Raw genomic sequence first — 229,117 nt, 5'->3', positions numbered from 1 at the left:
ACCCAAGTCTGGCTGAAGGGATCGGTCTTGAAAACCGACAGGGGTGTCAAAGCCCGCGGGGGTTCGAATCCCTCTTCCTCCGCCATACATATTCCTAATCATCGCGGGGTGGAGCAGTTCGGTAGCTCGTCGGGCTCATAACCCGAAGGTCGCAGGTTCAAATCCTGCCCCCGCAACCAAATTTTAAAATGGTCCGGTAGTTCAGTTGGTTAGAATGCCTGCCTGTCACGCAGGAGGTCGCGGGTTCGAGTCCCGTCCGGACCGCCATTTAAATACTTAGGCTCGGTAGCTCAGTTGGTAGAGCAACGGACTGAAAATCCGTGTGTCGGCGGTTCGATTCCGTCCCGAGCCACCATTTATCAATATATTTTGGCGGTTGTGGCGAAGTGGTTAACGCACCAGATTGTGGCTCTGGCATTCGTGGGTTCGATTCCCATCAATCGCCCCAAATAAAAATTGCGGGTGTAGTTTAGTGGTAAAACCTCAGCCTTCCAAGCTGATGTCGTGGGTTCGATTCCCATCAATCGCCCCAAATAAAAATTGCGGGTGTAGTTTAGTGGTAAAACCTCAGCCTTCCAAGCTGATGTCGTGGGTTCGATTCCCATCACCCGCTCCATTTCTATATCGTCATGGGCCTGTAGCTCAGCTGGTTAGAGCGCACGCCTGATAAGCGTGAGGTCGATGGTTCGAGTCCATTCAGGCCCACCATGACTTTTGTATTCCACAGTAGCTCAGTGGTAGAGCTATCGGCTGTTAACCGATCGGTCGCAGGTTCGAATCCTGCCTGTGGAGCCAAATGGAGAAGTACTCAAGTGGCTGAAGAGGCGCCCCTGCTAAGGGTGTAGGTCGTGTAAGCGGCGCGAGGGTTCAAATCCCTCCTTCTCCGCCATATGATTACAGATATAATAATTTTCGGCCCGTTGGTCAAGCGGTTAAGACACCGCCCTTTCACGGCGGTAACACGGGTTCGAATCCCGTACGGGTCATCCAGAAGCCTTGCATATCCTGCAAGGTTTTTTTGTTTTTTAAATCATGATATGTCTTAGATTTTGTTCTTTATTTTAAAAACAGACTACAAAAATCTCCATATATTTCGTTTTTCTTCAGAAAATGAAGTTAATTGTCTATAAGTATAAGCGCTTTCAGCAAAGGGCTTTTTTTTATTTCTTCGAATAAATACTATAAATGAAAACTATGATGTCAGAAAGGATGATTACATGGCCGCTGCCAGCCCGACAGCACATGATGTTTATCTTTTTCACGAAGGCAGTCTGTTTAAAAGCTATCAGCTGTTTGGCTCGCATTACCGCGAGCTGAATGGCAAAAGCGGATATGAATTCTGTGTGTGGGCGCCTCATGCGTCGGAAGTACGAGTGGCTGGAGATTTTAACAGCTGGTCTGGAGAAGAGCATGTGATGCACAGAGTGAATGATAATGGTATTTGGACGTTATTTATTCCAGGTATAGGAGAAAAGGAACGATATAAATATGAAATCGTGACGAATAACGGTGAGATCAGGCTGAAGGCAGATCCATACGCTATTTATTCAGAAGTCAGACCAAACACAGCGTCACTTACTTACAATTTGGAAGGGTACAGCTGGCAAGATCAAAAATGGCAAAATAAACAGAAGGCTAAGACGCTGTATGAAAAACCTGTTTTCATTTATGAACTGCATCTTGGGTCTTGGAAGAAGCATTCTGATGGCAGGCATTATTCCTATAAAGAATTAAGTCAGACGCTTATCCCTTATATCAAGGAGCATGGGTTTACCCATATTGAACTGCTTCCGGTGTATGAGCATCCATATGATCGTTCATGGGGATACCAAGGAACGGGGTATTACAGCCCGACAAGCAGGTTTGGCACGCCGCATGATCTGATGAAGTTTGTTGATGAATGTCATCAACAAAATATCGGAGTCATTTTGGATTGGGTCCCCGGACATTTTTGTAAAGATGCACATGGACTCTATATGTTTGATGGAGAACCGCTTTATGAATACAAAGAAGAACGTGATCGGGAGAACTGGTTATGGGGCACGGCAAACTTTGACCTGGGAAAACCGGAAGTTCATAGTTTTTTAATTTCGAATGCGTTGTACTGGGCGGAATTCTATCATATAGATGGATTTAGGGTTGATGCAGTGGCTAATATCTTGTATTGGCCAAATCAGGATGAACGCCACACGAATCCATATGCTGTTGAGTTTTTAAAAAAACTCAATCAAACCATGAGAGAGGCATATCCCCATGTGATGATGATTGCGGAAGATTCTACAGAATGGCCTCAAGTGACAGGTGCCGTTGAGGAAGGGGGGCTTGGTTTTCATTATAAATGGAATATGGGATGGATGAATGACGTACTGAAATACATGGAGACGCCGCCCGAAGAAAGGCGGCATTGTCATCAGCTTATCTCTTTTTCATTACTATATGCGTTTAGTGAGCATTTTGTATTGCCGTTTTCTCATGATGAAGTCGTATACGGAAAAAAATCACTTCTTAATAAAATGCCTGGCGACTACTGGCAGAAATTTGCCCAGTATCGGCTTTTGCTGGGCTATATGACAGTGCATCCAGGAAAGAAATTGATCTTTATGGGATCAGAGTTTGCCCAATTTGATGAATGGAAAGATACAGAACAGCTTGATTGGTTTTTGGACTCCTTCCCCATGCATCAGAAAGCCAGCGTTTTTACGCAAGATCTTCTCCGCTTTTACCAAAAAAGCAAAATCCTTTACGAGCATGACCATCGTGCACAATCGTTTGAATGGATTGATGTCCATAATGACGAACAATCAATCTTTTCTTTTATTCGTTATGGCAAAAAGCACGGTGAGGCGCTTGTCATCATTTGTAATTTTACACCCGTGGTCTATCATCAATATGATGTTGGAGTTCCTTTTTTTACTCAATACATTGAAGTGCTTAACAGTGACAGTGAAACATATGGAGGCTCAGGGCAAATCAACAAAAAGCCGTTATCGGCCAAAAAGGGAGCACTTCATCATAAACCGTGTTATATCACGATGACCATCCCCCCTTACGGCATCTCGATTTTACGGGCGGTTAAAAAAAGAGGAGAGATAAAAAGATGAAAAAACAATGTGTAGCCATGCTCCTTGCCGGCGGGAAGGGCAGCCGTCTCAGCGGATTAACAAAAAATATGGCCAAACCGGCTGTATCTTTCGGGGGAAAATACAGGATTATTGATTTTACCCTAAGCAACTGTTCTAATTCAGGCATAGACACAGTCGGGATTTTAACGCAATATCAGCCGCTTGAGCTGAATTCCTATATTGGGATCGGCAGTGCATGGGACCTGGATAGATATAATGGCGGCGTGACGGTTTTACCCCCTTATGCCGAGTCATCAGAAGTCAAATGGTATAAAGGGACGGCAAGCGCCATTTATGAAAATCTCAATTATTTGAATCAGTATGATCCTGAGTATGTACTGATTTTATCAGGAGATCACATATACAAGATGGACTACGGCAAAATGCTTGATTATCACATTGAAAAGAAAGCAGATGTGACCATCTCTGTCATCGAAGTGGGCTGGGAGGAAGCAAGCCGATTCGGCATCATGAAGGCCAATCCAGATGGGACGATCACACATTTTGATGAAAAGCCCAAATTCCCTAAGAGCAATCTTGCCTCAATGGGAATTTATATATTCAATTGGCCGCTTTTGAAACAGTATCTTGAGATGGACGATCAAAACCCTTATTCTAGCCACGACTTCGGCAAAGACATTATTCCTCTGCTTTTGGAAGAGAAAAAGAAGCTTTCTGCTTATCCGTTCAAGGGATATTGGAAGGATGTCGGAACGGTGCAGAGCTTGTGGGAAGCCAATATGGATTTGTTAAAAGAGGACTCGGAGCTGAAGCTGTTTGAACGCAAATGGAAAATTTACTCCGTCAATCCAAATCAGCCTCCGCAATTTATTTCATCTGATGCGCAGGTTCAAGATTCGCTTGTGAACGAAGGTTGTGTTGTATATGGAAATGTGTCTCACTCCGTTCTTTTTCAAGGTGTGACTGTTGGTAAGCATACGACTGTTACATCATCCGTCATAATGCCGGATGTGACGATTGGGGAGCATGTAGTCATTGAAAATGCCATTGTTCCTAATGGGATGGTGCTGCCGGATGGCGCAGTGATTCGCTCCGAAAAAGACATTGAAGAGGTGCTGCTCGTTTCAGAGGAATTTGTAGAAAAAGAATTGATTTAATTACTGAAGAGGGGGCAGAGTCAGTGTTCAATAATCAAATGTTAGGTGTTATAGATGAAACCACATATAAGCATTCTCTTCAGGATTTAACAGCACAGCGGTCGCTCGGGGCGATCCCTTTTGCCGGCAGGTACCGACTGATTGATTTTATGCTTTCCAACATGGTGAATGCGGATATTAGGAGTGTTGCAATTTTTCCGAAGTATCGTTACCGTTCGCTCATGGATCACCTTGGGGCGGGTAAGGAATGGGATTTGCACCGGAAAAAGGACGGCCTCTTTTTTTTCCCGTCTCCCCATCTTCATCACGAATACGATGAATTCGGTTCCTTTCGCCAGTTTTCGGACCATCTAGATTACTTCCACAGAAGCACTCAGCAATATGCTGTAATCTCCAACAGCCATACCGTATGCAACATTCAATTTCAATATGTGCTGAAACGCCATCAGGAGGTTGGCTGCGACGTCACCGAGGTATTTCAGGACGGCCAGTCGCTGCAAATCTATATCATGTCAACAACGCTTTTAAAGGATCTGATCTACGGACATAGCGAAAAAGGCTATAAAACCATTCAGGAGGCTGTTGAAAAGGAATCTTCCGCCCTGACCATTTGCCCTTATGAATATTCAGGTTATGCCGCAGTTATTGATTCGGTGGAAAAATATTATACCCACAGTATGGAACTCATTCAGCCTCGTTTTTGGCAGCAGGTGTTTTTGCCGCAGCAGCCGATCTATACAAAAGTGAAGGATGAGCCGCCTACGAAATACGGAAAGCACAGCACTGTCAAAAATTCTTTGGTGGCAAACGGCTGTGTGCTTGAAGGAGAGGTTGAAAACTGCATTTTGTTCAGGGCGGTCCATGTCGGAAAGGGTACGAAGCTGAAAAACTGTATTATTATGCAAAAAACGCAGATTGGCGAGGATTGTCTTCTTGAGCAGGTCATTTCGGATAAGGACGTTAAAATCGGCAAGGCGACGGAAGCTGCAGGAACAGCTGAGCAGCCGCTTTTATTAAGAAAAGGTTTGGTGCAAGGAGAGCTGATGAATTCTTGAAGATATTATTTGCTGTGTCAGAATGCACCCCATTTGTGAAATCAGGAGGTCTTGCCGATGTAGCAGGTGCTCTGCCAAAGGAACTTGCACGATTAGGCAATGAAGTAGCTGTGATGCTGCCGAAGTACAGCCAAATACCTGAACCGTGGAAAAAGCGTATGAAAAAACAGGCTGAGTGTACGGTAGCTGTCGGCTGGCGTCAGCAATATTGCGGAATTGAACATATGGCCCAAGACGATGTGAATTATTACTTCATCGACAATGAGTACTATTTCAACAGGGATTCGTTGTACGGGCATTATGATGACGGTGAGCGGTTTGCCTTTTTTTCAAGAGCTGTGCTGGAGGCTGCCAAAGTTGTGAATGTTCAAGCCGATATTGTTCATACTCACGATTGGCATACAGCGATGGTCAATTATTTGCTGAAAGAGGAGTACAGAAAACATCCTTTTTATGAACGGATGAAAAGCGTGCTCACGATCCACAACCTGCAGTTTCAAGGCATATTTCCTCCTGATGTCACACATGACTTGCTGGGTCTTGAGATGGATCATTTTCATTATGAAAGGTTAGAATGCAACGGATTTGTTAATTTTATGAAGGCGGGCATCATTGCGGCTGATCATGTGACAACTGTGAGTCCCACTTACAGAAATGAAATATTGACGCCGTATTATGGTGAGCAGCTGGAGCAGGTTTTGCAATATAGGGAAAATGATGTAACCGGCATATTAAATGGCATTGATGATACGTTCTATCAGCCGAAAAGCGACCCTTATATAGAGGCGCAATACGATTCAGGGGATCTTGCATGCAAGTTGGAAAACAAAACGAAGCTTCAGCGGCGGATGGGGCTTCCAGAGAAAAACGATATTCCGCTGATCAGTATGGTGACAAGGCTCACTAAACAAAAGGGGCTTGATCTTGTCCGCAGAATTATGCACGAACTTCTTGAGGAGCAAGACATACAGCTGGTTGTGCTAGGCACAGGAGAACGTGAATTTGAAGATTATTTCCGGTATGCAGAATTTGCTTTTCATGAGAAGTGCCGGGCTTATATCGGGTTTGATGAGCCACTAGCCCATCAAATTTATGCGGGCTCTGATATGTTTTTGATGCCGTCGAAATTTGAGCCGTGCGGTTTGGGGCAGCTCATTGCTCTTCAATATGGCGCCATTCCGATTGTCAGGGAAACGGGCGGTCTTTACGACACTGTCCGTGCCTATCAGGAGGAAGAGGGAACGGGCAATGGCTTTACGTTTTCCGCCTTTAATGCGCATGATCTGAAATTTACGATTGAACGAGCGCTGTTGTTTTATCGCCAACAGGATGTATGGAAGAGCATCGTGAAGACCGCAATGAATGCAGATTACAGCTGGGGGAAGTCGGCTAAAGAGTATCAGCGTATTTTTGAGCAGGTGACAAGGAGTGGACGGGATGTTCTCGAGTAAAGAACGCTTTGCAGACTTATTTTTAAAGCGTCTGGAAATGACGTGCGGAAAAAGCTTTAAAGATTCTGCCAAGCTGGATCAATATAAAACGTTGGGCAATATGGTCAGAGAGTATATCAGCGCTGATTGGATCGAAACGAATGAAAAAAGCAGATCAAATTCCGGGAAGCAGACATATTATTTATCAATCGAATTTCTGCTCGGTCAGCTCCTTGAGCAAAACTTAATGAATCTTGGTGTTCGTGATGTTGTAGAAGCTGGTTTAAAGGAAATCGGCATCAATTTAGAGGAAATCCTTCAGATAGAGAACGATGCAGGTCTCGGCAACGGCGGGCTTGGCCGCTTGGCCGCTTGCTTTTTAGATTCTCTTGCTTCGTTGAACCTGCCGGGGCACGGGATGGGCATACGTTATAAGCATGGCTTGTTTGAGCAAAAAATTGTAGACGGACATCAGGTGGAGCTGCCTGAGCAATGGCTGAAAAACGGGAACGTATGGGAAGTAAGGAATGCGGATCAAGCAGTGGACGTGCCGTTTTGGGGCGAAGTCCATATGACAGAAAAAAGCGGGCGCCTGCATTTTCGCCACGAACAAGCGACAATTGTTACCGCTGTTCCTTATGATATCCCGATCATCGGCTATGAAACGGGCACTGTCAACACGTTAAGGCTTTGGAACGCCGAGCCCTATGCCCATTATCACGGCGGTAATATTTTGTCTTATAAGCGAGAAACAGAAGCGGTTTCTGAATTCTTATATCCCGATGACACCCATGATGAGGGGAAAATTTTACGGCTGAAGCAGCAGTATTTTTTAGTATGCGCAAGCTTAAAAAGCATTGTGAACAATTACCGAAAAACACATAAATCTTTATCCGGCCTGCATAAAAAAGTGAGCATTCATATTAATGACACTCACCCTGCGCTTGCGGTGCCTGAGCTGATGCGGATTTTGCTCGATGAAGAGAACATGGGCTGGGAAGAAGCTTGGCATATCACTGTACATACGATTTCTTATACAAATCATACAACATTGTCAGAAGCGCTCGAGAAATGGCCGATTCATTTGTTTAAGCCGCTGCTCCCGCGAATGTACATGATTATTGAAGAGATCAATGAGAGGTTTTGCCGCGCAGTTTGGGAAAAGTATCCGGGAGACTGGAAAAGGATAGAGAACATGGCGATTACAGCGCATGGTGTTGTCAAAATGGCTCATCTGGCCATAGTAGGCAGCTACAGTGTAAATGGCGTTGCAAAAATACATTCCGATATATTAAAGGAAAGGGAGATGCGCGACTTTCACTTGCTGTTTCCGAATCGTTTTAACAATAAGACGAATGGAATTGCCCACAGGCGCTGGCTGTTAAAAGCGAATCCAGGCTTGTCTGCCATCATTACAGAGGCGATCGGCGATGAATGGGTCAAACAGCCGGAATCACTGATCCGTTTAGAACCGTACGCCACTGATCCTGCATTTATTGAACAGTTTCAAAACAACAAAAGCAAGAAAAAACAAGAGCTTGCCGATTTGATTTTTTGCACGGCCGGGGTGGTTGTGAACCCTGAGAGCATATTCGACGTACAGGTGAAACGACTTCATGCATATAAACGGCAGCTGCTGAATGTTCTTCACATTATGTATTTGTATAACCGCCTCAAGGAGGATTCGGGGTTTTCAATCTACCCGCAAACCTTTATTTTCGGGGCAAAGGCTTCACCAAGCTATTATTATGCCAAGAAAATCATTAAGCTGATCCATTCTGTCGCAGAAAAAGTCAATTATGATCCGGCGGTCAAACAGCTGATCAAAGTTGTTTTTTTAGAAAATTATAGAGTTTCTATGGCTGAGCGAATTTTTCCGGCATCAGACGTAAGTGAGCAAATTTCAACCGCAAGCAAGGAAGCGTCTGGTACAGGGAATATGAAGTTTATGATGAATGGGGCTTTGACGATCGGCACGCATGACGGAGCAAATATCGAGATCCTTGAGCGGGTGGGCCCTGACTGTATTTACACGTTCGGCTTAAAGGCGGATGAGGTTCTATCGTATCAGGAAAACGGCGGCTATAGATCGAGGGAATATTATCAGCATGACAGAAGAATCAGGCAGGTAGCGGATCAGCTGATCAATGGTTTTTTTGAAGGAGAAGCAGATGAATTTGAATCGATCTTTGACTCGCTGCTTCCGCATAATGATGAGTATTTTGTGCTGAAGGATTTCAGCTCATATGCAGATGCGCAGGAGCGAATTCAAGCTGATTATCGAGAGCGAAGGAAATGGTCTGAGCGTTCGATTGTAAACATTGCTCATTCAGGATATTTCTCCAGCGACCGCACGATCCGGGAATATGCGAAGGACATTTGGGGCATCAAGCCGATGATGTGAAAAAGCCGCTGTATAAACGGCTTTTTTTGTTCACAGATTCATTGAATTGATTGTAAAGGATAAGAACGTCGCAAATGCACTCCATAAAAAATAAGGCAAAAGAAGATAGCTTGCAATTCTGCTGTATTTTTTGGCAATGATCAGTAATACGATTGCTGTGATGGCGACAAGCAGGCAGTCAAGCGATGCAGCCAGCAGATTTTTTTGCGTAAACTGGAAATAGCTGAAGGCTTGATTGAGCACGTAATTTATCAAAAGTGTAAACCAAAAGCTTTTCGCACCTTTAAATGAAAACGCAGCATATACAATGGCTGCTGAAAGGGAGATCAGGGCAAACAGGATGGCCCAAATGATGCCGATCGCATTTCCGCTTGGCGTCCAGTCCGGTTTTTTCAATGAATTGTACCATTCTTGGTCCACAGGAAACAGGTAGCCTGCGGCTGAAAACAGCGCATATGTAATCACAAAAACCGCTATGGCGCCGAAAATCTTTTTCATGTTTGTACCCTCCGTATGTATTTATTTACCCTTTATCTTATAAAGATCAAACCCCCGATATGCGGGGGAAATGATGGGTTTAAATCAGCTGCTGCAATGCGTTTGATTTAATGCGTTCATATTCAAAAGCTGATTCTAATTCTTCCTTCGGTAAAGCAGACTTGCGGACGTATTTTTCGCGAATGACATCGTAAAGCTCATAAGGAAACAGCATATCTATAAACATGACTTGTTTTTGTTCTTCAGTTAATGGGGCTCTGGATTCGTATGCGTTCAGCATGACATGAAATGTCTCGTCATCCCAAACACCCGTCGTATCCAAAAGCGGAATAATCATTTTGCGCAAATCGCGAATAGGCAGATCAAATGATACGGTATCTAAGTCGATGACCCAAATCTGTTCATTTTCTCCTAAGAGTGTATTCCCGGTTCCGTAATCCTGGTGGCAAAGGTTAGGGCTTTTTTTCAGCTGTTCAGTCCATGGAACATAGGTCGATTGCAAAAGCCGGTCTTTGATGCGCAGCCCGTCTTCAATAAAGCCATCTATCTCCTGAAGATAAAGCTGTGAGAAAGGATCTTCTTTTTCCGCCTCCGCCATCAGCTTCCACGTTTCCATCTGTTTGCATCGTTTCGTGTAGTGATTCGGCCAGCGACCTAATTTGGTAAATATGGGAACGCCATTTGGCGGCTGATATCCGACGGAAGCTGTATGAAAATCAGCAAGGCCTTTCATGATAAACTCCAAGTCCTGCTTTACAGTCAGCTCAAACGGTCTTCCTTCGATCCAGTCATATACGACAAATAGAAATGAGCCGTGCTTAGAATATAGGCTACCTTTTTTGTTTGGGAGTATGCCAGGAACATTCATGCCTTTTTTTGCTAAATAGTCCTGCGCGAAAATGGAAAACAACGCTTTCTTTTCTGGCCTGTGTATTCGTTTTAGACAAACCGCGCCGGAGTCTGTGTGGACCTTCCAGACAAGCGCCATCTGGTTTCCCTGAATGACGTCTATTTTTTCAGCCTGCACATCCCATCCTTGAAGCACATTTTCAGCCAGCTCCGTTAATTTTTTTGCATCTTCTGCTGATAAAGGAAGCTCTGATGAATTCCCCTCCTCAATGACTTCATGGTTTTCTGCCATTAAAGGACACATCCTTACCTGTTTTACTCCTACCTTATGAATCAAAAGGAAAAAATGATTGAGTTATTTGACTATATTTAATAGATGAATCTGGTTGTTTACCCGTTTTGTTTTTAGGGCAGTCCCATTCCGCACAAGTTGGTTGTTCAGCCGTATCATGATTCTAACTAGTTAAAAATCATGCAGGAATGGAGGCTATGTATGAAAATAGCACTGATCGCCACAGAGAAGCTTCCTGTCCCATCGGTTCGAGGAGGCGCCATTCAAATCTACCTCGAAGCGGTTGCCCCTTTAATTGCAAAAAAACATGAGGTGACTGTGTTTTCTATTAAAGATCCGAATCTCGCTGATAGAGAGAAGGTAGACGGTGTCCATTATGTGCATTTGGATGAAGACCGTTATGAAGAAGCCGTTGGAGCAGAGCTGAAAAAGAGCCGTTTTGATCTTGTGCATGTTTGTAATCGCCCAAGCTGGGTTCCGAAATTGAAGAAACAGGCGCCGGATGCTGTTTTTATTTTAAGCGTTCACAATGAAATGTTCGCTTACGATAAAATCAGCCAGGCGGAAGGCGAGATTTGCATCGACTCCGTAGCGCAGATTGTTACGGTCAGCGATTATATCGGACAGACGATCACAAGCCGTTTTCCGTCAGCACGATCAAAAACAAAAACGGTGTATTCCGGTGTGGATTTAAAAACGTACCACCCTCGCTGGACGAATGAAGGGCAGCGAGCTCGCGAAGAGATGCGAAGCGAGCTGGGGCTTCACGGCAAAAAAATCGTCTTGTTTGTCGGCCGGCTTAGCAAAGTCAAAGGCCCGCACATATTATTGCAGGCTTTGCCGGACATCATTGAGGAGCACCCCGATGTCATGATGGTGTTTATCGGGTCAAAATGGTTCGGAGATAATGAATTAAATAACTATGTCAAACATCTTCATACCCTTGGTGCGATGCAAAAGGATCATGTCACATTTATTCAATTTGTGAAGCCAAAGGACATTCCGCGCCTTTATACCATGTCAGATGTATTTGTATGCTCTTCGCAATGGCAGGAGCCTTTAGCAAGGGTGCATTATGAAGCGATGGCTGCGGGACTTCCTATTATTACAAGCAATCGGGGAGGCAATCCAGAGGTCATAGAGGAAGGGAAAAACGGCTACATCATTCATGACTTTGAAAATCCTAAACAATATGCCGAACATATCAATGATTTGCTGAGCAGCTCAGAAAAGCGGGAACGGCTTGGGAAATACAGCCGCCGTGAGGCAGAAAGCAATTTCGGCTGGCAGAGGGTGGCTGAAAATCTGCTCAGCGTCTATGAAAAGAACAGATAGAAGGGGTGAACAGAGTGTACCAAAAAGAGCATGAAGAACAGATTGTGTCCGAAATTCTCAGCTATTATCCTTTTCATATTGACAATGTGGCGCTGAAATCGAACAAAAGCGGACGCAAAATCTGGGAAGTCGAAACTGATCATGGCCCAAAGCTGCTAAAAGAAGCGCAAATGAAACCGGAGCGGATGCTTTTTATCACTCAGGCACACGCCCATTTACAAGAGAAAGGGCTGCCGATAGCGCCGATTCATCAAACAAAAAATGGCGGGAGCTGCTTGGGCACGGATCAGGTTTCTTACAGCTTATATGACAAAGTGACAGGAAAAGAAATGATTTACTATGATGCAGAGCAAATGAAAAAAGTCATGTCATTTGCCGGCCATTTTCATCATGCCTCAAAAGGATATGTTTGCACAGATGAAAGCAAGAAGAGAAGCAGGCTGGGAAAATGGCACAAATTGTACCGATGGAAGCTGCAGGAACTTGAAGGGAATATGCAGATCGCGGCATCCTATCCTGATGACGTATTTTCGCAAACTTTCTTAAAACATGCTGATAAAATGCTGGCAAGAGGAAAAGAAGCTCTGCAAGCGCTTGATGACTCAGAATACGAAACCTGGACAAAAGAAACGCTCGAGCATGGCGGATTCTGTTTTCAGGATTTTACATTGGCACGTTTGACAGAGATCGAAGGGGAGCCTTTTTTAAAGGAGCTTCACTCGATTACCTACGATTTGCCGTCAAGAGACCTTCGTATTCTGCTGAATAAAGTGATGGTTAAGCTTTCTGTATGGGATACTGATTTCATGGTTGCACTGCTTGCGTCCTACGACGCAGTGTATCCACTCACAGAAAAACAGTACGAGGTACTTTGGATTGATCTCGCGTTTCCGCATTTGTTCTGTGCAATCGGGCACAAATATTATTTGAAGCAAAAGAAAACGTGGTCAGATGAGAAGTATAACTGGGCGCTGCAAAACATGATTTCTGTTGAAGAATCTAAAGATTCGTTTTTGGATAAACTGCCGGAACTGTATAAAAAGATAAAAGCGTATCGGGAGGCGAATTGACATGAGGTCATCGAGACAAAAAGCCTCTATTTCTAAACTGGATCTCGACCAATTCGTATTTACACCGCCTGGACCGATGGGATGGCAGGCTCATGACTCAATCTCAGCTGAGAAGGAAGAAGAGGAGAAGCATTTAGATGTGGGCAGCATTCGAGAGCTCCCTCACATCAATGCACCGAAAGAATATCAAGAAGAAACGAAGGAAAAGGAAACAGATCACAAAATCGTCGATGATGAAGAAGAAACGAAATTCGAAACCATTCTAGAGCCTGAGGAGGAACGTGATTCGAAACGCTCAGTGCCCCCATATGAAGAAGAGGATGAAGATGAAGAACCAGACTTAGCGGAGGAAGCTAGAGTGGAAATCATCATTCTTCCAAGTGAATCTAAACCAGCTCCATGGTTTTCTCAAACCGTAAAGCGCAAGGCATAAAGTCATATTTATGCCTTTTTTCATGTTCTCTGCAGCAAAAAAACAGCCCGTTTTGCAACACGAGCTGTAGGTTTTATGTTTTTGCTTTCACAAAAAGCTGATTGATAGATGATAAATCAAAATTTTGCGTCAGAAAAGGCGGCGGAAATTGTTTGTTTTTCGGAGTGAGAACGGATTGGTAAACAGTATTGAGCCTTTTGGCCGCATGGGTAAAGGTAAATAAAGCTTCTACATGCTGTCGGGCGTTTTTTGTCATTTTGCTCATTAATTCTTGATCTGTAAAGGCTCTGTCAATTGCTTTTGCAAATGAAGAAGGTTTGTTGTATCTGTCGATGACAAGGCCGGTGACTTCGTCTTTTACGACTTCTCCGTTTCCGCCCCGGTTTGTGGTAATTAAGGGCGTGCCGGCCGCCATTGCTTCATAATTCACACGGGCGAGGGGTTCGTTCCACTGAGAGCTGCACACAAATACATCTGCCATCAGAAAAAGGTTTGGGATGTCGTCAGCGGGAATGAATTTTGTAAAAATTATGTGGTCTCTGTATGGCAGCGCCAGCGTACGCAGATAGGTTACATATTGGTTTTCGCTGTCATCGCTGAACCACTTCCCGCCTGCTATGACCAGTACAGCATCAGGGTGCTGCTGCAAAATCCGTCTCATGCTGTGAATGAGAAGGTGAGGTCCTTTTGTCGGGCTTAAGCGGCCGGCGAATAAAATAACTTTTTTATCTTCAATACCGTATTTTTTCCGGTATGTTTTTCTGACAGCCGAGCCTTTCATCGTCCAGACGGGCGGATAAGAGTTTAAATCAACGCCGGAATACACAACTTTTGTGATGTCCTCTGCTTCAGGGAAACGTTCAATGACGGTTTGTTTAATAAATTCGCTCACAGTTGTGATCATGGAGACATTGTCGAGTACTTCTTTTCCTTGCGCGAAGGTCATCTTTTTTTCAGAAAACATTTCGTTATGCAGGCTCAGAACGATCTTGCTGTTTGGTGAGGCTTTTTTATATAAAGAGACATTTAAAGGCCTGTTGAACACATGAATGAGGTCAAAGGAAGAGGCTCGCAGCTCTTCGGCTACCGCCTCGCGGTAATGTTCTTTTGGCAGATGGATATAATGTACGCCGTCTTTTGTTTCTCTTTTTGGAAGCGATGGATCTTCAATTGAAAAAATGGTCAGGTCGTACCTGCTGCTGAAATAGGGCGTGACACCGTCAATCATCATTTGAATAGCGCCGCCGCGTACTGCGGGCGCCGGCAGCTTTTCTGTACAGATAAAGGCAAGCTTCATTTTTATTCCCCCTGATACAGCGACGATAAATAGGCGATTTCGTTGGTCAAGCCATCCTTTAAGGATGTGGCGGGATCATAATGCAAGAGCTGCTTTGCTTTTGAAATATCCGCCCACGTGTTGCTCGGTTCCCCTGCTATTTTGTCCGAAAAGTGCAGTGTTGCTTTTCTACTGGAAATATCCTCAATGAGGGAGACAACCTTTAAGACTGAGGCACGCTCAGCACCGCCGATATTTACTGTTTCACCAATAAGGTGGGGTTTCCCAAGAACAGCGGTGATGCCTTTGACACAGTCGCCGATATAAGTGAAATCTCTTGACTGCTGCCCATCACCGAAGATGGTAAGCGGCTTTTGCTGAAGGTGCTGCTTAATGAGCCGGTGAAAAGCCATATCCGGCCGCTGTCTTGGCCCGTATACGGTAAAAAAACGGAGAATCACAATTGGAATGCCAAAGCTTTGTTGATACACATGGCAAAGCTTTTCTCCCGTAAGCTTTGTTACCCCGTACGGAGATAAAGGAGAAAGCGACGTGTTTTCGCTGACTTTTCCTTGTTTTTCACCATAGACGGAAGAGGTGGATGCAAAGACGAACGTTTGAATAGAATGTTCCCGGCACGCCTCGAGGAGCCTTTGGAGCGCTTGGATATTATGTGCGGCATATGGGTGAAAATGACTGCCCCAGCTTGAGCGGACACCCGGTATGGCCGCCAAATGAAAGATGACGTCCACTCCTTCCAGTAAGGGAGCAAGATCCGCTGTCAGCAGATTTTCCTTTATGAACGTAAATCGCTTTTCCGGCAGCAGGTTTTTAAGGTTTTTTAATTTCAAGGAAAATGGAGTAGGACCGATAAAGTCATCGATTCCGATAACGTTATGTTTCTTATCTTTTAGTAATTCTTCGCAGAGGTGGGAGCCGATAAAGCCCGCTGCTCCTGTGACTAGTATTTTCATGGACGGCCAACTCCCGTACAGATCAGGCCGCAAGCCTCGATCAGTTCTTTTTTTAATACGTTGCGTCCGTCAATCACAAGACGCCCTTTCATGATGCCTGCAGCCTTTTTCCAATCAAACGCTAAAAACTCGGGCCATTCTGTCGCCAAAAATAAAAAGTCGCTTTCTTCGATCGCATCAAAAGCTTGAGAATGCTGAGTTACATGCTGCCGCAAATGTTCTGGAAGTACAGCTTCAGGATCATATGCATGAACATCACATCCCAGCTCCGTCAGCCTTTCCATCAGTCTGACAGCCTGAGAATTCCTGATGTCATCGGTATTCGGTTTGAAGGAAATGCCGAGTACAGCCGCTTTCTTGCCTTGAAGTGTTTCGAAGAATGACTGTATTTTTTTGATATACAGGCCGAGCTGGGTGTCATTAATGTGCTGCACGGCCCGGAGCAGGAAGGTCTCCGTGTTTTTTTTCTGGGCAGCAAATTGCAGCGCCTGCAGATCCTTTGGAAAACAAGAGCCTCCGTATCCGATGCCTGCCTGCAAAAAGTGCTCCCCGATCCTTGGGTCTAGACCGATAGCGCGGGAAATATCTGAGATATCTGATTGATAGGCTTCACATATGCGGGCCATTTCGTTAATGAACGAAATTTTGGCTGCTAAAAAGAAATTGTTGGCATATTTGATCAGCTCCGCTCCCGCTAAGCTTGTAACGATAAAAGGGGTATCAATGTGTTTGTAAATGGATTTGACGATGGCTGCCGATACGTGATCTTCTTCCTGAACACCGATGACTGTTTTGTCAGGATGCAGCATGTCATATAAGGCATTGCCTTCCCGCAGAAACTCAGGATTGGATACGATATTAAAGAGGTTTTTAGACACTCCGGAGGCAATCAGCTGTTTTGCTATGTTTTCATTTGTCCCGGGCGGAACAGTGCTTTTCGTAATGATGGTTTTATACGATCGGATTGCCTCTCTTAAATCACCGATGACGGACTGCAGGGCTTTCGTATCAGCTGATCCGTCCGAACGCGGCGGGGTTCCGACTGCGATAAAAATAACGGGACATTCCTCCATGCTCGATTTCACTTCAGAAGAAAACGAGAGATTGCCGCAACGAAGTATTGCATCTGAAAGCCCAGGCTCGTAAAAGGGAATGACTCCTTTTTTCAGCTGCCCGATTTTTTTGACGTCTTTGTCTGTGCATATCATGTCATGTCCGATGGATGCCAGTGCCGCTGATAGGGTTAAACCGACATACCCGGCGCCAACCACACAAATTTTCATCACCTGAGCTCCTTTACAAGATTACTGGTCATATATCAATATCCTATTAAAAAAGGGCTGGTTCGTGATTCCGCTTTCTGCCCAGTTGCTTCCGCCTAATTTCAGATGTACAAACATCGGGATGCGCTCTTGGAATATCATGTAATAAACATGAGCTGAGGGGAAAATAACATGATAAAAAAAGCGATCATTCCTGCAGGCGGATTCGGCACGAGAAATCTGCCGGTGACGAAGGTGATTCCGAAAGAAATGTTTCCGGTAGGATTTAAGCCTGTGATTCATTATCTTGTTGAAGAATTAAAGGAGTCAGGCATTGAGGACATTTTGATGGTTGTATCGAGCTATAAAAATCTGATTGTCGACTATTTTGATTCCTCTTTGGCACTTGAGGCTTTTTTGGCCTCTAAGAATAAACTGCATTTGCTTAGTGAGCATCCCATTCCGGATATACGGATTCACTATGTGCGCCAGCCTTATGCAAAGGGTCTTGGCGACGCCATTTCTTTCGGAAAGCAATTTGCAGGCAAAGAGCCTTTTGCCGTCGTTTTGCCTGATGATCTGATTTTTTCCGCCAATCAGCCGGCTTTGGGGCAGCTGATTGAAGCGTATACGAAATATCAGTCCAGTGTGATCGGCTTAAAAGAAACAAAAACGGAGGATTTACATCATTACGGGGTGATAAAAGGGGAGCCTGTTGAAAAAGGGCTTTATCGCATACAGGATATTGTGGAAAAGCCTAAACAAAACCCTCCGTCTCATTTTGCCGCAGCAGGGCGTTATATTTTCACACCGGATATTTTTAATGAGCTGGAGGCATTAGAAGCTGATAGCGGAGGAGAAGTGCAGGTAACGGATGCGATAAAAGCTTCGCTCGGGGCATGTACCGTATACGGGAAATTGCTAGAGGGCGAGCGGTATGACATCGGCCTGCAAAAGGATTATCTGAAGCTGATTTACGATATGCTGAAAACGGAAAAGAACCCCCAATAATCGGGGGTTCAATCAGCGTGGAGATCGCCGAATGTGGTCATGATTCCCTCTTCGTCAAGTTCTTCTTCATAGCGCTCATGGGCTCTGCTTTGATAAACGGTAATTTCTTTTCCAGTGATATCTGTAGCGATGAAATTTTCGTAAGACTCCGTATTGCCGATATTCTCTTCGGCATTCATCGTCATATCATCATAGCTGAGCGGAGGGTTTTCCATATCCTGCGGCGTTTGTGAGTTACCATATTTTTCGACATCCTGATAGGAATCCTCACTGTCATATGGCGCTCTGATTTCTTCATCATCATCAAATTCAAATTGCCCGAATGGTGTTTCTTCTTCAATCGGACGGTCTTTGGAAACCACGTCCTGTGAAGAATACTCCGCGAGGGTTGTGGCAGTCGGAAGCGCTTCAAGTCGTTCGAAAGGGATTTCCTTTCCGCTGACTTCACAAATGCCATACGTACCGTTTTCTATCGCCTTCAATGAATGCTCAATGTCCCGAAGGTGCTCTCGCTCATGCAAGTCTAGAGCGATGTCTTTCTCACGCTCGTAAAGTTCTGTCGCCTGATCGCCGGGATGGTTGTCGTATGCCGAAAGCTCACCCCACGAATCATAAGGAAAGGCTGAGTTAAGCTGAAAATGGTCATTGTCTTTGAAACGGTTTAAGATATCTTTTTTCGTTTGTTCCAGTTCATTTTTTAAATGCTGAAGCTGTTCTTTCGTAAGCAATGTGATCGCCTCGTTTCTCTGTGATGCATACCTTTAGTATGAACAGATCGCCTGAGAACTTTCATAAATGGCGGGTGGAGGAATATAGGAGGTTTTCCTTTTATGGTAAGCGGATACAACCTTTGCTATCAGTGGAGAAAGAAATTTAAGCTTTGTTTCTTTTTCATTTCTGCAATTAGGTTTATAATAGGTAAGGCAGGCCATTTGGACTGCATGATCTGTGTTTGACACAAAGGAGACACAGGTGTATGGTATTAAAAGCATTTTAAGGATTATGGAGGAATGTCTCATGGTGACAACGGTGCAGCGTACGTTCCGAAAGGAAGTTCTACATGCATTACATAAAGCCAAAGAAGTCAACCATGCTGTCTTAATAAGCTATTCGAGACAAATCGAGTCTCTTGACCCTCTATCATTTTTCAATTACGGAGCAAAAAAATATACAGGCAATCGATTTTTTTGGTCAGATCCTGAAAGTGAATTGACAATAGTCGGTCTTGGCAAAGAAGCGGTTTTCCAGACAAATCAAAAAAACAGCGAGCGGTATCGTGAGGTTTTTGAACAATGGGAGCGCTTTAAAAAGACGGCTTTTCATATTTATGAAGAAGAAAAGCTGCAGCATTCTGCAGTGGGACCTGTGTTATTCGGAGGATTTTCTTTTGACCCTTGCGAAGAAAGAGGTTCACAATGGGACCATTTCTCGGAAGGGGATTTCTTTGTGCCTGCGCTTATGCTGACGATGACTGCTGAAGGCCCGTTCTTAACAGTTAACAGATGGGTAAGCGGAGGAGAAGATGCAGAAGCTGTTTTAGAAGGCTTAAAAGCTTTTGCGGCGGAATTTATGGTTCCCGATTTCAAGCAAGAAGATCAGGCTGTGATTGCAGCAGCCGAAGAGCTGGATAAGGATGATTGGCTGAAAGCAATCGAAACGGCCACAAGCCAAATTAAAGAGAAACAATATGATAAGGTTGTTCTTGCCCGAGAGCTGCTGCTCACGTTTGACGGTCCAATCCAAATTGAACCGGTGCTTAAAACGCTTCTGGACGATCAGCAGACAAGCTATGTTTTTGCAATTGAACAAGAAGGCAAAACCTTTGTCGGCGCGTCTCCGGAAAGACTGATCAAAAGAGACGGCGGCACTGTCATGTCTTCCTGTCTGGCAGGCTCCATTAAACGAGGCGTGAATGAAGAAGACGACCGCCGGATAGGCCTTGAATTATTAAACGATGAGAAAAACCTGCTTGAGCATGATATTGTGGTAGGTATGATTCATAATGCTTTTGTATCAAGCTGTTCAGAGGTTGAAAAGCCTGATGGACCTGTTTTGTACAAAACAAAAAGCGTTCAGCACCTGTTTACGCCGATTGTCGGACAGCTGCGCGAGTCTGCATCGATTTTTGACTTAATTGAGAAGCTGCATCCCACTCCGGCGCTTGGGGGAGCACCTCAGGAAAAAGCTGTTGACGTGATCAGGGAGATTGAACCGATGTCTCGCGGCTGGTATGCGGCCCCTATCGGCTGGATTGACAGCCAGGATAACGGGGAATTCGCGGTCGCCATTCGTTCAGGGCTCATCGAAGGAAGCACAGCAAGGCTGTTTGCCGGGTGCGGTATTGTGGAAGACTCGGAACCAATCTCGGAATATGAAGAAACACAGATTAAATTGAAGCCGATGATCTCTGCATTAGGAGGTGAGCGGCGTTGACAGTCAACCCGATTACTCATTACATCGGAAGTTTTATTGATGAATTCGCCCTTTCCGGAATTACGGACGCCGTCGTTTGTCCGGGCTCAAGATCTACACCGCTGGCTGTTCTTTGTGCTGCGCATCCCGATATCAGCGTCCATGTCCAAATTGATGAAAGGTCTGCCGGATTTTTTGCCTTAGGTTTGGCAAAAGCGAAGCAGCGTCCCGTACTATTGATCTGTACATCTGGAACAGCCGCGGCCAACTTTTATCCGGCTGTGGTTGAAGCCCATTATTCAAGGGTGCCTATTATTGTGTTAACTGCTGATCGGCCTCATGAGCTGCGCGAAGTAGGCGCACCGCAGGCTATTAATCAGCACTTCTTATTCGGTAACTTTGTTAAGTTTTTCACAGACTCTGCTCTTCCTGAAGAGTCTCCGCAAATGCTGAGATACATCCGAACGCTGGCAAGCCGCGCTGCCGGAGAAGCACAAAAGCGCCCAATGGGGCCTGTCCATGTGAATGTGCCGCTGCGCGAACCGCTGATGCCGGATCTTTCAGATGAGCCGTTTGGAAGAATGAGAACAGGCCGTCATGTGTCTGTGAAAACGGGTACGCAGTCTGTTGACCGAGAGTCCCTGTCTGATGTGGCTGAGATGCTCGCAGAGGCTGAAAAAGGAATGATCGTCTGCGGAGAGCTCCATAGTGATGCGGACAAGGAAAACATTATCGCGCTGTCAAAAGCGCTTCAGTATCCAATTTTAGCAGATCCGCTGTCTAATCTGCGGAATGGTGTTCATGATAAAAGCACTGTTATTGATGCGTATGATTCGTTTTTAAAAGATGATGAGCTGAAGCGGAAACTCCGTCCTGATGTTGTCATTCGGTTTGGACCGATGCCTGTTTCAAAACCGGTTTTCTTATGGCTTAAGGATGATCCGGCGATTCAGCAAATCGTGATTGATGAGGATGGAGGGTGGAGAGACCCGACACAGGCAAGCGCGCATATGATTCATTGTAATGCGTCTGTTTTTGCTGAGGAGATCATGGCAGGCCTTACTGCTGCTGCCAGATCCTCAGAGTGGCTGGAAAAGTGGCAGTTTGTCAATGGGCGGTTCCGCGAGCATCTGCAAACAATCAGCAGTGAAGATGTTTCGTTTGAAGGCAATCTCTATCGAATCCTTCAGCATCTTGTGCCTGAAAACAGCTCGCTGTTTGTGGGAAACAGCATGCCGATCAGGGATGTTGATACGTTTTTTGAAAAGCAGGACCGCCCTTTCCGGATTTATTCAAACCGGGGAGCAAACGGGATAGACGGTGTCGTCTCCTCTGCCATGGGGGTATGTGAAGGAACAAAAGCGCCTGTTACCCTTGTGATTGGAGATTTATCTTTTTATCACGATTTAAACGGCCTGCTGGCGGCCAAAAAGCTGGGTATTCCTCTTACTGTGATTCTTGTCAATAATGACGGAGGAGGGATTTTCTCCTTTTTGCCGCAGGCTTCTGAAAAGACACACTTTGAAGATTTGTTCGGCACACCGACAGGGCTCGATTTCAAGCATGCGGCTGCACTTTACGGCGGAACGTATTCATGCCCGGCTTCTTGGGATGAATTCAAAACAGCTTACGCGCCGCAGGCAGACAAGCCCGGACTCCATTTGATTGAAATCAAAACGGATCGCCAATCAAGAGTCCAGCTTCATCGCGATATGCTGAATGAGGCTGTGCGGGAAGTGAAAAAACAATGGGAACTGTAAACATAACGGTATCAGATGGTGTCCGATATGCAGTGGCAGACGGGGGACCGAATGCTTCCGAAGCCGTCGTCTGTCTGCACGGGTTTACCGGCAGCAAACAATCATGGACTTTTCTTGATGAAATGCTGCCTGATTCCCGTTTGATCAAAATTGATTGTTTAGGGCATGGGGAAACCGATGCCCCGCTGAATGGGAAAAGATACAGCACAAGCCGGCAAGTTTCTGACCTTGCCGAGATTTTTGATCAATTAAAACTTCACAAAGTGAAATTGATTGGGTATTCTATGGGAGGAAGGCTTGCTTACTCTTTCGCGATGACATATCCCGAGCGGGTATCGGCACTTGTGCTTGAAAGCACGACGCCGGGGCTCAAAACACTTGGGGAACGGCGGGAACGAATCATGCGGGACCGGAAGCTTGCTGATTTTATTTTACGAGACGGGCTCAAAGCGTTTGTTGCGTATTGGGAGAATATCCCTTTGTTTTCATCTCAGCAGAGGCTGGCTGAAGATATTCGGCACAGGATACGATCGGGCCGTCTGCGGAACAATAAGATTGGGCTTGCGAACAGTTTAACCGGCATGGGCACCGGTTCACAGCCTTCGTTGTGGAGCCGTGTAGAGGAAATAGATGTTCCTGTGCTTCTTATCTGCGGGGAGTGGGACGAAAAATTTTGCGCCATCAATCAAGAGGTGCATAAGATGCTTCCTTCTAGTAGAATAGAGATTGTTCCAAAAGCAGGACATACGGTCCATGTGGAACAGCCGCGATTGTTTGGTAAAATAGTGAGTGAGTTTTTGACAAGCATCTGACTCATTCACATAGAGAATAAAAGGAGGTCATCATATGGCTGAATGGAAAACAAAACGGACATACGATGAGATATTGTATGAAACGTATAATGGCATTGCAAAAATAACAATCAACCGACCTGAGGTACATAATGCGTTTACCCCTAAAACGGTTGCTGAAATGATTGATGCGTTTGCTGACGCAAGAGACGACCAAAACGTTGGGGTTATCGTGCTTGCCGGTGCAGGGGACAAGGCATTTTGTTCTGGCGGAGACCAAAAAGTGCGCGGCCACGGTGGATATGTAGGAGACGACCAGATCCCGCGTCTTAACGTATTGGATCTTCAGCGTTTAATCCGCGTCATCCCGAAACCGGTTGTTGCGATGGTGTCCGGATATGCGATCGGCGGAGGCCATGTGCTTCACATCGTATGTGACTTGACAATTGCTGCGGACAACGCAATTTTTGGACAAACAGGCCCTAAAGTGGGAAGCTTCGATGCAGGTTACGGTTCTGGATACCTGGCTCGAATTGTAGGACATAAAAAAGCACGTGAAATCTGGTACCTATGCCGTCAGTACAACGCACAGGAAGCACTGGACATGGGTCTTGTCAACACAGTCGTTCCTTTGGAACAGCTTGAAGAAGAAACGATTAAATGGTGTGAAGAAATGCTTGAAAAAAGCCCGACCGCACTGCGCTTTCTTAAAGCTGCGTTTAACGCGGACACAGACGGACTTGCTGGAATTCAGCAGTTTGCAGGGGATGCTACCCTTCTTTACTACACAACAGATGAAGCAAAAGAAGGCCGTGATTCCTTTAAGGAAAAACGCAAACCTGATTTCGGACAGTTCCCTCGTTTCCCGTGATCAGCAATACTTAGTAAACCAACAGCTTGAGACTTTGCGGTCCAAGCTGTTTTCTTTTCAATACAGACATTTTACCTCGGAGATGATGACATGCTGACAGAACAGCCCAACTGGCTCATGCAGCGGGCACAGCTGACACCTGAGAGAATCGCTCTCATTTATAGAGACCAAACCGTGACATTTGCAGAATTATTTGCCGCATCTAAGCGAATGGCTGAACAGCTTGCCGCTCATTCGGTTCGGAAAGGGGATACTGCGGCTATTTTGCTCCAAAACTGTGCGGAAATGGTATACGCCGTTCACGCTTGTTTTTTGCTTGGTGTTAAGGCGGTGCTTTTGAATACGAAGCTGTCAACACATGAAAGGCTGTTTCAGCTGGAGGATTCGGGATCCGGCTTTTTATTGACAGATTCAAGCTTTGAGAAGAAAGAATATGAACACATCGTTCAAACGATTGATGTGGATGAACTGATGAAAGAAGCAGCAGAGGAAATTGAGATCGAGGCTTATATGCAAATGGATGCAACGGCAACGCTGATGTATACGTCGGGTACGACAGGAAAGCCCAAGGGAGTTCAGCAAACGTTCGGAAACCACTATTTCAGTGCGGTGTCGTCCGCGCTTAATTTGGGTATAACAGAACAAGACCGCTGGCTTATCGCATTGCCGCTCTTTCATATCAGCGGCTTGTCCGCATTATTCAAATCTGTGATCTATGGAATGACTGTCGTGCTTCACCAGCGTTTTTCCGTAAGTGATGTGCTGGATTCTATCAATAGGCATGAAGTGACAATGATATCTGCGGTGCAGACTATGCTGGCCAGTCTTTTGGAAGAAACAAGCCGCTGCCCTGAATCCATCAGATGCATTCTTCTCGGCGGCGGCCCTGCACCTCTGCCATTGCTTGAGGAATGCCGTGAGAAAGGATTCCCTGTCTTTCAGTCATATGGAATGACAGAAACATGCTCACAAATTGTTACCCTGTCGCCGGAATTCAGTATGGAAAAGCTCGGATCTGCGGGGAAACCGCTGTTTTCATGTGAAATCAAAATAGAGCGGGACGGACAGGCATGTGAACCGTTTGTACACGGTGAAATCATGGTCAAAGGCCCGAATGTTATGAAAAGCTATTTTAACCGAGAGAGCGCAAATGAAGCCTCCTTTCAAAATGGCTGGCTGAAAACAGGTGATCTTGGTTATTTGGACAGCGAAGGCTTTTTATATGTATTAGACAGACGTTCAGATCTGATCATATCCGGCGGAGAAAACATTTATCCGGCCGAAGTGGAGTCAGTGCTGCTTTCACACCCCGCTGTGGCCGAAGCCGGGGTTTCAGGGGCTGAGGACAAAAAATGGGGGAAAGTGCCTCACGCCTATCTTGTCCTTCACAAGCCTGTGAGCGCAGGAGAATTGACTGACTACTGCAAAGAACGCTTGGCGAAGTATAAAATTCCGGCAAAATTCTTTGTGCTTGACCGCCTGCCGCGCAATGCGTCTAATAAGCTCTTGCGAAATCAGCTGAAGGATGCGCGTAAAGGAGAACTGCTATGATCGAAATAGAAAAAATCACGCTTTACCATTTGAGCATGAACTTAAAGAAACCGTTTAAAAACAGTATCGAAACGCTTCAAGAGCGTAAATTTCTGATCGTGGAAGCCATTGATACATCAGGTGTCACAGGCTGGGGAGAAGTTTCCGCTTTCTCTTCGCCTTGGTACACCGAGGAAACCATTGGAACATGTTTGCATATGCTAAAAGATTTTTTTATCCCAAATGTCGTCGGCCGTGAATTCAATCACCCTTCAGAAGTGCCGGACAGCCTGGCGCGTTATAAAGGAAATCGGATGGCAAAAGCGGGACTTGAATCGGCTGTATGGGACATCTATGCCAAAAAGAAGGGCGTATCCCTTGCTGAGGCATTGGGCGGAACAAGAGATAAAGTCCCTGCCGGCGTGGTAGTCGGACTGGCGCCTCTTGACGATATGCTGAAGGAAATTGAGAGCTATCAAAAAGAAGGTTATCAAAGAATAAAAATTAAAATTCAGCCTGGGCAGGATGTGGAATTGGTCAAGGCCATCCGCAGCCGATTCCCAAACATCCCGCTTATGGCCGATGCCAATTCCTCTTACGAACTGAAGGATATCAGCCGTTTAAAGGAGCTTGATGACTATCATTTAATGATGATTGAGCAACCCCTTCAATCCGACGATATCGTTGACCACCGCCACCTGCAGAAACATTTGAAAACGGCCATTTGCCTTGACGAGAGCATTTGTTCAGTTGATGATGCGAGACGGGCGATTGAGCTAGGAAGCTGCAAAATTATTAATATAAAACCTTCTCGTGTCGGCGGCTTAACAGAAGCCTTAAAAATTCATGATTTATGCCAAGAGCATCATATGGAGGTTTGGTGCGGCGGAATGCTGGAAACAGGCATATCAAGAGCGCAGAACGTGGCGCTTGCTTCACTGCCTCAATTCACAATACCTGGCGATATATCTTCATCCTCACGCTATTGGGATGAAGATATTGTAACTCCTGATATTCGTATTGATAATGGATTTATTTCTGTGTCAAAACAGCCTGGTTTAGGGGTTGAGGTAAACCAAGACATTATGCGAAAATATGTGACCAAAATGGATGTTTTCACACAGCATGGTTAAGAAAAAAGCATTTTGCTATTTTGAATAAATGACACTGTGCTGTTACAGTAAAAGTGTTCGTTGAATACATCCCTTCTCGTTTGGACCGGCTGCTGACCCAGCCGGTTTTTTTATGTAAATTAGCTTGACAAAAATGGCCAAACGCGATAATTTTGCACAAGGGAAACTTTTTGTCCTGTGTAAATAAAACATGCTTTTGGCTAATTTAATGTCACATGTCTAAGAACTGACAACATAAGATAAAACAATCGGACATTGATGGTAAAGAGGAGGAGAAATATGAGACGAGGGCTGATGGCAGCAGTACTTTTTGCGACCTTTGCTTTAACGGGATGCGGAACGGATTCAGCCGGAAAAAGCGCTGATCAGCAATTACAAGTGACAGCGACAACATCTCAAATTGCCGATGCAGCAGAAATCATCGGAGGTAAGCATGTAAAAGTCACCTCTTTAATGGGACCAGGGGTTGATCCGCACCTTTACAAAGCTTCCCAAGGTGACACGAAAAAATTAATGTCTGCCGATGTTGTTCTGTACAGCGGGTTGCATTTGGAAGGGAAAATGGAGGATGTGCTCCAAAAAATCGGTGAACAAAAACAATCGGCGGCAGTAGCTGAGGCCATTCCGAAAAATAAGCTTATTCCCGCGGGGGAAGGCAAGACGTTTGATCCCCACGTCTGGTTCAGCATTCCGTTATGGATCTATGCGGTGGATGAAATTGAAGCGCAATTCAGCAAAGCAATGCCTCAGCACGCAGATGCCTTTCGGAAAAATGCCAAAGAGTACAAAGAAGATTTGCAATATTTAGATAAGTGGTCGCGTCAGGAGATCGCACATATTCCGGAGAAAAGCCGTGTGCTTGTGACTGCTCATGATGCGTTTGCGTACTTTGGGAATGAGTATGGATTTAAGGTAAAAGGCCTGCAGGGACTCAGCACAGATTCGGACTATGGATTAAGGGATGTTCAGGAGCTGGTTGATCTTCTGACAGAAAAACAAATAAAAGCTGTGTTCGTAGAAAGCAGTGTATCTGAAAAATCAATCAATGCAGTGGTGGAAGGCGCTAAAGAAAAAGGCCATACAGTCACAATCGGCGGTCAGCTTTATTCGGATGCCATGGGTGAAAAGGGCACAAAAGAAGGCACATACGAAGGAATGTTCCGCCACAATATCAACACGATTACTAAAGCGCTTAAATAAAGAAAAGAGGTGGAGGATATGTTCCCTGTTGAGCTTGATAATGTGACGGTTGCTTATCATAAAAAGCCTGTACTGCAGGATATTTCGCTGCAGGTGCCTGAAGGAAAACTTATTGGCATTATTGGCCCAAACGGCGCGGGAAAATCAACCTTGATCAAAACGATTCTCGGTCTTGTGCCCCGAGCTTCCGGAGACATCTCTATTTACGGCAAAGACTATAAGGATCAGCGGACCAGAATCGGATATGTTCCGCAGCGCGGCTCGGTTGACTGGGATTTCCCCACAAGCGCGCTCGATGTCGTCCTAATGGGAAGATACGGGAGAATCGGTTTATTAAAGAGGCCAAAGAAAGCGGATGTGGAGATGGCGAAGGCCGCATTAACAAAAGTCGGGATGCATGATTATGCGAAAAGGCAAATCAGCCAGCTGTCAGGCGGACAGCAGCAGCGGGTGTTTCTTGCCCGGGCACTCTGCCAGAACGCTGACATTTATTTTATGGATGAACCGTTTGCAGGTGTTGATGCAGCGACGGAGCGCGCGATTATGACGCTGTTGGCAGAACTCAAAGAAAAAGGAAAAACCGTGCTTGTCGTCCATCATGATCTGCAGACCGCCGAGGATTATTTCGATTGGATCTTACTGCTTCATTTAAGGAAAATCGCTTTCGGACCGACGGAAAACGTTTTTACGATCGAAAACCTGCAAAAAACATATGGAGGAAGGCTTACGTTTTTAAAAGATAAAGTGCTGGCAGAAGGACATAAGGAGTGAGCGCAATGTTTGAAAGTTTGTGGCTGCAGCTCCAGCATCCGAATACACAGTGGGTGCTGGCCGGTACGCTTTTGCTCGGGACGGCAAGCGGTGTTTTGGGCAGCTTTGTGCTGCTGAGAAAGCAAAGTTTAATCGGCGATGCGATGGCCCATTCAGCTCTGCCGGGAGTGTGTCTCGCTTTTCTGTTCACCGGGCAAAAATCACTGCCTTTCTTTTTGCTGGGGGCAGCGCTCGCCGGACTGCTCGGAACGTTTTGTATTCAGCTGATTCCTCGGCTTTCAAAAACAAAGGAGGACTCGGCGATCGGGATTGTTCTTTCTGTGTTTTTTGGCGTCGGGATCATTCTGCTGACATATATTCAGCAACAGGGGGCGGGAAGCCAAAGCGGGCTTGATTCTTTTTTATTCGGCCAGGCTGCTTCATTGGTCAGGCAGGATATCATCCTTATTGCAGGGATATCCGCTGTTCTACTGCTCCTATGTATTGTTTTCTTTAAGGAATTTACATTGATTACTTTTGATCTCGCGTTTGCAAAGGGATTAGGAATCCCGGTGCGTTTTTTAAACGGGCTTTTGGCTTGTCTGATTGTCTGTGCTGTCGTCATTGGGCTTCAGACTGTTGGTGTGATATTAATGGCGGCTATGCTGATTACACCTGCCATAACCGCGAGATATTGGACCGAACGGTTAACCGGGATGATCGTCATTGCCGGGATTACAGGCGGGGTCAGCGGCGCGGCCGGAACCCTGCTTAGCACCACGATGAAGGGAATGGCGACAGGGCCATTAATGATCTTATCTGCAACGCTGCTCTTTCTTGTTTCAATGATTTGCGCGCCTAAGCGGGGATTGGCTGCTAAAGCCATAAGGCTGATGAGGCTGCGGCGCAGAACAAGCAGGGAGCAAGTGCTTTTGGCGATTTATGAACAGTATGAAAAGAATAATCTTTGTGTAACTGTTGAAAGTGTAAGAAAGAAAAGACGCCTATCCCCTTCATTATGCCTTAAGGCATTAAATGACTTGGAACAAGAGAGGTGCATTGAGCGTATCGAAAATGGGATTTGGCAAATCACAAGCAAAGGGATAGAAAAAGGCTATCACACAGCTTTGAAGCAGCGGATGTATGAAGTGTATCTCATGCATGAAATGGAACTTACCAATATAGAATCCGATCAGGACTACTTTGACCCGGACCGTTTACCGAGAGAAACGAGAGAGCGGCTTTATTCACTCTTAAAGCTGTATGGACGGATGCCTGAGCTTCGAAAAGCGTCTCATGATGCCGAGAAGGGACAGATCGCAAATGAGTTTTGAAGCATGGATTATAGCTACCGGTGTATTAGTCGGTGTAAGCTGCGGATTGATAGGCACATTTCTTGTGCTGAGAAGCATGGCGATGCTGGCCGACGCAATCAGTCATACAGTGTTGCTTGGCATTGTCGGCGCTTTTCTAGTGACGGGAAGTCTCGATGGGATTTATATGTTTATTGGCGCAGCCGCAACCGGTCTGTTAACGGCTTTCTTGGTTCAGCTTCTTCATAGCAAGGGGGTTCAATCAGATGCTGCCATAGGAGTTGTGTTTACATCCTTATTTGCAATCGGGGTTATTTTGCTTTCTGTGTATGGAGCGAATGTCCATCTCGATATTGAGCACTCGTTAATGGGAGAAATCGCTTTTGTGCCGTGGAATACGATGACGGTATTCGGGGTTGATATTGGGCCGAAAGCGTTTTGGATGCTGGCATCTGTTCTGGTTTTAAACGTAGTGTTGATCAGTGTGTGCTATAAGGAGTTTAAAATCGCTTCGTTTGATCCTCAAATGGCTTTAGCCTTGGGAATACCGGTTTTGCTCATTCATTACGTGCAAATGGGCATGCTGTCCCTGACGACTGTTGCTTCCTTTGATTCGGTGGGTGCTGTATTGGTTGTGGCCATGCTGATTGTTCCGCCTGCTGCGGCACATTTGCTGACAGACCGGCTTCTTTATATGCTGATTCTCAGCGCGTTGATTGGTGGGCTGTCGGCGGTCATGGGCTATTTCTTCGCAACGTGGCTTAATGTTTCGATTTCAGGAGCGATGGCGGCCATGACAGGTGTATGTTATGCAAGCGCCTTTTTGTTTTCACCTGCAAACGGGGTCATAACTAAAAAGCTGAGAACACTCAACATGCAAAAAGAAAGAGCTGGCTGACGCAGCTCTTTCTTTTAATTACAAATCATGCGGCTTAAACGTTTTGCAGTCTGTTTCCCGGCTGTTTTCAGCCGTTTCACCAGTATGGCTGACAACATAAATGGCATCAGCGGTGCATTTGTTACCTTTGCCCCAATAAGAACAGTTGTTGACCTCACATAGAATTTTCTGCTCCATGCCATCCCCTCCTTATAAAGGTTCTGGATTAGTATAGCCGGCTGGCTTGCCCTCTATTCCTCCTGGCGGATATAGCGTTTATCTCGCATAAACATTTTCCAGAAGAAAAAGAAGCCCGGAAATAGAATGATAAATGCAACGATATACGTTGCAAACAGCGCTCTGAACGTTGCTGGCTCTGTGAAGCCTGACATGACTGTCACATCGGGATAAATCATATACGGAAGATGCGCCCGCCCGTACGCGTAGCTTGCGAGAAAATACTGTATCCCAATCGCGACAAGTGCAAGCCGCGGTTTTCCGATGTTTTGCCCAAAGCTCTTATTAGGCAGAAAAAGGGCGATTCCAGCAATGACAAATGTAATGAACGATGCAATAATCCAAGTAAAATCATTCATCATTCCGCTGTACAGCCAGTTTGCTTCATTCCGCATTGTCACCATAATGCATACTGCAAACAACAGTGAAATCGGGCCGGTAATCAGGGCGCTTTTTCTGTAGGCTCGGTACGCATCCTGTTCCTCTGCCACATTTGAAACATCTGCAAGCAGCAGCGAGGACAAAAATAAGGTGCTTAAAATCGCAAACCCGATAAATGAATAGGCGTTGGGGCTTGAAAAGATTTTAGACATATTTAAGTTATAGATTCCATCCGTTTTTTCTATAAACCCTCCGTGTGTCACAGGAAGCACCAAAATTAAAATAGCAGGAATGATAAAGCCGGAGATGCCGGAAATATATCTTAGCGTTTTCCGCTCCTTTGCTGTGTTTGAAAAAACGAGAAATCCGCTTCGAATTGCTAAAAGCAGCAAAATCATGCTTCCGGGAATTAATAAAACGGTGCCGAGCACAAATGTCGCGCCGGGGAAAAAACTGAAAAGCGCCACGACGATGGCCACAATAAAGACATTTGTGACCTCCCAAGTCGGGGACAAAAAGCGATTCGCAATATCGGTGGCCTTCATATGCTCCTTGTTTAAATAGATCATAGACCAAAATCCCGCTCCAAAATCCATTGTCGCCATGACGGCGTAAATAAACACAAAGCCCCAGATAATTGAGATGGCGATCAGAGCGTCAGTTGAAATCTCCATTTGTCGATCTTCCTTCCATTTGGTTTCCTGTTTGCGGAGCCATTACGACTCCGCTGTATTTAAATCTTCGTCAACCGGGTGCTTGCGGAAATAATACAGCAGCACGTAGACGACAGCTGCGCCTAACACGGCATAAACAAATGTGAAAAATAAGAACAGCACCCCGATCGAGCCAGTCGTAGTTACGACATCTGACGTTTTCAGCAGATGATAGATGACCCAAGGCTGTCTCCCCGTACATGCGAAAATCCAGCCGAATTCAATGCCGATGAGACTAAAAGGGCCTGCTGTCATGAAAATGATCAAAAGCCACGTTGGGAAACGGTCTTTCTTGAGCACCTTTCTCCAGACCACACCGATGATGGAATAAAGAATTAGCAGCATGCCTACACCCACCATCGCATTAAACAGCGTGTGAATGAAAAGCGGCGGCCATTCATCTCTAGGAAATGCATTCAATCCCTTTACAACAGTGTCAAAACGGTTCGCTGCCAAAAAGCTTAAAGCCCATGGAATCTCGATAGCCCATTTTACTTTTTCTTCATTCGGGTCGGTAAAACCGCCGATAGCGAGCGGGGCGTGGGATCTTGTTTCAAATAGGCCTTCCGCACCGGCTAATTTTTCGGGCTGGTATTCGTACAGCATCTGTGCAGATTCGTGTCCGTTCAAAGCGGTCAGCAATGAAAAAATACCGCCGATCGTCAGTGCGAGCAAAAGGGCTTTCCGGTGAAAGCGATAGACCTTTTCCTTTTTCCTCGTTCGGATCATTTTATACGCCGCAACAGAAGCCACGATAAACGCACCGGTCATAAACGCGGACAGCACGACATGGCCGGCAGTGATAAAAAAGCTAGGATTAAAAAACGCAGCCCACGGGTCAACATCTGTAATTTTTCCGTTTAAAATTTTAAAACCGGCGGGCGTACCTTCAAAAGCGTGAACATTCGTGATCAGAACAGCGGATGCTGCTGCCCCGACTAACACAAAGAAAACAGCAACAATCCTCATTGCAGGTGACAAACGGTCTGCAGCGTATACATAAATCGACATGAATAGGGCTTCAACAAAAAAAGCATAGATTTCAATTTGAAACGGCAGGGACATCACCCGGCCGATGACTTCCATAAATCCCGGCCATAAAAGCGCGAGCTGAGTGCCCGCGATCGTTCCGGTCGGTATGGCGACCCCCAGCAAAACGGCTTGTGCTTTCGTCCATCTTTTCGCCATGATCGCATAATGGTCATCTTTCGTTTTTTGATAGATCAATTCCGCCACTAAAATCATGAGCGGCAGACCGACTCCAAGTGTTGCGAAAATGATATGAAAGCCCATCGTCGTGCCAAAAAGGCTTCTGGCCAAAACTAAATCATCCACAATCGTAAACCACCTTTCCAAAAAGACGTTCTGTATGTATTTTGGGTTTATTATTTGCTTCCTCGGTTAGATTATTCTTCCTATTCTTAAATGCCATGAGGTTTACGATGTGAAAACAGAGGGAAGGATATAAGAAGATTGACAAAATGTTTGTAAGGTTATAAAATAAAACGTAATTATTACGATATATTGAAAGGAGATTCACATGAAAGAAGGAATTCATCCGAAGAACCACAAAGTGATATTTCAGGATGTCAACAGCGGCTACCGTTTTCTCAGCACCTCTACGAAAACATCTAATGAAACAGCAGAGTGGGAAGACGGAAACACATATCCTGTCATTAAAGTAGAGGTAAGCTCTGACACGCATCCGTTTTATACAGGCCGCCAGAAATTCAATGAAAAAGGCGGACGAGTTGAGCAGTTCAAAAAACGCTATAACATGGGGAAATAAGGCAGGCCTGAGGGTTTGTCTTTTTTTATTATGACGAATAAACAAGGGTTGTGATATATTGAAGAGTAAAAAGAATAGAAAGGGACAACGAACATGAGTCTTCTAAATGATATTCTCGAATTTAACAAGACATTTACTGAACAAAGAGAGTATGAAAAGTATCAAACATCAAAATTTCCAGATAAAAAAATGGCGATTCTTTCTTGCATGGATACTCGTCTGGTTGAACTGCTGCCGCATGCGATGAATTTGCGAAACGGTGATGTGAAAATCATTAAAAGTGCCGGTGCGCTTGTGACACACCCATTCGGAAGCATCATGAGAAGTATACTCGTCGCAGTGTACGAGCTGAATGCAGATGAGGTGTGTGTGATCGGGCATCACGATTGCGGCATGAGCAAAATCAGCAGCAAAAGCATGCTTGAAAAAATCAAAGCAAGAGGGATTCCGGAAGAACGCATCGAAACAATAAAGTACTCCGGTGTAGACTTTGATCAATGGTTTAAAAGCTTTGATTCAGTGGAAGCGAGTGTGAAAGACAGCGTAGATGTTATTAAACATCACCCGCTGTTCCCTGAAAACGTTCCGGTCCATGGCTTAGTCATTGATCCTAAAACCGGAAAACTGGATCTTATCGTAAACGGTTATAACAATTAATGTTTTTGTTTCTTTTCAGGAACGGGATCGACTCCTCCCGGATGGAACGGGTGGCATTTCAAAATCCGTTTGATTGTCAGCCATCCGCCTTTTAAAGCGCCATGTGTTTTAATCGCTTCGATTCCATATTGGGAACAGGTCGGATAAAAGCGGCACGTTGGCGGTGTCAGGGGCGAGATGAATTTTTGATATCCTCTGATCAGAGCGATGAATAGGGTTTTCATGTTTCTTCAGCAACCTTTCTGATGCAAGTATAAGAAAAAAAACACAGATTGAAAAGTTAATCAATAATTCTTATCGGAAAAGTATGTTATAATGAAATTACATTTTTAAAAAAGGGGAGAGTGCCATTATGCCTTCAGTAGAAAGTTTTGAGCTTGATCATAATGCGGTTGTTGCTCCATATGTAAGACATTGCGGCGTGCATAAAGTGGGAACAGACGGCGTTGTAAATAAATTTGACATTCGTTTTTGCCAGCCAAATAAACAGGCGATGAAGCCTGACACCATTCACACACTCGAGCATTTGCTCGCGTTTACGATTCGTTCTCACGCTGAGAAATACGATCATTTTGATATCATTGATATTTCTCCAATGGGCTGCCAGACAGGCTATTATCTAGTTGTGAGCGGAGAGCCGACATCAGCGGAAATCGTTGATCTGCTTGAAGACACAATGAAGGAAGCGGTAGAGATTACAGAAATACCTGCTGCGAATGAAAAGCAGTGCGGCCAAGCGAAGCTTCATGATCTGGAAGGCGCTAAACGTTTAATGCGTTTCTGGCTTTCACAGGATAAAGAAGAATTGCTAAAAGTATTTGGCTAAAATAGAAAGGACCTTTTTGCGCTTAAGCAAAAAGGTCTTTTTTGTGACGTCTCATATTTTGTGTACCATTTGCTGTAAGCGTTTGCTACTATTTAGGTAAACGATGAAAGGGTGATGGCATGAAAAAGATGTTGGTTGTTCTGCTTTTTTCTGCTTTATTGCTTAATGGATGCGGATCTGGTGAAAGTAAAGCAAATACAGCTGAGACGCCCGAGGTTTTGGATGTCAAGCTGACCGGGCCTGAAAAAGTAAATCCCGGAGAAAGCGCTGCTTATGAAGCAGCTGTATCATATGGTGATGAAGCTGTGACGGATGCCGATGAAGTAGAGTTTGAAGTATGGAAAGAAGGGGAAAAAGACGCAAGCCAAATGTTTAAGGTGAAACAAGAAAAAGGCGTATACCGATTGGAAACGACGTTTAAGGAAGATGGTGTATACACTGTCCAATCTCATGTCACAGCAAAAAAACAGCATAGCATGCCGACCTTAAAAGTCCAAGTCGGAGACGCCGATGCTGCCAGCAATCAGTCAGAAGAGGAGCATTCACATCATCATTGATTGTGTGAATCAGAGTGATTTTCTTGTGGTGGATCAATGGTATGCTTTACATTATAGGCTTTTACAGTCGTCCAAATGGTTACAAGCAAAACAGCCAGCACAATCAAAATACTTATCGTAATGAGAAGCGTCATGACATTCCACCTCCCGTTTTTTAACAATTGTAGCATAATAGAAGAAATCGTGACAGATAAGGGTAAAAAAGAGGTTTTAGCGTACGATATTAAGGGTATACATAGTCATATAACAAGGAGGAGATACCATGTCAGAACAATTGATTCAAGCAGTGAACAAACAAGTAGCCAACTGGACGGTCATGTATGTGAAACTACATAATTATCACTGGTATGTGAAAGGGAAAGATTTCTTCACTCTTCATGAAAAGTTTGAGGAGCTGTACAACGAAACAGCAACTTATATTGATGACTTAGCAGAACGTCTTTTGGCGCTGAACGGAAAACCGATTGCAACAATGAAGGAATCCTTAGAAACGGCTTCTGTCAAAGAAGCTGCTGGAAATGAAACAGCTGAACAAATGGTTCAAAGCGTATATGATGATTTCACAGTCATCGCGGAAGAGCTGAAAAACGGCATGGATTTAGCTGATGAAGTCGGTGACGAAACAACAGGGGACATGCTTCTTGCGATCCATCAAAATATTGAAAAACATAACTGGATGCTAAAAGCTTACCTAGGTTAAGTTCAAAAATAGAACGGCCGGATGTCTTAAAAAAGACGTCCGGCTTTTCTTTTTGTATCTGAAAAATAGGCGACAACCAGTCCATTTTTCTGAAAAATCCAATCCGTTCGGCTTGTTTACCATAGAATATCGTAAGGCCGTTTCTGTGAAAGGATGTTGGGATAAATGGATAGAGACTTTGGCATCTTTTCGTTTTTAGCAGTCAGCGTTTCAGCAGCGGGTTTTTTCTTTGGAGGTTTTCAGTATTCATTTCTGATTTTGCTCTCTCTTATGGCAATTGAATTTATCAGTACGACTTTGAAGGAAACCATTATTCACAAACTGTCATTTAAAAAGGTATTTGCCCGGCTTGTCAAAAAATTAGTCACGCTGGCTCTGATCTCTGTATGCCACTTTTTTGATCAGCTGCTGAATACACAGGGATCAATTCGTGACTTGGCTATTATGTTTTATATTCTTTATGAATCTGTGCAAATTGTTGTGACAGCCAGCTCTCTTGGCATACCGGTTCCTCAGATGCTTGTCGATCTTTTAGAAACGTTAAAAAATAAATTTAAGCGCAAACCGTAACTTTTCCCTGTTCGCGGGTCATAATAAAGCCCAGAGCGTCGGTCGCACTTTCCGGCAAAAGTATCGCAAAAAAACTGTACGAGCTAGTCTGCATGCAGAACCTGACGGCGTGCTGGGTTTCCCTTATTTTTTGATAAAAGGCTTCCGAAGAAACGTAACTGTGGTATGATGTATGGAAGATAGCTAGGAACGGATTTGAGGGATAAACATGTACGAGTTTAAAGATTATTATCAGAATACTGTTCAGCTTTCCTTTGACGATCAGCCTTTCTCGGACAGCCCGAAGCATGTCTGGGTGATTTGCCGTTTTGGCGGCAAATGGCTTTTAACAGAACATGAGGACAGAGGCTATGAGTTTCCAGGCGGGAAAGTAGAGCCGATGGAGTGCGCAGAAGAGGCTGCGCTCCGGGAAGTAAAGGAAGAGACGGGCGCGAGAGTCAAAAGCCTCAAGTATCTCGGACAGTATAAAGTTCTCGGAAAAGAAAAAGTGATTGTAAAAAATATATATTTTGCAGATATAGAAAAGCTTGAAAAGCAGGCTGATTACTTTGAAACGAAAGGCCCGGTTTTGTTTCACGAGCTGCCGGAGAACCTTTCCCGCAATAAAAAATTCAGCTTTATTATGAAGGATTCCGTTCTTCCGATCAGCTTGAAAAAACTGAAAGAATCTGGATGGATTGAATAAAAAACCCGGCACATGTGCCGGGTTTTTTATGTCCTCCCCTTCGTCCATTTCTTTTCCAGCAGCTCGACGCCCTGATACATCAGAGTGGCGAAGATGGCGATGATCAGCAGGCTTAAGAAGACGAGTGTAAAATTGAAGACTTGGAATCCGTAAATAATCATATATCCTAATCCGACCTTCGAAACGAGGAATTCCCCTACAATAACGCCAACCCATGATAAACCGACGTTCACTTTTAGTGTTGAAATAATCGCGGGGGAGGATGCAGGCAGTATGACTTCTTTAAAAATAACCCACTTTTTTGCGCCGAATGTTTTCATGACTTTCGTATAGTTTTCGTCGACCTCTTGGAAGGCGGTGTAGACAACGATGGTTGTGATAATGACGCTGATGATGGCTCCCATCGCAATGATGCTGATAAAACTGGGACCGAGCGCGACAATCAGGATCGGGCCCAGGGCCACTTTCGGCATTGCGTTCAAAATCACAAGATACGGATCTAAAATTCTGGCAAGTCGGTTAGACCACCATAACAAAGCGGCTAGGCACGTGCCCATAAACGTCCCGAGCAAAAAGCCAAGCACCGTTTCAAATAAAGTGACGCCGATGTGTGACAGTAAAGAACCGTCACCAAGTTTCTCCAGCAATAATCGCCACACAGCTGATGGAGAGCTGAAGATCAGCGGATCGATCCAGCCCTGCCTGCTGGAGATTTCCCAGCCCGAGAAAAAGAGAATAAATATGGCAAGCTGAAAGGAATGGACCTTCCACTTTTCCTTTTTCTGTTTGAATTGATACTGCTCGTGAAGCAGATCAATGGTTTCTTTGCTGTTTCTCAAGAGAATTCAGCTCCTTCCATATCGTTTGAAACAGTGTCTGGAAGGAAGGTTCCTGACGGGCGTCAAAAGGCAACATCGCGGCCAATTCCTTAGGAATGGTAAAAATCTGATGGATGGTGCCCGGCTGATTTGAAAATAAAAAGATCGTATCGCTCATCGCTATCGCTTCCCCTATATCATGAGTGACAAGCACTGCTGTTTTTTGATATTCCTTTAATGTGCGGAATACCAGGTTTTCCAAAGACAGCTTTGTCTGAAAATCAAGCGCGGAAAATGGCTCATCCAGCAAAAGCAGACTAGGGTTAGGCGCAAGTGTTCTTGCAAGCGCAGCCCGCTGGCGCATCCCGCCTGACAGTTCTTTCGGATATTTTTTCTCCACATCTATGAGGCCGAACTCCGGCAATAGACCGAGTGCAGCGGCTTTGCTTTCTTCTGTCAGCGTGTCGGCGATTTTTAAACCGAGAAGCACATTTTCCTCGATAGATTTCCAGGGAAATAAGTAATCCTGCTGAAGCATATAGCCAATATTATGTTCTTTTTGATTCGGCTCACGGCCTTCAATCAGAACTCTGCCTTCTGATGGCTCAATCAAACCGGCAATAATGGAAAGCAATGTTGTTTTTCCGCAGCCGCTTGGGCCGAGAAATGAGATGAAATCGCCTTTTTCGGCATCGAAATGAATATCCCGCACAGCCGTTGTTTTTTCTTTAATAGAAAAATAAGTATGGGTTACATGGTCGACATGTAAGAAAGACATAGATGGCGCCTCCTATTTCTCCGAGGTGACTTTTTCAGCAATTTCTTTATTTACAAGCTGATTGTATGGAATGTGCTTCGGCAGTTCTCCCGATTTATCCATAATGGTTTGGAGAAGCTCCCATTCTTTTTCGTTAAGCAGAGGGTCTGGTGAATATGAATGCTGTTTTTTATAGCGTTCAATGGATGTTTCGATGACGTCTGGGTCGGTATCATCAAATTCATCTTTAATGGCATCTGTGATGTCCTTCGCAGAATGGTTTTCAACCCACTGCTGCGCCTTATAAATGGCTTTTGTAAACTTGACGGCTGTGTCTTCATTTTTCTTCAAATAGCTTTGTTTCGCCATAAAAGTCGTATAAGGAACCTCTCCTGATTCTTCTCCGAATGAAGCCACGATATGGCCGATGCCTTTTTTCTCAAAGAGAGAAGCCTGCGGTTCAAAGAGCTGTACATACTCACCGGTTCCAGAAGCAAACGCATTGGCAATATTGGCGAAGTCTATGTTCTGGATGAGGTCTATATCCTTATGCGGGTCAATCTTATGTTTGTTCAGTACATACTCGCCGACCATTTGCGGCATGCCGCCTTTTCGCTGACCGAGAAACGTTTTTCCTTTCAGCTGATCCCAGTCGAAGTGTTCAACATCTTCTCTCGCGACAAGAAACGTTCCGTCTGTCTGAGTCAGCTGGGCGAAATTAATGACGGGATCTTTAGCCCCTTGCGCTTCGACATAAATAGATGTTTCTGACCCGACAAGCGCGATGTCGGAGCCGTTGGAAAGAAGCGATGTCATCGTTTTATCTCCGCCCCAGGTCGTATTCACATCGACATCAAGCCCTTCTTCCTTAAAAAAACCTTTAGACTCAGCAACATATAAAGGTGCGTAAAAAATTGAATGGGTCACTTCAGCTACTTTGACTTTGGTGAGCGTTTCTTCCTGCTTGCAAGCCGCCAGGGCGATCATCAGAAAGATACTGCCGACACAGGCGAAGCCCAGCCTTAACCATCTGTTCACATAGACAACCTCCTTATTTCGCATCAAGTTAATATCCTTTTTTGCTTTACATATCGTATGATGGGTATAAAAATGTGTGAATGCCTAACCAGGTTCTCCGGATGTAATTTTGGAGTAAGGAAAGCATATAGAAAAAAAGGAGGCGGCTGTTTTGATTATAGAGAAAAGAAGATTTCCGTCGCCAAGCCAGCATGTGCGTTTGTATACGATCTGCTATCTGTCAAATGGATTACGGGTTAAGGGGCTTCTGGCTGAGCCGGCGGAACCGGGACAATATGACGGATTTTTATATTTGCGCGGCGGGATTAAAAGCGTGGGCATGGTTCGGCCGGGCCGGATTATCCAGTTTGCATCCCAAGGGTTTGTGGTGTTTGCTCCTTTTTACAGAGGAAATCAAGGAGGAGAAGGCAATGAGGATTTTGCAGGAGAAGACAGGGAGGATGCATTTTCTGCTTTTCGCCTGCTTCAGCAGCACCCAAATGTCAAGAAGGATAGAATCCACATCTTCGGTTTTTCCCGCGGCGGAATTATGGGAATGCTCACTGCGATCGAAATGGGCGGGCAGGCAGCTTCATTTGTTTCCTGGGGAGGCGTCAGTGATATGATTCTTACATACGAGGAGCGGCAGGATTTGCGGCGAATGATGAAAAGAGTCATCGGCGGAACACCGAAAAAGGTGCCTGAGGAATATCAATGGAGGACACCGTTTGACCAAGTAAACAAAATTCAGGCTCCCGTGCTGTTAATCCATGGAGAAAAAGACCAAAATGTTTCGATTCAGCATTCCTATTTATTTGAAGAGAAGCTAAAACAACTGCATAAGCCGGTGGAGACATGGTACTACAGTACATTCACACATTATTTCCCGCCAAAAGAAAACCGGCGTATCGTGCGGCAGCTCACACAATGGATGAAAAACCGCTGTCAGTGAAATATGTTATGATAAAGAAAAAAGAGAACGAAAGGGGATTTCACTTTGGGAATGCCTGTTGAATTTAATACACTGATTGTGACAAAAGGAAAAGAAGTCCGCATAGATGAGAATATATTCACGTTAGAGAAGGACGGATACCGAGTATATCCGATGGAGATTCCAATGGATGTACGCAAAACAAAGTTTGGCGAAAAGTCAGGCACAGCTGAAGTGCAGAAGCTTCAATGGGAAGAAGGCCGGACCATCATTACATATAAGCTGACTTCTTTGCATTCCGTCAATTAAAACAAGCCAAGAGCATAATTGCTCTTGGCTTTTGTTTTTTATACGAGAGGGCCGCCTGCCTGGGCGATGGCATCGGTATGTGCGAACTTTTTAAAGTTCTCTTTGAATTCATTTGCAAGGTAGACTGCTTTTTCTTTGTATTCTTCCTTGTTGGTCCACGTGTTTTCAGGCTGAAGGATATGATCAGGAACGCCAGGAACATGGGCCGGAATGTGCAGGCCGAAAATATCGTCAGTTATCATTTCTGCATCCTCTAATTTTCCTTCAATCGCTGCTTTGACCATTGCTCTAGTGTAAGAAAGCTTCATTCGTTCGCCTGTGCCGTAGCCGCCCCCGGTCCAGCCGGTATTGACTAAGAAAACGTCTGCGCCGTGTTCATCGATCTTTTTGCCGAGCATTTCAGCATAGACGTGAGCAGGAAGCGGCAGGAACGGTGAGCCGAAGCATGTAGAAAACGTCGTTTCAGGAGACGTGACACCACGTTCGGTTCCGGCAAGCTTACTCGTGTAACCGCTCAAGAAATGGTACATCGCCTGCTCCTTCGTTAGTTTGCTGATCGGCGGCAGGACTCCGAAGGCATCAGCCGTCAAAAATACAATTGCTGACGGATGGCCGGCCATGCTTGGAGTCACGATGTTGTCAATCATATGAATCGGGTAAGCTGCCCGCGTGTTTTCAGTATAGAAGGAATCATCATAATTGGCTTCGCGTGTATCTTCATCCACAACGACATTTTCGAGAACAGACCCGAAGCGGATCGCGTTAAAGATTTGCGGCTCCTTTTCCTCGCTTAAATGAATGCACTTAGCGTAGCACCCGCCTTCAATATTAAAGACGCCTGTATCAGACCAGCCATGTTCATCGTCACCGATCAGCTTGCGGTCAGCATCTGCCGACAGGGTGGTCTTGCCTGTTCCTGACAGTCCGAAGAAAAGGGCAACATCGCCTTTTTCACCGACATTGGCGGAGCAGTGCATAGATAAAATATCTCTTTCAGGCAGCAGGAAATTCATAATGGAGAAAATGGACTTCTTCATTTCACCGGCATACTCAGTTCCGCCGATTAAAATTGTCCGCTTTTCGAAAGAGACAATAATAAACGTTTCGGAATGAGTGCCGTCTGTTTTTGGATCCGCTTTGAAATGCGGAGCAGAAAGAATGGTGAACGGCTGCTCAACTGTTTTCTTATCATTTCCTTCCGGACGGATAAACAGCTGCCGCGCAAATAAATTGTGCCATGCGAACTCATTTACGACAGTGATTGGCAGCCTGTATTTCTCGTCTGCTCCGGCAAATCCTTCGAAAACAAACAGTTCATCTCGCTCCTTTAAATAGCTGACAACTTTCGTGTACAGCCGCTCAAACGCTTCTTCTGAAATCGGCTGATTCACCGGGCCCCAATCGATCTTATTTTTCGTGCTTTCTTCCTCCACGATGAATTTATCTTTAGGTGAGCGTCCTGTGTAAGCGCCTGTTGTCGCGCGAACAGCACCTGTGGATGTTAAAATGCCTTCGTTTCGGGAGAGGACTTTTTCTGTTAGCTGTGCTGCAGATAAATTATGACGCACATTTGGACATGTTAATAAGGCTTGTAAATCAGCGGTCAAATCAACTGAGTTCATATGAAACCTTCCTTTATCGTTTTTTGTGTTTTGCTAATTGTGAATTAGTATAACATATATTTTCAAATAGTCTATACTATTTATTATTTTTTGTGTGTGCATTTCCATTGTTTTCCCTCAATATAGGTGCCTATTTCTTCTGAATCATATTGACATTGCAAACCCTTTTACGATAAGATATTTCATTGAGCGGATACTCTTATCCCGAGCTGGCGGAGGGACAGGCCCTATGAAGCCCAGCAACCGGTTTCTCTGTTATTTATTATGTTCAACTGAGTGAGACAACCAAGGTGCTAACCTGTTGCAAGGTTGTATGATTCCTTGAGCGATAAGAGTGAAAGGCACAAAGACCAAACCCTTTCCTCGATGGAAAAGGTTTTTTTATTTCATAAATATGCCAATTAACATTCTCTAATATAACTGTACATTGTATAAGAGGGAGCGAGTTCCGTATCATATATACAAGGTCTTTCGGGAGGCCTTGTGCAGGAGGAAGCAAATCATGAGTAAAAATCGTCGTTTATTTACATCAGAATCTGTTACGGAGGGGCATCCGGATAAAATCTGTGACCAGATTTCTGACAGCATTTTAGATGAAATTTTAAAGAAAGACCCTAACGCGCGTGTTGCTTGTGAAACATCTGTGACAACAGGTTTGGTTCTTGTAAGCGGAGAGATCACAACTTCTACGTATGTTGACATTCCGAAAACGGTTCGCCAAACCATTAAAGAAATCGGATACACACGTGCAAAATACGGATTTGATGCGGAAACTTGTGCGGTTTTAACATCAATTGATGAGCAGTCTGCTGATATCGCGATGGGCGTAGACCAAGCGCTTGAAGCCCGTGAAGGCACAATGAGCGACGAAGAAATTGAAGCGATTGGTGCGGGTGACCAAGGATTAATGTTCGGTTATGCGTGCAACGAAACGAAAGAGCTTATGCCTCTTCCAATTTCACTTGCCCATAAATTAGCCCGCCGCCTAAGTGAAGTCCGTAAAGAAGATATTCTTCCGTACCTTCGCCCTGACGGCAAAACACAGGTGACGGTTGAGTACGATGAAAATAACAAACCAGTCCGCATTGACGCGATTGTTATTTCAACTCAGCATCACCCTGAAATTACACTTGAGCAAATTCAGCGCAACATTAAAGAACATGTAATCAATCCGGTTGTTCCTGAAGAGCTGATTGATGAAGAAACAAAATATTTCATCAACCCTACAGGACGTTTCGTAATCGGAGGCCCTCAAGGGGATGCGGGACTTACAGGACGCAAAATCATCGTTGATACGTACGGCGGCTATGCACGCCACGGCGGAGGCGCGTTCTCAGGTAAGGACGCGACGAAGGTAGACCGTTCTGCAGCTTATGCGGCAAGATACGTTGCGAAAAACATCGTTGCGGCTGAGCTTGCTGATTCTTGCGAAGTACAGCTTGCTTACGCGATCGGTGTTGCACAGCCTGTGTCAATCTCAATCAACACATTCGGTTCAGGAAAAGCTTCTGAGGAAAAACTGATTGAAGTTGTTCGCAATAACTTTGATTTACGACCTGCCGGCATTATCAAAATGCTTGATTTGCGCCGTCCGATCTATAAACAAACTGCTGCGTACGGCCACTTTGGACGTCACGATGTTGACCTTCCATGGGAGCGCACAGACAAAGCGGAGCAGCTGCGTAAAGAAGCGTTAGGAGAATAATTTTATAGCCGCTTACTGGTTAAGCGGCTTTCCCTTTTTTATCGTTGTATTCATGTTTATTTTTTTACATAACTGTGAAACCAAATACTATTCACAGCGTCTATAAATAGGGGTTCAATGATGACAATTTTAATTATGGAGGCAATACTATGTGTGGATTTGTCGGGGTTTTTAACAAGCATCCGTTAGCTCAAACCGCTGATCAAGAAGAACTAATCAAACAAATGAACCAAATGATCGTTCACCGCGGTCCTGACAGTGATGGATATTTCCATGATGAGCACGTCGGCTTCGGATTCAGACGGCTCAGCATTATTGATGTAGAAAATGGCGGACAGCCTTTATCATATGAAGATGAAACATATTGGATTATCTTTAACGGAGAAATCTATAACTATATCGAACTGAGAGAAGAACTTGAAGCAAAGGGGTACACATTCAACACGGATTCGGACACAGAGGTTCTTCTTGCGACTTACCGTCACTATAAAGAAGAAGCGGCGTCCAAACTGCGCGGTATGTTTGCCTTTCTGATTTGGAATAAAAACGATCATGTGCTTTATGGGGCAAGAGATCCATTCGGCATTAAACCGTTGTACTACACAACGATCAATGATCAGGTTTATTTTGCCTCAGAGAGAAAAAGTTTAATGGTTGCTCAGAATGATATTGAAATAGATAAAGAGGCATTGCAGCAGTACATGTCTTTCCAATTTGTTCCTGAACCAAGCACGCTTGATGCTCATGTGAAAAAAGTAGAGCCGGGTTCACAATTCACAATCCGCCCGGACGGCGATATCACATTCAAAACGTATTTCAAAGCGAACTTCAAGCCGGTTCAGACTGAAGAAGACAAGCTTGTGAAAGAAGTCCGAGACGCGATCTATGACTCTGTAAACGTTCATATGAGAAGTGACGTTCCTGTCGGTTCATTCCTGTCTGGCGGGATTGATTCTTCCTTTATTGTGTCTGTTGCGAAGGAATTTCATCCAAGCTTAAAAACATTCTCTGTCGGCTTTGAACAGCAGGGCTTCAGTGAGGTTGATGTAGCGAAAGAAACGGCAGCGGCGCTGGGCATTGAAAATATCAGCAAAGTCATTTCGCCTGAGGAATACATGAATGAGCTTCCGAAGATCGTATGGCATTTTGATGACCCGCTTGCTGATCCGGCAGCGATTCCGTTGTACTTTGTTGCAAAAGAAGCGAAAAAACATGTTACAGTTGCTTTATCAGGTGAAGGAGCGGATGAGCTCTTCGGCGGATATAACATTTACCGTGAACCGCTTTCGCTTAAACCGTTTGAACGGATTCCGTCCGGCTTGAAAAAGATGCTTCTGCACGTTGCTGCCGTTATGCCTGAAGGTATGAGAGGAAAGAGCCTGCTTGAGCGCGGCTGTACTCCGCTTCAGGATCGTTATATCGGTAACGCGAAAATCTTTGAAGAGTCTGTCAAAAAGCAGCTGTTGAAGCATTATAATCCGAACCTTTCATATCGCGATGTGACGAAGACTTACTTTACAGAAAGCAGCTCGTACAGCGATATCAACAAAATGCAGTATGTCGATATCCACACTTGGATGCGCGGCGACATTTTGTTAAAGGCGGATAAAATGACGATGGCGAATTCTTTGGAACTGCGTGTGCCGTTCTTGGATAAAGTCGTATTCGACGTCGCTTCAAAAATTCCTGATGAGCTGAAAACGAAGAACGGCACGACGAAGTATCTTCTTCGCAAAGCCGCTGAAGGAATTGTGCCTGAGCACGTATTAAACCGCAAAAAGCTTGGTTTCCCTGTACCGATCCGTCATTGGCTGAAAAACGAAATGAACGAATGGGTGCGGAATATTATTCAAGAAAGCCAAACGGATGCTTATATCCATAAGGATTATGTCCTTCAGCTTCTTGAAGACCATTGTGCGGACAAGGCTGATAACAGCCGTAAAATTTGGACTGTGCTAATCTTTATGATCTGGCACAGCATCAATATTGAAAAACGGTATATGCCTGAAGAGCTGAGCCATCAGCCTAAAGAAGTCATCTTTGTGTAACAGACAACAAGGCTTTCGAGTAGTCGAAAGCCTTGTTGTTATCCTTTTATTTCTCCATCATCATTGATTTACCCAATCCGTACGGAATATTCAGAAAAATGATATAATGATATTTTTTTCTAGGGGAGAAGAAGCATGCAAAAACAAAAACAAGAGCTGCACCGCGGACTCGAAGAAAGGCATATTTCTTTAATGTCTTTAGGAGCTGCTATAGGAGTAGGGTTGTTCCTCGGCTCCGCATCAGCTATTCAATTAGCAGGGCCTGGTATTTTGGTAGCGTATGCCGCAAGCGGCCTGGTCATGTTTTTTATTATGAGAGCGCTTGGGGAAATGGCCATTCAAAAACCGGTCGCAGGCTCCTTCAGCAGGTATGCGCGTGACTACTTGGGACCGCTTGCAGGCTATTTAACAGGGTGGAACTACTGGTTTTTATGGGTTGTCACCTGTATGGCCGAAATTACTGCTGTCGGTATCTATATGGGGTTCTGGTTTCCTGACGTGCCAAACTGGATTTGGGCATTATCGGCACTGGTCATTATGACGGGTGTTAATTTCCTGGCTGTCAAAGCTTACGGTGAGCTGGAATTTTGGTTCGCATTGATTAAAATTGTTGCGATCTTATCCATGATTGCAGTCGGTTTATTGATGATTATTGCAGGAGTCGGCAATGGGGGCATTGCCACCGGAATCAGTAATTTGTGGAACAACGGAGGATTTTTCCCTCATGGATTAAAAGGGGTTCTATTGTCTCTTCAAATGGTCATGTTCGCCTATTTAGGGATTGAAATGATCGGGGTGACGGCTGGCGAAGTAAAAAACCCGCAAAAATCGTTAGCCAAAGCAATCGATACAGTATTTTGGCGGATTTTGATTTTTTATGTAGGCGCTTTATTTGTCATTATGTCTATTTATCCGTGGCAGGAAATTGGCTCTCAAGGAAGTCCATTTGTTCTCACATTTCAAAAAGTGGGCATTCCATCGGCCGCAGGTATCATTAACTTTGTCGTGTTGACAGCCGCGCTGTCTTCATGCAACAGCGGTATTTTCAGCACAGGGCGGATGCTGTTTAACTTGGCGGAACAGAAAGAGGCGCCACAAGCATATGGTCAGCTGACGAAAGGCGGCATCCCGGGTAAAGCTGTTCTGGCTTCAGCGGGCGCTTTATTAGTCGGAGTGCTGTTAAACTATGTTGTCCCTGCGAAGGTATTTACTTGGGTTACAAGTATTGCGACGTTCGGAGCGATTTGGACGTGGGCAATCATTTTGCTTTCTCAAATAAAATACAGGAAAAGTTTGAAGCCGGAAGAAAAGAAACAATTAAAGTACAAAATGCCTTTATTTCCGTTTACGTCTTATGTGTCATTGGCATTTCTAGCATTCGTCGTCATTCTTATGGCTTACAGCCCTGATACAAGAGTAGCCGTGATTATCGGGCCGATATGGTTTCTCATCTTGCTGGCTGTGTACTATGGAAAAGGGTTTCATAAAAAAAATGCAGCTGCTGCCAGCGAACGAAATATCAGCTGACAAAAAGAGCTCCCAGTGGGCTCTTTTTGTGTGTGCTCATAGAAAATAGAGAACAGGAAAGAATAGGTATGTGTTTTTGCAGAGGCTGTTTATAGTTTTGTGATAAGATAAAAGTCATACGTTTCATGCTATATGTGAACGTTTTATGGAAAAATCGAAACCCGAACTGTTATGACGTCCGGGTTAACGATGGTTATTGCTTTCAAATATAATTTGAAAAATGGTAAAGTAAGACGAAGCAGGTCTTATGTTTGTTGAAGAAATTTATAATATTGGCCCTTTTCTACATATTCTGACCGTATTCTTTGCATATCTTTTCGGTCTTCTTCCGTCAAAGGGCGGATGACTTTTGCAGGGCGGCCAAAGGCGAGATGGTCAGGCGGAATGATTTTTCCGGGCGGGACAAGACTGCCGGCACCAATAAAAGCGCCTTCGCCAATTTCGGCTCCGTCTAAAATGATTGAGCCCATCCCGATTAAGGCGTTCTTGCGGATAACAGCGCTATGAAGTGTAACCTGATGGCCTATCGTGGCGTCATCTTCAATGAGCAGCGTCTTGTTCGGGCTTTGATGGAGGCAGCTTAAATCTTGGATATTGACTCTGTTTCCGATTCTGGTCGGCGCAACATCTCCCCTTATGACAACAGAAAACCAAATGCTGGACTGTTCTCCGATCACGACATCACCGGTAATTGTTGCATTATCAGCTATAAAGGCTGTTGGGTGGATATCTGGCTTGTGTTCCTTATAAGGGTAGATCATAAGATTCATCCTTCTTTCTCTATTTAAATTTCGTATGAGGTGAAGAACATGTGGACCTGGAAAGCAGACAGACCTGTTGCAGTGATTGTAATCATTCACGGGGCAAGTGAATATCACGGACGATATAAATGGCTGATTGAAATGTGGCGGTCTTCGGGTTATCACGTTGTCATGGGCGATTTGCCTGGACAGGGAACAACGACAAGAGCGAGAGGGCATATTCGCTCGTTTCAAGAATACATTGATGAAGTAGATGCTTGGATAGATAAAGCGCGAACTTTTGATCTGCCGGTTTTTCTTCTAGGTCACAGCATGGGCGGTCTGGTCGCGATTGAATGGATTAAACAGCAAAGAAATCCCAAGATTACGGGAATTATTTTATCATCACCGTGTCTCGGACTGCAAATTAAAGTGAATAAAGCGCTTGATCTTGCATCAAAAGGCCTGAATGTCATCGCTCCGTCACTTAAGGTTGATTCGGGATTATCAATTGATATGGCGACGCGCAATGAGGACGTCATTGAGGCTGACCAAAATGATTCGTTATACGTCAGGAAAGTTTCTGTCAGATGGTACAGAGAGCTTTTAAAGACAATTGAATCGGCAATGGTGCCGACAGAGGCATTTTTGAAAGTTCCGCTTCTTGTGATGCAAGCCGGTGATGACAAGCTTGTTGACAAAACGATGGTCATCAAGTGGTTTAATGGTGTTGCTTCTCATAATAAAGCATACAGAGAGTGGGAAGGGCTTTACCATGAGATCTTCAATGAACCCGAGAGAGAAGATGTTTTTAAAGCAGCAAGAGCGTTTACTGATCAATATATTTGAACTAGTAGGGGGTGCATGTGTTGACAGTACCGGAACATCCTTTTGGATTGATGGCAAAGGTATATCGAGATATTTTTCCGCTCGTTCATCAAGAGCTGGACATATGGAAGCAAAAATCAGAATCGATTCATAACAGTGAATTGAAAGCACAGGCAACCGCAAGTATTCGGGACAAAACGTTTCACTGTGAAGGCGGCGGCATACTGGCCTTATTGTCAGGCAGCCAAAAACAGAAATGTGTCGAGTTTATCATCGCGTATCAAACGATTAGTGATTATTTGGACAATCTGTGTGACCGCAGCACCTCGCTGGACCCGCAGGATTTTCGGATGCTCCATGCCTCAATGCAGGATGCACTGACAGTTGGGGCGGAACTGCAAAACTATTATCAATTCAGGGAAGAACAGGATGACAGCGGATATCTGCACGAACTGGTCAAAACGTGCCAGCGTGTCCTTGGTTCCATTGAGCACTATGACATGATTAAACCTTATCTGCTTGAACTGTGCGGCTATTATTGCGATTTGCAGGTGCATAAGCACGTTATTGAGCATGAGCGTGTTCCGCGGCTTGAAAAGTGGTTTACTCAATATGAATCAGAGCTGCCTGAGATGGAATGGTATGAATTTTCAGCCTGTGCAGGCTCAACGTTAGGCATTTTCTGTCTGGTTGCGTATTCGTTCCAGCCTGATTTCACAGAAAGCACCGCTAAAAAAATCCGCGACAGTTATTTTCCTTACATACAGGGCCTTCATATCCTGCTTGATTATTTGATTGATCAAGAGGAGGACTTGCTGGAAGGAGACTTGAATTTCTGCTCGTATTATCAGTCTCATGAAGAGATGATGGACCGGCTTGAACACTTTATCCATAAAGCCGACGAGCATTTACAAGGCATTCCGCATGAAAACTTCCATCGTTTAATCAATCGCGGCTTGCTTGGTGTTTATTTGTCAGATGATAAAGTGGCAGGCCAAAAGGAAATGGGCCGGCTCGCAAAGAAGCTGATCAAAGCCAGCGGAAAAACCTCCCTTTTCTTTTATATCAACGGCAGAGCCTACCGGAAATTTCAAAAAATGTCCTGGATGAAAAACTCAAAGAAAAAAGCTCAAATCATTTGCTGATCTGAGCTTTTTTTTCGATGGCGACAATAAATGGCGGGTCATTTTGCTGATTGAAAAATCCGTATGTTAATACACGGGCTGATTGCTGGTCCAAGTCCCGGCAAAACTCGAGCACGTCGTTTTTTTCAGCTTTGCCTTCCGGGTGGCCATGATAGACGACGAGAACAATCAGACCTTCGTCTTTCATGATGCTGAGAAGCTGTTCAATTGCTTTGATCGTAGAACTGCCGTTTGTCGTAATTGATTTGTCCCCGCCCGGCAAATAGCCGAGGTTAAATACCGCGGCCGCCACTTTGCCATGTGTTTCAGGCGGGAGGGATTCAGCGATTTTATCATGGCTTTTTTGAAATAACGTTGTTCGCGCTTGATACATGTCACCGAGCCGTTCCTTTGTATTGGCCACGGCTGATTCTTGGATGTCGAATGCGTATACATGGCCGTTTTCACCAACAAGCTCCGCTAAAAACTGTGTATCATGTCCGTTGCCCATTGTCGCATCTACGACAATATCTCCTTCTCCCGCGGCCATTTTCAGCAGTTCTTTGCTATAAGGAAGAATTTTCTTCAAAATCATAGCGCTGATTCCTCCTCAAGGCGCTGAAAGAACTTTCCTTGATAGCTGCCTCGATTTTCTAGCTCTTTATTAATGGCGCCAAGCACTTCCCATTTGTTGACGCTCCACATTGGCCCGATCATCAACTCAATCGGTCCGTCACCTGTAATGCGGTGGACGATCATTTCAGGCGGAATGATCTCAAGCTGATCGCACACGAGCTGCACATAATCATCTTGAGAAAGAAATTCCAGCTGGCCCTTTTCATATTGCTTGACCATCGGCGTGCCTTTCAGTAGGTGAAGCAGATGAATTTTAATGCCCTGGACGTCCAAATCTGCGACGGCCTTTGCCGTTTCCATCATCATGTCCCGGTCTTCCAAAGGCAGCCCGTTGATAATATGCGAGCAGACACGTATGCCGTGTTTTCTTAATTTATTGACGCCTTCCACATAGCAGTTAAAATCATGTGCGCGGTTGATCAGAAGTGCAGTCCGTTCATGAACTGTTTGAAGCCCAAGCTCCACCCACAAATACGTACGTTCATTCAGCTCTGCCAAGTAATCAACGACATCATCAGGCAGACAGTCAGGGCGTGTGGCGATCGAAATGCCGACCACATCATCTAAGGCGAGGACGGATTCGAATTTCTCACGAAGCACCTCAACCGGGGCGTGAGTGTTTGTGAAAGCCTGAAAATAAGCGATGTATTTGCCGTCCTTCCATTTTTCGTGCATGCGGTTTTTGATGTCGTGGAATTGCGTAATTAAATCATCGGCCCGGTTTCCGGCAAAATCGCCGGAGCCTGCTGCGCTGCAAAACGTACAGCCTCCGTGGGCTACGGTGCCGTCCCGATTCGGACAGTCAAAACCGCCGTCAAGCGCTACTTTAAACACCTTATGGCCGAAATGTTCTCTGAGATGATAATTCAATGTATGATAGCGTTTTTCCGTATTTGAATAAGGAAAAGGATTGTTCTGCATCACAATTCATGTGCCTCCTTGCGTACGATTGCATCCTAAAATTGTAGCACGCATTTCACAAGAGAACAAATGAATATCGACCATAAATTACTTTATTGAATAAAGTCAGATGAGGCTACAATATGAATGATGGATGATTTCCATTACCAAGAGGAGGGGTTACTGTGGCAACAAGACAATCAGTAGATGAACATCTCCAGCAATGTATGCAGGCCTATGATTATGCTGAAGAACAGCTGAAAATCGCTTCTAAACAAGAGCATTATAACGATCAAGAATATAGTGATGCACAAATGCAGCTTGAAGATGCGGTAAATGCCTTGAATAAGCTATGGCTGTCGTCAAATGATCAGCAGAGAGAACAGCTGTACAGAATGAGGCTTCAGCTTCAATCTTTGCAAAATAATATGATCCTGCAGCACCCTCTTGATGTGTAGGAAAACGGACCCTTTTAAAAGGGTCCGTTTTTTTGTAAAAAAAGGATTGACTTTGTGAGTCAAAGTATTTATTGTATTAAGTGTACTAATTGAAGTAATACACTATAGACACTAATATAAAATCATTTATATATTGACATTAAGGGAGGCAGTTATGAAACATAAAAAACGAAACAAACGTAACGTGCCAATGCTGATTGCGGCATCTGTGATCGCTTGTTCTTTTTTTCTTGTTCTCGTGATGATCGGTTTTGAATGGCAAAAAAGTATAATTGATCATTTTTATCTATAAAAGGTTCAGATCGTATAGAAAGTAGGGAAGTAAATGATTCAAATCGATCCAAGAAGCTCAACACCCATTTACGAACAAATTATTCAGCAAATGAAAGAGCTTTGTTTGAAAGGGATCATGAAGCCTGGTGATAAGCTTCCTTCTGTCAGAGAATTGGCAACGATCATTATTGCGAATCCGAACACTGTCAGCAAAGCGTATAAAGAACTTGAGCGAGAGGGGATTATTGAAACGCTGCGGGGCAGAGGGACCTATATATCGGAGAATGCAAAAACGACACTGGTTGAAGGGAAGATGACGATGATTAAAGAGCAACTCAAACAGCTCATCATCGATGCACACTATGCAGGGGTTGAGCTGGAAAAACTGCACGAATGGATAAAGGAAATCAGCGCTGATGTGAAGGGAGGCAAAAAAAATGATTGAACTACGGCAGCTGTCAAAAGCGATTGACGGCAATCAAGTATTAAAAGATGTTTCATTAACAATCGAAAAAGGAGAAATCTTTGGATTGCTTGGACGCAACGGATCAGGGAAAACGACGATGCTTCGCTTAATCCAGCAAATCATTTTCGCTGACAGCGGAACGATTTTATTTGACGGCGTAGAAATCAAAAAGCACCCGAAGGTCAAACAAAATATCATCTACATGCCTGTTCAAAATCCTTTTTACGACAAGTATACATACAAGCAGCTTGTTGATATCCTGAGAAGAATATATCCGAAATTTGATGTCACGTACGCGAATGAACTGATGAACAGATACGAAATTCCAGAAACGAAAAAATACCGTGAGCTGTCGACAGGCTTGAAAAAACAGCTGTCGCTCGTTCTGTCGTTTGCGGCGAGACCGGCGCTGATCCTCCTTGATGAGCCGACGGATGGTATTGATGCGGTAACTAGACATGATGTGCTGCAGCTGATGGTCGATGAAGTGGCAGAGCGTGATACGAGTATCCTGATTACGTCCCACCGGCTTGAAGACATAGAGCGGATGTGCAACCGAATTGGCTTTCTTGAAGATAACAGGCTGACCAACGTCATGGATCTTGATGAATTAAAAGAAGAATACATCAAAATACAAATGGCGTTTGACACAGATGTCAATCTGGCCATCAGAGAGCAAAACATTCCGATGCTCGATCAGGCCGGCGTGTTTTACACAGTGCTGATACCGAAAAGCGATGAGGAGAAAAAGAGCTTTTTGAGAGAGCTGAAGCCAAAAGTATGGAATGAGCTTCCTGTCAACCTGGAAGAAGTGTTCATTGCGAAGTTTGGAGGGAAGCGGAGATGGTAGACCGAGGTCTCCTCTATCGAGAGTGGAAACAGAATCAAGTGGTGATTTTGCTAAGTATTGCGTTTTTAGTGCTGGCAAATCCGCTTTCTATCATTAATACGTATTTGTCTTATCAAGGGTGTCTGGCTCATCAAGACCCGCAATATTGTGAATTTATTGTGAATTATCATAGGAGCAATCTAATAGATATCAACTGGGTGCCGGGGGTCATTTTGGCGGTCTGCTTCCTCGGAATGGAACGTTCGAAAGGCACGATGGATTTTATATTAAGCCTCCCATATAACAGAAGCCAAATTTTTCAGACGAAATTTTGGTTAGGCGGTTTTGTGATTGTGCTGTCGCAATTAATTGGCTTTTTATTTGCGTGGCTGCTGATTCTTGTCTATAACCCTGAACACGTCTACTTTTTTGAGCACAGCAGCGTTGGAGTAATTGTGATTAGTTTTATGGCTTATTGTTTGTTGATGGCTGCTGGTGCATTAACGGGGAATGTTTTTGCCCAGTTATTAACGGCATTTGCTGCTGCGGTATTGCCGTATTTAATTGTTGCATTGCCGGTTGGAAACTTTGAAGTTGTTTTTGGTGTGAATATATGGGAAATGTTCCCTTCCCCGGAGGTGTATTTCTCTCTGACGAGCAATTTATTATATCTTGTGCCCATTGGTTATGTTGCAAGTGACTGGCTTATCGATAGTAAATATATTTTAATGATTCCAGCTGCCATGAGCATTCTGTTTTACTTGATTGGTTTGATAAGCTTCAAAAAGCATCCCAGTGAACGAAACGGACACTTTTTCTTATGGAACAGATTAGACCGTCCGGTGCAAATTCTGGTTATGGCTTTCGGCATCCTTGGATTTGGTTTATTTGGATACTATACCGGACATTCCATTATTGGTTATATTTTGGGTATGATCATTGGGGCAGTGGCTGGATTCTTTGTGAGCTACTTCTCTATTTATAAGAAAACAAAAGTGTAAGAAATGCCATAGGTTTGGATGGAAGTGAGTTGCCGGATTCCGGACTGCTTTACAAAGAGTGGCGGCAGAATAAAGTCGCCTTAGTTATCACCATTTTGGTTTTTATATTGGGTAATCCATTATCAATTTTAAATATGTATCTCATCTATCAAGGCTGTGTCACTGGAAAAGAAAATTGGGTCGGCCCCTGCGTATTCAGCGTTGATTATTTAAACAGCTCATTTATCTCATTGTTTTGGATTTGGGGAGTCGTTTTGGCGGTCAGCCAGCTAGGGATTGAACGAAGCAAGGGCTTTTTTGATTTTACATTAAGCCTTCCGTATACAAGAGGGCAGATATTTCATGCAAAGTTCCTTACTGGCGGAATGGTGATTGTGATACCGCAACTCATAGGTTATGTTTTATCTGTTTTGCTGATCATACTTTTGAAGCCTGATCAGGCCGTTTATTTTCACAACTACAGCTTGGGAATGATTATTGTTAGCATGCTGGCTTATTCTTTGGTTATGGCCGGAGGAGCTTTGACAGGCAATAGTTTCGCACAGCTTCTAGTCTCATTTACCGTGGCCATTTCGCCATTTTTGCTCATCAGCCTGCCTGCGATCAACCTCGAGATCCTTTTTGGCGGATCAATAGATTTTATCCATGGTCCAGTACCTAAATGGGTGCAGTATTTCATTCCGATAATTTATGTAGACTCGAAATGGGCTGAGAATTCACCATATTATTTAGTCATTCCGGCTATCATGACTATCATTTTTTACATTATCGGCTATATTAGCTTTGTCAAACTGTCTAATGAAAGAAACGGATATTTCTTCTTATGGAAGCCGCTTAACCGCCCGGTGCAGATCATCGTTATTATCATAGGAATCATGGGCTTCGGCTATTTTGGATTTACGGCAAGCGAGAGCTTTGCAGGTTATCTCATTGGCATGGGTACAGGTGCGGTAATCGGTTTCTTGATTAGTTATTTTGCGATTTATAAAAAAATGAAACTTTTGTAAGGGAGAGAGAACATATGATTGATGTTCAGCATATCGACCATTCTTTCACGATCGGAAAAAAGGGCCGTGAGAATGAAGTTCCAGTATTGAAGGATGTTTCATTACGTGTGGCGAAAGGTGAGATCGCCTGTATTGTCGGGCGAAGCGGCTCAGGGAAATCAACGCTTTTGAATTTGATTTCCGGCTACATATCGCCGACAAAAGGGCGGATTGTCATTAATGGCACTGATGTTACGGGGTTTAATGAAAAGGAATGGGCGCAATTTCGGCTTGACCATTTTGGTTTTATTTTCCAAAGTTTTCAGCTCATCCCGGGTTTAACGACGTATGAGAATGTGGAAATGCCGCTGGCGTTAAAAGGAATCAAGCCATCTGAGCGGAAGCAAAAGGTGCAGGACATGCTGAAACGCGTCGGTCTGGAAAACCACGCCGCTCATTATCCGAATGAACTGTCAGGCGGCCAGCAGCAGCGTGTCAGTATTGCTCGAGCATTGATTTTAAATCCTTCGATTATCTTAGCGGATGAGCCGACGGGAAGCCTTGATTCAGAAACGGAACATGAAGTGCTGGAATTGATCCAGCAGCTGAATCGTGAGCGTGGCATTACATTTGTGATCATTACTCACGATGATGAAGTCGCTTCTATCGGACATTCAAAATTTCAGCTTCATGATGGTGTGCTAAAAGGAGGAATTACCGTTGAGGTTTAAGGATCAGGTTCATTTTATCAGAAGAAATATGAAGAAAAACAGGCTTCGCGTCTTTATGACGATTCTGGCGACAACAATGGCGTGTGCGTTTTTGGTTGTGTTGTCGTCCGTTGGATTTGGGATTCAAAAGACGATTACAGATATGACAATGAGCCAGCAGATTGTAACGAAAGTCAGCGTAATGGGCAAGGAAGGAGACAAGCCGATTAAAAAAGCTGATTTAGAGAAGTATGATCACGTAAGGTCAGTTGTAGAAAGAACGCAAGTGTATGAACCAAACAAAGCTACTTTAGGCAATCGTACAAATGAAAGCTCAAATCTCATTTTTACTAATATGAATGATGAATTAAAGGCCAATATGGAATTGGAAAAGGGAAGAGTCGCAAAGTCGGAAAATGAAATCGTAGTAGGATACGACTTCGCAAAGAGATTATTAACGAAAAAAGAATCGGAAGAATATAACAAAAAAATCGAGGAAGCAAAAGGAAATCCAGAAGATATAAAAGAACCAAAGGGCTATACGAAAGATATTCTAAATAAAACAATTGAACTAAGTGTATCGAAGACAGATTCTAAAACAGGGGATGTTACAAAAACAAAAACATATGACTTTAAAATTGTCGGTATTACAAAAAAACCATCTCAAGACTGGATGGAGGACTCAAATATTTTTATCAGTGATCAATTCAAAAAAGATTTTTCGGAATTCTTAGATTTCAAAGGCGGAAATGTTGAAACGAACATTGGTGTTTTTGCTGATAAGTTTGAGAATGTGGAACAGCTGACAAATGATCTAACAGATGACGGGTACTATGTCACATCAGTGACTACTGAACTTGAGGGAGCCAATACCTTCTTCATGGTCTTCAAAATCGGACTGATCTTTGTCGGATGTATCGCAGTTATCATTTCAGCGATCGGCATTTTTAACACGATGACGATGGCGGTGACAGAGAGAACGCAAGAGATCGGCATTATGAAAGCGATTGGGGCGAGCCCGTCAATCATTCGCCGAATGTTCTTGATGGAAAGCGCGTATATCGGAATTTTAGGCTGTGTGATTGGGATTATCATTTCTTACGGCGTGAGCTACCTTGTCAACCTGGCCGTTCCGATGATTCTTGCGGCCACAAGCGGTGGCGATGCGGGCGATTTGAATTACACATTCTCCTACATCCCGGCGAGCCTTGTGATCATTGCCGTTGTGATTTGCGGAGGGGTCGCAGTCATTTCCGGAATGAACCCGGCGAGAAAAGCTACCAAAACCAACGTGCTGACAGCGTTGAGAAGAGAATTATAATGCGAACGAGCCGGCTGAGACAGCCGGCTTTTTCTATAGCGCATGCTGGCGTTTTGCTATACACTTGATAAAAAAGGAAAAAGTGCGGTGAGTCGATTGTTTAAACTTTTGCTGATTGAAGATGATGAATCGCTGTTTCATGAAATCAAGGATCGTTTAACGGGATGGTCCTATGATGTATACGGCATTCAGGATTTCAGTCAGGTGCTGCAGGAATTTGCGGCGGTTAATCCTGATTGTGTCATTATTGATGTGCAGCTGCCTAAATTTGACGGCTTTCATTGGTGCCGTCTGATCCGCTCCCGGTCAAATGTTCCGATTCTCTTTTTATCCTCCCGGGATCATCCTGCTGATATGGTGATGTCCATGCAGCTCGGGGCAGATGACTTTATTCAAAAGCCATTTCATTTTGATGTGCTGATCGCGAAAATCCAAGCGATGTTCCGGCGTGTGCACCATTATAATACGGAGCCGAGTACGATTAAAACGTGGTGCGGCGCTGCTGTAGACGCGGAGCAGAACCTCGTCAGCAATGACAAAGGATCTGTTGAACTGACCAAAAATGAAATGTTCATTCTAAAACAATTAATAGAGCAAAAAAACAAGATCGTCAGCCGGGAAGAGCTGATCAGAAGCTTGTGGAACGATGAGCGTTTTGTTAGTGATAATACGCTGACCGTCAATGTCAATCGCCTGCGAAAAAAACTGGACGCCCTGCAGCTTGGTGCATATATCGAGACAAAGGTGGGCCAGGGCTACATCGCGAAGGAAGAGGACAAGTTCTATGATTAAAGCATTCCTTATCGAAAGGCGGAGCTGGATTGCCGCGTTTTTGTTTCAGCAGGCTTTGATGCTGTTCATTGCTTTTGTCGATCCTTCCATATCATTTGGGAATGTACTTTATATGGTGTATTTGTGCATCTTGTTTTTTATCATATTCCTTTGGTTCCGCTATCGGAAAGAAACAGCGTTTTATAAAAGCTTGAAAACATGGGAGAACAATCTCGATGTGACAGCCATAAATGAACCGGAAACGCCGTTTGAAGCAATGGTTGAAAGAAGCATTGCCGGGCAAACAGAACACTTGAAGCAGACCGCAGCACGGCATCGCTTAGCATTGGAAAATGAAAAAGATGAGCTGATGGCATGGATCCATGAGGTCAAAACTCCATTAACAGCGATGCATTTAATCATTGATAGAATGGAAGAAAAAGCACTGAAATCCCAGCTGTCATATGAATGGCTGCGTATTCACCTGCTTCTTGATCAGCAGCTTCATCAAAAACGCATTTCATTTATTGAAAACGACCTGTCAGTAGAATTCATTCAGCTTCAGCCTTTGATCTTTAAAGAAATCAAAGATTTACAATCGTGGTGTATCCAAAAAGGGATCGGTTTTGACATACAGCTCGAGGCCAAAGAAGTGCTGAGCGATGCAAAATGGCTGGCGTTTATCATCAGGCAGCTGCTGACAAACGCGGTGAAATACAGCGAAGCCTCTGAAATCGAGATCAAAAGCTTTCAAAAAGGGGAACAGACGCAGCTCCAAGTGAAAGATTGTGGCAGGGGCATTGATCCAAAAGATGTACCGCGTATTTTTGATAAAGGGTTTACATCCACAACGGATCACCATGATCAAGCGTCAACTGGCATGGGGCTGTACTTGGCAAAAAAAGCAGCGGCGCCGTTATTGATCCATATTGATGTTGAGTCGGAGTTTGGTGCGGGAACAGTTTTTACATTAACCTTTCCAATACGGAATCAATTTGAACATGTCATAAGCGTGTGACGAAAATGTCACATGCTTTTCTTTTTTGTTCGCCGTATCGAAGGAAAAGCCCGGCATTCCTTTTTATAATGAGATTATCCAATATAAAGGAGACTGCGTAAATGGTGATTTTAGAAGCGAATAAAATTCGAAAAAGTTATGGAAACAAGCTGAATAAACAGGAAGTGCTGAAGGGCATCGATATTCACATTGAAAAGGGCGAATTCGTCAGTATTATGGGTGCTTCCGGGTCGGGAAAAACCACTTTGCTCAACGTTCTGTCCTCAATCGATCAGGTCAGTCACGGAACCATTCATATTAATGGAAATGACATGACGGCTATGAAGGAAAAGCAGCTGGCTGAATTTAGAAAACAGCATTTAGGCTTTATCTTTCAGGATTACAATTTGTTAGACACATTGACAGTGAAAGAGAATATCCTTCTGCCTTTATCGATCACGAAACTATCAAAAAAGGAAGCCAATCGCAAGTTTGAGGAAGTTGCCAAGGAACTGGGAATATATGAATTGCGGGATAAATACCCGAATGAAATTTCCGGCGGCCAGAAGCAGAGAACATCCGCTGGAAGAGCGTTTATTCATGACCCGAGCATTATTTTCGCTGATGAACCGACCGGCGCGCTCGATTCGAAATCGGCCTCCGATCTATTAAATAAGCTGAGCCAGCTCAATCAAAAACGCAACGCGACGATTATTATGGTTACCCATGATCCCGTCGCTGCCAGCTACTGCGGCAGAGTCATTTTTATTAAGGACGGGCAAATGTATACACAGCTGAATAAAGGGGGCCAGGACAGGCAAACGTTTTTCCAGGATATTATGAAAACGCAAGGCGTGTTAGGCGGGGTGCAGCATGAACATTAATCAGCTCATCCTGCGAAATTTGAAAAAGAATCTCCGGAATTACTATTTGTATGTGTTTGCGCTCATCTTTAGCGTGGCGCTTTATTTCGCCTTTGTCACGCTGCAGTATGATCCAGCAATTAACGAAGTGAAGGCTTCAATCAAGGGAGTCGCGGCTATTAAAACCGCTTCGATTTTGCTTGTGGCTGTAGTGGCGATCTTCATTTTATATGCCAATACGATTTTTATTAAGAGACGGAGTAAAGAAATCGGGCTGTTTCAATTAATTGGAATGACGAAGCATAAAATTTTTCGCATCTTAAGTGCAGAAAATGTCATGCTGTATTTCGGTTCATTAGCGATCGGGGTAGCGGCCGGGTTTTCGATATCGAAGCTTGTCTTGATGATTCTGTTCAAAATTGTCGATGTCAAAGCGGATGCGAAACTGCATTTTTCTGAGCAGGCCTTGGTCCAAACGGTCATTGTGTTCTGCGGCATTTACCTTTTGATCATGATCATGAATTATACGTTTATCAAAAAACAGAGTATTTTATCTTTGTTTAAAGTAACGTCCTCCACTGAAGACAAAGTGAAGAAAATATCATTTTTCCAAATGCTGATCGGCGCTTTAGGCATCGTGTTGATTTTGACAGGATACTATGTGTCTTCTGAGCTGTTTGGCGGAAAATTTAAGACCATTAATGAACTGTTTGTTGCGATGAGCTTCATTCTGGGGAGCGTCATTATCGGGACGTTTTTGTTTTATAAAGGATCAGTTACGTTTATCTCGAATATCATTCGAAAAAGCAAGGGCGGCTACTTAAATATTTCTGAGGTTCTGTCACTGTCTTCGATCATGTTCAGAATGAAATCGAATGCGCTGCTGCTGACGATTATTACAACCGTTTCAGCGCTCGCCATCGGGCTGTTATCTCTTGCTTACATCTCGTATTACTCGTCGGAAAAGACCGCTGAACAAAATGTAGCGGCTGATTTTTCATTCATGAATGAGAAAGATGCCAAGTTATTTGAAAACAAATTGAGGGAAAGCAACATCTCGTTTGTAAAAAAGGCAACACCTGTCCTGCAAGCAAATGTTGACATTGCAAATATTATGGATGGAACTCCGAAAGAGATGCAGGGCGATCCCGGCAATATGCAGCTTGCTGTTGTTAGCGACAAAGATGTAAAAGGAGTCGATGTGGCGGCTGGAGAAGCCGTTTTCTCAGGATACACCGACTTGCTGCAAAAAATAATGGTTTTCAAGGACTCTGGTGTTATTAAAGTAAAAAGCAAGCACGAGACGCAGCCATTAAAATATAAAGGATTAAGAGAAGAGTTTCTTGTGTCCTACACGTTTACAAGCGGGGGCATGCCCGCTGTCATTGTGGATGACGGCCTGTTTAAACAGCTGGACAAGGATAAAGACCCCCGCATTCAGCTGGCGCAATCTACATTTATCGGCGTCAATGTGAAACATGACGATCAAATGGAAAAAGCAAATGAGCTTTTTCAACAGGTGAACAAGAAAAACGAGCATTTATCAAGACTAGATACAAGCGCTGCGCAAAAATCACTGTTTGGTATGGTGATGTTCATCGTCGGCTTCTTAGGGTTAACGTTCCTGATTACATCAGGTTGTATCCTTTATTTTAAACAAATGGGTGAAAGTGAAGATGAAAAACCGAGCTATACAATTTTAAGAAAACTCGGCTTTACGCAGGGCGACCTGATAAAGGGGATACGCATCAAACAAATGTACAACTTCGGCATTCCGCTCGTTGTCGGCCTCTTCCACAGTTACTTTGCCGTCCAATCCGGCTGGTTCTTATTCGGATCAGAGGTATGGGCGCCTATGATTATGGTGATGGTGTTATATACTGCGCTCTACTCCATTTTTGGTTTTCTGTCAGTTCTTTATTATAAGAAGGTCATTAAATCGTCGTTGTGAAACAGAAAAAGCTCCAGACATTCTGGAGCTTTTTGTTTATCGTTTTGGCGCCCGATAACCGGCGGCTTCAGCTTCTTCAACTGAGCAAAACATTTCAGCCGGATCGGTTGTCCGGTCGTAGTATGTACTGCCTGGCGTGTGGTAGATGCCGTTTCTGCTTCCTTTGATATTACAGCCTTCTGCTTTGTCAGCTGTTTTGGTTTCATCACTTTTACTTGTATTGTTTGAAGAACTTCCAGTGTCTTCATGAGAGCTGGCGGTTTGGCTTTCCGTCTCTTTTAATTGATTTTCAAGCTTTGTTTTATCTTGTCGAAGTGTTTCATTTTCAGCCTTTGCCGTTTTTGCATCTTCTTTGAGCTGCTTTTGATTTTCTTGAAGCTCTTTAATCTCAGCTTTTAATGATTTCTGAGTCTTTTTTAGATCGCTATTTTCGTTTTTAAGCTTCTCAAGCTTGTCTTGATCTTCTTTGTTGTCTTTTAATTTCTTTGCTTCAGAGCTGACAGATTTATATTCTTTCTCAAGTTCTTCGTGCTCTTTTGTGAGGTTTTTATATTCGGCGTTTAGCGCTGAATATTTTTTCTCGGCATTTGCTGCGGCAGTGTCAGGTTCTGCCAATGCTGCCCCGGTAAAGAGCAGCACAAGGCCTCCAATGAAAAGCGGCCAAAAAAGTCTCTTTGAGAAACGTTTTTCCTTTTTCAGTACATATCTGACAAGGTGATATAATCCATAGCCCAGTGCAATGAGACATGCCAGAAAACCTAAGAATGCTAATACCATTTCCATAATATGACCCCTTTTTCTATTTATTTTACATTTTTCAAACAATATTTGTTAGATTTTTTCACGCTCATCAGTTGAAAAATGTGAGAGAGACAGATAGAATGAATGTGCTATGATAACTGGATTCGTACGGAGCCGTTTTAGGTTTCGTTTTTTTCATGAGCTTTTTTAGGTAAGAAAGGGGGATGAGTATGCCGCGTGCTCTTAAAATTTTAGTCATTGGAATGTTTATCAATGTGACGGGTGCTTCTTTTTTATGGCCGCTGAATACGATTTATATCCATAATCATTTAGGAAAGTCGTTAACAGTAGCCGGACTTGTCCTGATGCTGAATTCCGGCGCCAGTGTGGCTGGCAATTTATGCGGAGGTTTTTTGTTTGATAAAATCGGCGGTTTTAAATCGATTATGCTTGGGATAGCCATTACGTTAGCAAGCCTGATGGGTCTTGTCTTTTTTCATGATTGGCCAGCCTATATTGTGCTGCTGACGATTGTGGGCTTTGGCTCCGGTGTTGTTTTTCCGGCAAGCTACGCAATGGCGGGATCGGTATGGCCTGAAGGGGGAAGGAAGGCATTTAATGCGATATATGTCGCGCAAAACGCGGGCGTGGCCGTTGGTTCAGCGCTTGGCGGTGTCGTGGCATCTTTCTCGTTTTCATATGTATTTTTGGCAAATGCCGTATTGTATCTGATCTTTTTCTTTATTGTATATTTCGGATTTCGAAATATTCAAACGGGCGATGCATCCCAAACATCCGTGCTTGATTATGATGCTGTGAACAGCAAAGCAAAATTTGCCGCACTGATCATTTTAAGCGGAGGCTATGTACTCGGATGGCTGGCTTATTCTCAGTGGTCAACCACAATTGCTTCGTACACACAAAGCATTGGAATATCTCTTTCCTTATACAGCGTGCTGTGGACGGTTAACGGAATTCTCATTGTGCTCGGCCAGCCGCTCGTCAGTTTTGTGGTGAAAAAATGGGCCGAGTCGCTAAAAGCGCAAATGGTCATCGGCTTTATCATTTTTATTGTGTCTTTCAGCATGCTGCTGACTGCAAAGCAATTTCCGATGTTTCTCGCTGCGATGGTGATCCTGACTATCGGAGAAATGCTTGTTTGGCCTGCTGTGCCGACTATTGCCAATCAGCTTGCCCCTAAAGGGAAAGAAGGCTTTTATCAAGGCTTTGTCAACAGTGCGGCGACAGGCGGCAGAATGATTGGTCCCCTGTTCGGAGGAGTGCTTGTCGATCATTACGGCATTAGGGCTCTTGTTTTATCTCTGTTGGTATTGCTGCTGATCAGTATTGCCACAACGCTTCTATATGACAAACGGATAAAATCAGCTAAAGAAACAAATAAGCAGGCATCAATCTCTTCATAATAAAAGATCCCGCTGGGTGAGCGGGATCTTTCAGCGTGTCGACAAACCCTCGCATTCGTTGTCAGGCCTGCGCTTCGGTGCTCACGAATTAGAACATTCGCTCCGCTCCTATGCTCGTCCTTCCTAGACTTCAAGGGTTTTCAATCACGCTGAAAAGATGACAAAATCCTAAAATGAAAACCATTTTAGGATTTTGTCAACAATCTGAAAGATCCCGCCGGATGAGCGGGATCTTTTTACATAATCGGAAGCACGTTAACGGCATCCTTTACATTTGAATATGTTTTCAGCGACGAAAAATTGGCATCCAGTTTATTCATTTTCATGGCCAATTCAGGCTTAATGCCGGTAATGATTAACTCAGTTCCGGTCAATTTCAGCAAATGGCTCAGCTTGAAAATTTGGTCGGCCGTTTGTTCGTTCACTTGGGCCAATCCGGATAAATCAATGATCAAATAATCATCTTTGGATGTTGATAAGATATTCGTCAATGTGCAAACAATGGAATTAAATCGCTCCTCTGTCAGGTTTCCGACTAGCGGAAGAGCCGAAATGCCATTGCGAATCGGGACAATAGGAGTTGAAAGTGCAGTAATTTCCGTGAGGGAATCCTCGAGAAGCTTTTCATACTCTTTTTGCTTGGTGATGTCTTTCTGAATTCCGACAAAATACGTTTTATCCTCTATTTCCATTGGATCAATATTTAATTCATTCCAGAACATCGTTCCGTCTTTTTTGTAGTTTTGAATCTGAACGGTGACCGGTTCTTTATTTTGTAAAGCGGTTCTGATGTTGTCCACTTCTGCAGGATCTGTGTGTTTCCCCTGTAAGAAGCGGCAGTTCTTTCCTAAAATTTCCTCGGTCTCGTAGCCGGTCATTTGAACAAAGCCTTGATTTACGTAGATAATAGGATTATCTTCAAGTGCGGGATCTGTAATTACCACACCGACTCGCACGTGATCAAGCGCTTTTTTGATGACTTCCAGCTGTCCTGGTATCCCAAATGATTGAAAACTAGCCATATAAATCCCCCTTAGGCCGTCAGCTTGCTATGCGAAAGCCTGATATTCCCCTTTTTAAAATGAATTCTACAGTAACCGTAGCACAACACATGTTCTGATTCAAGCAAGTGCAGTTTGTTGTTTGTCATTAGGGCTTGTCCTCGTATACACTAAAAATAAGAACAGAATTTGAACATATGAACGGAAAGGTTTTCTACATGCTAAATAGGTGACTAGGTCAATGTCACTGGGTGAAAAATGAATCCAATGCATCAAGCTTACCGATCATGTGTTCACATATAATGGAAGAAACAAGCTTTTTACAGATTTGCCGGTATGTAGATATCGAAAATCATCGGAATCGTTTAAGGGGGCTGGATGGCCTGAAGTCGCTTTACGAAATAAGGGCTTTAGGAAGGTGATGATGAAGATGCTGCATCAGGTACTCATTGCTTGTGTAATTGGAGGAATCATGGGGATTCTCGGTCATGTGAAAAAGAGAGGCAGGCTGGAGAAGCCCAGAATGACGAAGCGGTTTATCTACCTTGGATTTTTGGAAGATTGGTTTATCGGCATGACGGCTTCCATTTTACTTGTATTATCCGCTGACCCCGATTCAGGAATTCAACTTGTCATCTTATCCATTATCTCAGGCTACGGCGGTGAAGCTGTTCTCAGAAGTTTTGACTTTGTGAGAGAACTGAACAGCGGCGGCGAACCGGCCGAGTCCAAACGTCAAACCAAAACTCCACCCGAATAATTGTCCTCAATCTCCGCCCGTTCAGGGTACATTCCCATTGTATACAAACCTGCTTGCACTTATGAACAGAATTCTATAAAATACAGTTAGATTACGGTTGCGATAAGAACAATGAAGAGAAGCAGTAAGAAACAGATATTGTTGCAGAGAGTTGACGGCTGGTGAAAGTCAATCAAGTTTGTTTCCGAACTCACCTCAGAGTTGCAGCGGTGAAAAGCCGCTGACGCATAACTGCGTTAAAAGTATCAAGTGAGTGCGGCGTATGCCGCGCTAACGAGGGTGGTACCGCGGGAAAACGAAAGTCTCTCGTCCCTTTTAGGGATGAGGGAGTTTTTTTTAGTTTGGGAATATTCTGAATAATCCTCTCCTTCCCGTCAATACTTGAACCATACACGCCGTATTCAATCAGAAGGAGGTTTTTACTTTGAGTTTTCAGCACAAAGAGATAGAAAAGAAATGGCAAACATATTGGCTTGAAAACAAAACATTTGCCACTCTTGATAATAATGAAAAACAAAAATTCTACGCGCTGGACATGTTTCCTTACCCGTCTGGAGCTGGGTTGCACGTCGGCCATCCTGAAGGATACACAGCTACGGATATTCTGTCCCGCATGAAGCGCATGCAGGGCTATGATGTCCTTCATCCAATGGGCTGGGACGCATTCGGCCTGCCAGCTGAACAATACGCGCTTGACACAGGGAACGACCCCGCTGTGTTTACGAAGCAGAATATTGATAACTTCCGCCGCCAAATTCAAGCGCTTGGCTTCTCATATGACTGGGATCGCGAAATCAATACGACTGACCCTGAATACTATAAATGGACGCAATGGATTTTCTTAAAGCTATACGAAAAAGGCCTTGCTTACGTTGACGAAGTGCCTGTAAACTGGTGCCCTGCGCTCGGTACTGTTCTTGCCAACGAAGAAGTCATTGACGGCAAGAGCGAACGCGGCGGCCATCCGGTAGAGAGACGCCCAATGAAGCAGTGGATGCTGAAAATCACCGCTTATGCGGACAGGCTCCTTGAGGACTTGGAAGAGCTTGATTGGCCGGAAAGCATTAAAGATATGCAGCGCAACTGGATCGGCCGTTCGGAAGGCGCTCACGTTCATTTTGCTATAGATGGACATGATGATTCCTTTACGGTGTTTACAACAAGACCAGATACGCTGTTTGGCGCTACATACACTGTCCTTGCCCCGGAACACGCATTGGTGGAAAACATCACAACGGCAGAGCAAAAAGAAGCTGTTGAAGCTTATATCAAAGAAATTCAATCAAAGAGTGACCTAGAACGCACAGATCTTGCGAAAACAAAGACAGGCGTATTTACAGGAGCGTATGCGATCAATCCTGTAAACGGAGAAAAACTGCCGATTTGGATTGCGGATTATGTTCTTGCATCATACGGAACAGGTGCTGTCATGGCAGTTCCTGGACACGATGAGCGTGATTTTGAATTCGCCAAAACATTCGGCCTTCCGGTGAAGGAAGTCGTAAAAGGCGGGAACGTTGAGGAAGCAGCCTATACTGGCGACGGCGAGCACGTGAACTCTGATTTCCTGAACGGCCTTCACAAACAGGAAGCGATTGAGAAAGTGATCGCTTGGCTGGAAGAAACGAAAAACGGTGAGAAGAAAGTGACGTACCGTCTTCGTGACTGGCTCTTCAGCCGCCAGCGTTATTGGGGCGAGCCGATTCCGGTCATTCATTGGGAAGACGGAACGTCAACAGCTGTCCCTGAAGAGGAGCTGCCGCTGATTTTGCCGAAAACGGATGAAATCAAACCGAGCGGAACGGGCGAATCACCGCTTGCGAACATTAAAGAGTGGGTGGAAGTCACAGACCCTGAGACAGGGAAAAAAGGAAGAAGAGAAACGAATACAATGCCGCAATGGGCGGGAAGCTGCTGGTATTTCTTGCGCTATATTGATCCGCACAATCCGGATCAGCTGGCATCACCAGAAAAATTGGAAAAATGGCTTCCGGTCGATATGTATATCGGCGGTGCAGAGCATGCCGTGCTTCACCTTCTGTATGCCCGCTTCTGGCATAAGTTCCTTTATGATATCGGTGTAGTGCCGACGAAAGAACCGTTCCAAAAGCTGTACAACCAAGGAATGATTCTCGGTGAAAATAACGAAAAAATGAGTAAATCTAAAGGGAACGTTGTCAACCCTGACGAAATCGTGTCCTCTCACGGTGCTGATACCCTGAGATTGTACGAAATGTTCATGGGGCCTCTTGATGCTTCAATCGCCTGGTCTGAATCAGGATTAGACGGTGCGCGTCGTTTCCTTGACCGTGTATGGCGCCTATTTGTTGAAGAAAACGGTGAGCTTAATGGCAAAATCGTTGAAGGCGCTGGTGAAACATTGGAGCGCGTCTATCATGAAACGGTTATGAAAGTCACAGACCATTATGAAGGCCTTCGTTTCAACACGGGTATTTCCCAGCTGATGGTCTTTATTAATGAAGCTTATAAAGCAACAGAACTGCCGAAAGAATATATGGAAGGCTTCGTGAAGCTTCTTTCTCCTGTCGCGCCACACTTAGCGGAAGAGCTATGGGAGAAGCTTGGCCATTCCGGCACAATTGCCTACGAAGCTTGGCCTGTATATGATGAAACAAAACTTGTGGATGATGAAGTTGAAATCGTTGTTCAGCTGAACGGAAAAGTAAAAGCGAAATTACAGGTTCCTGCCGATGCAACGAAAGAACAGCTGGAACAGCTTGCTCAAGCAGATGAAAAGGTCAAAGAGCAGCTTGAAGGCAAAACGATTCGGAAAATCATCGCGGTGCCTGGGAAGCTTGTCAATATTGTGGCAAACTAAGCCTAGAAAAAATCCCCTTTGCCAAAAGGGGATTTTTTTCATCAGTCTCAGAATAGCAATCGTTCAGCTGACTTTGATATACTGAACATGATCACTGTGAATAGGAGTGTTTTCTTTGGAAATAAAAGAAATCAGCACAGCCGCTTTGAAAGAAAAAATTGAGGCGGACGAAGAATTATATTTAATTGATGTCAGAGAAGATGAAGAGGTAGCGGAAGGCATGATCCCGCAAGCCGTTCATATTCGCATGGGGGAAATTCCTGAAAAAATGGAAACCCTTGATAAAGACAAAGAGTACGTATTTATCTGCCGCTCAGGAATGCGCAGTATGAACGTCTGCAAGTACCTGGATGAGCAAGGCTTTAAAACAGTCAATGTTGAAGGCGGCATGATGGCCTGGGAAGGCGAAACAAAACCAAAAAACTAGGGGAGAGCGGTCCCCTAGTTTTTATTTGTATTCCGGAAGCCAATCGCCGTGTGCTGCAAATAAATCGTCACACATGGAGATGATGTCCTTCATGGAAAGCTCCGCGCTTGTATGCGGATCAAGCATTGCAGCTTGGTAAACCGCTTCTTTTTTTCGTGTGACAGCCGCTTCGATTGTCATCAGCTGTGTATTAATATTCGTTCGGTTTAAGGCTGCAAGCTGCTCAGGCAGTTCTCCGGCGAAGCACGGTGTAATTTTTTTTCTGTCGGCGACGCATGTCACTTCCACAACCGCTTTTGAAGGAAGGTTGGTGATCAGCCCTGTATTCAAGACGTTTCCTCCGAAGGTGAATGGTTCGTTTGTTTCCATTGCTTCTATAATTCTTGAACCATATTCCTTTGAGCGTTCGTGCGTAAGGTTTTTATTATTGACGATATCATCCCGCATTTTCTCCCAATTTTCAATCTGCTTGACGCACCTTCTCGGATATTCGTCGAGCGGGATTTGCAGCTCGCTGATCAGTTCAGGGTAATTCCGTTTAATAAAGTATGGGTGATACTCTGCGTTATGTTCGGACGATTCCGTGACATAATAGCCGAACTTATCCATTAATTCAAACCGCACCATATCATGATGCTTTGTTTTTTGTTTTTCTTTCGCTCTCCTTTTGATTTCTGGATATAAATCTGTGCCGTCTTTTTTGACTTCCAAAAGCCAAGCCATATGATTAATGCCTGCGATGCGTTCCTCAATTCCGTCATGCTCCATTCCGAGAGCTTTAAATAAATCCTTCGTGCACACTTGAACACTGTGGCAGAGCCCGATTGTTTTGATATTGGTATAGCGGAGCATGGCGCCTGTAAGAGTGGCCATTGGATTTGTATAGTTTAAGAACCATGCGTCAGGGCACATTTCCTCCATATCTTTTGCGATATCAATTAAGACCGGGATTGTTCTGAGAGATCTGAATATCCCGCCGATGCCTACTGTATCGGCGATCGTCTGGCGCAGCCCATACCGTTTAGGAATCTCGAAATCGATGACTGTGCTCGGTTTGTATCCTCCAACCTGAATCGCATTGATGACATAGCCTGCGTTTTGCAAGGCGAGTTTTCTGTCATCATAGCTGTTGATGGCCACACTTGGGTTATAACGGTCTCTTAGATTTTCGAGCATGAGCTGGGATTCCTGCAGGCGTTTGGGATCAATGTCGTAAAGAGCGAACTCAAATCCATTCAGTGCCTCTGTTAACAGGCAGTCTCCCAAAACATTTTTGGCGAAAATCGTGCTCCCTGCACCGATAAATGTAATCTTTTTCATATTGCTTCCTCCTTTAATGTTAACCCTTTACCGCTCCGGAAGACAGGCCGGCAATAAAGTATTTTTGCAGCGCCAAAAACAGAACAACCATCGGCAGCATTGCCATAAGTGCCGCTGCGGCAACTAAATGAAGGTTGTTTGCGTTTTCTCCGAAAAAACCTGCCATGGCTACTGTTAATGTCTGAACCTTTTGATCTTGTAAAAAGAAAATGGCAAATTGATAGTCGTTCCAAATAAAGACACAAGAAATGATACAGATGGTCGCAGTGATCGGCTTCAGCAGAGGAAACACAATCGTAAAAAAGATTTTCAGCATGCCTGCGCCGTCAATTCTTGCGGCTTCTTCAAGCTCTTTTGGAATGGTCGATCGGATAAAGCCTGAATATAAGAATACGGTTAACGGCATGTAAGCCGCTGTATTGATGAAAATGGCGATTGCGTGTGTATTGATCATTCCGGCGTCCACGACCATTCGGTACAAAGGAACCATGGACGTTAACGGAGGGATGATCATAATGGAAATCAGCAAGGCAAAAACGACTTTATTCAGTTTCGTTTCCCGCCGGGCAAGCGGGTAGGCGGCAAGTGAGCCGAATATAATTAATAACAAGGCAGAAAAACCTGTGATGATCATGGTGTTTATAAAAGAGTTACCTAGCGAAGCGCGCTCCCACGCCTCTGAAAAATTATGAAAGGAGATGTCGGCTGGAAATATCCATTTCGAACTGTAGTCTCCTTTTGCTTTCAATGAAGTGGTCAGCAGGATATAAAAAGGAATAAAATGCGCACAGGCCACAATGGCTGCAAGAAGCGTAATGATCCGCATGCTTTTTGTACGGGCGGCTCTCATGACATTTCCGTCTCCTTTCTTTTAAAGTACGCAAGCGCGCAAAAGCTGATGATCAAAATGACAAATGCCATAAATATGCCTTGCGTTGCGGCATAGCCGGCATCCTGCCGTTTGAAATACAAATCATACATAAACGTGGACATGGATTGTGACGCATTTCCGGGGCCGCCTGCGGTGAGTGCAATGATGACGTCAAACAGCTTTAAGCCTCCGATAATGTTGATGACCATATTAATGGTAATGGAGGGCATTAACAGCGGCAGCGTGATGGTAAAAAACTGCTGCCCTTGTTTCGCGCCATCCATTTGCGCCGCTTCATAGTAGTCTTTCGGAATGCTTTGCAGACCGGCTAAGTAGACAACCATAGCGATCCCGACATATTGATAGGTGTTAATCATGACAATGATCCATGGATTGAGCGAGGGACTGGCGAGCGCATTAATAGGGCTGATGCCGAAGACCCCGAGCAAATCGTTGAGCGCGCCTCCGTCATAGGAGAAGAAAAAGTACCAAATGTAGCCCATAATGAGCGGGCTGATCATCACCGGCAAATATACAATTGTTCTTGTTACCGCTTTCGTTTTAATGCTTTGATTTAAGAGCAGAGCGTACAGAAGCCCGACAACATTTTGAAAAAAGGTGCTGCCAAGTCCGTAAAGCAGAGTGTTTTTTAAGATATGCCAAGTGTCAGGATCAGAAAACAGCCTTTCATATTGCGCGAATCCAACCCATTGGTAAACTTGTGAAAAGCCGTTCCAGTTTGTAAAGGTAATCAATGTGCCTTTCACAAATGGATAAATCATAAAGACCAGAACGGAGAGCAAAGCAGGAATGTACATCCACCAAAGTGAGGACTGCTTTTTTGGCTTAACCTGTTTCACATGAACGTCCCTTGCGATCTCACTCATTGTTTTCAGCTCCCTGTGTTTCCGATTGCTCCCGGAGTCGTTTATATTCTCTTCCCAGCTTCTGCGAAATGTCTTGAGGCGCCAAAATGTCAGCCGCCAGCTCCTGCCCGACCGTGCCTAGGACATCCCACATTCCGTTTGGCAAGTATAAACGGTCAAAGTAAGGCTCGACTTTGATATCTTGATAATGCTCATAATCGTTTGCGTAGAAAATATCAGCTTTCACATTCGTCAGCCCTGAAGGAAGCGATGTGGCTTCAGCCATTTGTTTGGCATTGGCCGGGCGGGCCATAAATGCGATAAATTCTTTTGCCTCTTTTAATTGAGGCGAATCTTTCCATGCTGCAAGGGTGTAGCGTTCACCGCCGATCCATATCGGGTCATCACCGGGATGGATGGCAGGTGTCGGGATAATGCCGACCTTGACGTTCGGATTGATCTGGGCAATGTCTTGGCCGAGTGTGCCGCCTTGCATTGTAAAGGCGATTTTGTTTTGGGCCATTAATTCAATGAGCTGTGATTTTTTTGCCGTGACGGCGTCGATATTGATTAATTTTTCTTTCTGCATTTGTTTGAGGATTTCTGATAAATAAGTGAATTTACTCCATTGAAAAGTGCCGTTGATGAGCTGTTTTTTTTCATTATGGGCAGGGTCTGTGATGAGAAGAGGTGTAGCGAATTGGTCGTAATATTGAGCGAATGAGCTTTTGTCATATCCGGCAAACCAGAAGGGAACAATGCTTCCCTTGCTCTTTTCTTTAATCGTTCTCAGTGCTTTGATAAAGTCATCCATGGTTTCCGGCGGAGCAATGCCGTAACGGTCTAAAATATTGCGGTTATACGCCAGGCCGTCTTTTGCCTGATTGACCGGATAGGCATACACCTTTCCGCTTTTATTTTTGAGGATGCTGTTTAAATTAGGATCAAGATCTTGAGTCCATTCCATATCCCGGAGATCCGCTGTATATTCTCCGTACCTGATTTTCCCCCAGCCATGTGTATCGAATAGATCTGGCAAATCATTGGCCGCCATTCTGACACGCATCATATTTTCATAGTCATTGCCTGGGAAATGAAGGCTGACACGAATGTCACTGTGTTCCTTTTCGAATGTTGCTGCCAGTTTTCTGAACGTATCTCTTTCACTGTCGGTTGACATTGTAGAATAAATGGTTAACGTCTTTTTTGCGGTATCTGCTGAGCTTTTCTCTGCTGAACACCCGGGCAGAACAAGCAGAATAAGAGAGAGAAATAAAACAAAAGTGTGTTTCATCTTTTCCTCCTTATCATCGTGATGAATCTTTGCTTATGTCACCTCCTTTGCTGTACATCCGCAGCTTTGTCTTACGATTAATGTTGTAGGCAGGGTGACATGGTGAGGAAGCGTTCGGCCATTGAGACGGTCAAGCAGCAGTTTTACGCCTGTCCGGCCCATTTCTTCTGTGAATACCTTCACCGTCGTTAAAGGCGTGCTGGCAAATTCAGCTTCCTCAATGCCGTTAAAGCTGACGATTGCAGTATCCCGCGGCACTTGCAGTCCGGCTTCCTGCAGCGCTTTTAATGCGCCGATCGCCATAGAATCGCTGGCAATAAAGAACGCTTCCGGCAGATGGCCTTGATCGATTGCTTTCTTCATCAGGCGATAGCCCTCACGCATGCTGTATTCTCCGATCAGCACATGCTCAGGCTGGGGGGCGGCTGACTCCAAAAAAGCGGTCAGGCGTTTGTCTTCAATCGTTCTGCGAATGCTTTGGCCGTCCTTCAGCGTATGCTCTTTTTCTTGTCCGCCAATGTAGCCTAACCGTTTGTAGCCTAAGTCGAAAAGGTGATCAATCGCCTGGCGTGAAGCCGATTCAAAATCGATTCCAATCGAATCGTATGCTTGCGGATCTGGTGAATGATTGATAAAAACGGCATGCTCCAGCCTTCCGCTGATATGCTTAACCGCTTCATCATGAACACGGCCAATGACAATGACACCATCCAATTCCCGAAAGATATGTTCCTGAAAGGAGCCGAGATGAATCGAATTTGTAATAAAAATTTCCTGTTCAAAGCATTCCTTTTCAATCCCTTTCCGAATGGAAGAAAAATAAGGGTCCTGCCTTTCCTGGTCAGGGGACAGACAGCTCAGCACGCCGATCAGCGGCTGGGCCCGCTGTTTTTGCCCGCGGGCTTTTCGGCGTTTGGCAACGGTTTGATAACCAAGTTCTTCAGCGATGTTGATGACTCTTTGTCTCGTTTCGCCCGCAACAGAAAGCGACTCATCTTCATTTAAAATTCTGGACACAGTTGCGCTGGAAACTTTAGCTTTCAAGGCGATATCTTTAATACGAACCATGGGTATCCCTCTCATCTATTTAGTAAAATATTAACTCATCTGTTTTTGATAAATTGATACTATCATATAAAAGTAAGCGGTTACAATAATTGTTTTCGAAATATTTCATAATATTTACTAAATATTTAGTAAATGATGTGATTTATGTTGGAAAAATAAAGGGGAACCCAGATCTGTCTCGTAAATGTGAAGTAAGCGAATAAGGAAGGGTGATGGGATGAGAGCCGAAAGAAGAAAGCAACTGTTTCGATTGCTTGGTGATTTGCCTGATCGGAGGCCAATCAGTGTTGAGACATTACGTATTGAAGAAAGAGAAGAAAATATCGTTGAAACGCTCCTGCTCGATTTAAATGGACATGAAAAGGTGCCCGCTTATTTTGTGAAGCCGAAGAAAACAGAAGGACCGTGCCCAGCCGTATTGTTTCAGCATTCGCATGGGGGCCAGTATGATAGGGGAAAAAGTGAGCTGATTGAGGGAGCGGATTATTTGAAAACGCCTTCTTTTTCTGATGAGCTTACTTCACTCGGATACGGCGTTCTTGCGATTGATCATTGGGGATTTGGAGATCGGCGGGGAAAAGCGGAAAGCGAGATATTTAAAGAAATGCTTCTCACCGGAAAAGTGATGTGGGGGATGATGATTTATGACAGTTTAAGTGCGTTGGACTATATGCAGTTACGCTCTGATGTTCAGCCTGACAGGATCGGAACCATCGGCATGTCTATGGGAGGTTTGATGGCGTGGTGGACAGCGGCGCTCGATGACCGGATTAAGGTGTGTGTGGATTTGTGCAGCCAGGTGGATCATCACGTGCTGATCAAAACACAGAATCTTGACAGGCACGGCTTTTATTATTACGTCCCATCGCTTGCAAAGCATTTTTCCGCATCGGAGATCCAAGGCCTGATCGCGCCGCGCCCGCACCTTAGTCTTGTTGGTGTACACGATCGGTTAACGCCGGCCGAGGGCGTGGACAAAATCGAAAAAGAATTGACAGCTGTCTATGCTGGACAGGGAGCTTCTGATTGCTACCGAGTGGTCCGTTCTGCTTCGGGACATTTCGAAACAGCAGTTATGAGGCATGAAGCTGTCCGGTTTTTGCAAAAGTGGCTGTGACTGTTAAAAGAAATCGAAAAAGACCGTTTTATGTGAAAACGGTCTTTTTGTTTCCTTTTAACCAACTGCCATAAATCGATGCTTTCTTCTATTGACAGAAACAGGAGAGAATAATATATTCTAATTGTTAACCTTAAAATATAATTGGTTAACAATTAAGGTGAGAAGCACTACACGTTCTTCAGTTATCAGTGAAAGGGCGAGAAATGATGCAAGAAGAAACTTTTTATAGTGTCAGAATGAGGGCTTCTATGAATGGATCTCATGAAGACGGCGGAAAGCATATATCCGGCGGAGAACGGCTTATACCTTTCCATGAGATGAAGCATACAGTCAATGCTTTATTAGAAAAAGGGTTATCCCATTCAAGAGGAAAACCTGATTTTATGCAAATTCAATTTGAAGAGGTATATGAATCGATAAAAACCATTCAGCCATTGCCTGTGCATACGAATGAAGTGAGCTGCCCGGAAGAAGGACAAAAGCTGGCCCGATTGTTATTGGAAAAAGAAGGCGTTTCACGAGACGTGATTGAAAAAGCATATGAACAAATCCCTGAATGGTCAGATGTCAGGGGTGCGGTGTTGTTTGATATTCATACAGGAAAGCGAATGGATCAAACAAAAGAAAAAGGGGTGCGGGTCTCCAGAATGGATTGGCCGGACGCTAATTTTGAAAAATGGGCGCTTCACAGTCACGTGCCAGCTCATTCAAGAATAAAAGAGGCCCTTGCGCTCGCTTCAAAGGTAAGCCGGCACCCGGCAGCCGTTGCAGAATTATGCTGGTCGGACGATCCGGATTACATAACAGGCTATGTTGCGGGTAAGAAAATGGGCTATCAGCGTATTACAGCAATGAAAGAATACGGGACTGAAGAGGGCTGCCGAGTCTTTTTTATTGATGGATCCAATGATGTAAACACGTACATACATGACCTGGAGAGGCAGCCTATTTTAATAGAGTGGGAGGAAGATCATGACTCATGATTTGATAGAAAAAAGTAAAAAGCACCTCTGGCTGCCATTTACCCAAATGAAAGATTATGATGAAAACCCCTTAATCATCGAAAGCGGGACTGGAATCAAAGTCAAAGACATAAATGGCAAGGAATACTATGACGGTTTTTCATCAGTTTGGCTTAATGTCCACGGACACCGCAAAAAAGAACTAGATAATGCCATAAAAAAACAGCTCGGAAAAATTGCGCACTCCACGTTATTGGGCATGACCAATGTTCCAGCAACCCAGCTTGCCGAAACATTAATCAACATCAGCCCAAAAAAGCTCACGCGGGTCTTTTATTCAGACAGCGGCGCAGAGGCGATGGAAATAGCCCTAAAAATGGCGTTTCAGTATTGGAAGAACATCGGGAAGCCCGAGAAACAAAAATTTATCGCAATGAAAAACGGGTATCACGGTGATACGATTGGCGCCGTCAGTGTCGGTTCAATTGAGCTTTTTCACCACGTATACGGCCCGTTGATGTTCGAGAGTTACAAGGCCCCGATTCCTTATGTGTATCGTTCTGAAAGCGGTAATCCTGATGAGTGCCGTGATCAGTGCCTCCGAGAGCTTGAACAGCTGCTTAAGGACCATCACGAGGAAATAGCCGCGCTTTCCATTGAATCAATGGTACAAGGGGCTTCCGGTATGATCGTGATGCCGGAAGGATATTTGGCAGGCGTGCGCGAGCTATGTACAACATACGATGTCTTAATGATCGTTGATGAAGTCGCTACAGGCTTTGGCCGTACAGGAAAAATGTTTGCGTGCGAGCACGAGAATGTCCAGCCTGATCTGATGGCTGCCGGTAAAGGCATTACAGGAGGCTATTTGCCAATTGCCGTTACGTTTGCCACTGAAGACATCTATAAGGCATTCTATGATGATTATGAAAACCTAAAAACCTTTTTCCATGGCCATTCCTATACAGGCAATCAGCTTGGCTGTGCGGTTGCGCTTGAAAATCTGGCATTATTTGAATCTGAAAACATTGTGGAACAAGTAGCGGAAAAAAGTAAAAAGCTCCATTTTCTTCTTCAAGATCTGCACGCTCTTCCTCATGTTGGGGATATTCGGCAGCTTGGCTTTATGTGCGGTGCAGAGCTTGTACGATCAAAGGAAACTAAAGAACCTTACCCGGCTGATCGGCGGATTGGATACAAAGTTTCCTTAAAAATGAGAGAGTTAGGAATGCTGACAAGGCCGCTTGGGGACGTGATTGCATTTCTTCCTCCTCTTGCCAGCACAGCTGAAGAGCTCTCGGAAATGGTTGCCATTATGAAACAAGCGATCCACGAGGTTACGAGCCTTGAAGATTGATTCCTGGTTAAACGAGCGGTTAGACATAGTAAAGGAAGCCGGCGTACACCGTAATCTGCGGTCAATGAATGGGGCACCGGTTCCAGAGAGGAACATTGATGGCGAAAATCAAACGGTCTGGTCCTCAAACAATTATTTAGGGCTCGCAAGCGATAGACGTTTGATCGATGCAGCCCAAACAGCATTGCAGCAATTTGGGACAGGAAGCAGCGGTTCACGTTTAACGACAGGCAATTCAGTCTGGCATGAAAAGCTAGAAAAGAAGATTGCCAGCTTTAAGCGGACAGAAGCGGCCCTGCTGTTTTCGAGCGGTTACTTGGCCAATGTCGGTGTCCTTTCATCCTTGCCAGAAAAGGAAGATGTCATTTTAAGTGACCAGCTCAATCATGCAAGTATGATCGACGGCTGCCGACTTTCTAAGGCTGATACAGTTGTTTATCGGCATATTGATATGAATGATCTTGAAAACAAGCTGAATGAAACACAGCGTTATCAGCGCCGTTTTATCGTAACAGACGGGGTATTCAGCATGGATGGCACAATCGCCCCTCTTGATCAGATCATCTCACTTGCGAAACGCTATCATGCCTTCGTGGTCGTTGATGATGCCCACGCAACAGGAGTTTTGGGTGATTCGGGACGAGGAACGAGTGAATACTTTGGTGTTTATCCTGACATTGTGATCGGCACCTTAAGCAAAGCTGTTGGTACGGAAGGAGGTTTTGCGGCAGGATCAGCGGTCTTCATCGACTTTTTGCTGAACCATGCCAGAACATTTATCTTTCAAACCGCTATTCCGCCAGCCAGCTGTGCGGCTGCTCATGAGGCTTTCAACATCATTGAAGCCAGCAGGGAAAAACGACAGCTTTTATTTTCTTATATCAGTATGATCAGAACCAGTCTGATGAATATGGGGTATGTGGTGAAAGGAGATCACACACCGATTATTCCTGTAGTCATTGGCGATGCCCATAAAACGGTCATATTTGCTGAAAAACTGCAGGGCAAGGGAATTTATGCTCCGGCCATTCGGCCGCCGACCGTTGCACCGGGTGAAAGCCGTATTCGAATTACAATCACGTCTGACCACAGTATGGGTGATATTGATCATTTGCTGCAAACATTTCATTCAATCGGAAAGGAGCTGCACATCATTTGAGGGGTTTTTTTGTGACAGGAACAGATACAGAAGTGGGGAAAACGGTTATATCCAGCGGTCTTGCTGCCTTATTGAAAAAACATAATAGAGATGTCGGGGTGTATAAACCATTTTTAAGCGGGATATCGCGCCATCATCCAGATAGTGATACTAGTCTGCTGAAAGACATGTCGCAGACCGGTCTTTCTCATGAAGACATTACGCCTTTTGCCTTCAAAGCGCCGCTTGCACCATACGTTGCAGGGAAACTTGAGGGAAAGACTGTCACCATGGAAGAGGTTTTAAGCCATTGGGAGCGGATTAGAGAAAAACATGAATGCTTCATCGTAGAAGGTGCGGGCGGTATTTCTGTGCCATTGGGAGAGGACTATTTGGTCAGTCATGTCATAAAAGCGTTGCAGCTTCCCATGATTATTGTGGCACGTCCTCACCTTGGAACCATTAATCATACCTTTTTAACTGTCAAATATGCTGAAAACATGGGGCTTCCAATTGCCGGAATTATCATCAATGGAATCAGTGACTCTCCTGATGAAGATGAAAAAACCAATCCTGAGATGATTGAGCACTTATGCGGTGTGCCGATTTTAGGGGTTACGCCAAAGCTTGCCAACGTGACGAAAGAAACGGTTCTACATATGGTAAAAGACCATATCAATCTATCATTACTGATGAATCAAGTGGGGGTATGAGAATGAATCAATGGATGGAACTCGCAGACCGGGTGCTGGCTGGAGCAGAAGTGACTGACGAAGAGGCGCTTTCAATATTACATTGTCCTGATGAAGATATTTTGCTATTAATGCATGGAGCTTTTCATATCAGAAAACACTTTTATGGAAAAAAAGTAAAGCTCAATATGATTATGAATGCGAAATCCGGGCTCTGCCCGGAAAACTGCGGCTATTGTTCACAGTCTGCGATTTCGAAAGCGCCGATTGAGTCTTACCGGATGGTGAATAAGGAAACGCTGCTTGAAGGCGCGAAGCGGGCGCACGATCTGAATATCGGCACATATTGTATCGTGGCAAGCGGCAGAGGGCCGTCTAACAGAGAAGTGGATCAGGTCGTAGATGCGGTTCAGGAAATTAAAGAGACGTATGGACTGAAGATTTGTGCATGTCTTGGACTGTTGAAGCCAGAGCAGGCGAAGCGGCTCAAAGATGCCGGAGTAGACCGCTATAATCATAATTTGAATACGTCACAGAGAAACCATTCAAACATCACGACCTCACATACATACGATGACAGAGTCAATACGGTTGAAATCGCAAAAGAATCGGGGCTGTCTCCGTGTTCAGGCGCCATTATCGGGATGAAGGAGACGAAACAGGATGTCATTGACATTGCCAAAAGCTTGAAGGCTCTTGACGCGGATTCCATTCCGGTGAATTTTTTGCATGCAATTGATGGCACGCCGTTAGAAGGCGTCAACGAATTAAACCCGCTGTATTGTTTAAAAGTGCTGGCACTGTTCCGTTTTATCAATCCATCAAAAGAAATTCGCATTTCCGGAGGAAGAGAGGTCAATCTCCGCTCATTGCAGCCATTAGGGCTTTACGCCGCAAACTCCATTTTTGTCGGAGACTACTTAACAACTGCCGGGCAAGAGGAGACGGAGGATCATAAAATGCTGAGTGATTTAGGCTTTGAAGTTGAATCAGTCGAAGAAATGAAGGCCAGTTTAAGTGCGAAAAGCTGAAAGAATCAATAAAAGCAATCGGTATGATGTCGATTGCTTTTATTTTTGAACAGAAAGGAGAAAATCACGTGACAATTGCATCGTCAACTGCATCTTATGAGTTTTTGAAAAACCCATATTCTTTTTACGACACATTGCGAGCTGTTCATCCTATCTATAAAGGGAGTTTCTTAAAATATCCGGGCTGGTATGTCACAGGATATGAAGAAACGGCTGCTATTTTGAAAGATGCGAGATTCAAAGTCCGCACCCCGCTGCCTGAGAGCTCAACCAAATATCAGGACCTTTCACATGTGCAAAATCAAATGATGCTGTTTCAGAACCGGCCTGATCATAGACGATTGCGGACGCTTGCCAGCGGAGCGTTTACGCCGAGAACGACAGAGAGTTATCAGCCGTATATCATTGAAACTGTCCATCATTTGCTTGATCAAGTGCAAGGTAAAAAAAAGATGGAGGTCATTTCGGACTTTGCTTTTCCTTTAGCAAGTTTTGTCATAGCTAACATTATAGGTGTACCGGAGGAAGATAGGGAGCAATTAAAGGAGTGGGCTGCGAGTCTCATTCAAACGATTGATTTTACCCGCTCAAGAAAGGCATTAACAGAGGGCAATATTATGGCTGTGCAGGCTATGGCATATTTCAAAGAGCTGATTCAAAAGAGAAAACGCCACCCTCAACAGGATATGATCAGCATGCTCTTGAAGGGGAGAGAAAAGGATAAGCTGACGGAAGAGGAGGCGGCATCTACGTGCATATTGCTGGCGATCGCCGGACATGAGACAACGGTCAATCTCATCAGCAATTCAGTCCTTTGTCTGCTGCAGCATCCAGAACAGCTTTTGAAACTGAGAGAAAATCCAGATCTTATTGGTACCGCAGTCGAGGAATGTTTACGCTATGAAAGCCCCACGCAAATGACAGCCAGAGTTGCGTCAGAGGATATTGACATCTGCGGGGTGACGATCCGTCAAGGAGAACAAGTCTATCTTTTGTTAGGAGCGGCTAATCGAGACCCTAGCATATTCACGAACCCCGATGTCTTCGATATTACGAGAAGTCCTAATCCGCATCTTTCATTCGGGCATGGCCATCATGTTTGCTTAGGGTCCTCGCTGGCACGATTAGAAGCGCAAATTGCGATTAACACTCTTCTGCAGCGAATGCCCAGCCTTAATCTTGCGGATTTTGAATGGCGGTATCGGCCGCTTTTTGGATTTCGGGCGCTTGAGGAGCTGCCGGTGACTTTTGAATAAGCCTAAGAATGTGAGTGCCAAAAAAGTGTCAGCCCCGCCGAAAATGGGCAATCTATAAAAAAGGGGAGTGAACATCGTGAAAAAAGTGCTGATCGCCGGCGGAAATGGTGTGATTGGGAGACTGCTTGCTGAAGGGCTTATTTCAGACTATGAAGTGACTGTGCTTGATAAAGATCATTTCGATGGCAAAGCCTCTTCCATTCAGGCTGACGCGGCAAATTATGAGGAGCTGTTGAAGAAGATTCCAAAAGATACCGATGCCATCTTGAATTTACTCGCTGTGAAAATCAAATACGATATTATGGACATCGCTGAGTTTGAAAAAATGACGGATGTTTTCTATAGGGCAAGCTATTATCTGTGCCGTGCGGCAGCGGAGCTCGGCATTCAAAAGCTCGTGTTCGCCAGCAGCAATCATGTCACAGATGTATATGAAAAAGACGGGCGCTCGCTCTTAGGACGGGAAATCACAACAAGCGATTATCCGCTGTCAAAAAACTTGTACGGTGTATTAAAGCTGACCTCTGAACAGATCGGCCATTTGTTTTATTTGGAAAATAAGCTATCAGTAATCAACCTTCGAATCGGAACAGTCGTGACAGATGAAATGGATACGCTGCATGAAAAAGAACGGACGAAAAAGACACTGCTTTCTCACCCCGATCTGCTGTCGATTTTCAAAGCCGCCATTGAGACCAACATCCGGTATGGCACTTATTACGCCGTCTCTGATAATCCGGGCCGGCCATGGTCCATTGAATCTGCCGTGAATGAACTTGGGTTTTCGCCACAAATCAATACGGCTGAACTTCTGAACGAGGAGGAGAACGGAGCATAATCATTTTCTAAGATTATGCTCTTTTTCTTTTGTTATCGGTCTCAATTCGCGGCAGCCCCCGCCCGGCCGGGGACACTGTTCAAATGATTATAGACATGGCAATCACAGATTTGCTACATTTTAGACACGATATCGTCACATGCTGAGCTCGGTTTCCAAAAATATGATAACGCTTACAAAGGGAGGTGGGAGCTATCGCACATTCACTGAAAAACCGTCTGTTTGATATGTTGATTTATGGTTTCTTGCTGATGTTCGCTTTAATATGCGTACTTCCGTTCATTCATGTTATCGCAGCATCCTTCGCCACAGTAGAAGAAGTCGTGTCGAAAACATTTATTTTAATACCGACCACTTTTTCGCTAGATGCTTATCGCTACATTTTTTCAACAGATATTATTTATAAGAGCTTGCTTGTTTCTGTGTTTGTGACAGTGATAGGCACTGCGGTCAGCATGTTTCTTTCGTCACTGATGGCTTACGGGTTATCCCGCCGTGATTTAATCGGCCGGCAGCCGCTCATGTTTCTCGTCGTATTTACGATGCTGTTTAGCGGCGGCATGATTCCGACTTTCCTTGTGGTCAAATCGCTTGGATTGCTCGATTCTTACTGGGCGCTTATTTTGCCGACTGCCATTAATGCCTTTAACCTGATCATTCTGAAAAACTTCTTTCAAAATATCCCGTCAAGCTTGGAAGAGTCCGCGAAAATTGACGGGTGCAATGACCTGGGCATATTCTTTAAAATTGTGCTGCCGCTGTCTCTTCCTGCGATCGCAACGATTTCACTATTTTATGCGGTCACGTATTGGAACACGTATATGACAGCGATCTTGTACTTAAATGATTCAGCAAAATGGCCGATTCAGGTGCTCCTGCGCCAAATCGTCATTGTATCAAGCGGTATGCAGGGGGATATGTCTGAAATGGGGTCGGGCAGCCCGCCGCCTGAGCAAACCATTAAAATGGCGGTCATAGTGGTGGCGACCATCCCGGTTCTGCTTGTCTATCCGTTTATACAAAAGCATTTTGCAAAAGGAGCTTTGCTGGGATCTGTCAAAGGATAAAGAAATATGAAACGGAGGGGTACGATGGGAAACAAATGGAGGGTGCTTTTGATTGTGCTTGTACTGGCACTCGGCGGAGTGCTGGCGGGCTGTAAAGGAACTGATCAGTCTTCGGCTGAAGGCAAAGCTGGCCCAGATTCAAAGGTAAAGCTGTCTTGGATGGCGATTTTGTATCATCAGCAGCCGCCGAAAGACAGGGCGATTAAAGAAATTGAAAAGCTGACAAATACAGAACTTGACATCACCTGGGTTCCAGACGCGGTGAAAGAAGACAGGCTGAATGCAGCGCTTGCAGCCGGGAATCTTCCGCAAATCGTGACCATCCAGGATATTAAAAATTCGTCAGTCATGAATGCCTTCCGGTCAGGAATGTTTTGGGAAATCGGCGATTATATCAAGGATTATCCCAACTTAAACAAAATGAACAAACTCATTAATAAAAATGTCACAATTGATGGCAAGCTCTACGGGATATACAGAGAGCGCCCGCTTTCCAGACAGGGGATCGTCATTCGGAAGGACTGGCTGGACAATTTAAATTTGAAAACCCCGAAAACGTTGGATGAACTTTATGAAGTGGCCAAAGCATTTACGGAGGACGACCCGGACAAGGATGGGGAAGATAATACGATCGGGCTGACAGACCGTAATGACTTGATTTACGGTGCGTTTAAAACGATTGGCTCGTATGAAGGCATGCCGACAGATTGGAAGGAATCGGGCGGCAAATTCACGCCTGATTTCATGACACAGGAATACAAAGACACGATGAACTATATGAAAAAGCTGCGTGATAACGGGTATATGAATAAGGATTTTCCCGTCACAAGCAAAACCCAGCAGCAGGAGCTGTTTTCTCAAGGAAAAGCCGGAATTTATATTGGCAATATGGTAGATGCGGTCAATCTGCGCGACCATGCCTCTGATAAATCGATGAAGCTCGAGATCATCAACCGCATAAAAGGCCCAGATGGGAAAGAGCGGGTATGGGCATCAGGAGGCCATAACGGCGTGTTTGCTTTCCCGAAAACGAGTGTGAAAACGGAAGCTGAGCTTAAACGGATCTTGGCGTTTTTTGACCGAATTGCCGAAGAAGATGTCTATAGCCTGATGACTTATGGCATTGACGGCGTTCATTACAACAAAGGTGAGGACAAAACGTTTACACGCAAAGAAAGCCAGGTAAAAGACTGGCAGACTGATATTCAGCCGCTGTCCGCTTTAATTGCCATTGATAAAGCCTACTTAAAAAACACTGGAGATCCGCTTCGGACGGCGTACGAGGAGCTGACCGAGGATAACGAAAAGATTATCGTCTCAAACCCGGCTGAAAGCCTGTATTCCGCATCGGAGTCGGAACGGGGTGATGAACTGAAGAAAATCATTGATGACGCGACCTATAAATATATGATTGGAGACATCACAGAAAGCCAGTTCGATAAAGAAGTGGAAAAATGGGAGTCAAGCGGAGGAAAACAAATTATTCAGGAATACGAAGAAGCGTTTAAACAAGCGAAATAATGTTGGAAAAACCCAAAACGCGCAAGCGGTTTTGGGTTTTTTACATGCTTCTTTTTTGCTGGCGGTAGTTTCCCGGTGTAATCCCCTCCAGCTTTTTAAAAGACCTGATAAAATTTTGCGAGTTTTTATATTTCAGCTTTTCGGCAATGTCCTTGACCGCCATGTCTGTTTCGGCAAGCCAGCTTTTCGCCATATGGTGTCGGTAGCTTGAGACATACTCGCTGAATGAAATACCCATTTCTTTTTTGAAAATGCTGCTTAAATAATTTGGGTTGTAATGCAGCCTGCGCGCGATTTCGTCCAGTGTCAATTCGGATTGAAACTCATGATGGATGATATGAATGATGTTGTCGGAAATATTTTTGTACTGGGCATCCGCGCGGGCGTTCACTTTGTCTGTCATCGGATCAATAAACTCATTCTTTAGCCAGTTTTCGGTATCCTCGAACGTTTTCAGCTCAAAAATTTGGTCATACAGCATTTTGTTTTCTTCAAGCTCAAACAATTCGATCCCGAGCACATGCATCAGCTCAATCACATGGTTCAAAAAACGGGCGATGGCGATTTGAAATTGATACGGGTTGGTGTTCTGGGTGAAAATGGCTTGCAAAATCGCGTGCAGGCATTTATCCGCTTTCTCCTTGTCTCCTGCTTTGACAGCATCAAACAGCTCATGCTGAAGCTGCTTTGGAAAATGGGTTTTGAAGGTTTTTTTCTGGTCAAGGTCTTCGTAAAAAATGATCGACTTGTTTTCCGCTTTAAGCCGGTATTTCAACGCTTCTGAGCCTTCCGCATAGGCTGTTTTCGCTTTTGTCAGCACATCAAACGGCTGGCTGATGCCGATGCTGACAGACAGATGCAGCTCAGCTTCCGCTTTTTCCTGAATCATCCTTGCAGTCTCATTCAGCTCAGCCATGAATTCTTCTTTTGTCCCGCTTTGGTTGATCAAAATCGTCGCCTGCTGTTTGTCAACTACGGCGGGGGCAAGATGTTTGTCCGTCGGGATGCATCGCTCAATCAGGCTGTTGACGGCAAACAAAAGCAGATCCATATCTTTTTTCTCATAAGGCGTATGATTCAGTGTGTCAATTTGGAGCACAAGCAGGGCAAGGTGCCGCCAATTTTGCTTTAAGCCGAGGCTTTCAAAACGGTTATCAACCTCCTCATCCGTCAGTTTTCCAAGCATAAGCCTGACCATAAAATATTGCTGCAGATGAGTGGCCTGCTGCTTCATCGTTTCTTCAAGGTCGTCATTTCTGTCCTTCAGCTGCTTAAAGCTCTGTTCAATTAACTCAAATTCATTTTGAGGAGGCTGTTGTTTCTCTTGTATGGCTCCATGTCTTGCGAATGATTCGTAAAGCACCCTGATCGGCTTGTAAAAATGGCGGGAGCCCAGCCAGGAGAACAATAATGAAAGCGTTAACAAAATAAGGCATACTGCAAAAGTGATCCAGCCGATTGATTTGGCTTCTTTTTTTAGCTCAGGCAGGGAAACGAGAGAAAAATAAGTCCATGTATTATAGTCAGATTTTTGATAGGTGACTTTATAATGAATCCGGTCAATAACTGTTTCAAACTGTCCGCTATTGGCGGTTTGCGCCAGCACTTTTTGGACAAAGCCGTCGTTATGAAGAGTTTCACCAACGTCAGACATATTGTTATGAAGGATGATGCGGCCTTTTTCATCGATGATAAACAGGTTGTTGGCGTTTGAATAGCCAGGCATATTTTTGACAAGCGAGCAGCTCGGGATGCTTGCGGCGGCCAATCCCTTTGTATTTGTGCTGTTCAAAGGAAGCTGCTTAATTAAATTGATATTGTAGCGGCAGTTTTCTGATGTGCCTTCTTTGGTTGAAATCAAATGATTGTTTTCCTCAAGCGTCCAATAGGAACGGCTCGCTTTGTGTTTCGTGTATGCTGAGGCTGCTTCATGAAGAGTATCTGTATTCAAACGGTACAAACCAGAATTGTTCATGTACCATTTTTTCGTATAACTGACTAACGTCATGTTGGACAGATCGGTATCAAAGCTTTGCAGATAATTGAGCTCTTGGTTCACTTGGTTATAGATTTGGAATTGGTCTGAGTGCAAAGGCTCGGACAATGTGCGAAGGAGAGGCGGCGAACTCACATAGTGGGTTAAAGAGTGATCGACGGTTTTCAATATATGCTCGATGCTTTGCTGGGTCTGCTGGAGTGTGTCGAATTTTTCCTCCGAAACGTTGGAAATAGCCGTTTTCTGAGAGTGCTCGTACGAAAACAATCCGACCAAAATAACCGGAATGGTGTTGAGCAGGCAGAAAAACGTGATCAGTTTGTAGTAAAACTTGTATTGGCTTCTTTTCATAAAACCCCCCATTTCATAACATCCACTTCACCTTAATACAATTAATCCAAAGATTGATAGATATTGTCAATAATCATTTTCTAATATCGGTGTCTTTTTTTCAGGTGGACCTGTTGAACCCTTGATTATAAAGGGATAAAACAGGATGTGATCATATGATTGTAGACGGACTTTTGCCTGCTGCGCTACAGTGAATGCAAGAACCCGTGAAAGGAGGCTGGGAAAAAATGAAAACAGCAGAAGCGCAAGCGCCGGCTGTTGATACAGTCATTTTTAAAAAAGAAAAAAGAAAGCGCTTACTAAGTAAGCTGATTCAGCAAAAATATTTGTACTTGATGATTTTGCCGGGGTGTATTTATTTTTTGCTTTTTAAGTATGTCCCGATGTGGGGAATTGTGATTGCGTTTCAGGATTATCAGCCGTTCCTCGGCATTTTGGGCAGTGAGTGGGTGGGGCTGAAGCATTTTATCAGGCTGTTTACTGAGCCTACATTTTTTCTCTTGTTAAAAAACACGCTCGTGTTATTTGCTTTGAACCTGGCCATATTTTTCCCGGTGCCGATACTGCTGGCGCTTCTATTGAACGAAGTGCGGATTGCTCTCTTTAAAAAATTTGTTCAGACGCTGATTTATATCCCGCATTTTATGTCTTGGGTCATTGTTGTATCGCTTTCGTTTGTGCTGTTAACGGTAGACGGAGGCTTGATTAATGAACTGATTGTGTTTTTTGGCGGTGAAAAAATCAATTTTCTGCTGAACGAAGAATGGTTCCGGCCCCTGTATATTCTTCAGGTTATCTGGAGGGAAGCGGGCTGGTCGACGATCATTTATCTGGCGGCCATTACAGCGGTTGACCCCCAGCTGTATGAAGCGGCGAAAATGGACGGAGCGGGACGGCTGCGGCAAATGTGGCATATTACGCTGCCCGCCATTAAAAGCGTTATCGTCGTTTTGCTGATTTTGAAAATCGGAGACACGCTGGAGCTTGGCTTCGAACATGTGTATTTGCTGTTAAATGCGACAAACAGGGAAGTGGCGGAAATTTTTGATACGTACGTTTATACTGCAGGGCTGAAACAGGGCCAATTCAGCTACAGTACAGCAGTCGGCGTATTTAAAGCGGCGGTCGGGCTGATTTTGGTCATGCTTGCGAATCGTTTGGCGAAGAAATTTGGCGAGGAAGGAATTTATTAAGAAAGGGATGGGATCAATGGATCAATCAATCGCTGTAAAATCGCCTCTTACGTACGCGGAGGCATTGGCAAAAACCATTATGAATACGTACACAGTCGAGGAGCTGCCTCCTGCAAACCGCTGGCACTACCATCAGGGTGTTTTCTTATGCGGTGTATTGCGGCTGTGGGAAGCAACCGGGGAAAAGCGGTATTTTGAGTATGCGAAGGCCTATGCAGATCTCTTAATCGATGATTATGGCAATCTATTATTTAGAAGAGATGAACTGGACGCCATTCAAGCGGGTCTCATTCTTTTTCCATTATACGAGCAGACGAAGGATGAACGGTATGTCAAAGCGGCAAAAAGGCTGCGCGGCTTATATGGAACACTGAACCGGACGTCTGAGGGCGGTTTTTGGCACAAAGACGGTTATCCTTACCAAATGTGGCTTGACGGCTTATACATGGGGGGGCTGTTTGCACTGAAATATGCCAATCTGAAGCAGGAGCCGGAGCTGTTTGATCAGGTCGTGCTGCAGGAGTCATTGATGAGAAAGCATACGAAGGATGCAAAAATCGGACTCTTTTATCACGCCTGGGATGAAGCGAAAAAAATGCCTTGGGCCAATGAAGAGACAGGCTGTTCACCGGAATTTTGGGCACGTTCCATCGGCTGGTATGTCATGTCTCTTGCTGACATGATTGAAGAGCTGCCGAAGAAGCATCCAAACCGTCACGTGTGGAAAAACACGCTGCAGGACATGATTAAAAGCATCTGCCGCTATCAAGACAAAGAGACGGGGCTATGGTATCAGATCGTTGATAAGGGAGACAGGTCTGATAACTGGCTGGAAAGCTCAGGATCCTGTCTGTACATGTACGCAATCGCAAAAGGTATCAATAAAGGCTATCTAGACAGAGCTTACGAAACAACACTGCTAAAAGCGTATCAAGGCTTGATTCAGCATAAAACCGAAACATCAGAAGACGGCGCGTTTCTCGTCAAAGACATATGTGTCGGAACGTCAGCCGGTTTTTATGACTATTATGTCAGCCGCGAAAGAAGCACAAACGATCTGCACGGGGCCGGAGCGTTTATTTTAGCTATGACAGAGCTGGAGTCTCTTTTTAGGTCAGCGGGGAAATGACAAAAAAGATACGTACGGCTTTGTGTGTGATCGTCTCAGTGCTCTTTTTGGCATCATGCTCAAGCAGGCCGGACGGAATGCATGTCATTCTCTTTTCTGATATGCAGGCTGGCGTACAGGAAAAAATAAAAAAGGCCGCCGAGCAGAATGCCGGGAAGGTCGATATCTTTCCAGCTTTTCAGGAAAAACTGCTGACTGAAATTACCGCCCATGAGGGAGATGTTTTCATCGTGCCTGAAGACATGTTTCAAGCTTACAATGATCCGGAAAATTTTCAGCCGTTAAACGGATTACCTCCTGAAAAAACATCTCCTTATACAACTGTTAATAATAAAACAGGAGAAAAAACGATCTATGCCGTTCAGATCGAAAAAGGGAAAAAACAGCTGAACGGCTATTCTTTTCGATTGAATCGCGATATGGCGGCGTTTATCCCTGTGTATGCTGAAAAAACAGAGGAAGCGCTGCAGCTGATTTCTCAACTAACTGAAGCCCGATAGAGGTGAGGATATTGAAGAACATCGTCTTTTGCGGATTGAGCAGCAGAGCATTCAGTATGTTTATCAAACCGCTGTTGGAGCGGTTTTCAACTCATTATGAGATTACGGGATTGCTGGATGCCGATCCGAAACGTTTTGCCGTTTGCAAAAAGAAATTTCCCGAGCTGGCCCACGTGCCTGAGTTTAGCGAAGATGCTTTTGACGAGATGATGCGCGTCTCAAAGCCTGATATCGTCATTGTGGCAGGCAGGGACGATACGCATATCACATATATTGTAAAAAGCCTTCAGTGGGATACAGATGTAATTACTGAAAAACCAATGGTGACAACAGTGCAGGATGCGAATCGGGTGCTTGAAGCGGAGGCCAAAAGCGAAGGAAAAGTCACCGTCGCGTTTAACTATCGCTACAGCCCGTTTCATCGGAAAATAAAAGAAATGATTCTGGACGGAAAAATAGGCAGGGTCACCTCCGTTGATTTAAATTGGTATATTGATACGTATCATGGCGCCAGCTATTTTAAACGCTGGAACAGGTCGAGACAGTTTTCCGGCGGTCTTTCTGTCCATAAATCAACACATCACTTCGATCTCGTTAATTGGTGGCTCGGGCAAAATCCGGAAGAGGTATTTGCTTATGGCGCCTTGAATTACTATGGGCCGGACAGTGAGTGGAACCCCTTGCCGGAAGAAGACGGGCGTTTTTGCGGGACGTGCCGTGTTAAAGAAAAATGCCACTACTATTCAAGGTGGCATCCCCGTTCCTCTAAAGCTTCTATAAAAGATGATCATCTCGAAGCAGGAGACCAGTCTAGCTTATATACTGCATACAGGCCTGACGCGTGTATTTTTGACGAGGAAATTGACATCGAGGATACGTACGTGGCGGCAGTCAAATATGATGGCGGCGCACTGTTAAGCTACTCGATTATTTTTTCGGCCCCGTATGAAGGCTACCGGCTGACGATCAACGGCACAAAAGGGCGTATTGAATCAAATGAATTTCACGAACCTTCCAGAATTCCGTTTGCTTTTCCTGAGCAGACAATCGATTACTATCCGCTTTTTGAATCAAAGCAGACGATACAAGTGGTCAAAAATGAAGGGGGGCATGGCGGAGGTGATCCGCTTTTGCTTGAGGATCTTTTTTTAGGAAAAGACCCGCTGCGCCGCTATGATATTTTAGCCGGGGCTGAAGCTGGAGCCTACTCCATCGCGGTTGGTGAGGGAATGTGGCGCTCGGTTGCCGAAAAGAAGCCGATCGGCATGAAAGAGCTTTTTCAGATGCAGAATGTATAATGCAAAAAAGGAGGGGGCGCCATGGAACATGATGGCTCACTGGGACGGATGCTGCGTTTTTGTGAATGGATTATGAGATTTGCGTATACAAACTTGCTGTGGCTGTTTTTTACGTTACTCGGTCTCGGCGTGTTTGGCATCATGCCCGCGACCGCGGCTTTATTCGCTGTCATGCGGAAGTGGATCCAGGGGCAGGACAACGTTCCGGTGCTCAAAACGTTTTGGCAGGAATATAAGGGTGAATTTTTTCGTTCAAATCTGCTCGGCGCTGTACTGGCGCTCATAGGAGTGATCATTTATATTGATTTGGCCTTCATCTATCCAAGTCATTTCCTTCTGCACATCCTGCGCTTCGCCATTATGATATTTGGCTTTTTGTTCGTATCCATGCTTTTTTATGTGTTTCCGCTGCTTGTCCATTTTGACTGGAAAAAACGTCTGTATGTGAAATTTTCGCTCTTGCTCAGTGTGGCGTATTTGCAATATACGCTTGCTATGCTTGCGCTGACTGTTGCTCTCTTTTTCTTGCTTGCGTACCTGCCGGGCATTGTCCCTTTTTTTAGCGTCAGCCTTATCAGCTACTGTCATATGCGCATTGTTTATGCCGTACTGCTGAAAGTGGGGCAGCACGGCGGCGAGCCACAGAGGAAATCCCATATACGGAAAGCTTTTTATCCGGAAACGAAATAATCATCATTTCTCTATCATAACGCTGTTCCAAACGGAATAGATTGAGAGAGAAAGGAGAGCGGATAAAATGCTGAAGGTAGCGGTATTTGATGAAGAGCATGAAAAAGACTTACAAACGGAAATCAATTCATTTTTAAAAGGGATATCGGAGGAGCAGCTGATTGATATCAAATATACGGTTTCGGCGGCGTGCGACCCAGACGGCGAGCAGCTTTACTGTTTTTCCGCCCTTATTTTATATCGCAAATAAAAAGATCTTTCCGCAGGCGCGGAAAGATCTTTTTTGTTAATATGCTTTTTTCACTCTTGGACTTCTCGGTTTATCGAGTTTCTCCGCTTTTTTGATCTCTCTTCTTTCTTTTGAGAGCGATTGATAGAGAGAGGCAATCATCAGCAGGATAACGATAGAAAACGGCAGCGCTGCCAGAATCGCTGTGTTCTGCAAAGCGGCAAGCCCTCCGGAATATAGGAGCACAGCCGCCATGGCAGACTGAATGATCCCCCAGCTGAGTTTCACAGAATTCGCCGGATTTAAAGAACCGTACGACGTCTGCATGCCCAGCACGAATGTAGCTGAATCTGCAGACGTGATAAAAAATACTGCGATCAGAATCAATGCAAGGATCGATGTCACCATTGTCAGCGGATAGTGATCAAGTGTTCCGAACAGCATCGTTTCAGTGGACAGCTTTGCTACATTGAACGTGCCTTTTTGCTGGAGATCCATGGCTGATACGCCGAAAATGGAGAACCATAGAAATGTCAAAATACAAGGTGTCACCAAGACGCCGATTAAAAATTCGCGGATCGTCCGGCCTCTGGATACACGGGCGATGAAAATGCCGACAAATGGAGACCAGGAAATCCACCATGCCCAATAGAAAATCGTCCAGCTGTTAATCCATTCGCGTTTTTCAGGATCGTTCGGTGTCAGTCTGAAGCTCATTTGAACGATATTTTGAATGTATTGTCCGATAGAATCTGTAAATGAGTTCATGATCAGCACTGTAGGCCCGACAACGAGCATAAACAACATTAACAATCCGGCCAATACCATGTTTGTGTTGCTTAAATACTTAATTCCTTTTCCGAGTCCGCTCCACGCAGAAAGTAAAAAGAGCACTGTCACAATAATGATTAAAACCAATTGGACGATAAACGCATTCGGAATGCCGAACAGGTAATTCAAACCGCCGTTAATTTGGGTTGCGCCAAGACCAAGACTAGTTGACACCCCGACAACAGTGGCGAAAACTGCAATACAGTCAATGGCCTTTCCGATCGGTCCGTTTACTTTATCCCCGAGAATCGGTGACAGTGTGCTGCTGATTAATCCGGGCGCGCCTTTGCGGAATTGAAAATAGGCAATGCATAATGCCACAATGGCATAAATGGCCCAAGCGTGCAAACCCCAGTGGAAAAACGTATAGCGGAGTGCATCTCTGAAGGCTTGGGGGGTTTCTGTTTCACCTGATGGAGAGCTAATTGCGTAATGGCTGATCGGTTCAGCCGCACCGTAGAATACTAAGCCGATTCCCATGCCTGCGCTGAACAGCATGGCAAACCATGATAATAACCCGAATTCCGGTTTTTCATCAGGCTTTCCGAGTTTGATTTTTCCGATCGGGCTGAAAATCAAAAAGAGACAAAACCCGACAAACAAAGAGACAACTAAAAGATAATACCAACCAAATGAATCGGTAATAAATGCTTGTGCCGATTGAGACACATTTTGCAGGCTGTCAGGAGAAATAACACCCCATAATACAGCTGCAGCTGTGATTGCAATCACAATCCAAAATACACTAGATATATGTTTCAACATTTCTCACCCTCTAATTTTTTGTGTACGCCTATATCTTGCTCGCAGGCTTAGTATGGTCGTACGATGGCAGCTCATTCCTCTCTTAAAATTACCCCGCAATCAGGTGAAACAAAACAAGTCTCACCCTAACATGAATGCGGGGAATGTTCAAATGTGAGTTTGGCGGCAAGAGATTTAAAGAGTAATGATTAAGAACGGGCGTATTGCCCGGCATTTAGCCCTGCAAGCCTGCCTGTGACAAGGGCGGAGGTAATGTTGTATCCGCCTGTGTAGCCGTGGATATCCAGAATTTCACCGCAAAAATAAAGCCCCTCCATTTTTTTAGAAGCCATTTTTTTCGGGTCAATTTCTTTTACAGATACCCCGCCTCCCGTGACAAATGCCTTATCAAGCGACAGTGTGCCATTTGCGAGGACAGTAAACTGCTTGCAGTCCCTTACAAATTGTCTGAAAGGATCCTTCGGCAGCTCAGAAAACGATACGTTCGGAGAGATGCCGTTTTTTTCGAGCAGGAATAGGAGATAGCGCTCCTGCATCCAAGGCTTCAGCACGTTTTTAATGGTTTTTTTCGGTGCTTCCTTCAGTTCTTTATACATCTTTTGGAAAAGCGTTTCTTCATTGATATCAGGATACAAGTCGATTCTGATCGGCACTTGAGGCTGTTTTTTCAGCTCTTTTACGACAAATTGGCTGCATCTGAGAATGGCAGGTCCTGAGAGGCCGAAATGGGTAAACAGCATGTCCATTTTATGTGTGATAATCGGTTTGCCTTTTTTATTTAACACACTGACGGCTACATCTCTTAGTGATAAGCCCTGAAGTGTTTTTTGCTTAATGAACGGTTCGCCAGAAGTGACGGGAACCTCTGTCGGAAACAGCTCTGTTATGGTATGGCCCGCGGCTTCAGCCCATTCATAGCCGTCTCCCGTGCTTCCGGTATGAGGCACGCTTTTACCGCCGACAGCGATAATGACTGCCTGGCTATGGATCATTTCGCCATTATTCGTCACAATCCCTGCTGCCTGTCCATCTTCATATAAAACAGATTTAATTTTCTCGTTCGTTCTGATTGTTACACGGAGCTGCTTCAGCCTGTTTAACAGCGCGTCTACGACACTTTGGGCTTTGTCGGTCACAGGGAACATCCGGCCGTGATCCTCTTCCTTCAATTGAATGCCGAGGTTTTCAAAAAACTTGATAATGTCTTCATTATTAAATTCAGAAAACGCGCTGTATAAAAAACGCCCGTTGCCGGGGATGTGCTTGATAATTTCTTCCACAGGAAGGCGGTTCGTCACATTACAGCGGCCGCCCCCGGAAATCGCGAGTTTCCGACCTAATTTATTTCCTTTATCTATCAGCAACACGCCAGCGCCCTGTTCTCCTGCTGCAATCGCAGCCATCAAGCCTGAAGGGCCTCCGCCGATTACGATTACGTCATATTGTTTCATCTTTATCATCAACTTTCTTTTCATTTCGTGTGCGGACACCCCGTCCGCAGTACTATTATAGCGAAAGAAAGCCGCTCCTTAAACGTCTTTTGCCGGCGGACATGAATGTTCACAGGATTGCTTTTGTATTTATTACCGTCTAAATGCCCAGTTGTGGTAAAATAGAAAAGTTGAATCTTCGTAGAAAATGGTGATGAAGAAACATGTCAAGCAAACTGTTAAGAGGCACGTTTGTATTAACGCTCGGTACATATATATCGCGGATTCTGGGGATGGTCTATTTAATTCCCTTCAGCATTATGGTCGGGGCGACAGGCGGTGCATTATTTCAATACGGATACAACCAATACACTTTATTTTTGAATATTGCTACGATGGGCTTTCCGGCCGCTGTTTCTAAATTTGTTTCCAAATATAATTCAAAAGGGGATTATGAGACAAGCAGGAAAATGCTCAAGGCGGGCATGTCGGTTATGCTCGTCACAGGAATGATAGCCTTTTTCATTCTGTATCTATCGGCTCCGATGTTTGCGGAAATATCGCTGGGAGGCAAGGATAATAACGGCTTGACAATTGATCATGTCGTTTATGTCATCCGCATGGTCAGCTTAGCGCTTTTGGTCGTACCGATTATGAGCCTTGTCCGCGGATTCTTTCAAGGGCACCAAATGATGGGTCCGACAGCTGTTTCCCAAGTCGTTGAACAGATTGTCCGCATCATCTTTCTATTGAGTGCGACATTCTTGATTTTGAAGGTTTTCAACGGCGGCCTTGTCATCGCTGTGGGCTATGCAACCTTCGCAGCGCTGATCGGTGCCTTCGGAGGGCTGGTCGTGCTTTATATTTATTGGAACAAACGGAAGGGCAGCCTGCTGGCGATGATGCCGAATACGGGTCCGACAGCAAATCTAAGCTACAAGAAAATGTTTTTCGAGCTGTTCAGCTATGCTGCTCCGTACGTTTTTGTCGGACTAGCCATCCCTTTGTATAACTATATTGATACAAATACGTTTAACAAAGCGATGATTGAAGCCGGTCATCAAGCCATCAGCCAAGACATGCTTGCGATTCTAACCCTGTATGTTCAGAAGCTCGTGATGATCCCGGTTTCCCTAGCAACTGCTTTCGGACTGACATTAATTCCAACGATTACTGAATCGTTTACAAGCGGAAACTATAAGCTGTTAAATCAGCAGATTAATCAAACGATGCAGACGATCCTGTTTTTAATTATTCCGGCTGTTGTCGGGATCTCTCTATTGTCAGGACCGACGTATACGTTCTTTTACGGGTCAGAGAGCCTTCACCCTGAACTGGGGGCAAACATTTTGCTATGGTATTCGCCAGTCGCAATTCTGTTCTCTTTGTTTACAGTCAACGCAGCCATTCTGCAGGGCATCAATAAGCAAAAATTTGCAGTTGTCAGCCTTGTGATCGGCGTCGTGATCAAGCTTGTGCTGAATGTTCCGCTGATCAAGCTGATGCAGGCTGACGGAGCGATTTTAGCGACGGCGCTTGGATATATCGCTTCCCTTTTATATGGGTTTATCATGATTAAGCGCCATGCAGGCTATTCGTATAAGATACTTGTTAAACGAACTGTTTTGATGCTGGTCTTATCAGCCATTATGGGTATTGCCGTGAAAATCGTGCAGTGGGTATTAGGCTTCTTTATTTCCTATCAGGATGGCCAGCTGCAAGCTGCGATTGTTGTGGTGATCGCAGCCGCTGTTGGCGGAGCAGTCTACCTGTATTGCGGCTACCGATTAGGATTTTTGCAGAAAATTTTAGGCCGCCGTTTGCCAGGTTTCTTAAGGAAAGGCAGACATGCAGGCTGATGAACTAGATATGATGAAACTGAGGGCTCGCATGCTGCGGGCTTTCTTTTATAAAGGAGAGATTGGGAATGAGACTTGATAAGCTGCTTGCCAACAGCGGGTATGGTTCCAGAAAAGAAGTCAAAGCCGTTGTGAAGGCTGGAGCCGTGATGATCGACGGCAAACCTGCCAAAGATGTAAAGGCGCACGTTGATCCTGATACGCAGGAGGTGACCGTATACGGGGAACCGGTTGATTATCGAGAGTTCATTTATCTTATGATGAATAAACCGCAGGGCGTGCTGTCGGCGACTGAGGACAGCCGGCAGCAAACAGTGGTCGATCTGCTGACGCCGGAGGAGATGAGATTTGAGCCATTTCCAGCCGGCAGGCTTGATAAAGATACAGAGGGCTTTTTGCTGCTCACAAATGACGGGCAGCTCGCACATCGGCTCCTTTCTCCTAAAAAGCATGTTCCAAAAACGTATGAAGTCCATTTAAAATCACAGATTTCTCGGGAAGACATCTCCAATTTGGAAACGGGTGTCTACATAGAGGGCGGCTATAAAACAAAGCCGGCAAAAGCGGAAATCAAAACAAACGACAGTGGCAATACCGTGATATACCTGACAATTACAGAAGGAAAATACCATCAGGTCAAGCAAATGGCAAAGGCTGTCGGCAATGAAGTGGTTTATCTGAAGCGGCTTTCGATGGGACGCGTTTCCCTAGATCCCGCTCTGGCACCCGGAGAATACCGTGAGCTGACAGAGGAAGAGCTTCATTTGCTCAATGAGCCGCAAGCATGACAAAAACCCCGCATACCGAATGCGGGGTTTTATTTATAAGCACACAAAAACAAGGCTCAGTAGTTTCTTCGCCCTATTATCTATCGGGCCGCTCTCAGGCGGCCCTATGTAATTTTTCAATTTATGAGGTAATCTTTACTTTCTTTCTCGTTGTCTCCCACTTGCCACGGCTTGGACTATGAACAAGATCATTATATGCCAACACATTTAAGTCTCTTTGAATCGTTCTAGGTGTAATGCCGAATTCGTCAACCAGTTCCTGTGTTGTCACAAGACCTTTTTCTTGGATAAACATGTAAACTGATTTGATTCGAGTTAGCATACGGTTTGTTGAAGGTTTCAAAAAACCACTCCCTATCATAAGATCGGATGGACTTGACTAACCACAACTCACGACTATCAACTGCGTACGAAATAGCAACAAAGGCAGACATCTGTAATTGTTAAAATAATTCGCCCTCATTATACACGATATTGCAGTGATGAATCTAGGGATAACTCCTATTAATTTTTTCCAATTCGCGTTGGGCAGCCATCCTTGTTGGATTACTATGTATTTCGGCTCAATATTATTATGGTTAAAGAAACTTTTTTTATTCTGTTTCGTAGTAAATTTTGGAGGTGGGTGAGTTTTGACAAATTTGCTTGAAGCTTCAATAGAACAGGCCGGGTATACAAGCCGAAAAAAAGTGCTCACCGATGTTTTTCTGGAAGTCAGAAAAGGGGAACTAGTTGGACTGATCGGAGCTAACGGCGCCGGAAAAAGCACCGCAATCAAGGCGATACTCGGCCTTTCAGAAGATTTTAAAGGGCATATTGCCTGGAACGACTGTTCATTTGCATATATTCCGGAGCATCCGTCCTTTTACGAAGAACTGACGCTGTGGGAGCATTTGGATCTGATCAGCACACTCCACGGCATTGAAGAGAGAGAATTTGCGCATCGGGCCCAAAGCCTGCTGCAGACGTTTTCGCTTGATCATGTCAAACATGAGCTGCCTGTCACCTTTTCGAAGGGCATGCAGCAAAAACTAATGCTTATCCAGGCCTTTCTCTCTAAGCCGGATATGTATGTGATTGATGAACCGTTTATCGGCCTTGATCCGATATCGACGAAACGCTTTGTGGACATGCTTAAGGCTGAAAAAGAACGTGGAGCCGGAATTCTGATGTGCACGCATGTACTCGATACCGCGGAAAAAATCTGTGACCGGTTTTATATGATTGAGAAAGGTTCATTATTTCTCCAAGGCACGTTAAAAGATATTCAGGACAAGACCGGATTAGAGGGGCAGTCATTGCTTGACTGTTTTTATAAGGCAGTTCAAGGTGATCGGCCATGAACGGGCGTACGCTCTTTTTTCGAAGGCTGTTTGACTATTACAAGTATCAGTTTAAAGTGTTGCATGCGGTCATTGACTGGACAGTCGCTCTCTATATTGTTTTGCCGGCGATTGCTTTTGTCATCTATCAGTATATTGATTTGATGAATGGAAGAGGTCTTCTTTATGAGTGGTCTGAAGTGGCGGAGTGGAGATGGCTGTACGCTGTGTGTGGGCTGATCATGTTTACAGGCTCGATTCGTACATTTTTAATGGAAGCGGACAAAGTGTTTTTGCTGCAAAAGAAGGAAATCATCTATCAGCTCAAACGGTACGCGCTTTTGTATTCTTTTCTCGTCACGATGGCTAAATGGCTGCTTCTCTTTTTCATTGTCCTTCCCTTGATCAGTCATTCTGTTCACATCACATTCGCAGAAAGCACTGCTCTATTGTGTTATTTGTTTGGCCTTCATATATTCTTTTTATCCTTAAAGCAAGACAGGATCAGAAAGCCGCGCTCCATTTCGAGATGGATTGGCGATATTTTTGTCAGAGCTATATTTTTTGCTGGTTCTGCTATCCTGATTGTTTTGACTCAGTGGCACTTGCTTGCGCTTTTTGGCATTTTATTTTTGCTTTTCTCAGTTATCCGCAGTTTGAAAAAGACGGCTTCGTTCACGGCTTTTGAAGCTGAGGTGACTGAAGAGAAAAAAAGCAGGCTTGCCCTTGCAGGACTTGTGATGATGATGAGTCAGGAGGCGGGAATGCCAAAAGTAAAAGACAGGATGAGAAGAAAACCGTTATTATACAGAAATTCAAAAAGGATATTTAAAAGACGAACGATCTGCACAGGCTATAAGGAATTGTTTTTTAAAGTCATGCTGAGGAATGGCGAGTATGCGAGGCAGATGTACATGCTACTGTCAGCTTTCACCGTTCTCATATTTGTTTCCCCAATTTGGCTGAAGGTGATTGCGCTGCTGGTATACACAGGGGTTTGCCGTTATATCCTGACGCTTATTTTTGACAAGGTCATGGATGCCCCTTTTTTAATTGGCACCGATAAGGAAAGTGATGAATATTATCGGGCCAGAAAAAGCTGTATCAACATCCTGCACTATGCGTTTGCCGCCTGTTGTTTTTTAGCGGCCGCTGTCTCTTTATTGTTTACATAAAAAACCCAAACGGCGACGTTTGGGTTTTTTGGTCTATGTTATAAAATAAACAGCTGGATGAAAAACAGAATGGCGAAAACGATGACGAGCGGATGAATCTCTCTCCATTTTCCCCGCGCCGCTTTTACGATCGGATATGAAATAAAGCCAAGCGCAATTCCTGTAGAAATGCTGGATGTCAAAGGCATGGCCAGAATGACGAGAAACGCTGGAAATGCCTCGTCCATCTCTTTCCAGTTCATATTGGAAACTGAACCCATCATCAGGCTGCCGACGATAATCAAAGCAGGCGAGGTGATGGCGGCTATACCGGACAAGGCGCTGACAAGCGGACTGAAAAACATTGAAGCCGCAAACATCACCGCGACAGTCAAAGCCGTAAGCCCCGTTCTTCCTCCGGCTGCGACACCGGCGGAAGACTCGATAAATGCAGTCGTTGGACTTGTGCCGAAAACAGCTCCTACTGTTGTCGCGGTTGAATCAGCAAGCAGCGCTTTTCGCACGTTTGGCAGCTTGTTGTTTTTCATCAGCCCGGCTTGCTCGGCAACTCCGATCATCGTGCCTGTCGTATCAAAAATGGTGACTAATAGAAAAGAAAAGACGACAGCGTACAGGCCGTGATGAATGACATCGCCAAAAGCGGTAAATGGATTTGAGATCATCAATCCTTCCGGCAAATGAGGAAGCGACATAAATCCCTTTGGAAAATGGAGCTGACCGGTGAAAAAGGCGATCAAAGCGGTAGCTGCCATTCCGATAAATAAAGCGCCGCTTACATTCAGCACCATCAGGACCACGCTGATCAAAAGGCCAACCAGCGTTAAGATAACACCAGGTGAATGCAGATTGCCGAGAGTGACCAGGTTTGACTCATCAGCTGCCACAATGCCCGCTTGACGCAAACCGATAAAAGCAATAAACAGCCCGATCCCAGTTGTGATCCCGTATTTTAAATTGTTTGGAATCGCTTCTATAAGTTGTTTTCTTAAAGGCGTTAACGATAGAATAATGAAGAGAACCCCTGCTGTAAATACTGCGCTGAAAGCTGTTGCGTACGTGATGCCGCCATCGCTTGCGCTTACGACATGAAAGGCTAAATAAGCGTTCAAGCCCATGCCGGGCGCAATAGCAATCGGATAATTTGCTGCCAGGGCCATCCACAGCGTTCCGACAATGGAGGCAATAATCGTTGCGGTGAAAACCTGGTCGAAAGGAACCCCGGCGTTAGCCAGAATGACCGGATTGACCACGACGATATAGACCATTGTGAAAAAGGTCGTCAGCCCTGCTATGATTTCTTGCTTTATGGATGTTTGCTGCTCTTTTAGATGAAACATAGTATCCTCCAATTACGAACGTTTTAACAAAACACCATTAATATTATTCGTTTTATTTGGTTTTTGCAAGTCATTTCTTGCGGAAAGGGGATCATTATGAACTGGGAAGTTGAAGTGATCAGAAAAAAAGAGGATTTAATTCGTGATACGCAGGAATTTTTGAGAATCAACAGTGTCATGGACGAAACAACCGCTGGACCCGGTAAACCGTTTGGAGAAGGGGTAAATGCCAGCCTGACTTCATTGCTGGAGCTTGGAGAAAAAGAAGGCTTTACAACAAAAAATCTTGACGGCTTCGCAGGTCATATTGAATGGGGGGAGGGCGATGACATTATCGGCGTACTTTGCCATGTTGACGTCGTGCCGCCGGGAGATGGGTGGACGAGTGATCCATTTTCAGCTGAAATCCGCAACGGACGGATTTATGCAAGGGGCGCCATTGATGACAAAGGCCCGACAATGGCGGCATTCTACGCGCTGAAAATCGTGAAAGACATGAATTTGCCCCTGTCCAAGCGAGTCAGAATGATTATCGGAACAGATGAAGAAAGCGATTGGAGATGCGTAGAGCATTATTTCAAGCATGAAGAAATGCCAACAATGGGCTTTGCGCCTGACGCCGATTTTCCAATCATTAATGCGGAAAAAGGGATCATCGATGCTTCTTTACTTATTCCGCACCGCCCAAATCAAGCAGAACCAAAGGCAGTGCTTGTCTCGTTTCAATCAGGCCTTCGCTTAAACATGGTGCCCGACGCTGCGGAAGCTGTCATTGAAGGGCCGAAAAATGAAGAGATTCTGTCTTCATTTAAAGACATGCTCCGCACGACGGATCAAAAAGGGGAAGCTGCAATAGAGAACGGACAGCTCATTTTGCGTATGTACGGTCTTTCCTGCCATGCGATGGAACCGAACAATGGGATCAATGCCGGCATTTTATTGTGCAAATTTCTCCAGCAGACTGAGCTTGACGATGCAGGAAAGCGGTTTGTGCAAGTTGTGACAGATAAGTTCTCAGGTGATACAAGAGGAAAAAAACTGGACATCGACTGTGAGGATGAAATCAGCGGTGAGTTGACATTAAATGTCGGAACACTGCGCTATAAAGAAGGGCAGGGAGGCGAGCTCGGGATCAATATCCGCTATCCTGTGACAGCAGAAAGCAAAGCGATTCGCGATGCATTCGAAAGTGCATCTGAATTTGATCTGGGAGAATTCAAAGACAGCAAGCCGCATCACGTGTCCGCAGATCATCCGTTAGTCAAAACCCTGCAAAAGGTTTATGAAGGCCAGCTGGGTAAAAAAGCTGACTTAATCTCAATCGGCGGGGGGACATATGCGAGATCCTTAAAAGCCGGTGTCGCGTTCGGCCCGCTGTTCCCCGGACGCCCTGACAGCGCACACCAAAAGGATGAATATATCGAAATTGATGACCTGCTGAGATCGACAGCGTTATATGCTCAGGCCATTTACGAGCTTGCAAAATAAAAGGACCGGCTTCTGCTGAAGCCAGTCCTTTTTTTAAATAAATGACCATAAATCAGTTGATAAGTACCGTTCTCCTGTATCAGCTGTCATGCAGACCACAACTTTGTCAGGAGAGAGGCGTTTCGCTGTTTCGATTGCCGCGAAGCAGGCAGCGCCTGATGAAGGACCGACAAGAATTCCTTCTTCAGCAGCAAGCCGTCTTGTCGTCGTATACGCGTCTTCATCAGAGATTTTGATAATTTCATCATAAACGTCTTCATTTAAAATCGGCGGTATAAAGCCTGGGCTCGTTCCTACAAGTTTATGCGCGCCAGGTTTTCCGCCGGATAATACAGGCGAACCCGCTGGCTCAACAACATGAACCGTGATATCCGGAAAAAGCTCTTTGAGCGCCTCACCTGTTCCGGTAATGGTTCCGCCCGTTCCAGAGGAGGCTACAAAAGCGCCGAGCGGTTTTCCGATTTCCTCTATTGCCCGGGCGATTTCAGGCGCTGTTGTTTTCCGGTGCGCATCAGGATTAGCAGTGTTATCGAACTGCATTGGAATATAGCTGTTCGGAATTTGTTCGGCAAGCTCCTTCGCTTTTTTGATGCTGCCCGGCATTCTTTCCTCTCCGGGAGTTAATACAACCTCTGCACCGTAAGCTTTAAGTAGGTTGATCCGTTCCTTCGTCATCGTATCAGGCATAACTAAAATTGCTTTATATCCGCGTGCTGCCGCATTCATGGCGAGCCCGATGCCGGTATTTCCGCTTGTCGGCTCTATAATAACTGATCCCGGCTTGAGTAAACCGTTTTGTTCAGCTTCTATGATCATTTGATAAGCGGCTCTGTCTTTCACACTGCCGCTCGGATTGAAAAATTCAAGCTTCAAATAGACTTGTGCCGCATTTTCCGGCTGAAGCCGATTCAATCTCACTAGCGGTGTATCTCCTATCAGATCAGCTGTGTTTGCAACGATTTTCAACATTGTCATTCCTTTCTGAATAAAACAAGTGTCATATAATATCCTAACATAATAAACGTTTGTGCGAGAGTGTTTTCATACACTGTTCCTCTATCCGCACAGCCTCTTTATTGATAAAATAATAGCTGTCAAAGAAGGGAGTGTCAGACGGATGCCAGATATACGGCCTCATTATTTCATCGGCGTTCCCATACCTGAGGGAATTGCAAATCCGATCTACCAGGCTGCGAAAAACGAACCGATATTGACGTTTCAAAAATGGGTGCACCCGCTTGACTATCATATCACGTTAATTTTTCTCGGAGCGGCGGATGAGACACAAATAAAGAAGCTTGAAGGTTCGCTAGCAGAGATTGCTTCAGAAATTGACCCATTTTCAATTGAGTTTGACAAGATAGATGTATTCGGCGACCGCAGAAGGCCGCGCGTTTTACATCTGGAGCCAAAGAAAAACAAAACGCTTGATAGACTGCGGGAACATACGAAGCAGGCTGTACTTCAGGCCGGCTTTCAAGTGGAAAAAAGACCGTATCATCCTCATATGACGCTGGCAAGAAAATGGACAGGCGAAAATGGATTTCCAGCTCATGTTCCGTTTGAAAGCGGCGAGGTTTCGATGATGGCTGAACGATTTTCGCTCTTTCAAATACACTTGAACCAATCACCAAAATACGAGGAAATATTCAAATTTCAATTATCTTAATTCATTGCGGAGTGGAGAAACAAACATGGCACAAATCATCAAAATTCATGATTATATATCGAGATATGAGCTTGATCCGTACCATTATATCAACCAGTTTGTACGTCTGAAAAAAGAGCGCTGGCTTTCACTAGTAGAAGCAGCGGAGCGCCAGCATGAAGAAAGGCAAGCCAGAGCTGAAGAACCGGAACCGGTGCAGAAACGAAAAAAATTTTCATTGAAAAGAAGAAAAGAAGAGATAAAAGCCGATATACAAGAAGAGAGACACCAATGGTTTGAGGACGAAGAAGATATTCATGTAAGGCTCCCGAAGAGCAGAGTGGCGCTTGCTTCTTTTTATAAAAGACATTTATATGATTTTCAGCTCAAATGGGCAAGCTCTACTCTTTCAGAAATATCTCAACTCTCAAACCAAGTGAAGCAGGACCGCATTTTGCGTTATCTGACCCAGCAGCTGCCTGATTCTTATTTTATTATGTATAAGCCTGTGCTGAAAATTCAGCAGGCGGCGGTTGAATTAAGCATTGTGATTATTTCTCCTCTGGAAATTTATTGCGTTTCTTTTTTAGAGGCTGAGGAAGACAGTGTCTACATAGGGTCTAAAAATCGTTTTTGGGACAAGAAAACAGCCTCTCAGACTGCATCAGTGTTAAATCCAGGGCTTAGCCTGTTTCGTACGGACTCGGTTGTGTCAAAGATCGTAAAGGAAAAACAGGCTGAGATTCCGGTTCGAAAATTGCTTCTGAGCAGAACGTCGTACATCGATTACCCGGAGCCGCCATACGGCTTAGAAATAGCGGATAAGCGGAGCGCGGAAGAATGGATTGAGCGGCAGAAGAAAAACACTGCTCCGATCAAACATCATCAGGTAAAGGCTGCAAAGGCTCTATTGTCTTACTGCATGTCTGACTCCTATCGCAGACAGGAGTGGCTGGAGTAAAAGAGAACGATTTGAGCGGTTTTCTCATAACATAAGCAGGTGAGAAAGATGAGCCATTGGTTTTTTATTATTAATCCGACAGCAGGACATCGAAACGGCCTGCGTGTTTGGAAGTCCATTCAAAAAGAATTGATCAAACGAAAGGTTGAGCACCGTTCATTTTTAACTGAACATCCGGGACACGCCGAGGTGCTCGCCAGACAGATTTCAACGATACAGGAATATAAGCTGAAGCGCCTGATCGTCATTGGCGGAGACGGAACCATGCATGAAGTTGTCAACGGGCTGAAAGATGTTGACGATATTGAGCTGAGCTTTGTGCCGGCGGGCGCGTATAATGATTTTTCGCGAGGGTTCTCTATTAAAAAAATCGATCTGATACAGGAAATCAAGAAGGTAAAGCGCCCGTTAACAAGAACCTTTCATTTAGGGAGCGTCAATTTCCTTCAGGATAAATCACAGATTCTTTATTTTATGAATCACATCGGGATCGGGTTTGACGCATATGTCAATAAAAAGGCGATGGAATTTCCGTTGAGACGGGTTTTTCTTTTTCTCCGCCTTCGATTTCTTGTGTATCCGCTTTCTCATTTGCACGCTTCGGCAACCTTTAAGCCGTTTACGTTAGCTTGTACGACGGAAGACGAGACGCGCGAATTTCATGATGTCTGGTTTGCCGTTGTATCCAACCATCCGTTTTACGGGGGAGGCATGAAGGCGGCGCCCCTAGCAAATCCGCGCGAGAAGACATTTGATATCGTAATCGTTGAAAACCAGCCGTTTTTGAAAAAATATTGGCTTTTATGTCTCATGGCATTTGGAAAACATACAAAGATGGATGGCGTTACGATGTTTAAAGCGAAGGACATTACATTTTACACGAAGGACAAAATCCCGTTCCATGCTGACGGAGAAATCATGGGCACTACCCCGTTTCGTCTGGCATCTAGTCCTTCACCCCTAAGGATCAAAACATAAACGTGTTTGGAGGAGAGAGCTTCCGATGGTCAGCATCCGCCGCAGCTTCGAAGCGTATGTCGATGATATGAATATCATTACTGTTCTGATTCCTGCTGAACAAAAGGAAATCATGACACCGCCGTTTCGGCTTGAGACAGAAACAACAGTTTTTCCTCTGGCTGTCAGGGAGGAATACTCCCTTGAAGCAAAATACAAGTACGTCTGCGTATCCGACCATCCTGTGACATTTGGAAAAATCCATTGCGTCAGAGCATCCAGCGGCCACAAAACGGATCTCCAAATTGGCGCTGTCATCCGGACGGCTGCGTTTGATGACGAATTTTATTATGACGGAGAGCTGGGCGCCGTTTATACCGCGGATCATACCGTATTTAAAGTATGGGCGCCTGCTGCAACCTCAGCTGCTGTCAAGCTTTCACACCCCAATAAAAGCGGGCGCACATTCCAAATGAATCGCTTGGAAAAGGGTGTCTATGCTGTTACGGTCACGGGTGACCTTCACGGGTATGAGTATTTGTTTTGCATCTGCAACAATTTAGAATGGATGGAAACAGTTGACCCGTATGCCAAGGCTGTGACTGTAAATGGAGAGAAGGGCGTCGTCTTGCGCCCGGATCAAATGAAATGGACTGCTCCTCTTAAACCATTCTCACACCCTGTGGATGCCGTCATCTATGAGACGCACCTTCGCGACTTCTCCATCCATGAAAACAGCGGCATGATAAACAAGGGAAAATACTTAGCATTAACGGAAACTGATACACAAACCGCAAATGGCAGTTCTTCGGGACTGACGTATGTAAAAGAGCTTGGTGTGACACATGTGGAGCTTCTGCCGGTGAATGATTTTGCCGGAGTTGATGAAGAGAAGCCGCTTGATGCATACAATTGGGGATATAACCCGCTTCATTTCTTTGCCCCGGAGGGAAGCTATGCCTCAAATCCTCATGATCCTCAAACGAGAAAAACAGAGCTGAAACAAATGATCAATACCCTGCATCAGCACGGTCTGCGAGTCATTCTGGATGTTGTTTTTAACCATGTGTATAAGAGGGAGAATTCCCCCTTTGAAAAGACAGTGCCAGGTTATTTTTTCCGGCACGACGAATGTGGGATGCCATCAAACGGCACCGGCGTTGGCAATGATATTGCATCAGAAAGAAGGATGGCAAGAAAATTCATTGCGGATTGCGTGGTCTATTGGCTTGAAGAATACAATGTTGACGGCTTCCGCTTTGATCTCCTCGGGATTTTAGATATTAACACCGTGCTTTATATGAAAGAGAAAGCAACTAAGGCAAAGCCCGGAATCCTGCTTTTTGGAGAAGGGTGGGATCTAGCTACACCGCTGCCGCATGAACAGAAAGCTGCTTTGGCGAACGCGCCAAGAATGCCGGGCATCGGCTTTTTTAATGATATGTTTCGTGACGCTGTAAAAGGGAACACCTTTCACCTTAAGGCAGCAGGGTTTGCGCTCGGCAGCGGTGAATCAGCACAAGCTGTGATGCATGGAATTGCCGGGTCTTCCGGATGGAAGGCATTAGCACCGATTGTTCCGGAACCAAGCCAGTCCATCAATTATGTCGAATCACACGACAATCACACCTTTTGGGATAAAATGAGCTTCGCGCTTCCTCAAGAAAATGACAGCCGAAAGCGAAGCAGGCAAAGGCTTGCAGCCGCGATTATTTTGCTTGCCCAAGGGGTGCCGTTTATTCACAGCGGCCAGGAATTTTTCCGGACGAAGCAGGGAGTGGAAAACAGCTATCAATCCAGTGACAGCATCAACCAGCTCGACTGGGATCGCCGTGGAACGTTCAAAGAAGATGTTCATTATATCTGCAAGCTGATCTCGCTGAGAAAAGCGCATCCTGCATTCCGTCTTAGGTCCGCTGCAGACATCCGGCGCCATCTTGAATGCTTGACGCTAGAAGAACACCTTATCGCATACAGGCTTTATGATCTTGACGAGGTTGACGAATGGAAAGATATCATTGTTATCCATCACGCGAGTCCAGACTCCGTCGAGTGGAGGCTGCCAAACGACATACCTTATCGGCTTTTATGTGATCCATCAGGATTTCAGGAAGACCCGGCAGAAATCAAGAAAACGGTTGCAGTAAACGGCATCGGAACGGTTATCTTATATTTAGCATCAGATCTTAAGAGTTTTGCTTGACGAAGTTTGTGCTATAGCGCTAAAATTTAAAGGACGGCTATTGATTAGCATATGAGACTCTCAATAGCTGTCTTTTTTATTTTTATACGATTCGTACGAAAAAGGCATTCGCTGGATAGACTAGAAACGATTAGCCTTAATTCTAAAATATTTTAAGAAATGATGGGTTGAACATTGATATGAACTGGTTGGGACAATTACTAGGTAGCGATTGGGAGATCTTCCCCGCCGGAGGAGCTACAGGAGATGCATATTATGCGAAACATAACGGGCAGCAGCTTTTTTTAAAACGTAATAGCTCACCTTTTTTAGCTGTTTTATCCGCCGAAGGCATTGTTCCGAAGCTGGTTTGGACAAAACGGATGGAAAATGGGGACGTCATTACGGCCCAGCACTGGATGACCGGCAGAGAGCTGAAGCCTAAAGACATGAGCGGACGGCCCGTTGCTGAATTGCTTCGTAAAATACACACATCAAAAGCCTTGCTGGACATGCTGAAGAGACTTGGAAAAGAACCGCTGAACCCGGGGGCTCTTTTGTCTCAGCTGAAGCAGGCTGTATTTGCTGTGCAGCAATCTTCGCCGCTGATTCAAGAAGGGATCAAGTATTTGGAAGAACACCTGCATGAAGTGCATTTCGGTGAGAAAGTCGTTTGCCATTGTGATGTCAATCATAATAACTGGCTATTGTCTGAAGACAACCAGCTGTATTTAATTGACTGGGACGGCGCCATGATCGCTGATCCGGCGATGGACCTCGGGCCTTTGCTGTACCACTACGTCGAAAAGCCAGCTTGGGAGAGCTGGCTGAGCATGTACGGCATAGAGCTGACAGAAAGCCTTCGGTTGCGAATGGCTTGGTATGTGTTATCTGAAACAATTACTTTCATTGCCTGGCATAAAGCAAAAGGCAATGATAAGGAATTTCATGATGCAATGGAAGAGCTGCATATCCTCATGAAACGAATTGTTGATTAATCAGGAATACGAATCCATTTGCTCTACCCATTGAGACAGGCTGTTCTGATGCTCTTGTATGTGTGAGTCGATGGATTTGGACGATATTCCTGATTGGCTGTAGCGGTAAACATCTTCAAGCACGTTTTTGAAATTTGAATCAAGCTCGGTGTTTGCCATCAGTGATTTAATCACACGCTCAAGCTGCTCGTACTCTGCGACTGTTCCGCAGCAGTCCAATTGATGGTCAGTCAATATATCCTTCAATAAATGAACTTGATGCTCATAATGTAAACCCATAACGGTACACATCCCTTCAGTATCATACGGGTTAAATTGTTCAAAACAGAGCGTTTTTATACATGTGAAAGGAGTGTTCCAGCAGACGGGACCCTCTTTTTTTATGCGCTCGGTCTTAAGAGAGATACACTGGAAAAACGAGCTTGCGGGTCTTTTTAATTCATGGTATGTTGTTAGTCGAAATAATAGATAGAGGTGTCAATCATATGAGAATGCGCCACAAGCCTTGGGCTGATGACTTTTTGGCTGAAAACGCAGATATTGCCATCAGCAATCCTGCTGATTATAAAGGGAAATGGAACACAGTGTTTGGCAACGACAATCCGATCCATATCGAGGTTGGTACAGGAAAAGGCCAATTTATTTCTGGTATGGCCAAACAAAATCCCGACATCAATTATATTGGTATTGAGTTATTTAAAAGCGTCATCGTGACAGCCGTCCAAAAAGTAAAAGACAGCGAAGCGCAGAATGTAAAGCTTCTGAATATAGATGCGGACACGCTGACGGATGTGTTTGAGCCGGGGGAAGTGAAACGGGTCTACTTGAACTTTTCTGATCCTTGGCCGAAGAAACGTCATGAAAAACGCCGCCTGACATATTCCCACTTCCTCAAAAAATATGAAGAAGTAATGGGCAAAGGCGGATCGATTCATTTTAAAACGGACAACCGAGGTTTATTTGAGTACTCTTTGAAGAGCTTCTCTGAGTACGGCCTCCTGCTGACATACGTCAGTCTCGATTTGCATAACAGCAATCTGGAAGGCAATATTATGACAGAATATGAAGAAAAATTCTCTGCACTCGGCCAGCCGATCTATCGGGCTGAGGTTGAATGGAGAACGTAAAGACAGACTCTGACAGGAGTCTGTTTTTTTTATGGGCCGTTTGCTACCATGATGACAGGGGGGATGAAAATGGAAACAATGAAAATTGGAAACATCACGTTGACCTGGCTTGACGGAGGCGTGACGCATATGGACGGAGGCGCCATGTTCGGCGTTGTGCCAAAGCCGCTTTGGTCTAAAAAATATCCAGTCAATGAAAAAAACCAGATTGAACTAAGAACAGACCCTATTTTGATTCAAAAGGATGGGCTCAATATCATCGTTGACGCCGGAATTGGGTACGGCAAGCTGACTGATAAACAAAAACGAAACTATGGCGTGACACAAGAGTCGAATGTGAAACCATCGTTAGCAGCACTCGGATTAACGGTTGCCGATATAGATGTGATCGCAATGACACACCTTCATTTTGATCATGCATGCGGTTTAACGGAATATGAAGGTGAACGGCTCGTCTCTGTCTTTCCGAATGCAGTGATTTATACATCAGCTGTTGAATGGGACGAAATGCGCCATCCGAATATCAGGTCGAAAAATACGTATTGGAAAGAAAATTGGGAGGCTGTAGCTGGCCAAGTCAAAACCTTTGAAGACACCTTAACGATCACAGAGGGTATTACAATGCATCACACCGGAGGCCATAGCGACGGACACAGTGTCCTGATATGCGAAGATGCGGGTGAAACTGCCGTACATATGGCAGATCTGATGCCGACACATGCCCACCGCAATCCGCTATGGGTGCTGGCTTACGATGATTATCCGATGACCTCTATCTCGCAAAAGCAGAAATGGCAGGCGTTCGCAGCAGAAAAAGATGCTTGGTTTATTTTTTACCATGATGCCGAGTATCGCGCCCTTCAATGGGAGGAGGACGGAAGTATCAAAAAGTCAGTTAAGCGAATGAAGCGATAGCATATTTTTATGTTTACCCTGCATGTTTTCCGGCTAATAATGCAAACCTAGTACTAATTATGCTCAGAAAGGAAGAGGCAGGGTGAAACAATTCAGAGTAACAAACGAAGGAGACATTCAAACAACATTAAGAGGCCTTGAAGTGCTCTCTGTTCCTTTTTTGAACAAAGGTGTTGCTTTTACTGAGGAAGAAAGAAAAGAACTTGGTTTAAAAGGCTTTCTGCCGCCCAAGGTATTAACAATTGATGATCAGGCGAAAAGAGCGTATGAACAATATTCCGCACAGCCTGACGATTTGAGCAAAAATGTCTATTTAACGGCGCTGCACGATCGGAATGAAACGCTGTTTTACCGCCTGTTAAATGACCATTTAGGGGAAATGCTCCCGATTGTCTACACACCGACAGTCGGAACGGCAATCCAGAGATACAGCCATGAATACAGAAAACCACGAGGGCTCTATCTGTCAATCGATGACCCGGACGGTATGAAAGAAGCATTTAAACAGTATAAAGATCAAAGCGATACGATCGATTTAATTGTTGCAACTGATGCGGAAGGAATTTTAGGAATCGGTGACTGGGGCGTCGGAGGAATCGCGATTTCTATTGGCAAGCTGGCGGTTTATACAGCGGCTGCGGGCATTGATCCGAGCAGAGTGCTGGCTGTAGTTTTAGATGCGGGGACAAATCAGGAGAGCCTCTTAAACGACCCGCTTTATGTCGGCAACCAGCATTCCAGAGTGCGCGGGGAACGCTATGACCAATTTATTGACGACTACGTTGCGCTGGCGAGAGAAACATTTCCGAATGCATTGCTGCATTGGGAGGATTTCGGGGCGAAAAACGCGCGAAGCATTTTGAAACGCTATAAAGATAAAGTGTGTACCTTCAATGATGATATCCAAGGAACTGGCGCTGTTTCTTTGGCCGCAGTCTTATCCTGTGCAAAAGCGTCTAAAGTTCCGCTGAGAGATCACAGAGTTGTTATATTCGGAGCGGGAACGGCAGGAATCGGAATTGCCGAACAGCTGCGGGAAGCATTGGTGCGCGAGGGACTGAGTGAAGAAGAATCATACAAGCGCTTCTGGTGCATAGACAGAAACGGGCTGTTAACAGATGATATGGATCAGCTTCTTGATTTCCAAAAGCCGTATGCCCGTTCGGCTGATGAAGTGAAGGATTATCAGCGGAACGGAGACGGCGGAGGCATTGATCTTCTTGAAGTGGTCCGGCAGGCGAAACCGACGATCCTGATCGGCACATCTACGGTTTCCGGCGCTTTCACTGAAGAAATTGTAAAAGAAATGGCGTCACATGTGAAACGGCCGGCGATTTTGCCAATGTCAAATCCGACAACTCTTTCTGAAGCAAAACCAGAGGATTTAATCGAATGGACAGAAGGCCGTGCGCTGATCACGACAGGAAGCCCGTTCCCGCCAGTTGAATATAACGGAGTTACGTATCATATCGGGCAGGCAAACAACGCGCTTGTCTTCCCTGGTCTCGGTCTTGGAACGATTGTTACCAAATCAAAATTAATTACCGACGGCATGTTTGAAGCATGTGCCCGGGCAATCGCAGGTATGGTCAATGTCGGGGTGCCTGGCGCGCCGATGCTTCCAAAAGTTGAAGATTTGCGCACTGTTTCGGCAACCGTTGCTGTTGAAGTTGCAAAAACCGCAATGAAGGAAGGCGTCGCTACGGAAGAGCCTGAAGACATTATACAGGCAGTGCAGGATGCGATGTGGTATCCGGTATACAAACCGATTCGCGCGATATAATAAAAAAGAGCCGCTGCGTGGGCAGCGGCTTCTATTTTTTGCTTGTCCGGTGTTAAGAGGCGATTGTATCAATGACATCAACAATTTCTCCCGTTTTCGCATCCACCATGACTTCATACTGTTCTAATTCTCCGAAAGCTGATCGTGTAATGCCGGTTTTGTATACCTGTACCGTTTCTCCGTTAATATTGTAGGGCTCCGGCTGGGTGTAAATCCATGATCCGTCAATCGGGCCCCGCTGCTTAAAAGCAGATTTTACAATTCGAAGCGCTTTTTCTGAAGAAATATAAGGCTTCATCACATATTGTCTCACAACGACAGCCGTACAAATTCCAAGTCCTGCTCCTAAAAGAAGATGACGCAATTTCAAAATAAAGCACCTCCTGGTTGATCGTACTTTTCATTATACAGAAACAGCCAAATCCTGTTAAGCAATACGCGGCTGATCGAGCAGATTGGGTCAGAGTGCTTGGAAAACTTCATTGTTTCTAATAAAATAAAAGGACTACATAGAAATGAGGGGAAAACATGAATCAAGAAACGAAAGCGCTTTTCCAAACACTGACGCAGCTTCCCGGCGCGCCGGGCAATGAGCATCAGGTTCGTGCTTTTATGAAGCAGGAGCTAGCCAAATATGCAGATGACATCGTTCAGGACAGACTGGGAAGTGTTTTCGGAGTCAGACGAGGCGCAGAGGACGCACCGAGAATTATGGTAGCCGGGCACATGGACGAAGTCGGCTTCATGGTGACATCCATTACAGACAACGGGCTGCTCAGATTCCAGACGCTCGGAGGCTGGTGGAGCCAAGTTTTGCTTGCGCAGCGGGTTGAAATTCAAACAGATAACGGGCCGGTTCCGGGTGTGATTTCAAGCATACCGCCGCATTTATTGACAGATGCGCAGCGAAACCGACCGATGGATATCAAAAACATGATGATCGACATTGGAGCGGATGATAAGGAAGACGCCATCAAAATCGGCATTAGACCGGGACAGCAGATCGTGCCTGTTTGTCCGTTTACGACGATGGCGAATGAAAAGAAAATTTTATCAAAAGCATGGGATAACAGATATGGATGCGGCTTAAGCATTGAACTTCTGAAGGAATTACACGGTAAAGAGCTTCCGAATACACTCTATGCGGGTGCAACGGTTCAGGAAGAAGTAGGGCTAAGGGGCGCGCAGACGGCTTCTCATATGATTAAACCGGACTTGTTTTTCGCCCTTGACGCCAGCCCGGCAAACGATATGAGCGGAGACAAAAATGAATTCGGCCAGCTTGGAAAAGGCTTTTTGCTGCGCATTCTTGACAGAACGACAGTCATGCATCGCGGAATGAGGGAATTCGTTCTTGATATGGCTGAAACGCATGATATTCCATATCAATATTTTGTATCCGGCGGGGGAACAGACGCAGGCAAGGTTCATATTTCGAACAGCGGTGTGCCGTCAGCGGTTATCGGAATATGTTCCCGCTATATTCATACAAACGCTTCTATCATTCATATTGATGATTATGCTGCTGCTAAAGAAATGCTCATCAAACTTGTAACAGCCTGCGATAAGCAGACAGTGGATGCGATTAAAGAAAATATGTAGGTTTCATAAAAGCTTGTTGAACGAGCAGTAAGCCCGGATCGACAAGCTTTTTTCTTATTCTGTTTCAAATAGATAGGAAAGGGCCTTAATGGCTTGGTTAACGGTTTCAACCGTAATATTCGCTTTATTGGAAAGCTCTTTTAAAGGATGGTGGAGCGATTCCGGCCGGATGATAATCAGGGGTTTTCCTTTTGCGATCGCATATGATGCATCCATTGCCGTGTTCCACTGTTTGTACTTTTCGCCAAACAGGGCGATCACAAAGTCTGCTTTATTCATCAGGACGGCGGTTCTGAAGTTGTTGATGTCAGAGGCTTTGTCATCCTTTAAAACGGCATTTGGCTGTACGCCCATAATTTCTTCACCAATATTGTCTGAGCGGTCATGATTCTCCATCGGGCCAACAAACGTAATCGGGAGCTTCAGTGATTTTGTTTTTTCTTTAATTTCCTCGCGCCAATTGCTGTGGATTTCTCCTGCTAAATAGACGATAAACTCCATAATAAAAATCCCTCCTTATGTATATCCATCTGTAAATTTCACCCTCATGTACACGATGTTAAACGAAACGAGCTTGATAATGCAAATAAAATATGATAATGATAATGGGAAAGCCAATCTTACATATTCATTCGTTGCATATAAGTGGTTTTGCCTCAAGCAGTTTGGTATGATCCAAATGGACGAGTATCGATAAAAAACATGTAAGAACATAAACAACTGGAGGGATATGAAATGAAAAAAATTGAATCAACTCAAGAGCTGGAAAAAGCGGTAAAGGATGATTGGTCTGTATTTATGTTTTCGGCCGATTGGTGCCCGGATTGCCGTTTTGTAGAGCCTTTCCTGCCTGAACTGGAAGCGAATTTCCCTGAATTCACCTACTACTACGTAGACCGTGACAAATTCATTGATACATGTGCAGAGTGGGAAATTTACGGAATCCCAAGCTTTGTGGTGTTTAATGAAGGAAAAGAAGTAAATCGTTTTGTGAGCAAAGACCGCAAAACAAAAGAAGAAATTGAACAGTTTTTAACAGACTCTCTCGCTAAAGCGTAAAGGAGGACATCGGTTTGAAAATGACCTCAAGGAAGCTGTCAGATATACTGAAGCAGCGCCTTCAGCACGAGAATCGCTCCTTTCTGTTTGACAGAGAAAAAGACACCCTCCGTGTTGAGGATCAAACGACTAAAAAAGGGATTACACTCGATTTGCCGCCGATTATTGCAAAATGGGAACTGAAAAAAGACGAAGCCATTGATGAGATCGTGTACTATGTCTCCGAAGCGATGACGGCAATGGAAGGGAAGGCTCAGGAAATGACCGGGAAAGAAACTCGCATTTATCCGGTCATCCGCTCGACTTCCTTCCCGGACAAGTCCAGCGAAGATATCCCGCTCATTTATGACGATCATACCGCAGAGACAAGAATTTATTACGCGCTAGATCTCGGGAAAACCTACCGTTTAATTGACCAGCGCATGCTTGAGAAAGAAAACTGGACAAAAGAGCGGATCAGAGAGACGGCCGCATTTAATCTCCGTTCCCTGCCGACGGTTGTCAAAGAGGATACGGTTGCCGGCAATTACTTTTATTTCTTCAGGGCAAACGACGGATACGACGCAAGCCGGATTTTGAACGAAGCGATCTTAAATGAGTATAAGCAGCATGCAGAAGGTGAGCTGGCGATCTCTGTTCCTCATCAGGACGTTTTGATTCTTGCTGACATCCGGAATGAATCGGGGTATGATATTCTAGGACAAATGTCGATGAGCTTCTTTGCAGGCGGCACCGTCCCGATTACCGCCCTATCATTTTTGTACAATGAAGGAAAGCTGGAACCGGTGTTTATCCTGGCGAAAAGCCGTCCGAAAAAGGATTAGAAAGGATTTTTACTTATGAACGCTTTTTATAATAAAGAAGGTGTGGGAGACACGCTCCTGATCTCTCTTCAAGATGTGACACGCGAACAATTAGGCTATGAAAAACACGGCGACGTCGTCAAAATTTTCAATAACGAAACAAAAGAAACAACGGGCTTCAACATTTTCAATGCGTCTTCTTACTTGACCATTGATGAAAACGGCCCTGTTGCGCTCTCAGAAACATTCGTGCAAGATGTGAATGAGATTTTAAACAGAAACGGCGTTGAAGAAACATTAGTCGTTGATTTATCTCCGAAGTTTGTTGTGGGTTATGTAGAATCAAAAGAAAAACATCCGAATGCGGATAAATTAAGCGTATGTAAAGTCAACGTAGGAGAAGAAACGCTTCAGATCGTCTGCGGCGCGCCTAACGTTGACCAAGGCCAAAAAGTTGTCGTTGCCAAAGTCGGTGCTGTGATGCCTAGCGGACTTGTCATTAAGGATGCAGAGCTTCGTGGCGTTCCGTCAAGCGGGATGATCTGCTCAGCGAAAGAGCTTGATTTGCCGGATGCCCCTGCTGAAAAAGGAATCCTTGTGTTAGAAGGAGACTATGAGGCGGGAGACGCATTTCAGTTTTAGACTCCCATAAATCCGCCAAAAAAAACGAATCATGTGAAAAGCCGCTAAGCCCTTGTTTAGCGGCTTTGTTTCTGCTGATAGCTTAATCTTTTCTGGGCCGACCAGCAGTGGTATACTAAAAACCGTCCCAGAAAACTATAAGGGAGTTAGAGATAAATTATGAGTTGGCTTCATAAATTTTTTGATTTGTTTTTAGGCGAAAGCGAAGAGGATGCTGAACGGGAGACAAAACCCGCTCAAATTCCGCAGCAACAAGAAGTACATCATCCTGAAGGACAATTAAAAAGATTGGAAGATCCTAAAATATATTATGAATATCCAAAAGGCAAATTCCGTTTTCCAGTCGTGCCTGACGGATACAAAAATCATGACCTGAGAAGGCGCCGCACACCATCGGACGAACCGAAATCCGCGCCTCGTCCAAGTGCTGCACCTTACAGAGAGCGTCCCAGAAATGAAGAAGAGCAGCATACATATCAAGCAGCAGAGCCGGCGAAGAAACCGTTTAAACCGACAAATATCCCTTCGCCTGTCTATGGATTCAATCAAAAACCATCTGTTAAAAAGGATGTGCCGAAAAAGCCTTCTGAAACATTGAACGAACCGGATAAATCGGTAAAAGAGAAGGTAACACTGCTGTCAGAAGAGATCGAACGTGAACGCGGCTATCCTGCTTCAGACACACAGGCGCATTCCAAAATAGAAAGTCCTTTCTTCCCGGATACCCAATTTGAAAAACAGCCTTCTGGCGTTTTAAACAGAAAGGATACGGAGCATGATGAGGCGCTGGCGAAACGGCCAGCCGAGCCGTCAGGTAACAAAGTGCCATTTGAGTCAGGCGTTCAACAGCCGGAAAAAGAGGAGCCTTTCTTCCCAGCTGAACAAGCCGAAGAGCAAACACCGCCTGAGATGCTCACAGATACGGCGGCTGAAGGGCTTTCAGACAGTGAAGTAGGCCGCGAAGAGCCTGCAACGGCTGAGGAAGAACAAAGGGAGCAGCAGCCAGAGAAATTTGAAGAGCCTGTTTTCTCCGCTGAACTTGATGAAGAGCAAACAGCTCCTGAATCTCAGACAGAGGCAGTATCTGAGGATGAAAAAGCAAAAGAGCCGTCAGACAGCCCAGTATACAATCATCATGAAAACGCGGCAGAAGGTGCTGAGTCCCCGTTCGTTCAAGAAGAACAAATGGACATTCGTCAGGAAGAGCCTTTATTTACTGATCATGAGTATTCATCAGAGGCTCTGGCTCAAGCAGAAACTGTGGCAAAAGAATCAGAAGAGCCATCAGAAAGCATAATAAATAATCATTATGACACCCTGGGAGAGGCTCAGGAAACGAAGATAGATGTTCAGCCAGACAGCCATACAGAGCTTGAGAAAACTGAACACATGGAGCAGGGTTCCAAATCGTCTACTGCAACTCTTGAAAACCGGCAGGAAATTCGCGCAGACAAACCTCGCGAAGCTTCAGAAGAGCCGAAAAAAAGGCCTGGTGTACAGGAGAAAAGGACTGAACAAAGCGCATCTTCTCAAAAAGGGCCATCCGTTCCTTTTAATGTGATGATGCTGAAAAGAGATACGCATAAACAGCAAAAAGCAGAGGAGCGCCGCGGCAGCTATGTATTTCCGAATGTTGCACTGCTTGATGTCCCGCCAGCGCAGGTTCAAGATGATACTGCGTGGATCGAAGAACAGCGTCAGCTTCTTGATTTGACCTTGAAAAATTTCAATGTCCGCGCCAATGTGGTCCATGTAACCCAGGGTCCGTCTGTCACGAGATTTGAAGTGCATCCTGAACCGGGTGTAAAGGTGAATAAAATCACCAACTTGTCCGATGATATTAAACTCAGTCTCTCAGCTAAAGATATTCGGATTGAAGCGCCGATTCCGGGGAAAAACACGATCGGAATTGAAGTGCCGAACCGCACGAGCAAGGTGGTTGATTTGCGCCAAATGATTCGCAGCTCAGCTTTCAGGACAAGCAAGTCACCGCTCACAGCTGCGCTGGGATTAGATATTTCGGGAAATCCTGTTGTTATCGACTTGAAGAAAATGCCGCATGGCTTGATTGCCGGCGCTACAGGCTCCGGAAAAAGCGTATGCATCAATACAATATTAGTAAGCCTGCTTTATAAAGCTGACCCGAGTGAGGTAAAGGTGCTGCTGATTGATCCGAAAATGGTAGAGCTGGCCCCTTACAATAAAATTCCTCACCTCGTCAGCCCGGTCATTACTGACGCTAAAGCGGCTACAGCTGCTTTGAAATGGGTCGTTGAGGAAATGGAGCGACGCTATGAGCTTTTTGCCCATTCAGGTGTCCGCGATATTGGCCGCTTTAATCAATTAACCGCTGAACACCAAATGGGTGAAAAGCTGCCATATTTAGTTGTCATTATTGATGAGCTTGCAGATTTGATGATGGTGGCTCCAAACGATGTGGAAGAAAGCATTGCGCGGATCGCCCAAAAAGCCAGAGCGTGCGGTATCCATCTTCTCGTCGCAACTCAGCGTCCGTCAGTCGATGTCATAACAGGTCTGATTAAGGCGAATATCCCGACGAGAATCGCCTTTTCTGTCTCAAGCCAGGTTGATTCCCGAACAATTATTGACATAGCCGGTGCAGAAAAGCTTCTCGGAAAAGGGGATATGCTCTTTTTGGAAAACGGATCGGGAAAACCGGTACGTCTGCAAGGTAACTTTGTGTCAGACCGGGAAATCGACCGCGTCGTTTCCCACGTCAGAAGCCAAATGCCGCCGACCTATTTATTTGAACAAGAAGAGCTCGTAAGACAAGGATCAGCCCTGAAAGAAGAGGATGAACTGTTTTACGAAGCGTGTGAGTTTGTTGTAGAGCAAAACAGTGCGAGCACTTCAAGCCTGCAAAGAAGATTCAGAATCGGTTACAATCGTGCGGCAAGGCTGATCGACATGATGGAAGCGGAAGGCATGATCTCTGAGGCAAAAGGAAGCAAGCCTCGAGAGGTGCTGATCACAGCAAGTGATTTAATAAACGAATAATATGGGTTCATTTTCACACCAAACATGGTATGATAGTGTTTAGAGCATTTAACAGCTATGCCGCTTTACAGCAGCTGTGCATAGACAAATCTTGATATCTGGGTTTAATCGGAAAGAAATAACCTGATACTAAACATAACAAAACATATAAAATACGCCGCTAAGGGAGGCTTTTCAGCCGCCGCGGTCGCAAATTGAAATGAGCGTCATATACTGGGGAACAGATAGACGTTTGTTGGAGGTACAATTATGACTGTTTATCATTTTGTTGGAATAAAAGGGACCGGTATGAGTCCGCTTGCCCAAATACTTCATGATAATGGATATACTGTCCAAGGATCGGATATCGAAAAATTTATTTTTACGCAAACAGCGCTTGAAAAAAGAAATATTACGATTCTTCCTTTTAGCGCGGAAAATATTAAACCCGGCATGACAGTCATCGCCGGAAACGCATTCCCAGACACGCATCCTGAGATAGAAAAAGCGATGTCTGAGGGAATTCCGGTGATACGTTATCATAAGTTTTTAGGCGACTACATGAAAAAATTCACGAGTGTTGCCGTTACGGGCGCACACGGCAAAACGTCGACTACGGGTCTGCTGGCTCACGTGATCCAAAACGCAAAACCGACGTCTTTCTTAATCGGAGACGGAACAGGCCAGGGAAATGAAAACAGCGAATACTTTGTGTTTGAAGCGTGCGAATACCGCCGCCATTTCTTAAGCTATCAGCCAGATTATGCGATTATGACGAATATTGATTTTGATCACCCTGATTACTTTTCAAGCATTGACGATGTATTTGACGCTTTCCAAGAGATGGCTCTTCAAGTCAACAAAGGCATTATTGCCTGCGGAGACGATGAGCATCTGCCGAAAATCCATGCAAACGTCCCGGTTGTGTATTACGGCACGGGGGAAGAAAATGATTTTCAAGCCAGAAACATCGTAAAAAGCACGGAAGGGACAACTTTTGATGTCTTTGTCCGCAATACGTTCTATGATACGTTTTATATTCCTGCGTACGGCCACCACAATGTATTAAACTCATTGGCGGTCATTGCGTTATGCCATTATGAAGAAATTGATTCCAGCATCATTAAGCATGCTCTCAAATCCTTTGGGGGCGTCAAACGCAGATTCAATGAGAAGCAGCTTGGGGATCAAGTGCTGATTGATGACTATGCCCATCATCCGACAGAAATAAAAGTGACAATCGAGGCGGCAAGACAGAAGTATCCAGATCGGGAAATTGTCGCGGTATTTCAGCCTCATACATTTACACGGACGCAACAGTTTCTTGACGAATTTGCAGAAAGCCTGAGCGGCGCTGACTGTGTGTATTTATGCGATATTTTCGGCTCAGCCCGTGAGAATGCCGGAAAGCTGACGATCGGCGATCTCCAGGGAAAAATTCATAATGCCAAGCTGATTGAAGAAGATGACACATCTGTTTTAAAAGCTCATGATAAAGCCGTTCTCATCTTCATGGGAGCAGGAGATATCCAAAAATATATGAGAGCCTACGAAAACGTCATGGCATAATAAAAAGCAGTGATCTCACTGCTTTTTATTTATCTGATGGAAAAGCTTATTAAAGGATTTTCTTACATAACGGAGAATAGTATGTATACAGCCCAGTACACATGTTTAGGATTGAAGAAAACGGGTAAACAGCAGTATATCCTGCAGCAAGGAGGTTTGAGATGATTATTATTCTTTATTTGAGCGTTGCACTCATCGCAGTTGCATTTCTCGTATTAGTGATCTACTTGTCTAAAACATTGAAGTCATTGCAGCTGACACTAAAAAACGTCGCATCCACTCTTGAAGGGCTGGAGGGACAAATGAAGGGCATCACAACTGAAACAGCCGAGCTTTTACATAAGACCAACCGCCTGGCTGAAGATATTCAGGAAAAATCAGAAAAGCTGAACACGGTCGTTCATGCTGTTCAAGGAGTGGGAGCTTCTGTACAGCAGTTCAATACATCCATGAAACAAGCGGCAGGGTCTGTATCGGCATCAGTTAGAGAGAATCAAGATAAGATCAATCAAGTTGTCACTTGGAGTCAAGCAGCAATGGAAATTTGGGAGAAATGGAAGCAAAAGAAAAAATCAGCCCTGTAAGAGAAAAAAATACTAAGAGGAGGAATAATGATGAGCAAAGATGGAATTAATAGTAAAGATTTTTTAATCGGAACTTTAATCGGGGGAATCATCGGTGCCACTACAGCTCTTTTTCTAGCACCTAAATCAGGCAAAGAACTTCGCGACGATCTCGGCAGCCAGGCTGTTGCCTTACGGGACAAAACTGATAAAATGACGGCAGATGCGAAGGAAAAAGGCACGCAATATGTCAGCATCGCAAAAGACAAAACTTCCAACATCACACAGCTTGTAGCGGATCAGTCTGGGCAGATCATGAACAAGGTAAAGGATTTAAGAGACCGTTCCAAATCTGACAAAACGGATTCATCGACTGCAATGAAAGATATGAGGGAAGAAGCGATGCAGGCAGCTGATGAAACAAAAGATCAAGTCCTCCAGACGAAAGAAGATGTAAAAGACGAACTGAAAGATGCACAAAAACAGGCTGAGCAGTTGAATCGCTGAGCAGGGAAGGAAGAGCTTGAGTCATGGCTAAACAGCTTATTCAATCTGAGGAAGAATTTAAACGGATTGCAGAACAGGAAGGCGTTTTCGTCTTCTTGAAACACAGCACCACATGCCCGATCAGCCAGGCAGCATTTCATGAGTTTGATGCCTTTGCAAATCAGCATGAGGATGTGCCGGCTTACTATCTTCAAGTACAAGAAGCCCGGCCGCTGTCCAATTTCATTGCAGAAACATATGGGGTCAAGCATGAAAGCCCTCAGATATTCATCATTCAGAACGGTAAAGTGAAATGGCATACCTCACATTCACAAATTACAGAAGCCGCTATTGAGCAGCATTTGTCATAGAAAAAAGCGTCCAGATATCATCTGGCGCTTTTTTTTGTAAAAAACCCTTGAACATTGCCCTCACATCATGTAGGATAGCTTCATAGATTACTTTATCACTTAAAAGCGTTTGGGTAATAAAGTAGAGTTTTTATAAAATTTTTTGTATTTCAGTATTTCCATTTGGAATTACTTATAGTAAGATGCATGATAACTACAAAATAAAAAATGAATGTGCAGGGAAAGGATGAAAAAAATGAGCAACACAGAGTTAGAGCTTTTAAGGCAGAAAGCAGACGAATTAAACCTACAAATTTTAAAATTAATCAACGAACGCGGCAATGTTGTAAAAGAGATCGGTAAAGCGAAGGAAGCACAGGGTGTCAACCGATTTGACCCTGTCAGAGAACGCACAATGTTAAACAATATCATTGAAAACAATGACGGGCCGTTCGAAAATTCAACCATCCAGCACATTTTTAAAGAGATATTCAAAGCCGGTTTAGAGCTTCAGGAAGAAGATCACAGCAAAGCGCTGCTTGTCTCCCGCAAGAAAAAACCTGAAGATACAATTGTTGATATCAAAGGCGAAAAAATCGGAGACGGCCAGCAAAGATTCATTGTCGGCCCATGTGCGGTAGAGAGCTATGAGCAGGTAGCTGAAGTCGCTGCAGCTGCGAAAAAACAAGGGATTAAAATTTTGCGCGGTGGAGCCTTTAAGCCTCGTACGAGCCCATACGATTTCCAAGGGCTTGGTGTTGAAGGCCTTCAAATTTTAAAACGTGTAGCGGATGAATTTGATCTGGCGGTTATCAGTGAAATCGTAACTCCGGCTCATATCGAAGAAGCGCTGGACTACATTGATGTCATTCAAATCGGAGCGCGCAACATGCAAAACTTCGAATTGCTGAAAGCGGCCGGCGCAGTGAAAAAGCCAGTGCTTCTGAAGCGCGGTCTTGCTGCAACGATCTCTGAATTCATCAATGCTGCTGAATACATCATGTCACAAGGAAATGACCAAATTATCCTTTGTGAGCGCGGAATCAGAACATATGAAACAGCAACGAGAAACACGCTGGATATTTCAGCTGTGCCGATTTTGAAACAAGAAACGCATTTGCCAGTCTTTGTTGATGTTACGCATTCAACAGGCCGCCGTGACCTCTTGCTTCCGACAGCTAAAGCCGCTTTAGCGATCGGTGCTGATGGCGTAATGGCTGAGGTTCACCCTGATCCGTCAGTCGCACTTTCTGACTCTGCTCAGCAAATGGCGATTCCTGAATTCGAAAAATGGCTGAATGAACTGAAGCCAATGGTGAAAGTCAACGCTTAATTGAACAATCCAAAAGGCCGCGCCTGCGGCCTTTTTTTATGCTTTCTCGTTTATTTAGTTATAAAAACCAAGTATACGTTTTCATCATCTATAAAAACGTGTATAATTTCATGAGAAGTAATTAAATTTGATGAATAATGAAAAATAATGTACACTACTGACTTACGCTTACAAATCATAAACGACATAAATTCGGACATTATGACATTTCTCTACATAAAGTGTTTATGCTATAGATAAGGATAAGTGTATCCAGTAAAAGGAGTGGTTTTAGGATGAGCAATATTACGATCTACGATGTAGCGAGAGAAGCTAATGTAAGCATGGCAACCGTTTCCCGTGTCGTGAACGGCAACCCGAATGTAAAACCGACAACGAGAAAAAAAGTCTTGGAAGCCATTGAACGTCTCGGTTACCGTCCAAACGCGGTGGCAAGAGGACTGGCAAGTAAAAAAACAACAACTGTAGGTGTCATCATTCCCGATATCTCAAGCATTTTCTATTCAGAGCTTGCGCGCGGAATTGAAGATATCGCGACAATGTATAAATACAATATTATTTTGAGCAACTCTGACCAAAACATGGAGAAAGAGCTGCACTTGTTAAACACAATGCTCGGTAAACAAGTGGACGGCATCGTGTTTATGGGCGGAAACATTACGGACGAGCATGTGGCGGAATTTAAGCGTTCTCCAGTGCCGATTGTACTTGCCGCTTCTGTAGAAGAGCAGGAGGAAACACCGTCAGTCGCTATCGATTACGAACAGGCGATTTATGATGCCGTGAAGCTTTTGGTTGATAAAGGACATACAGACATCGCGTTCGTTTCCGGACCAATGGCAGAACCGATCAACCGTTCGAAAAAACTCCAAGGCTACAAACGTGCGCTTGAAGAAGCGAACCTTCCGTTTAATGAACAATTTGTAGCTGAAGGGGATTACACATATGATTCCGGACTCGAAGCACTGCAGCATCTGATGAGCCTGGATAAAAAACCGACAGCCATTCTTTCTGCAACTGATGAAATGGCACTCGGCATTATCCATGCTGCTCAGGATCAGGGCTTATCCATTCCGGAGGATCTCGACATTATCGGTTTTGATAATACAAGATTAAGCCTCATGGTTCGTCCGCAGCTTTCAACAGTTGTTCAGCCGACATATGATATCGGCGCCGTTGCGATGAGACTGCTGACGAAGCTCATGAATAAAGAGCCGGTTGAAGAGCATATCGTCGAACTGCCGCACCGTATAGAGCTTAGAAAGTCAACCAAGTCATAAGAAAAACAAAGAGCAAGCTTCACCTTTATGGTGAATTCTTGCTTTTTTCATGGGGAGAAATGATGAAACGTTTTGATTATCTTACACCTGTTGGATTTGTGTTAGGAACGATTATTATTGTTATCGGGATTATTTCAGGATCGGGAGTAAGCGGTTTCCGCTCTTTTCTTGATCTGACCTCTTTCTTCATCGTAACAGGGGGACTTTGCGCCGCTGTTTTTATCAGTTTTCCGCCAAGAGAGCTGAAAAAAGCGCCCTCTGTGTTAAAGCAGGCATTCATCCGCCAGGAAGACAATGTGAAAGATCTTGTGAAAACCTTTGTTTCCCTTTCCGATCACGCGCGAAAACACGGGCTTTTATCATTGGATGATCAGGCTCGGGAAATCAAAGATCCATTCTTGAAAAAAGGGCTGCTTTTAGCGATTGACGGCTGGGATGAAGAAACGATTCGGCTCGTCATGGATTCAGAAATCGCAGCAATGGAGGAACGGCACCGCAAAGGGCGGCGGGTTTTTGAAAAAGCGGGAGAATTCGCTCCGGCGTGGGGAATGATCGGAACACTCGTCGGGCTTGTGCTGATGCTTAAAAACTTAAATGACCCGCATATGCTCGGACCAAACATGGCCATTGCGCTTCTGACGACTTTATATGGTTCATTACTGGCAAATATGGTCTTCAACCCGATCGCGGCTAAGCTTGAAGAGAAAACAGAAAGTGAAATTTTCATCAAGCAGGTAATGGTGGAAGGGATTATCGGTGTTCAATCCGGAAAAAACCCGCGCAACCTTGAAAGCCAGCTGGTCGTTTTCAGCTCACGGGAAGAATGGCAGAAGCAGCCAAAACAAGTAAAAACAAAAAAGGGATCTGTACATGAAGCTTAGAAGAGAACGTTTTGAAAGAAGGAATGGAAGCGGAAAAAACAGTCAATCTTCATCCAGCTGGATGGTAACCTTTACAGATCTGATCACCTTGATCCTTGTGTTCTTTATTTTACTCTTTTCGATGTCCCAAATCGATCTGCAAAAATTCAAAGCGGCAGTGGACTCGATCCAGAAGGAAGGCAACGGGCTTCAGCCGGACCAAACATCCATAGAAAAAAAGAATACATCCCCATCTGATACGAAGAAGCAAGAGGATCAGCAGGATCAGCTTCTCAAGAAAGTAAATACATATATAAAAGACAATCATTTGAAGGCCCAAATGACAGCCAAACGGGATGAACGCGGTGTCGTGCTCGTTCTTCAGGAGGCTGTGCTGTTTGATACAGGTGAGGCAAAGGTGCTGAAAAATGCCGAAACACTTCTTCACCAAATTGCCGTTCTTCTTCAAACAATTCCAAATGACATTCAGGTTGAGGGACATACAGACAGCCGAAACATTTCGACATACCGATACCCGTCGAACTGGGAGCTATCAGCAGCACGGGCAAGTGGAGTGATTCAATACTTCACGTCTAAAGAGAAGCTTCCCTCCAAGCGCTTTATTGCTGTCGGTTATGCGGATACAAAGCCAGTAAAGGATAACAAGACAAATGAACACATGAAGGAAAATCGGCGTGTGGAAATAGTGATTAAAAAATCAAAAACGACCTCTTCGTAAAGGTCGTTTTTTACTTTGTTCTTTGCTGTTCAGAACGTATCGCATATAATGCTTTGCTGACAGTTTGGGCATTTTTTTCTGTAATTTCAGGCTTGCGGGGAATCGGAGGATATAAATCAGCCGGATCGCTCCAGCTCGACGGAAGGGCCACGGGGCATTGTTTTTGCCATTTAACAATCCATTCCGGCGGGATCTCGTGACCCGGGTCAATTCCCTTCATTTCAAGCCATATTCTGGCCCAGGCGCGGGGCACGACACGCCAAATATCATATCCGCCGCCTCCGACTGCAATCCATTTCCCTCCGCAATATTGATGAGCCAAAGTGTGTGCAAGACGGGGGATTTCTTCGTATATATTGATTGTTGCTGATAAATGCGTCAGCGGGTCGTAGTAATGGGCATCGGCGCCGTTTTGGCTGATAATGACATCGGGCTCGAAATACGCGGCGACTTCTGAAGCTGCTGTCCGGTAAGCCTCAAGAAAAGAATCATCCTCTGTAAAAGCGTCAAGCGGAATATTAAAGGAATAGCCATATCCTTTTCCGCTTCCTTTTTCTTGGATCTGACCGGTTCCAGGGAATAAATACCTTCCTGTTTCATGAATGGACAGCGTGCATACGTCAGGATTATCGTAAAATGTAAATTGCACACCGTCCCCGTGGTGGGCGTCCGTATCAATATAAAGCACTCTGGCGCTATATTTTTTCTGGATATATTGAATAGCCACAGCGCTGTCGTTGTATATGCAGAATCCTGATGCTCTCCCGCGAAAGCCGTGATGAAGCCCTCCGCCAAGGTTTGCCGCATGCAGGGCTTGTCCTGACATGACCCAGTCTGCGGCCGTTAAAGTGCCGCCGACCAAGAGTGATGCCGCTTCGTGCATGCCGGCAAAGACGGGTGTGTCTTCAGTGCCGAGCCCGTAGCTTTCTCCTTCTTCAGCGGGAAGCTTTCCGGCGCCCGCAAGCTTTACGGCCTGAATGTAATCGTCCGTGTGGACAAGGGAAAGCTCCTCTTCTGAAGCGAGTCTGGGGGTGACAATGTCTCCATCATCAAAGGCATTGATCGTCTTAAGCAAATCATATGTTAACAGAACCCGCTGCTGATTAAAGGGATGCTCCTGATGAAACATATAGGTTTGGTAGGATGGAGAATAGATAAATACACTGTCTCTCATAGCAGATCCCTTTGCTCTGACGGCCATACGACGTGGTGTCCATTTCTTTGTAATGCCTGCAAAAACGGCAGCGGATTCATCGTTTTTACACGGAAGACAAGCACTTTTACACCGGGATCGTCATGCGGATAAACAAGCACGCTTAATATTTTCACTTGAAGGTCTTGGCAAAGACTGCTGATCTCAGCGAGGCTTTTGGTGATGTCGTTTACTTTTATCTCAATTTGCGAGCCCGGCTGGTCAGCGCCTGTCAATTTGACAAACGTCCGCAGCAAATCGGTTTTTGTTAAAATGCCTATTAATTTTTGATGGTGTACCACTGGTAGGCAGCCGATGCCATGCTCGTAGAACACGGCTGATATTTCTTCGACAAAATCTAACGGGTGGGCGCAGACAACATCCTTTTTCATAATTGAATCTACGCTTCGTGTGAGAAATAGGCTTCGTTTGTTTTCTTCAAAAATACTCGGGCTGGCCTGTTTCATGTCCCTGTCTGTAATCATGCCGATCACGTGTCGTTCTTCATCTACAACAGGCAGATGCCTGATATGGAATTCCTTCAGTTTGCATATTGCTGTTTCAAGCGTATCCGTCTTCGTTAATGTAATGACATCTCTTTTCATGATTTGCTCAACAATCATTATTTTTTCCCCTTTGTCAGTGTCAGTTAATACATATAACGATGATAAAAACGGAGCCTGTCAAATTGCTCAATTGATTCTTGGCTGACGTTTTTTCCAATGCGGGCCATCAGACAGTTTGCAGGGTGGGAGCTGATCTCCGGCTCATCCGTTGCAAACCAGACCAATCCGCCTGCATTCATCATCTTTTCCATGATCTTTCTGTATTCCCACACATCTTTTTTCATCCCTTTTAAATCCCAATGCCAGTAATATTCTGTCGTCATCACAATGTAGTTTTCCATTTGTTCATCCATCATGCTGACGGTCAGGAGCGTCTTTCCGACAGCGCATCCCCGATAGTCCGGCGCTACTTCGATGGCTCCGAGCTCAATCAAATCCTCCATATTTCCTTCAGACCATCTTTCGAGCGGGTCAGGATATAAATACGTGACATAGCCGACAATGGTTCGGCCGTCTCTGGCAATAATAATGCGCCCTTCGGGAAGGCCTGCAATGTCGACTAGCGCTTCATGCTGCTCGCGAGGCGGGCGAAATGCGGTTAAATCTTTATGAAACTCATAACCTGCCAAATCCTCTGGAGAGACAGGCCCTTCTATCAGTAAAGAGCCGGTTGCTGTTTTGATGTTTGCTGAATGGTATGTTTTATGATGTTCCACTAATTCACCGTCCCATCAATTCTTATCAAAAATACATGCCTTCTTTAAGAATACCAAATTATAAAGCGTTTTCAACATGGTTTATATTTTAAAAATTGAGAAGAATATGAATATATACTATAATAATTGTGACAACTTCAGCAAAGGGGGATGTTTGGGCATGAACTTGAAAGCGTTACCAGCAATAGAGGGGGATCATAACTTAAAAAACTATGAAGAAACGTACCGGCATTTTGATTGGGCCGAGGCAGAGAAACATTTCTCTTGGCATGAGACAGGGAAACTGAATGCGGCGTATGAAGCGATTGACCGCCATGCCGAATCGTTTCGAAAAAACAAAGTAGCGCTTTATTATAAAGACGCAAAAAGGGATGAAAAATACACATTTAAAGAAATGAAGGAAGAATCAAACAGAGCCGGGAATGTGCTGAGACGGTATGGAAATGTGGAAAAAGGGGACCGCGTTTTTATTTTTATGCCGAGATCACCCGAGCTTTATTTTATTATGCTTGGCGCAATCAAAATTGGCGCCATCGCCGGGCCGCTGTTCGAAGCATTTATGGAGGGAGCGGTGAAAGACCGGCTTGAAAACAGTGAGGCAAAGGTTGTTGTCACAACGCCTGAGCTGCTGGAGAGAATACCGGTAGACAAACTGCCTCACTTGCAGCATGTCTTCGTAGTCGGGGGAGAGGCTGAGAGCGGCACGAATATCATCAATTATGATGAAGCAGCGAAACAGGAAAGCACAAGATTGGATATCGAATGGATGGATAAAAAAGACGGCTTTCTGCTTCACTATACATCAGGTTCCACTGGTACGCCAAAGGGCGTGTTGCATGTCCATGAAGCGATGATTCAGCAATATCAAACAGGAAAGTGGGTCCTTGATTTAAAGGAAGAAGACATTTATTGGTGCACGGCTGATCCAGGCTGGGTGACAGGTACGGTATACGGCATTTTTGCACCGTGGCTGAACGGAGCGACAAATGTCATCGTCGGCGGACGTTTCAGCCCGGAAAGCTGGTATGGAACGATTGAACAGCTTGGCGTCAATGTCTGGTACAGCGCGCCGACAGCTTTTCGGATGCTGATGGGAGCGGGAGATGAAATGGCTGCGAAATATGATCTAACTTCACTCCGGCATGTGCTCAGTGTCGGTGAGCCGCTAAATCCGGAAGTCATCAGATGGGGACATAAAGTTTTTAACAAACGAATCCATGATACCTGGTGGATGACCGAAACGGGCAGTCAGCTCATCTGCAACTATCCTTGCATGGATATTAAACCGGGTTCAATGGGTAAGCCGATTCCAGGAGTGGAGGCAGCGATCGTTGACAATCAAGGCAACGAGCTACCGCCGTACCGAATGGGCAATCTCGCCATCAAAAAGGGCTGGCCTTCCATGATGCATACCATTTGGAATAACCCTGAAAAGTATGAATCGTATTTCATGCCGGGCGGCTGGTATGTGTCTGGGGATTCTGCTTACATGGATGAAGAGGGATACTTTTGGTTCCAAGGCAGAGTTGATGACGTCATCATGACCTCCGGTGAGCGCGTCGGCCCATTTGAAGTGGAAAGCAAGCTTGTCGAACATCCGGCTATTGCAGAAGCAGGCGTTATCGGAAAGCCTGACCCGGTGCGTGGAGAAATCATTAAAGCCTTTATTGCACTCAGGGAAGGATTTGAGCCGTCTGATAAACTGAAAGAAGAGATCCGCCTATTTGTAAAGCAGGGTCTTGCAGCCCATGCGGCTCCGCGTGAGATCGAATTTAAAGATAAGCTTCCGAAAACCAGAAGCGGAAAGATCATGAGGCGCGTGCTGAAGGCATGGGAGCTTAATCTGCCGGCTGGAGATCTGTCAACAATGGAGGATTAAAAGGCGGCGTTGACACAGGATTTTATTTATGTTAAAAATGATATAGCTTCATATGAAAAGGTAAAGATTGAGACAAGTAGAATATCCTTACGTTCCAGAGAGCTGATGGCCGGTGAAAATCAGCACAGACGGATATATCGAATACACTCATGAACCGCTTTTGCAAACAAAGCCGGCCAGGCTTTCAGTAGTGAAAGAACGGACCTGATCCGTTATCAGGCAAAGTGATAAGACGAATGTTTGCATTCTCTTATTAGTAGGGTGGTACCGCGATAATCAATCGTCCCTTCGTGTAAACGAAGGGGCGTTTTTTATTTTAATTAAAAAAGGAGCTTTATCTTATGACTAACTTACTTGAAGACTTATCCTTCCGCGGATTGATTCAGCAAATGACAGATGAAGAAGGGTTAAATAAACAGCTGAATGAAGAAAAAATCCGCTTGTACTCAGGCTTTGACCCTACAGCAGACAGCTTGCATATCGGACACCTGCTGCCTATTTTAACACTTCGCCGTTTTCAGCTTGCAGGGCATCATCCGATTGCGCTTGTGGGCGGCGCGACGGGCCTCATCGGTGATCCAAGCGGAAAAAAAGCAGAGCGTACATTAAACACTGCTGACATCGTATCCGAATGGTCCCAAAAAATCAAAAACCAGCTGTCCAGATTTCTAGATTTTGAAGCAGCAGAAAACCCAGCTGTCATCGCGAACAACTTTGACTGGATCGGCAAAATGAATGTGATCGATTTCCTTCGTGACGTTGGTAAAAATTTCGGCATCAATTACATGCTGGCAAAAGATACGGTCAGCTCAAGAATTGAATCCGGCATCTCGTACACGGAATTCAGCTACATGATTCTTCAATCTTATGATTTCTTAAATCTTTACAGAGACAAAAACTGTAAACTGCAAATCGGCGGAAGCGATCAGTGGGGCAACATCACAGCGGGTCTTGAACTGATCAGAAAATCAGAAGAAGAAGGAGCAAAAGCGTTTGGCCTAACGATTCCGCTTGTCACAAAAGCAGACGGCACGAAGTTCGGAAAAACGGAAGGCGGCGCGATCTGGCTTGATAAAGAAAAAACATCGCCATATGAATTCTATCAATTCTGGATCAACACAGACGACCGTGACGTTGTCAAATACTTGAAATACTTCACGTTCCTTTCAAAAGAGGAAATTGAAGCATACGCTGAAAAAACAGAAACGGCGCCAGAAAAACGTGAAGCGCAAAAACGCCTGGCAGAAGAAGTGACATCACTTGTTCACGGACGCGAGGCGCTGGAGCAAGCCATCAACATCTCCCAAGCGCTGTTCAGCGGCAATATTAAAGAGCTTTCTGCTCAAGACGTAAAAGTAGGCTTTAAAGATGTTCCTTCTATGGAAGTTGACAGCACCCAAGAGCTTTCACTTGTAGATGTGTTGGTGCAATCTAAATTATCTCCTTCTAAACGCCAAGCGCGTGAAGACATCCAAAACGGAGCTGTTTACATTAACGGTGAACGCCAGACGGAAATAAATTATACCCTATCAGGTGAAGACCGCATCGAAAACCAATTTACTGTTCTGCGCCGCGGGAAGAAAAAATACTTCCTTGTGACGTATAAATAAGAAAAAGATCCTTTGCCACTGAAGGCAAAGGATCTTTTTGTTTACCGCATAGGAATGAAAGGAAAAGAGTATATTAGATAGGGCAAACACGACCAATCACCACCTTTTAAATGAAAGGAGCGCTAAAGCGTGAATCTCATGTGTACGATTGCAAAAGAACGGCTGCAGCGGGATCATTGGGAGCAGCAGGCGCAAGATAGTGTTGGCCAGCAAGAGGCGAATGACGAAACAGACGATAAAAAAACCCCGACCGCATAGCGGCAGGGGTTTTTAAAACGATTAACGAGAGTAGAACTCAACGATAAGCGCTTCGTTAATTTCCGGAGCAAGTTCAGAACGCTCAGGAAGACGAGTGAAAGTACCTTCAAGCTTTTCAGCGTCGAAAGTAAGGTATTCAGGAACGAAGTTGTTCACTTCAACAGATTCTTTGATGATAGAAAGGTTTCTTGATTTTTCGCGAACACCGATTGTTTGACCAGGTTTCACTAGGTAAGACGGGATGTCAACGCGGCTTCCGTCTACAAGAATGTGACCGTGGTTAACCAATTGGCGAGCTTGACGGCGAGTACGTGCTAAACCTAGCTTGTACACAACGTTATCAAGACGAGAATCTAAAAGAATCATGAAGTTTTCACCGTGTTTACCAGCTAGTTTGCCAGCTTTGTCAAACAAAGTGCGGAATTGACGTTCGTTTACACCGTACATGTGACGAAGCTTTTGCTTTTCTTGCAATTGCAAACCGTATTCTGATAATTTTTTACGTTGTCCTGGGCCGTGTGGACCTGGAGCGTAAGGGCGTTTTTCTAATTCTTTTCCTGTACCGCTAAGAGAGATTCCTAGACGGCGGGACAGTTTCCAAGATGGACCTGTATAGCGAGCCATAATGTGACTCCTCCTTTGGTTTTATTTTTGTGGAAAATAAAAACCGTCTGCTCTATTCGACCATGCACATTTTGTTTTCATGTATCCTCGCTCCAGCAGCAGAGAGTTACACGATACACCTTATTGATAAGGAACAAAATGAAAACATAGAAGCTGAACAAAAAGGCTGCAATATTTCACACAAAGGTCATTATATAATTTATTTGTTTTGAAGTCAACCATTCCTCCATTATTGCTTCACCGTTTATGATATAATAAACAAAAATTAGTGGTAAACTTTTAGGTGATAAAAACATGGTAGAACAAACTAAAGATCAATTATCCGCCTTTCATTATCATATGCTCGATTTTTTATTAACCAAATCTGAAAAAGTCACATTCACCGACTCTTTCATATGGCTGACTTCGGCTATTCAAACCTATTTTTCAACCCTTTGTGTTTCGCTTACACCGTCATCATCAGACTTTGTGACAAAACTGGCAGATGGTGAAGCGCGTTTTTCCGCTTCGAAAATAAACGCTTCATGTTACCTGATTGAGGACGGCTCCGGCAGGCGTTTCCATCTTGCGTGCAGGCAGGATGAAGAGATTCCTGAAGGGCTTCCGGACGTGGTTGCTTCATTTTTAAACCAGTCGATGAAACAGGAAAGACTCTATAACAAAACGATCTACCAAAAAAAGATATACAAAATGACAGAGCTGTTCCATTCACTGCTTGATCAGACAGATGTGCTGAAGCAGCTTTTAGAAAGCTTGACAAGCACATTTTCTCTTTTTGAGTTTTCTTTATTTATATCGCACGATCAAGACCAATGTTTAGGGATTCCTGCAAAAGAGCTGTATATGGAAGGGGAAAAATCCGATTCCTTTGCGCTCAAAGTGTATTTGTCCGGAGACATTTTGCGGAAAAATGAATCTGTCGCCTATATTCCGATCAAAGGACAGCAGGGCACATACGGGGTGTTGAAGGCTGAAGGAACGGGTGACAGCTTTCTTACTGATGCCTGCCTTGATGAAATGTCGCTGTTAGCAAACGCCGCGGGAAAAGCGTTTGAAAATGCCCAGCTCTACGAACAATCCAAAGCAAGCATCGCAAATTTGGAATTGATCAATGAAACATCACGACGCCTGAATCAGCGGCTGACATTGACTGATACAATGAATGATCTGGCTGTGAGAATGGCAGAATCGTTTCAGGCAGAAGAAGTGGGATTTTTTCATATAGACCATTTTGAAAACCTAACATTGCTTCCAGGCAGCACAGCATTTTTTAAAGAAGCGAAGCCGTCAGATTTTTATAATGAGCTGAAAGAAAAGCTGTATGAAGGTGAAAAAGGGGTTTTCATCGGGAATGGCCAGTCTGTTTTTGGGAAGGCGGGGTACGGCTCGCTGATGGCTGCTCCGATGATTCAAAACGACCGGCTTTTAGGCTTTGCGGTTTTATTGAAACAGGAGCTGTACGCTTTTACATTTGAAATGTACAAGCTGTTTCAGGCGCTGATTCATCACGCGACACTGGCTGTAACCAACTCAATGCTTCGCGACCGCCTTGAGCATCTCGTGAAAACAGATCAGCTGACTGAACTGTATTCACGAGCGTATTTAGATGAAAAAATTCAATACAGCATGAAAATCCACCAAAAGGGTGTTTTTATTCTTGTTGATATTGATAATTTTAAGAATGTAAATGATACGTACGGCCATCAGACTGGGGACGAGATTTTAATTCAAGTCGCTTCAGTGATTAAAAGCAACATCCGAAAGCATGATGTCGGTGCCCGCTGGGGAGGAGAGGAGCTGGCGATTTATTTGCCAAATGTGCCGGTTGCAGTGGGGAAACGGATTACCGAGCGGCTGGTTTACGCGGTCAGAAAAAATACGAAACCCGAGGTAACCATTTCCTGCGGTATCTCCTGCTGGACGACAGAAACAAAAAAGTCGCTGAAAGAGCTTGTGCATGAGGCAGATGAAGCGCTCTACAGCGCGAAACGGAGCGGGAAAAACCGCTTGATGATTCATGACTCAATAAAATAAAAAAAGCCCAAAACGATATCAGTTTTGGGCTTTTATATTACTGCGCTAACGCTTTTTCTAGCGTTTCGGCAAATTGAGTTAAGTATTTTTCATCAATTTCGTCGAAACGGTTTTTCACTGGGCTGTCGATGTCCAAGACGCCGACAATTTTTCCGTCTACACGAATCGGAAGCACAATTTCTGATTGAGACGCTGCATCGCAGGCGATATGTCCCGGAAACGCGTTTACATCCTCAACACGTTCCACTTTTCCGTTTGCGTACGCTGTGCCGCAAACCCCTCTGCCGAAAGGAATCCGAACACATGCCGGCAGGCCTTGGAACGGACCTAACACAAGCTGTCCATCCTCTTCTTTGGCAAAATAGAAACCCGCCCAGTTGACTTCAGGCAGCGAATGATACAGCAGTGCTGAGGCATTTGCATAGTTAGCTATTTGATCTGTTTCATCTTCGGTCATGGCTTCGAGCTGTTTTAGCAGAAGCTGATAGTCTTTTTCTTTATCTCCAGATTGTTTTTCGACATGGAACATGGAAAACCCTCACTTTTTCTATAATATAAAACAAAGTTCCGGCTTTTCTGCCGGCATTTGTCGATAAGTTCTTACAGGAACAGCGGCTTTCTGCTTGAATAGTATCAAGAGGAAGGAGTGAGCCGTATGAAAGTAAGCACCAAAGACAAAATTATTGAATCTGCTGTCATGCTTTTTAACCAAAAAGGATTTTCTGGCACATCTGTCCGTGAAATCGCAAAGTCAGCTGATGTAAATGTTGCGCACATCTCCTACTATTTTAAAGGCAAAGGAGGCTTGATGGAACACTTAGTTTCAGAGTTTTACGAGGGCTACAGCAAAACGCTTGAAACAGCGGCAAGCAATATCTCTTCTCAAAGCACGCAGGAACAGCTTCTTCAATTGGTTTTCGATATTTTATCCTATCAGCATAATCATCGTCAATTAACTCGTTTTGTCTACCGGGAAGTCACAATTGACTCCACATTAATCAGGGAAATTATGTCGACATATCTAATGAAGGAAAAGTACATCTTCCAGCTGATCATTGAGGAAGGAGAAAAACAGCGTGAATATTTAACGCTGCCGCTGCCTCATTTTATTCTCCAATTAAAATCTCTCTTGATGATGCCCTATCTCCAGCCTCAATATATTTCAGAAGTACTCTACATGCAGCCGCACGAGCCGTATTTTTATAAAATGTATTTTGAAGAAATCAAGATTTGGATCAGAAGCGTCTTCCGGACAGGAGACGTGGCGCTCACCAACTAGCACCGTTCCAAAAACGCCTCATACGCATATCCGACATCTCCCGCTTGATGGGCATCAGACCCAAACACAAGCGGGATCTTCTTTTGCTTCGCTTCATTCAGCATCCAATCCTCGATATAAATACCGCCAGCGTAAGTTTTTCTTAAGCCGGAAGTATTGAAGTCGAGCTCCATTCCGTTTTCTTCAATGGCATTCAGGCACAGAGAAACGAGGCCGCGAATATGCTCTGACATGCTGTATGGAAACAGCTTGATGAATTTTTGGACGAGTGTGATGTGACCGACTCTTTTTGGCTTATAAACGCCGAGAGATGCTACAATGGAAGAATAGATACTCCGGTAATATTGTTCATATACCGCTTCAATGCTTCCGCAGGCTGAAATCAGCTCTTTGAAGGTATGCTCGTCATAATCAAGGCATAGATAGGAAGAGTCTGTGCGCAAAAAATGAACGGATAAGATGCTGTCATCTAAATATGGCCCGTATGTGTCTAGGAATAATGTAATTTCGTCTTCAAATTCAGCGATATAATCGACTTCAAGCCCTGTCCGTATGCTAAGCTGTCCGCGATATTCTTTTTTTAATCCGGAAATTTCATGAATATAGCGTTCCAAAGAAGCTTGCGCCATCGCGCTGTCTTTCAGCGGCGTGGGATCGGTAAAAGATGGCGGCAATGGGGCGTGTTCGGTAAAAGTAATCGATTCGAACCCTTTTTTTAAGGCTTCTTCTGCATATTGTCTGAGTGTGTCATTGGAGCCGTGAGGGCAAAATGGTGTGTGAATATGTCCGTCTCGCTTTTGCATTGATGTCACCCCATGAAAAAATAGTCAAATCCTGCCGATTTTGCACAAAAAGTTTTTGATTTCTGGTCAAAAAATGTTTGTTACATGGTATCATAATAACAATGAAAACGACAGTTTTTCTCAATACATATCCTGAAATCTTTCTGAATAAATAAAACACCCTGACAGATTAAGGTAAACAGCAAGGGGGCTCATTATGGAGTTTGTCATTGGATTATTAATTGTACTGCTTGCGCTGTTTGCGGCAGGCTACTTTTTCAGGAAAAAAATCTACGCCGAAATCGACCGGCTGGAATCGTGGAAGATTGAAATTCTGAATCGGTCGATCGTGGAAGAAATGTCTAAAATAAAACATTTAAAAATGACGGGTCAGACAGAAGAGTTCTTTGAGAAGTGGCGTGAAGAATGGGATGAGATTGTCACAGCCCACATGCCGAAAGTTGAAGAGCTCCTTTATGATGCCGAGGAAAATGCAGACAAATACCGGTTTAAAAAGGCCAATCAAGTGCTCGTTCATATCGACGACCTGCTGACAGCGGCTGAATCAAGCATTGAAAAGATTCTTCGGGAAATCAGCGATCTTGTCACAAGTGAGGAAAAGAGCCGTGAAGAGATTGAACAGGTGAGGGAGCGCTATTCGAAATCTCGAAAAAACCTGCTGGCTTACAGCCACCTTTACGGGGAGCTTTATGACAGCCTTGAAAAGGATCTGGACGAAATTTGGAGCGGCATCAAACAATTTGAAGAAGAAACAGAAGGCGGAAACTATATTACTGCACGAAAAGTACTGCTTGAGCAGGACCGCAATCTTGAACGGCTTCAGTCATACATAGATGATGTGCCGAAGCTGTTAGCTGACTGTAAACAGACGGTGCCCGGACAGATTGCAAAGCTCAAGGATGGCTATGGCGAAATGAAAGAAAAAGGGTACAAGCTTGAGCATATCCAGCTTGATAAGGAATTAGAAAATCTGTCAAACCAGCTGAAACGAGCGGAACATGTCCTGATGACTGAACTGGATATTGATGAAGCGTCCGCAATCCTGCAGCTCATTGACGAAAATATTCAATCTGTTTATCAGCAGCTGGAGGGCGAAGTTGAAGCCGGTCAATCCGTACTAAGCAAAATGCCTGAATTGATTATTGCTTACGACAAGCTTAAAGAAGAGAAAGAGCATACGAAAGCGGAAACTGAGCTGGTGAAGGAAAGCTACAGGCTGACAGCCGGTGAGCTCGGCAAACAGCAGGCTTTTGAAAAGCGCCTTGATGAAATTGGGAAGCTGCTATCATCCGTTAAAGATAAGCTCGATGCAGAGCATGTCGCTTACTCACTTTTAGTGGAAGAAGTTGCTTCAATAGAGAAGCAAATTGAAGAAGTGAAAAAAGAGCATGCCGAGTATCGTGAAAATCTGCAAGCGCTGAGAAAAGAAGAGCTTCAGGCGAGGGAGACGCTCAGCAATTTGAAAAAAACAATTTCTGAGACAGCTAGACTGCTGAAGACTAGCAACATTCCAGGCATTCCGAGCCATATTCAAGAGATGCTGGAGAACGCGCATCATCATATTCAAGAAACAGTCAATCAACTAAACGAACTTCCATTAAATATGGAAGAAGCCGGAGCCCATTTGAAACAAGCAGAAGAAATCGTCAACAGGGCAAGCCGGGAATCAGAGGAACTTGTCGAGCAGGTCATCCTCATTGAAAAAATCATTCAGTTCGGAAACCGGTTCAGAAGCCAGAATCATATTTTATCTGAACAGCTGAAAGAAGCGGAAAGACGTTTTTATGCTTTTGATTATGACGACTCTTATGAAATTGCAGCTGCCGCTGTAGAAAAGGCTGCGCCAGGTGCAGTTGAAAAAATCAAAGCAGACATATCCGCTTAGATAATCACGACTATGAAAAAGAGCCCGCAGTGTAATGAGCAGGCTCTTTTTTTCATTGCAAAACGCCTGCGCAATAACGCAGGCGTTCTGTGACATTAACTTATTTCATTAAGCTGTTTGGATGGTCCGATGAATAAGGTAAGCACATAGCCGATAACCGCTCCGACGATTCCTGGAAGCACCCAGCCGATGCCGAGGCTGTAAAGAGGAAGATTCGCATTTAGAAACACATCTAAAGATCCAAGTGAAAAACCGGCTGCTTTGATACCGTCTAAAATACTGAAAAGTCCTGTACCGATCAAGCAAGCGATGTACACTTCGCGTCTTTCTTTAAAGATCTTATCGATGAAGGAAAGAACGATAATGACAATGGCAAGTGGATAGATAGCTGATAAAATAGGAACAGAAAACGCGATAATTTGCGCGAGTCCGAAATTCGCAATGATCAAGCTGAATAACGTGACAATCGTAACGACAATTTTATATGATAATGCCGGAATAAGTTTTGAAAAATATTGGCCGCAAGATGTGACAAGGCCGATGCTTGTTGTTAAACATGCGACTGTAATCGCTGCTCCGAGTACGATGTTGCCTAATGAACCGAATAAATAATGGGAAGACGCAGATAAAATTTTAGCTCCTTCACCAACAGGACCGATGGCATTTGTGCTTGTTGCTCCTAAATAAGCAAGGGATACATAAATGAAAGTCAGCCCTAAAGCGGCAATCACACCTGCTTTAATGCAGGCTGCAGCAAGAGCTTTAGACTGTGTAACGCCTTTGCTTTTTACAGCATTTACAACGACAACGCCAAATACAATTGAAGCAAGTGCGTCCATTGTTTTATAGCCTTCTAAAAATCCTTTAAAAACCGGTGTTCCTTTATATGCTTCTGTCACGGCGCCCAATCCGCCCATCGGCGTGAAGATGGCTTTGAGAACAATGATTAAAATAATTGTGAATTTGATGGGAGTCAGAATTTTTCCGACTCGATCGACAACCTTGGATGGGTTTAACGCTAAATAGTACGTAACGCCGAAAAAGATAAGTGTAAATATTAATAAAGAAAGTCTTTCTGGTACGCCAGTCAAAAACGGAACAGCGCCAATTTCATATGAAACAGTTCCTGTTCTCGGGATGGCGAATAATGGTCCGATTGATAAATAAAGCACGACAGTAAAGATTGTGCCGAAAACAGGGTGCGCTTTGTCAGCAAGGCCTTTAGCGTCCTTACCAGTTAATGCGATGGCGATAATGCCGAGAAGCGGCAGGCCTACCCCTGTCAGTAAAAATCCGCCGATGGCCTTCCAGACGTTGTGTCCGGCTGCTTGTCCAAGTTCCGGCGGATAAATCATATTTCCTGCTCCAAAGAATAACGCAAATAGCATGAAACCAATAATAATGGTATCTTTGACAGGCAGTGAGTGTTTCATGAAAAAAATCCTCCTAATAATTATGTTAAAATATTCTGTCAATTAATTGTCAGATAATATGACGAAACGAACAAATCTTATTATATGGTAAAAAAATTAGAAGTCAATACTAGTTTTTCGTAATTTTCTATTAAATTTTGTTATGGTAACATAAATATCATACCTTGTACCGCTTTCATAAAGGAGTAAAAAAGATGATATATTTAGATAATAGTTCAACGACGAAGCCTTACGATGAAGTCTTGAACGTGTATGAACAGACAAGCAGCCGATACTTTGGCAATCCTTCATCTTTGCACCGATATGGAGCCGAAACGGAACAGCTGCTTCAAGCAGCCAAAAATCAAATCAAAAGGTCCTTAGGCCTAAAAAAATATGATATTGTATTTACGTCAGGCGCCACAGAAGCCAATAATGCGGCTTTAAAAGGAGCGGCTTTGTCAAAGATAAAAACAGGCAAACATATCATTGCCACTTCTATTGAACATCCATCTGTTACGGAATCGTTAGAACAGCTGAAAGAGTTGTTCGGGTTTGATATCACTTATCTTTCTGTGAATGAAGACGGATTTGTTTCTATTGAAGAACTAAAAGCAGCCATCCGTCCCGATACCGTGCTTGTCAGCATGATGCATGTGAACAATGAAGTCGGTTCCGTGCAGCCGATTGAAGCGGCAGGAGATGTGCTGAAAGAGCACTCGAACATTTTGTTTCACGTCGATTATGTGCAGGGCATCTATAAAGTGCCCTTGGCAATTGAAAAGGCCGGCATTGATCTATGTTCAATTTCGGGGCATAAATTTCACGGCCTAAAGGGGACAGGCGCACTTATTGTAAAAGAAGGAACACGCCTTATTCCGCTCATAACGGGAGGCTCTCAGCAAAAAGGCATACGGGCCGGAACAGAACATACTGCTGGAGCGGTTTCGCTTGCCAAGGCCATTAATCTTGCCTCTGCTGATTTTGACACACGGCTTGACACGATGACTGCCGCAAAGGAATTGTTTATGAAAAGGCTGAGTGAAATTGAGGGCGTCGTTATCAACACGCCTCAAATGAATAGCGCGCCGCACATTATTAATTTCTCTGTACCGGGGATTAAAGCGGAAGTGCTTTTACACATGCTTGAGGAACAGGATATTTTCGTCTCCACAACGTCGGCTTGCTCGGCAAAAGAACATAAGCCCAGCAAGGTTCTCTTAGAGATGGGCAAAGGAGAGCAGATTGCCGGAAGCAGCATCAGAATCAGTTTAAATTACAGCCAGACAAGCGATGTGGCAGAACCGTTTATGAATGCGCTTCGTCCTGGCATCAAAAAATTAAGGAAAATGATGAGGTAGAACATGAATTACGATCATATATTAATTCGTTTTGGGGAAATTTCGACCAAAGGCAAAAACAGAAAAAGCTTTATTGAGCGCTTAAAACAAAACATCAGACTCGTTTTGAAAGACTATCCGAATTTAAAATACTTTTCCAACAGGGATCGTATGACGATTACATTAAATGGAGAGGATCCTGAGGCTCTTTTTCCTCATTTAAAGCAAGTGTTTGGGATTCAAAGCTTCAGCCTGGCAATTAAATGTGACAGCCGCCTTGATGATATTAAGGCAACCGCACTAAAGGCTATCAAAGATCAGTATAAACCAGGTGATACGTTTAAAGTCGCGACAAAGAGAGCGTATAAGCAATTTGAATTAGATACAAACCAGATGAACGCTGAAATCGGCGGCCATATTTTGCGAAATACAGAAGGATTGACGGTCGATGTTCGCAACCCAGACATCCCGCTCAGAATCGAAATCAGGGAAGAAGCAACATTTTTGACAATTCGTGATGAAAAAGGTGCAGGCGGGCTGCCAGTTGGTTCAGCAGGAAAAGCGATGCTGATGCTTTCTGGCGGTTTTGACAGCCCTGTGGCCGGTTTTTATGCGATGAAACGGGGATTGTCGGTAGAAGCTGTTCATTTCTTCAGCCCGCCATACACAAGCGAGCGCGCAAAGCAAAAGGTAATGGATCTGGCGAAATGTCTGTCCCGTTTTGGGGGAAGCATGACACTTCATATTGTTCCATTTACAAAAACGCAAGAGCTCATCCAAAAACAAATTCCTGAAAATTACACAATGACGGCAACCCGCCGCCTCATGCTTCAGATAGCCGACAGAATCAGAGAAAAGAGAAACGGGCTTGCCATTATTACGGGAGAAAGCCTCGGTCAGGTAGCGAGCCAAACGCTTGAAAGCATGTATGCAATTAATGCGGTGACGTCAACACCGATTTTGCGTCCGCTAATCGCCATGGACAAAACAGAAATCATCGAAAAATCACGGGAAATTGGCACATATGAGACAAGCATTCAGCCGTTTGAAGACTGTTGCACGATCTTTACACCGCCAAGCCCGAAAACACGCCCTAAAAAAGAGAAAATTGAACACTTTGAAAGCTTTGTTGATTTCGAGCCGTATATTCAAGAAGCGGTAGATAACATTGAGACAATGACCCTGTATAGCGAACAAGAAGCTAACGATAAATTCGCTGAACTCTTTTAAATCAATTTTCAGCTCCTGTATACAATTACCAAAGTTTTTCTGAATGAAGCCATGTGTTTTGACACATTCTATACTCACAAGGAGGTGAGACACATGGCTAACAATAACTCAGGTAACAGCAACAACCTTTTAGTACCAGGAGCTGCTCAAGCGATCGACCAAATGAAATTAGAAATCGCTTCTGAATTCGGTGTAAACCTTGGAGCAGACACAACTTCTCGCGCTAACGGTTCTGTTGGAGGAGAGATCACAAAACGTCTTGTATCTTTTGCTCAACAAAACATGGGCGGAGGACAATTCTAATTTACAATTTCACATAATGGCTTAGGAGTGGGGGTATCCCCACTCTTTTTCATTTTTTACATATAAAAAAGGACCAGCGGCCTATAAAATCTATGTTTACAGAGGTTGCTTTTAGGCATATCCTTACGGAAAGAGCCTGTATTTATGTATAATGGGTGGAGAAAGTGAGGAGTTGTTCGTGTTAAAACGTGAAGATTTAATTGCCCCTGTGCAATATAATTTAGTGAATGAAATGGAAAAGTTCAGTGCTGCTGGACAAAAAACCGCTCTTCTTTGGGAGGACGAGTCGGGCAAGCAAGAATCTTGGTCGTATGAAAAGCTGATGGAAGAAACAAATAAAATCGGAGCGGCCTTAGCTGATCTTGGATTTAAAAAGGGAGACAAGCTGATTGTAATGGTACCGCGGGTGCTTGAAGCCTATGCTGTTTATTTGGCTATCCTGAAATCAGGAATGGTTGTCATTCCGTGCTCCGAAATGCTTCGCGCGAAAGATCTTGAATACCGGATTGAACATGCAGAGGTAAAAGGCGCTATCGTCTACTCAGAATTTATTGGCGCTTTCCGGGATGTCAGTACGACTGACAAACTGATTACACTGTCTATTGGTGAAAATGATGCCGGCTGGAAAAACCTCTTATCAATTGAAGCGGACGGAAGCCAATTTAAAACAGCTGACACAACAAGAGATGATATGGCTTTCTTATCTTATACATCCGGGACAACAGGTCAGCCGAAAGGTGTTGTACATACACATGGATGGGCATTTGCTCATTTAAAAACTTCTGCCGGCGCTTGGCTTGATATTTCTGAAAAGGATATCGTCTGGGCAACTGCTGCCCCTGGCTGGCAAAAGTGGGTATGGAGTCCGTTTTTAGCGGTGCTTGGCAGCGGAGCAACCGGTTTTGTGTACCACGGCAGATTCAAAGCAGAAAAATATCTAGAGCTTTTAAATCGCTACAAAATCAATGTTTTCTGCTGCACGCCGACAGAATACCGCTTAATGGCGAAGGTTGAAGGCTTGGACCGTTTTGATCTTTCTGCCCTGCACAGCGCTGTTTCCGCAGGTGAGCCGCTCAATCGTGAAGTCATTGATGTTTTCCAAAAGCACTTTGGCATTAAGGTACGGGACGGATATGGCCAAACAGAAAGCACGCTTTTGATTGGTGTTTTGAAAGATACGCCTATTAAACCGGGAAGCATGGGAAAACCGACACCGGGAAATCAGGTGGAGATCATAAATGAAGACGGTGAAATCTGCAAACCTGGTGAGGTTGGCGATATCGCTGTTCACCTCAGTACGCCTGCGCTCTTTAAAGAGTATTTTAAAGATCCGGAAAGAATGAAAACACAAATTCGCGGCGATTATTTCCTAACGGGAGACAGAGCAAGAAAAGATGAGGAAGGTTACTTCTGGTTTGAAAGCCGAAATGACGATATTATTATCAGCTCCGGCTATACGATCGGGCCTTTCGAGGTGGAAGACGCGCTTGTTAAGCACCCAGAAGTAAAAGAATGTGCTGTTGTCGCGAGCCCTGATGAAATCAGAGGCTCCATTGTAAAGGCATATGTTGTCCTGCAAAATCATGAAAAACGCAGTGATGAGCTTGTCAAAATGCTGCAAAACCATGTGAAGACGATTACCGCTCCATACAAATATCCTAGAGAAATTGAATTTGTGGAAAGCCTGCCTAAAACGGCTTCTGCAAAAATCAGACGAGTGGAATTAAGAAAACGTGAAGAACAGCTCAAAGCCAATAAAAAGGCGTAAAGAAAGAGAGTGAACGTGAATGAAGGCGATATGGCACGGCGGTTTCATTTATACGATGCTCGAAGAAGGCGATCGGACTGAGGCAGTTTATGTTGAGGATGGTGTTATAAAAGGCACCGGCAGCTATGAACGTTTGAAGGAAAAGTACGGGTCACCGGAAACAGAAGAAATCAGCCTGAACGGTGCAGTGATGTTCCCCGGTTTTGTTGACAGCCACCTACATTTGATCGGCCACGGTGAGAAACAGCTTCAGCTCGATCTGTCCGCACTGACGTCGAAAGATGCAATTTTACAGGCTGCGAAGGAAAGAGAGCGGCAGCTTCCTAAAAACGATTGGCTCATTGGAGAGGGCTGGAATGAAAATCAGTTTGAGACACCTGACTACTTGACTAAGCATGATCTTGATCGCCTGTTTCCTGACAGGCCCGTCTTGCTCAAGCGTATATGCCGGCATGCAATAGCTGTCAATTCTGCGGCTCTTCAAGCAGCGGGAATTTCAAGAAATACTCCTGACCCTGACGGCGGAGTCATCGTAAAAGATGCAAATGGAGAGCCGTCCGGACTCCTGTTTGATAAGGCGCAGGATTTGATTCTGAAGGCTGTCCCGCCAGTCTCCCAGCACTATGTTGATGAGGCATTAACGGCTGCAATAAAGGATTGCTGGACAAAAGGCCTGACGGGCGGTCATTCGGAAGACTTGTCCTATTATGGTGATGTTTCGGTGCCGTTGAAAGCTTATGAGAAAGCTGCCGCTGGCGGAAAGTATCCGTTTCGCTGCCATTTGCTCGTTCATCATGAAGCGGTCGATCGATGGGAGCAGCTGGAGAAGCCGTCCGGCCCTTATGTGGAGTTCGGTGCGATGAAAATCTTTGCGGACGGGGCGCTTGGCGGGAGAACGGCTTTATTGAAAGAACCATATCAGGATGATCCATCAACAAATGGTGTTCAGGTTCACGATGACGAAACCCTTGGCCGGCTCATTCGCAAAGCGAGAGAAAAAGGGATGGAGGTTGCTGTTCATGCAATCGGAGATCTTGCTTTTGAAAAAGTGCTGAACGCAATTGAAAAGCATCCGCCCAAAAACGGCCGGCATGATCGGCTTATTCATGCCCAAGTGCTTGATAACGAATTAATCGAGAGAGCAGCACGCATGCCGATCGCACTTGATCTTCAGCCGCATTTCGTTGCAAGCGACTTTCCGTGGGTCATTGACCGTCTCGGAAAAGACCGGATGAAGACTGCATTTGCCTGGAAAACCCTCATATCTAAAGGCATTTTATGCGCGGGCGGTTCAGACGCCCCGATTGAGCCTGTTGATCCGCTTCTAGGGATCCAGTCCGCGGTCCTCCGGAAAAGCAGTCATGAGCAAAACGGGCCAAGCTATAATGAAAGTGAATGTTTACCTGTATATGAAGCGATAAAGCTTTATACAGAAGGTAGCGCCGGTATCATTTATAAAGAGAAGTCACGCGGAAAAATTGCGGAAGGCTATGATGCGGATTTTACAGTTCTCAGTGGTGATCCGTTTGCCATTGACCCCGCACAGCTTCATCTTTTAGATATTAAAAAAACCGTGATTAACGGCCAGATTGTATATGAGAAATCATAAAAGGACAGGCATTAGCCTGTCCTTTTATTTTCTATAAAAAAGTACGCTTCACTTTTTCCCAAAATGAATTGTCCTTTAGTTTGACTGTTTTGATTTTCTTATTAGACAGTTTGATTTCGATCGTTTTCACATTTCTCGTGCTGAGTGCTTCATTGTCCAAACCGATAATCGGGTGCTCATTTCCGTCCTGCACCACACGAAGGGTCAGCTTTCGGTCAGAGCTGAGGACAAATGGCGAGCCGAGTGTCCGGTAGGTGTTATTGTTAAGGGATGCAAGCTCAGATACCTGCATGCATGGAAGCAATGGATCAACAACCGCTCCTGCAACAGACTTGTTATAGGCGGTGCTCCCTGTAGGCGTTGAGATAATCATTCCGTCACCTCTAAACGTTTCAAAGTGCAGATCGTCAATCAGCACGTCCATCACAAAGGTTTTAATGATGCTTGAGCGGATGGATACCTCGTTTAAGCAGTGAAAAGGACTGGCTTGATCCACTGTCACTTCAATCAGCGGGTATTTTCTCACTTCAATTTGTTCAAACGTCATTGCATCGACCATTTTTTCTCGCTCATCACTATGAAAGTCGCAATATAAATGAGCTTTCCCCTTTTTGGTAATGCCGACGTACAAGCAGTCGTCACGAAAATTCGTCTTTCTGACTGCCTGCAAAAATGTGCCGTCCCCGCCAATGCTAGCGATAATATTGGCGTCTGATTGCTGGTTCACAACGGTAAATCCATGCTCTTCCGCCAATTGTGTTAACGAGCGGGCTTGTTCGTTCGTTTCCTGATCCTGTTTGTGAAAAAAATAAACATTACGGCGTTGATCGGTCATATCCCATTTCCCCTTTGCTGTCATATTTAAGTTTTTCTGCCATCCAGTATTTGTGATAAAATACCTTTGGCCATAAGTGTACCACGTTTGCCGGCAGCCCGTTAAGCCGGAGCTTTCTCATGAAGTGAAACATTTTTCATATTGAATCGTATAATGAGAGAGTTTAGGAAAAAGGAGGAGAAAAAATGAATGCAAAAAGATGGATTGCATTAGTGATTGCTCTGGGGATTTTCGGCGTGTCTATTATCGTCAGCATCTCTATGAGTTTCTTTGAAAGCGTCAAAGGCGCTCAAACGGATCTCACATCACTGACGGATGAATCGCAGGAAAAGACGCTGGAAAACGGCAGTCTCTCAAGTAAAATTGCCGTATTAGAGGTCAGCGGCACCATTCAGGATAATGGGGACTCAAGCAGTCTGCTTGGTGCAGACGGATATAACCACAGAACGTTCTTAAAAAACCTTGAGCGCGCAAAAGATGACAAGACGGTCAAAGGTATCGTTCTGAAGGTGAATTCTCCGGGTGGCGGAGTGTATGAAAGTGCTGAAATACATAAGAAACTGGATGAAATCAAGAAAGAAACGAAAAAACCGATTTACGTGTCAATGGGTTCGATGGCAGCATCAGGAGGCTATTACATCTCAACAGCGGCTGATAAGATTTTTGCGACACCGGAAACCCTGACCGGGTCACTCGGCGTCATTATGGAAAGCGTCAATTATTCAAAGCTTGCCGATAAGCTTGGCATTTCTTTTGAAACGATTAAGAGCGGGGCCCATAAGGACATTATGTCTCCTTCCCGTGAGATGACGAAAGAAGAAAAAAACATCATGCAATCGATGGTTGATAATTCGTATGAAGGCTTTGTTGATGTCATTTCAAAAGGGCGCAGCATGCCGAAAGCAGAGGTAAAGAAAATTGCGGACGGCCGCGTGTATGACGGACGGCAGGCGAAAAAACTGAACCTCGTTGATGAGCTTGGTTTTTATGACGATACCATTACGGCCATGAAAAAGGATCACAAGGATTTGAAAAACGCCTCTGTCATTTCTTATGAGGAAAGCTTCGGATTAGGCTCACTGTTTTCCATGGGCGCGAACAAAATGTTTAAAAGTGAAATTGATTTTTTGAATATGAGAGAAATTCTATCGCAATCCGGTTCGCCGAGAATGATGTATCTCTATGCGAAGTAGGAGGGAACAATAATGGACGCGACATATGAAGAGTTAGAGCGCAATGACATCAAAGGCCTGCAAGAAGCGGAGCAGCTGACACATGCCTATGCTGGCTTTTGGGTTCGTTTCTGGGCTTTCCTGCTTGATTGGCTCGTGATATGGGGATTAAACCATTTGCTCGTTTCTCCCCTCTTTACCGTATTGGATCTGCCGAAAACATCCGGCATGTTTACCTTCTCGGCCTACAGTGTGACAACGCTTATTGTGTATCTTGCCTACTTCGCACTAATGACTAAATACTTCAGGCAGACGCTTGGTAAAATGGTGTTCGGCCTCAAAGTGGTTTCTGTGAAGCAAGATAGCAAGCTGACATGGAGTACAGTGATTTTTCGTGAAGTGGTGGGACGGTATATTGATAAGATTTGGATTTTATATATCGTTGTTGCTTTTTCACCTACAAAACAAGGGATTCATGATTACATCGCGGATACCACCGTGGTGCATGAAAAATTATACCGCAAATAACCGATAACCCGGACCTCCGTCCGGGTTTATTTTTTTAGGAATTGGCGATAATGCTCCTAGAGGAAGTGAAGAATATGGTGTATGTACTGATAGCCATTCTTATTCTCATAGGGATCGTACTGCTTCTCAGAATGAAAATCCATGTCGCGCTGGAGTATCTTCATGCCGCTGATAATGACAAATTGACCTTGAAGATTACGGCGCTGTTTGGCCTTATAAGGATCAAAAAAACAATCCCGGCGATTAAGGTGAACAAAGAAGACGGAACAGTGGATATCAAACAAAAAACTGAATCTAAAATGAAAAAAAGCAGCGGAAAGAAAAAAATTACACAAAATGATGTGCAGCAAAGCATTAATAAAATCGAAATGCTTTTGCATCAGGTTACCAGACTACGAAAAATCAGCGCGTCTTTTCTCGCGCATTTACATATCACAAAACTAGAATGGGTTACAGTAATCGGAATTCAGGACGCGGCAGTGACAGGTGTGTTAACAGGTGCTGTATGGGGTGTGAAGGGCGGTATCGCAGCAATGCTCTACGACCACCTGGACTTTGTGAATAAACCTGTCTATGAGGTGATCCCGTCGTTTCAAGTCCCTGTTTCCAAGACCCATTTTCAGTGTATATTCTTTTTTCGCTTTGGACATGCTATGCTTGCAGCTTTCAAATTCGTCAAATACGGACGGGAGCTATCCGTATTAAAGAAGAATCCGTCGGCTAGAATGACTTCAAAGAATGATTCATCAGTTTAAGGAGGAAGCGTATATGGCAGACCATCCCATCCAAGGTTTAATGAAAACCGCAATGGAAAACTTGAAGGAAATGATTGATGTTAACACCATCATCGGAGATCCAGTAGAAACGCCTGATGGAAGTGTGATTTTAACTGTTTCTAAAGTTGGATTCGGATTCGCCGCAGGCGGAAGCGAGTTTGGCGGAAAGCCGGCCGAAAAGAAATCGGAAGACGATGAGACAAGAGAACAGAAACTTCCTTTCGGAGGCGGAAGCGGGGGCGGTGTGTCCATTACGCCGATCGCGTTTTTAATTGTCGGATCGACAGGCATCAGAATGCTTCATTTAGATGAAAATACCCATTTAATAGAGAAAATTTTAGACGCAGCCCCTCAAACACTCGAACGCATCCAGCAAATGTTCAAGAAAAATAACAAGAACCAAGGCCAGGGCCAAAATCAAAACCAAATGAACAATATGAATTATTAAAAAAAAGTTAACTGCGCTGGCCGCAGTTAACTTTTTTTTGGCATAAACTTTGCAGTTTGCAGGAAACTTTACTATGATAGAGACATACATACAAAAGGGAGGAATTATAATGGCTGAAATTACATTCAAAGGCGGTCCGGTTACACTTGTCGGACAAGAAGTGAAGGTAGGAGATCAAGCTCCTGATTTCACAGTGCTGACTAACAGCCTTGAAGAAAAATCGTTAGCTGACATGAAAGGAAAGGTAACGATTATTTCTGTTATCCCTTCAATTGATACAGGTGTTTGTGATGCACAAACACGCCGTTTTAACGAAGAAGCTGCAAAGCTTGGAGATGTCAACGTCTACACAATCAGTGCAGACCTTCCATTCGCGCAAGCGCGCTGGTGCGGCGCTAACGGAATTGACAAAGTGGAAACACTGTCTGACCACAGAGATATGTCATTTGGCGAAGCGTTCGGTGTGTATATTAAAGAACTTCGTCTGCTTGCTCGTTCCGTATTTGTCCTTGATGAGAACGGAAAAGTCGTTTACGCTGAATATGTAAGCGAAGCAACAAACCACCCGAACTATGAAAAGCCAATTGAGGCTGCTAAGGCATTAGTGAAGTAAGCAGGGAAAAAAGCTCCAGGCTGCCGCCGGAGCTTTTTTCATGGCAAGGAGGAACACAATATGCAAAAAGACCATGTAGGTGCGGTGTATGAGCTGTTAAACGAAGCCGCGATTATGATAAAGAATGAATTGCAGATTTCATATATAGAGGCGCTGGCCGAAGCAGGAGAAATGTATTTTCTTGAAAAAACGGATCAGCTGAAACTGCCTGCTGATCAGAAAACCAAACAACTTCAGGCTCTGCTTGAAAAAGCGGAATTCGGCACGTATGAGCATGAGTGGGTACGCAAGGCTTTTCAGCTTGCCGTCCTTAAAGGAATGAAAGATATCTCCCATCCAAACAGACAAATGACGCCGGATACGATCGGGCTTTTCATCAGCTATTTGGTGAATAAATTTATGGCGGACAAAAAGGAACTGACCATTCTTGATCCAGCCCTGGGAACTGGGAACCTTCTGTTTACCGTGCTGAACCAGCTGTCTGAAAAAACGGCAAACAGCTTTGGCATTGAAATTGATGATGTGCTCTTGAAGATCGCCTATGCCCAAGCGAACCTTCTGAAAAAAGAGCTTGAGCTTTTCCACCAGGACAGCCTTGAGCCGTTGTTTATCGATCCAGTTGACACGGTCATTTGTGATCTGCCAGTCGGCTATTATCCGAATGACGAAGGAGCAGAAGCGTTTGAGCTCAAAGCTGACGAAGGCCATTCCTTCGCTCATCATCTGTTTATTGAACAGAGCGTCAAGCATACCAAATCGGGCGGCTACTTATTTTTTATGATTCCGAATCATTTGTTTGAGAGCTCCCAAAGCGGCAAGCTGAAACAGTTTTTCAAAGATAAGGTTCATATCAACGCACTGTTGCAGCTGCCAAAATCTATTTTTAAAGACGAAGCTCATGCCAAAAGCATCCTTGTGCTTCAGAAACAAGGAGAGAATACGAAAGCGCCGGGGCAAATTCTGCTTGCGAATCTTCCGTCTTTCTCCAATCAAAAGGCGATGCTTGATATGATGGCTCAATTTGATGAATGGTTTAAAAAAGAAAAGTAAGTGTTTTAAAAGCAGCTTAGGCAGCCGTATGAGGTCGATGCCTAAGCTGCTTTTATTTATGCTTTTGAAGACCGGACTTGACGAATTGAATCCAGCTTTGAAACACAAAATACAGAGGGAAAAACCGCAAATTGTAAGCGTTCATCAATACAAAACCTATAGGGAATGTGTCTGAAAATAACGACTTCTTATTGTAAGCGTTATCAATACGCAAGTTGACTTGAAAAGCCGACATGACAATGTTTAAATGGAAAAGTCAGATATTTTTCGGAGAAGATGTTGATATTCACCGAGAAAAAAGTACGAAAAACGAAGTTGTTGATACAGAGTATAAAGGAGCGTCAATCATGTCCAAAATTATTGCAATTAACGCAGGAAGCTCGTCTTTGAAATTTCAGCTTTTCGAAATGCCTTCAGAAACCGTTTTAACGAAGGGGTTAGTTGAACGAATCGGTATCGCCGACAGTGTATTCACAATTTCTGTGAACGGCGAAAAAAATACAGAAGTAACTGATATTCCGGATCATGCGGTAGCTGTTAAAATGCTGCTGAATAAGTTAACGGAATTCGGCATTATTAAAGACTTGAATGAAATTGACGGAATTGGCCATCGTGTCGTTCACGGCGGAGAAAAATTCAGCGATTCTGTTTTATTAACGGATGAAACCATTAAGGAAATCGAAGATATTTCTGAATTGGCACCGCTTCACAATCCGGCAAATATCGTTGGAATTAAAGCGTTCAAAGAAGTGCTTCCAAATGTTCCTGCGGTAGCTGTATTTGATACAGCATTCCACCAAACAATGCCTGAGCAGTCTTACCTTTACAGCTTGCCGTATGAATACTATGAAAAATTCGGCATACGTAAATACGGCTTCCACGGCACTTCACATAAATATGTAACTGAGCGTGCGGCAGAGCTTCTCGGCCGTCCGTTAAAAGACTTGCGCCTGATTTCCTGCCACCTTGGAAACGGAGCAAGTATTGCCGCTGTTGAAGGCGGAAAATCTATTGACACATCCATGGGCTTTACGCCGCTTGCCGGTGTAGCAATGGGCACACGCTCTGGAAACATCGACCCTGCCCTGATCCCATACATCATGGAGAAAACAGGCCAAACGGCTGACGAAGTACTGAATACATTAAACAAAAAAAGCGGACTGCTCGGCATTTCCGGTTTCTCAAGCGATCTTCGTGACATCGTTGAAGCAACGAAAGAAGGAAATGAGCGCGCGGAAACGGCTCTTGAAGTATTCGCAAGCAGAATCCACAAATACATCGGTTCTTACGCTGCAAGAATGAGCGGTGTCGATGCGATCATCTTTACTGCCGGTATCGGTGAAAACAGTGTGGAAGTCAGAGAACGCGTTCTTCGCGGTTTAGAATTCATGGGCGTATACTGGGATCCTGCGCTTAATAACGTGCGCGGCGAGGAAGCTTTCATCAGCTATCCGCATTCTCCAGTAAAAGTCATGATCATTCCGACTGATGAAGAAGTCATGATTGCGCGCGACGTTGTTCGTTTAGCAAAATAAATCGCATGAAAGCACATTCTCTTGAATGTGCTTTTTTGTTGATGCATGATAGTGACAGACAGAAAACATAAAAGAGGTGGGCCAATGAGCGTTCAAGAGCATAAACAAGAAGCTCCCGATATCGTTCGGTGCAAAGTGATTACTGTCAGTGACACGAGGACAGAGGAAACCGATAAAAGCGGCAAGCTGATGATCTCATTTTTAGAAGAAGCTGGTCATCATATTGCTGCATATGAAATTGTAAAAGACGAAAAGGATGCTTTGCAGCGGTCAGTGCTTGCGGGCTGCATGGATGAACAGACAGACGCGGTACTCTTAAACGGAGGGACAGGCATAGCAGATCGGGATGTCACAATTGAAGCCATAACGCCGCTGTTTTCGAAAGAACTGCCGGGCTTTGGAGAAATATTTAGGATGCTGAGTTATACAGAGGATATCGGCTCTGCCGCAATCATGTCGAGAGCAACTGCCGGCGTCATTCAGCATACCGCTGTTTTCTCAACGCCAGGCTCAAGCGGCGCAGTAAAGCTGGCAATGAATAAGCTGATTATTCCCGAACTTGCACATGTGGTCAGAGAAATCAGAAAAGACAAGTAAATGAATAAATACTATGAAACTTCACCTGAAATTTAGGTGAAGTTTTTTTATAAAAGGCTTGAAAAAACGAAACGTACTTGTTAAAGTGTATACATACAAAATGTATTTTTATTAAATATAATTTATTTTTATACAAAATAGAAACACGGTTGAGAGGGGATTTTTATCATGTCAGAACAGAAAAAAGTCGTATTAGCATACTCAGGAGGTCTTGATACTTCCGTCGCAATAAAATGGCTTCAGGAGCAAGGATATAATGTTATCGCCTGCTGCCTGGATGTCGGTGAGGGCAAAGATTTGGCATTTGTTCAGCAGAAAGCGCTTGAAGTCGGCGCGACAAACTCCTACGTGATCGATGCAAAAGAAGAATTTGCACAGGATTACGCGCTTATCTCTTTGCAGGCCCACACAATGTATGAAGGAAAATACCCGCTTGTTTCGGCATTATCTCGACCGCTGATCGCGAAAAAACTGGTTGAAATTGCGGAAAAAGAAGATGCACAGGCGATTGCCCACGGATGCACAGGGAAAGGAAATGACCAGGTTCGTTTCGAAGTCTCCATTAAATCATTAAACCCTGACCTTGAAGTCATCGCGCCGGTTCGCGAATGGCAGTGGTCACGTGAAGAAGAAATTGAATATGCGGCTAGCCGCGGCATTCCGATTCCGATCAATCTTGACAGCCCGTATTCTATCGACCAAAACCTCTGGGGACGCGCCAATGAGTGCGGCATTTTAGAAGATCCATGGGCGGCGCCGCCAGAAGGTGCATACGATTTAACAGCTCCGCTGGAAAAAACGCCGGACACGCCGGAAGTGATTGAAATTGCATTTGAACAAGGCGTGCCTGTCTCCATTGACGGTGTTTCCTACTCGCTTTCTGAGCTGATCTTGAAGCTGAATGAAATGGCGGGCGCGCACGGTGTCGGACGTATCGACCACGTGGAAAACCGCCTCGTCGGCATTAAATCCCGGGAAGTATACGAATGCCCTGGTGCGATGACACTGATCAAAGCGCATAAAGAATTAGAAGATTTGACACTGGTGAAAGAGGTAGCCCACTTTAAACCGATCATCGAGCAAAAAATGTCAGAGATCATTTACAACGGCTTATGGTTCTCGCCGTTAAAAGATGCGCTGCACGCTTTCTTAAAAGAAACGCAAAAGCATGTCACAGGCATTGTCCGCGTGAAGCTGTTTAAAGGCCATGCAATTGTAGAAGGACGTAAATCAGAATACTCTCTATATGATGAAAAACTTGCAACATATACAAAAGACGATGCATTTGATCACCATGCAGCAATCGGATTTATCGAGCTTTGGGGACTTCCGACAAAAGTGAACAGCATCGTGAAAAAGAAGGAGCAGATTAAAGCATGAAGAAGCTTTGGGGAGGCCGATTTCAAAAAACACCGGAAAAATGGGTCGACGAGTTCGGCGCGTCCATATCATTTGACCAAAATTTAGTTGCTGAAGACATTACAGGGTCTCTCGCGCATGCTGCCATGCTGAAAAAATGCGGTATTCTGACAGCAGAAGAAGAGCTGAAAATCCGAGAGGGCCTGAATACCCTTTTGCAAAAAGCAAAGGAGGGAGCATTGGAATTCTCAGTCGATTATGAGGATATTCATTTGAACATTGAGAAAATGCTCATTGACGAAATCGGTCCTCTTGGCGGCAAGCTGCATACCGGCAGAAGCCGGAATGACCAGGTGGCGACTGACATGCATTTATACTTGAAGAATCATGTCGGCCACATCATCGAGCTGATTGAGGCATTCCAAAGTACGCTGATTGAAAAGGCGGAAGCGAACGTTGAAACGATTCTGCCGGGCTACACACATTTGCAGCGCGCCCAGCCGATTTCATTCGCTCACCATCTGCTTGCGTATTTCTGGATGCTTGAGCGCGACAAGGAGCGTTTTCAGGATTCAATGAAGCGGATTAACAAATCTCCGCTCGGCTGCGGGGCGCTCGCGGGAACAACCTTCCCAATTGACCGTGATTATTCAGCAGAGCTGCTCGGCTTTGATTCCATTTATGAAAACAGCTTGGACGGCGTCAGCGACAGAGACTTCATTTTGGAGTTTTTAAGCAACAGCAGTATGCTGATGATGCACCTATCCCGTTTCTCTGAAGAAATCATTTTATGGTGCTCGCAGGAGTTTAAATTCATCGAGCTTGACGATACGTACGCAACAGGAAGCAGCATGATGCCGCAAAAGAAAAACCCTGATATGGCGGAGCTGATCCGCGGCAAAACAGGGCGCGTATACGGCGATATGATGGGTCTGTTTACGATCATGAAAGGACTTCCGCTCGCTTACAACAAAGATCTGCAGGAAGACAAAGAGGGCATGTTTGACACGGTGAAAACGGTGGAGGGCAGCCTGCAAATCTTCACAGGCATGATCCAAACAATGACTGTAAACAAAGACGTCATGAAGCAAGCAACAAAACAAGACTTTTCAAACGCGACGGAACTGGCCGATTATTTAGCTAAAAAAGGAATGCCGTTCAGAGAAGCGCATGAAGTGGTCGGGAAACTTGTGTACACATGCATCGAAAGAGGGATCTATTTAAGCGATATGCCGTTTGGCGAGTTTCAGCAGGCGAGCACACTATTCGAAGAAGATATTTACACTGTGTTAGACCCTTACTACGCAGTTGAAAAAAGAATGAGCGCCGGGGGCACCGGATTCAAACAGGTGGAACAGGCGCTTGAAAAAGCGAAAGCTTGCGTGGCAGCAGGAGTTTGTTAAAATTTCCTTCATAAAATCCCGTCATTATAGCCAACCTACCTCTATAATGATGGGAGGCAGAATGATGAAAAAAGAACCGGAACGCTATATTTATGATGAACAAGAAAGCCAGGAGACAACAAGGCTCATTTCAGAAGCATATCAAAGCGGTTATGTCGATATGCCTGATCAGGAGTCTTCATCTCCTGCAGAATAAGCTGTCTGTACAGGCAGCTTTTTTTGTATGCCAAAGTGTAAAAAGTGATATTGCAAGCCTTTTATAGTAAAGTAGAAGAAGAAACACTTTATTGAAAGCGGCGACGTTGCTTTGGGAGGTATTCATGTGCGACATGCTTTAATTACTGCCGGTTCGAAGGGTTTAGGCCGCAAAGTGACTGAAACGTTGCTTGCAAAGGGGTATTCAGTAACAGTCAATTACAGACAGGATGAGGAGGCAGTCAGCCGCCTGAAGGAAGCCTGTCCCGATTGTCTTGACCGGCTGCAATTTGTAAAAGGTGATGTCACCAAAAAAGAAGATCTGCTGCGTATTGCAGAGGCTGCCTTAAACCGCTTCGGAAGGATCGACTTTTTGATTAACAACGCGGGACCATACATATTTGAACGTAAAAAGTTAGCCGATTATACTGATGATGAATGGTATGGCATGCTGGAAGGAAATTTAAGCGCCGTCTTTCATTTATTCAAAGCGGTTATTCCTATTATGAGAAAACAGCAATTTGGACGCATCATTACGTACGGATTCCAAGGTGCGGCTCACGCGCCCGGCTGGCTTCACCGATCGGCATTTGGCGCTGCGAAAGTGGGCTTGGCTTCTTTGACGAAGACAATTGCCATTGAAGAAGCCGAATTCGGCATAACCGCCAACATGGTTTGCCCGGGAGACATTGTCGGCGACATGAAAGAAGCATCGATAGAGGAAGCCAGAATGCGAATCGGCAAAGAAAAAACGCCGATAGGAAGATCCGGTACAGGCGAGGATATCGCCCGGATTATCGCTTTCTTGTGTGAGGAGAACTCAGACCTTGTAACAGGGACTGTCATTGAAGCCACCGGAGGCCTCAATGTTATTAACAAGAATCAAACAACATAAGTTTTTCAGCTTTTTAAAAAGGGAAAATAAAAAAATCAAAATCATGTGACGAGGTGAAAGAAATGAAAGTGACATATCACGGACATTCTGTAATCACAGTGGAAACGAAGGACCATCATATTATTTTTGATCCGTTTTTAACAGGGAATTCATTAACGGATATAAAGCCGGAGGATGTAAAAGCGGATGTCATCTTACTAACGCACGGCCACAATGACCATGTCGGTGATACTGAACAAATCGCCAAGCAAAATAACGCGTTAGTTATAGCCCCAAACGAGCTCGCTGTGTACTTAGGCTGGAAAGGCTTGAATGTTCATCCAATGCATATTGGCGGCTCCCGCCAGTTCGATTTTGGAAAAGTGAAGCTCACACAGGCCTTTCATGGATCAGCCATCACAGATGAAGAAAACAAAACGATCACTTACACAGGCATGCCTGCCGGTATTTTGCTGACTGTAGAAGATAAAACGATTTTCCACGCGGGCGATACGGCTCTTTTCTCTGATATGAAACTCATTGGCGAATTGAATCATATCGACCTTGCTTTCCTTCCGATTGGCGATAACTTTACGATGGGGCCTGAAGACGCCAAGCTTGCTGCTGAATGGCTGCGCGCAAAACAGGTCGTGCCGGTGCATTACAATACATTCCCGGTCATCGAACAAGACCCAGAAGCATTCGCTGACAGCCTGCCGGGCGGAGTCGGCAAAGTCATGTCGGTCGGTGAGACGATCGAGCTTTAAACCGTGAAACCATCTCCTGATGAATCAGGAGGTGGTTTTTATTTTTTCAGTTATCCTGTAATGGTCTTATCAGAGGTTCCTTCCAATTCTTTGCTGCGCTGCTGAAAACGTTTGGTTATCCGGGCGATCAAGTCCTTCGTGGCGCGGTCAAAATGAACTTCTTTTTGATTTGTCAACAGCCCTATGGGCGGGCTGATATCCAGGTTCAGAATTGGAATAACTTTAGTGCCGTTGAACGGTTTAGAATGTGCGGTGCTGGTAAAGATTGAAATTCCGATGTTTTCACGAACGTAATATTCATGTGACATGCTGCTTGTGAGCTCCATTTTTTTGTAGCGATTCCCGAGTTCTCTATGTAAGTGCTGTTCAATTTGTAAGCGAATGGGGCAATTGGCGGGCGTAAATATGAAGCGCTCTTCTGCTAAATCAGACAAATGGACAGCCTTCTTCTCAGCGAGCGGATGTTGATCAGATACAATCACATTTAATGTGTCATAAAAAAATGGATGGTAGTAATTTTCAAGAATCAGCTCCGGCTCGCCGCAGACTGCAAAATCAATCGTCCCGTCTAAGAGCTTTTGACTGCAGGTATTGGCGTCATCAACCTTGATATTAACTGTTATCTTTGGGTAATCCTTTAAGAAATTCTTTAAAATCTCGGGGAATATCAGACTGGCGGTTGGCTCTGAAACCCCTATGTTGATAATGCCTGCCTCTTCTTCTTTTAAGTCGGAGAGGTTGTGTTTAAGCGCCTCGTATTGTATCAAAAGATCTCCTGTTCGTTCATAAAAAAGTTTCCCTGCTTTTGTCAACTGCAGGCTTTTTCCTCTTTCAAACAGCAGTACGCCTAAATCCTGCTCCAATTGCTTCATACGCATCGATATCGTCGGCTGCGAGTAGTTGAGTATTTCTGCAGCTTTATAGAAGCTTCCAAATTTTACAATCGTATGAAACGTTTTGATTGAGCGTAACTCCAATGTGCTCCCTCCTGTTTTTCATCATTAAAATTACTGAAGTGAAGGTTTACTTTTTTTGATTAGTCAAAGATCAGAGTATGCTTTATAGTATAAACAATAAAAGCTTAGTAAACAAATAGGAATTATATATTTTGTGAAGAGGAGTGACAAAAATGAGTGAGGATATTTTTCGACTGGCAACTGTTGAAGATGCATCGGAGCTGTTGAAACTGGTTAACAGCGCATTTCAGCCCATTCGGCAGCTGGATATTGATTGGCCATCCACGAGAGCTGATATCCAAATGGTATCAGAAAATATTGAACATCATTCAGCGATTGTGCTGGAGCGGGATGGGAAGCTGATTTCAACGATTACAATCAGGTTCCCGTGGGAGAGTGAGACGCCTCCTTCAAAATATCCGTTTGTATGGTGGTTTGCGACACTGCCGGAATATAAAGGGCAAGGCGCCGGAAGTAAGCTGCTTACGTATGTTGAAGAAAAAGTGCTTCGAGATATGCTGAAGGCTCCTGCGCTGACACTCGGCACATCCGCGCGCAAGCATCCTTGGCTTGCTGACATGTACAGAAGGAGAGGGTATGAAGTGTATTTTGAGCAGGAAAAAGACGGGGACATAGGTGTGATGATGCACAAGGTTCTGATTCCGGAACGATTTAACCCAACGCTTTTAGGTGCGCCCAGCTGGGCATGATGTGAGGCAGCCTATGAATAAGCGTAAAGGATTGGTTTTGCTGCTGTCAGTGTTTGCATTACTTGGCGGGGGATGTTCGCAAACAAATAACAAAACAGATCGTCAGGCTCAAACAGTCATAATCGGCACTGGAACAGATTTTCCGAATATTGCGTTTTTAAATGAAAAAGGCGATTTGACCGGGTATGACATTGAAGTGATGAAAGCCATCGATAAGGAGTTGCCTCAATATACATTTGAATTTAAAACGATGGATTTCTCAAATTTGCTGACGAGTCTCGGAAATAAAAAAATTGATGTGATTGCGCACAATATGGCCAAAAATAAAGAACGAGAAAAGCGTTTTTTGTATCATAAAGTCCCATATAACTACTCGCCGATGTACATCACGGTGAAAGAGGATAATCACAAGATTCATACATTAAAAGACTTACACGGAAAAACAGTCATAGTTGGCGCCACGTCAAATGCGGCAGATTATATTACAAAGTACAACAAAACGCACGGCAGCCCGATTCATTTGAAATATGCGGGACAGGGAAGCAATGACACCGCCAATCAAATTGAAACCGGGCGCGCAGATGCAACGATAGCTACACCGTTTGCCGTCGATTTTCAGAATAAAACGCACGCCTTCCGCCAAAAGACAGTCGGTGACGTGTTATTAGATACCGAGGTGTACTTTATGTTTAATAAAGGCAGCCAAACCTTGGCGGATGACACGGATCAAGCGATTAAAAAGCTGGAGAAAAACGGAACGCTAAAAAAACTAAGCCGAAAATGGCTCGGGGCAGATTATTCAAAATCAAGTTTTGAAAAATAAATGGGGCGATGAGATGAAAACGAAAGCAGCATTCATGGCAATATTATTTTCGCTTATAACAGTTCTGTCAGCTTGCGGTGCAGGCAGTCAAACGACGGGAGCCGGGCAAAAGAAGGTACAGACGATCACGGTCGGAACTGGAACCCAATTTCCGAATATTTGCTTTATCGATGAAAAAGGCGATTTAACCGGTTATGATGTCGAACTGATCAAAGAGCTTGATAAGCGCCTGCCACATTATAAATTCACATTTAAAACGATGGAATTTTCCAACCTGCTTGTCAGCCTCGGACAGCATAAAGTCGATATCGTGGCACATCAAATGGAGAAAAGCAAAGAGCGTGAGAAAAAATTTCTGTTTAACAAGGTTGCTTACAACCATTTTCCTTTAAAAATTACTGTGCTTCAAAATAACGATACGATCCGTGGAATTGAAGACTTAAAAGGAAAACGGGTGATTACGAGTGCAACCTCCAACGGAGCGCTTGTACTGAAAAAATGGAATGAGGATAATGGACGGCCGTTTGAGATTGCCTATGAGGGCCAAGGCGCAAATGAGACTGCGAATCAGCTGAAATCGGGGCGTGCGGACGCAACGATCTCAACGCCTTTTGCAGTAGACTTTCAAAACAAGACGAGCGCTATTAAAGAAAAAACCGTCGGTCATGTGCTTTCAAATGCCAAAGTGTATTTTATGTTTAACAAAAATGAACAAACGTTAAGTGACGATATTGATAAAGCCTTACAGGAAATCATTGATGACGGAACGCTGAAAAAACTCAGTTTAAAATGGCTTGGTGACGACTATTCCAAAGAGCAGTATTAGGTGAAAAGAGAGGGAGCAGTGATGGAAAAAGCGTTTGATATGAACATGATTGGAGATTTTGTGCCGACGTTAACCGCTTATTTACCGGTTACATTATACATTTTAACACTGTCCTTGCTTTTCGGTTTTGTATTAGGACTCTTTCTGGCACTGCCCCGCATCTACAATATTCCAATTGTAAATCAATTGGCAAAAGTGTATATCTCATTTTTCAGGGGAACGCCTATCATGGTGCAGCTTTTCATCGTGTTTTACGGAATCCCGGCGCTTACGGGGCTTATCGGGATTGATACATCAAAAATGGACCCGTTTTATGCTGCTGTCGCAACCTACGCGTTAAGCAATGCAGCGGCAGCCGCAGAAATCATTCGAGCGGGGGTGGGCAGTGTAGATAAAGGCCAAACGGAAGCGGCGTACAGTATTGGCTTAAGCGGTAGTCAGGCCTTCAGGCGAATCGTTCTGCCCCAGGCACTTGTCCAGGCATTTCCGAATATGGGAAACATGGTGATCAGTTCTTTAAAAGATACATCTCTAGCTTTTTCAATAGGTGTTATGGATATGTCCGGAAGGGGCCAAACACTGATTACCTCAAGCAACCATTCTCTTGAAGTTTACATTGCGCTATCGATTGTTTATTATGCTGTTGCAGTTTTATTCGAATGGTTCTTTCGAGTGGCAGAAAAACGAATCAAGAAGAATCAAACAAGGATTGTTACTGTTTTTGACATGAACATACATTGATATATTTCTTCGGATGAGGGGGGAGAAGATTGCAATTTGACTTTCCATTTATCGTTTCCGCCATGAAAGAAATGGTAAAGACCATTCCTCTGACATTGATGATGGCTGTTTTGCCGATTGTGTTTGGATTTCTCGTGGCTCTTGGAAATATAATTGTTAGAATTTTTAGAATTAAGGGCTTGGTGGCTTGCTCAAGGTTTTATGTGTCTTTCTTTCGAAGTACACCTGCAATCCTTCACATTATGTTGATTTATTTAGGGATACCTCCTGTTGCAGATCAAGTCAGCAGTTTTTTTCATCTCGGCTGGTCCGCCAATGAGATACCGGTCTCCATGTTTGTCATCATGGCCTTGTCTTTAACTGCCGGAGCTTATCTCACAGAAATCATCCGGTCAGGCATTCTGGCGATGGATACCGGACAGGTCGAAGCGGCTTATTCAATCGGCTTGACACACAGCCAAACCTTTCGGCGTGTAATATTGCCGCAGGCGCTGATGGTTTCCATCCCAAACTTCACAAATTTGGGTATCGGCTTTTTGCATACCACCTCTATCGCGGCTATAGTGGCTGTCCCAGAGATTACAGGGACGGCGACTATCGTTGCTTCTGATAATTATGCATTTTTAGAAGCGTTTATCGGAGCAGCGATTATCTATTGGGTGCTGACTCTAATCCTAGAATCCGCAAATGGAGTATTAGAGAGAAAGGCAGCCAGATTTCAAGGAGGCACTTTATGATTGAGATTAAAAATATCCATAAACAGTTTGGCATCCACCATGTATTAAAAGGGATAAATCTCACGGTACGCAAGGGAGAAGTTGTGACGATTATCGGGCCGAGCGGATCAGGGAAAACCACCTTTTTACGGTGCCTGAATTTATTAGAACGTCCAGACGAAGGGATTATTTCTATACATGACAAAGTGATTAATTGCCGCTTTCCGTCCAAAAAAGAGGTTCACTGGCTCAGAAAACAGACGGCAATGGTATTTCAGCAATACCACCTGTTTGCTCACAAAACGGTGATTGAAAATGTCATGGAGGGCTTGACGATTGCCCGGAAAATGAGAAAACAAGACGCGTATGCCGTAGCGGAAAATGAACTGAGAAAGGTCGGGCTTCAAGATAAATTGAACGCTTATCCGAGTCAGTTATCGGGAGGACAAAAGCAGAGGGTAGGGATAGCAAGGGCGCTTGCCATTCATCCTGATGTGCTGCTGTTCGATGAGCCGACGGCAGCGCTTGACCCGGAGCTGGTCGGTGAAGTGCTGGAGGTAATGCTGGAAATCGTGAAAACCGGAGCCACCATGATTGTTGTTACACATGAAATGGAGTTTGCAAGAAGGGTCTCTGATCAAGTTGTTTTTATGGATGAAGGAGTCATTGTTGAACAAGGAACCCCGGAGGAAGTCTTCCGCCATACCAAAAAAGACAGAACGAGGCAGTTTCTCCGCCGTGTTTCGCCGGAATATTTATTTGAACCAAAAGAACACATAAAGGAGCCGGTGATATGATCCGCTTAAGTATTTTAGACCAAAGCTTGATTGGTGAAGGGGAGACAGCAGCTGATACATTACAGCATACAGTGAACTTGGCACAAATGGCTGAAGAGTGTGGATATCACCGATTTTGGGTGGCCGAACATCACAACAATGATGAGATTGCAGGGTCTGCACCCGAGGTTCTTTTAGGCTATCTTGCTGCAAGCACAAGAAAAATTCGTTTAGCATCAGGCGGAGTGATGCTGCAGCATTACAGCTCTTATAAAGTAGCGGAGCAATTCCATCTTCTATCAGCGTTAGCTCCCGGCCGTATAGATCTTGGAGTGGGCAAAGCGCCCGGCGGGTTTCAGCTGTCCACAGACGCGCTGCAGGCCGAATATAAAAAACCGGTGCGTCAGTTTGATGAAAAACTGGAGGAGCTTACTCATTTCGTTCGGGATGATTTTCCTGATACCCACCGCTATGCCGCATTGCGTCCTAGGCCGCAGGTTGATCAGAAGCCGGGTATTTTTCTATTGGGAGGAAGCGCAGAGAGTGCCATTTCGGCTGCAAAACTGGGAATCTCTTTTGTCTTTGCTTACTTTATTAACGGTGAAGAGGAAGTGCTGAAGGAAGCCCGCCGAGCATTTGACGCGCATCTCCCGCCAGGATCTGAGGCTGAATTTCATCTTGCCCCCGCTGTTTTTGCGGCACATACAAAAGAAGAAGCGGAAAAACATATTGTGTCGCGTGAATCGATAAAAGTGGATTTGAAAGACGGGCGTAAGGTCAACGTCGGTTCCCGCGAACAGGCTGAGGCCTATCTGGAAAACGTCACAGAGCCCTATGACATCATCGTGCAAAAAACCGGGATTATTGCCGGAACAAAGGAAGAAGTGGCAGAAGAATTAACACGTTTATCAGGCACATACAAAATCAATGATTTTGTTATTTTTACACCTATCAAAAATGCTGAAGAAAAACAGCTGTCTTATCAGCTGCTGAGCGATGCAGTTTTAGCTGCAAAACGTTAAGGAGGGACAGAAGAATGAGTGATGTTTTGAACATTGTGGTTTGGAGTAAAAAAGGCTGTTCGTATTGTGAGGAAGTCAAGAATTATTTGAATGAAAAAGGGTTCCCGTTCCAAAATATCGATGTTTCAGAGAAAGAGGAACTTCGAGATATTTTACAGGCGAAATATGGGGTACGCCATGTGCCTGTGGTCGAAATCGGGCGCGGCAATCACTATCAAGGGATAACTGAAATCGGCATTGAACACCTTGATCTTGCACTTGCTAATCATGCACAGATAAAGGAGGCAAAAAGATGACACGTTCAGATTTTATTCAGTTTGGAGCCATGATTCACGGTGTCGGGGGAACAACTGACGGCTGGCGTCATCCCGATGTTGATCCCTCGGCCAGCACGAATATTGAATTTTACATGAAAAAGGCGCAAACAGCTGAAAAAGGTTTGTTTAGTTTTATTTTCATTGCAGACGGCTTATTTATTTCTGAAAAATCAATTCCTCATTTTTTAAACCGTTTTGAACCGATCACCATTTTATCTGCGCTGGCATCGGTTACCAAAAATATTGGTTTAGTAGGGACGTTCTCTACATCTTTTACTGAGCCATTCACTATCTCCAGACAATTAATGTCGCTGGACCATATCAGCGGGGGCAGGGCCGGCTGGAATCTGGTTACTTCGCCGCAGGAAGGGGCGGCGCGCAATCATAGTAAGTCCAATCTGCCAGAACACACTGAACGTTACGAAATCGCGCAGGAGCATTTGGATGTTGTGCGCGGGCTGTGGAATTCCTGGGAGCATGACGCATTTATACACAATAAGAAAACAGGGCAGTTTTTCGATCCGGCGAAGCTTCATCGCCTGAATCATAAAGGAAAGTATTTTCAAGTAGAGGGGCCCTTGAATATCGGGCGCTCTAAGCAGGGAGAGCCTGTAGTGTTTCAAGCGGGCTCATCAGAAACAGGCCGGCAGTTTGCTGCTAAAAATGCGGATGCGATTTTTACCCATTCCAATTCATTAGAAGAGACAAAAGCGTTTTATGCGGATGTGAAAAGGCGAGCTGCTGATGAAGGGCGTGATCCTTCAAGTGTGCGGATTTTTCCAGGAATCAGCCCGATTGTGGCAGATACGGAAGAAGAGGCGGAAAAGAAGTATCGTGAATTTGCAGAATTGATACCGATTGAAAATGCTGTTACTTATTTGGCTCGTTTTTTTGATGATTATGATCTGAGTGTTTACCCGTTGGATGAGCCATTTCCCGATATTGGCGATGTGGGAAAGAATGCGTTTCAAAGCACAACAGACCGGATTAAGAGAGAAGCAAAAGCCAGAAATCTGACATTGCGGGAGGTAGCACAGGAAATGGCTTTTCCACGGACTCTATTCATCGGAACACCAGAGCGTGTCGCATCCTTAATTGAAACTTGGTTCAACGCTGAGGCGGCGGATGGGTTTATCATTGGGTCGGATATACCGGGTACACTTGATGCTTTTGTAGAAAAGGTGATTCCGATTCTTCAAGAAAGAGGGCTTTATCGTCAAGATTATCGCGGCAGGACCTTGCGGGAAAATCTCGGCCTTGGCATTCCGCAGCATCAATCCGTTTTACATTCATCACATCAATAGGTTTCGTCTGATCGAATGCGGAAGCTGAGAGGGGAGGCTGACTTTTTTGACGATCATTGCCGGTACGGTTGTGAAAGGAAAACAATTAGGCAGAAAGCTTGGATTCCCCACGGCAAATGTAGATGCAAAAATGCATGGGCTGCGTAATGGAGTTTATGGGGTTCTGGCGACAGTCAATCACCAATTTCATTTAGGGGTTATGAATATCGGTGTGAAACCGACGGTGGGCTCTAACCTTAAAAGGACATTGGAGATTTTTTTGTTTGACTTTCATAGAGACATCTATGGAGAAAAAATCGAATGCAGCATTCTCTTTAAAATTAGAGAAGAAAGAAGGTTTGATTCTTTGGAGTCTTTAACAAAGCAAATTAAAAAGGATATTTCGTGCGTTGCAAAACGCTTTGAGCTGATTGGGATTATGGCACCGAACAAAAAAGAAAGCCTGCTTTCCCATCAGGAGTTAAATCTTCCGGATCTCTGCTTTTACAAGAAATGTAACAACCTATATGGCGTCAACCGAGGCGTATACAATGTCATTGATAACTGGTTTTTTGAGTACGGAATTACACAAGTAGCTTACAGGCGCATTTATATTTTATCTTTTTTAAGCTTTTTGAAAGAAGATAATCCGAAAGTTTCCAGCAAGTATATAAGATTTGGGGCGGGCGGTCTTGCTGATAAATTGAACCGATTTATTTCATCTTATGTTGAAGAGTCTGAAGAAAATATATTGGGATAGGGAAAGGAGCGGAACATATGTCTTTGGATTATTGGAGAAATATAGAAGGCTCCTATCCATATCAGACTACAGGAAATGACATCCTGACGTTGAAAGAGGAGTCTAATCCCGTAAATCTCTCAACGCTAGAAAAGCAGCTCATCGGCATTCGCCGGCACCTGCACCAATATCCTGAACTGTCAAAAGAAGAATTTGAAACAACTGCTTTTATAAAAAAATGCCTTAAAGAAAAGGGGATACAGATTCGCCCTACTGCTCTAAAAACGGGTGTGTTCGCAGACATAGCAGGGGAGTCAGAAGGTCCGGCGATTGCTTTGAGGGCTGATATTGACGCCTTGCCAATTGAAGAAAAAACAGGATTGCCTTATGCGTCTAAACATAAAGGGATCATGCATGCGTGCGGTCATGATTTTCATACGGCAGCGCTTCTTGGTGCGGCCTTTTTATTGAAGGAAAATCAAGACAGTCTGAAAGGGAAGATTCGTTTATTATTTCAGCCAGCAGAGGAAGCGGGTGCAGGCGCTGCAAAAGTGATAGAGGACGGCCAACTGGATGGCATTGATGCGGTTATTGGCCTTCATAATAAACCGGATATCGCGGTTGGGACTGTAGGGTTAAAAACAGGCCCGCTTATGGCTGCTGTTGACCGATTTAAAGTAGAGATAGAAGGGAAAGGTGCTCATGCAGCATTGCCGCATAATGGTTTTGATCCAATTGTCGGCGCCTCTCAGCTTATTGTCGCCCTGCAAACGATTGTAAGCAGAAATGTAAACCCGCTGCAAAGCGCGATTTTAACCATAGGGAAAATCAACGGCGGCAGCACTTGGAATGTCATTCCGGATACAGTGGTCATTGAGGGCACTGTTCGTACATTTGATTCAGAGGTTCGTAATCAAGTGAAACAGCGTTTTTTTGCAGTCACAGAGCAGATTTCTGCCGCTTTCTCGTTAAAGGCAAATGTGAAGTGGCATTCCGGACCGCCGCCGCTTTGTAATGATGAGGCAATTACGGGGCTGGTGCGAGACGCTGCGCATAAAGCGAAACTTCAAGTCATTGATCCCGCCCCATCAACCGCGGGGGAAGATTTTGCTTATTATCTTGAGCATATTCCGGGATCCTTTGCGTTTTTTGGAACAGACGGTGATCATGATTGGCACCACCCTGCATTTACAATTGATGAAACTGCCATTATCAAAGCCTCTTATTTTTTATATGAAAGCGCCAAGAGATTGTTAGATTCGAATGAAGAGTCAAAAATATCTGATTGATATAGATGGGGTGTTCTGATGAAGAAATTAATCGTTTTTGCATTTATTGGTTTATTGTCGCAGTTAATAGACGGTTCGTTAGGTATGGCTTATGGGGTTACCTCAACTTCTTTGTTATTGGCGTTTGGCATCACACCTGCTGTGGCTTCGGCTTCTGTCCATTTAGCGGAAGTCGTAACGACTGCCGCATCGGGAGTGTCGCATATTAAATTTGGCAATGTTGACAAACAAACCGTTTATCAGCTTGTCATTCCCGGCTCTATAGGCGCTTTTTTAGGCGCGGCATTCCTCAGCCAATTACCTGGAGATGTGGCGAAACCCTATATTTCTTTGTTTTTGCTCCTTCTGGGCGGATATGTATTGATCAGGTTTTTATTTCAATATAAGCCGGCTCTTGAGAAGAAGCATGTGCCGTTAAACCGAAAACAATCCATCCCATTGGGAGTGATCGCTGGTTTTGCAGATGCCACAGGCGGAGGCGGCTGGGGACCGGTGACCACTCCGATTTTATTATCCCGCAAAGGCTTGAGCCCGAGGAAAGTTGTCGGGACTGTAGACACAAGTGAATTTGCCATCGCCGTATCTGCAACCGCCGGTTTTCTTATTTCATTAGGATGGGAGGACGTCAATTGGTTATGGGTGTTTTCACTAATGGCCGGCGGAATTATCGCTGCCCCTATCGCAGCATGGCTGGTGCAGAAGTTTCATCCGCAATTGATGGGTGTGCTTGTAGGAGGATTTATTATTCTGGTAAATGCCAGAACATTAATAAATGAATGGATCGCAAACAAAGCTGTTTATCCATTGATCTATACGGCCATAGGGGCGATATGGCTATTTGCAGTTTTATTTGTTTTATCTAAAATAGGGAATCGAAATATTGTTAAGACAGCGGTTGATGTCCATTTAAAAGAAAAATAAAGGTTTTTCCGCTTTACGATGTAAAAGGAGCCACGGGGTCCTTGCGCTTGACTGGGACGAAATCAACGCTGTAAGAAGCCGGTCGGGCTTCTTTTTTATTTTCCAGCCTCATTGCGTATAAATCCTTTGAAACCTTATAATAAAAACAAGAAGACTGTCCTTAGAGGTGAAAGGCTTGGCAACGAAGCATGAACAAATTTTAACGTATATCGATTCACTGCCTGTCGGTGAAAAAATTTCTGTCCGAAGAATTGCAAAGGAAATGAAAGTAAGCGAAGGAACCGCGTACAGAGCGATCAAGGAAGCAGAGAATAAAGGGTTTGTCAGCACGATTGAACGTGTGGGCACAATCAGAATTGAACAAAAGAAAAAAGAGAACATTGAAAAGCTTACCTATGCAGAGGTTGTAAATGTTATAGACGGACAAGTGCTCGGAGGCAGGGCAGGGCTCCATAAGACATTGAATAAATTCGTCATCGGCGCGATGGAGCTTGACGCGATGATGCGTTACACCGCAGCGGGGAATCTTTTGATTGTCGGAAACAGAATCAATGCACACAGGCAGGCGCTTGAAGCGGGCGCGGCCGTATTGGTGACCGGGGGCTTTAACACGGATGACAGCATTGTGCAGCTGGCAGATGAGCTTGAACTGCCGATTTTATCTACGAGCTATGACACCTTTACAGTTGCCGCGATGATTAACCGGGCAATATATGACCAGCTGATCAAAAAAGAAATTGTTTTGGTGGAGGACATCCTAACACCTGCTGACCGCACGGTATATCTTTCGCCTAAGGATAAACTTGAAAAATGGTATGAGAAAAATTTTGAAACGGGGCACGGCCGCTTCCCGGTTGTCGACGATCAAATGAAAATCCATGGCATTCTGACATCAAAAGATATTGCTGGCCATGACCGAAATGCATCTATAGAAAAAGTTATGACCAAAAATCCCGTCACGGTTATTGGGAAAACATCTGTCGCTTCAGCTGCGCAAATGATGGTATGGGAAGGGATCGAAGTGCTTCCCGTCACTGACGGCCACCAAAAACTTATCGGCATGATCAGCCGCCAAGACGTATTGAAAGCTCTTCAAATGATTCAAAAGCAGCCGCAGGTCGGAGAGAAGCTTGATGATATCGTTTCAAGGGGGTTTAAAGATGAGGGTGATGATAAAGAAGATCAAACGGTTTACGAGTATGAAGTCACGCCGCAAATGACAAATCAGCTTGGAACCATTTCTTATGGCGTATTTACGACCATTTTGACGCAAGCGGCAAACCGATTTTTGCGCTCGAAAAAACGCGGCGAACTCGTCATAGAGAGCATCACCATCTTCTTTTTGAAGCCTGTGCAGATGGAATCAGTCATCGAAGTCAAACCTCGCATCTTGGAGGCCGGCAGAAAGTTTGGGAAAATGGAAGTGGAAGTGCACAGCCAAGGTCATATCGTGTCTAAAGCGATGCTGATGGTTCAGCTGATGGAAAGAAGCTAAGGGACGTTCAGGCGCCCCTTACGCGTGATCTCTTTCAGCTTCTTTGGCGTGAAGGGGATTGTAATGCCTGAAGGCTTTATAACCTGCCCAAGCGCTTCCTGCTCCTATGACGATAAAGATACCGCCGATTACTAACGTTAATACTGAATGGAATAATATCATTTGGTTGAGCCCGTAGAACAGGACTAGTGACCCTAAGGCCATGCTTGATTTTGCTGAACATATTTCTTTTGCCAAAGATGGCTTTGCCCGTACGCCTTTTACTTTATAGTACACATAAAAGCAGGCGGAAAGCCCAATCAAAAAAACAAGAACCAGCATAAATGAAATCCTCCATCGTAAAAGTTTACAAACCCATTTTATACAAAAACGGGCTTGGTTTTGACGTTATTTTTCTTTTCCGTCGGCAGAGAATGTGATTTAATGAATAAAAACAATAAAGGAGTATCAAATGAAAACAGAATTGATCAGAACCATATCATTATATGACACGATTATCTTACATAGACATGTGCGTCCTGATCCGGATGCCTACGGATCACAGTGCGGGCTTACGGAAATCCTGCGTGAAACATATCCTGAAAAAAATATTTTTGCGGTCGGCACGCCTGAACCGTCCCTCTCTTTCTTATATTCCCTCGATGAGGTGGACAATGAAACATATGAAGGCGCACTTGTCATTGTCTGCGATACGGCAAATCAGGAAAGAATCGACGATCAGCGTTATCCTTCAGGCGCCAAACTAATGAAAATCGACCACCATCCGAACGAAGATCCATACGGTGACCTTCTCTGGGTCGATACAAGCGCCAGCTCAGTAAGTGAAATGATTTACGAGCTGTATTTAGAAGGAAAAGAGCACGGCTGGAAGCTGAATACGAAAGCGGCAGAGCTGATCTACGCCGGCATTGTTGGAGATACCGGACGCTTTTTATTTCCGAATACCACGGAAAAAACATTAAAATATGCAGGCGAGCTCATTCAGTATCCATTCTCTTCCTCAGGGTTATTTAATCAATTGTATGAAACAAAACTGAATGTGGTGAAGCTTAACGGCTTTATCTTTCAAAATGTGTCTTTGTCCGAAAACGGGGCTGCTTCTGTTTTCATCAAAAAGGATACGCTTGAAAAATTCGGCACAACGGCTTCTGAAGCGTCGCAGCTTGTCGGGACGCTTGGCAATATCTCAGGTATTCGCGCCTGGGTGTTTTTCGTAGAAGAAGACGATCAAATCAGAGTCAGATTCCGTTCGAAGGGGCCTGTCATTAACGGACTTGCCCGGAAATATAACGGCGGAGGGCATCCGTTAGCTTCAGGCGCCTCTATTTACAGCTGGGATGAAGCTGATCGGATTTTAGCTGATCTGGAAACATTATGTAAAGAACACGAGTAGAGGGGAGACCCTCTCTCTTAGTGTTCATCTGTGACGGGGATGAACCAGCAGCCGAAATCAGTAAGGTCCTCGTAGACTTGGAGATTGTGTGATTGAAGTTCTTTTTTGATGAGGGAAGCGAGTGAGTTTGTTTCGGCATATGCAGAAAAACCTTGTCTGAGACGGGCTGCTTGATCTTTTGCTAACTGACGGTCACTGTAAACCTCCATTTCCCTTCCTCCTTCCTTTCGCCATTAAGCCTCACATATAGTTTATAAAAAAGAATGGGAAAAAGCGACAGAAGTTTGGAGAATTTAAAAAAAATCCATAATTATGTGGCGAAAGAAATTTCAAGTTCCACTGTCAGCCTCGTATAAATAATCAATTCTCTGACGGTTGCCTCGTATTTTTTTTCATTGATCATATAGACTTTATTTTCAATTGTCCGCTTCAAGAGATCCTTTGTTTGATAGACGCTCTCTATGTCTTTTGTAATCACCTCTGAAATATCATCCTTTACATGCTCCTCGAATTTCGTTTTATCCGGCTGTGATATTTTATATTTATCCCCATTCAGCAATTTGACGCTGACGCTTTGAATCAGCAGTTTTCTTTTATTATCTTCATTCAGTTTATGGAGGTCTTCCTGATAGATCGAAATTTGATTGTTCAAGTCTTTTACATGCTCTTTTTGCTTTTCGATGAGGCTGACCTGCTCCTCTTGGAATGTTCCGTAAGTAAACAGGAAAAAGAACCAGCTGATTACGGCTCCGCACATCATTCCCGCGAAAAAACGCTGCCATCCCGGTTTTTTGTAATGCTGGGGGACCCTCATGAAGAAAGATGCTCCTGGGTCAGCCATGATATAATAAGCCAGCCGCTTTGCGCGCCCCCCATGGCCGAAATAATTAAAAGAAGCTGTTTAAAGATATCTCTCGTATTGCCTTCGAGTATGCCGCGTTCAAAGCTGTATACCGCATCAAAGGTGCCTCCGATAGCTGCGACAAGCGCCCATATTTTTAACCGGTTGGCAAGCTTTGTAATGGCTGTAAGCGGGGGTTCGCCTGCCAAGTATGCTCCGAGCCCTCCGATGAGTGCGCCCCCGATCAGCACCCCTAACGCAATGAAGTAGCTATTGATAAAATTCACCATAAATCCTGCTTCCTGATCCATCTTTATCACCTCACCTTTTATATCATATTGAGCTTTCAGGACAAGTATGATGATGAGTCAAAAAAGAACATTTGTTTCTTTTGGAAACCGGCCTTATAATGAGGGAAGAAATGAATCGTAATGAGAAAGAGGTGATAGCATGTCTTTTGTTCACCTGCAAGTGCATAGCGGGTATAGCCTGCTAAACAGCGCCGCGGCTGTGGAAGAGCTCGTCAGTGAAGCTGACAGGCTCGGATATGCGTCTTTGGCGCTGACAGATGATCATGTCATGTACGGAGCTATTCAATTTTATAAAGCTTGCAAGGCGAGAGGGATCAACCCAATAATCGGTTTGACGGCTTCTGTTTTTACAGATGACAGCGAACTTGAAGCATACCCGCTCGTCCTGCTGGCAAAATCAAATACAGGCTATCAAAACCTGCTGAAAATCAGCAGCGTTCTGCAATCTAAATCAAAAGGCGGACTGAAGCCGAAATGGCTTCACAGTTATCGAGAAGGGATTATCGCAATAACGCCCGGCGAAAAAGGATATATTGAAACGCTTCTTGAAGGAGGGCTGTTCGAACAGGCTGCTCAAGCCTCGCTGGAATTTCAGTCTATATTCGGAAAGGGAGCTTTTTATTTCTCCTATCAGCCTTTTAAAGGGAATCAAGTCTTGTCTGAGCAGATTCTAAAGCTATCAGAAGAAACGGGTATCCCTGTTACGGCCACAGGCGATGTGCATTACATAAGGAAGGAAGATAAGGCTGCCTACCGTTGTTTGAAAGCGATTAAAGCGGGGGAAAAACTGACGGATGCACCCGCTGAAGATTTGCCTGATCTCGATTTGAAACCACTCGAAGAAATGCAAAACATTTATCGAGAGCATCCCGAGGCACTGCAAGCTTCTGTAGAGATCGCAGAACAATGCCGGGTTGACGTCAGTCTCGGGCAGACCCGTCTACCGTCTTTTCCGACCCCAGACGGAACGTCCGCTGATGATTATTTAACGGATATCTGTATGGAGGGACTCCGCAGCCGTTTCGGCAAGCCCGATGAACGATACCTTCGCCGTCTTCAATATGAGCTTGATGTCATCAAGCGGATGAAGTTCAGCGATTACTTTCTGATCGTGTGGGATTTTATGAAGCACGCCCATGAAAAAGGGATTGTTACAGGACCGGGAAGGGGTTCTGCGGCAGGTTCTCTTGTGGCATATGTGCTGTATATCACAGATGTTGACCCGATTAAGCATCACCTTCTATTTGAAAGATTTTTAAATCCCGAACGCGTCAGCATGCCGGATATTGATATTGACTTTCCCGATACTAGAAGGGATGAAGTCATTCAATATGTTCAGCAGAAATACGGTGCGATGCACGTCGCACAGATTATCACCTTTGGAACACTTGCGGCAAAGGCGGCGCTCCGGGACGTCGGCAGAGTATTCGGCGTCAGCCCGAAGGAGGCAGATCAGCTTGCAAAACTCATTCCTTCAAGACCGGGAATGACGCTGGATGAAGCGAGACAGCAGTCACCGCAGCTGGATAAGCGGCTTCGGGAGTCAAGCCTGCTTCAGCAAGTCTATTCAATTGCACGGAAAATAGAAGGACTGCCAAGGCATGCATCAACCCACGCAGCGGGCGTTGTCCTGAGTGAAGAACCGTTAACAGATGTTGTTCCGCTTCAAGAAGGGCATGAAGGGATCTATTTAACGCAATACGCGATGGACCATCTTGAAGACTTGGGCCTTTTAAAAATGGATTTCTTAGGTTTGAGGAATCTGACACTTATTGAATCCATCACTTCAATGATTGAAAAAGAAGAAAATATTAAAATAGATCTTTCAAGTATTTCCTACAGCGATGACAAAACGTTCTCCTTGCTGTCAAAAGGGGATACGACAGGCATTTTCCAGCTTGAATCTGCAGGGATGAGAAGCGTCTTGAAACGGCTGAAACCTTCGGGCCTAGAAGATATTGTGGCGGTCAATGCACTGTACCGGCCGGGTCCGATGGAAAATATTCCGTTATTTATCGACCGTAAACACGGCCGGGCGCCTGTTCACTATCCTCATGAAGATTTAAGGAGCATTTTGGAAGATACATATGGCGTCATTGTGTATCAGGAACAAATTATGATGATTGCTTCCCGTATGGCGGGGTTTTCTTTAGGCGAAGCGGACCTATTGAGAAGGGCGGTCAGCAAAAAGAAAAAAGAAATCCTGGACAGAGAGCGAAGCCATTTTGTTGAAGGGTGCTTAAAAAAGGAGTATTCTGTAGACACTGCAAATGAGGTCTACGATTTAATCGTCAAATTCGCAAACTATGGCTTTAACAGAAGCCATGCGGTGGCATACAGCATGATCGGGTGCCAGCTTGCGTATTTGAAAGCTCATTATCCGTTATATTTTATGTGCGGATTGCTGACAAGCGTCATTGGCAATGAGGATAAAATCTCTCAATATCTTTACGAAGCAAAGGGGAGCGGGATTCGTATCCTTCCTCCGTCAGTGAATAAAAGCAGTTTTCCGTTTACAGTTGAAAACGGATCTGTCAGATACAGCCTCCGCGCGATAAAAAGTGTAGGCGTCTCAGCAGTCAAAGATATATATAAAGCAAGAAAAGAGAAACCATTTGAAGATCTTTTCGATTTCTGCTTTCGCGTGCCGTCAAAAAGCGTAAATCGCAAAATGCTTGAAGCACTTATCTTTTCTGGTGCGATGGACGAATTCGGCCAAAACCGGGCCACGCTGCTCGCATCCATTGATGTTGCTTTGGAACATGCTGAGCTATTCGCCGCGGACGATGACCAAATGGGATTGTTTTTAGATGAATCGTTTTCAATTAAGCCGAAGTATGTGGAGACGGAGGAGCTTCCTCTGGTGGATTTACTTGCGTTTGAAAAGGAAACGCTTGGCATTTATTTTTCAAATCATCCCCTCTCCGCCTTCCGAAAACAGCTCACTGCGCAAGGAGCAGTCTCCATTCTGCAGGCTCAGCGGGCAGTCAAAAGGCAGCTTTCACTAGGCGTTCTGCTGTCGAAGATCAAAACGATTCGGACGAAAACAGGTCAAAACATGGCGTTTTTAACGCTCAGTGATGAAACCGGCGAGATGGAAGCCGTAGTCTTCCCTGAACAATTCAGACAGCTTTCTCCCGTTTTAAGAGAAGGCGCTCTTTTGTTCACTGCGGGGAAATGTGAAGTTAGACAAGATAAGATCCAATTCATCATGTCCCGGGCAGAATTATTAGAAAATATGGATGCAGAAAAAGCGCCATCGGTTTATATAAAAATAGAAAGCAGTCAGCACAGCCAGGAGATCCTGGCAAAGATTAAGCGCATTTTGCTGGAGCATAAAGGGGAAACAGGCGTTTATCTCTATTATGAAAGGCAAAAACAGACGATTAAGCTACCTGAGTCGTTCCATATCAATGCAGATCACCAGGTGTTATATCGCTTAAAAGAGCTGTTGGGTCAAAAAAACGTCGTTTTAAAACAGTGGTAACGATTCGCTTTTTGTTATACAATTGGAGCAATTATGTGATCCTGTTTAAATATTCAGATAGATTTACTCCGCAGAATGCAGCAATCAACGCAGCAGTATACGAATCAAAAAATATCCATAAGGAGTGTTTAGTAGAATGTCATTAAGAGAAGAAGCATTACACCTGCATAAAGTCAACCAGGGGAAACTGGAGTCTAAATCAAAAGTAGAGGTCAGAAATGCAAAAGATCTAAGCCTCGCTTATTCTCCGGGTGTTGCAGAACCGTGTAAGGATATTCATGAAGACATTAACAAAGTATATGATTATACAATGAAGGGGAACATGGTAGCAGTTGTAACTGACGGTACAGCTGTGCTTGGCCTTGGAAACATCGGCCCTGAAGCGGCGCTTCCTGTTATGGAAGGGAAAGCAGTTCTTTTCAAAAGCTTTGCGGGCGTAGATGCGTTCCCGATTGCTTTAAACACAAACGATGTTGATAAAATCGTTGAAACTGTAAAATTGCTGGAACCAACATTTGGCGGCGTCAACCTTGAAGATATTGCAGCGCCAAACTGCTTTATCATTGAAGAGCGCCTCAAAAAAGAAACAAACATCCCGGTTTTCCATGATGATCAGCACGGTACTGCCATTGTAACCGTAGCAGGTCTTGTGAACGCGCTGAAACTGTCTGGAAAATCCATGTCATCCATTAAAGTTGTCGCAAATGGCGCGGGTGCGGCTGGCATTGCGATTATCAAGCTTCTTCATCATTATGGCGTTCGCGACATTGTGATGTGCGATTCCAAAGGGGCCATTTATGAAGGGCGCCCGAACGGCATGAACGATGTCAAAAATGAAGTGGCGAAGTTCACGAACCAAGACCGCAAAGACGGTTCTCTGAAAGATGTCATCGTTGATGCTGACGTATTTATCGGTGTCTCTGTAGCAGGCGCGCTAACAAAAGAAATGGTTCAAAGCATGGCAAAAGATCCGATTATCTTTGCAATGGCAAATCCAAATCCGGAAATCATGCCGGAAGATGCGCGTGAAGCCGGAGCAAGCGTTATCGGAACTGGCCGTTCTGACTTCCCAAACCAAGTAAACAATGTTCTTGCATTCCCTGGTATTTTCCGCGGAGCACTTGATGTGCGTGCCACTCATATTAACGAGGAAATGAAAATCGCAGCGGTTGAAGCCATTGCTTCACTGGTTTCAGAAGATGAGCTTAGCGCAGATTATGTCATCCCTGCACCGTTTGATAAACGTGTTGCGCCTGCTGTTGCGAAGGCTGTGGCAAAAGCTGCGATGGAAACAGGTGTTGCAAGAATCACTGTTGACCCTGAGGAAGTCGCAGAAAAAACAAGAAAACTTACGATTATTGGTGAATAATTTTAATTCATTCCAAAAATGGCAGCGCGTTGGCGGAGACCGGCGCGCTGTTCTCAAGTTAAACTGACGGCTGAAATTTTTTTAGGGGGTTAGCCTTAAAAAAATTTCAGCCGGGTTTAACATTATTTTTGAATACGCTGTCAACCTTGTCGTTTCAACACCTTATCTGATTTCATACAAGCCTTTCCGAGCACGTCATCGAATAAAAAGTTGTCGAATTGAGGATGACAGCGTTTGACAAAAAAAGTACAATAGTTTCGGTAAAGTTATTAGCAAGTCTATCTGTTTGATGACATGCGGTGAAGAGAACCCTTCACAAAAGGGAGGTAATCATTTGTTAAAGGATATATTCACGAAAAAGAAAAAGTATGCTTCCGTACCGTCTGATCAAGCGAAGCACGATGTTCCGGAAGGCATTATGACAAAATGTCCTAAGTGTAAAAAAATCATGCTCACTAAAGAGTTGGATAAAAATATGCGGGTATGCATGAACTGCGATTATCATTTCCCAATGAACGCAAAACAGCGTATCGAAAGCTTGATGGATGAACAATCCTTTGAGGAATTTAATCAGGGAATGCTCTCGGAAAATCCGCTTGGTTTCCCGGGATATCTGGAAAAGCTTGAAAAAGATCGCGAGAAAACATCCTTAAACGAGGCTGTTGTGACAGGCAAGGGCACCATCGGCGGACACCCGGCTGTTGTCGCCGTCATGGACTCTTCATTCAGAATGGGCAGCATGGGTTCAGTCGTCGGTGAAAAAATCACGCTTGCGATTGAAAAAGCAAAAGCTGATAAAGTTCCGTTTATTATTTTTACGGCTTCAGGCGGTGCTAGAATGCAGGAAGGCGTATTAAGTTTGATGCAGATGGCAAAGACAAGCTCTGCGTTAAAACTGTTCAGTGAAGAACAGGGTCTTATTATTTCAGTAATGACGCATCCGACTACCGGGGGCGTATCAGCAAGCTTTGCATCCCTTGGCGATTACAATTTCGCTGAGCCTGGCGCGCTGATCGGTTTTGCCGGAAGACGGATTATTGAACAGACAATAGGAGAAAAACTGCCTGAGGACTTCCAAACGGCTGAGTTTTTATTAAAACATGGACAGCTTGATGCGGTTATTCATCGCGACGATATGAAAAAAACGTTAGAAAATCTGCTGGATATGCATCAAACAGGAGGTGACATTGAGTGGCTCCAAGATTAGAATTTGAAAAACCGGTGATTGAACTGCAAACCAAAATCGCCGAACTAAAAAAATTCACCCAAGATTCCGATATGGATCTAAGTGCGGAAATCGAACGGCTCGAAGACCGTCTCGCTAAGCTTCAGGATGATATTTACAAAAATTTGAAGCCGTGGGACCGGGTTCAAATCGCGCGTCTGGCGGACCGTCCGACAACTCTTGATTATATCGAACACCTGTTTACCGACTTTTTTGAATGTCACGGAGACAGAGCGTACGGGGACGATGAAGCCATTGTCGGCGGGATTGCGAAGTTCCACGGCCTCCCTGTAACGGTAATCGGGCATCAGCGCGGCAAAGACACGAAGGAAAACCTAGTCCGCAATTTTGGGATGCCGCATCCAGAAGGCTACAGAAAAGCGCTTCGTCTGATGAAACAGGCTGACAAATTTAACAGACCAATTATCTGTTTTATTGATACGAAGGGGGCATACCCTGGACGAGCAGCTGAAGAAAGAGGACAAAGTGAAGCTATTGCCAAAAACCTGTTTGAGATGGCCGGCCTTCGAGTGCCTGTTATCTGCATCGTCATTGGTGAAGGCGGAAGCGGCGGAGCCCTTGGTCTGGGTGTAGGCAATCACTTGCATATGCTGGAAAACTCTACTTATTCTGTTATTTCTCCGGAAGGTGCCGCGGCACTTTTATGGAAGGACTCCAGTCTTGCTAAAAAAGCAGCAGAAACAATGAAAATCACTGCGCCGGATTTAAAAGAATTAGGTATTATAGATCATATGATTAAAGAAGTAAAAGGCGGAGCGCACCATGATGTGAAGCTGCAGGCAAGCTATATGGACGAAACCCTTAAACAATCGTTAAAAACTTTACTGAAGCTGAGCGAAGAAGAATTAGTTCAGCAGCGTTATGAAAAATATAAAGCAATTGGCAAAGTCTCGGTTGAAGATCAATATATCGGGGTAAACTAAATAAACGTGAAGCCTTTGGCTCACGTTTATTTTTTGTGACATTCCTTAAATTTTATTTAAAAACAATTTATTTAATTGTATAATAGGTAAGGTTTCATAGGGAGGATGGAGATCCCTTTTCATTGTTTTTAGGGCAATGATCATGTTATGTTTAATCATATATGTTGCTGAGGTGAATGGAGAATGAAACGAATAGGGGTATTAACGAGCGGCGGGGATTCCCCGGGAATGAACGCAGCAGTTCGCGCAGTAGTCAGAAAAGCGATCTATCATGACGTTGAAGTTTACGGTATTTACAACGGATACGCGGGATTGATCAGCGGAAAGATTGAAAAGCTTGAACTCGGATCAGTAGGCGATATTATACATCGTGGAGGGACTAAGCTTTATACGGCGAGATGTCCTGAATTCAAAACAGTTGAAGGCCGTGAAAAAGGGATAGCAAACTTGAAGAAGCTTGGTATTGAAGGCCTTGTTGTTATCGGCGGAGACGGTTCCTATATGGGTGCGAAAAAATTAACGGAACACGGGTTTCCATGTGTAGGTGTACCGGGTACAATTGATAATGACATTCCGGGCACTGATTTTACAATCGGTTTCGATACAGCTTTAAATACAGTAATTGACGCAATTGATAAGATTCGCGATACAGCGACTTCTCATGAACGTACATATGTAATCGAAGTAATGGGCCGTCATGCCGGCGATATCGCATTGTGGGCCGGTCTTGCAGGGGGCGCAGAATCGATCTTAATCCCTGAGGCAGACTATGACATGCACGAAATCATTGCCCGCTTAAAACGCGGCCACGAACGCGGCAAGAAGCACAGTATTATTATTGTTGCCGAAGGTGTAGGCAGCGGTGTTGAATTCGGGAAACGCATTGAAGAAGAAACAAATCTTGAAACTAGGGTATCTGTATTGGGCCATATCCAGCGCGGAGGTTCTCCGAGTGCTGCTGACCGTGTGTTGGCAAGCCGTCTCGGCGCATATGCAGTTGAACTGCTGCTTGAAGGAAAAGGCGGACGCTGTGTAGGTATACAAAACAATAAGCTTGTAGACCATGATATTATAGAAATACTTGAGACAAAACACACAGTTGAGCAAAACATGTATCAGCTTTCAAAAGAACTGTCTATCTAATGTACAGCTGAAGGCTGAAGATTTCAGAAGGAAGTGAACCAAATGAGAAAAACTAAAATTGTTTGTACCATCGGTCCGGCAAGTGAAAGTATTGAAATGCTTACGAAATTAATGGAGTCAGGAATGAACGTGGCTCGATTAAACTTTTCTCACGGAGATTTTGAGGAGCACGGTGCAAGAATTAAAAATATCCGCGAAGCAAGTAAAAAACTTGGCAAGAACGTTGGAATTCTGCTTGATACAAAAGGTCCTGAAATCCGCACACATACAATGGAAAACGGCGGTATTGAGCTTGAAACAGGCAAAGAGCTCATTATTTCAATGGACGAGGTTGTAGGAACAACAGATAAAATTTCAGTGACATATGAAGGTTTAGTCCATGACGTTGAACAAGGTTCAACGATTCTGTTAGATGACGGCCTTATCGGTCTTGAGGTACTTGATGTAGATGCCGCTAAACGCGAAATCAAAACAAAAGTATTAAACAACGGAACACTCAAAAATAAAAAAGGTGTTAACGTACCGGGCGTAAGTGTCAATCTTCCGGGGATTACTGAAAAGGATGCGCGAGACATCGTTTTCGGTATTGAGCAAGGAGTAGACTTCATCGCACCATCTTTCATTCGACGTTCTACGGATGTGCTCGAAATCCGTGAGCTTCTTGAAGAGCACAACGCTCAGGATATTCAAATCATCCCTAAAATCGAAAACCAAGAGGGCGTTGACAACATCGATGCGATTCTCGAAGTGTCTGACGGCTTAATGGTTGCACGCGGAGACTTAGGTGTGGAAATTCCAGCTGAAGAAGTGCCGCTTGTGCAAAAAGAACTGATCAAAAAATGCAACGCGCTGGGCAAACCTGTTATTACAGCGACACAAATGCTTGACAGCATGCAGCGCAACCCGCGTCCGACTCGTGCGGAAGCAAGTGACGTTGCAAACGCGATCTTCGACGGAACAGATGCGATCATGCTTTCTGGTGAAACTGCTGCCGGAAGTTACCCGGTTGAAGCAGTTCAAACAATGCATAACATCGCGTCCCGTTCTGAAGAAGCATTAAATTATAAAGAAATTCTCTCAAAACGCAGAGACCAAGTGGGCATGACAATTACAGACGCAATTGGACAATCTGTCGCACATACGGCGATTAACCTGAATGCTGCTGCGATCGTAACGCCGACAGAAAGCGGCCATACAGCACGTATGATTGCAAAATACCGTCCGCAGGCTCCGATTGTTGCGGTTACTGTAAATGACTCTATTTCCAGAAAGCTTGCCCTCGTATCTGGCGTATTCGCGGAAAGCGGCCAAAATGCGAGCTCAACAGATGAGATGCTTGAGGATGCTGTCCAAAAATCATTGAACAGCGGAATTGTAAAACACGGCGATCTTATCGTTATTACAGCTGGCACTGTCGGTGAGTCCGGCACTACGAACTTAATGAAGGTTCATACTGTCGGCGATATCATCGCTAAAGGCCAAGGCATTGGACGCAAATCAGCTTACGGTCCGGTTGTCGTTGCACAAAATGCAAAAGAAGCTGAGCAAAAAATGACTGACGGTGCGGTACTTGTTACCAAAAGCACTGACCGTGATATGATTGCATCCCTTGAAAAAGCGTCTGCTCTTATTACAGAAGAAGGCGGTTTGACTAGCCATGCTGCGGTAGTCGGATTAAGCCTTGGCATCCCGGTTATCGTGGGTCTGGAAAATGCGACATCTATTTTGACAGATGGCCAGGATATTACAGTTGACGCTTCCAGAGGCGCAGTCTATCAAGGCCGTGCGAGCGTTCTTTAATTACAGGTGAAAATGGAAGGGGAATCCCTTCCTTTTCTCTTTATCATGCCTTTTGTTGAACAGAACGTGTTACACGTGTGGGGGGCTTGGATATGAGATTTTTGTTTTTGCTTTTTATTGTGTTTCCGGCAATAGAAATCGGTATATTCCTATTTTTAGGAAATCTGATTGGTATTTTGCCGACAGTTCTATTCATGATTCTGACTGGCATTATCGGCGCAGCAGCTGCAAAAAAACAAGGAACCGAAGTGTATTATAAGGTTCAGCGTGATCTTCAATATGGCAAAATGCCGGGAGAAGCGATTGCTGACGGTCTGTGCATTTTCATTGGCGGTCTATTGCTGATGCTTCCGGGCTTTTTATCAGATTTGGCCGGCGCCTGTCTTCTTATCCCGTTTACCCGCGGCTGGTGTAAGCCGATTCTGTTCAAATGGCTGAGAGGAATGTCGAAGAATAAGCGGATCATCATCAAATAAAAAACGGCAGCCATGAAAAAACGGCTGCCGTTTTATTTTTGCTGAACGGTGATATAGGACCATATTTCTTTTAATGCGCCTGTTGTGATGAAAGCTTGGATGATGACGAGTACAGCCGGTCCCGCAATCAGTCCTAAAAACCCGAATAATTTAAAGCCGGCAAACAGGGCGATGAGTGTTGCCAGCGGATCGATCCCGATAGATTTACTTAGTATCTTGGGCTCTGTCAGCTGCCGCTGAATAAGAACGACGAGGTACAGGATACCAATTCCGATTGCTTGGGGCAGCTGGCCCGTAATCGATAAATACAAAATCCAGGGCACAAATACGGAGCCGGCACCTAAGTAAGGGAGAAGATCTACAAGCCCGATTAAAAAAGCAATTGTTGCGGCGTGTTCAACCTTTAAGAGAGAAAGGCCGATAAATACAATCACCATCGTGATGAAAACGAGGACGGCTTGTGCTTTGATAAAACCAGTCATTGCTTTTTTTAATTCGCTGCTGATTGCTTTGCTGTTAGCTGTCACACGATCCGGCAGAATTAAAACAAGCATGGCTTTCAGCTTATGCCAATCCTTTGTCATAAAAAAGGTTGCCAGAAGAGAAAAAATCAGAACCGCCGCCGTATTGGGAAGAAGAGCGAAAAATCTCGGGATCATCTCTAGAATGTGGGACAGCAGGAGCCCGGCATTTTTAGCGGCAGAATCACCGAGTGTCTGGATATGAGTGACGATGGAAGCCTGCTGGTTCGTTTCCAATTCTTGAAACAAAAGAGTTAACTCGTTATAGAGCGGCTGAATATGAGTGGTAAACAATTTTTCGCAATATGAAATAAACGTGCTGATATGCGGAGGCAGCGTTTTTGCTAGATAGGCTGTTCCCGTTACGATTTCGGCTACCAGAATGGTGAGCACGCCGAAGGCTGCGAGCAGAAAAAAAGCAAGAACGCCCAGAACATTTATCGTTCGGGGGAATCCTGTCACTTTGTCCAAATAATCGACAACAGGATGAATCACTGATGAAAGAATAAGGGCGATCAGGAACGGATAAGTTAACGGAAACGAATAATAGGCCGCAGCTATCGACCCTGCGGTCATTGATATGACAAAGAGGGTTCTGAAAAAAATAGTGATATAAGATTGATTCACGAAAACGGTCCTCCTCTCGTCAGCATGTCCTATTTTTTATATGTATTCACGCTGTTGCTGAATATGAATACATTCATCTTAAAGGAGGGATGGCATGTGTTTACACAAGCGAATTTATTTTTAATTTTACTCTTGGCTATCGCACTTATCGCAAAAAACCAATCATTGCTCTTTGCTGTATCCGTCCTTTTGATCATCAAAATCGTAGGGCTTGATCAGAAATTATTTCCGACCATCCAGTCAAAAGGCATTAACTGGGGTGTGACCATTATTACCATCGCCGTTCTTGTCCCGATTGCGACGGGAGAAATCGGATTTAAGCAGCTTGGAGAAGCAATGCGGTCTTCCTACGCATGGATCGCCCTTGGAGCGGGGATCGCAGTGGCGCTGATTGCAAAAAACGGCCTGACCCTGCTTGAAAATGATCCGCATATTACAACTGCTCTCGTGATCGGGACCATTCTTGCAGTCGCGCTTTTTGGAGGAGTTGCGGTGGGACCGCTGATCGGAGCGGGGATTGCTTATTTAGCCATGCAGATCGTAAAACTGTTCACTTCATAAAAAAAAAGCGGCCTTAAAGCCGCTTTTTTTGTATGCAAAAACCCGCAAATAAAGGCGTTTTTTCGGGGAAATCACAGAATGAAAAAAAAAATTATAGGTAAACATTTAACAAATGTCTGATTATTGTTTATAATGAGAATAGGCTTAAACTTAAATAAGCTTATAAGAATTTGTTATGTTCTTTCATAAGCAAAGGGTTTTAGTTCCAGCAGCCAGTAAAATGTAAGCATTTTCTTTTTGGGGGAGAGAAATACTTGCATCGTGCTTTTTAAGTAAGCCTCATGTTTTTACAACACTCTTAAAGGGGAAATTTATTGAAAAGGAGATGTTATATATGACAGCGACACGCGGTCTTGAAGGGGTTGTAGCAACAACATCATCTGTTAGTTCTATTATTGATGATACCCTTACATATGTGGGGTATGATATCGATGATTTGACAGAGAATGCAAGTTTTGAAGAAATCATCTACTTGCTTTGGCATCTAAGGCTGCCAAACAAAAAAGAGCTTGAAGAGTTAAAGCAGCAGCTTGCAAAGGAAGCTGCCGTTCCGCAAGAAATTATTGAGCACTTCAAATCTTATTCCCTCGAAAATGTTCATCCCATGGCTGCTCTTCGGACAGCAATTTCATTACTAGGCCTGCTTGACAGCGAGGCTGATACCATGAACCCGGAAGCCAACTACAGAAAGGCGATCCGCCTTCAGGCAAAGGTGCCTGGCCTGGTTGCAGCGTTTTCCAGAATTCGCAAGGGTCTTGAGCCTGTTGAACCGAGAGAAGATTACGGTATTGCGGAGAATTTTCTTTACACATTAAACGGTGAAGAGCCTTCACCAATTGAAGTTGAAGCCTTCAACAAAGCATTGATTTTACATGCTGACCATGAGCTGAACGCGTCAACGTTCACAGCGAGGGTCTGCGTCGCAACACTTTCTGACATCTATTCAGGCATTACTGCAGCAATCGGCGCGCTGAAAGGGCCTCTTCACGGCGGAGCGAATGAAGGCGTTATGAAAATGCTGACAGAAATCGGTGAAGTGGAAAACGCTGAGCCGTACATCCGCGCTAAACTTGAAAAGAAAGAAAAAATCATGGGATTCGGCCACCGTGTGTATAAGCATGGTGATCCGCGCGCGAAGCATCTGAAAGAAATGAGCAAGCGCCTGACCAACCTGACAGGCGAAAGCAAATGGTATGAGATGTCGATTCGTATAGAAGACATCGTCACATCAGAGAAAAAGCTTCCGCCTAACGTTGATTTCTATTCGGCTTCTGTATATCACAGCCTCGGTATTGACCATGATTTGTTTACACCGATTTTTGCTGTAAGCAGAATGTCCGGCTGGCTCGCTCATATTCTTGAGCAGTATGACAACAACCGTCTGATCCGCCCGCGGGCAGATTACACAGGCCCTGACAAACAAAAATTCGTTCCGATTGAAGAAAGAGCCTAAAGAACCATTGGAGGCTGGCTTGCGTCAATGAGGTTAGCCTCTTGTTCAGAACATCAAAATTGGGTTACACTTTAAATTGAATGTTAGGAAAAATCATTTTATTTTCTATATGAGAAAAATAAAATGTTTTCTAAATATGAATTACATACTGGGAGGTTTTTATTGTGGCACAAGGTGAAAAAATTACAGTCTCTAACGGAGTATTAAACGTACCAAACAACCCGATTATCCCATTTATCGAAGGAGACGGAACCGGTCCTGATATTTGGAACGCGGCTTCGAAGGTTTTGGAAGCAGCAGTAGAAAAAGCATACAAAGGCGAAAAGAAAATTACATGGAAAGAAGTTTACGCCGGAGAAAAGGCTTATAATAAAACAGGTGAGTGGCTCCCTGCTGAAACATTAGATGTGATCCGCGAATATTTCATCGCGATTAAAGGCCCGTTAACGACACCTGTCGGCGGCGGTATCCGTTCTTTGAACGTAGCGCTCAGACAAGAGCTTGACCTATTCGTCTGCTTAAGACCTGTAAGATACTTTACTGGAGTGCCGTCACCGGTAAAACGCCCTGAAGATACTGATATGGTCATCTTCCGTGAAAATACAGAAGATATTTACGCAGGCATCGAGTATGCAAAAGGCTCTGAAGAAGTGCAAAAGCTTATCAGCTTCCTTCAAAATGAGTTAAACGTCAACAAAATCCGTTTCCCTGAGACATCAGGTATCGGCATTAAGCCTGTTTCAGAAGAAGGAACAAGCCGCCTGGTCAGAGCTGCCATTGATTATGCGATCGAGCATGGCCGTAAATCTGTAACACTTGTTCACAAAGGAAACATCATGAAGTTCACAGAAGGCGCCTTCAAAAACTGGGGCTATGAACTTGCTGAAAAAGAATACGGAGATAAAGTCTTCACATGGGCTCAATATGACCGCATTGCTGAAGAAGAAGGAAAAGACGCTGCCAACAAAGCGCAAAGCGAAGCGGAAGCAGCAGGAAAAATCATTATCAAAGACAGCATTGCTGACATTTTCCTTCAGCAGATCTTAACGCGTCCAAACGAGTTTGATGTCGTTGCGACAATGAACTTGAACGGAGATTACATTTCTGATGCTCTTGCTGCGCAAGTCGGCGGAATCGGCATTGCTCCTGGAGCGAACATCAACTACGAAACAGGACATGCGATTTTCGAGGCGACGCACGGAACGGCTCCTAAATATGCAGGCCTTGATAAAGTAAACCCATCTTCGGTTATTCTTTCAGGCGTTCTGCTTCTTGAGCATTTAGGATGGAACGAAGCGGCTGATTTGGTTATCAAATCTATGGAAAAAACAATCGCTTCTAAAGTCGTAACTTACGATTTTGCCAGATTAATGGACGGCGCGACTGAAGTGAAATGTTCAGAGTTCGGAGAAGAACTGATCAAAAACATGGACTAAGCAAGGAAAAAGCCTAAAACTAGCCATAAAGGAGAAGAGAGACATGGGAAATACTCGTAAAAAAGTTTCTGTTATCGGAGCAGGTTTTACCGGAGCTACAACTGCATTTTTAATTGCTCAAAAAGAGCTGGCAGACGTTGTTCTTGTTGATATTCCGCAATTGGAGAACCCGACAAAGGGAAAAGCGCTTGATATGCTTGAAGCAAGCCCGGTTCAAGGCTTTGACGCAAAAATTACGGGAACATCCAATTACGAAGATACAGCTGGCTCTGACATTGTTGTCATTACAGCCGGTATCGCAAGAAAACCTGGTATGAGCAGAGATGATCTGGTCTCTACAAACGAAAAGATTATGAGAAGCGTTACGCGGGAAATCGTGAAATATTCTCCTGACTCTATTATTGTGGTGCTGACAAATCCTGTTGATGCAATGACATACGCGGTGTACAAAGAATCAGGCTTCCCTAAAGAGCGTGTAATCGGCCAGTCCGGTGTGCTTGATACGGCAAGATTCAGAACATTTGTGGCAGAGGAATTAAACCTGTCAGTGAAAGATGTGACTGGTTTCGTACTCGGCGGACACGGTGACGATATGGTGCCGCTTGTGCGTTATTCTTATGCTGGCGGTATCCCGCTTGAAACTCTTATTCCGAAAGAACGGATTGACGCAATTGTGGAGCGCACTAGAAAAGGCGGAGGCGAAATCGTGAATCTTCTTGGAAACGGAAGCGCGTATTATGCGCCTGCGGCTTCTCTGACAGAAATGGTCGAAGCGATCTTGAAGGATCAGCGCCGCGTCCTTCCTACAATTGCTTATCTTGAAGGGGAATACGGCTATGAAGGCATCTACCTTGGTGTTCCTACAATTGTAGGCGGCAACGGTCTTGAGCAAATCATTGAACTTGAACTGACAGACTATGAAAGAGCGCAGCTGAATAAATCAGTTGAATCTGTCAAAAATGTCATGAAAGTATTATCCTAATAAAAAGAGAGAAAGGCTTGCTTAATACAGCCTTTCTCTTTTTACTATAAATGAAAGCGTTATCATAAACATCTATATTTCTTTTAAAAATGATGTAAAAGGCGAATTGTCGGAATGTCCTGCTTTCGCTAAAATAAAATCATGAAACATGTTAAGATGACATAAAATAGAGAAATAGGATGTCGGGGAATTATAATACTGGAGGCACAGCATGAACAAGAAAATTTTAGTTGTGGATGATGAAGAATCTATTGTTACTCTTTTACAGTACAATTTGGAACGGTCAGGCTATGATGTCATTACCGCCTCGGATGGGGAAGAAGCACTCAAAAAAGCGGAAACAGAGAAGCCTGATTTGATTGTGCTTGATGTGATGCTTCCAAAATTGGACGGAATCGAAGTATGCAAGCAGCTGAGACAGCAAAAACTGATGTTTCCCATTTTAATGCTGACAGCGAAGGATGAGGAATTCGACAAAGTATTAGGGCTTGAGCTCGGTGCTGATGATTATATGACCAAGCCGTTCAGTCCAAGGGAAGTAAATGCGAGAGTAAAAGCGATTTTAAGGCGTTCGGAAATGGCTGCGCCCTCTAGTGAGATGAAGAATGATGAAATGGAAGGCCAGATCGTAATTGGCGATCTGAAAATCCTGCCTGATCATTATGAAGCGTACTTTAAAGAAAGTCAGCTTGAACTGACACCGAAAGAATTCGAACTGCTGCTCTATTTAGGCAGACATAAAGGCAGAGTTCTGACAAGAGACCTGCTGCTGAGCGCAGTCTGGAATTATGATTTTGCCGGAGATACGAGAATTGTTGATGTGCACATCAGCCATCTTCGCGACAAAATTGAAAACAATACCAAAAAACCGATCTACATTAAAACGATTAGGGGATTGGGGTATAAACTGGAGGAGCCAAAAATGAATGAATAAATACCGTGTGCGCCTTTTTTCTGTATTCGTTGTCTGTATGATTCTGGTGTTTTGTGTCCTCGGGCTGTTTTTACAGCAGCTTTTTGAAACATCTGATCAAAGGAAAGCAGAGGAACACATTGAAAAAGAAGCAAAATACTTGGCTTCGCTTCTTGATGCCGGCAATCTAAATGATCAAGCAAATGAGAAAATCATTAAAGATGCAGGCGGCGCGCTTGATGTGAGCGCATCCGTTATCGATACAGACGGCAAGGTGCTGTATGGGTCAAACGGGAGATCGGCTGATTCCCAAAAGGTGCAGGCGCTTGTTTCTGGACATGAGGGTATTCTGTCAACAACAGATAACAAGCTTTCTTACGGACTTTCACTTAGAAGCGAAGGTGAAAAAACAGGATATGTGCTGCTTTCCGCCTCTGAAAAAAGCGACGGCTTAAAAGGCGAATTGTGGGGGATGCTGACGGCCAGTCTTTGTACCGCATTTATCGTCATTGTTTATTTTTATTCCAGCATGACCTCGCGTTATAAAAGGTCAATTGAGTCAGCGACAAATGTAGCCACAGAACTCTCTAAGGGCAACTACGATGCACGGACGTACGGCGGCTATATTAGGCGTTCTGATAAGCTAGGACATGCGATGAACAGCCTTGCCATTGATCTGATGGAAATGACGCGAACGCAGGAAATGCAGCGGGATCGGCTGCTGACAGTCATTGAAAACATTGGCTCCGGGCTGATTATGATCGACGGAAGAGGCTTTATTAATCTCGTAAACAGGTCTTACGCCAAGCAGTTTCATATCAATCCGAATCATATGCTGCGCCGTCTTTATCACGATGCATTTGAACATGAAGAAGTGATCCAGCTTGTCGAAGACATTTTTATGACGGAGACAAAGAAATGCAAGCTGTTAAGACTTCCGATCAAAATAGAACGGCGTTATTTTGAAGTGGACGGCGTTCCGATTATGGGTCCGGACGATGAATGGAAAGGAATTGTGCTCGTTTTCCATGACATGACGGAAACAAAGAAATTAGAGCAGATGAGGAAGGATTTTGTGGCCAATGTTTCTCATGAGCTGAAAACGCCGATTACATCCATAAAAGGGTTTACGGAGACGTTATTGGATGGGGCGATGGAGGACAAAGAGGCGCTTTCTGAATTTCTCTCTATTATTCTTAAGGAAAGCGAAAGGCTTCAGTCTTTGGTTCAGGATTTGCTCGATCTCTCAAAAATCGAGCAGCAAAATTTCACGCTCAGTATCGAAACGTTTGAGCCGGCCAAAATGCTTGGTGAGATTGAAACGCTTCTGAAGCATAAGGCGGATGAGAAAGGCATCTCCTTGCAACTGAATGTCCCGAAAGACCCTCAATATGTATCTGGTGACCCGTACAGGCTGAAACAGGTATTTCTTAATCTCGTAAACAATGCATTAACCTACACGCCTGAGGGGGGCTCCGTGGCTATCAATGTAAAGCCCAGAGAAAAAGATATTCAGATTGAGGTTGCCGATTCTGGAATCGGAATTCAGAAAGAAGAAATTCCGCGAATCTTTGAACGCTTTTACCGCGTAGATAAAGACAGAAGCAGGAATTCGGGAGGAACCGGGCTGGGCCTTGCGATTGTCAAGCATTTAATAGAGGCTCATGAAGGAAAAATTGATGTCACAAGCGAGCCTGGACGGGGAACTGTCTTTACCGTGACGCTGAAACGGGCCGCTGAAAAGTCCGCCTAATGTTTACAAAGGTTTAACAATATCTTCATGCACTGTTAAACCTATGCTGGTAGGATGTAGTAGAACCCCTTCATCCAAGGAGCCAATTTTGACGGCGGGAACCTATTTGTGTTCCCGTCCTTTTTTGTGTCTTCTCTTATAGTTCACGTATTTTCCTTTCAAATTGAACTTTGTTAAAATAAGAGGAGCTAATGACTATGTAAGAGATGAATGGAAGCCTGAGGCTTCTTAGGAGGAAATTGAATGACGGAACGAAAAAAATTAGTGCTTGTAGACGGAAACAGTCTGGCTTACCGGGCGTTTTTTGCATTGCCGCTGTTAAGCAATGATAAAGGTGTTCATACAAATGCTGTATACGGCTTTGCGATGATTTTGATGAAAATGCTTGAGGATGAAAAACCGACGCACATGCTGGTTGCGTTTGATGCCGGGAAAACAACATTTCGTCACGGCACATTTAAAGAATATAAAGGCGGCAGACAGAAAACCCCGCCTGAGCTTTCCGAACAAATGCCGTTTATCCGCGAGCTGCTGGATGCCTACCAGATCAGCCGCTATGAACTGGAACAATATGAAGCGGATGATATTATCGGCACACTGGCCAAATCGGCTGAAAAAGACGGATTTGAAGTTAAGGTTTTCTCAGGAGATAAGGATTTAACCCAGCTGGCAACGGACAAAACGACAGTTGCCATTACGAGAAAGGGAATTACCGATGTTGAATTTTACACACCGGAGCATGTCAAAGAGAAATACGGGCTTACGCCTGAACAAATCATTGACATGAAGGGTCTGATGGGCGATTCCTCAGATAATATTCCGGGTGTGCCCGGCGTCGGAGAAAAGACTGCGATTAAGCTTTTAAAACAATTTGATTCCGTTGAAAAGCTGCTGGAGTCCATTGACGAGGTGAGCGGAAAGAAATTGAAGGAAAAGCTTGAGGAGTTTAAGGATCAGGCATTGATGAGCAAGGAGCTTGCGACAATTATGACGGATGCTCCGATTGAGGTATCTGTTTCCGCCCTGGAATATCAAGGCTTTAATCGTGAACAGGTCATTGCCATCTTTAAAGATCTTGGCTTCAACACGCTTCTTGAACGGCTTGGAGAAGACAGTGCAGAAGCAGAACAGGATCAATCGTTGGAAGACATTAATGTCAAAACAGTCACAGACGTGACAAGCGATATATTGGTTTCTCCATCCGCATTTGTCGTTGAACAGATTGGCGATAATTATCATGAAGAGCCGATCCTCGGATTTTCGATCGTAAATGAAACGGGAGCTTATTTCATTCCGAAAGACATTGCCGTTGAGTCTGAGGTGTTTAAAGAATGGGTGGAAAATGACGAGCAGAAGAAATGGGTCTTCGACAGCAAGCGGGCCGTTGTCGCTTTGCGCTGGCAGGGCATTGAGCTGAAAGGAGCCGAGTTTGATACGCTCCTTGCGGCTTATATCATCAACCCGGGCAATTCATATGACGACGTTGCGAGTGTGGCTAAGGATTACGGCCTGCATATCGTTTCAAGTGATGAATCAGTTTATGGAAAAGGAGCAAAACGGGCAGTGCCGTCAGAAGACGTACTGTCTGAGCACCTTGGCCGAAAAGCGTTAGCGATTCAAAGCCTTCGGGAAAAGCTCGTTCAGGAGCTGGAAAACAACGACCAGCTTGAACTGTTTGAAGAGCTGGAAATGCCTCTTGCGCTTATTCTTGGCGAAATGGAATCAACTGGCGTCAAGGTCGATGTTGACCGTTTAAAACGGATGGGTGAAGAACTGGGTGCGAAGCTGAAGGAATATGAAGAAAAAATCCATGAGATTGCGGGAGAGCCGTTTAACATCAATTCTCCGAAACAGCTAGGCGTCATCTTATTTGAAAAGATCGGCCTTCCTGTCGTAAAGAAAACGAAAACAGGCTATTCTACGTCTGCCGATGTGCTTGAAAAGCTGGCTGACAAGCATGATATTGTCGACTATATTTTACAGTACAGACAAATTGGCAAGCTTCAATCAACATATATCGAAGGGCTTTTAAAGGTGACGAGACCGGATTCGCATAAAGTGCACACGCGATTTAACCAGGCCTTAACGCAAACTGGCCGTCTCAGCTCGACTGATCCGAACCTGCAAAACATTCCGATCAGGCTTGAGGAAGGGCGGAAAATTCGCCAAGCTTTTGTGCCGTCTGAAAAAGACTGGCTCATTTTTGCAGCCGATTATTCACAAATCGAGCTGCGGGTGCTTGCCCATATTTCAAAGGATGAAAATCTGATCGAAGCTTTTACAAATGATATGGATATTCACACGAAAACGGCAATGGATGTGTTCCATGTCACTAAGGATGAAGTGACATCTGCGATGAGACGCCAGGCGAAAGCGGTCAACTTTGGCATTGTTTACGGGATCAGCGATTACGGTCTGTCACAGAACCTCGGCATTACTCGGAAGGAAGCGGGAGCATTTATCGACCGCTATCTGGAAAGCTTCCAAGGCGTAAAAGCGTACATGGAAGATTCAGTACAGGAAGCGAAGCAAAAAGGATACGTAACAACGCTTATGCATCGCCGCCGCTACATCCCTGAGCTGACGAGCCGGAACTTTAATATCCGAAGTTTTGCGGAGCGGACGGCCATGAATACGCCGATTCAAGGAAGCGCCGCTGATATTATCAAAAAAGCCATGATTGACATGGCTGCCAAGCTGAAAGAAAAACAGTTGAAAGCAAGGCTTCTGCTTCAAGTACACGATGAATTGATTTTTGAGGCGCCAAAGGAAGAAATTGAAATTCTTGAAAAGCTTGTTCCTGAAGTGATGGAGCATGCGCTTGCATTAGATGTGCCGTTAAAGGTGGACTTTGCATCAGGCCCATCTTGGTACGATGCGAAATAAACAGAGATAGGAAGTGATGGATGTGCCGGAATTACCAGAGGTTGAGACGGTCCGGCGCACTCTGACCGGGCTTGTAAAGGGAAAAACAATCAAATCGGTAGAGATCAGATGGCCGAATATCATCAAACGGCCTGCCGAACCGGAGGAATTTGCGCGAAAACTAGCAGGAGAAACGATACAGTCCATCGGAAGACGGGGAAAGTTTTTACTGTTTCATTTAGATCATTATGTTATGGTTTCTCACCTTCGAATGGAAGGAAAATACGGTCTTCATCAAGCCGAGGAGCCTGATGATAAACACGTGCATGTCATATTCACGATGACGGATGGAACCCAGCTCCGGTACAGGGATGTGCGGAAATTTGGAACCATGCACTTATTTAAACCGGGAGAAGAAGCGGGCGAGCTCCCGCTTTCTCAGTTAGGTCCGGAGCCGGATGCAGAAGAATTTACGAGTGCGTATTTAAAAGAACGGCTTGCGAAAACAAACCGCGCTGTCAAAACTGCCCTACTGGATCAAAAAACGGTAGTTGGACTAGGAAACATTTATGTGGATGAGGCTCTTTTCAGAGCGGGTGTTCATCCCGAGATAAAAGCAAATCAATTATCAGATAAAACAATCAAAACCCTTCACGCTGAAATCAAAAACACTCTGCAGGAGGCGATTGATGCGGGCGGAAGCACAGTCCGTTCATATATCAACTCCCAAGGGGAAATCGGAATGTTCCAGCTGCAGCATTTTGTGTACGGAAAAAAAGACGAGCCATGCAAAAATTGCGGAACGATGATTTCGAAAATTGTCGTTGGAGGAAGAGGCACGCATTTTTGCGCAAAGTGCCAGAAAAAAAAGTAGCATAATGCTTCATCGTCCAAGCTGTCGGTGCATATATCAGTAACTCTGTAATGGAGGATGCCATTTTCGAAACACGGATTTTTCACTTTCCCATATATATGATTGTGATGAATCCCGGGCATTTCACATCTGATACAAGAGCACCAACAGAAAGGAAGAAACGGATATGCAAATGGTTTCTATACTGCTGCTGGCGTTGGCTGTCAGCTTGGACAGTTTTTCAGTCGGATTTACGTACGGATTGAGAAAAATGAAAATACCGTTTAAAGCGATTTTGGTTATCGCCTGCTGTTCCGGTGCTGTCATGTTTATATCCATGCTGATCGGAAGCTTTCTCACGAAGTTTTTTCCTGTATATGTGACGGAGAAGCTTGGCGGTTTGATATTGGTTGGAATCGGTGCGTGGGTTCTGTACCAATTCTTCAAACCGGCAAAAGATAAAGAATACCTATTGCATGAAAAAACGCTGCTTAATTTAGAGGTTCGGTCATTAGGGATTGTGATTCATATTTTGAGAAAACCCATGAGTGCGGATATCGACAAATCGGGTGTGATCAATGGAATTGAGGCGGTCTTATTGGGATTTGCCTTATCAATTGATGCCTTTGGAGCAGGCATAGGCGCAGCCATTCTCGGTTTTTCACCGATTGTGATGAGCATCGCCGTGGCAATCATGAGCTCGCTGTTTGTATCAATTGGAATCAATGCCGGCCATTTTCTGTCTAAGTGGAAATGGATCGATAAAATGGCGTTTTTGCCGGGGCTTCTGTTAATCACGATTGGGCTCTGGAAATTGTAAAAAGGAGTGGATCTCTTGACCTTAGTCATTGGTTTAACGGGAGGAATAGCTAGCGGCAAAAGCACGGTAGCCAATATGCTGATTGAAAAAGGAATAACAGTTATAGATGCAGATATCATTGCAAAACAAGCGGTAGAAAAAGGGATGCCGGCCTACCGGCAAATCATTGACGAATTCGGTGAAGACATACTGCTCTCAAATGGCGATATAGATAGAAAAAAGCTTGGAGCGCTGGTATTTACAAATGAACAAAAGCGTCTCGCTTTAAATGCAATTGTTCATCCCGCAGTCAGGCAGGAAATGCTCAATCGCCGTGATGAAGCCGTTGCAAATCGGGAGGCATTTGTTGTATTGGATATCCCGCTATTGTTCGAAAGCAAATTGGAATCATTGGTTGATAAAATTATTGTGGTCAGTGTGACAAAAGAGCTTCAACTGGAACGTCTGATGAAGCGCAATCAGCTGACGGAAGAAGAAGCAGTCAGCCGTATCCGCTCTCAAATGCCCTTAGAGGAAAAAACAGCAAGAGCAGATCAAGTCATTGATAACAGCGGCACGCTTGAAGAGACCAAAAGGCAGCTTGATGAAATCATGAACAGCTGGGCATAATCAAAAAACACCGTTCATATTGAACGGTGTTTTTTTGCCATTAAAAATCAAAGTTGTCCGGATCAGGACCGACGCGCAAGTTTTCATTCAGTGCATCGATTCGGTTCATGTCATCCTGCGTTAATTCAAAGTCAAATACGCTAGCATTTTCTTTAATGCGGTGTTCCTTCGTTGATTTAGGAATCGTTATAATGCCATGCTGCAGATCCCAGCGCAAGATAATTTGTGCGACAGATTTGTTATATGTTTGAGCGATGTCAGCCAATACAGGATGATCCAGCAGCTGCCCCTGCATTAAAGGTGACCAAGCCTCCATCTGGATGCCCTGATTTTGGCAGTATCTTATCAACTCTTTTTGTGTGAGGCGCGGGTGAAATTCCACTTGGTTAATCATAGGCTTAATTTCAGCTGCCGTCATCAGATCTTCAAGATGGTGAATTTGGAAGTTGCTTACGCCAATCGCTTTGATACGGCCTTCTTTATACAGCGTTTCAAGTGCTCTCCAAGCTTCTTTATACTTTCCTTCTACAGGCCAGTGGATGAGGTATAGATCCAAATAATCCAGACCGAGTTTGGATAGGCTTGTTTCAAACGCGGCGAGTGTTTCTTCGTAGCCTAAATCCGCATTCCATACTTTCGATGTGATAAACAGATCCTCTCTTGAAATGCCTGCTTCTTCAATGCCTTCCCGAATCCCTTCTCCAACGCCAGCTTCATTTCCATAAATAGCTGCGGTGTCAATACTGCGGTACCCGTGAACAATGGCAGTTTTAACTGCATTTACCAGTTCAGATCCTTCTTCCACTTGGAACACGCCGAGGCCGAACCAAGGCATTTCCACCCCATTATGAAGTGTTGCTTTTGCTTGTAAATGTGTTGTCATGTTCATTTCCTCCTTTAAAATTGTCAGGCTTCCTGCCGATCTCGTTTTTCCATTAAGCGGCTCCAGCCTGTTAAAATGACTGCACCGACCACCATTAATCCGCCTATCCAAGCGGTATGAATCAATCCGATTGAATCGGTGATCACACCGCCAAGGTATGACCCAAGCGCGATTCCTGCATTAAAGGCAGCGATATTCATTGCGGATGCGACGTCAACTGCACTCGGGACAAAACGCTCAGCCAGCATTACGACATACACCTGAAGGCCTGGCACGTTCATAAAGGCCAGCAATCCCATACAGAGAATGGTAATGAGCCCTGCTGCTTGATAGGGGGCTGTAAATGTCAGTACGAATAGAACGATTGCTTGTACGATAAACATATAGAATAAAGCGGCAATCGGATTTCGGTTTGACAGCTTTCCGCCAATCATATTGCCGATAGCAATAGCTATTCCGTATCCGAGCAGAATCACTGCAACAGTCCCGGCTTTGAAGCCTGTTACTTCCTGAAGCAGGGGAGACAGATACGTGAACACAACGAATGTTCCTCCATATCCAAGCGCTGTAATGACAAATAAAAGCAATAACCGGCTGTTTGTCACAAGCTTCAATTGATCCCGCATCGTTGTTTTCGTCCCTTTTCGTAATTTGGACGGTACAAGAATGCCATTTGTAATGAAAGCAATGATTCCGACGGCGATAATGACCATAAAGGCGAAACGCCAGCCGAACTGCTGGCCGATAAATGTCCCAAAAGGAACTCCGGTTACAGTTGCCACAGTGAGGCCGGTAAACATAATTGAAATCGCGCTAGCCCTTTTATCTTCCGGGACAATATCCGCTGCGATTGTCGAACCGATCGACATAAACACACCGTGCGAAAATGCCGATATCACACGTGCTGCTAGTAAAATCCCGATGCTTGAAGCGGTTGCTGCCATCGTATTACCGGCAATAAAAATAAACATGATCCAAAGCAATAGTGTCTTACGCGACATGCTTGAGGTCAATGAAGTTAATATAGGTGCCCCAAATGTAACGCCGAGCGCATAAAGGGAAACGGTTAATCCTGCTGTCGTGACTGGAATATGCAGGTCATCAGCAATGAGCGGCAAAAGGCCGACACTGATAAATTCAGTTGTCCCTATTGCGAATGCACTTACGGCCAAAGCCAGTAGTGCAGGAATATTGCTTTTATTGGCTGAAGTCATGATGTTCCTCCTTTGTAAGATGTGTTGTATGATTGAAATTCTGCCGAGTAAGCTATATAAATAAAAAAGAGCAGATTCAAATCAGCCGGCAAATGTGATTATGAAACATATCGTTAAGAAATAAAAGTACGTACTTTGAAGTGCTATAGTCACTTTTTGGTGCCTGTGAGGAGAATGGATTGTATGGAGAAGAAAAAATATAACATTTCTGTTGAAGCGACTCTTGAAGTGATCGGTGGGAAATGGAAATGCGTCATTTTATGCCATCTGACGCACGGAAAAAAACGCACAAGTGAATTAAAACGCCTAATGCCCAATATCACGCAAAAAATGCTGACTCAGCAGCTGCGCGAGCTGGAAGCGGACGGTGTCATTAACCGAATCGTATATAATCAAGTTCCTCCCAAAGTGGAATACGAGCTCAGCGAATACGGCCGCAGCTTAGAAGGGATTTTAGATATGCTGTGTGCTTGGGGAGCGAATCATATTAACAGAGTGTACGGGGATACATTTTCTGTGCTAGAAGAAAGTGTGCTCAATGATAAGTTAAAACAGGAATCATAAAGCATGAGGGCAGTCAGTGCGGAGCGCTGGCTGCTTTTTGGTTCTTACGCCTGATATTCTGTGCAAGAAAACATAAGATGCATCATAAATTAGCGTTATAATCGTTGATTTTTATCAATATGTACTGGCGAATTTGTTTTAATGTGTTATACTAATTTTAGATAGTAACAAATTAGGATGGCATAATTGATAAGGGGTGTCCAACATGAAGGTAAAAGTAGCGATCAACGGGTTTGGAAGAATCGGAAGAATGGTTTTTAGAAAAGCGATGTTAGACGATCAAATTCAAGTAGTGGCCATTAACGCCAGCTATTCCGCAGAAACGCTGGCTCATTTAATAAAGTATGACACAATTCACGGCAGATACGACAAAGAGGTTGTGGCTGGTGAAGATAGCCTGATCGTAAATGGAAAGAAAGTGCTTTTGTTAAACAGCCGTGATCCAAAACAGCTGCCTTGGCGGGAATATGATATTGACATAGTCGTCGAAGCAACAGGGAAGTTTAATGCTAAAGATAAAGCGATGGGCCATATAGAAGCAGGTGCAAAAAAAGTGATTTTGACCGCTCCGGGAAAAAATGAAGACGTTACCATTGTGATGGGCGTAAATGAGGACCAATTCGACGCTGAGCGCCATGTCATTATTTCAAATGCGTCATGCACGACAAATTGCCTTGCGCCTGTTGTAAAAGTGCTGGATGAAGAGTTTGGCATTGAGAGCGGTCTGATGACTACAGTTCATGCGTATACGAATGACCAAAAAAATATTGATAACCCGCACAAAGATTTGCGCCGGGCGCGGGCTTGCGGTGAATCCATCATTCCAACAACAACAGGAGCGGCAAAGGCGCTTTCGCTTGTGCTGCCGCATCTGAAAGGAAAACTTCACGGCCTCGCCTTGCGTGTCCCTGTTCCGAACGTCTCATTGGTTGATCTCGTTGTTGATCTGAAAACGGATGTTACGGCTGAAGAAGTAAACGAGGCATTTAAACGCGCTGCCAAAACGTCGATGTACGGTGTACTTGATTACTCAGATGAACCGCTCGTTTCGACTGATTATAATACGAATCCGCATTCAGCGGTCATTGACGGGCTTACAACAATGGTAATGGAAGACAGGAAAGTAAAGGTGCTGGCGTGGTATGACAACGAATGGGGCTACTCCTGCAGAGTTGTTGATCTAATCCGCCATGTAGCGGCACGAATGAAACATCCGTCTGCTGTATAAAATAAGGTCATGGACACATTTTAAAGAAAAAACCCTTAACAGCATATTTCTGAAAAAACGCACCTTGCAAATTAGACTTAAACACAGTATACTATTTTTCGTGAACTTCTTGCTTGAGACTGTTTCGGAATTACTTAAAGGGTTAGGACCTCTCCGGACTAACTTTCCCCCGTGGTAAATGGCCGACCCAGTTGTTGGAATTTCACTTTTTAATTCTTGTTAAGGGGGGTCCATGACTATGGAAACAATGGGGCGTCACGTTATCTCCGAGCTATGGGGATGCGATTTTGATAAGCTGAATGACATGGATTTTATTGAAAAAACGTTTGTAAATGCTGCTCTAAAATCAGGTGCTGAGGTGCGCGAGGTTGCATTTCACAAATTTGCACCGCAAGGCGTAAGCGGAGTTGTGATTATTTCTGAATCACACTTAACGATTCACAGTTTTCCTGAGCACGGATATGCGAGCATTGATGTTTATACTTGTGGAGACTTAGATCCTAATGTCGCTGCTGATTACATTGCAGAGGCATTACATGCTGATACAAGAGAAAACATTGAAATACCAAGAGGAATGGGGCCTGTGCAAATTAAACAGGCGCAAGCGAAAGTACTATAAAGTAAATTGCGAACACAAAGGGAGCTGAAGCTAGAAAGCCATTATGCGCTTTTTAGCTTATGCTCCTTTTATTTTTATAAAGAAACGAGAGTGTCAGCTTTTTCTTTTTTCATTTTTTTTGTAAAATAAGAAGGAGATTTTCACAAACCACCTAATGCTATAGAAACAAATTTAACAACGGCTCTCCCGACAGATGCTGTCACATCTATTTTTAAAAGGCGGAGGCTGCCGAAAATACATTGCAGGGAACGATATAGTTGGGAGCTGATTTTATTGAAATGTCCTTCATGCCAGCATAACGGAACACGAGTCCTTGATTCACGGCCTGTGGATGACGGAAAGTCGATTCGCCGAAGACGCGAGTGCGAATCCTGCCACTACCGGTTTACGACCTTTGAGAAAGTGGAGGAAACCCCGCTCATCGTTGTGAAAAAAGAAGGTGTGCGTGAGGAATTCAGCAGAGAAAAAATGCTGCGCGGCCTCATAAAAGCATGTGAAAAAAGGCCTGTTTCACTCAAAACGCTTGAAGACATGTGCTTTGATATTGAAAAAGAACTTCGCAATCAAGGCTGCTCCGAGGTGAAGAGTGAGCTCGTCGGAGAAATGGTCATGGACCGGCTGGCTAAGATTGACGAAGTCGCATATGTGCGGTTCGCGTCCGTCTATCGGCAGTTTAAAGATATAAACGTCTTTATCGATGAATTAAAAGACTTAATAAAGAAAGAGCGTTAAAAGAGCTAAGAGGATTCTTCTAGCTCTTTTCTCATGTGCAAAATTGGCATTTGATAGATATAAGAAACGGTGTAAAATGAAAGGTAGAAACAAATTCGGAAGGTTTGAGAATGTATGGCTGACTATTGGAAAGATGTACTGCCTGTAGACCCGTATGTGGTTAAAAGCAGATCGATGCTGCAGGATATTGACAGACAAATTATTACACAACTGTACCAGCCCTTAATCGGCCCTGTTGCATTCTCTCTTTATATGACATTGTGGGGAGAGCTTGAACAAAACCGTCTGTGGGGCGGAGAGTCCACACATAGACAGCTGATGGGGATGACACAGTCCAACTTAAAAACGATCCATCAGGAACAGGGGAAGCTCGAGGGCATCGGATTGCTGAAAGTATATATGAAAGAATCCGAGCGGCAGGAGCGCCTCTTTATATATGAACTCCTTCCGCCGCTCAGACCAAATGAATTTTTTGAAGACGGAATGCTGAATGTTTTTCTGTATAATAGGGTCGGAAAAACGAAATATCAGCAATTAAAACAATTTTTTACGCACCCGGCCATTTCAGAAGATGCGAAGGACATTACGCGTCCGTTTAATCATGCGTTTGAATCGCTGCAGCCGAGTGAATGGAAGCTCACATCCGATATGGAGGAAACGGTAAGGCTTGCCGAGGGGTCCGAGTATACTTCTGTCGGACAGTCTCCGTCCTACACCATAACGGAGGATGTGTTTGATTTTGATTTGTTTTTAGCGGGACTTTCTGAGACGATGATACCGAGAAAAGCGATGACCCAGCAGGTGCGGGACACAATCAAAAAGCTTTCTTATCTGTACGGAATTGACCCTTTGCAAATGCAAAATGTTGTGATGAGCGCAATTGATGAGCGTGACGTCATTACGACGGAGGCATTAAGAAAAGCGGCGAGCGACTGGTATCAAATTGAAAGAAACGGACAGCTGCCCGATTTGGTGGAAAAAACACAGCCGGTGCATCTGCGTGAAGGCGAACAACCGGCAGAAGAGGATTCTCTGGATGGGAAGCTGATTGCATTGCTGGAGGCGATTTCCCCGAAGAAGCTTCTGCAGGACATTGCTGACGGAACAGAGCCGTCAAAAGCTGATCTGAAGATCATAGAAGAAATTATGTTCGAACAGAAGCTCGAGCCAGGCGTCACAAATGTGTTAATTTATTATGTCATGCTGAAAACCGACATGAAGCTGTCGAAAAACTATATCCAAAAAATCGCTTCGCATTGGGCACGCAAAAAGGTGAAAACGGTCAGGGAAGCGATGAAGCTCGCAATAGAAGAAAACCGCCAGTATCTTGAATGGGCTGAGGGAAAAACAAAGTCTTCGAAACGAAACCAAAAAGTGATTCGTGAAGAAAAGCTTCCTGATTGGATGACAGAAAAGGAAACAGCGTCCGATTCAGAATCCGGACAGCAGAAGCTGCATCCGCAGGATTTGGAAGAACAGAAGAAAAAGATGATGGAAGAAATGCAAAAACTGAAAAAATACTCTGCCTATTAAAGACAGAGATGCGGGGTGAAGGAATAGATGGAACCAATCGGCCGTTCCCTGCAGGGCGTAACCGGCAGGCCGGATTTCCAAAAACGTCTTGAACAAATGAAGGAAAAAGTCATGAAAGATCAAGATGTTCAAGCATTTTTGAAGGAAAACGAAGAAGTGATTGACCAAAAAATGATCGAAAAGAGCTTAAATAAGCTTTATGAATATATCGAACAAAGCAAGAATTGCTCCTATTGTTCGGAAGATGAAAACTGCAACAATTTGTTGGAGGGCTACCATCCGAAGCTTGTTGTCAATGGGAGGTCTATTGATATCGAGTATTACGAATGTCCAGTCAAACGGAAGCTCGACCAGCAGAAGAAACAACAGTCTCTTATGAAAAGCATGTATATCCAGCAGGATCTTCTTGGAGCGACGTTCCAGCAAGTTGATATCAGTGACCCAAGCAGACTCGCGATGTTTCAGCATGTTACAGACTTCCTGAAAAGCTATAATGAGACGGGAAAAGGGAAAGGATTATATTTATACGGGAAATTTGGGGTAGGAAAAACGTTTATGCTCGCTGCAATTGCCAATGAGCTGGCGGAAAAAGAGTATTCCTCCATGATTGTTTATGTGCCTGAATTTGTGAGAGAGCTTAAGAATTCGCTGCAAGACCAGACATTGGAAGAGAAGCTCAATATGGTAAAGACCACACCCGTATTAATGCTTGATGACATCGGAGCAGAATCAATGACAAGCTGGGTAAGGGATGAGGTCATCGGAACGGTGCTTCAGCACAGAATGTCCCAGCAGCTGCCAACGTTCTTTTCTTCTAATTTCTCACCTGACGAGCTGAAGCATCATTTTACGTATTCGCAGAGGGGAGAAAAAGAAGAAGTAAAAGCTGCAAGATTAATGGAGCGGATATTATATTTGGCTGCTCCGATCCGCCTTGACGGAGAAAACCGCCGACATCCATAATTGCTGTGGTTCAAAGGGGAAGGAACTGAGGGTATGAAACGAAAAACGGCTGTCAAATGGCTGGCAGTGCTTGCAGGTGCTGGTTTACTCTATTGGGGAAATAAAACGTATTTGAATGTATCGCCGAAAGAAATCAGGGTATGGGTATTGTCGTTCGGAGTCTTTGCACCTCTGATGTTTATCGGGATATCCATCGTCAGGCCACTTGTTTTATTTCCGGTGTCTGTTATTTCAATAGCTGGCGGACTTGCGTTTGGCCCGCTTCTCGGCACGCTTTATACGTTATTCGGTTCGATGTGCGCTTCAGCTGTTTCGTTTTTTGCGGCCGGTTTGTTTTCGGCGAAAAAGAACGGGCATTACGAAAGGCTTGAAGCCATACAGAAGCAAATGGAGGATAACGGATTTTTCTATATCTTTCTTTTGAGAATCCTGCCGATCAATTTTGATTTCGTCAGCTATGCGGCAGGCCTTTCCAATGTCAAAGCGCTGCCGTATTTTGCCGCAACGGCTGTGGGAATCATCCCTGGGACGATTGCGCTTAATGTGCTGGGTGCGAGCTTTTTGGCTGGCAATCTGCCCGCTTTCTTTATGGTGCTCGCTTTGTATATCGTGTTTATCTCACTGCCGTTCATCTTCAGAAAGAAAATGCAAAACTTGTTCCAAGAATCAAATTAAGATTTGCCAGTGACCTTTACGTCTATTTTAAAAACATCCCCCATATACTTGTAACAGATGCCGTAAGGGGGGACAAACATGCTTGAAATAATCTTTGAAGATGACCATGATGCAGCCGCTTTTTTACATCTCATTCAGCATTCGGACGATCGGAACAATATCATTGTCCGTGAAGGCATACGAAAAATCGGGATTGAAAAAGCGAATCCGGATTTTCCTATTCAGCGTTTTATGGAGCCGATTCTGGTCAAATTTTTTTTGGAATGCAAAGAAGACGAGCATATGCTGTCATTGATTGAGGAAACGTATTGTTTCACGGACCAGGATGAACAGCAGCAAATCCTTCAGCTCGCACACAGTATTATTGAAGGTGAAGCAGACGATCTTCCGTTTGAGCCGCTGAAGCTTTCACGGAAACAATCTATTTTGGATGAACTCCAAACGATCTGTTTAGAGGAAGGAGTATTTTACATTCGCTCCTTTCAGACCTTCCGACTTGGATCATACTATAAGCAGCTGAGAGATATTACAGAAGCAGCGATTGATGAATATAAGATGGAACAGGAATATCAAAACTTTATTCAAACACTCAGAGACTATGTAAACGCCAAACAGCCGCGAATCAAAAAAGTGCATATTGTCCATGATGGTTCCTTTACATTATGGGAGCTGCGCTATGTGCCGGAACGGGAAAAAATGAAATACATAGACAGAAGATTTGTCCGGGATCATCCTATGTATATTGATTCTCATTTGCTCGCGCCGCTGATTTCCATTGCGCCTGATGAAGTCGTGCTTTATACCGACCAGCCCGAGCACATGATGGCAAGGACCATTCAAAACGTATTTCAAGAGAGAGTGGAAATGCTCCCGCTGCATGCTTTTACAGATGCAGAAATACCGGTGAAGCACTCGGAAGGATGAGGGCCGGCAGCCTGTCTATATAAGGCTGTCGGTTTAAAAAAAGGAAACGCGATCGTGTTGATTTTTTGGATTGAACAATTTATAATACATAGGAGATTAAGAAAGACACACGTATTGATAAGGACACGAAGGAATGATACCGGCTCAAAGAGAGGGAAGCCCTGGCTGCAAGCTTCCCAGCTAAGGACCATTCGCTTTACCGCCTTTGAACTTCAGCTGTGAACCTCTTGAAAAGGAACAGTAATGGCTGACGGGAACTCCCGTTACAGAGCTTAGAGCCGCAGGTGCCGTATTGGCTTTGCGGAAAAAAGGGTGGAACCACGATTCCGTTTATTCAACCTCGTCCCTTTCATAGGGGGCGGGGTTTTTATATGCAAAAAAAGGAGTGACAAAGATGTCAGATATGGTAAAAATCACATTTCCTGATGGAGCAGTCAAGGAGTTTGCGAAAGGAACAACAACAGAAGATATCGCGGCATCCATCAGTCCGGGATTAAAGAAAAAATCATTAGCCGGAAAACTGAACGGAAAAGAAATCGATTTGAGAACGCCGATCAATGAAGACGGTACAGTGGAAATCATTACAGAAGGCTCAGAAGAAGGTCTTCAAATTATGCGCCACAGTACGGCTCACTTGCTGGCTCAAGCGATTAAACGCATCTACAAGGATGTTAAATTCGGCGTCGGTCCGGTTATCGAAAACGGGTTTTACTACGATGTAGAAATGGACGAAGCGATTACACCGGAGGATCTGCCGAAAATCGAGAAAGAAATGAAAAAAATCGTTAATGCGAACCTTCCGATCGTTCGAAAAGAAGTCAGCCGTGAAGAAGCGAAAGCCCGTTTTGCGGAAATCGGCGACGATCTGAAGCTTGAACTATTGGATGCGATTCCTGAAGGAGAAACCGTTTCGATCTATGAGCAAGGCGAATTCTTTGACCTGTGCCGCGGCGTCCATGTTCCTTCAACCGGAAAAATCAAAGAATTTAAGCTGTTAAGCCTTGCAGGCGCATACTGGCGCGGCGACAGCAAAAACCAAATGCTTCAGCGCGTATATGGTACAGCTTTCTTCAAAAAAGCTGATCTTGAAGAGCATCTTCGTATGCTAGAAGAAGCGAAAGAACGCGACCACAGAAAGCTCGGCAAAGAATTAAAGCTGTTTGCAAACTCTCAAAAAGTCGGACAAGGCCTGCCGCTTTGGCTGCCAAAAGGCGCGACAATCCGCCGCGTCATCGAGCGTTACATTGTCGATAAAGAAATCAGCCTCGGCTATGAGCACGTATACACACCTGTGCTTGGCAGCAAAGAGCTGTATGAAACATCAGGGCATTGGGACCATTATCAGGAAGGCATGTTCCCTCCGATGGAAATGGACAATGAAACACTTGTATTGCGTCCGATGAACTGTCCGCACCATATGATGATTTACAAACAAGACATTCACAGTTACCGCGAGCTTCCGATTCGTATTGCGGAGCTTGGAACGATGCACCGCTATGAAATGTCAGGTGCGCTGTCAGGGCTTCAACGCGTACGTGGGATGACGTTAAATGATGCACACATCTTTGTGCGCCCGGATCAAATTAAGGATGAGTTTATCCGCACAGTCCGTTTAATCCAGGATGTATATGAAGACTTCGGTTTAAGTGATTACACATTCCGTCTGTCTTACCGCGATCCGGAAGATACAGAGAAATATTTTGATGACGATGAAATGTGGAACAAAGCGCAATCCATGCTGAAAGAGGCAATGGACGAAATCGGCCACGACTATTACGAAGCAGAAGGTGAAGCGGCATTCTACGGCCCTAAACTTGATGTTCAGGTGAAAACTGCGATCGGAAAAGAAGAAACACTGTCTACGGTACAGCTTGATTTCTTATTGCCGGAACGTTTCGACCTGACATACATCGGTGAGGACGGCAAGCAGCACCGTCCGGTTGTCATTCACAGAGGTGTCGTTTCAACAATGGAACGCTTTGTTGCCTTCTTAATCGAAGAACACAAAGGCGCCCTGCCGACATGGCTTGCACCGGTTCAGTTCCAAGTCATCCCGGTTTCTCCGGCTGTGCATTTAGACTACGCGAAAAAAGTGCAGGAACGCCTGCAGCGTGAAGGCCTGCGTGTTGAAGTCGACAGCCGCGATGAAAAAATCGGCTACAAAATCCGTGAAGCGCAAATGCAAAAAATCCCGTACATGCTGGTGGTCGGTGACCAAGAAGCAGAAAACGGAGCGGTAAACGTGCGTAAATACGGAGAACAGAACTCTGAAACGATTTCTCTTGATGAGTTTGTGAAAAAGGCAGTAGCTGAAGCGAAAAAATAAAATAAAAAAGCATGATCTCATTGAAGAGATCATGCTTTTTTATTTCTCTAATATAGGAAACAAATCATGAAGGCTGCTGATGATGTAATCAGGCGTTACGTCAGTTTCGTTTTTCTTATCCGTCCGGTTGATCCAAACGGTTTTGATTCCGGCTCTTGAAGCGCCTAAAATATCAGTATTCAAATTATCGCCGACCATGATGGCATCGTCTTTTTCAATATTCATCAGCTTAAGGCAGTGTTCAAAAATTGTAACATCCGGTTTGCCCTTGCCGAATGCGCCCGAGATGACGATTTCATTGAAGTAAGGAGCGAGCTCAGGTACGCCGGCAAGCTTCTCCTTTTGCAGACTCGGATCGCCATTTGTCAAAAGCAATAATTCATACTTGCCTTTTAATTGATCGAGTACAGCAAATGTTTCATCATATACAAACGGGCGTTTTCTGCGCTCTGCCGCAAAAAACTCTCCCAAGTATTCGCCATATGCAGGATCATCGATCCCAAGCGCTTTCAGTCCGTTTGTCCATGCATTTCTTCTGTACTCCGGCACAATCTTGTTCAGCTTTTGAAAGCCTTCACTGATTGGCTCTGAGAAATTGGACCACAGTCCTTCAAACGGGTTAATGCCGATCATCACTGTATATGGATACGTCTCATATGACATGTACAATTCTCTCGCTGCTTCGCGAACAGCTGCTTCGAATTCCTCAGGGGCAAGGCCATATTTTTTCTCCGCTTTTAAGCAAGTTTCTGCAAATGTTGTTCTGACGCTTTTTTCGTCCCAAAGTAGTGTATCATCTAAATCAAAAAATACGGCTTTCATGATCTTCTCCTCTGCTTCAGATTCAAATCTTTCTGCCAAAAGGCTCATGTTTTATTTTACAATAGATAAAAGCCTTGTGAAATATGTTTTCAGACGATTTTAAAAAAACAGTCAGCCGTAAAACGAAAACATGCTAGAATGAAAACGGAAAGAATAGGTGACATGAATGATTCATTTAATGATTATGATGCTGGAGAGAGTGGGGATTATTGTTATATTAGGGTTCATTCTCGCCCATACGAAAATTTTCAGACAAGCTCTTCAGAATCAGGACGGCTATAAAGGAAAAGCGATTTTAATTTCAATTTTTTCTCTTTTCAGCATCATCAGCAATTATACAGGCATCGAAATTCAAAGAAATATGATTGTAAACAATGACTGGGTGTTTACGATAGATCCATCGGGCTCTATCGCGAATACCCGTATTTTGGGCGTGGAAATTGGGGGCCTTCTCGGAGGTCCGTTTGTAGGGGCTGGGATCGGCATACTGGCGGGCCTGCATCGTTTTTCACTCGGTGGCAGCACGGCTTTAAGCTGTGCCGTATCATCTATTTTAGCGGGTGTTCTTGCAGGCTTGATCGGCAGGTATTTTACGAAGCGATATCGAATGCCGACACCGCGCATCGCCGCTCTTGTGGGAATCGGCATGGAGTCACTGCAAATGATCATTATTTTGCTGATGGCAAAGCCGTTCAGTGACGCTTGGGAGCTTGTCAGCATGATCGGAATTCCGATGATACTCATCAATGGAACAGGCAGTTTTATTTTTCTGTCTATTATTCAAGCGATCATTCGCAAGGAAGAACAGGCAAGGGCTCTCGAAACGCATCGAGTGCTGACGATTGCTGATCAGACACTTCCATTTTTTCGCCAAGGATTAAATGAAAACTCCTGTAAAAGTGTAGCGGCTATTATCCATAAGCTGACAGGAACAGATGCGGTGTCTCTCACTGACAAAGAAAAGATCCTTGCGCATGTCGGTGCGGGAATGGATCACCACATCCCATCGAAAAGTTTGATCACCGGGCTGTCCAAAAAGGTGATTAAAACAGGGCATATTATGAAGGCGATTTCGCAGGAAGAGATTGAATGCACGCATGCTGAATGCCCTTTGCACGCTGCAATTGTTCTGCCGCTGACATCGAACGGCAATACAATCGGCACCTTAAAAATGTACTTTAAAAGCCCGGCAGGCCTGAGTCAGGTAGAGGAGGAACTTGCCGAGGGGCTGGCCATGCTATTTTCGACACAGCTTGAGCTTGGGGAAGCAGAGCTGCAAAGCAAACTTCTCAAGGATGCTGAAATTAAAGCGCTTCAAGCACAGGTGAATCCGCATTTTTTATTTAATGCGATCAACACGATTTCTGCGCTATGCCGTACAGATGTTGAAAAAACCCGTAAGCTCCTATTGCAGCTCAGTGTTTATTTTCGTTCAAACCTTCAAGGAGCGAGACAGCTGCTGATTCCGCTCTCAAAGGAGCTGAACCATCTTAACGCCTATTTGTCATTAGAACAGGCGCGTTTTCCCGGGAAATATAAAATTGAGCTCAATATCGACAGCAGACTGGAGCAGATTGAAATCCCTCCGTTTGTTTTGCAGGTGCTTGTCGAGAACGCGCTTCGGCACGCGTTTCCGAAAAAACAAGACATGTGCAAGGTTACAGTCTGTGTCTTATCTGATGATGCATCCGTCTATATGAAGGTGACGGATAACGGACGCGGAATTCCGCCGGACGTCTTGCCGGAACTGGGAAAGAAACCGTTTCCGTCTAAGGAGGGAACCGGTACAGCGCTTTATAACCTAAATCAGCGGCTGATCGGTTTATTCGGACAGCAGGCTGCACTGCATATCAGCAGTGAGGTTCATAAAGGGACAGAGGTTTCCTTTCAAGTGCCAATGCAACAGATGAAAGAGGGAGAAGAACATGCTCAGGGTGTTAATAGTTGATGATGAGATGCTGGCAAGAGATGAACTGGCTTACTTGCTTAAGCGGACCAATGAGGAAATGGAAATCAATGAAGCGGAAAATATCGAATCCGCTTTTGACCAAATGATGGATCAAAAACCTGATTTGCTGTTTTTAGACGTTGATTTATCCGGAGAAAACGGTTTTGATATCGCAAAGCGATTGAAGAAAATGAAGCATCCTCCTGCTGTTGTGTTTGCGACAGCGTATGACCAGTATGCGCTCAAAGCGTTTGAGGTGGACGCTCTTGATTATTTAACCAAGCCTTTCGATGAAGAAAGAATTCAGCAAACGCTGAAAAAATATAAAAAAGTCAATCGGGATATTGTAGAAACAGAGCAAAACAGCCATGCCGGCCAGCACAAGCTCGCGCTATCTGTGGGGGAATCGATTGTGATTGTGGATACGAAGGACATTATCTATGCCGGAACAGAAGATGGTCATGTCAATGTAAAAACCTTCGATCATTCTTATACGGTCAGCGATACACTCGTTGTGATTGAGAAAAAGCTGCCGGATTCTGATTTTATCCGCGTCCATCGGAGCTTTGTCGTGAATACCGAATATATTAAAGAAATTCAGCCATGGTTTAATTCAACGTATAATTTGATCATGAAAGACGGATCGAAAATACCGGTCAGCCGGACATATGCGAAGGAATTGAAAAAGCTGCTCCATATTTGATGGGCGGCTTTTTGCATTTCAGCCATTTGATTCTGCAACTCAGACCCGCTATTCGGCATGTTATCTTGTAAGCGCTTTATAACAGGGGATTCTTATTTATAATGAGGGTACCAAAGAGAAAGAGGTGAAGAAAATGAGTGCTAAAAAAGTGTACGGGTTTTTAACACAAGCATTTATTTTTGCCGTCATTATGCTGGTTTCAAATATGATTGCCGCTATTGTCCCAATACCTATCCCGGCATCGGTTGTAGGGTTGGTCTTATTATTTCTCCTATTATGTTTGAAAGTCATTAAACTGGAACAAGTGGAGACGCTCGGAACGTCTTTAACCTCTCTGATCGGATTTTTATTTGTTCCATCAGGTATATCTGTTATGAATTCGCTTGGTGTGATGCAGCAATACGGCCTGCAAATTGTTCTTGTCATTCTGCTCGCAACGATTATTTTGCTGGGGGCTACGGGATTGTTTTCTCAGCTGATTCTTTCGCTGAGCGGAAAACGCAAAACCGCAGCGGACATGAAAACAAAAACAGTGCAAAGCCCGCAGAACAATAACGAACTCGTTCACCATTAAGGGAAACAGGAGGTTCTTCACATGGAAAGCACAATGAGTCCTTATTTTGGAATTGTCGTATCACTTGCTGCATTCGGCATCGGCACCTTTTTATTTAAGAAAACGAAAGGCTTCTTCCTTTTCACTCCTTTGTTTGTTGCCATGGTGCTGGGGATCGCATTTTTAAAAATCGGCGGTTTTTCCTACGCGGATTATAATAACGGGGGAGAGATCATTAAGTTTTTCCTTGAACCGGCAACGATCGCATTTGCAATTCCTTTGTACAAACAAAGAGATAAGCTTAAAAAATACTGGTGGCAAATCATGGCCTCCATTATTGCCGGCTCTATCTGCTCTGTCACGATTGTTTATCTGCTCGCTAAAGGCATTCATCTCGATTCGGCCGTAATGAAAAGCATGCTTCCGCAGGCGGCTACAACGGCAATTGCGCTTCCTTTATCAAAAGGCATCGGGGGCATCAGCGACATCACAGCCTTTGCGGTCATCTTTAACGCTGTCATCGTATATGCGCTCGGAGCATTGTTCTTGAAGGTATTTAAAGTGAAAAATCCGATTTCTAAAGGATTGGCTCTTGGAACATCCGGACATGCACTTGGTGTAGCGGTCGGGATTGAGATGGGAGAAGTTGAAGCTGCGATGGCAAGTATTGCTGTTGTCGTAGTAGGAGTGGTAACGGTTCTGGTCATCCCTGTGTTCGTGCAGCTGATCGGAGGATAAGCCAAGGCTGAATGCCTTGGCTTTTTTTATTTTATGGTGCGTCTTCGGGATCGATATACCCTTGTTTAATGCCCCATTCTACTTGATCGTCATGCCACTTTTTTCGTTCTTCATAACCATAACCATCGTCATCAGGAAGCTCTGAAGCTGGCTGTTGAATGGTTTTATCTGTCTGACTCGAGGAAGATGGTGGATTTTTACTATTAGATGAGGGTGCCTCGGTCTGCTGCCGTTGTGCCTGTGATTGCCGCTTTTTCTCAGCGTTCGCTTTCTGCTCTTTTTGGATTGCTGCCTGCCGCTGTCTTTCAAGTTCAGCTTGTCTTTTTGCTTCCGCTAATCGCTGATTCTCTGCCGCCTGCTGCTCTGCTAATCGCTGTCTCTCCGCTTTTTCCTCGTGCTGTTTCTTTCGTTTCGCCTCCCGCTCTTTTTCAAGCTTTTTCTCGGCGGCGATTTGTCTTTGCTTTTCAGCTTCTTCTTTTGCCTTCCGCTTTCCTAACTCAGTAGCAAGTGGACTCTCGAACTTCATGTCCAATGAAACGGGTTTTAGTTTTTTTAGCTCTTTCTCCAGCCCCTTTTGAGGAAATGCTGCAGTTGTCTTAACAGTTTCGACTTTTGATTCGGAAGATGTGCTGCTATTTGAGCATCCGGTTAATATCAATGTGAAAAATAAAGCAAGCTGTATCAGTTTGTTCATGTGTCAGGCTCCCTTCTGCTTCTTATATCGGTCAGAGATTAACTTTGTTTTACATTTCTTCCTGTCGGTGGTTTTGTTGTAAATTGCGAAATAAGGGGGGAATTGTTGGTTCTTTGCATTCTGGGGGGGATGAAAGATTTTCTTTTTCTCTCTTGCGCTCATAGAAAACCCATGTTACAATGTAAAAGTTGTTCCGGATAAGTCGTCCTTGACTAAAGATCCGGTATTGTGTAGAATAGTTATTGAATTGAATATAAATCACAAGCAGAAGCACCCGCTTCTCACCTGATTGACACATGCATGTAGTTGGCAGGTTGACCGTACATTTTTATTGATACAGATGTTCGTAGTGTGGGTGTTTTATAATGCCCACACTTTTTGTTTGCCTGCAAAATGCATACAAAATGAGTTGTGAATCAATTCGAAGAAACTATGGAGGTGGCTCATTATTAGCAAAGATCAATTGGTTAATGAGGGTATCCGTGCACGTGAGGTCCGTTTAATCGGACAAAATGGCGACCAGCTTGGAATCAAGTCCCGTCAGGAAGCACTTGAAATCGCCGGCCGCGCAAATCTTGACCTTGTGTTAGTTGCAGCGAATGCAAAACCGCCTGTCTGCCGAATCATGGACTACGGTAAGTTCCGATTTGAGCAGCAGAAAAAGGAAAAAGAAGCACGCAAGAATCAAAAAATCATTAACTTAAAAGAAGTTCGGTTAAGTCCGACAATCGATGAGCATGACTTTAACACGAAATTGCGCAATGCGATTAAATTCCTTGAAAAAGGCGATAAAGTGAAAGCTTCTATCCGCTTTAAAGGACGCGCAATCACTCATAAAGAAATCGGTCAGCGTGTGTTAGACCGTTTCTCCGAAGCATGTGCTGAGGTTGCGACAGTCGAAACAAAACCAAAAATGGACGGCCGCAGCATGTTCTTAATGCTCGCACCGAAAAACGAAAAGCAATAAGGAGGAAATCCCATGCCAAAAATGAAAACTCACCGCGGATCTGCTAAACGTTTTAAAAAGACAGGTTCTGGGAAGTTAAAACGTTCTCACGCGTACACAAGTCACTTATTCGCCAACAAATCTCAAAAGCAAAAGCGTAAGCTTCGCAAGAGTGCTGTTGTAAGCGCAGGAGACTTCAAACGTATCAAACAAATGCTTGCTAACATCAAGTAATCGGATAAGGAACAATTAGGAGGGAAATTCAATGCCAAGAGTAAAAGGCGGAACTGTTACACGTAAGCGTCGTAAAAAGGTTCTTAAATTAGCAAAAGGTTATTTCGGTTCAAAACATACATTATACAAAGTAGCTAACCAGCAGGTCATGAAATCTGGAAACTATGCTTTCCGTGACCGTCGTCAGAAAAAACGTGATTTCCGTAAACTTTGGATCACTCGTATCAACGCAGCTGCTCGCATGAACGGCCTTTCTTACAGCCGTTTAATGCACGGTCTTAAGCTTTCTGGTATCGAAGTAAACCGTAAAATGCTTGCTGATCTTGCTGTAAACGATCTTACTGCATTCAATCAGCTTGCTGATGCTGCTAAAGCTCAATTAAACAAGTAATCATATAGAGCCGCTCTCCAGCAGAGCGGCTTTTTCTATATAAAGGATGAGGCAACATGATTATTGCAGCTTATTTGGTGTTGATTAATCTGTGCGGTTTTTGGGTGATGGGCATTGACAAACGCAAAGCGCAGCAGCACAAGTGGAGAATTTCTGAAGACCGGCTGTGGCTGATAGCCATCGTATTTGGAGCGCTCGGTGTCTGGCTTGGCATGCAAACCTTCAGACATAAAACGAAACACGCTTCTTTTAAGTATGGAGTACCGCTTCTTCTGGTAATTGAAGCGATTCTCATCGCTATTTACTACAGCCCGTTTGATTTATAAAAAGCAGAAAAGCGTTTAACGCTCTTCTGCTTTTTTTGCGAGTTTAATGGGCTGGTCCCAGTCAATCTTACAATTTGGATATCGTTCCAGCACTTTTTCTTCAATGTTCTCAAAATCTTTTGCAGAGAAATGTTTCAGCTTCTCAGGAGATTCTGTCCAGACAAAGATCGTGTGAATAAACAGCGGATGATCCTTGGAAGGAATATGCTTTTCTCCCTCAAAAAGCACGCCTTTATACGTCAGCTGAAAATTCTTCCGGGTATTGTTTTGTTCATCAATAATATAAAAATGTTCTTTTGATTGGGCCAGCTTAAGCCTTCTCTTAGGATTCGCGACATATTTGACCACGGCATAAATACAATAAGCAAAAAGTGCAAGCAAAATAATCCTTAGAACCATGACAAACATTGTGTGAAGGCACCTCCCTTATGGTGATGATCTGATGTAATACGAAAAGCATAGAAAAAGGTTTCACTTTTTCTAAAAGAAAGCTGTAAAAACATATACCCGATTTTCAAGTGAAATAGTCGTATGGTTAGCGCCATGTTTTGTATAATAAGAATGCAGGACTGATGAAGGAGGGTTTGGAACATGGCAAAATTAGATGAAACATTGACCATGCTGAAAGATTTAACAGATGCAAAAGGCATACCGGGCAATGAAAGAGAAGTAAGGCAAGTGATGAAATCATACATAGAACCATTTGCTGATGAGGTGACAACAGATCGCCTGGGCAGTTTAATTGCCAAAAAAACTGGTGCAGAAAACGGCCCGAAAATTATGATCGCCGGACATTTGGATGAAGTCGGCTTTATGGTGACACAAATCACAGATAAAGGCTTTATCCGTTTTCAAACCGTTGGCGGCTGGTGGGCTCAGGTTATGCTTGCCCAGCGCGTCACCGTTGTCACAAAAAAAGGAGAAATCACAGGGGTTATCGGCTCTAAGCCGCCGCATATTTTATCTCCTGAAGCAAGAAAAAAATCAGTGGAAATAAAAGACATGTTTATTGATATTGGAGCTTCAAGCCGGGAAGAAGCCTTGGAGTGGGGTGTACTCCCGGGAGATATGATCGTTCCGCATTTTGAATTTACGATCATGAACAATGAAAAATTCCTACTCGCAAAGGCGTGGGACAACCGCATTGGCTGTGCGATTGCAATTGATGTGTTAAGAAACTTACAAAACACAGATCATCCAAATATAGTGTATGGCGTCGGAACCGTGCAGGAGGAAGTCGGCCTGAGGGGAGCGAAAACGGCTGCACACACCATTCAGCCTGATATTGCGTTTGGTGTTGATGTAGGGATAGCAGGAGACACGCCTGGCATTTCCGAGAAAGAAGCGCAGAGCAAAATGGGCAAAGGCCCGCAGATTATCGTTTACGATGCATCCATGGTCTCTCACAAAGGTTTGCGCGATGCAGTTGTAGCCACTGCGGAGGAAGCCGGCATTCCGTACCAATTTGATGCCATTGCCGGCGGCGGAACTGATTCTGGTGCCATCCATTTGACGGCGAATGGCGTTCCTGCGCTGTCCATTACCATTGCAACCCGCTACATTCATACGCACGCGGCCATGCTGCATCGTGATGATTATGAAAACGCGGTAAAGTTAATTACGGAAGTCATTAAGAAGTTAGACCGAAAAACGGTTGACGAAATTACGTACCAATAAAGATACGGAAGAATCCGCCTATTTAGGTGGATTCTATTTTTTTGTCTGTACAAATTACAGCATAGTGACTACAATAAAGGGGATACCGAAAATGTCCTGAACATGACGATATACGATACGCAGCTCGATTTGACAGGAAGGGAGGATAAACAATCTAATTTGTAAGCGTTTTCTAATTTAAAGGAGGTTGAACAAAATTGAAAAAGAAAAAAACATGGAAACGCTTCTTACACTTTTCGAGTGCAGCTCTGGCTGCAGGTTTGATATTCACATCTGCTGCTCCCGCAGAGGCAGCGTTTTGGGGTGCATCCAATGAGCTGCTTCATGACCCGACTATGATTAAAGAGGGGAGCTCATGGTATGCGCTCGGAACAGGGCTTACTGAAGAACGGGGATTGCGGGTTTTGAAGTCTTCAGACGCTAAAAATTGGACCGTACAAAAATCCATTTTCACTACACCGCTATCGTGGTGGTCCAATTATGTGCCGAATTATGGCCAAAACCAGTGGGCGCCGGACATCCAATACTATAACGGCAAGTACTGGCTATATTATTCCGTTTCTTCTTTTGGAAGCAATACATCTGCCATTGGCCTGGCATCTTCAACAAGCATCAGTTCGGGGAGCTGGAAGGACGAGGGCTTGGTGATTCGTTCGACAAGCTCAAATAATTATAACGCCATTGATCCGGAGCTGACATTCGACAAGGATGGCAACCCGTGGCTTGCATTCGGCTCGTTTTGGAGCGGCATTAAGCTGACTAAGCTCGATAAGAGTACGATGAAGCCTACAGGCTCGCTCTATTCGATTGCAGCTAGACCGAATAATGGAGGTGCCTTAGAAGCTCCTACTCTTACGTATCAAAATGGATATTACTATTTAATGGTTTCATTTGATAAATGCTGTGACGGGGTAAACAGTACGTACAAAATTGCTTACGGAAGATCCAAAAACATTACAGGCCCTTATCTTGATAAAAGCGGAAAAAGCATGCTTGAAGGCGGAGGCACTATTTTGGATTCGGGCAATGACCAATGGAAAGGACCTGGAGGCCAGGATATTGTGAACGGAAACATTCTTGTTCGCCATGCCTATGATGCCAATGACAATGGCATTCCGAAGCTTCTCATCAATGATTTGAATTGGAGCTCGGGCTGGCCGTCCTATTGAATCAAAAAGCCGGGCTCTGCCCCCGGCTTTTTTTAAAAGAAAAGATTGACAGTATAATATTCAATTACTATAATAAAATTGTTCGTACAAATATTTATTTATAGGTTTATTTTCTATCATTAGTACGTATCTTTTGTATTTGAAAGCGTTTTATTTTATGAGAAAGGGGCAGTTTACATGCTTCAGACAAAGGATTATGAATTCTGGTTTGTGACAGGAAGCCAGCACCTATACGGGGAAGAGACGCTGGAACTGGTAGATCAGCATGCTAAAAGCATTTGTGAGGGGCTCAGCGGGGTTTCTTCCAGATATAAAATCACTCATAAGCCTGTCGTCACTTCACCGGAAACCATCAGAGAGCTGTTAAGAGAAGCGGAGTACAGTGAGACATGCGCTGGCATCATTACATGGATGCACACATTTTCCCCTGCAAAAATGTGGATAGAAGGCCTTTCCTCTTATCAAAAACCGCTTATGCATTTGCATACCCAATATAATCGCGATATCCCGTGGGGTACGATTGACATGGATTTTATGAACAGCAACCAATCCGCGCATGGCGATCGAGAGTACGGTTACATCAACTCGAGAATGGGGCTTAGCCGAAAAGTCATTGCCGGCTATTGGGATGATGAAGAAGTGAAAAAAGAAATGTCCCAGTGGATGGATACGGCGGCTGCATTAAATGAAAGCAGACATATTAAGGTTGCCAGATTTGGAGATAACATGCGTCATGTCGCGGTAACGGACGGAGACAAGGTGGGAGCGCATATTCAATTTGGCTGGCAGGTTGACGGATATGGCATCGGGGATCTTGTTGAAGTGATGGATCGCATTACGGACGACGAGGTTGACACGCTTTATGCCGAGTATGACAGACTATATGTGATCAGTGAGGAAACAAAACGTGACGAAGCAAAGGTAGCGTCCATTAAAGAACAGGCGAAAATTGAACTTGGCTTAACCGCTTTTCTTGAGCAAGGCGGATACACAGCGTTTACGACATCGTTTGAAGTGCTGCACGGAATGAAACAGCTGCCGGGACTTGCCGTTCAGCGCCTGATGGAGAAAGGCTACGGGTTTGCCGGTGAAGGAGATTGGAAGACAGCGGCCCTTGTGCGGATGATGAAAATCATGGCTAAAGGAAAAAGAACTTCCTTCATGGAAGATTACACGTACCATTTTGAACCGGGAAATGAAATGATTCTGGGCTCTCACATGCTTGAAGTGTGTCCGACTGTTGCTTTGGATCAGCCGAAAATCGAGGTTCATCCACTTTCGATTGGCGGCAAAGAGGACCCTGCGCGTTTTGTATTTAACGGCATCAGCGGTTCTGCCATTCAAGCTAGCATTGTTGATATTGGCGGGCGTTTCCGCCTTGTGCTGAATGAAGTCAACGGCCAGGAAATTGAAAAAGACATGCCGAATTTACCGGTTGCCCGTGTTCTCTGGAAGCCGGAGCCGTCATTGAAAACAGCAGCGGAGGCATGGATTTTAGCCGGCGGTGCACATCATACCTGCCTGTCTTATGAACTGACAGCGGAGCAAATGCTTGATTGGGCGGAAATGGCGGGGATCGAAAGTGTTCTCATTTCCCGTGATACGACAATTCATAAACTGAAACACGAGTTAAAATGGAACGAGGCGCTTTACCGGCTTCAAAAGTAGAGGGGGATGTCACATGGCTTACACAATAGGGGTTGATTTTGGAACTTTATCAGGAAGAGCGGTGCTCGTTCATGTCCAAACAGGGGAGGAACTTGCGGCTGCTGTAAAAGAATACAGGCATGCTGTCATTGATACCGTCCTTCCAAAAACGGGTCAAAAGCTGCCGCGCGACTGGGCGCTGCAGCACCCTGCTGATTACCTCGAAGTCTTGGAAACAACCATTCCGTCTTTACTCGAACAGACGGGCGTTGAACCGAAAGACATTATCGGGATTGGAATTGATTTCACGGCATGTACGATCCTTCCTATTGACAGCAGCGGGCAGCCGTTATGCATGCTGCCTGAATATGAAGAGGAGCCGCACAGCTATGTGAAGCTCTGGAAGCATCATGCGGCCCAAAAACATGCTGATCGGCTCAATCAAATCGCGGAAGAAGAAGGAGAGGCTTTTTTACAGCGGTACGGAGGAAAAATTTCATCAGAATGGATGATTCCAAAGGTCATGCAAATTGCCGAGGAAGCGCCTCACATTTATGAAGCGGCTGACCGGATCATCGAGGCTGCGGACTGGATCGTGTACCAGCTGTGCGGCTCGCTCAAGCGAAGCAATTGTACCGCAGGGTATAAAGCGATGTGGAGTGAAAAAGCGGGGTATCCGTCAGATGATTTCTTTGAGAAATTAAATCCTTCAATGAAAACGATTACAAAAGACAAATTGTCAGGTTCTATTCATTCAGTAGGAGAAAAAGCCGGCAGTCTGACTGAAAAAATGGCAAAGCTGACCGGACTTCTCCCGGGAACGGCTGTTGCGGTTGCCAATGTGGACGCTCATGTTTCCGTACCGGCGGTCGGCATTACAGAGCCAGGGAAAATGCTGATGATTATGGGAACCTCGACGTGCCATGTTCTACTTGGTGAAGAGGTGCATATCGTTCCAGGAATGTGCGGCGTTGTGGACAACGGAATTCTCCCGGGCTATGCGGGATATGAAGCCGGGCAGTCCTGTGTCGGCGATCATTTTGACTGGTTTGTGAAAACATGTGTCCCGCCAGCTTATCAAGAGGAAGCAAAGGAAAAAAACATTGGCGTTCATGAGCTGCTGAGTGAGAAAGCAAACCATCAAGCGCCTGGTGAAAGCGGCTTGCTTGCTTTAGATTGGTGGAATGGAAACCGTTCAACTCTTGTTGATGCAGATTTAACAGGGATGCTGCTTGGCATGACACTGCTGACGAAGCCTGAAGAGATTTATAGAGCGTTAGTTGAAGCGACAGCTTACGGAACCCGAATGATTATCGAAACATTCAAAGAAAGCGGTGTTCCGATTGAGGAACTATACGCAGCCGGCGGAATAGCTGAGAAAAACCCGTTTGTCATGCAGATTTATGCGGATGTGACAAACATGGACATTAAAATCTCTGGTTCACCGCAAGCACCAGCCTTAGGATCTGCCATTTTCGGCGCGCTTGCAGCAGGCAAAGAAAAAGGCGGCTACGATGACATCAAAGAGGCAGCGGCGAACATGGGAAAACTGAAAGATATAACTTATACGCCAAATGCCGAAAACGCCGCGGTTTATGAAAAATTGTACGCTGAATATAAAGAGCTGGTTCATTATTTCGGAAAAGAAAACCATGTCATGAAACGTCTGAAAACGATCAAAAATCTTCAATTTTCATCTGCCGCCAAAAAGAATTGATAAAGGGTGATGGAGCATGCTTGAAACATTAAAAAAAGAAGTGCTGGCTGCCAACCTGAAGCTTCAAGAGCATCAGCTGGTAACCTTTACGTGGGGAAATGTCAGCGGCATTGACCGTGAAAAAGAAAGAATTGTCATCAAACCTAGCGGAGTCGAATACAGCGACCTGACAGCCGATGACTTGGTTGTTTTGAACCTTGATGGAGAGGTCGTCGAAGGCTCGCTTAAGCCTTCTTCAGATACACCTACCCATGTTTATTTATATAAAGCCTTTCCGAATATCGGGGGAATTGTCCATACCCATTCTCAATGGGCGACAAGCTGGGCGCAATCGGGCAGAGACATCCCTCCGTTAGGCACGACCCATGCTGATTATTTTGACAGTGCGATTCCATGTACTCGAGAAATGTACGATGAAGAAATCATTCATGACTACGAACTGAATACAGGAAAAGTCATAGCGGAAACCTTTCAGCATCAAAACTACGAACAGGTGCCGGGTGTGCTCGTGAATAATCACGGACCGTTCTGCTGGGGCACTGACGCCTTAAATGCCATTCATAACGCAGTTGTATTAGAAACGGTTGCCGAAATGGCCTATCACTCCATTATGCTGAACAAGGATGTAACCCCAATCAATACAGTCCTGCATGAAAAGCATTTTTATCGAAAACACGGAGCAAATGCGTATTATGGCCAGTCATGATACGCCTGTGTCACCGGCTGGCATTCTAATTGACTTGGACGGTACTGTATTCAGAGGAAATGAGTTGATCGAAGGAGCAAGAGAAGCGATCAAAACGCTTAGGAGAATGGGAAAGAAAATCGTCTTTTTAAGCAACCGGGGGAATATCTCCCGTGCCATGTGCAGAAAAAAACTTCTTGGCGCGGGGATTGAAACGGACGTAAACGACATTGTTCTGTCATCAAGCGTGACAGCGGCTTTTCTGAAAAAACATTATCGTTTTTCAAAGGTATGGGTGCTTGGGGAGCAAGGCTTGGTTGACGAGCTGAGGCTGGCCGGTGTGCAGAACGCGAGCGAACCGAAGGAAGCGGATTGGCTCGTGATCTCCCTTCATGAAACGCTCACGTACGACGATTTAAATCAAGCCTTTCAAGCGGCTGCCGGCGGCGCTCGTATCATTGCTACAAACAAAGACCGCTCTTTTCCGAACGAAGACGGAAATGCCATTGATGTGGCTGGAATGATTGGGGCGATAGAGGCTTCCGCACAAGCGAAGACTGAACTTGTTGTCGGAAAACCGTCATGGCTGATGGCGGAGGCTGCCTGTACAGCAATGGGGCTGTCCGCACATGAATGCATGATTATAGGAGACAGCATTGAATCTGACATTGCGATGGGGAAGCTTTATGGCATGAAAAGCGCCTTAGTGCTAACTGGTTCTGCGAAACAGGGTGAACAGCGTTTGTACACGCCGGATTATGTGCTGGATTCTATTAAAGATGTAACCAAATTGGCTGAGGAGGGGATTCTGATATGAATCGTATCGCAGCTGACGTTCAGCGTGCTTTTGAACACGCCGGAGAAAAGACGTTGCCTATAAAAGTTGAAGAAATTGTTCTCGGTAAGCAAGCAGCTGATTCGCTTTTGGATTATGTAAAACGAAAAAACAATCAACATATTGTCCTTGTCTGCGACGCGAATACACACCACATTGCAGGAATTGATTTAGAAAACCGACTGAATCAAGCAGGATTTCAGGCCGAGTGCCTGATCATTCCAGAAAATGAAGCCGGAGATGTGACAGCTGATGAACGATCGCTCATTCATGTGCTGATCCATACGAAACAAACAACGGATGTCATGATCGCAGTCGGTTCGGGCACGATTCATGATATCGTCCGCTTTGCGGCGTTTCAAAGAGATTTGCCGTTTATTTCTTATCCGACTGCTCCATCTGTAGACGGTTTTACATC

The 229,117-nt window shown here is 44.5% G+C and carries 224 protein-coding genes, 11 tRNA genes, 1 pseudogene, 1 riboswitch and 3 other annotated features (2 of these 240 only partly in view); of the genes and pseudogenes, 183 read left to right on the top strand and 53 right to left on the bottom strand.

The features are described from left to right. From MHB62_RS15955 to glgP, 16 genes are all read left to right on the top strand, one after another. Window positions 1-85 (top strand) — tRNA-Ser (locus MHB62_RS15955); it begins 8 nt to the left of the window's first position. Window positions 86-102: 17 nt separating this feature from the next. Further along, window positions 103-179: transfer RNA gene (locus MHB62_RS15950), tRNA-Met, on the top strand. 11 nt (window positions 180-190) lie between these two features. Next, window positions 191-267: transfer RNA gene (locus tag MHB62_RS15945), tRNA-Asp, on the top strand. Between the two features lie 12 nt (window positions 268-279). Then, window positions 280-355, top strand: a tRNA-Phe gene (locus tag MHB62_RS15940). A 17-nt stretch (window positions 356-372) separates the two neighbouring features. Then, a tRNA-His gene (locus MHB62_RS15935) sits at window positions 373-448 on the top strand. Between the two features lie 10 nt (window positions 449-458). Next, window positions 459-532: transfer RNA gene (locus MHB62_RS15930), tRNA-Gly, on the top strand. A 10-nt stretch (window positions 533-542) separates the two neighbouring features. Further along, window positions 543-616, top strand: a tRNA-Gly gene (locus tag MHB62_RS15925). Between the two features lie 15 nt (window positions 617-631). Further along, a tRNA-Ile gene (locus MHB62_RS15920) sits at window positions 632-708 on the top strand. Window positions 709-720: 12 nt separating this feature from the next. Next, window positions 721-795 (top strand) — tRNA-Asn (locus MHB62_RS15915). A gap of 3 nt (window positions 796-798) precedes the next feature. Then, window positions 799-889 (top strand) — tRNA-Ser (locus MHB62_RS15910). A gap of 25 nt (window positions 890-914) precedes the next feature. Beyond that, window positions 915-986: transfer RNA gene (locus MHB62_RS15905), tRNA-Glu, on the top strand. Between the two features lie 231 nt (window positions 987-1,217). Continuing rightward, window positions 1,218-3,101, top strand: a complete 1,884-nt coding sequence (gene glgB, locus MHB62_RS15900; protein WP_003229016.1) for a 1,4-alpha-glucan branching enzyme — start codon at window positions 1,218-1,220, stop codon at window positions 3,099-3,101. Further along, entirely contained in the window at window positions 3,098-4,240 is a 1,143-nt protein-coding gene (locus MHB62_RS15895) for a glucose-1-phosphate adenylyltransferase (RefSeq protein ID WP_003229018.1), read from the top strand. The genes glgB and MHB62_RS15895 overlap by 4 nt, the downstream gene beginning before the upstream one ends. A gap of 23 nt (window positions 4,241-4,263) precedes the next feature. After that, a complete protein-coding gene (glgD, locus tag MHB62_RS15890) occupies window positions 4,264-5,295 on the top strand; it encodes a glucose-1-phosphate adenylyltransferase subunit GlgD (protein WP_080287624.1) in 1,032 nt (343 codons plus the stop codon). Continuing rightward, a complete protein-coding gene (gene glgA, locus MHB62_RS15885) occupies window positions 5,292-6,746 on the top strand; it encodes a glycogen synthase GlgA (protein WP_032722379.1) in 1,455 nt (484 codons plus the stop codon). Before glgD ends, glgA begins: the two co-directional genes overlap by 4 nt. Continuing rightward, on the top strand, window positions 6,733-9,129 hold the full coding sequence (gene glgP / locus MHB62_RS15880; RefSeq protein WP_032722378.1) for a glycogen phosphorylase GlgP: 2,397 nt from the start codon (window positions 6,733-6,735) through the stop codon (window positions 9,127-9,129). The genes glgA and glgP overlap by 14 nt, the downstream gene beginning before the upstream one ends. A gap of 30 nt (window positions 9,130-9,159) precedes the next feature. Here the strand turns inward: glgP and MHB62_RS15875 are convergent, their stop codons facing one another. After that, a complete protein-coding gene (locus tag MHB62_RS15875; protein WP_015714586.1) occupies window positions 9,160-9,627 on the bottom strand; it encodes a TspO/MBR family protein in 468 nt (155 codons plus the stop codon). A 79-nt stretch (window positions 9,628-9,706) separates the two neighbouring features. Further along, on the bottom strand, window positions 9,707-10,780 hold the full coding sequence (gene cotI / locus MHB62_RS15870; RefSeq protein WP_072175886.1) for a spore coat kinase CotI: 1,074 nt from the start codon (window positions 10,778-10,780) through the stop codon (window positions 9,707-9,709). Window positions 10,781-10,969: 189 nt separating this feature from the next. On the opposite strand from cotI, the gene cotSA reads away from it, so the two are divergent. The 3 genes from cotSA to MHB62_RS15855 are packed head-to-tail and all read left to right on the top strand — an operon-like array spanning window position 10,970 to window position 13,606. Beyond that, entirely contained in the window at window positions 10,970-12,103 is a 1,134-nt protein-coding gene (gene cotSA / locus MHB62_RS15865) for a spore coat protein CotSA (protein WP_015714584.1), read from the top strand. A 14-nt stretch (window positions 12,104-12,117) separates the two neighbouring features. Further along, window positions 12,118-13,173 carry a spore coat putative kinase CotS gene (gene cotS / locus MHB62_RS15860; protein ID WP_015714583.1) on the top strand — a complete coding sequence of 352 codons (1,056 nt, stop codon included), beginning with the start codon at window positions 12,118-12,120 and terminating at the stop codon, window positions 13,171-13,173. A 1-nt stretch (window position 13,174) separates the two neighbouring features. Further along, entirely contained in the window at window positions 13,175-13,606 is a 432-nt protein-coding gene (locus MHB62_RS15855; RefSeq protein ID WP_015714582.1) for a hypothetical protein, read from the top strand. A 73-nt stretch (window positions 13,607-13,679) separates the two neighbouring features. Here MHB62_RS15855 and MHB62_RS15850 read toward each other — a convergent pair whose 3' ends face one another. The 3 genes from MHB62_RS15850 to MHB62_RS15840 are packed head-to-tail and all read right to left on the bottom strand — an operon-like array spanning window position 13,680 to window position 17,139. Further along, on the bottom strand, window positions 13,680-14,903 hold the full coding sequence (locus tag MHB62_RS15850) for a glycosyltransferase family 4 protein (RefSeq protein ID WP_015714581.1): 1,224 nt from the start codon (window positions 14,901-14,903) through the stop codon (window positions 13,680-13,682). 2 nt (window positions 14,904-14,905) lie between these two features. Next, entirely contained in the window at window positions 14,906-15,856 is a 951-nt protein-coding gene (locus tag MHB62_RS15845) for an NAD(P)-dependent oxidoreductase (protein WP_015714580.1), read from the bottom strand. Further along, window positions 15,853-17,139 (bottom strand): UDP-glucose/GDP-mannose dehydrogenase family protein, encoded by a 1,287-nt coding sequence (locus tag MHB62_RS15840; protein ID WP_015714579.1) that lies wholly within the window; start codon window positions 17,137-17,139, stop codon window positions 15,853-15,855. The genes MHB62_RS15845 and MHB62_RS15840 overlap by 4 nt, the downstream gene beginning before the upstream one ends. Window positions 17,140-17,310: 171 nt before the next feature. On the opposite strand from MHB62_RS15840, the gene MHB62_RS15835 reads away from it, so the two are divergent. Further along, on the top strand, window positions 17,311-18,129 hold the full coding sequence (locus tag MHB62_RS15835; RefSeq protein WP_032722377.1) for a UTP--glucose-1-phosphate uridylyltransferase: 819 nt from the start codon (window positions 17,311-17,313) through the stop codon (window positions 18,127-18,129). Between the two features lie 8 nt (window positions 18,130-18,137). On the opposite strand, the gene MHB62_RS15830 is transcribed toward MHB62_RS15835, so the two are convergent. After that, window positions 18,138-18,857, bottom strand: a complete 720-nt coding sequence (locus MHB62_RS15830) for a yteA family sporulation protein (RefSeq protein WP_003229046.1) — start codon at window positions 18,855-18,857, stop codon at window positions 18,138-18,140. 289 nt (window positions 18,858-19,146) lie between these two features. On the opposite strand from MHB62_RS15830, the gene MHB62_RS15825 reads away from it, so the two are divergent. The 10 genes from MHB62_RS15825 to mntD all read left to right on the top strand — a co-directional run bounded on the left by MHB62_RS15825 (window position 19,147) and on the right by mntD (window position 30,787). Further along, entirely contained in the window at window positions 19,147-20,562 is a 1,416-nt protein-coding gene (locus MHB62_RS15825) for an isochorismate synthase MenF (protein WP_015251378.1), read from the top strand. Next, window positions 20,559-22,301 (top strand): 2-succinyl-5-enolpyruvyl-6-hydroxy-3-cyclohexene-1-carboxylic-acid synthase, encoded by a 1,743-nt coding sequence (menD, locus tag MHB62_RS15820; protein ID WP_015251379.1) that lies wholly within the window; start codon window positions 20,559-20,561, stop codon window positions 22,299-22,301. Before MHB62_RS15825 ends, menD begins: the two co-directional genes overlap by 4 nt. Then, on the top strand, window positions 22,289-23,113 hold the full coding sequence (gene menH / locus MHB62_RS15815; RefSeq protein WP_029727103.1) for a 2-succinyl-6-hydroxy-2,4-cyclohexadiene-1-carboxylate synthase: 825 nt from the start codon (window positions 22,289-22,291) through the stop codon (window positions 23,111-23,113). The genes menD and menH overlap by 13 nt, the downstream gene beginning before the upstream one ends. Before the next feature lie 34 nt (window positions 23,114-23,147). Continuing rightward, entirely contained in the window at window positions 23,148-23,963 is an 816-nt protein-coding gene (gene menB / locus MHB62_RS15810; RefSeq protein WP_003229054.1) for a 1,4-dihydroxy-2-naphthoyl-CoA synthase, read from the top strand. Between the two features lie 90 nt (window positions 23,964-24,053). Beyond that, window positions 24,054-25,514 carry an o-succinylbenzoate--CoA ligase gene (locus tag MHB62_RS15805; RefSeq protein ID WP_032722375.1) on the top strand — a complete coding sequence of 487 codons (1,461 nt, stop codon included), beginning with the start codon at window positions 24,054-24,056 and terminating at the stop codon, window positions 25,512-25,514. After that, window positions 25,511-26,626 carry an o-succinylbenzoate synthase gene (menC, locus tag MHB62_RS15800; RefSeq protein WP_032722374.1) on the top strand — a complete coding sequence of 372 codons (1,116 nt, stop codon included), beginning with the start codon at window positions 25,511-25,513 and terminating at the stop codon, window positions 26,624-26,626. The genes MHB62_RS15805 and menC overlap by 4 nt, the downstream gene beginning before the upstream one ends. A 279-nt stretch (window positions 26,627-26,905) precedes the next feature. Next, entirely contained in the window at window positions 26,906-27,826 is a 921-nt protein-coding gene (gene mntA, locus MHB62_RS15795; RefSeq protein ID WP_032722373.1) for a manganese ABC transporter substrate-binding protein/adhesin MntA, read from the top strand. Window positions 27,827-27,844: 18 nt separating this feature from the next. Beyond that, window positions 27,845-28,597 (top strand): manganese ABC transporter ATP-binding protein MntB, encoded by a 753-nt coding sequence (mntB, locus tag MHB62_RS15790; protein ID WP_032722372.1) that lies wholly within the window; start codon window positions 27,845-27,847, stop codon window positions 28,595-28,597. Between the two features lie 5 nt (window positions 28,598-28,602). Beyond that, a complete protein-coding gene (gene mntC / locus MHB62_RS15785; RefSeq protein WP_032722371.1) occupies window positions 28,603-29,910 on the top strand; it encodes a manganese ABC transporter permease MntC in 1,308 nt (435 codons plus the stop codon). After that, window positions 29,900-30,787 carry a manganese ABC transporter permease MntD gene (gene mntD / locus MHB62_RS15780; RefSeq protein WP_029727099.1) on the top strand — a complete coding sequence of 296 codons (888 nt, stop codon included), beginning with the start codon at window positions 29,900-29,902 and terminating at the stop codon, window positions 30,785-30,787. Before mntC ends, mntD begins: the two co-directional genes overlap by 11 nt. Window positions 30,788-30,805: 18 nt before the next feature. On the opposite strand, the gene MHB62_RS15775 is transcribed toward mntD, so the two are convergent. The 3 genes from MHB62_RS15775 to MHB62_RS15765 are packed head-to-tail and all read right to left on the bottom strand — an operon-like array spanning window position 30,806 to window position 33,432. Next, entirely contained in the window at window positions 30,806-30,964 is a 159-nt protein-coding gene (locus MHB62_RS15775) for a DUF1540 domain-containing protein (protein WP_003229069.1), read from the bottom strand. Window positions 30,965-31,017: 53 nt separating this feature from the next. Further along, on the bottom strand, window positions 31,018-32,058 hold the full coding sequence (locus tag MHB62_RS15770; RefSeq protein ID WP_014480631.1) for a cytochrome d ubiquinol oxidase subunit II: 1,041 nt from the start codon (window positions 32,056-32,058) through the stop codon (window positions 31,018-31,020). A 42-nt stretch (window positions 32,059-32,100) separates the two neighbouring features. Then, entirely contained in the window at window positions 32,101-33,432 is a 1,332-nt protein-coding gene (locus MHB62_RS15765; RefSeq protein WP_029318296.1) for a cytochrome ubiquinol oxidase subunit I, read from the bottom strand. Between the two features lie 205 nt (window positions 33,433-33,637). On the opposite strand from MHB62_RS15765, the gene MHB62_RS15760 reads away from it, so the two are divergent. Beyond that, entirely contained in the window at window positions 33,638-33,886 is a 249-nt protein-coding gene (locus MHB62_RS15760) for a type B 50S ribosomal protein L31 (RefSeq protein ID WP_003219346.1), read from the top strand. Window positions 33,887-33,979: 93 nt separating this feature from the next. Beyond that, the gene (locus tag MHB62_RS15755; RefSeq protein WP_003229074.1) at window positions 33,980-34,543 is read left to right on the top strand and encodes a carbonic anhydrase; all 564 of its coding nucleotides are present in this window, start codon (window positions 33,980-33,982) and stop codon (window positions 34,541-34,543) included. Here the strand turns inward: MHB62_RS15755 and yidD are convergent. Beyond that, on the bottom strand, window positions 34,540-34,767 hold the full coding sequence (yidD, locus tag MHB62_RS15750) for a membrane protein insertion efficiency factor YidD (protein WP_003229076.1): 228 nt from the start codon (window positions 34,765-34,767) through the stop codon (window positions 34,540-34,542). The two genes, MHB62_RS15755 and yidD, sit on opposite strands and share 4 nt — an antisense overlap. Before the next feature lie 128 nt (window positions 34,768-34,895). On the opposite strand from yidD, the gene MHB62_RS15745 reads away from it, so the two are divergent. Continuing rightward, a complete protein-coding gene (locus MHB62_RS15745) occupies window positions 34,896-35,369 on the top strand; it encodes an S-ribosylhomocysteine lyase (RefSeq protein WP_003219361.1) in 474 nt (157 codons plus the stop codon). 119 nt (window positions 35,370-35,488) lie between these two features. Beyond that, window positions 35,489-35,926 (top strand): FixH family protein, encoded by a 438-nt coding sequence (locus MHB62_RS15740; RefSeq protein ID WP_004398648.1) that lies wholly within the window; start codon window positions 35,489-35,491, stop codon window positions 35,924-35,926. Here MHB62_RS15740 and ytzI read toward each other — a convergent pair. Then, window positions 35,920-36,060, bottom strand: coding sequence for a YtzI protein (gene ytzI / locus MHB62_RS15735; RefSeq protein ID WP_003229081.1), 141 nt, complete (start codon window positions 36,058-36,060; stop codon window positions 35,920-35,922). The two genes, MHB62_RS15740 and ytzI, sit on opposite strands and share 7 nt — an antisense overlap. A 128-nt stretch (window positions 36,061-36,188) precedes the next feature. Here ytzI and MHB62_RS15730 point away from each other — a divergent pair, with 128 nt between their 5' ends. The 3 genes from MHB62_RS15730 to ytkD all read left to right on the top strand — a co-directional run bounded on the left by MHB62_RS15730 (window position 36,189) and on the right by ytkD (window position 37,881). Next, on the top strand, window positions 36,189-36,626 hold the full coding sequence (locus MHB62_RS15730; RefSeq protein WP_003229083.1) for a Dps family protein: 438 nt from the start codon (window positions 36,189-36,191) through the stop codon (window positions 36,624-36,626). 165 nt (window positions 36,627-36,791) lie between these two features. Further along, a complete protein-coding gene (locus MHB62_RS15725; protein WP_003229085.1) occupies window positions 36,792-37,196 on the top strand; it encodes a holin family protein in 405 nt (134 codons plus the stop codon). A gap of 208 nt (window positions 37,197-37,404) precedes the next feature. Further along, the gene (gene ytkD, locus MHB62_RS15720) at window positions 37,405-37,881 is read left to right on the top strand and encodes an RNA deprotection pyrophosphohydrolase (RefSeq protein WP_003229087.1); all 477 of its coding nucleotides are present in this window, start codon (window positions 37,405-37,407) and stop codon (window positions 37,879-37,881) included. A gap of 26 nt (window positions 37,882-37,907) precedes the next feature. Here the strand turns inward: ytkD and MHB62_RS15715 are convergent, their stop codons facing one another. From MHB62_RS15715 to MHB62_RS15705, 3 genes are read right to left on the bottom strand one after another with little or no spacing between them, the layout of a single operon-like run. Then, entirely contained in the window at window positions 37,908-38,720 is an 813-nt protein-coding gene (locus MHB62_RS15715; protein ID WP_003229090.1) for an ABC transporter permease, read from the bottom strand. After that, window positions 38,695-39,477, bottom strand: a complete 783-nt coding sequence (locus tag MHB62_RS15710; RefSeq protein ID WP_003229092.1) for an ABC transporter ATP-binding protein — start codon at window positions 39,475-39,477, stop codon at window positions 38,695-38,697. Before MHB62_RS15710 ends, MHB62_RS15715 begins: the two co-directional genes overlap by 26 nt. 12 nt (window positions 39,478-39,489) lie before the next feature. Beyond that, on the bottom strand, window positions 39,490-40,494 hold the full coding sequence (locus MHB62_RS15705; protein WP_032722370.1) for an ABC transporter substrate-binding protein: 1,005 nt from the start codon (window positions 40,492-40,494) through the stop codon (window positions 39,490-39,492). A 151-nt stretch (window positions 40,495-40,645) separates the two neighbouring features. On the opposite strand from MHB62_RS15705, the gene MHB62_RS15700 reads away from it, so the two are divergent. Both MHB62_RS15700 and MHB62_RS15695 read left to right on the top strand, forming a co-directional pair. Next, a complete protein-coding gene (locus tag MHB62_RS15700) occupies window positions 40,646-41,425 on the top strand; it encodes a S9 family peptidase (RefSeq protein WP_032722369.1) in 780 nt (259 codons plus the stop codon). A gap of 45 nt (window positions 41,426-41,470) precedes the next feature. Beyond that, a complete protein-coding gene (locus MHB62_RS15695; RefSeq protein ID WP_004398611.1) occupies window positions 41,471-41,713 on the top strand; it encodes a DUF2584 domain-containing protein in 243 nt (80 codons plus the stop codon). Between the two features lie 38 nt (window positions 41,714-41,751). Here MHB62_RS15695 and pckA read toward each other — a convergent pair whose 3' ends face one another. Further along, a complete protein-coding gene (pckA, locus tag MHB62_RS15690; protein ID WP_014480627.1) occupies window positions 41,752-43,335 on the bottom strand; it encodes a phosphoenolpyruvate carboxykinase (ATP) in 1,584 nt (527 codons plus the stop codon). Window positions 43,336-43,531: 196 nt separating this feature from the next. Next, window positions 43,532-43,670: riboswitch (SAM riboswitch) on the top strand. A 167-nt stretch (window positions 43,671-43,837) separates the two neighbouring features. On the opposite strand from pckA, the gene metK reads away from it, so the two are divergent. The 3 genes from metK (at window position 43,838) to alaP (ending at window position 48,615) form a co-directional block, all read left to right on the top strand. After that, the gene (metK, locus tag MHB62_RS15685; RefSeq protein WP_003229102.1) at window positions 43,838-45,040 is read left to right on the top strand and encodes a methionine adenosyltransferase; all 1,203 of its coding nucleotides are present in this window, start codon (window positions 43,838-43,840) and stop codon (window positions 45,038-45,040) included. A 149-nt stretch (window positions 45,041-45,189) separates the two neighbouring features. Then, on the top strand, window positions 45,190-47,088 hold the full coding sequence (gene asnB / locus MHB62_RS15680) for an asparagine synthase (glutamine-hydrolyzing) (RefSeq protein ID WP_004398625.1): 1,899 nt from the start codon (window positions 45,190-45,192) through the stop codon (window positions 47,086-47,088). A 135-nt stretch (window positions 47,089-47,223) separates the two neighbouring features. Continuing rightward, a complete protein-coding gene (gene alaP, locus MHB62_RS15675; RefSeq protein ID WP_003229105.1) occupies window positions 47,224-48,615 on the top strand; it encodes an alanine permease AlaP in 1,392 nt (463 codons plus the stop codon). Between the two features lie 245 nt (window positions 48,616-48,860). Here alaP and MHB62_RS15670 read toward each other — a convergent pair whose 3' ends face one another. Beyond that, window positions 48,861-49,376: a gamma carbonic anhydrase family protein gene (locus MHB62_RS15670; protein ID WP_003229106.1), complete on the bottom strand. Its 516-nt coding sequence runs from the start codon at window positions 49,374-49,376 to the stop codon at window positions 48,861-48,863. A 48-nt stretch (window positions 49,377-49,424) separates the two neighbouring features. Here MHB62_RS15670 and ytpA point away from each other — a divergent pair, with 48 nt between their 5' ends. Beyond that, on the top strand, window positions 49,425-50,204 hold the full coding sequence (gene ytpA, locus MHB62_RS15665; protein WP_003229109.1) for a phospholipase YtpA: 780 nt from the start codon (window positions 49,425-49,427) through the stop codon (window positions 50,202-50,204). Window positions 50,205-50,224: 20 nt separating this feature from the next. Next, window positions 50,225-51,328 (top strand): tetraprenyl-beta-curcumene synthase, encoded by a 1,104-nt coding sequence (gene tbcS, locus MHB62_RS15660; RefSeq protein ID WP_004399076.1) that lies wholly within the window; start codon window positions 50,225-50,227, stop codon window positions 51,326-51,328. Here tbcS and MHB62_RS15655 read toward each other — a convergent pair. Together MHB62_RS15655 and MHB62_RS15650 are read right to left on the bottom strand one after the other, a co-directional pair. Then, the gene (locus tag MHB62_RS15655; protein WP_003229113.1) at window positions 51,318-51,902 is read right to left on the bottom strand and encodes a class I SAM-dependent methyltransferase; all 585 of its coding nucleotides are present in this window, start codon (window positions 51,900-51,902) and stop codon (window positions 51,318-51,320) included. The two genes, tbcS and MHB62_RS15655, sit on opposite strands and share 11 nt — an antisense overlap. Further along, window positions 51,899-52,867, bottom strand: a complete 969-nt coding sequence (locus MHB62_RS15650) for a TIGR01212 family radical SAM protein (protein ID WP_015714564.1) — start codon at window positions 52,865-52,867, stop codon at window positions 51,899-51,901. Before MHB62_RS15650 ends, MHB62_RS15655 begins: the two co-directional genes overlap by 4 nt. Window positions 52,868-53,028: 161 nt before the next feature. Between MHB62_RS15650 and MHB62_RS15645 the strand changes: the two genes are divergently transcribed. The 12 genes from MHB62_RS15645 (at window position 53,029) to bceB (ending at window position 63,469) form a co-directional block, all read left to right on the top strand. Next, window positions 53,029-53,301, top strand: a complete 273-nt coding sequence (locus tag MHB62_RS15645; RefSeq protein WP_003229117.1) for a YtzC family protein — start codon at window positions 53,029-53,031, stop codon at window positions 53,299-53,301. A 154-nt stretch (window positions 53,302-53,455) separates the two neighbouring features. Beyond that, window positions 53,456-53,593 (top strand): hypothetical protein, encoded by a 138-nt coding sequence (locus MHB62_RS15640; RefSeq protein ID WP_003229119.1) that lies wholly within the window; start codon window positions 53,456-53,458, stop codon window positions 53,591-53,593. Window positions 53,594-53,626: 33 nt separating this feature from the next. Beyond that, window positions 53,627-54,019 carry a GntR family transcriptional regulator YtrA gene (ytrA, locus tag MHB62_RS15635; protein ID WP_003229121.1) on the top strand — a complete coding sequence of 131 codons (393 nt, stop codon included), beginning with the start codon at window positions 53,627-53,629 and terminating at the stop codon, window positions 54,017-54,019. Beyond that, window positions 54,012-54,890, top strand: a complete 879-nt coding sequence (gene ytrB / locus MHB62_RS15630) for an ABC transporter ATP-binding protein YtrB (RefSeq protein WP_003229123.1) — start codon at window positions 54,012-54,014, stop codon at window positions 54,888-54,890. The genes ytrA and ytrB overlap by 8 nt, the downstream gene beginning before the upstream one ends. Continuing rightward, window positions 54,884-55,870: an ABC transporter permease YtrC gene (gene ytrC / locus MHB62_RS15625; protein WP_015714563.1), complete on the top strand. Its 987-nt coding sequence runs from the start codon at window positions 54,884-54,886 to the stop codon at window positions 55,868-55,870. Before ytrB ends, ytrC begins: the two co-directional genes overlap by 7 nt. A 29-nt stretch (window positions 55,871-55,899) precedes the next feature. Further along, window positions 55,900-56,877: an ABC transporter permease YtrD gene (ytrD, locus tag MHB62_RS15620; RefSeq protein ID WP_032722368.1), complete on the top strand. Its 978-nt coding sequence runs from the start codon at window positions 55,900-55,902 to the stop codon at window positions 56,875-56,877. A gap of 14 nt (window positions 56,878-56,891) precedes the next feature. Beyond that, a complete protein-coding gene (gene ytrE / locus MHB62_RS15615; protein ID WP_014477726.1) occupies window positions 56,892-57,587 on the top strand; it encodes an ABC transporter ATP-binding protein YtrE in 696 nt (231 codons plus the stop codon). Further along, the gene (ytrF, locus tag MHB62_RS15610; RefSeq protein WP_004398682.1) at window positions 57,577-58,887 is read left to right on the top strand and encodes an ABC transporter permease YtrF; all 1,311 of its coding nucleotides are present in this window, start codon (window positions 57,577-57,579) and stop codon (window positions 58,885-58,887) included. The genes ytrE and ytrF overlap by 11 nt, the downstream gene beginning before the upstream one ends. A gap of 96 nt (window positions 58,888-58,983) precedes the next feature. Continuing rightward, on the top strand, window positions 58,984-59,679 hold the full coding sequence (bceR, locus tag MHB62_RS15605) for a two-component response regulator BceR (protein ID WP_004399109.1): 696 nt from the start codon (window positions 58,984-58,986) through the stop codon (window positions 59,677-59,679). Beyond that, the gene (gene bceS / locus MHB62_RS15600; RefSeq protein WP_004398652.1) at window positions 59,672-60,676 is read left to right on the top strand and encodes a two-component sensor histidine kinase BceS; all 1,005 of its coding nucleotides are present in this window, start codon (window positions 59,672-59,674) and stop codon (window positions 60,674-60,676) included. The genes bceR and bceS overlap by 8 nt, the downstream gene beginning before the upstream one ends. A 101-nt stretch (window positions 60,677-60,777) precedes the next feature. Next, a complete protein-coding gene (gene bceA / locus MHB62_RS15595; RefSeq protein ID WP_003229137.1) occupies window positions 60,778-61,539 on the top strand; it encodes a bacitracin ABC transporter ATP-binding protein BceA in 762 nt (253 codons plus the stop codon). After that, the gene (gene bceB / locus MHB62_RS15590) at window positions 61,529-63,469 is read left to right on the top strand and encodes a bacitracin ABC transporter permease BceB (protein WP_032722367.1); all 1,941 of its coding nucleotides are present in this window, start codon (window positions 61,529-61,531) and stop codon (window positions 63,467-63,469) included. The genes bceA and bceB overlap by 11 nt, the downstream gene beginning before the upstream one ends. 36 nt (window positions 63,470-63,505) lie before the next feature. On the opposite strand, the gene MHB62_RS15585 is transcribed toward bceB, so the two are convergent. Beyond that, entirely contained in the window at window positions 63,506-64,252 is a 747-nt protein-coding gene (locus tag MHB62_RS15585) for an LMBR1 domain-containing protein (protein ID WP_003229141.1), read from the bottom strand. Between the two features lie 188 nt (window positions 64,253-64,440). On the opposite strand from MHB62_RS15585, the gene MHB62_RS15580 reads away from it, so the two are divergent. Next, a complete protein-coding gene (locus MHB62_RS15580; protein ID WP_004398741.1) occupies window positions 64,441-65,634 on the top strand; it encodes an MFS transporter in 1,194 nt (397 codons plus the stop codon). Between the two features lie 236 nt (window positions 65,635-65,870). Here the strand turns inward: MHB62_RS15580 and MHB62_RS15575 are convergent, their stop codons facing one another. Beyond that, window positions 65,871-66,656: a blue-light photoreceptor gene (locus MHB62_RS15575; RefSeq protein ID WP_032722366.1), complete on the bottom strand. Its 786-nt coding sequence runs from the start codon at window positions 66,654-66,656 to the stop codon at window positions 65,871-65,873. A gap of 403 nt (window positions 66,657-67,059) precedes the next feature. Between MHB62_RS15575 and MHB62_RS15570 the strand changes: the two genes are divergently transcribed. From MHB62_RS15570 to MHB62_RS15560, 3 genes are all read left to right on the top strand, one after another. Continuing rightward, entirely contained in the window at window positions 67,060-67,395 is a 336-nt protein-coding gene (locus MHB62_RS15570) for a DUF4257 domain-containing protein (RefSeq protein WP_003246114.1), read from the top strand. 102 nt (window positions 67,396-67,497) lie between these two features. Continuing rightward, window positions 67,498-67,712, top strand: a binding site (T-box leader). Between the two features lie 107 nt (window positions 67,713-67,819). Beyond that, window positions 67,820-70,234 (top strand): leucine--tRNA ligase, encoded by a 2,415-nt coding sequence (gene leuS / locus MHB62_RS15565; protein WP_015251406.1) that lies wholly within the window; start codon window positions 67,820-67,822, stop codon window positions 70,232-70,234. Between the two features lie 115 nt (window positions 70,235-70,349). Beyond that, window positions 70,350-70,661, top strand: a complete 312-nt coding sequence (locus MHB62_RS15560) for a rhodanese-like domain-containing protein (protein WP_015714554.1) — start codon at window positions 70,350-70,352, stop codon at window positions 70,659-70,661. A gap of 21 nt (window positions 70,662-70,682) precedes the next feature. On the opposite strand, the gene melA is transcribed toward MHB62_RS15560, so the two are convergent. Genes melA through MHB62_RS15535 form a run of 5 tightly spaced genes read right to left on the bottom strand, consistent with a single transcriptional unit; the run spans window position 70,683 to window position 76,080 of the window. Beyond that, window positions 70,683-71,981 (bottom strand): alpha-galactosidase MelA, encoded by a 1,299-nt coding sequence (melA, locus tag MHB62_RS15555; RefSeq protein ID WP_003229179.1) that lies wholly within the window; start codon window positions 71,979-71,981, stop codon window positions 70,683-70,685. A 19-nt stretch (window positions 71,982-72,000) separates the two neighbouring features. Beyond that, entirely contained in the window at window positions 72,001-72,831 is an 831-nt protein-coding gene (locus MHB62_RS15550) for a carbohydrate ABC transporter permease (RefSeq protein ID WP_032722365.1), read from the bottom strand. Beyond that, complete coding sequence (locus MHB62_RS15545) at window positions 72,828-73,739, bottom strand: carbohydrate ABC transporter permease (RefSeq protein WP_015251409.1); 912 nt, start codon at window positions 73,737-73,739, stop codon at window positions 72,828-72,830. Before MHB62_RS15545 ends, MHB62_RS15550 begins: the two co-directional genes overlap by 4 nt. After that, entirely contained in the window at window positions 73,732-75,012 is a 1,281-nt protein-coding gene (locus MHB62_RS15540) for an ABC transporter substrate-binding protein (RefSeq protein WP_032722364.1), read from the bottom strand. The genes MHB62_RS15545 and MHB62_RS15540 overlap by 8 nt, the downstream gene beginning before the upstream one ends. Window positions 75,013-75,045: 33 nt before the next feature. After that, on the bottom strand, window positions 75,046-76,080 hold the full coding sequence (locus MHB62_RS15535; protein ID WP_032722363.1) for a LacI family DNA-binding transcriptional regulator: 1,035 nt from the start codon (window positions 76,078-76,080) through the stop codon (window positions 75,046-75,048). Window positions 76,081-76,297: 217 nt separating this feature from the next. Between MHB62_RS15535 and MHB62_RS15530 the strand changes: the two genes are divergently transcribed. From MHB62_RS15530 to MHB62_RS15485, 10 genes are all read left to right on the top strand, one after another. Further along, window positions 76,298-77,197 carry a dienelactone hydrolase family protein gene (locus MHB62_RS15530; protein WP_015251412.1) on the top strand — a complete coding sequence of 300 codons (900 nt, stop codon included), beginning with the start codon at window positions 76,298-76,300 and terminating at the stop codon, window positions 77,195-77,197. A 209-nt stretch (window positions 77,198-77,406) separates the two neighbouring features. Beyond that, complete coding sequence (gene bioW / locus MHB62_RS15525; protein ID WP_017695466.1) at window positions 77,407-78,183, top strand: 6-carboxyhexanoate--CoA ligase; 777 nt, start codon at window positions 77,407-77,409, stop codon at window positions 78,181-78,183. Continuing rightward, on the top strand, window positions 78,173-79,519 hold the full coding sequence (gene bioA / locus MHB62_RS15520; protein WP_032722362.1) for an adenosylmethionine--8-amino-7-oxononanoate transaminase: 1,347 nt from the start codon (window positions 78,173-78,175) through the stop codon (window positions 79,517-79,519). Before bioW ends, bioA begins: the two co-directional genes overlap by 11 nt. Then, window positions 79,509-80,678, top strand: coding sequence for an 8-amino-7-oxononanoate synthase (gene bioF / locus MHB62_RS15515; protein WP_032722361.1), 1,170 nt, complete (start codon window positions 79,509-79,511; stop codon window positions 80,676-80,678). The genes bioA and bioF overlap by 11 nt, the downstream gene beginning before the upstream one ends. Continuing rightward, window positions 80,675-81,370: a dethiobiotin synthase gene (gene bioD / locus MHB62_RS15510; protein WP_032722360.1), complete on the top strand. Its 696-nt coding sequence runs from the start codon at window positions 80,675-80,677 to the stop codon at window positions 81,368-81,370. The genes bioF and bioD overlap by 4 nt, the downstream gene beginning before the upstream one ends. A 2-nt stretch (window positions 81,371-81,372) precedes the next feature. Then, window positions 81,373-82,380: a biotin synthase BioB gene (gene bioB, locus MHB62_RS15505; RefSeq protein WP_017695470.1), complete on the top strand. Its 1,008-nt coding sequence runs from the start codon at window positions 81,373-81,375 to the stop codon at window positions 82,378-82,380. A 68-nt stretch (window positions 82,381-82,448) separates the two neighbouring features. Then, window positions 82,449-83,636, top strand: a complete 1,188-nt coding sequence (bioI, locus tag MHB62_RS15500; RefSeq protein WP_029318272.1) for a biotin biosynthesis cytochrome P450 — start codon at window positions 82,449-82,451, stop codon at window positions 83,634-83,636. A 76-nt stretch (window positions 83,637-83,712) separates the two neighbouring features. Next, window positions 83,713-84,474 (top strand): NAD(P)-dependent oxidoreductase, encoded by a 762-nt coding sequence (locus MHB62_RS15495; protein WP_003245974.1) that lies wholly within the window; start codon window positions 83,713-83,715, stop codon window positions 84,472-84,474. Between the two features lie 206 nt (window positions 84,475-84,680). After that, complete coding sequence (locus MHB62_RS15490) at window positions 84,681-85,541, top strand: carbohydrate ABC transporter permease (RefSeq protein WP_015251420.1); 861 nt, start codon at window positions 84,681-84,683, stop codon at window positions 85,539-85,541. 24 nt (window positions 85,542-85,565) lie between these two features. Continuing rightward, window positions 85,566-87,062 (top strand): extracellular solute-binding protein, encoded by a 1,497-nt coding sequence (locus MHB62_RS15485; protein WP_003229205.1) that lies wholly within the window; start codon window positions 85,566-85,568, stop codon window positions 87,060-87,062. A gap of 40 nt (window positions 87,063-87,102) precedes the next feature. On the opposite strand, the gene MHB62_RS15480 is transcribed toward MHB62_RS15485, so the two are convergent. Beyond that, the gene (locus MHB62_RS15480) at window positions 87,103-89,421 is read right to left on the bottom strand and encodes a helix-turn-helix domain-containing protein (protein ID WP_032722359.1); all 2,319 of its coding nucleotides are present in this window, start codon (window positions 89,419-89,421) and stop codon (window positions 87,103-87,105) included. A gap of 215 nt (window positions 89,422-89,636) precedes the next feature. Here MHB62_RS15480 and rmgP point away from each other — a divergent pair, with 215 nt between their 5' ends. The 6 genes from rmgP to MHB62_RS15450 all read left to right on the top strand — a co-directional run bounded on the left by rmgP (window position 89,637) and on the right by MHB62_RS15450 (window position 94,469). Next, window positions 89,637-90,602 carry a polygalacturonan/rhamnogalacturonan ABC transporter permease gene (gene rmgP, locus MHB62_RS15475; RefSeq protein WP_015251423.1) on the top strand — a complete coding sequence of 322 codons (966 nt, stop codon included), beginning with the start codon at window positions 89,637-89,639 and terminating at the stop codon, window positions 90,600-90,602. A 7-nt stretch (window positions 90,603-90,609) separates the two neighbouring features. Then, window positions 90,610-91,731 carry an unsaturated rhamnogalacturonyl hydrolase gene (gene rmgQ, locus MHB62_RS15470; protein ID WP_152550852.1) on the top strand — a complete coding sequence of 374 codons (1,122 nt, stop codon included), beginning with the start codon at window positions 90,610-90,612 and terminating at the stop codon, window positions 91,729-91,731. Beyond that, window positions 91,728-92,231 carry a rhamnogalaturonan transport/degradation protein RmgS gene (rmgS, locus tag MHB62_RS15465; protein ID WP_080287623.1) on the top strand — a complete coding sequence of 168 codons (504 nt, stop codon included), beginning with the start codon at window positions 91,728-91,730 and terminating at the stop codon, window positions 92,229-92,231. Before rmgQ ends, rmgS begins: the two co-directional genes overlap by 4 nt. A gap of 11 nt (window positions 92,232-92,242) precedes the next feature. Then, complete coding sequence (locus tag MHB62_RS15460; protein ID WP_032677104.1) at window positions 92,243-93,529, top strand: Gfo/Idh/MocA family protein; 1,287 nt, start codon at window positions 92,243-92,245, stop codon at window positions 93,527-93,529. Between the two features lie 21 nt (window positions 93,530-93,550). Further along, the gene (locus tag MHB62_RS15455) at window positions 93,551-94,219 is read left to right on the top strand and encodes a YesL family protein (RefSeq protein ID WP_032722357.1); all 669 of its coding nucleotides are present in this window, start codon (window positions 93,551-93,553) and stop codon (window positions 94,217-94,219) included. A 67-nt stretch (window positions 94,220-94,286) separates the two neighbouring features. Continuing rightward, complete coding sequence (locus MHB62_RS15450; RefSeq protein WP_003223398.1) at window positions 94,287-94,469, top strand: sporulation protein Cse60; 183 nt, start codon at window positions 94,287-94,289, stop codon at window positions 94,467-94,469. 36 nt (window positions 94,470-94,505) lie between these two features. Here the strand turns inward: MHB62_RS15450 and opuD are convergent, their stop codons facing one another. Both opuD and MHB62_RS15440 read right to left on the bottom strand, forming a co-directional pair. Continuing rightward, window positions 94,506-96,044, bottom strand: coding sequence for a glycine betaine transporter OpuD (gene opuD, locus MHB62_RS15445; protein WP_015384403.1), 1,539 nt, complete (start codon window positions 96,042-96,044; stop codon window positions 94,506-94,508). Window positions 96,045-96,232: 188 nt separating this feature from the next. Next, window positions 96,233-97,495: an NAD(P)/FAD-dependent oxidoreductase gene (locus tag MHB62_RS15440; RefSeq protein WP_003229222.1), complete on the bottom strand. Its 1,263-nt coding sequence runs from the start codon at window positions 97,493-97,495 to the stop codon at window positions 96,233-96,235. A 203-nt stretch (window positions 97,496-97,698) separates the two neighbouring features. On the opposite strand from MHB62_RS15440, the gene murJ reads away from it, so the two are divergent. Beyond that, window positions 97,699-99,333 (top strand): lipid II flippase MurJ, encoded by a 1,635-nt coding sequence (gene murJ, locus MHB62_RS15435; RefSeq protein ID WP_014480588.1) that lies wholly within the window; start codon window positions 97,699-97,701, stop codon window positions 99,331-99,333. 68 nt (window positions 99,334-99,401) lie between these two features. Then, complete coding sequence (locus MHB62_RS15430) at window positions 99,402-100,121, top strand: pseudouridine synthase (protein ID WP_029318266.1); 720 nt, start codon at window positions 99,402-99,404, stop codon at window positions 100,119-100,121. A gap of 121 nt (window positions 100,122-100,242) precedes the next feature. Here the strand turns inward: MHB62_RS15430 and MHB62_RS15425 are convergent, their stop codons facing one another. Next, window positions 100,243-100,464 (bottom strand): DeoR family transcriptional regulator, encoded by a 222-nt coding sequence (locus tag MHB62_RS15425; protein WP_003152337.1) that lies wholly within the window; start codon window positions 100,462-100,464, stop codon window positions 100,243-100,245. A 289-nt stretch (window positions 100,465-100,753) separates the two neighbouring features. On the opposite strand from MHB62_RS15425, the gene MHB62_RS15420 reads away from it, so the two are divergent. After that, complete coding sequence (locus MHB62_RS15420; RefSeq protein WP_015714539.1) at window positions 100,754-101,464, top strand: ABC transporter ATP-binding protein; 711 nt, start codon at window positions 100,754-100,756, stop codon at window positions 101,462-101,464. After that, on the top strand, window positions 101,461-102,618 hold the full coding sequence (locus MHB62_RS15415) for an ABC transporter permease (protein ID WP_032722356.1): 1,158 nt from the start codon (window positions 101,461-101,463) through the stop codon (window positions 102,616-102,618). The genes MHB62_RS15420 and MHB62_RS15415 overlap by 4 nt, the downstream gene beginning before the upstream one ends. 38 nt (window positions 102,619-102,656) lie before the next feature. Here MHB62_RS15415 and pbuO read toward each other — a convergent pair whose 3' ends face one another. Then, a complete protein-coding gene (gene pbuO / locus MHB62_RS15410; protein ID WP_014480583.1) occupies window positions 102,657-103,955 on the bottom strand; it encodes a hypoxanthine/guanine permease PbuO in 1,299 nt (432 codons plus the stop codon). A gap of 96 nt (window positions 103,956-104,051) precedes the next feature. Here pbuO and pepV point away from each other — a divergent pair, with 96 nt between their 5' ends. Further along, on the top strand, window positions 104,052-105,443 hold the full coding sequence (gene pepV, locus MHB62_RS15405) for a dipeptidase PepV (protein WP_032722355.1): 1,392 nt from the start codon (window positions 104,052-104,054) through the stop codon (window positions 105,441-105,443). A 33-nt stretch (window positions 105,444-105,476) separates the two neighbouring features. Here the strand turns inward: pepV and cysK are convergent, their stop codons facing one another. Further along, entirely contained in the window at window positions 105,477-106,412 is a 936-nt protein-coding gene (gene cysK / locus MHB62_RS15400; RefSeq protein ID WP_003229237.1) for a cysteine synthase A, read from the bottom strand. Between the two features lie 148 nt (window positions 106,413-106,560). Between cysK and thpR the strand changes: the two genes are divergently transcribed. The 5 genes from thpR (at window position 106,561) to MHB62_RS15375 (ending at window position 112,189) form a co-directional block, all read left to right on the top strand. Next, complete coding sequence (gene thpR, locus MHB62_RS15395; protein WP_014480581.1) at window positions 106,561-107,112, top strand: RNA 2',3'-cyclic phosphodiesterase; 552 nt, start codon at window positions 106,561-106,563, stop codon at window positions 107,110-107,112. A 25-nt stretch (window positions 107,113-107,137) separates the two neighbouring features. Continuing rightward, entirely contained in the window at window positions 107,138-108,052 is a 915-nt protein-coding gene (locus MHB62_RS15390; RefSeq protein WP_029726421.1) for a hypothetical protein, read from the top strand. A 48-nt stretch (window positions 108,053-108,100) separates the two neighbouring features. Continuing rightward, window positions 108,101-109,030, top strand: coding sequence for a diacylglycerol kinase family lipid kinase (locus MHB62_RS15385; RefSeq protein ID WP_003229243.1), 930 nt, complete (start codon window positions 108,101-108,103; stop codon window positions 109,028-109,030). Window positions 109,031-109,055: 25 nt separating this feature from the next. Then, complete coding sequence (gene pulA / locus MHB62_RS15380; protein ID WP_032722354.1) at window positions 109,056-111,212, top strand: type I pullulanase; 2,157 nt, start codon at window positions 109,056-109,058, stop codon at window positions 111,210-111,212. Between the two features lie 179 nt (window positions 111,213-111,391). Then, complete coding sequence (locus MHB62_RS15375) at window positions 111,392-112,189, top strand: phosphotransferase family protein (protein WP_009967993.1); 798 nt, start codon at window positions 111,392-111,394, stop codon at window positions 112,187-112,189. Here the strand turns inward: MHB62_RS15375 and MHB62_RS15370 are convergent, their stop codons facing one another. After that, a complete protein-coding gene (locus tag MHB62_RS15370; RefSeq protein ID WP_003237926.1) occupies window positions 112,190-112,468 on the bottom strand; it encodes a YtzH-like family protein in 279 nt (92 codons plus the stop codon). Between the two features lie 206 nt (window positions 112,469-112,674). Here MHB62_RS15370 and trmB point away from each other — a divergent pair, with 206 nt between their 5' ends. From trmB to MHB62_RS15355, 3 genes are all read left to right on the top strand, one after another. Beyond that, complete coding sequence (gene trmB / locus MHB62_RS15365) at window positions 112,675-113,316, top strand: tRNA (guanosine(46)-N7)-methyltransferase TrmB (protein WP_004398646.1); 642 nt, start codon at window positions 112,675-112,677, stop codon at window positions 113,314-113,316. A gap of 69 nt (window positions 113,317-113,385) precedes the next feature. Further along, on the top strand, window positions 113,386-114,231 hold the full coding sequence (locus tag MHB62_RS15360; RefSeq protein ID WP_032722353.1) for an MBL fold metallo-hydrolase: 846 nt from the start codon (window positions 113,386-113,388) through the stop codon (window positions 114,229-114,231). A gap of 82 nt (window positions 114,232-114,313) precedes the next feature. Continuing rightward, entirely contained in the window at window positions 114,314-116,014 is a 1,701-nt protein-coding gene (locus tag MHB62_RS15355; RefSeq protein WP_003229258.1) for an NAD-dependent malic enzyme, read from the top strand. Window positions 116,015-116,066: 52 nt separating this feature from the next. Here MHB62_RS15355 and MHB62_RS15350 read toward each other — a convergent pair whose 3' ends face one another. Beyond that, window positions 116,067-116,384: a PepSY domain-containing protein gene (locus MHB62_RS15350; RefSeq protein WP_003229259.1), complete on the bottom strand. Its 318-nt coding sequence runs from the start codon at window positions 116,382-116,384 to the stop codon at window positions 116,067-116,069. Window positions 116,385-116,542: 158 nt separating this feature from the next. On the opposite strand from MHB62_RS15350, the gene MHB62_RS15345 reads away from it, so the two are divergent. After that, on the top strand, window positions 116,543-117,616 hold the full coding sequence (locus MHB62_RS15345; RefSeq protein ID WP_015251442.1) for a M42 family metallopeptidase: 1,074 nt from the start codon (window positions 116,543-116,545) through the stop codon (window positions 117,614-117,616). Window positions 117,617-117,670: 54 nt separating this feature from the next. Here the strand turns inward: MHB62_RS15345 and MHB62_RS15340 are convergent, their stop codons facing one another. Further along, window positions 117,671-118,117, bottom strand: a complete 447-nt coding sequence (locus MHB62_RS15340; protein ID WP_003229263.1) for a YtoQ family protein — start codon at window positions 118,115-118,117, stop codon at window positions 117,671-117,673. 79 nt (window positions 118,118-118,196) lie between these two features. Here MHB62_RS15340 and MHB62_RS15335 point away from each other — a divergent pair, with 79 nt between their 5' ends. The 13 genes from MHB62_RS15335 (at window position 118,197) to motS (ending at window position 130,297) form a co-directional block, all read left to right on the top strand. Next, entirely contained in the window at window positions 118,197-118,313 is a 117-nt protein-coding gene (locus tag MHB62_RS15335; RefSeq protein WP_004399150.1) for a hypothetical protein, read from the top strand. A gap of 38 nt (window positions 118,314-118,351) precedes the next feature. Then, on the top strand, window positions 118,352-118,675 hold the full coding sequence (locus MHB62_RS15330; protein WP_003229265.1) for a thioredoxin family protein: 324 nt from the start codon (window positions 118,352-118,354) through the stop codon (window positions 118,673-118,675). Between the two features lie 14 nt (window positions 118,676-118,689). Beyond that, a complete protein-coding gene (locus MHB62_RS15325) occupies window positions 118,690-119,499 on the top strand; it encodes a DUF1444 domain-containing protein (protein WP_009967991.1) in 810 nt (269 codons plus the stop codon). Between the two features lie 15 nt (window positions 119,500-119,514). After that, a complete protein-coding gene (gene ytpR, locus MHB62_RS15320; protein WP_003229269.1) occupies window positions 119,515-120,120 on the top strand; it encodes a YtpR family tRNA-binding protein in 606 nt (201 codons plus the stop codon). A 159-nt stretch (window positions 120,121-120,279) separates the two neighbouring features. Beyond that, window positions 120,280-123,138, top strand: coding sequence for a DNA translocase SftA (sftA, locus tag MHB62_RS15315; protein ID WP_032722352.1), 2,859 nt, complete (start codon window positions 120,280-120,282; stop codon window positions 123,136-123,138). 249 nt (window positions 123,139-123,387) lie between these two features. Further along, complete coding sequence (murC, locus tag MHB62_RS15310; RefSeq protein WP_003229274.1) at window positions 123,388-124,686, top strand: UDP-N-acetylmuramate--L-alanine ligase; 1,299 nt, start codon at window positions 123,388-123,390, stop codon at window positions 124,684-124,686. 161 nt (window positions 124,687-124,847) lie between these two features. Further along, window positions 124,848-125,270 (top strand): DUF948 domain-containing protein, encoded by a 423-nt coding sequence (locus MHB62_RS15305; protein ID WP_003229276.1) that lies wholly within the window; start codon window positions 124,848-124,850, stop codon window positions 125,268-125,270. Window positions 125,271-125,300: 30 nt separating this feature from the next. Continuing rightward, the gene (locus MHB62_RS15300; RefSeq protein ID WP_032722351.1) at window positions 125,301-125,756 is read left to right on the top strand and encodes a YtxH domain-containing protein; all 456 of its coding nucleotides are present in this window, start codon (window positions 125,301-125,303) and stop codon (window positions 125,754-125,756) included. 23 nt (window positions 125,757-125,779) lie between these two features. Continuing rightward, the gene (gene ytxJ / locus MHB62_RS15295) at window positions 125,780-126,106 is read left to right on the top strand and encodes a bacillithiol system redox-active protein YtxJ (protein ID WP_032722350.1); all 327 of its coding nucleotides are present in this window, start codon (window positions 125,780-125,782) and stop codon (window positions 126,104-126,106) included. A 235-nt stretch (window positions 126,107-126,341) separates the two neighbouring features. Next, window positions 126,342-127,418: a bifunctional 3-deoxy-7-phosphoheptulonate synthase/chorismate mutase gene (locus MHB62_RS15290; RefSeq protein ID WP_003223454.1), complete on the top strand. Its 1,077-nt coding sequence runs from the start codon at window positions 126,342-126,344 to the stop codon at window positions 127,416-127,418. 275 nt (window positions 127,419-127,693) lie between these two features. Then, window positions 127,694-128,698: a catabolite control protein A gene (gene ccpA / locus MHB62_RS15285; protein WP_003229285.1), complete on the top strand. Its 1,005-nt coding sequence runs from the start codon at window positions 127,694-127,696 to the stop codon at window positions 128,696-128,698. A gap of 62 nt (window positions 128,699-128,760) precedes the next feature. Beyond that, complete coding sequence (motP, locus tag MHB62_RS15280; RefSeq protein WP_014477672.1) at window positions 128,761-129,579, top strand: flagellar motor protein MotP; 819 nt, start codon at window positions 128,761-128,763, stop codon at window positions 129,577-129,579. Next, window positions 129,569-130,297, top strand: a complete 729-nt coding sequence (gene motS / locus MHB62_RS15275) for a flagellar motor protein MotS (RefSeq protein ID WP_003229290.1) — start codon at window positions 129,569-129,571, stop codon at window positions 130,295-130,297. The genes motP and motS overlap by 11 nt, the downstream gene beginning before the upstream one ends. A gap of 10 nt (window positions 130,298-130,307) precedes the next feature. Here the strand turns inward: motS and MHB62_RS15270 are convergent, their stop codons facing one another. The 3 genes from MHB62_RS15270 to acuA are packed head-to-tail and all read right to left on the bottom strand — an operon-like array spanning window position 130,308 to window position 132,771. After that, window positions 130,308-131,471, bottom strand: coding sequence for an acetoin utilization protein AcuC (locus MHB62_RS15270; RefSeq protein ID WP_004398517.1), 1,164 nt, complete (start codon window positions 131,469-131,471; stop codon window positions 130,308-130,310). After that, window positions 131,468-132,112 (bottom strand): acetoin utilization AcuB family protein, encoded by a 645-nt coding sequence (locus MHB62_RS15265; protein ID WP_003229294.1) that lies wholly within the window; start codon window positions 132,110-132,112, stop codon window positions 131,468-131,470. Before MHB62_RS15265 ends, MHB62_RS15270 begins: the two co-directional genes overlap by 4 nt. A gap of 26 nt (window positions 132,113-132,138) precedes the next feature. After that, complete coding sequence (gene acuA, locus MHB62_RS15260) at window positions 132,139-132,771, bottom strand: acetoin utilization protein acetyltransferase AcuA (RefSeq protein WP_003229296.1); 633 nt, start codon at window positions 132,769-132,771, stop codon at window positions 132,139-132,141. A 160-nt stretch (window positions 132,772-132,931) separates the two neighbouring features. Here acuA and acsA point away from each other — a divergent pair, with 160 nt between their 5' ends. From acsA to sr7p, 3 genes are all read left to right on the top strand, one after another. Beyond that, a complete protein-coding gene (acsA, locus tag MHB62_RS15255) occupies window positions 132,932-134,650 on the top strand; it encodes an acetate--CoA ligase (RefSeq protein WP_004399030.1) in 1,719 nt (572 codons plus the stop codon). A gap of 54 nt (window positions 134,651-134,704) precedes the next feature. Then, window positions 134,705-134,941, top strand: a binding site (T-box leader). 50 nt (window positions 134,942-134,991) lie between these two features. Further along, entirely contained in the window at window positions 134,992-136,260 is a 1,269-nt protein-coding gene (gene tyrS, locus MHB62_RS15250; RefSeq protein ID WP_003229300.1) for a tyrosine--tRNA ligase, read from the top strand. A gap of 129 nt (window positions 136,261-136,389) precedes the next feature. Continuing rightward, the gene (gene sr7p, locus MHB62_RS15245; protein ID WP_032722349.1) at window positions 136,390-136,518 is read left to right on the top strand and encodes a small protein SR7P; all 129 of its coding nucleotides are present in this window, start codon (window positions 136,390-136,392) and stop codon (window positions 136,516-136,518) included. Between the two features lie 21 nt (window positions 136,519-136,539). Here the strand turns inward: sr7p and rpsD are convergent, their stop codons facing one another. Next, window positions 136,540-137,142, bottom strand: coding sequence for a 30S ribosomal protein S4 (gene rpsD / locus MHB62_RS15240; protein ID WP_003229304.1), 603 nt, complete (start codon window positions 137,140-137,142; stop codon window positions 136,540-136,542). A 294-nt stretch (window positions 137,143-137,436) separates the two neighbouring features. Here rpsD and MHB62_RS15235 point away from each other — a divergent pair, with 294 nt between their 5' ends. Beyond that, complete coding sequence (locus MHB62_RS15235) at window positions 137,437-139,176, top strand: diguanylate cyclase domain-containing protein (RefSeq protein WP_032722348.1); 1,740 nt, start codon at window positions 137,437-137,439, stop codon at window positions 139,174-139,176. 37 nt (window positions 139,177-139,213) lie between these two features. On the opposite strand, the gene MHB62_RS15230 is transcribed toward MHB62_RS15235, so the two are convergent. Then, a complete protein-coding gene (locus MHB62_RS15230) occupies window positions 139,214-139,705 on the bottom strand; it encodes a GAF domain-containing protein (RefSeq protein ID WP_014477664.1) in 492 nt (163 codons plus the stop codon). 126 nt (window positions 139,706-139,831) lie between these two features. Between MHB62_RS15230 and refZ the strand changes: the two genes are divergently transcribed. Beyond that, window positions 139,832-140,455, top strand: a complete 624-nt coding sequence (gene refZ / locus MHB62_RS15225; protein ID WP_014477663.1) for a transcriptional regulator RefZ — start codon at window positions 139,832-139,834, stop codon at window positions 140,453-140,455. On the opposite strand, the gene hisJ is transcribed toward refZ, so the two are convergent. Next, window positions 140,452-141,258 (bottom strand): histidinol-phosphatase HisJ, encoded by an 807-nt coding sequence (gene hisJ / locus MHB62_RS15220; protein WP_003229318.1) that lies wholly within the window; start codon window positions 141,256-141,258, stop codon window positions 140,452-140,454. The two genes, refZ and hisJ, sit on opposite strands and share 4 nt — an antisense overlap. A 196-nt stretch (window positions 141,259-141,454) precedes the next feature. Between hisJ and ezrA the strand changes: the two genes are divergently transcribed. Continuing rightward, window positions 141,455-143,143 (top strand): septation ring formation regulator EzrA, encoded by a 1,689-nt coding sequence (gene ezrA, locus MHB62_RS15215; protein WP_014480561.1) that lies wholly within the window; start codon window positions 141,455-141,457, stop codon window positions 143,141-143,143. A gap of 95 nt (window positions 143,144-143,238) precedes the next feature. Here ezrA and brnQ read toward each other — a convergent pair whose 3' ends face one another. Beyond that, on the bottom strand, window positions 143,239-144,576 hold the full coding sequence (gene brnQ, locus MHB62_RS15210; RefSeq protein ID WP_003229322.1) for a branched-chain amino acid transport system II carrier protein: 1,338 nt from the start codon (window positions 144,574-144,576) through the stop codon (window positions 143,239-143,241). 194 nt (window positions 144,577-144,770) lie between these two features. Between brnQ and MHB62_RS15205 the strand changes: the two genes are divergently transcribed. The 5 genes from MHB62_RS15205 (at window position 144,771) to MHB62_RS15185 (ending at window position 150,805) form a co-directional block, all read left to right on the top strand. Next, a complete protein-coding gene (locus MHB62_RS15205) occupies window positions 144,771-145,916 on the top strand; it encodes a cysteine desulfurase family protein (protein ID WP_032722347.1) in 1,146 nt (381 codons plus the stop codon). 3 nt (window positions 145,917-145,919) lie between these two features. Further along, entirely contained in the window at window positions 145,920-147,125 is a 1,206-nt protein-coding gene (thiI, locus tag MHB62_RS15200) for a tRNA uracil 4-sulfurtransferase ThiI (protein WP_003229326.1), read from the top strand. Window positions 147,126-147,218: 93 nt separating this feature from the next. Then, window positions 147,219-147,428, top strand: a complete 210-nt coding sequence (gene sspA, locus MHB62_RS15195) for an alpha type acid-soluble spore protein SspA (protein ID WP_003223491.1) — start codon at window positions 147,219-147,221, stop codon at window positions 147,426-147,428. A 178-nt stretch (window positions 147,429-147,606) separates the two neighbouring features. Beyond that, window positions 147,607-149,196, top strand: coding sequence for an acyl-CoA synthetase MbcS (gene mbcS / locus MHB62_RS15190; RefSeq protein WP_032722346.1), 1,590 nt, complete (start codon window positions 147,607-147,609; stop codon window positions 149,194-149,196). A 19-nt stretch (window positions 149,197-149,215) separates the two neighbouring features. After that, window positions 149,216-150,805 (top strand): amidohydrolase, encoded by a 1,590-nt coding sequence (locus tag MHB62_RS15185; protein ID WP_032722345.1) that lies wholly within the window; start codon window positions 149,216-149,218, stop codon window positions 150,803-150,805. Between the two features lie 31 nt (window positions 150,806-150,836). Here MHB62_RS15185 and MHB62_RS15180 read toward each other — a convergent pair whose 3' ends face one another. Further along, entirely contained in the window at window positions 150,837-151,640 is an 804-nt protein-coding gene (locus MHB62_RS15180) for an NAD kinase (RefSeq protein ID WP_015714517.1), read from the bottom strand. A gap of 185 nt (window positions 151,641-151,825) precedes the next feature. Between MHB62_RS15180 and sppA the strand changes: the two genes are divergently transcribed. The 14 genes from sppA to MHB62_RS15110 all read left to right on the top strand — a co-directional run bounded on the left by sppA (window position 151,826) and on the right by MHB62_RS15110 (window position 162,957). Continuing rightward, window positions 151,826-152,833: a signal peptide peptidase SppA gene (sppA, locus tag MHB62_RS15175; RefSeq protein ID WP_029726409.1), complete on the top strand. Its 1,008-nt coding sequence runs from the start codon at window positions 151,826-151,828 to the stop codon at window positions 152,831-152,833. Window positions 152,834-152,845: 12 nt separating this feature from the next. Next, window positions 152,846-153,340 carry an RDD family protein gene (locus MHB62_RS15170; protein WP_029726408.1) on the top strand — a complete coding sequence of 165 codons (495 nt, stop codon included), beginning with the start codon at window positions 152,846-152,848 and terminating at the stop codon, window positions 153,338-153,340. 74 nt (window positions 153,341-153,414) lie between these two features. Further along, window positions 153,415-154,095, top strand: coding sequence for a DUF2953 domain-containing protein (locus tag MHB62_RS15165; protein WP_029726407.1), 681 nt, complete (start codon window positions 153,415-153,417; stop codon window positions 154,093-154,095). Window positions 154,096-154,108: 13 nt separating this feature from the next. Then, complete coding sequence (gene ytfJ / locus MHB62_RS15160; protein ID WP_003223504.1) at window positions 154,109-154,564, top strand: GerW family sporulation protein; 456 nt, start codon at window positions 154,109-154,111, stop codon at window positions 154,562-154,564. Window positions 154,565-154,673: 109 nt separating this feature from the next. After that, window positions 154,674-155,177, top strand: coding sequence for a thiol peroxidase (gene tpx / locus MHB62_RS15155; protein ID WP_003223506.1), 504 nt, complete (start codon window positions 154,674-154,676; stop codon window positions 155,175-155,177). A gap of 60 nt (window positions 155,178-155,237) precedes the next feature. Next, the gene (locus MHB62_RS15150) at window positions 155,238-156,227 is read left to right on the top strand and encodes a class I SAM-dependent methyltransferase (protein WP_032722344.1); all 990 of its coding nucleotides are present in this window, start codon (window positions 155,238-155,240) and stop codon (window positions 156,225-156,227) included. Then, on the top strand, window positions 156,199-156,402 hold the full coding sequence (locus MHB62_RS15145) for a hypothetical protein (protein ID WP_123372909.1): 204 nt from the start codon (window positions 156,199-156,201) through the stop codon (window positions 156,400-156,402). The genes MHB62_RS15150 and MHB62_RS15145 overlap by 29 nt, the downstream gene beginning before the upstream one ends. Before the next feature lie 172 nt (window positions 156,403-156,574). Then, window positions 156,575-157,762, top strand: coding sequence for an acetate kinase (locus tag MHB62_RS15140; RefSeq protein WP_003223511.1), 1,188 nt, complete (start codon window positions 156,575-156,577; stop codon window positions 157,760-157,762). A gap of 84 nt (window positions 157,763-157,846) precedes the next feature. Then, window positions 157,847-158,359 (top strand): molybdenum cofactor biosynthesis protein B, encoded by a 513-nt coding sequence (locus MHB62_RS15135; RefSeq protein ID WP_003229354.1) that lies wholly within the window; start codon window positions 157,847-157,849, stop codon window positions 158,357-158,359. Window positions 158,360-158,527: 168 nt separating this feature from the next. Further along, a complete protein-coding gene (locus MHB62_RS15130) occupies window positions 158,528-159,739 on the top strand; it encodes an argininosuccinate synthase (RefSeq protein WP_003229357.1) in 1,212 nt (403 codons plus the stop codon). After that, the gene (gene argH / locus MHB62_RS15125; RefSeq protein ID WP_032722343.1) at window positions 159,736-161,121 is read left to right on the top strand and encodes an argininosuccinate lyase; all 1,386 of its coding nucleotides are present in this window, start codon (window positions 159,736-159,738) and stop codon (window positions 161,119-161,121) included. Before MHB62_RS15130 ends, argH begins: the two co-directional genes overlap by 4 nt. Window positions 161,122-161,182: 61 nt before the next feature. After that, the gene (locus tag MHB62_RS15120) at window positions 161,183-161,317 is read left to right on the top strand and encodes a hypothetical protein (protein WP_004399018.1); all 135 of its coding nucleotides are present in this window, start codon (window positions 161,183-161,185) and stop codon (window positions 161,315-161,317) included. Between the two features lie 126 nt (window positions 161,318-161,443). Further along, a complete protein-coding gene (locus MHB62_RS15115; protein ID WP_004398521.1) occupies window positions 161,444-162,211 on the top strand; it encodes an SDR family oxidoreductase in 768 nt (255 codons plus the stop codon). A gap of 62 nt (window positions 162,212-162,273) precedes the next feature. Beyond that, complete coding sequence (locus MHB62_RS15110) at window positions 162,274-162,957, top strand: metal-dependent hydrolase (protein WP_003245964.1); 684 nt, start codon at window positions 162,274-162,276, stop codon at window positions 162,955-162,957. Between the two features lie 50 nt (window positions 162,958-163,007). Here MHB62_RS15110 and ytlI read toward each other — a convergent pair whose 3' ends face one another. Next, window positions 163,008-163,934, bottom strand: coding sequence for a LysR family transcriptional regulator YtlI (ytlI, locus tag MHB62_RS15105; RefSeq protein ID WP_032722342.1), 927 nt, complete (start codon window positions 163,932-163,934; stop codon window positions 163,008-163,010). 152 nt (window positions 163,935-164,086) lie between these two features. Between ytlI and snaA the strand changes: the two genes are divergently transcribed. From snaA to MHB62_RS15040, 13 genes are all read left to right on the top strand, one after another. Then, complete coding sequence (gene snaA, locus MHB62_RS15100; protein ID WP_015251464.1) at window positions 164,087-164,623, top strand: N-acetyltransferase SnaA; 537 nt, start codon at window positions 164,087-164,089, stop codon at window positions 164,621-164,623. Window positions 164,624-164,636: 13 nt separating this feature from the next. Next, window positions 164,637-165,446: a sulfur-containing amino acid ABC transporter substrate-binding protein TcyJ gene (gene tcyJ / locus MHB62_RS15095; RefSeq protein WP_032722341.1), complete on the top strand. Its 810-nt coding sequence runs from the start codon at window positions 164,637-164,639 to the stop codon at window positions 165,444-165,446. Window positions 165,447-165,459: 13 nt separating this feature from the next. Further along, window positions 165,460-166,272: a sulfur-containing amino acid ABC transporter substrate-binding protein TcyK gene (tcyK, locus tag MHB62_RS15090; RefSeq protein ID WP_029726404.1), complete on the top strand. Its 813-nt coding sequence runs from the start codon at window positions 165,460-165,462 to the stop codon at window positions 166,270-166,272. 21 nt (window positions 166,273-166,293) lie between these two features. Beyond that, the gene (tcyL, locus tag MHB62_RS15085; RefSeq protein WP_004399112.1) at window positions 166,294-167,013 is read left to right on the top strand and encodes a sulfur-containing amino acid ABC transporter permease TcyL; all 720 of its coding nucleotides are present in this window, start codon (window positions 166,294-166,296) and stop codon (window positions 167,011-167,013) included. A gap of 29 nt (window positions 167,014-167,042) precedes the next feature. Continuing rightward, a complete protein-coding gene (gene tcyM / locus MHB62_RS15080; protein WP_032722340.1) occupies window positions 167,043-167,750 on the top strand; it encodes a sulfur-containing amino acid ABC transporter permease TcyM in 708 nt (235 codons plus the stop codon). Beyond that, window positions 167,747-168,526: a sulfur-containing amino-acid ABC transporter ATP-binding protein TcyN gene (gene tcyN / locus MHB62_RS15075; RefSeq protein WP_004398701.1), complete on the top strand. Its 780-nt coding sequence runs from the start codon at window positions 167,747-167,749 to the stop codon at window positions 168,524-168,526. The genes tcyM and tcyN overlap by 4 nt, the downstream gene beginning before the upstream one ends. After that, complete coding sequence (locus tag MHB62_RS15070) at window positions 168,523-169,527, top strand: LLM class flavin-dependent oxidoreductase (RefSeq protein WP_032722339.1); 1,005 nt, start codon at window positions 168,523-168,525, stop codon at window positions 169,525-169,527. The genes tcyN and MHB62_RS15070 overlap by 4 nt, the downstream gene beginning before the upstream one ends. A gap of 14 nt (window positions 169,528-169,541) precedes the next feature. Then, window positions 169,542-169,823 carry a glutaredoxin family protein gene (locus MHB62_RS15065; protein ID WP_019712897.1) on the top strand — a complete coding sequence of 94 codons (282 nt, stop codon included), beginning with the start codon at window positions 169,542-169,544 and terminating at the stop codon, window positions 169,821-169,823. Beyond that, entirely contained in the window at window positions 169,820-171,148 is a 1,329-nt protein-coding gene (locus tag MHB62_RS15060; protein ID WP_032722338.1) for an LLM class flavin-dependent oxidoreductase, read from the top strand. The genes MHB62_RS15065 and MHB62_RS15060 overlap by 4 nt, the downstream gene beginning before the upstream one ends. A gap of 46 nt (window positions 171,149-171,194) precedes the next feature. Further along, a complete protein-coding gene (gene ribR / locus MHB62_RS15055) occupies window positions 171,195-171,887 on the top strand; it encodes an RNA-binding riboflavin kinase RibR (protein WP_029318236.1) in 693 nt (230 codons plus the stop codon). Window positions 171,888-171,904: 17 nt separating this feature from the next. Continuing rightward, on the top strand, window positions 171,905-173,155 hold the full coding sequence (gene sndA / locus MHB62_RS15050; RefSeq protein ID WP_032722337.1) for an S-alkyl-N-acetyl-metabolite deacetylase SndA: 1,251 nt from the start codon (window positions 171,905-171,907) through the stop codon (window positions 173,153-173,155). Window positions 173,156-173,173: 18 nt separating this feature from the next. Next, window positions 173,174-174,076, top strand: coding sequence for a sulfite exporter TauE/SafE family protein (locus tag MHB62_RS15045; protein WP_015714506.1), 903 nt, complete (start codon window positions 173,174-173,176; stop codon window positions 174,074-174,076). A gap of 175 nt (window positions 174,077-174,251) precedes the next feature. Beyond that, window positions 174,252-175,571, top strand: coding sequence for a CBS domain-containing protein (locus tag MHB62_RS15040; RefSeq protein ID WP_004398641.1), 1,320 nt, complete (start codon window positions 174,252-174,254; stop codon window positions 175,569-175,571). 18 nt (window positions 175,572-175,589) lie between these two features. Here the strand turns inward: MHB62_RS15040 and MHB62_RS15035 are convergent, their stop codons facing one another. Further along, window positions 175,590-175,892, bottom strand: coding sequence for a YtpI family protein (locus MHB62_RS15035; protein WP_003229401.1), 303 nt, complete (start codon window positions 175,890-175,892; stop codon window positions 175,590-175,592). A 130-nt stretch (window positions 175,893-176,022) separates the two neighbouring features. Between MHB62_RS15035 and nrnA the strand changes: the two genes are divergently transcribed. Continuing rightward, window positions 176,023-176,964 (top strand): bifunctional oligoribonuclease/PAP phosphatase NrnA, encoded by a 942-nt coding sequence (nrnA, locus tag MHB62_RS15030; RefSeq protein WP_032722336.1) that lies wholly within the window; start codon window positions 176,023-176,025, stop codon window positions 176,962-176,964. 17 nt (window positions 176,965-176,981) lie between these two features. Here nrnA and MHB62_RS15025 read toward each other — a convergent pair whose 3' ends face one another. The 3 genes from MHB62_RS15025 to ytrH form a co-directional block, all read right to left on the bottom strand. Beyond that, the gene (locus MHB62_RS15025; protein WP_003229407.1) at window positions 176,982-177,173 is read right to left on the bottom strand and encodes a hypothetical protein; all 192 of its coding nucleotides are present in this window, start codon (window positions 177,171-177,173) and stop codon (window positions 176,982-176,984) included. Window positions 177,174-177,274: 101 nt separating this feature from the next. Then, window positions 177,275-177,778, bottom strand: coding sequence for a sporulation membrane protein YtrI (gene ytrI / locus MHB62_RS15020; RefSeq protein WP_003229408.1), 504 nt, complete (start codon window positions 177,776-177,778; stop codon window positions 177,275-177,277). Then, window positions 177,775-178,116 carry a sporulation membrane protein YtrH gene (ytrH, locus tag MHB62_RS15015; RefSeq protein ID WP_003229410.1) on the bottom strand — a complete coding sequence of 114 codons (342 nt, stop codon included), beginning with the start codon at window positions 178,114-178,116 and terminating at the stop codon, window positions 177,775-177,777. Before ytrH ends, ytrI begins: the two co-directional genes overlap by 4 nt. A 139-nt stretch (window positions 178,117-178,255) precedes the next feature. Here ytrH and dnaE point away from each other — a divergent pair, with 139 nt between their 5' ends. The 7 genes from dnaE (at window position 178,256) to MHB62_RS14980 (ending at window position 188,560) form a co-directional block, all read left to right on the top strand. After that, on the top strand, window positions 178,256-181,603 hold the full coding sequence (dnaE, locus tag MHB62_RS15010) for a DNA polymerase III subunit alpha (protein ID WP_014480547.1): 3,348 nt from the start codon (window positions 178,256-178,258) through the stop codon (window positions 181,601-181,603). A gap of 136 nt (window positions 181,604-181,739) precedes the next feature. Continuing rightward, window positions 181,740-182,972, top strand: a complete 1,233-nt coding sequence (gene maeB / locus MHB62_RS15005) for an NADP-dependent malic enzyme (RefSeq protein ID WP_014664951.1) — start codon at window positions 181,740-181,742, stop codon at window positions 182,970-182,972. 334 nt (window positions 182,973-183,306) lie between these two features. Then, window positions 183,307-184,179: an acetyl-CoA carboxylase, carboxyltransferase subunit beta gene (gene accD / locus MHB62_RS15000; RefSeq protein ID WP_003223544.1), complete on the top strand. Its 873-nt coding sequence runs from the start codon at window positions 183,307-183,309 to the stop codon at window positions 184,177-184,179. After that, complete coding sequence (accA, locus tag MHB62_RS14995) at window positions 184,164-185,141, top strand: acetyl-CoA carboxylase carboxyl transferase subunit alpha (RefSeq protein ID WP_003229417.1); 978 nt, start codon at window positions 184,164-184,166, stop codon at window positions 185,139-185,141. Before accD ends, accA begins: the two co-directional genes overlap by 16 nt. Before the next feature lie 183 nt (window positions 185,142-185,324). Then, the gene (gene pfkA / locus MHB62_RS14990) at window positions 185,325-186,284 is read left to right on the top strand and encodes a 6-phosphofructokinase (protein WP_003229420.1); all 960 of its coding nucleotides are present in this window, start codon (window positions 185,325-185,327) and stop codon (window positions 186,282-186,284) included. Window positions 186,285-186,326: 42 nt separating this feature from the next. Next, entirely contained in the window at window positions 186,327-188,084 is a 1,758-nt protein-coding gene (pyk, locus tag MHB62_RS14985; RefSeq protein WP_004398560.1) for a pyruvate kinase, read from the top strand. Between the two features lie 92 nt (window positions 188,085-188,176). Then, window positions 188,177-188,560, top strand: coding sequence for an FxsA family protein (locus MHB62_RS14980; protein WP_003246085.1), 384 nt, complete (start codon window positions 188,177-188,179; stop codon window positions 188,558-188,560). Between the two features lie 32 nt (window positions 188,561-188,592). Here MHB62_RS14980 and ytvI read toward each other — a convergent pair whose 3' ends face one another. After that, entirely contained in the window at window positions 188,593-189,708 is a 1,116-nt protein-coding gene (gene ytvI, locus MHB62_RS14975; protein WP_004399115.1) for a sporulation integral membrane protein YtvI, read from the bottom strand. Between the two features lie 96 nt (window positions 189,709-189,804). Here ytvI and MHB62_RS14970 point away from each other — a divergent pair, with 96 nt between their 5' ends. The 10 genes and pseudogenes from MHB62_RS14970 to coaE all read left to right on the top strand — a co-directional run bounded on the left by MHB62_RS14970 (window position 189,805) and on the right by coaE (window position 201,953). Continuing rightward, window positions 189,805-190,269, top strand: coding sequence for a DUF441 domain-containing protein (locus MHB62_RS14970; protein WP_004398695.1), 465 nt, complete (start codon window positions 189,805-189,807; stop codon window positions 190,267-190,269). A 334-nt stretch (window positions 190,270-190,603) separates the two neighbouring features. Continuing rightward, on the top strand, window positions 190,604-191,722 hold the full coding sequence (gene citZ / locus MHB62_RS14965) for a citrate synthase (RefSeq protein ID WP_004398810.1): 1,119 nt from the start codon (window positions 190,604-190,606) through the stop codon (window positions 191,720-191,722). Between the two features lie 164 nt (window positions 191,723-191,886). Continuing rightward, window positions 191,887-193,158 carry an NADP-dependent isocitrate dehydrogenase gene (gene icd, locus MHB62_RS14960; protein WP_014477637.1) on the top strand — a complete coding sequence of 424 codons (1,272 nt, stop codon included), beginning with the start codon at window positions 191,887-191,889 and terminating at the stop codon, window positions 193,156-193,158. Window positions 193,159-193,201: 43 nt separating this feature from the next. Next, a complete protein-coding gene (mdh, locus tag MHB62_RS14955; RefSeq protein WP_003237775.1) occupies window positions 193,202-194,140 on the top strand; it encodes a malate dehydrogenase in 939 nt (312 codons plus the stop codon). Window positions 194,141-194,351: 211 nt separating this feature from the next. Further along, window positions 194,352-195,074: a two-component system response regulator PhoP gene (gene phoP, locus MHB62_RS14950; RefSeq protein ID WP_014477634.1), complete on the top strand. Its 723-nt coding sequence runs from the start codon at window positions 194,352-194,354 to the stop codon at window positions 195,072-195,074. Next, window positions 195,067-196,806, top strand: a complete 1,740-nt coding sequence (gene phoR / locus MHB62_RS14945; RefSeq protein ID WP_032722335.1) for a sensory box histidine kinase PhoR — start codon at window positions 195,067-195,069, stop codon at window positions 196,804-196,806. The genes phoP and phoR overlap by 8 nt, the downstream gene beginning before the upstream one ends. 243 nt (window positions 196,807-197,049) lie before the next feature. Beyond that, on the top strand, window positions 197,050-199,692 hold the full coding sequence (polA, locus tag MHB62_RS14940) for a DNA polymerase I (protein WP_032722334.1): 2,643 nt from the start codon (window positions 197,050-197,052) through the stop codon (window positions 199,690-199,692). A 22-nt stretch (window positions 199,693-199,714) separates the two neighbouring features. After that, window positions 199,715-200,545, top strand: coding sequence for a DNA-formamidopyrimidine glycosylase (gene mutM / locus MHB62_RS14935; RefSeq protein WP_019712903.1), 831 nt, complete (start codon window positions 199,715-199,717; stop codon window positions 200,543-200,545). Window positions 200,546-200,693: 148 nt separating this feature from the next. After that, window positions 200,694-201,344, top strand: a pseudogene (ytaF, locus tag MHB62_RS14930) (sporulation membrane protein YtaF); the annotation flags it as partial. A 15-nt stretch (window positions 201,345-201,359) separates the two neighbouring features. Continuing rightward, window positions 201,360-201,953, top strand: a complete 594-nt coding sequence (coaE, locus tag MHB62_RS14925) for a dephospho-CoA kinase (RefSeq protein ID WP_004398928.1) — start codon at window positions 201,360-201,362, stop codon at window positions 201,951-201,953. Between the two features lie 40 nt (window positions 201,954-201,993). On the opposite strand, the gene ytbE is transcribed toward coaE, so the two are convergent. Together ytbE and MHB62_RS14915 are read right to left on the bottom strand one after the other, a co-directional pair. Further along, window positions 201,994-202,836 (bottom strand): aldo/keto reductase YtbE, encoded by an 843-nt coding sequence (gene ytbE / locus MHB62_RS14920; RefSeq protein WP_003229455.1) that lies wholly within the window; start codon window positions 202,834-202,836, stop codon window positions 201,994-201,996. Between the two features lie 23 nt (window positions 202,837-202,859). Further along, complete coding sequence (locus tag MHB62_RS14915) at window positions 202,860-204,050, bottom strand: MFS transporter (protein ID WP_032722333.1); 1,191 nt, start codon at window positions 204,048-204,050, stop codon at window positions 202,860-202,862. A 183-nt stretch (window positions 204,051-204,233) separates the two neighbouring features. Between MHB62_RS14915 and MHB62_RS14910 the strand changes: the two genes are divergently transcribed. The 9 genes from MHB62_RS14910 (at window position 204,234) to thrS (ending at window position 213,614) form a co-directional block, all read left to right on the top strand. After that, window positions 204,234-204,614 (top strand): winged helix-turn-helix transcriptional regulator, encoded by a 381-nt coding sequence (locus MHB62_RS14910; protein WP_003229458.1) that lies wholly within the window; start codon window positions 204,234-204,236, stop codon window positions 204,612-204,614. A gap of 205 nt (window positions 204,615-204,819) precedes the next feature. Beyond that, window positions 204,820-205,842: a glyceraldehyde-3-phosphate dehydrogenase gene (locus tag MHB62_RS14905; RefSeq protein WP_003229459.1), complete on the top strand. Its 1,023-nt coding sequence runs from the start codon at window positions 204,820-204,822 to the stop codon at window positions 205,840-205,842. A 238-nt stretch (window positions 205,843-206,080) separates the two neighbouring features. Continuing rightward, window positions 206,081-206,461 carry an adenosylmethionine decarboxylase gene (gene speD / locus MHB62_RS14900; protein WP_003223584.1) on the top strand — a complete coding sequence of 127 codons (381 nt, stop codon included), beginning with the start codon at window positions 206,081-206,083 and terminating at the stop codon, window positions 206,459-206,461. Between the two features lie 273 nt (window positions 206,462-206,734). Further along, a complete protein-coding gene (gene nrdR, locus MHB62_RS14895) occupies window positions 206,735-207,193 on the top strand; it encodes a transcriptional regulator NrdR (protein ID WP_003223586.1) in 459 nt (152 codons plus the stop codon). A gap of 114 nt (window positions 207,194-207,307) precedes the next feature. Next, window positions 207,308-208,726 carry a replication initiation membrane attachment protein DnaB gene (gene dnaB, locus MHB62_RS14890; RefSeq protein ID WP_003229464.1) on the top strand — a complete coding sequence of 473 codons (1,419 nt, stop codon included), beginning with the start codon at window positions 207,308-207,310 and terminating at the stop codon, window positions 208,724-208,726. A gap of 27 nt (window positions 208,727-208,753) precedes the next feature. Beyond that, complete coding sequence (gene dnaI, locus MHB62_RS14885) at window positions 208,754-209,689, top strand: primosomal protein DnaI (RefSeq protein WP_003229466.1); 936 nt, start codon at window positions 208,754-208,756, stop codon at window positions 209,687-209,689. 33 nt (window positions 209,690-209,722) lie between these two features. After that, window positions 209,723-210,364, top strand: a complete 642-nt coding sequence (locus tag MHB62_RS14880; protein WP_003229468.1) for a TVP38/TMEM64 family protein — start codon at window positions 209,723-209,725, stop codon at window positions 210,362-210,364. 78 nt (window positions 210,365-210,442) lie between these two features. Then, the gene (gene ytxC, locus MHB62_RS14875; RefSeq protein WP_032722332.1) at window positions 210,443-211,288 is read left to right on the top strand and encodes a putative sporulation protein YtxC; all 846 of its coding nucleotides are present in this window, start codon (window positions 210,443-210,445) and stop codon (window positions 211,286-211,288) included. Window positions 211,289-211,682: 394 nt separating this feature from the next. Further along, entirely contained in the window at window positions 211,683-213,614 is a 1,932-nt protein-coding gene (thrS, locus tag MHB62_RS14870) for a threonine--tRNA ligase (protein WP_014480529.1), read from the top strand. A gap of 39 nt (window positions 213,615-213,653) precedes the next feature. On the opposite strand, the gene MHB62_RS14865 is transcribed toward thrS, so the two are convergent. Then, a complete protein-coding gene (locus MHB62_RS14865; protein WP_032722331.1) occupies window positions 213,654-214,436 on the bottom strand; it encodes an HAD family hydrolase in 783 nt (260 codons plus the stop codon). A 166-nt stretch (window positions 214,437-214,602) separates the two neighbouring features. On the opposite strand from MHB62_RS14865, the gene lytS reads away from it, so the two are divergent. From lytS to lrgB, 4 genes are all read left to right on the top strand, one after another. Then, on the top strand, window positions 214,603-216,384 hold the full coding sequence (lytS, locus tag MHB62_RS14860) for a two-component system sensor histidine kinase LytS (protein WP_032722330.1): 1,782 nt from the start codon (window positions 214,603-214,605) through the stop codon (window positions 216,382-216,384). After that, window positions 216,362-217,087 carry a two-component system response regulator LytT gene (lytT, locus tag MHB62_RS14855; RefSeq protein ID WP_015251493.1) on the top strand — a complete coding sequence of 242 codons (726 nt, stop codon included), beginning with the start codon at window positions 216,362-216,364 and terminating at the stop codon, window positions 217,085-217,087. The genes lytS and lytT overlap by 23 nt, the downstream gene beginning before the upstream one ends. Before the next feature lie 133 nt (window positions 217,088-217,220). Continuing rightward, window positions 217,221-217,661: an antiholin-like murein hydrolase modulator LrgA gene (gene lrgA, locus MHB62_RS14850; RefSeq protein WP_014477620.1), complete on the top strand. Its 441-nt coding sequence runs from the start codon at window positions 217,221-217,223 to the stop codon at window positions 217,659-217,661. A gap of 21 nt (window positions 217,662-217,682) precedes the next feature. Next, window positions 217,683-218,378 (top strand): antiholin-like protein LrgB, encoded by a 696-nt coding sequence (lrgB, locus tag MHB62_RS14845; RefSeq protein ID WP_003229482.1) that lies wholly within the window; start codon window positions 217,683-217,685, stop codon window positions 218,376-218,378. 31 nt (window positions 218,379-218,409) lie between these two features. Here the strand turns inward: lrgB and MHB62_RS14840 are convergent, their stop codons facing one another. Continuing rightward, on the bottom strand, window positions 218,410-219,072 hold the full coding sequence (locus MHB62_RS14840) for a hypothetical protein (RefSeq protein WP_032722329.1): 663 nt from the start codon (window positions 219,070-219,072) through the stop codon (window positions 218,410-218,412). 256 nt (window positions 219,073-219,328) lie between these two features. Further along, window positions 219,329-219,459: a sequence feature (ribosomal protein L20 leader region), on the top strand. 58 nt (window positions 219,460-219,517) lie between these two features. Here MHB62_RS14840 and infC point away from each other — a divergent pair. From infC to MHB62_RS14820, 4 genes are read left to right on the top strand one after another with little or no spacing between them, the layout of a single operon-like run. Next, window positions 219,518-220,039, top strand: coding sequence for a translation initiation factor IF-3 (gene infC, locus MHB62_RS14835; protein WP_010886591.1), 522 nt, complete (start codon window positions 219,518-219,520; stop codon window positions 220,037-220,039). Window positions 220,040-220,051: 12 nt separating this feature from the next. Then, window positions 220,052-220,252, top strand: a complete 201-nt coding sequence (rpmI, locus tag MHB62_RS14830) for a 50S ribosomal protein L35 (RefSeq protein ID WP_003222418.1) — start codon at window positions 220,052-220,054, stop codon at window positions 220,250-220,252. Between the two features lie 31 nt (window positions 220,253-220,283). Continuing rightward, window positions 220,284-220,643, top strand: coding sequence for a 50S ribosomal protein L20 (gene rplT / locus MHB62_RS14825; RefSeq protein WP_003222420.1), 360 nt, complete (start codon window positions 220,284-220,286; stop codon window positions 220,641-220,643). A gap of 56 nt (window positions 220,644-220,699) precedes the next feature. Then, window positions 220,700-220,969 (top strand): DUF1294 domain-containing protein, encoded by a 270-nt coding sequence (locus MHB62_RS14820; RefSeq protein WP_003229490.1) that lies wholly within the window; start codon window positions 220,700-220,702, stop codon window positions 220,967-220,969. 15 nt (window positions 220,970-220,984) lie between these two features. Here the strand turns inward: MHB62_RS14820 and ysdB are convergent, their stop codons facing one another. Continuing rightward, window positions 220,985-221,377 carry a sigma W pathway protein YsdB gene (ysdB, locus tag MHB62_RS14815; protein WP_003229493.1) on the bottom strand — a complete coding sequence of 131 codons (393 nt, stop codon included), beginning with the start codon at window positions 221,375-221,377 and terminating at the stop codon, window positions 220,985-220,987. Between the two features lie 183 nt (window positions 221,378-221,560). Here ysdB and MHB62_RS14810 point away from each other — a divergent pair, with 183 nt between their 5' ends. The 7 genes from MHB62_RS14810 to egsA form a co-directional block, all read left to right on the top strand. After that, window positions 221,561-222,646 (top strand): M42 family metallopeptidase, encoded by a 1,086-nt coding sequence (locus tag MHB62_RS14810; RefSeq protein WP_032722328.1) that lies wholly within the window; start codon window positions 221,561-221,563, stop codon window positions 222,644-222,646. Window positions 222,647-222,843: 197 nt separating this feature from the next. Beyond that, a complete protein-coding gene (gene abnA / locus MHB62_RS14805; RefSeq protein ID WP_015251497.1) occupies window positions 222,844-223,815 on the top strand; it encodes an arabinan endo-1,5-alpha-L-arabinosidase AbnA in 972 nt (323 codons plus the stop codon). 177 nt (window positions 223,816-223,992) lie between these two features. After that, entirely contained in the window at window positions 223,993-225,483 is a 1,491-nt protein-coding gene (gene araA / locus MHB62_RS14800; protein ID WP_014477615.1) for an L-arabinose isomerase, read from the top strand. 13 nt (window positions 225,484-225,496) lie between these two features. Further along, entirely contained in the window at window positions 225,497-227,179 is a 1,683-nt protein-coding gene (gene araB / locus MHB62_RS14795) for a ribulokinase (RefSeq protein WP_015251499.1), read from the top strand. A 16-nt stretch (window positions 227,180-227,195) separates the two neighbouring features. After that, a complete protein-coding gene (gene araD / locus MHB62_RS14790; RefSeq protein ID WP_015251500.1) occupies window positions 227,196-227,885 on the top strand; it encodes an L-ribulose-5-phosphate 4-epimerase in 690 nt (229 codons plus the stop codon). Then, window positions 227,863-228,681: a sugar-phosphatase AraL gene (gene araL / locus MHB62_RS14785; RefSeq protein WP_015251501.1), complete on the top strand. Its 819-nt coding sequence runs from the start codon at window positions 227,863-227,865 to the stop codon at window positions 228,679-228,681. The genes araD and araL overlap by 23 nt, the downstream gene beginning before the upstream one ends. After that, window positions 228,678-229,117, top strand: the 5' end (the start) of a protein-coding gene (egsA, locus tag MHB62_RS14780; protein ID WP_015251502.1) for a sn-glycerol-1-phosphate dehydrogenase. Its footprint extends 745 nt past the window's final position; only the first 440 of its 1,185 coding nucleotides appear in the window; its start codon is at window positions 228,678-228,680; its stop codon lies beyond the right edge, outside the window. Before araL ends, egsA begins: the two co-directional genes overlap by 4 nt.

The organism is Bacillus sp. FSL K6-0255 (genome assembly GCF_045040725.1).
Classification (GTDB): Bacteria; Bacillota; Bacilli; order Bacillales; family Bacillaceae; genus Bacillus; species Bacillus subtilis.
This window is presented reverse-complemented; position numbering and strand designations above follow the sequence as displayed.

What these genes read in the sequence shown, in the direction of transcription:
- glgB (WP_003229016.1), top strand. Translation starts at nt 1,218, where the DNA reads ATGGCCGCTGCCAGCCCGACAGCACATGATGTTTATCTTTTTCACGAA.
- MHB62_RS15895 (WP_003229018.1), top strand. Translation starts at nt 3,098, where the DNA reads ATGAAAAAACAATGTGTAGCCATGCTCCTTGCCGGCGGGAAGGGCAGC.
- glgP (WP_032722378.1), top strand. Translation starts at nt 6,733, where the DNA reads ATGTTCTCGAGTAAAGAACGCTTTGCAGACTTATTTTTAAAGCGTCTG.
- MHB62_RS15875 (WP_015714586.1), bottom strand. Translation starts at nt 9,627, where the DNA reads ATGAAAAAGATTTTCGGCGCCATAGCGGTTTTTGTGATTACATATGCG.
- cotI (WP_072175886.1), bottom strand. Translation starts at nt 10,780, where the DNA reads ATGTGTCCTTTAATGGCAGAAAACCATGAAGTCATTGAGGAGGGGAAT.
- cotSA (WP_015714584.1), top strand. Translation starts at nt 10,970, where the DNA reads ATGAAAATAGCACTGATCGCCACAGAGAAGCTTCCTGTCCCATCGGTT.
- MHB62_RS15855 (WP_015714582.1), top strand. Translation starts at nt 13,175, where the DNA reads ATGAGGTCATCGAGACAAAAAGCCTCTATTTCTAAACTGGATCTCGAC.
- MHB62_RS15850 (WP_015714581.1), bottom strand. Translation starts at nt 14,903, where the DNA reads ATGAAGCTTGCCTTTATCTGTACAGAAAAGCTGCCGGCGCCCGCAGTA.
- MHB62_RS15845 (WP_015714580.1), bottom strand. Translation starts at nt 15,856, where the DNA reads ATGAAAATACTAGTCACAGGAGCAGCGGGCTTTATCGGCTCCCACCTC.
- MHB62_RS15840 (WP_015714579.1), bottom strand. Translation starts at nt 17,139, where the DNA reads ATGAAAATTTGTGTGGTTGGCGCCGGGTATGTCGGTTTAACCCTATCA.
- MHB62_RS15835 (WP_032722377.1), top strand. Translation starts at nt 17,311, where the DNA reads ATGATAAAAAAAGCGATCATTCCTGCAGGCGGATTCGGCACGAGAAAT.
- MHB62_RS15825 (WP_015251378.1), top strand. Translation starts at nt 19,147, where the DNA reads ATGGTGACAACGGTGCAGCGTACGTTCCGAAAGGAAGTTCTACATGCA.
- menH (WP_029727103.1), top strand. Translation starts at nt 22,289, where the DNA reads ATGGGAACTGTAAACATAACGGTATCAGATGGTGTCCGATATGCAGTG.
- menB (WP_003229054.1), top strand. Translation starts at nt 23,148, where the DNA reads ATGGCTGAATGGAAAACAAAACGGACATACGATGAGATATTGTATGAA.
- MHB62_RS15805 (WP_032722375.1), top strand. Translation starts at nt 24,054, where the DNA reads ATGCTGACAGAACAGCCCAACTGGCTCATGCAGCGGGCACAGCTGACA.
- menC (WP_032722374.1), top strand. Translation starts at nt 25,511, where the DNA reads ATGATCGAAATAGAAAAAATCACGCTTTACCATTTGAGCATGAACTTA.
- mntA (WP_032722373.1), top strand. Translation starts at nt 26,906, where the DNA reads ATGAGACGAGGGCTGATGGCAGCAGTACTTTTTGCGACCTTTGCTTTA.
- mntB (WP_032722372.1), top strand. Translation starts at nt 27,845, where the DNA reads ATGTTCCCTGTTGAGCTTGATAATGTGACGGTTGCTTATCATAAAAAG.
- mntC (WP_032722371.1), top strand. Translation starts at nt 28,603, where the DNA reads ATGTTTGAAAGTTTGTGGCTGCAGCTCCAGCATCCGAATACACAGTGG.
- mntD (WP_029727099.1), top strand. Translation starts at nt 29,900, where the DNA reads ATGAGTTTTGAAGCATGGATTATAGCTACCGGTGTATTAGTCGGTGTA.
- MHB62_RS15775 (WP_003229069.1), bottom strand. Translation starts at nt 30,964, where the DNA reads ATGGAGCAGAAAATTCTATGTGAGGTCAACAACTGTTCTTATTGGGGC.
- MHB62_RS15770 (WP_014480631.1), bottom strand. Translation starts at nt 32,058, where the DNA reads ATGGAGATTTCAACTGACGCTCTGATCGCCATCTCAATTATCTGGGGC.
- MHB62_RS15760 (WP_003219346.1), top strand. Translation starts at nt 33,638, where the DNA reads ATGAAAGAAGGAATTCATCCGAAGAACCACAAAGTGATATTTCAGGAT.
- MHB62_RS15755 (WP_003229074.1), top strand. Translation starts at nt 33,980, where the DNA reads ATGAGTCTTCTAAATGATATTCTCGAATTTAACAAGACATTTACTGAA.
- yidD (WP_003229076.1), bottom strand. Translation starts at nt 34,767, where the DNA reads ATGAAAACCCTATTCATCGCTCTGATCAGAGGATATCAAAAATTCATC.
- MHB62_RS15745 (WP_003219361.1), top strand. Translation starts at nt 34,896, where the DNA reads ATGCCTTCAGTAGAAAGTTTTGAGCTTGATCATAATGCGGTTGTTGCT.
- MHB62_RS15740 (WP_004398648.1), top strand. Translation starts at nt 35,489, where the DNA reads ATGAAAAAGATGTTGGTTGTTCTGCTTTTTTCTGCTTTATTGCTTAAT.
- ytzI (WP_003229081.1), bottom strand. Translation starts at nt 36,060, where the DNA reads ATGACGCTTCTCATTACGATAAGTATTTTGATTGTGCTGGCTGTTTTG.
- MHB62_RS15730 (WP_003229083.1), top strand. Translation starts at nt 36,189, where the DNA reads ATGTCAGAACAATTGATTCAAGCAGTGAACAAACAAGTAGCCAACTGG.
- MHB62_RS15725 (WP_003229085.1), top strand. Translation starts at nt 36,792, where the DNA reads ATGGATAGAGACTTTGGCATCTTTTCGTTTTTAGCAGTCAGCGTTTCA.
- ytkD (WP_003229087.1), top strand. Translation starts at nt 37,405, where the DNA reads ATGTACGAGTTTAAAGATTATTATCAGAATACTGTTCAGCTTTCCTTT.
- MHB62_RS15710 (WP_003229092.1), bottom strand. Translation starts at nt 39,477, where the DNA reads ATGTCTTTCTTACATGTCGACCATGTAACCCATACTTATTTTTCTATT.
- pckA (WP_014480627.1), bottom strand. Translation starts at nt 43,335, where the DNA reads ATGAACTCAGTTGATTTGACCGCTGATTTACAAGCCTTATTAACATGT.
- metK (WP_003229102.1), top strand. Translation starts at nt 43,838, where the DNA reads ATGAGTAAAAATCGTCGTTTATTTACATCAGAATCTGTTACGGAGGGG.
- asnB (WP_004398625.1), top strand. Translation starts at nt 45,190, where the DNA reads ATGTGTGGATTTGTCGGGGTTTTTAACAAGCATCCGTTAGCTCAAACC.
- alaP (WP_003229105.1), top strand. Translation starts at nt 47,224, where the DNA reads ATGCAAAAACAAAAACAAGAGCTGCACCGCGGACTCGAAGAAAGGCAT.
- MHB62_RS15670 (WP_003229106.1), bottom strand. Translation starts at nt 49,376, where the DNA reads ATGATCTACCCTTATAAGGAACACAAGCCAGATATCCACCCAACAGCC.
- ytpA (WP_003229109.1), top strand. Translation starts at nt 49,425, where the DNA reads ATGTGGACCTGGAAAGCAGACAGACCTGTTGCAGTGATTGTAATCATT.
- MHB62_RS15655 (WP_003229113.1), bottom strand. Translation starts at nt 51,902, where the DNA reads ATGATTTTGAAGAAAATTCTTCCTTATAGCAAAGAACTGCTGAAAATG.
- MHB62_RS15640 (WP_003229119.1), top strand. Translation starts at nt 53,456, where the DNA reads ATGAAACATAAAAAACGAAACAAACGTAACGTGCCAATGCTGATTGCG.
- ytrA (WP_003229121.1), top strand. Translation starts at nt 53,627, where the DNA reads ATGATTCAAATCGATCCAAGAAGCTCAACACCCATTTACGAACAAATT.
- ytrB (WP_003229123.1), top strand. Translation starts at nt 54,012, where the DNA reads ATGATTGAACTACGGCAGCTGTCAAAAGCGATTGACGGCAATCAAGTA.
- ytrC (WP_015714563.1), top strand. Translation starts at nt 54,884, where the DNA reads ATGGTAGACCGAGGTCTCCTCTATCGAGAGTGGAAACAGAATCAAGTG.
- ytrE (WP_014477726.1), top strand. Translation starts at nt 56,892, where the DNA reads ATGATTGATGTTCAGCATATCGACCATTCTTTCACGATCGGAAAAAAG.
- bceS (WP_004398652.1), top strand. Translation starts at nt 59,672, where the DNA reads ATGATTAAAGCATTCCTTATCGAAAGGCGGAGCTGGATTGCCGCGTTT.
- bceA (WP_003229137.1), top strand. Translation starts at nt 60,778, where the DNA reads ATGGTGATTTTAGAAGCGAATAAAATTCGAAAAAGTTATGGAAACAAG.
- bceB (WP_032722367.1), top strand. Translation starts at nt 61,529, where the DNA reads ATGAACATTAATCAGCTCATCCTGCGAAATTTGAAAAAGAATCTCCGG.
- MHB62_RS15585 (WP_003229141.1), bottom strand. Translation starts at nt 64,252, where the DNA reads ATGGAAATGGTATTAGCATTCTTAGGTTTTCTGGCATGTCTCATTGCA.
- MHB62_RS15580 (WP_004398741.1), top strand. Translation starts at nt 64,441, where the DNA reads ATGCCGCGTGCTCTTAAAATTTTAGTCATTGGAATGTTTATCAATGTG.
- MHB62_RS15575 (WP_032722366.1), bottom strand. Translation starts at nt 66,656, where the DNA reads ATGGCTAGTTTTCAATCATTTGGGATACCAGGACAGCTGGAAGTCATC.
- MHB62_RS15570 (WP_003246114.1), top strand. Translation starts at nt 67,060, where the DNA reads ATGAAGATGCTGCATCAGGTACTCATTGCTTGTGTAATTGGAGGAATC.
- melA (WP_003229179.1), bottom strand. Translation starts at nt 71,981, where the DNA reads ATGAAAAAGATTACATTTATCGGTGCAGGGAGCACGATTTTCGCCAAA.
- MHB62_RS15550 (WP_032722365.1), bottom strand. Translation starts at nt 72,831, where the DNA reads ATGAGAGCCGCCCGTACAAAAAGCATGCGGATCATTACGCTTCTTGCA.
- MHB62_RS15545 (WP_015251409.1), bottom strand. Translation starts at nt 73,739, where the DNA reads ATGAGTGAGATCGCAAGGGACGTTCATGTGAAACAGGTTAAGCCAAAA.
- MHB62_RS15540 (WP_032722364.1), bottom strand. Translation starts at nt 75,012, where the DNA reads ATGAAACACACTTTTGTTTTATTTCTCTCTCTTATTCTGCTTGTTCTG.
- MHB62_RS15535 (WP_032722363.1), bottom strand. Translation starts at nt 76,080, where the DNA reads ATGGTTCGTATTAAAGATATCGCCTTGAAAGCTAAAGTTTCCAGCGCA.
- MHB62_RS15530 (WP_015251412.1), top strand. Translation starts at nt 76,298, where the DNA reads ATGAGAGCCGAAAGAAGAAAGCAACTGTTTCGATTGCTTGGTGATTTG.
- bioW (WP_017695466.1), top strand. Translation starts at nt 77,407, where the DNA reads ATGCAAGAAGAAACTTTTTATAGTGTCAGAATGAGGGCTTCTATGAAT.
- bioA (WP_032722362.1), top strand. Translation starts at nt 78,173, where the DNA reads ATGACTCATGATTTGATAGAAAAAAGTAAAAAGCACCTCTGGCTGCCA.
- bioB (WP_017695470.1), top strand. Translation starts at nt 81,373, where the DNA reads ATGAATCAATGGATGGAACTCGCAGACCGGGTGCTGGCTGGAGCAGAA.
- MHB62_RS15485 (WP_003229205.1), top strand. Translation starts at nt 85,566, where the DNA reads ATGGGAAACAAATGGAGGGTGCTTTTGATTGTGCTTGTACTGGCACTC.
- MHB62_RS15480 (WP_032722359.1), bottom strand. Translation starts at nt 89,421, where the DNA reads ATGGGGGGTTTTATGAAAAGAAGCCAATACAAGTTTTACTACAAACTG.
- rmgP (WP_015251423.1), top strand. Translation starts at nt 89,637, where the DNA reads ATGAAAACAGCAGAAGCGCAAGCGCCGGCTGTTGATACAGTCATTTTT.
- rmgQ (WP_152550852.1), top strand. Translation starts at nt 90,610, where the DNA reads ATGGGATCAATGGATCAATCAATCGCTGTAAAATCGCCTCTTACGTAC.
- rmgS (WP_080287623.1), top strand. Translation starts at nt 91,728, where the DNA reads ATGACAAAAAAGATACGTACGGCTTTGTGTGTGATCGTCTCAGTGCTC.
- MHB62_RS15455 (WP_032722357.1), top strand. Translation starts at nt 93,551, where the DNA reads ATGGAACATGATGGCTCACTGGGACGGATGCTGCGTTTTTGTGAATGG.
- MHB62_RS15450 (WP_003223398.1), top strand. Translation starts at nt 94,287, where the DNA reads ATGCTGAAGGTAGCGGTATTTGATGAAGAGCATGAAAAAGACTTACAA.
- opuD (WP_015384403.1), bottom strand. Translation starts at nt 96,044, where the DNA reads ATGTTGAAACATATATCTAGTGTATTTTGGATTGTGATTGCAATCACA.
- MHB62_RS15440 (WP_003229222.1), bottom strand. Translation starts at nt 97,495, where the DNA reads ATGAAACAATATGACGTAATCGTAATCGGCGGAGGCCCTTCAGGCTTG.
- murJ (WP_014480588.1), top strand. Translation starts at nt 97,699, where the DNA reads ATGTCAAGCAAACTGTTAAGAGGCACGTTTGTATTAACGCTCGGTACA.
- MHB62_RS15430 (WP_029318266.1), top strand. Translation starts at nt 99,402, where the DNA reads ATGAGACTTGATAAGCTGCTTGCCAACAGCGGGTATGGTTCCAGAAAA.
- MHB62_RS15415 (WP_032722356.1), top strand. Translation starts at nt 101,461, where the DNA reads ATGAACGGGCGTACGCTCTTTTTTCGAAGGCTGTTTGACTATTACAAG.
- pbuO (WP_014480583.1), bottom strand. Translation starts at nt 103,955, where the DNA reads ATGTTTCATCTAAAAGAGCAGCAAACATCCATAAAGCAAGAAATCATA.
- pepV (WP_032722355.1), top strand. Translation starts at nt 104,052, where the DNA reads ATGAACTGGGAAGTTGAAGTGATCAGAAAAAAAGAGGATTTAATTCGT.
- cysK (WP_003229237.1), bottom strand. Translation starts at nt 106,412, where the DNA reads ATGTTGAAAATCGTTGCAAACACAGCTGATCTGATAGGAGATACACCG.
- thpR (WP_014480581.1), top strand. Translation starts at nt 106,561, where the DNA reads ATGCCAGATATACGGCCTCATTATTTCATCGGCGTTCCCATACCTGAG.
- MHB62_RS15390 (WP_029726421.1), top strand. Translation starts at nt 107,138, where the DNA reads ATGGCACAAATCATCAAAATTCATGATTATATATCGAGATATGAGCTT.
- MHB62_RS15385 (WP_003229243.1), top strand. Translation starts at nt 108,101, where the DNA reads ATGAGCCATTGGTTTTTTATTATTAATCCGACAGCAGGACATCGAAAC.
- pulA (WP_032722354.1), top strand. Translation starts at nt 109,056, where the DNA reads ATGGTCAGCATCCGCCGCAGCTTCGAAGCGTATGTCGATGATATGAAT.
- MHB62_RS15375 (WP_009967993.1), top strand. Translation starts at nt 111,392, where the DNA reads ATGAACTGGTTGGGACAATTACTAGGTAGCGATTGGGAGATCTTCCCC.
- MHB62_RS15370 (WP_003237926.1), bottom strand. Translation starts at nt 112,468, where the DNA reads ATGGGTTTACATTATGAGCATCAAGTTCATTTATTGAAGGATATATTG.
- trmB (WP_004398646.1), top strand. Translation starts at nt 112,675, where the DNA reads ATGAGAATGCGCCACAAGCCTTGGGCTGATGACTTTTTGGCTGAAAAC.
- MHB62_RS15360 (WP_032722353.1), top strand. Translation starts at nt 113,386, where the DNA reads ATGGAAACAATGAAAATTGGAAACATCACGTTGACCTGGCTTGACGGA.
- MHB62_RS15345 (WP_015251442.1), top strand. Translation starts at nt 116,543, where the DNA reads ATGAATCAAGAAACGAAAGCGCTTTTCCAAACACTGACGCAGCTTCCC.
- MHB62_RS15340 (WP_003229263.1), bottom strand. Translation starts at nt 118,117, where the DNA reads ATGGAGTTTATCGTCTATTTAGCAGGAGAAATCCACAGCAATTGGCGC.
- MHB62_RS15335 (WP_004399150.1), top strand. Translation starts at nt 118,197, where the DNA reads ATGCAAATAAAATATGATAATGATAATGGGAAAGCCAATCTTACATAT.
- MHB62_RS15330 (WP_003229265.1), top strand. Translation starts at nt 118,352, where the DNA reads ATGAAAAAAATTGAATCAACTCAAGAGCTGGAAAAAGCGGTAAAGGAT.
- ytpR (WP_003229269.1), top strand. Translation starts at nt 119,515, where the DNA reads ATGAACGCTTTTTATAATAAAGAAGGTGTGGGAGACACGCTCCTGATC.
- sftA (WP_032722352.1), top strand. Translation starts at nt 120,280, where the DNA reads ATGAGTTGGCTTCATAAATTTTTTGATTTGTTTTTAGGCGAAAGCGAA.
- murC (WP_003229274.1), top strand. Translation starts at nt 123,388, where the DNA reads ATGACTGTTTATCATTTTGTTGGAATAAAAGGGACCGGTATGAGTCCG.
- MHB62_RS15305 (WP_003229276.1), top strand. Translation starts at nt 124,848, where the DNA reads ATGATTATTATTCTTTATTTGAGCGTTGCACTCATCGCAGTTGCATTT.
- MHB62_RS15300 (WP_032722351.1), top strand. Translation starts at nt 125,301, where the DNA reads ATGAGCAAAGATGGAATTAATAGTAAAGATTTTTTAATCGGAACTTTA.
- ytxJ (WP_032722350.1), top strand. Translation starts at nt 125,780, where the DNA reads ATGGCTAAACAGCTTATTCAATCTGAGGAAGAATTTAAACGGATTGCA.
- MHB62_RS15290 (WP_003223454.1), top strand. Translation starts at nt 126,342, where the DNA reads ATGAGCAACACAGAGTTAGAGCTTTTAAGGCAGAAAGCAGACGAATTA.
- ccpA (WP_003229285.1), top strand. Translation starts at nt 127,694, where the DNA reads ATGAGCAATATTACGATCTACGATGTAGCGAGAGAAGCTAATGTAAGC.
- motP (WP_014477672.1), top strand. Translation starts at nt 128,761, where the DNA reads ATGAAACGTTTTGATTATCTTACACCTGTTGGATTTGTGTTAGGAACG.
- motS (WP_003229290.1), top strand. Translation starts at nt 129,569, where the DNA reads ATGAAGCTTAGAAGAGAACGTTTTGAAAGAAGGAATGGAAGCGGAAAA.
- MHB62_RS15270 (WP_004398517.1), bottom strand. Translation starts at nt 131,471, where the DNA reads ATGAGAGACAGTGTATTTATCTATTCTCCATCCTACCAAACCTATATG.
- MHB62_RS15265 (WP_003229294.1), bottom strand. Translation starts at nt 132,112, where the DNA reads ATGATTGTTGAGCAAATCATGAAAAGAGATGTCATTACATTAACGAAG.
- acsA (WP_004399030.1), top strand. Translation starts at nt 132,932, where the DNA reads ATGAACTTGAAAGCGTTACCAGCAATAGAGGGGGATCATAACTTAAAA.
- tyrS (WP_003229300.1), top strand. Translation starts at nt 134,992, where the DNA reads ATGACTAACTTACTTGAAGACTTATCCTTCCGCGGATTGATTCAGCAA.
- rpsD (WP_003229304.1), bottom strand. Translation starts at nt 137,142, where the DNA reads ATGGCTCGCTATACAGGTCCATCTTGGAAACTGTCCCGCCGTCTAGGA.
- MHB62_RS15235 (WP_032722348.1), top strand. Translation starts at nt 137,437, where the DNA reads ATGGTAGAACAAACTAAAGATCAATTATCCGCCTTTCATTATCATATG.
- MHB62_RS15230 (WP_014477664.1), bottom strand. Translation starts at nt 139,705, where the DNA reads ATGTTCCATGTCGAAAAACAATCTGGAGATAAAGAAAAAGACTATCAG.
- refZ (WP_014477663.1), top strand. Translation starts at nt 139,832, where the DNA reads ATGAAAGTAAGCACCAAAGACAAAATTATTGAATCTGCTGTCATGCTT.
- hisJ (WP_003229318.1), bottom strand. Translation starts at nt 141,258, where the DNA reads ATGCAAAAGCGAGACGGACATATTCACACACCATTTTGCCCTCACGGC.
- ezrA (WP_014480561.1), top strand. Translation starts at nt 141,455, where the DNA reads ATGGAGTTTGTCATTGGATTATTAATTGTACTGCTTGCGCTGTTTGCG.
- brnQ (WP_003229322.1), bottom strand. Translation starts at nt 144,576, where the DNA reads ATGAAACACTCACTGCCTGTCAAAGATACCATTATTATTGGTTTCATG.
- MHB62_RS15205 (WP_032722347.1), top strand. Translation starts at nt 144,771, where the DNA reads ATGATATATTTAGATAATAGTTCAACGACGAAGCCTTACGATGAAGTC.
- thiI (WP_003229326.1), top strand. Translation starts at nt 145,920, where the DNA reads ATGAATTACGATCATATATTAATTCGTTTTGGGGAAATTTCGACCAAA.
- sspA (WP_003223491.1), top strand. Translation starts at nt 147,219, where the DNA reads ATGGCTAACAATAACTCAGGTAACAGCAACAACCTTTTAGTACCAGGA.
- MHB62_RS15185 (WP_032722345.1), top strand. Translation starts at nt 149,216, where the DNA reads ATGAAGGCGATATGGCACGGCGGTTTCATTTATACGATGCTCGAAGAA.
- MHB62_RS15180 (WP_015714517.1), bottom strand. Translation starts at nt 151,640, where the DNA reads ATGACCGATCAACGCCGTAATGTTTATTTTTTTCACAAACAGGATCAG.
- sppA (WP_029726409.1), top strand. Translation starts at nt 151,826, where the DNA reads ATGAATGCAAAAAGATGGATTGCATTAGTGATTGCTCTGGGGATTTTC.
- MHB62_RS15170 (WP_029726408.1), top strand. Translation starts at nt 152,846, where the DNA reads ATGGACGCGACATATGAAGAGTTAGAGCGCAATGACATCAAAGGCCTG.
- MHB62_RS15165 (WP_029726407.1), top strand. Translation starts at nt 153,415, where the DNA reads ATGGTGTATGTACTGATAGCCATTCTTATTCTCATAGGGATCGTACTG.
- ytfJ (WP_003223504.1), top strand. Translation starts at nt 154,109, where the DNA reads ATGGCAGACCATCCCATCCAAGGTTTAATGAAAACCGCAATGGAAAAC.
- tpx (WP_003223506.1), top strand. Translation starts at nt 154,674, where the DNA reads ATGGCTGAAATTACATTCAAAGGCGGTCCGGTTACACTTGTCGGACAA.
- MHB62_RS15150 (WP_032722344.1), top strand. Translation starts at nt 155,238, where the DNA reads ATGCAAAAAGACCATGTAGGTGCGGTGTATGAGCTGTTAAACGAAGCC.
- MHB62_RS15140 (WP_003223511.1), top strand. Translation starts at nt 156,575, where the DNA reads ATGTCCAAAATTATTGCAATTAACGCAGGAAGCTCGTCTTTGAAATTT.
- MHB62_RS15135 (WP_003229354.1), top strand. Translation starts at nt 157,847, where the DNA reads ATGAGCGTTCAAGAGCATAAACAAGAAGCTCCCGATATCGTTCGGTGC.
- MHB62_RS15130 (WP_003229357.1), top strand. Translation starts at nt 158,528, where the DNA reads ATGTCAGAACAGAAAAAAGTCGTATTAGCATACTCAGGAGGTCTTGAT.
- argH (WP_032722343.1), top strand. Translation starts at nt 159,736, where the DNA reads ATGAAGAAGCTTTGGGGAGGCCGATTTCAAAAAACACCGGAAAAATGG.
- MHB62_RS15120 (WP_004399018.1), top strand. Translation starts at nt 161,183, where the DNA reads ATGATGAAAAAAGAACCGGAACGCTATATTTATGATGAACAAGAAAGC.
- MHB62_RS15110 (WP_003245964.1), top strand. Translation starts at nt 162,274, where the DNA reads ATGAAAGTGACATATCACGGACATTCTGTAATCACAGTGGAAACGAAG.
- snaA (WP_015251464.1), top strand. Translation starts at nt 164,087, where the DNA reads ATGAGTGAGGATATTTTTCGACTGGCAACTGTTGAAGATGCATCGGAG.
- tcyJ (WP_032722341.1), top strand. Translation starts at nt 164,637, where the DNA reads ATGAATAAGCGTAAAGGATTGGTTTTGCTGCTGTCAGTGTTTGCATTA.
- tcyK (WP_029726404.1), top strand. Translation starts at nt 165,460, where the DNA reads ATGAAAACGAAAGCAGCATTCATGGCAATATTATTTTCGCTTATAACA.
- tcyL (WP_004399112.1), top strand. Translation starts at nt 166,294, where the DNA reads ATGGAAAAAGCGTTTGATATGAACATGATTGGAGATTTTGTGCCGACG.
- tcyN (WP_004398701.1), top strand. Translation starts at nt 167,747, where the DNA reads ATGATTGAGATTAAAAATATCCATAAACAGTTTGGCATCCACCATGTA.
- MHB62_RS15070 (WP_032722339.1), top strand. Translation starts at nt 168,523, where the DNA reads ATGATCCGCTTAAGTATTTTAGACCAAAGCTTGATTGGTGAAGGGGAG.
- MHB62_RS15065 (WP_019712897.1), top strand. Translation starts at nt 169,542, where the DNA reads ATGAGTGATGTTTTGAACATTGTGGTTTGGAGTAAAAAAGGCTGTTCG.
- MHB62_RS15060 (WP_032722338.1), top strand. Translation starts at nt 169,820, where the DNA reads ATGACACGTTCAGATTTTATTCAGTTTGGAGCCATGATTCACGGTGTC.
- sndA (WP_032722337.1), top strand. Translation starts at nt 171,905, where the DNA reads ATGTCTTTGGATTATTGGAGAAATATAGAAGGCTCCTATCCATATCAG.
- MHB62_RS15045 (WP_015714506.1), top strand. Translation starts at nt 173,174, where the DNA reads ATGAAGAAATTAATCGTTTTTGCATTTATTGGTTTATTGTCGCAGTTA.
- MHB62_RS15035 (WP_003229401.1), bottom strand. Translation starts at nt 175,892, where the DNA reads ATGCTGGTTCTTGTTTTTTTGATTGGGCTTTCCGCCTGCTTTTATGTG.
- nrnA (WP_032722336.1), top strand. Translation starts at nt 176,023, where the DNA reads ATGAAAACAGAATTGATCAGAACCATATCATTATATGACACGATTATC.
- MHB62_RS15025 (WP_003229407.1), bottom strand. Translation starts at nt 177,173, where the DNA reads ATGGAGGTTTACAGTGACCGTCAGTTAGCAAAAGATCAAGCAGCCCGT.
- ytrI (WP_003229408.1), bottom strand. Translation starts at nt 177,778, where the DNA reads ATGAGGGTCCCCCAGCATTACAAAAAACCGGGATGGCAGCGTTTTTTC.
- ytrH (WP_003229410.1), bottom strand. Translation starts at nt 178,116, where the DNA reads ATGGATCAGGAAGCAGGATTTATGGTGAATTTTATCAATAGCTACTTC.
- dnaE (WP_014480547.1), top strand. Translation starts at nt 178,256, where the DNA reads ATGTCTTTTGTTCACCTGCAAGTGCATAGCGGGTATAGCCTGCTAAAC.
- maeB (WP_014664951.1), top strand. Translation starts at nt 181,740, where the DNA reads ATGTCATTAAGAGAAGAAGCATTACACCTGCATAAAGTCAACCAGGGG.
- pfkA (WP_003229420.1), top strand. Translation starts at nt 185,325, where the DNA reads ATGAAACGAATAGGGGTATTAACGAGCGGCGGGGATTCCCCGGGAATG.
- pyk (WP_004398560.1), top strand. Translation starts at nt 186,327, where the DNA reads ATGAGAAAAACTAAAATTGTTTGTACCATCGGTCCGGCAAGTGAAAGT.
- MHB62_RS14980 (WP_003246085.1), top strand. Translation starts at nt 188,177, where the DNA reads ATGAGATTTTTGTTTTTGCTTTTTATTGTGTTTCCGGCAATAGAAATC.
- citZ (WP_004398810.1), top strand. Translation starts at nt 190,604, where the DNA reads ATGACAGCGACACGCGGTCTTGAAGGGGTTGTAGCAACAACATCATCT.
- mdh (WP_003237775.1), top strand. Translation starts at nt 193,202, where the DNA reads ATGGGAAATACTCGTAAAAAAGTTTCTGTTATCGGAGCAGGTTTTACC.
- phoP (WP_014477634.1), top strand. Translation starts at nt 194,352, where the DNA reads ATGAACAAGAAAATTTTAGTTGTGGATGATGAAGAATCTATTGTTACT.
- phoR (WP_032722335.1), top strand. Translation starts at nt 195,067, where the DNA reads ATGAATAAATACCGTGTGCGCCTTTTTTCTGTATTCGTTGTCTGTATG.
- polA (WP_032722334.1), top strand. Translation starts at nt 197,050, where the DNA reads ATGACGGAACGAAAAAAATTAGTGCTTGTAGACGGAAACAGTCTGGCT.
- ytbE (WP_003229455.1), bottom strand. Translation starts at nt 202,836, where the DNA reads ATGACAACACATTTACAAGCAAAAGCAACACTTCATAATGGGGTGGAA.
- MHB62_RS14915 (WP_032722333.1), bottom strand. Translation starts at nt 204,050, where the DNA reads ATGACTTCAGCCAATAAAAGCAATATTCCTGCACTACTGGCTTTGGCC.
- MHB62_RS14910 (WP_003229458.1), top strand. Translation starts at nt 204,234, where the DNA reads ATGGAGAAGAAAAAATATAACATTTCTGTTGAAGCGACTCTTGAAGTG.
- MHB62_RS14905 (WP_003229459.1), top strand. Translation starts at nt 204,820, where the DNA reads ATGAAGGTAAAAGTAGCGATCAACGGGTTTGGAAGAATCGGAAGAATG.
- speD (WP_003223584.1), top strand. Translation starts at nt 206,081, where the DNA reads ATGGAAACAATGGGGCGTCACGTTATCTCCGAGCTATGGGGATGCGAT.
- dnaB (WP_003229464.1), top strand. Translation starts at nt 207,308, where the DNA reads ATGGCTGACTATTGGAAAGATGTACTGCCTGTAGACCCGTATGTGGTT.
- dnaI (WP_003229466.1), top strand. Translation starts at nt 208,754, where the DNA reads ATGGAACCAATCGGCCGTTCCCTGCAGGGCGTAACCGGCAGGCCGGAT.
- MHB62_RS14880 (WP_003229468.1), top strand. Translation starts at nt 209,723, where the DNA reads ATGAAACGAAAAACGGCTGTCAAATGGCTGGCAGTGCTTGCAGGTGCT.
- ytxC (WP_032722332.1), top strand. Translation starts at nt 210,443, where the DNA reads ATGCTTGAAATAATCTTTGAAGATGACCATGATGCAGCCGCTTTTTTA.
- thrS (WP_014480529.1), top strand. Translation starts at nt 211,683, where the DNA reads ATGTCAGATATGGTAAAAATCACATTTCCTGATGGAGCAGTCAAGGAG.
- MHB62_RS14865 (WP_032722331.1), bottom strand. Translation starts at nt 214,436, where the DNA reads ATGAAAGCCGTATTTTTTGATTTAGATGATACACTACTTTGGGACGAA.
- lytS (WP_032722330.1), top strand. Translation starts at nt 214,603, where the DNA reads ATGATTCATTTAATGATTATGATGCTGGAGAGAGTGGGGATTATTGTT.
- lytT (WP_015251493.1), top strand. Translation starts at nt 216,362, where the DNA reads ATGCTCAGGGTGTTAATAGTTGATGATGAGATGCTGGCAAGAGATGAA.
- lrgA (WP_014477620.1), top strand. Translation starts at nt 217,221, where the DNA reads ATGAGTGCTAAAAAAGTGTACGGGTTTTTAACACAAGCATTTATTTTT.
- lrgB (WP_003229482.1), top strand. Translation starts at nt 217,683, where the DNA reads ATGGAAAGCACAATGAGTCCTTATTTTGGAATTGTCGTATCACTTGCT.
- MHB62_RS14840 (WP_032722329.1), bottom strand. Translation starts at nt 219,072, where the DNA reads ATGAACAAACTGATACAGCTTGCTTTATTTTTCACATTGATATTAACC.
- rpmI (WP_003222418.1), top strand. Translation starts at nt 220,052, where the DNA reads ATGCCAAAAATGAAAACTCACCGCGGATCTGCTAAACGTTTTAAAAAG.
- rplT (WP_003222420.1), top strand. Translation starts at nt 220,284, where the DNA reads ATGCCAAGAGTAAAAGGCGGAACTGTTACACGTAAGCGTCGTAAAAAG.
- MHB62_RS14820 (WP_003229490.1), top strand. Translation starts at nt 220,700, where the DNA reads ATGATTATTGCAGCTTATTTGGTGTTGATTAATCTGTGCGGTTTTTGG.
- ysdB (WP_003229493.1), bottom strand. Translation starts at nt 221,377, where the DNA reads ATGTTTGTCATGGTTCTAAGGATTATTTTGCTTGCACTTTTTGCTTAT.
- MHB62_RS14810 (WP_032722328.1), top strand. Translation starts at nt 221,561, where the DNA reads ATGGCAAAATTAGATGAAACATTGACCATGCTGAAAGATTTAACAGAT.
- araA (WP_014477615.1), top strand. Translation starts at nt 223,993, where the DNA reads ATGCTTCAGACAAAGGATTATGAATTCTGGTTTGTGACAGGAAGCCAG.
- araB (WP_015251499.1), top strand. Translation starts at nt 225,497, where the DNA reads ATGGCTTACACAATAGGGGTTGATTTTGGAACTTTATCAGGAAGAGCG.
- araD (WP_015251500.1), top strand. Translation starts at nt 227,196, where the DNA reads ATGCTTGAAACATTAAAAAAAGAAGTGCTGGCTGCCAACCTGAAGCTT.
- araL (WP_015251501.1), top strand. Translation starts at nt 227,863, where the DNA reads ATGCGTATTATGGCCAGTCATGATACGCCTGTGTCACCGGCTGGCATT.